The 224301-nt window shown below is 62.1% G+C and carries 216 protein-coding genes, 3 tRNA genes, 3 pseudogenes and 1 riboswitch (2 of these 223 running past the window's edge); of the genes and pseudogenes, 109 read left to right on the top strand and 113 right to left on the bottom strand.

From position 1 onward, the window contains the following. The 4 genes in view from AC5SSZ_RS20465 to AC5SSZ_RS20450 are tightly spaced (at most 11 nt apart) and all read right to left on the bottom strand, a layout consistent with a single transcriptional unit that may run on beyond the window. Window positions 1–260, bottom strand: partial view of a hypothetical protein gene (locus tag AC5SSZ_RS20465; protein WP_495439794.1) — the start only. It extends 1792 nt beyond the left edge of the window; 260 of the gene's 2052 nt are visible here — the first part of the coding sequence; the start codon lies at window positions 258–260; the stop codon falls past the left edge of the window. 11 nt (window positions 261–271) lie between these two features. Beyond that, the gene (locus tag AC5SSZ_RS20460; RefSeq protein WP_495439793.1) at window positions 272–3055 is read right to left on the bottom strand and encodes a DUF4159 domain-containing protein; all 2784 of its coding nucleotides are present in this window, start codon (window positions 3053–3055) and stop codon (window positions 272–274) included. After that, window positions 3052–3963, bottom strand: coding sequence for a DUF58 domain-containing protein (locus tag AC5SSZ_RS20455; protein WP_274837940.1), 912 nt, complete (start codon window positions 3961–3963; stop codon window positions 3052–3054). The genes AC5SSZ_RS20460 and AC5SSZ_RS20455 overlap by 4 nt, the downstream gene beginning before the upstream one ends. Then, the gene (locus AC5SSZ_RS20450; protein ID WP_274829463.1) at window positions 3960–4967 is read right to left on the bottom strand and encodes an AAA family ATPase; all 1008 of its coding nucleotides are present in this window, start codon (window positions 4965–4967) and stop codon (window positions 3960–3962) included. Before AC5SSZ_RS20450 ends, AC5SSZ_RS20455 begins: the two co-directional genes overlap by 4 nt. A 64-nt stretch (window positions 4968–5031) precedes the next feature. On the opposite strand from AC5SSZ_RS20450, the gene AC5SSZ_RS20445 reads away from it, so the two are divergent. The 4 genes from AC5SSZ_RS20445 to AC5SSZ_RS20430 all read left to right on the top strand — a co-directional run bounded on the left by AC5SSZ_RS20445 (window position 5032) and on the right by AC5SSZ_RS20430 (window position 8044). Beyond that, window positions 5032–5616, top strand: a complete 585-nt coding sequence (locus AC5SSZ_RS20445) for a DUF1285 domain-containing protein (RefSeq protein WP_274829464.1) — start codon at window positions 5032–5034, stop codon at window positions 5614–5616. Between the two features lie 197 nt (window positions 5617–5813). Further along, window positions 5814–6566, top strand: coding sequence for a hydroxypyruvate isomerase family protein (locus AC5SSZ_RS20440; RefSeq protein ID WP_274867774.1), 753 nt, complete (start codon window positions 5814–5816; stop codon window positions 6564–6566). 120 nt (window positions 6567–6686) lie between these two features. Further along, window positions 6687–6914 carry a DUF2798 domain-containing protein gene (locus tag AC5SSZ_RS20435; protein ID WP_065272240.1) on the top strand — a complete coding sequence of 76 codons (228 nt, stop codon included), beginning with the start codon at window positions 6687–6689 and terminating at the stop codon, window positions 6912–6914. Between the two features lie 98 nt (window positions 6915–7012). Beyond that, window positions 7013–8044 carry an aminoglycoside phosphotransferase family protein gene (locus AC5SSZ_RS20430; RefSeq protein WP_495439790.1) on the top strand — a complete coding sequence of 344 codons (1032 nt, stop codon included), beginning with the start codon at window positions 7013–7015 and terminating at the stop codon, window positions 8042–8044. A gap of 10 nt (window positions 8045–8054) precedes the next feature. On the opposite strand, the gene AC5SSZ_RS20425 is transcribed toward AC5SSZ_RS20430, so the two are convergent. The 15 genes from AC5SSZ_RS20425 to AC5SSZ_RS20355 form a co-directional block, all read right to left on the bottom strand. Continuing rightward, window positions 8055–8750: a FadR/GntR family transcriptional regulator gene (locus tag AC5SSZ_RS20425; protein ID WP_495439788.1), complete on the bottom strand. Its 696-nt coding sequence runs from the start codon at window positions 8748–8750 to the stop codon at window positions 8055–8057. A gap of 29 nt (window positions 8751–8779) precedes the next feature. Next, complete coding sequence (locus AC5SSZ_RS20420) at window positions 8780–9604, bottom strand: sulfite exporter TauE/SafE family protein (RefSeq protein WP_274837944.1); 825 nt, start codon at window positions 9602–9604, stop codon at window positions 8780–8782. 191 nt (window positions 9605–9795) lie between these two features. Further along, entirely contained in the window at window positions 9796–10443 is a 648-nt protein-coding gene (locus AC5SSZ_RS20415) for a bifunctional 4-hydroxy-2-oxoglutarate aldolase/2-dehydro-3-deoxy-phosphogluconate aldolase (protein ID WP_274829469.1), read from the bottom strand. Window positions 10444–10447: 4 nt separating this feature from the next. Then, the gene (gene edd / locus AC5SSZ_RS20410) at window positions 10448–12256 is read right to left on the bottom strand and encodes a phosphogluconate dehydratase (RefSeq protein ID WP_495439785.1); all 1809 of its coding nucleotides are present in this window, start codon (window positions 12254–12256) and stop codon (window positions 10448–10450) included. Window positions 12257–12316: 60 nt separating this feature from the next. Continuing rightward, window positions 12317–13765, bottom strand: a complete 1449-nt coding sequence (gene zwf, locus AC5SSZ_RS20405) for a glucose-6-phosphate dehydrogenase (protein ID WP_495439783.1) — start codon at window positions 13763–13765, stop codon at window positions 12317–12319. Window positions 13766–13813: 48 nt separating this feature from the next. Beyond that, window positions 13814–15418 (bottom strand): glucose-6-phosphate isomerase, encoded by a 1605-nt coding sequence (gene pgi, locus AC5SSZ_RS20400; protein ID WP_495439782.1) that lies wholly within the window; start codon window positions 15416–15418, stop codon window positions 13814–13816. A gap of 359 nt (window positions 15419–15777) precedes the next feature. Further along, window positions 15778–16419, bottom strand: a complete 642-nt coding sequence (gene ureG, locus AC5SSZ_RS20395) for an urease accessory protein UreG (RefSeq protein WP_065272248.1) — start codon at window positions 16417–16419, stop codon at window positions 15778–15780. Beyond that, a complete protein-coding gene (locus tag AC5SSZ_RS20390) occupies window positions 16416–17063 on the bottom strand; it encodes an urease accessory protein UreF (RefSeq protein WP_495439779.1) in 648 nt (215 codons plus the stop codon). The genes ureG and AC5SSZ_RS20390 overlap by 4 nt, the downstream gene beginning before the upstream one ends. Beyond that, window positions 17053–17649 (bottom strand): urease accessory protein UreE, encoded by a 597-nt coding sequence (ureE, locus tag AC5SSZ_RS20385; RefSeq protein WP_495439777.1) that lies wholly within the window; start codon window positions 17647–17649, stop codon window positions 17053–17055. The genes AC5SSZ_RS20390 and ureE overlap by 11 nt, the downstream gene beginning before the upstream one ends. Before the next feature lie 43 nt (window positions 17650–17692). Further along, complete coding sequence (locus AC5SSZ_RS20380; RefSeq protein ID WP_274829475.1) at window positions 17693–17926, bottom strand: hypothetical protein; 234 nt, start codon at window positions 17924–17926, stop codon at window positions 17693–17695. A gap of 142 nt (window positions 17927–18068) precedes the next feature. Next, window positions 18069–19805 carry an urease subunit alpha gene (gene ureC / locus AC5SSZ_RS20375; RefSeq protein WP_495439776.1) on the bottom strand — a complete coding sequence of 579 codons (1737 nt, stop codon included), beginning with the start codon at window positions 19803–19805 and terminating at the stop codon, window positions 18069–18071. 236 nt (window positions 19806–20041) lie between these two features. Continuing rightward, window positions 20042–20347, bottom strand: a complete 306-nt coding sequence (locus tag AC5SSZ_RS20370) for an urease subunit beta (protein WP_274831600.1) — start codon at window positions 20345–20347, stop codon at window positions 20042–20044. Next, complete coding sequence (locus tag AC5SSZ_RS20365) at window positions 20344–20517, bottom strand: hypothetical protein (RefSeq protein WP_165832673.1); 174 nt, start codon at window positions 20515–20517, stop codon at window positions 20344–20346. Before AC5SSZ_RS20365 ends, AC5SSZ_RS20370 begins: the two co-directional genes overlap by 4 nt. 20 nt (window positions 20518–20537) lie before the next feature. Continuing rightward, window positions 20538–20840, bottom strand: a complete 303-nt coding sequence (locus AC5SSZ_RS20360) for an urease subunit gamma (RefSeq protein ID WP_495439775.1) — start codon at window positions 20838–20840, stop codon at window positions 20538–20540. An 18-nt stretch (window positions 20841–20858) separates the two neighbouring features. After that, entirely contained in the window at window positions 20859–21713 is an 855-nt protein-coding gene (locus AC5SSZ_RS20355; protein ID WP_495439774.1) for an urease accessory protein UreD, read from the bottom strand. Window positions 21714–22106: 393 nt separating this feature from the next. Here AC5SSZ_RS20355 and urtA point away from each other — a divergent pair, with 393 nt between their 5' ends. The 5 genes from urtA (at window position 22107) to urtE (ending at window position 28087) form a co-directional block, all read left to right on the top strand. Continuing rightward, entirely contained in the window at window positions 22107–23387 is a 1281-nt protein-coding gene (gene urtA / locus AC5SSZ_RS20350; protein WP_065272255.1) for an urea ABC transporter substrate-binding protein, read from the top strand. A 126-nt stretch (window positions 23388–23513) separates the two neighbouring features. Continuing rightward, complete coding sequence (urtB, locus tag AC5SSZ_RS20345; protein ID WP_495439772.1) at window positions 23514–25481, top strand: urea ABC transporter permease subunit UrtB; 1968 nt, start codon at window positions 23514–23516, stop codon at window positions 25479–25481. Between the two features lie 3 nt (window positions 25482–25484). Next, window positions 25485–26651: an urea ABC transporter permease subunit UrtC gene (gene urtC / locus AC5SSZ_RS20340; protein ID WP_274839634.1), complete on the top strand. Its 1167-nt coding sequence runs from the start codon at window positions 25485–25487 to the stop codon at window positions 26649–26651. Beyond that, window positions 26648–27388 (top strand): urea ABC transporter ATP-binding protein UrtD, encoded by a 741-nt coding sequence (gene urtD, locus AC5SSZ_RS20335; protein WP_274835402.1) that lies wholly within the window; start codon window positions 26648–26650, stop codon window positions 27386–27388. The genes urtC and urtD overlap by 4 nt, the downstream gene beginning before the upstream one ends. 3 nt (window positions 27389–27391) lie before the next feature. Then, the gene (gene urtE / locus AC5SSZ_RS20330; RefSeq protein ID WP_495439770.1) at window positions 27392–28087 is read left to right on the top strand and encodes an urea ABC transporter ATP-binding subunit UrtE; all 696 of its coding nucleotides are present in this window, start codon (window positions 27392–27394) and stop codon (window positions 28085–28087) included. Window positions 28088–28111: 24 nt separating this feature from the next. Here the strand turns inward: urtE and AC5SSZ_RS20325 are convergent, their stop codons facing one another. From AC5SSZ_RS20325 to AC5SSZ_RS20310, 4 genes are read right to left on the bottom strand one after another with little or no spacing between them, the layout of a single operon-like run. Beyond that, entirely contained in the window at window positions 28112–28900 is a 789-nt protein-coding gene (locus tag AC5SSZ_RS20325) for a heme ABC transporter ATP-binding protein (protein ID WP_495439769.1), read from the bottom strand. A gap of 12 nt (window positions 28901–28912) precedes the next feature. Continuing rightward, on the bottom strand, window positions 28913–30016 hold the full coding sequence (locus tag AC5SSZ_RS20320; protein ID WP_495439767.1) for a FecCD family ABC transporter permease: 1104 nt from the start codon (window positions 30014–30016) through the stop codon (window positions 28913–28915). Continuing rightward, window positions 30013–30885, bottom strand: coding sequence for a heme/hemin ABC transporter substrate-binding protein (locus AC5SSZ_RS20315; protein WP_495439766.1), 873 nt, complete (start codon window positions 30883–30885; stop codon window positions 30013–30015). Before AC5SSZ_RS20315 ends, AC5SSZ_RS20320 begins: the two co-directional genes overlap by 4 nt. Further along, a complete protein-coding gene (locus AC5SSZ_RS20310) occupies window positions 30885–31955 on the bottom strand; it encodes a hemin-degrading factor (protein ID WP_495439764.1) in 1071 nt (356 codons plus the stop codon). The genes AC5SSZ_RS20315 and AC5SSZ_RS20310 overlap by 1 nt, the downstream gene beginning before the upstream one ends. 244 nt (window positions 31956–32199) lie before the next feature. On the opposite strand from AC5SSZ_RS20310, the gene AC5SSZ_RS20305 reads away from it, so the two are divergent. The 8 genes from AC5SSZ_RS20305 to AC5SSZ_RS20270 all read left to right on the top strand — a co-directional run bounded on the left by AC5SSZ_RS20305 (window position 32200) and on the right by AC5SSZ_RS20270 (window position 40336). Then, entirely contained in the window at window positions 32200–34230 is a 2031-nt protein-coding gene (locus tag AC5SSZ_RS20305) for a TonB-dependent receptor domain-containing protein (protein ID WP_495439763.1), read from the top strand. 26 nt (window positions 34231–34256) lie between these two features. Then, window positions 34257–34685 carry a hypothetical protein gene (locus AC5SSZ_RS20300; RefSeq protein ID WP_495439762.1) on the top strand — a complete coding sequence of 143 codons (429 nt, stop codon included), beginning with the start codon at window positions 34257–34259 and terminating at the stop codon, window positions 34683–34685. After that, window positions 34682–35332, top strand: a complete 651-nt coding sequence (locus AC5SSZ_RS20295; RefSeq protein ID WP_369001246.1) for a MotA/TolQ/ExbB proton channel family protein — start codon at window positions 34682–34684, stop codon at window positions 35330–35332. Before AC5SSZ_RS20300 ends, AC5SSZ_RS20295 begins: the two co-directional genes overlap by 4 nt. After that, window positions 35322–35705, top strand: coding sequence for an ExbD/TolR family protein (locus AC5SSZ_RS20290; protein ID WP_495439759.1), 384 nt, complete (start codon window positions 35322–35324; stop codon window positions 35703–35705). The genes AC5SSZ_RS20295 and AC5SSZ_RS20290 overlap by 11 nt, the downstream gene beginning before the upstream one ends. After that, entirely contained in the window at window positions 35705–36094 is a 390-nt protein-coding gene (locus tag AC5SSZ_RS20285; RefSeq protein ID WP_495439757.1) for an ExbD/TolR family protein, read from the top strand. Before AC5SSZ_RS20290 ends, AC5SSZ_RS20285 begins: the two co-directional genes overlap by 1 nt. Further along, a complete protein-coding gene (locus AC5SSZ_RS20280) occupies window positions 36091–37092 on the top strand; it encodes an energy transducer TonB (protein WP_495439756.1) in 1002 nt (333 codons plus the stop codon). The genes AC5SSZ_RS20285 and AC5SSZ_RS20280 overlap by 4 nt, the downstream gene beginning before the upstream one ends. A 102-nt stretch (window positions 37093–37194) precedes the next feature. Further along, complete coding sequence (locus AC5SSZ_RS20275) at window positions 37195–38298, top strand: CaiB/BaiF CoA transferase family protein (protein WP_274839624.1); 1104 nt, start codon at window positions 37195–37197, stop codon at window positions 38296–38298. A 52-nt stretch (window positions 38299–38350) separates the two neighbouring features. Beyond that, window positions 38351–40336: a CocE/NonD family hydrolase gene (locus AC5SSZ_RS20270; RefSeq protein ID WP_495439753.1), complete on the top strand. Its 1986-nt coding sequence runs from the start codon at window positions 38351–38353 to the stop codon at window positions 40334–40336. Between the two features lie 8 nt (window positions 40337–40344). On the opposite strand, the gene nadC is transcribed toward AC5SSZ_RS20270, so the two are convergent. From nadC to nadA, 3 genes are read right to left on the bottom strand one after another with little or no spacing between them, the layout of a single operon-like run. Further along, the gene (gene nadC / locus AC5SSZ_RS20265) at window positions 40345–41199 is read right to left on the bottom strand and encodes a carboxylating nicotinate-nucleotide diphosphorylase (protein ID WP_495439751.1); all 855 of its coding nucleotides are present in this window, start codon (window positions 41197–41199) and stop codon (window positions 40345–40347) included. Beyond that, a complete protein-coding gene (locus AC5SSZ_RS20260) occupies window positions 41196–42785 on the bottom strand; it encodes an L-aspartate oxidase (protein ID WP_495439749.1) in 1590 nt (529 codons plus the stop codon). The genes nadC and AC5SSZ_RS20260 overlap by 4 nt, the downstream gene beginning before the upstream one ends. 3 nt (window positions 42786–42788) lie before the next feature. Continuing rightward, window positions 42789–43841 carry a quinolinate synthase NadA gene (gene nadA, locus AC5SSZ_RS20255; protein WP_274831584.1) on the bottom strand — a complete coding sequence of 351 codons (1053 nt, stop codon included), beginning with the start codon at window positions 43839–43841 and terminating at the stop codon, window positions 42789–42791. A 403-nt stretch (window positions 43842–44244) separates the two neighbouring features. On the opposite strand from nadA, the gene AC5SSZ_RS20250 reads away from it, so the two are divergent. From AC5SSZ_RS20250 to AC5SSZ_RS20240, 3 genes are read left to right on the top strand one after another with little or no spacing between them, the layout of a single operon-like run. After that, window positions 44245–44949: an ABC transporter permease gene (locus AC5SSZ_RS20250; RefSeq protein WP_065272274.1), complete on the top strand. Its 705-nt coding sequence runs from the start codon at window positions 44245–44247 to the stop codon at window positions 44947–44949. Further along, window positions 44949–45659, top strand: coding sequence for an ATP-binding cassette domain-containing protein (locus AC5SSZ_RS20245; protein WP_495439746.1), 711 nt, complete (start codon window positions 44949–44951; stop codon window positions 45657–45659). Before AC5SSZ_RS20250 ends, AC5SSZ_RS20245 begins: the two co-directional genes overlap by 1 nt. Continuing rightward, window positions 45656–46459 carry an ABC transporter substrate-binding protein gene (locus AC5SSZ_RS20240; protein ID WP_065272276.1) on the top strand — a complete coding sequence of 268 codons (804 nt, stop codon included), beginning with the start codon at window positions 45656–45658 and terminating at the stop codon, window positions 46457–46459. The genes AC5SSZ_RS20245 and AC5SSZ_RS20240 overlap by 4 nt, the downstream gene beginning before the upstream one ends. A gap of 314 nt (window positions 46460–46773) precedes the next feature. Here the strand turns inward: AC5SSZ_RS20240 and phnF are convergent, their stop codons facing one another. Then, window positions 46774–47487 (bottom strand): phosphonate metabolism transcriptional regulator PhnF, encoded by a 714-nt coding sequence (gene phnF, locus AC5SSZ_RS20235; RefSeq protein WP_495439744.1) that lies wholly within the window; start codon window positions 47485–47487, stop codon window positions 46774–46776. 108 nt (window positions 47488–47595) lie between these two features. Here phnF and phnG point away from each other — a divergent pair, with 108 nt between their 5' ends. From phnG to phnN, 7 genes are all read left to right on the top strand, one after another. Then, the gene (gene phnG, locus AC5SSZ_RS20230; protein ID WP_495439742.1) at window positions 47596–48060 is read left to right on the top strand and encodes a phosphonate C-P lyase system protein PhnG; all 465 of its coding nucleotides are present in this window, start codon (window positions 47596–47598) and stop codon (window positions 48058–48060) included. Continuing rightward, window positions 48060–48644: a phosphonate C-P lyase system protein PhnH gene (gene phnH, locus AC5SSZ_RS20225; protein WP_495439740.1), complete on the top strand. Its 585-nt coding sequence runs from the start codon at window positions 48060–48062 to the stop codon at window positions 48642–48644. Before phnG ends, phnH begins: the two co-directional genes overlap by 1 nt. 3 nt (window positions 48645–48647) lie before the next feature. Then, window positions 48648–49748: a carbon-phosphorus lyase complex subunit gene (locus AC5SSZ_RS20220; RefSeq protein WP_495439738.1), complete on the top strand. Its 1101-nt coding sequence runs from the start codon at window positions 48648–48650 to the stop codon at window positions 49746–49748. Window positions 49749–49862: 114 nt separating this feature from the next. Next, a complete protein-coding gene (locus tag AC5SSZ_RS20215; RefSeq protein ID WP_274831577.1) occupies window positions 49863–50723 on the top strand; it encodes an alpha-D-ribose 1-methylphosphonate 5-phosphate C-P-lyase PhnJ in 861 nt (286 codons plus the stop codon). Further along, window positions 50720–51490 carry a phosphonate C-P lyase system protein PhnK gene (phnK, locus tag AC5SSZ_RS20210; protein WP_192964531.1) on the top strand — a complete coding sequence of 257 codons (771 nt, stop codon included), beginning with the start codon at window positions 50720–50722 and terminating at the stop codon, window positions 51488–51490. The genes AC5SSZ_RS20215 and phnK overlap by 4 nt, the downstream gene beginning before the upstream one ends. A 10-nt stretch (window positions 51491–51500) precedes the next feature. Continuing rightward, on the top strand, window positions 51501–52184 hold the full coding sequence (gene phnL, locus AC5SSZ_RS20205; RefSeq protein WP_495439735.1) for a phosphonate C-P lyase system protein PhnL: 684 nt from the start codon (window positions 51501–51503) through the stop codon (window positions 52182–52184). Beyond that, on the top strand, window positions 52181–52741 hold the full coding sequence (gene phnN, locus AC5SSZ_RS20200) for a phosphonate metabolism protein/1,5-bisphosphokinase (PRPP-forming) PhnN (protein ID WP_495439733.1): 561 nt from the start codon (window positions 52181–52183) through the stop codon (window positions 52739–52741). The genes phnL and phnN overlap by 4 nt, the downstream gene beginning before the upstream one ends. Here phnN and AC5SSZ_RS20195 read toward each other — a convergent pair. Beyond that, window positions 52723–53406 (bottom strand): DUF1045 domain-containing protein, encoded by a 684-nt coding sequence (locus AC5SSZ_RS20195; protein ID WP_495439731.1) that lies wholly within the window; start codon window positions 53404–53406, stop codon window positions 52723–52725. The two genes, phnN and AC5SSZ_RS20195, sit on opposite strands and share 19 nt — an antisense overlap. A 52-nt stretch (window positions 53407–53458) precedes the next feature. On the opposite strand from AC5SSZ_RS20195, the gene AC5SSZ_RS20190 reads away from it, so the two are divergent. Then, window positions 53459–54601 (top strand): alpha-D-ribose 1-methylphosphonate 5-triphosphate diphosphatase, encoded by a 1143-nt coding sequence (locus AC5SSZ_RS20190; RefSeq protein WP_495439730.1) that lies wholly within the window; start codon window positions 53459–53461, stop codon window positions 54599–54601. A gap of 84 nt (window positions 54602–54685) precedes the next feature. Here the strand turns inward: AC5SSZ_RS20190 and AC5SSZ_RS20185 are convergent, their stop codons facing one another. From AC5SSZ_RS20185 to AC5SSZ_RS20155, 7 genes are read right to left on the bottom strand one after another with little or no spacing between them, the layout of a single operon-like run. Further along, window positions 54686–55162, bottom strand: coding sequence for a class I SAM-dependent methyltransferase (locus AC5SSZ_RS20185; RefSeq protein WP_368997896.1), 477 nt, complete (start codon window positions 55160–55162; stop codon window positions 54686–54688). After that, the gene (locus tag AC5SSZ_RS20180; RefSeq protein ID WP_495440338.1) at window positions 55163–55921 is read right to left on the bottom strand and encodes a polysaccharide deacetylase family protein; all 759 of its coding nucleotides are present in this window, start codon (window positions 55919–55921) and stop codon (window positions 55163–55165) included. Between the two features lie 8 nt (window positions 55922–55929). Continuing rightward, window positions 55930–57066, bottom strand: coding sequence for a glycosyltransferase family protein (locus tag AC5SSZ_RS20175; RefSeq protein ID WP_495439728.1), 1137 nt, complete (start codon window positions 57064–57066; stop codon window positions 55930–55932). Next, window positions 57063–57650: a histidine phosphatase family protein gene (locus AC5SSZ_RS20170; protein WP_495439726.1), complete on the bottom strand. Its 588-nt coding sequence runs from the start codon at window positions 57648–57650 to the stop codon at window positions 57063–57065. Before AC5SSZ_RS20170 ends, AC5SSZ_RS20175 begins: the two co-directional genes overlap by 4 nt. Then, the gene (locus AC5SSZ_RS20165) at window positions 57647–58735 is read right to left on the bottom strand and encodes a glycosyltransferase family 4 protein (RefSeq protein ID WP_495439725.1); all 1089 of its coding nucleotides are present in this window, start codon (window positions 58733–58735) and stop codon (window positions 57647–57649) included. The genes AC5SSZ_RS20170 and AC5SSZ_RS20165 overlap by 4 nt, the downstream gene beginning before the upstream one ends. Further along, complete coding sequence (locus AC5SSZ_RS20160; RefSeq protein WP_495439723.1) at window positions 58732–59976, bottom strand: glycosyltransferase family 4 protein; 1245 nt, start codon at window positions 59974–59976, stop codon at window positions 58732–58734. The genes AC5SSZ_RS20165 and AC5SSZ_RS20160 overlap by 4 nt, the downstream gene beginning before the upstream one ends. Beyond that, entirely contained in the window at window positions 59973–61199 is a 1227-nt protein-coding gene (locus AC5SSZ_RS20155; protein WP_495439720.1) for a glycosyltransferase family protein, read from the bottom strand. Before AC5SSZ_RS20155 ends, AC5SSZ_RS20160 begins: the two co-directional genes overlap by 4 nt. Before the next feature lie 221 nt (window positions 61200–61420). Between AC5SSZ_RS20155 and AC5SSZ_RS20150 the strand changes: the two genes are divergently transcribed. Then, window positions 61421–63793, top strand: coding sequence for a mechanosensitive ion channel family protein (locus AC5SSZ_RS20150; protein WP_495439717.1), 2373 nt, complete (start codon window positions 61421–61423; stop codon window positions 63791–63793). 164 nt (window positions 63794–63957) lie between these two features. Here AC5SSZ_RS20150 and AC5SSZ_RS20145 read toward each other — a convergent pair whose 3' ends face one another. Genes AC5SSZ_RS20145 through AC5SSZ_RS20125 form a run of 5 tightly spaced genes read right to left on the bottom strand, consistent with a single transcriptional unit; the run spans window position 63958 to window position 71200 of the window. Next, entirely contained in the window at window positions 63958–65304 is a 1347-nt protein-coding gene (locus tag AC5SSZ_RS20145) for a CoA transferase (protein WP_495439713.1), read from the bottom strand. Further along, on the bottom strand, window positions 65301–66458 hold the full coding sequence (locus AC5SSZ_RS20140) for an ABC transporter permease (protein WP_495439712.1): 1158 nt from the start codon (window positions 66456–66458) through the stop codon (window positions 65301–65303). Before AC5SSZ_RS20140 ends, AC5SSZ_RS20145 begins: the two co-directional genes overlap by 4 nt. Next, window positions 66455–67483 (bottom strand): ABC transporter permease, encoded by a 1029-nt coding sequence (locus AC5SSZ_RS20135; protein WP_274831563.1) that lies wholly within the window; start codon window positions 67481–67483, stop codon window positions 66455–66457. Before AC5SSZ_RS20135 ends, AC5SSZ_RS20140 begins: the two co-directional genes overlap by 4 nt. Next, a complete protein-coding gene (locus AC5SSZ_RS20130; protein WP_274829516.1) occupies window positions 67483–69435 on the bottom strand; it encodes an ABC transporter substrate-binding protein in 1953 nt (650 codons plus the stop codon). Before AC5SSZ_RS20130 ends, AC5SSZ_RS20135 begins: the two co-directional genes overlap by 1 nt. Beyond that, the gene (locus AC5SSZ_RS20125) at window positions 69428–71200 is read right to left on the bottom strand and encodes an ABC transporter ATP-binding protein (RefSeq protein WP_274829517.1); all 1773 of its coding nucleotides are present in this window, start codon (window positions 71198–71200) and stop codon (window positions 69428–69430) included. Before AC5SSZ_RS20125 ends, AC5SSZ_RS20130 begins: the two co-directional genes overlap by 8 nt. 275 nt (window positions 71201–71475) lie before the next feature. Here AC5SSZ_RS20125 and AC5SSZ_RS20120 point away from each other — a divergent pair, with 275 nt between their 5' ends. Together AC5SSZ_RS20120 and AC5SSZ_RS20115 are read left to right on the top strand one after the other, a co-directional pair. Beyond that, on the top strand, window positions 71476–71970 hold the full coding sequence (locus AC5SSZ_RS20120; protein WP_274829518.1) for a class I SAM-dependent methyltransferase: 495 nt from the start codon (window positions 71476–71478) through the stop codon (window positions 71968–71970). Window positions 71971–72045: 75 nt separating this feature from the next. After that, window positions 72046–72675, top strand: coding sequence for a glutathione S-transferase family protein (locus AC5SSZ_RS20115; protein ID WP_274829519.1), 630 nt, complete (start codon window positions 72046–72048; stop codon window positions 72673–72675). Window positions 72676–72763: 88 nt separating this feature from the next. Here the strand turns inward: AC5SSZ_RS20115 and AC5SSZ_RS20110 are convergent, their stop codons facing one another. Beyond that, on the bottom strand, window positions 72764–73246 hold the full coding sequence (locus AC5SSZ_RS20110) for a GNAT family N-acetyltransferase (protein WP_495439710.1): 483 nt from the start codon (window positions 73244–73246) through the stop codon (window positions 72764–72766). 351 nt (window positions 73247–73597) lie between these two features. On the opposite strand from AC5SSZ_RS20110, the gene AC5SSZ_RS20105 reads away from it, so the two are divergent. After that, the gene (locus tag AC5SSZ_RS20105) at window positions 73598–74263 is read left to right on the top strand and encodes a TetR/AcrR family transcriptional regulator (protein ID WP_274837981.1); all 666 of its coding nucleotides are present in this window, start codon (window positions 73598–73600) and stop codon (window positions 74261–74263) included. Window positions 74264–74288: 25 nt separating this feature from the next. Here AC5SSZ_RS20105 and AC5SSZ_RS20100 read toward each other — a convergent pair whose 3' ends face one another. Together AC5SSZ_RS20100 and AC5SSZ_RS20095 are read right to left on the bottom strand one after the other, a co-directional pair. Further along, window positions 74289–74726: a response regulator gene (locus AC5SSZ_RS20100; protein ID WP_065272300.1), complete on the bottom strand. Its 438-nt coding sequence runs from the start codon at window positions 74724–74726 to the stop codon at window positions 74289–74291. A gap of 303 nt (window positions 74727–75029) precedes the next feature. Next, window positions 75030–78452, bottom strand: coding sequence for an indolepyruvate ferredoxin oxidoreductase family protein (locus tag AC5SSZ_RS20095; RefSeq protein ID WP_495439708.1), 3423 nt, complete (start codon window positions 78450–78452; stop codon window positions 75030–75032). Window positions 78453–78597: 145 nt separating this feature from the next. Here AC5SSZ_RS20095 and AC5SSZ_RS20090 point away from each other — a divergent pair, with 145 nt between their 5' ends. Next, a complete protein-coding gene (locus AC5SSZ_RS20090) occupies window positions 78598–79056 on the top strand; it encodes an Lrp/AsnC family transcriptional regulator (protein WP_495439706.1) in 459 nt (152 codons plus the stop codon). Between the two features lie 12 nt (window positions 79057–79068). Here AC5SSZ_RS20090 and AC5SSZ_RS20085 read toward each other — a convergent pair whose 3' ends face one another. Beyond that, window positions 79069–79416, bottom strand: coding sequence for a DUF3307 domain-containing protein (locus AC5SSZ_RS20085; RefSeq protein WP_274829523.1), 348 nt, complete (start codon window positions 79414–79416; stop codon window positions 79069–79071). Window positions 79417–79658: 242 nt separating this feature from the next. On the opposite strand from AC5SSZ_RS20085, the gene AC5SSZ_RS20080 reads away from it, so the two are divergent. Both AC5SSZ_RS20080 and AC5SSZ_RS20075 read left to right on the top strand, forming a co-directional pair. Next, complete coding sequence (locus tag AC5SSZ_RS20080) at window positions 79659–82655, top strand: ABC transporter transmembrane domain-containing protein (RefSeq protein ID WP_495439704.1); 2997 nt, start codon at window positions 79659–79661, stop codon at window positions 82653–82655. A 36-nt stretch (window positions 82656–82691) separates the two neighbouring features. Then, a complete protein-coding gene (locus tag AC5SSZ_RS20075; protein WP_495439702.1) occupies window positions 82692–83540 on the top strand; it encodes a fumarylacetoacetate hydrolase family protein in 849 nt (282 codons plus the stop codon). A 289-nt stretch (window positions 83541–83829) separates the two neighbouring features. Here AC5SSZ_RS20075 and AC5SSZ_RS20070 read toward each other — a convergent pair whose 3' ends face one another. From AC5SSZ_RS20070 to AC5SSZ_RS20025, 10 genes are all read right to left on the bottom strand, one after another. Then, entirely contained in the window at window positions 83830–84138 is a 309-nt protein-coding gene (locus AC5SSZ_RS20070) for a metalloregulator ArsR/SmtB family transcription factor (protein WP_335645308.1), read from the bottom strand. A gap of 105 nt (window positions 84139–84243) precedes the next feature. Beyond that, on the bottom strand, window positions 84244–85476 hold the full coding sequence (locus AC5SSZ_RS20065) for a mandelate racemase/muconate lactonizing enzyme family protein (RefSeq protein WP_495439700.1): 1233 nt from the start codon (window positions 85474–85476) through the stop codon (window positions 84244–84246). Window positions 85477–85504: 28 nt separating this feature from the next. Beyond that, window positions 85505–86599: a Zn-dependent alcohol dehydrogenase gene (locus tag AC5SSZ_RS20060; RefSeq protein ID WP_495439698.1), complete on the bottom strand. Its 1095-nt coding sequence runs from the start codon at window positions 86597–86599 to the stop codon at window positions 85505–85507. Window positions 86600–86705: 106 nt separating this feature from the next. Beyond that, on the bottom strand, window positions 86706–87905 hold the full coding sequence (locus AC5SSZ_RS20055) for a TCR/Tet family MFS transporter (RefSeq protein WP_495439696.1): 1200 nt from the start codon (window positions 87903–87905) through the stop codon (window positions 86706–86708). Between the two features lie 63 nt (window positions 87906–87968). Beyond that, entirely contained in the window at window positions 87969–89309 is a 1341-nt protein-coding gene (locus AC5SSZ_RS20050; protein WP_495439694.1) for a lyase family protein, read from the bottom strand. A 1-nt stretch (window position 89310) separates the two neighbouring features. Continuing rightward, complete coding sequence (locus AC5SSZ_RS20045; RefSeq protein ID WP_495439693.1) at window positions 89311–90021, bottom strand: alpha/beta fold hydrolase; 711 nt, start codon at window positions 90019–90021, stop codon at window positions 89311–89313. Then, window positions 90014–90805 (bottom strand): 3-oxoadipate enol-lactonase, encoded by a 792-nt coding sequence (gene pcaD / locus AC5SSZ_RS20040; RefSeq protein WP_368997878.1) that lies wholly within the window; start codon window positions 90803–90805, stop codon window positions 90014–90016. The genes AC5SSZ_RS20045 and pcaD overlap by 8 nt, the downstream gene beginning before the upstream one ends. 88 nt (window positions 90806–90893) lie before the next feature. Further along, window positions 90894–91868, bottom strand: coding sequence for a threonine ammonia-lyase (locus AC5SSZ_RS20035; protein ID WP_495439691.1), 975 nt, complete (start codon window positions 91866–91868; stop codon window positions 90894–90896). Continuing rightward, window positions 91868–92701 carry an alpha/beta fold hydrolase gene (locus AC5SSZ_RS20030; protein ID WP_495439689.1) on the bottom strand — a complete coding sequence of 278 codons (834 nt, stop codon included), beginning with the start codon at window positions 92699–92701 and terminating at the stop codon, window positions 91868–91870. The genes AC5SSZ_RS20035 and AC5SSZ_RS20030 overlap by 1 nt, the downstream gene beginning before the upstream one ends. 32 nt (window positions 92702–92733) lie before the next feature. Beyond that, on the bottom strand, window positions 92734–93420 hold the full coding sequence (locus tag AC5SSZ_RS20025; RefSeq protein WP_495439688.1) for a haloacid dehalogenase type II: 687 nt from the start codon (window positions 93418–93420) through the stop codon (window positions 92734–92736). Between the two features lie 197 nt (window positions 93421–93617). On the opposite strand from AC5SSZ_RS20025, the gene AC5SSZ_RS20020 reads away from it, so the two are divergent. From AC5SSZ_RS20020 to AC5SSZ_RS20010, 3 genes are all read left to right on the top strand, one after another. Then, a complete protein-coding gene (locus tag AC5SSZ_RS20020) occupies window positions 93618–94046 on the top strand; it encodes an FKBP-type peptidyl-prolyl cis-trans isomerase (protein WP_065272312.1) in 429 nt (142 codons plus the stop codon). A 341-nt stretch (window positions 94047–94387) separates the two neighbouring features. Beyond that, window positions 94388–95455 (top strand): NAD(P)H-dependent flavin oxidoreductase, encoded by a 1068-nt coding sequence (locus tag AC5SSZ_RS20015; RefSeq protein WP_495439687.1) that lies wholly within the window; start codon window positions 94388–94390, stop codon window positions 95453–95455. Between the two features lie 64 nt (window positions 95456–95519). Then, window positions 95520–96131 carry a hypothetical protein gene (locus AC5SSZ_RS20010; RefSeq protein WP_495439685.1) on the top strand — a complete coding sequence of 204 codons (612 nt, stop codon included), beginning with the start codon at window positions 95520–95522 and terminating at the stop codon, window positions 96129–96131. A gap of 92 nt (window positions 96132–96223) precedes the next feature. Here AC5SSZ_RS20010 and AC5SSZ_RS20005 read toward each other — a convergent pair whose 3' ends face one another. Together AC5SSZ_RS20005 and fabB are read right to left on the bottom strand one after the other, a co-directional pair. Beyond that, a complete protein-coding gene (locus AC5SSZ_RS20005; protein WP_495439684.1) occupies window positions 96224–97015 on the bottom strand; it encodes an enoyl-ACP reductase FabI in 792 nt (263 codons plus the stop codon). A 7-nt stretch (window positions 97016–97022) separates the two neighbouring features. Further along, window positions 97023–98252 (bottom strand): beta-ketoacyl-ACP synthase I, encoded by a 1230-nt coding sequence (gene fabB, locus AC5SSZ_RS20000; RefSeq protein ID WP_495439681.1) that lies wholly within the window; start codon window positions 98250–98252, stop codon window positions 97023–97025. Between the two features lie 129 nt (window positions 98253–98381). Between fabB and AC5SSZ_RS19995 the strand changes: the two genes are divergently transcribed. Both AC5SSZ_RS19995 and AC5SSZ_RS19990 read left to right on the top strand, forming a co-directional pair. Next, a complete protein-coding gene (locus tag AC5SSZ_RS19995) occupies window positions 98382–99239 on the top strand; it encodes a hypothetical protein (RefSeq protein ID WP_274831545.1) in 858 nt (285 codons plus the stop codon). After that, window positions 99236–100000, top strand: coding sequence for a hypothetical protein (locus tag AC5SSZ_RS19990; RefSeq protein WP_274831544.1), 765 nt, complete (start codon window positions 99236–99238; stop codon window positions 99998–100000). The genes AC5SSZ_RS19995 and AC5SSZ_RS19990 overlap by 4 nt, the downstream gene beginning before the upstream one ends. 239 nt (window positions 100001–100239) lie before the next feature. On the opposite strand, the gene fabA is transcribed toward AC5SSZ_RS19990, so the two are convergent. Beyond that, window positions 100240–100749 carry a bifunctional 3-hydroxydecanoyl-ACP dehydratase/trans-2-decenoyl-ACP isomerase gene (fabA, locus tag AC5SSZ_RS19985; protein WP_065272318.1) on the bottom strand — a complete coding sequence of 170 codons (510 nt, stop codon included), beginning with the start codon at window positions 100747–100749 and terminating at the stop codon, window positions 100240–100242. Window positions 100750–100973: 224 nt separating this feature from the next. Here fabA and irrA point away from each other — a divergent pair, with 224 nt between their 5' ends. After that, window positions 100974–101402, top strand: a complete 429-nt coding sequence (gene irrA, locus AC5SSZ_RS19980) for an iron response transcriptional regulator IrrA (RefSeq protein ID WP_274830553.1) — start codon at window positions 100974–100976, stop codon at window positions 101400–101402. On the opposite strand, the gene AC5SSZ_RS19975 is transcribed toward irrA, so the two are convergent. Continuing rightward, on the bottom strand, window positions 101393–102319 hold the full coding sequence (locus AC5SSZ_RS19975) for a LysR family transcriptional regulator (RefSeq protein ID WP_495439677.1): 927 nt from the start codon (window positions 102317–102319) through the stop codon (window positions 101393–101395). The two genes, irrA and AC5SSZ_RS19975, sit on opposite strands and share 10 nt — an antisense overlap. Before the next feature lie 95 nt (window positions 102320–102414). On the opposite strand from AC5SSZ_RS19975, the gene AC5SSZ_RS19970 reads away from it, so the two are divergent. Further along, window positions 102415–103212, top strand: coding sequence for a phytanoyl-CoA dioxygenase family protein (locus AC5SSZ_RS19970; RefSeq protein WP_495439676.1), 798 nt, complete (start codon window positions 102415–102417; stop codon window positions 103210–103212). Window positions 103213–103257: 45 nt separating this feature from the next. On the opposite strand, the gene AC5SSZ_RS19965 is transcribed toward AC5SSZ_RS19970, so the two are convergent. After that, complete coding sequence (locus tag AC5SSZ_RS19965) at window positions 103258–104127, bottom strand: glycosyltransferase family protein (protein ID WP_495439674.1); 870 nt, start codon at window positions 104125–104127, stop codon at window positions 103258–103260. A 128-nt stretch (window positions 104128–104255) separates the two neighbouring features. Here AC5SSZ_RS19965 and miaB point away from each other — a divergent pair, with 128 nt between their 5' ends. The 21 genes from miaB (at window position 104256) to AC5SSZ_RS19860 (ending at window position 124637) form a co-directional block, all read left to right on the top strand. After that, on the top strand, window positions 104256–105581 hold the full coding sequence (gene miaB, locus AC5SSZ_RS19960; RefSeq protein ID WP_065273685.1) for a tRNA (N6-isopentenyl adenosine(37)-C2)-methylthiotransferase MiaB: 1326 nt from the start codon (window positions 104256–104258) through the stop codon (window positions 105579–105581). Window positions 105582–105846: 265 nt separating this feature from the next. Further along, complete coding sequence (locus tag AC5SSZ_RS19955) at window positions 105847–106431, top strand: OmpA family protein (RefSeq protein ID WP_370571264.1); 585 nt, start codon at window positions 105847–105849, stop codon at window positions 106429–106431. Between the two features lie 13 nt (window positions 106432–106444). Beyond that, window positions 106445–106750, top strand: coding sequence for a hypothetical protein (locus AC5SSZ_RS19950; RefSeq protein WP_065272323.1), 306 nt, complete (start codon window positions 106445–106447; stop codon window positions 106748–106750). A 190-nt stretch (window positions 106751–106940) separates the two neighbouring features. After that, a complete protein-coding gene (locus AC5SSZ_RS19945; RefSeq protein WP_065272324.1) occupies window positions 106941–107954 on the top strand; it encodes a PhoH family protein in 1014 nt (337 codons plus the stop codon). A 60-nt stretch (window positions 107955–108014) separates the two neighbouring features. Then, entirely contained in the window at window positions 108015–108527 is a 513-nt protein-coding gene (ybeY, locus tag AC5SSZ_RS19940) for an rRNA maturation RNase YbeY (protein WP_274830556.1), read from the top strand. Window positions 108528–108550: 23 nt separating this feature from the next. Beyond that, on the top strand, window positions 108551–109450 hold the full coding sequence (locus tag AC5SSZ_RS19935) for a hemolysin family protein (protein ID WP_274830557.1): 900 nt from the start codon (window positions 108551–108553) through the stop codon (window positions 109448–109450). After that, window positions 109447–110955 carry an apolipoprotein N-acyltransferase gene (gene lnt / locus AC5SSZ_RS19930; RefSeq protein WP_495439670.1) on the top strand — a complete coding sequence of 503 codons (1509 nt, stop codon included), beginning with the start codon at window positions 109447–109449 and terminating at the stop codon, window positions 110953–110955. Before AC5SSZ_RS19935 ends, lnt begins: the two co-directional genes overlap by 4 nt. 63 nt (window positions 110956–111018) lie before the next feature. After that, a riboswitch (SAM-SAH riboswitch) is annotated at window positions 111019–111068 on the top strand. Window positions 111069–111074: 6 nt separating this feature from the next. Continuing rightward, window positions 111075–112256, top strand: coding sequence for a methionine adenosyltransferase (metK, locus tag AC5SSZ_RS19925; protein WP_065272328.1), 1182 nt, complete (start codon window positions 111075–111077; stop codon window positions 112254–112256). A 160-nt stretch (window positions 112257–112416) separates the two neighbouring features. After that, on the top strand, window positions 112417–113088 hold the full coding sequence (locus AC5SSZ_RS19920; RefSeq protein ID WP_495439667.1) for a COG3904 family protein: 672 nt from the start codon (window positions 112417–112419) through the stop codon (window positions 113086–113088). A 131-nt stretch (window positions 113089–113219) separates the two neighbouring features. Further along, on the top strand, window positions 113220–113984 hold the full coding sequence (gene trmB / locus AC5SSZ_RS19915; RefSeq protein WP_495440335.1) for a tRNA (guanine(46)-N(7))-methyltransferase TrmB: 765 nt from the start codon (window positions 113220–113222) through the stop codon (window positions 113982–113984). Window positions 113985–114099: 115 nt separating this feature from the next. Next, complete coding sequence (gene aroA, locus AC5SSZ_RS19910; RefSeq protein ID WP_495439665.1) at window positions 114100–115452, top strand: 3-phosphoshikimate 1-carboxyvinyltransferase; 1353 nt, start codon at window positions 114100–114102, stop codon at window positions 115450–115452. A 5-nt stretch (window positions 115453–115457) separates the two neighbouring features. Next, the gene (gene cmk / locus AC5SSZ_RS19905; protein WP_495439662.1) at window positions 115458–116072 is read left to right on the top strand and encodes a (d)CMP kinase; all 615 of its coding nucleotides are present in this window, start codon (window positions 115458–115460) and stop codon (window positions 116070–116072) included. 306 nt (window positions 116073–116378) lie between these two features. Further along, a complete protein-coding gene (rpsA, locus tag AC5SSZ_RS19900; protein ID WP_065272332.1) occupies window positions 116379–118058 on the top strand; it encodes a 30S ribosomal protein S1 in 1680 nt (559 codons plus the stop codon). A gap of 198 nt (window positions 118059–118256) precedes the next feature. Beyond that, window positions 118257–119819: a hypothetical protein gene (locus tag AC5SSZ_RS19895; protein ID WP_495439660.1), complete on the top strand. Its 1563-nt coding sequence runs from the start codon at window positions 118257–118259 to the stop codon at window positions 119817–119819. A gap of 282 nt (window positions 119820–120101) precedes the next feature. Beyond that, on the top strand, window positions 120102–120386 hold the full coding sequence (gene ihfB, locus AC5SSZ_RS19890) for an integration host factor subunit beta (protein ID WP_065272335.1): 285 nt from the start codon (window positions 120102–120104) through the stop codon (window positions 120384–120386). Then, window positions 120387–120737, top strand: a complete 351-nt coding sequence (locus AC5SSZ_RS19885; RefSeq protein ID WP_065272336.1) for a lipopolysaccharide assembly protein LapA domain-containing protein — start codon at window positions 120387–120389, stop codon at window positions 120735–120737. It begins immediately after the preceding gene. Between the two features lie 4 nt (window positions 120738–120741). Further along, window positions 120742–121389 (top strand): phosphoribosylanthranilate isomerase, encoded by a 648-nt coding sequence (locus tag AC5SSZ_RS19880; RefSeq protein WP_274835344.1) that lies wholly within the window; start codon window positions 120742–120744, stop codon window positions 121387–121389. Between the two features lie 163 nt (window positions 121390–121552). After that, window positions 121553–122812: a tryptophan synthase subunit beta gene (trpB, locus tag AC5SSZ_RS19875; protein WP_495439657.1), complete on the top strand. Its 1260-nt coding sequence runs from the start codon at window positions 121553–121555 to the stop codon at window positions 122810–122812. Between the two features lie 224 nt (window positions 122813–123036). Further along, the gene (locus AC5SSZ_RS19870; RefSeq protein WP_368947760.1) at window positions 123037–123417 is read left to right on the top strand and encodes a hypothetical protein; all 381 of its coding nucleotides are present in this window, start codon (window positions 123037–123039) and stop codon (window positions 123415–123417) included. Window positions 123418–123617: 200 nt separating this feature from the next. Beyond that, a complete protein-coding gene (locus tag AC5SSZ_RS19865; protein ID WP_495439655.1) occupies window positions 123618–124106 on the top strand; it encodes a hypothetical protein in 489 nt (162 codons plus the stop codon). Window positions 124107–124151: 45 nt separating this feature from the next. Continuing rightward, complete coding sequence (locus AC5SSZ_RS19860; protein ID WP_274838005.1) at window positions 124152–124637, top strand: helix-turn-helix transcriptional regulator; 486 nt, start codon at window positions 124152–124154, stop codon at window positions 124635–124637. A 9-nt stretch (window positions 124638–124646) separates the two neighbouring features. Here the strand turns inward: AC5SSZ_RS19860 and AC5SSZ_RS19855 are convergent, their stop codons facing one another. The 5 genes from AC5SSZ_RS19855 to AC5SSZ_RS19835 form a co-directional block, all read right to left on the bottom strand. Continuing rightward, on the bottom strand, window positions 124647–125015 hold the full coding sequence (locus AC5SSZ_RS19855; protein ID WP_368981631.1) for a DUF2237 family protein: 369 nt from the start codon (window positions 125013–125015) through the stop codon (window positions 124647–124649). Between the two features lie 10 nt (window positions 125016–125025). Next, window positions 125026–126177, bottom strand: coding sequence for a serine hydrolase domain-containing protein (locus AC5SSZ_RS19850; protein WP_495440333.1), 1152 nt, complete (start codon window positions 126175–126177; stop codon window positions 125026–125028). Window positions 126178–126262: 85 nt separating this feature from the next. Next, entirely contained in the window at window positions 126263–126955 is a 693-nt protein-coding gene (gene pth / locus AC5SSZ_RS19845; RefSeq protein ID WP_495439651.1) for an aminoacyl-tRNA hydrolase, read from the bottom strand. A gap of 155 nt (window positions 126956–127110) precedes the next feature. Continuing rightward, window positions 127111–127737: a 50S ribosomal protein L25/general stress protein Ctc gene (locus tag AC5SSZ_RS19840; RefSeq protein ID WP_274831530.1), complete on the bottom strand. Its 627-nt coding sequence runs from the start codon at window positions 127735–127737 to the stop codon at window positions 127111–127113. Between the two features lie 113 nt (window positions 127738–127850). Beyond that, complete coding sequence (locus tag AC5SSZ_RS19835; RefSeq protein WP_274835339.1) at window positions 127851–129017, bottom strand: alpha-hydroxy acid oxidase; 1167 nt, start codon at window positions 129015–129017, stop codon at window positions 127851–127853. Between the two features lie 286 nt (window positions 129018–129303). Between AC5SSZ_RS19835 and AC5SSZ_RS19830 the strand changes: the two genes are divergently transcribed. Continuing rightward, a complete protein-coding gene (locus tag AC5SSZ_RS19830; protein WP_495439648.1) occupies window positions 129304–130542 on the top strand; it encodes an ATP-binding protein in 1239 nt (412 codons plus the stop codon). Window positions 130543–130589: 47 nt separating this feature from the next. Here the strand turns inward: AC5SSZ_RS19830 and trpA are convergent, their stop codons facing one another. Further along, window positions 130590–131381 carry a tryptophan synthase subunit alpha gene (gene trpA, locus AC5SSZ_RS19825; protein ID WP_065272348.1) on the bottom strand — a complete coding sequence of 264 codons (792 nt, stop codon included), beginning with the start codon at window positions 131379–131381 and terminating at the stop codon, window positions 130590–130592. A 95-nt stretch (window positions 131382–131476) separates the two neighbouring features. Then, window positions 131477–131968 (bottom strand): acyloxyacyl hydrolase, encoded by a 492-nt coding sequence (locus tag AC5SSZ_RS19820; RefSeq protein ID WP_082996165.1) that lies wholly within the window; start codon window positions 131966–131968, stop codon window positions 131477–131479. A 211-nt stretch (window positions 131969–132179) separates the two neighbouring features. Here AC5SSZ_RS19820 and ychF point away from each other — a divergent pair, with 211 nt between their 5' ends. The 4 genes and pseudogenes from ychF to AC5SSZ_RS19800 all read left to right on the top strand — a co-directional run bounded on the left by ychF (window position 132180) and on the right by AC5SSZ_RS19800 (window position 135479). Further along, on the top strand, window positions 132180–133277 hold the full coding sequence (gene ychF / locus AC5SSZ_RS19815; protein ID WP_065272349.1) for a redox-regulated ATPase YchF: 1098 nt from the start codon (window positions 132180–132182) through the stop codon (window positions 133275–133277). A gap of 211 nt (window positions 133278–133488) precedes the next feature. After that, window positions 133489–133578 (top strand) — tRNA-Ser (locus tag AC5SSZ_RS19810). Between the two features lie 315 nt (window positions 133579–133893). Continuing rightward, window positions 133894–134247: pseudogene (locus AC5SSZ_RS19805) on the top strand (acyl-CoA dehydrogenase family protein); the annotation flags it as partial. Between the two features lie 20 nt (window positions 134248–134267). Next, window positions 134268–135479 (top strand): acetyl-CoA C-acetyltransferase, encoded by a 1212-nt coding sequence (locus tag AC5SSZ_RS19800; RefSeq protein ID WP_495439643.1) that lies wholly within the window; start codon window positions 134268–134270, stop codon window positions 135477–135479. A gap of 138 nt (window positions 135480–135617) precedes the next feature. Here the strand turns inward: AC5SSZ_RS19800 and AC5SSZ_RS19795 are convergent, their stop codons facing one another. Together AC5SSZ_RS19795 and AC5SSZ_RS19790 are read right to left on the bottom strand one after the other, a co-directional pair. Further along, a complete protein-coding gene (locus AC5SSZ_RS19795) occupies window positions 135618–136709 on the bottom strand; it encodes a Zn-dependent alcohol dehydrogenase (protein WP_495439641.1) in 1092 nt (363 codons plus the stop codon). Between the two features lie 197 nt (window positions 136710–136906). After that, window positions 136907–138280: a hypothetical protein gene (locus AC5SSZ_RS19790; protein ID WP_495439640.1), complete on the bottom strand. Its 1374-nt coding sequence runs from the start codon at window positions 138278–138280 to the stop codon at window positions 136907–136909. 240 nt (window positions 138281–138520) lie between these two features. On the opposite strand from AC5SSZ_RS19790, the gene AC5SSZ_RS19785 reads away from it, so the two are divergent. From AC5SSZ_RS19785 to AC5SSZ_RS19775, 3 genes are all read left to right on the top strand, one after another. Then, window positions 138521–138985 carry a MarR family winged helix-turn-helix transcriptional regulator gene (locus AC5SSZ_RS19785; RefSeq protein ID WP_347510700.1) on the top strand — a complete coding sequence of 155 codons (465 nt, stop codon included), beginning with the start codon at window positions 138521–138523 and terminating at the stop codon, window positions 138983–138985. A 267-nt stretch (window positions 138986–139252) separates the two neighbouring features. Then, window positions 139253–140023, top strand: coding sequence for an enoyl-CoA hydratase-related protein (locus tag AC5SSZ_RS19780; RefSeq protein WP_274867678.1), 771 nt, complete (start codon window positions 139253–139255; stop codon window positions 140021–140023). A gap of 3 nt (window positions 140024–140026) precedes the next feature. Then, window positions 140027–141520 carry a 3-hydroxyacyl-CoA dehydrogenase gene (locus AC5SSZ_RS19775; protein ID WP_495439636.1) on the top strand — a complete coding sequence of 498 codons (1494 nt, stop codon included), beginning with the start codon at window positions 140027–140029 and terminating at the stop codon, window positions 141518–141520. Between the two features lie 35 nt (window positions 141521–141555). Here the strand turns inward: AC5SSZ_RS19775 and AC5SSZ_RS19770 are convergent, their stop codons facing one another. Genes AC5SSZ_RS19770 through AC5SSZ_RS19745 form a run of 6 tightly spaced genes read right to left on the bottom strand, consistent with a single transcriptional unit; the run spans window position 141556 to window position 148692 of the window. Then, the gene (locus tag AC5SSZ_RS19770) at window positions 141556–142929 is read right to left on the bottom strand and encodes an FAD-dependent oxidoreductase (RefSeq protein WP_495439635.1); all 1374 of its coding nucleotides are present in this window, start codon (window positions 142927–142929) and stop codon (window positions 141556–141558) included. Then, window positions 142916–143776 carry an isocitrate lyase/PEP mutase family protein gene (locus tag AC5SSZ_RS19765; RefSeq protein ID WP_274830598.1) on the bottom strand — a complete coding sequence of 287 codons (861 nt, stop codon included), beginning with the start codon at window positions 143774–143776 and terminating at the stop codon, window positions 142916–142918. The genes AC5SSZ_RS19770 and AC5SSZ_RS19765 overlap by 14 nt, the downstream gene beginning before the upstream one ends. After that, window positions 143773–144375 carry a cysteine hydrolase family protein gene (locus AC5SSZ_RS19760; protein ID WP_495439632.1) on the bottom strand — a complete coding sequence of 201 codons (603 nt, stop codon included), beginning with the start codon at window positions 144373–144375 and terminating at the stop codon, window positions 143773–143775. The genes AC5SSZ_RS19765 and AC5SSZ_RS19760 overlap by 4 nt, the downstream gene beginning before the upstream one ends. Next, window positions 144372–146438 (bottom strand): hydantoinase/oxoprolinase family protein, encoded by a 2067-nt coding sequence (locus AC5SSZ_RS19755; protein ID WP_274840397.1) that lies wholly within the window; start codon window positions 146436–146438, stop codon window positions 144372–144374. Before AC5SSZ_RS19755 ends, AC5SSZ_RS19760 begins: the two co-directional genes overlap by 4 nt. Next, the gene (locus tag AC5SSZ_RS19750) at window positions 146435–148129 is read right to left on the bottom strand and encodes a hydantoinase B/oxoprolinase family protein (RefSeq protein WP_495439630.1); all 1695 of its coding nucleotides are present in this window, start codon (window positions 148127–148129) and stop codon (window positions 146435–146437) included. The genes AC5SSZ_RS19755 and AC5SSZ_RS19750 overlap by 4 nt, the downstream gene beginning before the upstream one ends. Continuing rightward, window positions 148126–148692, bottom strand: a complete 567-nt coding sequence (locus tag AC5SSZ_RS19745) for a nuclear transport factor 2 family protein (protein WP_495439628.1) — start codon at window positions 148690–148692, stop codon at window positions 148126–148128. Before AC5SSZ_RS19745 ends, AC5SSZ_RS19750 begins: the two co-directional genes overlap by 4 nt. Before the next feature lie 141 nt (window positions 148693–148833). On the opposite strand from AC5SSZ_RS19745, the gene AC5SSZ_RS19740 reads away from it, so the two are divergent. The 6 genes from AC5SSZ_RS19740 (at window position 148834) to AC5SSZ_RS19715 (ending at window position 154591) form a co-directional block, all read left to right on the top strand. Continuing rightward, window positions 148834–149649: a GntR family transcriptional regulator gene (locus tag AC5SSZ_RS19740; protein WP_065272363.1), complete on the top strand. Its 816-nt coding sequence runs from the start codon at window positions 148834–148836 to the stop codon at window positions 149647–149649. Further along, window positions 149646–151043, top strand: a complete 1398-nt coding sequence (gene leuC, locus AC5SSZ_RS19735) for a 3-isopropylmalate dehydratase large subunit (RefSeq protein ID WP_495439626.1) — start codon at window positions 149646–149648, stop codon at window positions 151041–151043. The genes AC5SSZ_RS19740 and leuC overlap by 4 nt, the downstream gene beginning before the upstream one ends. Next, entirely contained in the window at window positions 151040–151630 is a 591-nt protein-coding gene (leuD, locus tag AC5SSZ_RS19730; protein ID WP_274831513.1) for a 3-isopropylmalate dehydratase small subunit, read from the top strand. Before leuC ends, leuD begins: the two co-directional genes overlap by 4 nt. An 82-nt stretch (window positions 151631–151712) precedes the next feature. Next, on the top strand, window positions 151713–152711 hold the full coding sequence (gene dctP, locus AC5SSZ_RS19725) for a TRAP transporter substrate-binding protein DctP (protein WP_495439623.1): 999 nt from the start codon (window positions 151713–151715) through the stop codon (window positions 152709–152711). A 66-nt stretch (window positions 152712–152777) separates the two neighbouring features. Next, window positions 152778–153284, top strand: coding sequence for a TRAP transporter small permease (locus AC5SSZ_RS19720; RefSeq protein ID WP_065272367.1), 507 nt, complete (start codon window positions 152778–152780; stop codon window positions 153282–153284). After that, a complete protein-coding gene (locus tag AC5SSZ_RS19715; RefSeq protein ID WP_274838020.1) occupies window positions 153284–154591 on the top strand; it encodes a TRAP transporter large permease in 1308 nt (435 codons plus the stop codon). The genes AC5SSZ_RS19720 and AC5SSZ_RS19715 overlap by 1 nt, the downstream gene beginning before the upstream one ends. A 130-nt stretch (window positions 154592–154721) precedes the next feature. Here the strand turns inward: AC5SSZ_RS19715 and AC5SSZ_RS19710 are convergent, their stop codons facing one another. The 6 genes from AC5SSZ_RS19710 to AC5SSZ_RS19685 form a co-directional block, all read right to left on the bottom strand. Next, window positions 154722–156404: a calcium-binding protein gene (locus AC5SSZ_RS19710; RefSeq protein ID WP_495439620.1), complete on the bottom strand. Its 1683-nt coding sequence runs from the start codon at window positions 156402–156404 to the stop codon at window positions 154722–154724. Between the two features lie 224 nt (window positions 156405–156628). Next, the gene (locus AC5SSZ_RS19705; RefSeq protein ID WP_495439618.1) at window positions 156629–157873 is read right to left on the bottom strand and encodes an FAD-dependent oxidoreductase; all 1245 of its coding nucleotides are present in this window, start codon (window positions 157871–157873) and stop codon (window positions 156629–156631) included. Further along, window positions 157870–158670 (bottom strand): ABC transporter permease, encoded by an 801-nt coding sequence (locus tag AC5SSZ_RS19700; RefSeq protein ID WP_274830610.1) that lies wholly within the window; start codon window positions 158668–158670, stop codon window positions 157870–157872. Before AC5SSZ_RS19700 ends, AC5SSZ_RS19705 begins: the two co-directional genes overlap by 4 nt. After that, on the bottom strand, window positions 158663–159430 hold the full coding sequence (locus tag AC5SSZ_RS19695) for an ABC transporter ATP-binding protein (RefSeq protein ID WP_274830611.1): 768 nt from the start codon (window positions 159428–159430) through the stop codon (window positions 158663–158665). Before AC5SSZ_RS19695 ends, AC5SSZ_RS19700 begins: the two co-directional genes overlap by 8 nt. A 78-nt stretch (window positions 159431–159508) precedes the next feature. Beyond that, window positions 159509–160522 carry an ABC transporter substrate-binding protein gene (locus tag AC5SSZ_RS19690; RefSeq protein ID WP_274830612.1) on the bottom strand — a complete coding sequence of 338 codons (1014 nt, stop codon included), beginning with the start codon at window positions 160520–160522 and terminating at the stop codon, window positions 159509–159511. A gap of 25 nt (window positions 160523–160547) precedes the next feature. After that, complete coding sequence (locus AC5SSZ_RS19685) at window positions 160548–161213, bottom strand: GntR family transcriptional regulator (protein WP_274867666.1); 666 nt, start codon at window positions 161211–161213, stop codon at window positions 160548–160550. Between the two features lie 84 nt (window positions 161214–161297). Here AC5SSZ_RS19685 and AC5SSZ_RS19680 point away from each other — a divergent pair, with 84 nt between their 5' ends. Beyond that, entirely contained in the window at window positions 161298–162083 is a 786-nt protein-coding gene (locus AC5SSZ_RS19680; protein WP_495439614.1) for a shikimate dehydrogenase family protein, read from the top strand. Between the two features lie 47 nt (window positions 162084–162130). Here the strand turns inward: AC5SSZ_RS19680 and AC5SSZ_RS19675 are convergent, their stop codons facing one another. The 4 genes from AC5SSZ_RS19675 to AC5SSZ_RS19660 form a co-directional block, all read right to left on the bottom strand. Continuing rightward, a complete protein-coding gene (locus AC5SSZ_RS19675; RefSeq protein WP_495439612.1) occupies window positions 162131–162757 on the bottom strand; it encodes a nucleoside/nucleotide kinase family protein in 627 nt (208 codons plus the stop codon). Further along, window positions 162754–163548: an ATP-binding cassette domain-containing protein gene (locus tag AC5SSZ_RS19670; protein WP_065272377.1), complete on the bottom strand. Its 795-nt coding sequence runs from the start codon at window positions 163546–163548 to the stop codon at window positions 162754–162756. Before AC5SSZ_RS19670 ends, AC5SSZ_RS19675 begins: the two co-directional genes overlap by 4 nt. Beyond that, window positions 163524–164606, bottom strand: a complete 1083-nt coding sequence (locus AC5SSZ_RS19665; RefSeq protein WP_495439610.1) for an ABC transporter permease — start codon at window positions 164604–164606, stop codon at window positions 163524–163526. The genes AC5SSZ_RS19670 and AC5SSZ_RS19665 overlap by 25 nt, the downstream gene beginning before the upstream one ends. Window positions 164607–164716: 110 nt before the next feature. Next, window positions 164717–165727, bottom strand: coding sequence for a sugar ABC transporter substrate-binding protein (locus AC5SSZ_RS19660; RefSeq protein ID WP_495439608.1), 1011 nt, complete (start codon window positions 165725–165727; stop codon window positions 164717–164719). A 181-nt stretch (window positions 165728–165908) separates the two neighbouring features. On the opposite strand from AC5SSZ_RS19660, the gene AC5SSZ_RS19655 reads away from it, so the two are divergent. The 4 genes and pseudogenes from AC5SSZ_RS19655 (at window position 165909) to AC5SSZ_RS19640 (ending at window position 170891) form a co-directional block, all read left to right on the top strand. Then, window positions 165909–167120: an ROK family transcriptional regulator gene (locus AC5SSZ_RS19655; protein ID WP_495439606.1), complete on the top strand. Its 1212-nt coding sequence runs from the start codon at window positions 165909–165911 to the stop codon at window positions 167118–167120. Between the two features lie 67 nt (window positions 167121–167187). Beyond that, window positions 167188–168114 (top strand): carbohydrate kinase family protein, encoded by a 927-nt coding sequence (locus AC5SSZ_RS19650; RefSeq protein WP_495439604.1) that lies wholly within the window; start codon window positions 167188–167190, stop codon window positions 168112–168114. Between the two features lie 78 nt (window positions 168115–168192). After that, window positions 168193–169142 (top strand): annotated as a pseudogene (locus AC5SSZ_RS19645) (IS5 family transposase). Between the two features lie 171 nt (window positions 169143–169313). Continuing rightward, window positions 169314–170891: an oleate hydratase gene (locus AC5SSZ_RS19640; RefSeq protein WP_495439602.1), complete on the top strand. Its 1578-nt coding sequence runs from the start codon at window positions 169314–169316 to the stop codon at window positions 170889–170891. 444 nt (window positions 170892–171335) lie between these two features. Here AC5SSZ_RS19640 and AC5SSZ_RS19635 read toward each other — a convergent pair whose 3' ends face one another. Together AC5SSZ_RS19635 and AC5SSZ_RS19630 are read right to left on the bottom strand one after the other, a co-directional pair. Further along, a complete protein-coding gene (locus tag AC5SSZ_RS19635) occupies window positions 171336–172064 on the bottom strand; it encodes a class II aldolase/adducin family protein (protein ID WP_495439600.1) in 729 nt (242 codons plus the stop codon). Then, window positions 172061–173209, bottom strand: coding sequence for a TauD/TfdA family dioxygenase (locus tag AC5SSZ_RS19630; RefSeq protein ID WP_495439598.1), 1149 nt, complete (start codon window positions 173207–173209; stop codon window positions 172061–172063). The genes AC5SSZ_RS19635 and AC5SSZ_RS19630 overlap by 4 nt, the downstream gene beginning before the upstream one ends. Window positions 173210–173322: 113 nt before the next feature. Between AC5SSZ_RS19630 and AC5SSZ_RS19625 the strand changes: the two genes are divergently transcribed. After that, window positions 173323–174213: a LysR family transcriptional regulator gene (locus tag AC5SSZ_RS19625; protein WP_368999509.1), complete on the top strand. Its 891-nt coding sequence runs from the start codon at window positions 173323–173325 to the stop codon at window positions 174211–174213. Here AC5SSZ_RS19625 and AC5SSZ_RS19620 read toward each other — a convergent pair. Further along, window positions 174210–175091, bottom strand: coding sequence for a LysR substrate-binding domain-containing protein (locus tag AC5SSZ_RS19620; RefSeq protein WP_495439596.1), 882 nt, complete (start codon window positions 175089–175091; stop codon window positions 174210–174212). The two genes, AC5SSZ_RS19625 and AC5SSZ_RS19620, sit on opposite strands and share 4 nt — an antisense overlap. 164 nt (window positions 175092–175255) lie before the next feature. On the opposite strand from AC5SSZ_RS19620, the gene AC5SSZ_RS19615 reads away from it, so the two are divergent. From AC5SSZ_RS19615 to AC5SSZ_RS19605, 3 genes are read left to right on the top strand one after another with little or no spacing between them, the layout of a single operon-like run. After that, window positions 175256–176863, top strand: coding sequence for a GMC family oxidoreductase (locus AC5SSZ_RS19615; protein WP_495439594.1), 1608 nt, complete (start codon window positions 175256–175258; stop codon window positions 176861–176863). Window positions 176864–176890: 27 nt separating this feature from the next. Next, window positions 176891–178099 (top strand): mandelate racemase/muconate lactonizing enzyme family protein, encoded by a 1209-nt coding sequence (locus tag AC5SSZ_RS19610; RefSeq protein WP_495439592.1) that lies wholly within the window; start codon window positions 176891–176893, stop codon window positions 178097–178099. Window positions 178100–178113: 14 nt separating this feature from the next. Further along, window positions 178114–179556, top strand: coding sequence for an aldehyde dehydrogenase family protein (locus AC5SSZ_RS19605; RefSeq protein ID WP_495439590.1), 1443 nt, complete (start codon window positions 178114–178116; stop codon window positions 179554–179556). A gap of 72 nt (window positions 179557–179628) precedes the next feature. On the opposite strand, the gene AC5SSZ_RS19600 is transcribed toward AC5SSZ_RS19605, so the two are convergent. The 3 genes and pseudogenes from AC5SSZ_RS19600 to AC5SSZ_RS19590 all read right to left on the bottom strand — a co-directional run. Continuing rightward, window positions 179629–180606, bottom strand: coding sequence for an NAD(P)-dependent oxidoreductase (locus tag AC5SSZ_RS19600; protein WP_495439588.1), 978 nt, complete (start codon window positions 180604–180606; stop codon window positions 179629–179631). Between the two features lie 192 nt (window positions 180607–180798). Continuing rightward, complete coding sequence (locus AC5SSZ_RS19595) at window positions 180799–181170, bottom strand: site-specific integrase (RefSeq protein ID WP_368947871.1); 372 nt, start codon at window positions 181168–181170, stop codon at window positions 180799–180801. Window positions 181171–181299: 129 nt separating this feature from the next. Next, window positions 181300–181458 (bottom strand): annotated as a pseudogene (locus AC5SSZ_RS19590) (DUF6538 domain-containing protein); the annotation flags it as partial. Between the two features lie 394 nt (window positions 181459–181852). Between AC5SSZ_RS19590 and AC5SSZ_RS19585 the strand changes: the two are divergent. The 8 genes from AC5SSZ_RS19585 (at window position 181853) to AC5SSZ_RS19550 (ending at window position 188034) form a co-directional block, all read left to right on the top strand. After that, a complete protein-coding gene (locus AC5SSZ_RS19585) occupies window positions 181853–182950 on the top strand; it encodes an ATP-binding protein (protein ID WP_495439586.1) in 1098 nt (365 codons plus the stop codon). Then, entirely contained in the window at window positions 182943–183587 is a 645-nt protein-coding gene (locus AC5SSZ_RS19580; protein WP_495439584.1) for an HNH endonuclease, read from the top strand. Before AC5SSZ_RS19585 ends, AC5SSZ_RS19580 begins: the two co-directional genes overlap by 8 nt. Before the next feature lie 127 nt (window positions 183588–183714). Further along, window positions 183715–184905, top strand: coding sequence for a tyrosine-type recombinase/integrase (locus AC5SSZ_RS19575; protein ID WP_495439582.1), 1191 nt, complete (start codon window positions 183715–183717; stop codon window positions 184903–184905). Next, on the top strand, window positions 184839–185480 hold the full coding sequence (locus AC5SSZ_RS19570; RefSeq protein WP_495439580.1) for a hypothetical protein: 642 nt from the start codon (window positions 184839–184841) through the stop codon (window positions 185478–185480). Before AC5SSZ_RS19575 ends, AC5SSZ_RS19570 begins: the two co-directional genes overlap by 67 nt. Before the next feature lie 134 nt (window positions 185481–185614). After that, on the top strand, window positions 185615–185842 hold the full coding sequence (locus AC5SSZ_RS19565; RefSeq protein WP_495439578.1) for a helix-turn-helix transcriptional regulator: 228 nt from the start codon (window positions 185615–185617) through the stop codon (window positions 185840–185842). A gap of 2 nt (window positions 185843–185844) precedes the next feature. Next, window positions 185845–186042, top strand: coding sequence for a hypothetical protein (locus AC5SSZ_RS19560; RefSeq protein WP_495439576.1), 198 nt, complete (start codon window positions 185845–185847; stop codon window positions 186040–186042). Between the two features lie 64 nt (window positions 186043–186106). Continuing rightward, window positions 186107–187057 (top strand): DNA-primase RepB domain-containing protein, encoded by a 951-nt coding sequence (locus AC5SSZ_RS19555; protein WP_495439574.1) that lies wholly within the window; start codon window positions 186107–186109, stop codon window positions 187055–187057. Then, window positions 187054–188034 carry an AAA family ATPase gene (locus tag AC5SSZ_RS19550; RefSeq protein ID WP_495439571.1) on the top strand — a complete coding sequence of 327 codons (981 nt, stop codon included), beginning with the start codon at window positions 187054–187056 and terminating at the stop codon, window positions 188032–188034. The genes AC5SSZ_RS19555 and AC5SSZ_RS19550 overlap by 4 nt, the downstream gene beginning before the upstream one ends. Window positions 188035–188423: 389 nt before the next feature. On the opposite strand, the gene AC5SSZ_RS19545 is transcribed toward AC5SSZ_RS19550, so the two are convergent. Beyond that, window positions 188424–188654, bottom strand: a complete 231-nt coding sequence (locus AC5SSZ_RS19545; protein ID WP_495439569.1) for a hypothetical protein — start codon at window positions 188652–188654, stop codon at window positions 188424–188426. A 746-nt stretch (window positions 188655–189400) separates the two neighbouring features. Between AC5SSZ_RS19545 and AC5SSZ_RS19540 the strand changes: the two genes are divergently transcribed. Beyond that, window positions 189401–189601, top strand: coding sequence for a hypothetical protein (locus tag AC5SSZ_RS19540; protein WP_495439567.1), 201 nt, complete (start codon window positions 189401–189403; stop codon window positions 189599–189601). Between the two features lie 66 nt (window positions 189602–189667). On the opposite strand, the gene AC5SSZ_RS19535 is transcribed toward AC5SSZ_RS19540, so the two are convergent. The 16 genes from AC5SSZ_RS19535 to AC5SSZ_RS19460 form a co-directional block, all read right to left on the bottom strand. Further along, window positions 189668–191677, bottom strand: a complete 2010-nt coding sequence (locus AC5SSZ_RS19535; protein WP_495439565.1) for a BbrUII/HgiDII family restriction enzyme — start codon at window positions 191675–191677, stop codon at window positions 189668–189670. Then, on the bottom strand, window positions 191601–192731 hold the full coding sequence (locus AC5SSZ_RS19530; protein ID WP_495439563.1) for a DNA cytosine methyltransferase: 1131 nt from the start codon (window positions 192729–192731) through the stop codon (window positions 191601–191603). Before AC5SSZ_RS19530 ends, AC5SSZ_RS19535 begins: the two co-directional genes overlap by 77 nt. Before the next feature lie 171 nt (window positions 192732–192902). Then, window positions 192903–192977, bottom strand: a tRNA-Phe gene (locus AC5SSZ_RS19525). Between the two features lie 81 nt (window positions 192978–193058). Further along, entirely contained in the window at window positions 193059–193262 is a 204-nt protein-coding gene (locus AC5SSZ_RS19520; protein ID WP_495439561.1) for a DNA gyrase inhibitor YacG, read from the bottom strand. Next, entirely contained in the window at window positions 193259–194281 is a 1023-nt protein-coding gene (locus AC5SSZ_RS19515) for a ribonuclease E/G (RefSeq protein WP_368947351.1), read from the bottom strand. Before AC5SSZ_RS19515 ends, AC5SSZ_RS19520 begins: the two co-directional genes overlap by 4 nt. After that, window positions 194278–194859, bottom strand: coding sequence for a Maf family protein (locus AC5SSZ_RS19510; protein ID WP_274827512.1), 582 nt, complete (start codon window positions 194857–194859; stop codon window positions 194278–194280). The genes AC5SSZ_RS19515 and AC5SSZ_RS19510 overlap by 4 nt, the downstream gene beginning before the upstream one ends. Window positions 194860–194980: 121 nt before the next feature. Further along, on the bottom strand, window positions 194981–195199 hold the full coding sequence (infA, locus tag AC5SSZ_RS19505; protein WP_005620785.1) for a translation initiation factor IF-1: 219 nt from the start codon (window positions 195197–195199) through the stop codon (window positions 194981–194983). A gap of 85 nt (window positions 195200–195284) precedes the next feature. Beyond that, complete coding sequence (locus AC5SSZ_RS19500) at window positions 195285–196163, bottom strand: carbon-nitrogen hydrolase family protein (protein WP_495439555.1); 879 nt, start codon at window positions 196161–196163, stop codon at window positions 195285–195287. A gap of 53 nt (window positions 196164–196216) precedes the next feature. Beyond that, entirely contained in the window at window positions 196217–196798 is a 582-nt protein-coding gene (locus tag AC5SSZ_RS19495) for a GNAT family N-acetyltransferase (RefSeq protein ID WP_495439553.1), read from the bottom strand. Next, window positions 196798–197193, bottom strand: a complete 396-nt coding sequence (locus AC5SSZ_RS19490) for a ketosteroid isomerase-related protein (RefSeq protein WP_495439551.1) — start codon at window positions 197191–197193, stop codon at window positions 196798–196800. Before AC5SSZ_RS19490 ends, AC5SSZ_RS19495 begins: the two co-directional genes overlap by 1 nt. Next, window positions 197190–197648: an arsenate-mycothiol transferase ArsC gene (locus tag AC5SSZ_RS19485; RefSeq protein ID WP_495439549.1), complete on the bottom strand. Its 459-nt coding sequence runs from the start codon at window positions 197646–197648 to the stop codon at window positions 197190–197192. The genes AC5SSZ_RS19490 and AC5SSZ_RS19485 overlap by 4 nt, the downstream gene beginning before the upstream one ends. Window positions 197649–197651: 3 nt before the next feature. Continuing rightward, window positions 197652–198131 carry a UPF0262 family protein gene (locus AC5SSZ_RS19480; protein WP_065272408.1) on the bottom strand — a complete coding sequence of 160 codons (480 nt, stop codon included), beginning with the start codon at window positions 198129–198131 and terminating at the stop codon, window positions 197652–197654. Between the two features lie 98 nt (window positions 198132–198229). Continuing rightward, a complete protein-coding gene (hisD, locus tag AC5SSZ_RS19475) occupies window positions 198230–199531 on the bottom strand; it encodes a histidinol dehydrogenase (protein ID WP_495439546.1) in 1302 nt (433 codons plus the stop codon). A gap of 110 nt (window positions 199532–199641) precedes the next feature. Next, window positions 199642–200121 (bottom strand): DUF2948 family protein, encoded by a 480-nt coding sequence (locus AC5SSZ_RS19470; RefSeq protein ID WP_495439544.1) that lies wholly within the window; start codon window positions 200119–200121, stop codon window positions 199642–199644. Beyond that, window positions 200121–201389 carry a UDP-N-acetylglucosamine 1-carboxyvinyltransferase gene (gene murA, locus AC5SSZ_RS19465; RefSeq protein WP_495439542.1) on the bottom strand — a complete coding sequence of 423 codons (1269 nt, stop codon included), beginning with the start codon at window positions 201387–201389 and terminating at the stop codon, window positions 200121–200123. The genes AC5SSZ_RS19470 and murA overlap by 1 nt, the downstream gene beginning before the upstream one ends. A 5-nt stretch (window positions 201390–201394) precedes the next feature. Next, complete coding sequence (locus tag AC5SSZ_RS19460; RefSeq protein WP_495440361.1) at window positions 201395–201631, bottom strand: hypothetical protein; 237 nt, start codon at window positions 201629–201631, stop codon at window positions 201395–201397. A gap of 4 nt (window positions 201632–201635) precedes the next feature. Here AC5SSZ_RS19460 and AC5SSZ_RS19455 point away from each other — a divergent pair. After that, window positions 201636–201710: transfer RNA gene (locus AC5SSZ_RS19455), tRNA-Thr, on the top strand. Between the two features lie 267 nt (window positions 201711–201977). Here the strand turns inward: AC5SSZ_RS19455 and AC5SSZ_RS19450 are convergent. Further along, window positions 201978–202739 (bottom strand): FadR/GntR family transcriptional regulator, encoded by a 762-nt coding sequence (locus AC5SSZ_RS19450; RefSeq protein WP_065272412.1) that lies wholly within the window; start codon window positions 202737–202739, stop codon window positions 201978–201980. Window positions 202740–202831: 92 nt separating this feature from the next. Here AC5SSZ_RS19450 and AC5SSZ_RS19445 point away from each other — a divergent pair, with 92 nt between their 5' ends. Further along, window positions 202832–204055, top strand: a complete 1224-nt coding sequence (locus AC5SSZ_RS19445) for a M20 family metallo-hydrolase (RefSeq protein WP_495439539.1) — start codon at window positions 202832–202834, stop codon at window positions 204053–204055. Window positions 204056–204068: 13 nt separating this feature from the next. Here the strand turns inward: AC5SSZ_RS19445 and AC5SSZ_RS19440 are convergent, their stop codons facing one another. Beyond that, window positions 204069–204962 carry a hydrogen peroxide-inducible genes activator gene (locus AC5SSZ_RS19440; protein WP_495439537.1) on the bottom strand — a complete coding sequence of 298 codons (894 nt, stop codon included), beginning with the start codon at window positions 204960–204962 and terminating at the stop codon, window positions 204069–204071. Window positions 204963–205065: 103 nt separating this feature from the next. Between AC5SSZ_RS19440 and AC5SSZ_RS19435 the strand changes: the two genes are divergently transcribed. Together AC5SSZ_RS19435 and AC5SSZ_RS19430 are read left to right on the top strand one after the other, a co-directional pair. Beyond that, on the top strand, window positions 205066–205710 hold the full coding sequence (locus AC5SSZ_RS19435; RefSeq protein WP_495439535.1) for a peroxiredoxin: 645 nt from the start codon (window positions 205066–205068) through the stop codon (window positions 205708–205710). A 93-nt stretch (window positions 205711–205803) separates the two neighbouring features. Beyond that, on the top strand, window positions 205804–206676 hold the full coding sequence (locus AC5SSZ_RS19430; protein WP_495439533.1) for an MBL fold metallo-hydrolase: 873 nt from the start codon (window positions 205804–205806) through the stop codon (window positions 206674–206676). A gap of 5 nt (window positions 206677–206681) precedes the next feature. Here AC5SSZ_RS19430 and AC5SSZ_RS19425 read toward each other — a convergent pair whose 3' ends face one another. Beyond that, window positions 206682–207161, bottom strand: a complete 480-nt coding sequence (locus AC5SSZ_RS19425) for an RrF2 family transcriptional regulator (protein WP_065272416.1) — start codon at window positions 207159–207161, stop codon at window positions 206682–206684. Window positions 207162–207301: 140 nt separating this feature from the next. Here AC5SSZ_RS19425 and cydD point away from each other — a divergent pair, with 140 nt between their 5' ends. The 9 genes from cydD (at window position 207302) to AC5SSZ_RS19380 (ending at window position 216898) form a co-directional block, all read left to right on the top strand. Beyond that, a complete protein-coding gene (gene cydD, locus AC5SSZ_RS19420) occupies window positions 207302–208927 on the top strand; it encodes a thiol reductant ABC exporter subunit CydD (protein ID WP_495439530.1) in 1626 nt (541 codons plus the stop codon). Then, window positions 208924–210570, top strand: coding sequence for an amino acid ABC transporter ATP-binding/permease protein (locus AC5SSZ_RS19415; protein WP_495439528.1), 1647 nt, complete (start codon window positions 208924–208926; stop codon window positions 210568–210570). Before cydD ends, AC5SSZ_RS19415 begins: the two co-directional genes overlap by 4 nt. A 115-nt stretch (window positions 210571–210685) precedes the next feature. Continuing rightward, on the top strand, window positions 210686–212299 hold the full coding sequence (locus AC5SSZ_RS19410) for a cytochrome ubiquinol oxidase subunit I (protein WP_495439525.1): 1614 nt from the start codon (window positions 210686–210688) through the stop codon (window positions 212297–212299). 5 nt (window positions 212300–212304) lie between these two features. Continuing rightward, window positions 212305–213468 (top strand): cytochrome d ubiquinol oxidase subunit II, encoded by a 1164-nt coding sequence (cydB, locus tag AC5SSZ_RS19405; protein WP_065272419.1) that lies wholly within the window; start codon window positions 212305–212307, stop codon window positions 213466–213468. A gap of 13 nt (window positions 213469–213481) precedes the next feature. Beyond that, on the top strand, window positions 213482–213619 hold the full coding sequence (cydX, locus tag AC5SSZ_RS19400; protein WP_274827525.1) for a cytochrome bd-I oxidase subunit CydX: 138 nt from the start codon (window positions 213482–213484) through the stop codon (window positions 213617–213619). Between the two features lie 80 nt (window positions 213620–213699). After that, entirely contained in the window at window positions 213700–214686 is a 987-nt protein-coding gene (locus tag AC5SSZ_RS19395) for an SLAC1 anion channel family protein (protein ID WP_495439521.1), read from the top strand. Window positions 214687–214706: 20 nt separating this feature from the next. Next, window positions 214707–215144 carry a DsrE family protein gene (locus AC5SSZ_RS19390; protein ID WP_274839386.1) on the top strand — a complete coding sequence of 146 codons (438 nt, stop codon included), beginning with the start codon at window positions 214707–214709 and terminating at the stop codon, window positions 215142–215144. A 61-nt stretch (window positions 215145–215205) separates the two neighbouring features. After that, window positions 215206–216525 carry an NAD(P)/FAD-dependent oxidoreductase gene (locus AC5SSZ_RS19385; protein WP_495439519.1) on the top strand — a complete coding sequence of 440 codons (1320 nt, stop codon included), beginning with the start codon at window positions 215206–215208 and terminating at the stop codon, window positions 216523–216525. Window positions 216526–216538: 13 nt separating this feature from the next. Further along, window positions 216539–216898, top strand: a complete 360-nt coding sequence (locus AC5SSZ_RS19380) for a DUF5368 domain-containing protein (RefSeq protein ID WP_274827529.1) — start codon at window positions 216539–216541, stop codon at window positions 216896–216898. Window positions 216899–216922: 24 nt separating this feature from the next. Here AC5SSZ_RS19380 and AC5SSZ_RS19375 read toward each other — a convergent pair whose 3' ends face one another. The 3 genes from AC5SSZ_RS19375 to AC5SSZ_RS19365 all read right to left on the bottom strand — a co-directional run bounded on the left by AC5SSZ_RS19375 (window position 216923) and on the right by AC5SSZ_RS19365 (window position 223483). Then, window positions 216923–217777: a DMT family transporter gene (locus tag AC5SSZ_RS19375; protein ID WP_495439517.1), complete on the bottom strand. Its 855-nt coding sequence runs from the start codon at window positions 217775–217777 to the stop codon at window positions 216923–216925. Window positions 217778–218067: 290 nt separating this feature from the next. After that, on the bottom strand, window positions 218068–222522 hold the full coding sequence (locus tag AC5SSZ_RS19370; protein WP_495439515.1) for a LamG-like jellyroll fold domain-containing protein: 4455 nt from the start codon (window positions 222520–222522) through the stop codon (window positions 218068–218070). Between the two features lie 295 nt (window positions 222523–222817). Beyond that, window positions 222818–223483 (bottom strand): DUF1028 domain-containing protein, encoded by a 666-nt coding sequence (locus AC5SSZ_RS19365; protein ID WP_495439513.1) that lies wholly within the window; start codon window positions 223481–223483, stop codon window positions 222818–222820. A 91-nt stretch (window positions 223484–223574) separates the two neighbouring features. Between AC5SSZ_RS19365 and AC5SSZ_RS19360 the strand changes: the two genes are divergently transcribed. Then, on the top strand, window positions 223575–224301 hold the start of the coding sequence (locus tag AC5SSZ_RS19360; RefSeq protein ID WP_495439511.1) for an ABC transporter substrate-binding protein. It continues 848 nt past the right edge of the window; 727 of the gene's 1575 nt are visible here — the first part of the coding sequence; it begins with the start codon at window positions 223575–223577; its stop codon lies off the right edge, out of view.

Below are 224301 nucleotides of genomic sequence, written 5' to 3'. Positions count from 1 at the left end.
TGCTCGGGCCGGGCAGGCAGGCTCTGGCTGGCGGTTTTATCGGCGACCACCACCACGATATCGCTTAAGGGGGCGGTGTTTTCGTTCTGCACCACTGGCCCAGCGAGCATTGCCAGCAGGCCAAGGGCGGCGCCCGCGCGCAGCAGCCAGCCGCGCATCCGCGCCCAGATGGCCAGCGCTAGGCCCAGCACCGTCACGGCGGTGAGCGCCCAGATCACGGGCCAGGGCAGCAGCGGGTCGAACAGGATCGTCTGCGTCATCGTCGTGGCCCCTATTGCCCCAGCCGTTCCAGCAGCGCTGGAACATGGACCTGATCGGATTTGTAATTGCCGGTCAGCACATGCATCACCAGATTGACGCCAAAGCGCAGCGACAACTCACGCTGACGCTCACCGGCATAGCCGCGCCCGACCGGGCGCAGTGGGCGGCCATTGCTGTCCACCGCCCAGGCCGAGGCCCAATCGTTGCCGCCGATCACCACCGGTGTCACCCCGTCGTTCAGCGTGCGAAAGGGGATGCCTTCGTCTTGCTCTGCATCGGGCGGCGCGGCCTCGACCCAAAGCGGGCCGCGCGGATGGCGGCCGGGGAAATCCTGCAGCAGGTAGAAAGTGCGGGTCAGCACGTGGTCCTGGGGCAGTAGCTCCAGCGGCGGAATATCCAGCCCCAGCGCCAGTTGTTGCAAGCGGCGCGCCTCGGGGCTGGTGGCGCCGACGGCGGCCAGATCGGCGTCGCGGGTGTCAAACAGGATCATGCCGCCGCTGCGCAGGTAGGCGTTGAGCCTTGTGTAGGCTGCGGCCGAGGGCATTTTCTGATCCGCCGTCACCGGCCAGTAAAGCAGAGGGAAGAACGCCAGCTCGTCCCGTTCCAGATCGACGCTGGCGGGCGTTGATGGCTCGACTGAGGTGCGGAAGAACAGCGTATCCGACAGGCCCTGCAGACCGGCCCGGGCGATCCGGTCTACCTCTGGATTGCCGGTCAGCACATGCGCCAGCGTCAGCTCGGCGGCCAGCGCGACCGGATCGGCGGCGCCACTTTCCTGCGCTTGGGTCGGACGTGGTGATATCGCGCCAAGCGCAAGCGCCGCCGCGAGCAAGGGCACAAGGGCGGTGCTGCGCCGCAGTTGCGCCAACTGGCCAGAGACCAGCAGGGTCGCCAGCACATCCAGGGCCAGCAGCACAAGGGCAAGCCCCAGCAAGGCGCCGCCAAGCGGACGCTCCTGCGCCGCGCTGTAGCCGGAAACCGGAACCGAGGCAGGCCAGGACGCCGCCGTCAGGCTGTCGCCCGCGCGCAGAACGTTGCGTGCGAGGGTCTGATTGCCACCATCATATAGGCCGGGCTGCAGGGCCGGGCCTGCCGGGGCGGCGACCAGATCGGGGCCTTGCACGCCGGGCAGGGTGCCTGCCTCGCGGCTGCGGCCAAATCCATCCAGCACGGAAACGGGCCGCCAGACGGTGCCTTCCAGGCTGGTTGCCTCGGGCGTGCCGACGGCGGAGGAGACCGCTAGCCGTTCCAGCATCTGCACGAACAGGCCAGAGAGCGGCAGGCTGCTCCATTCGGCATTGGCGGTGACATGGAACAGCACCACCTGCCCCTGTCCCAGCGGCTTGCGGGTGACCAGCGGGGTGCCATCGCCAAGGGCGGCGATCACCCGGTCGGCAAGGGATGGGTCCGGCTGGGCCACCACCTGCGCCGAGACGGTGACTTCCTCTGGGGTGCGCAGCCCGGCAAAGGGAGAGTCATCCTCGAAAGGCGCCAGCGTCTTTGGCTCACCCCAACTCATGGCGCCGCCGATGCTGCGTCCGCCAAGGCGCAGGCGCACCGGCATCAACGGTTCTTCCTCGCTGCGGGCGGTATCGCTGGCGGCCAGACGGGGGCCGGCGAAGCGCACCAGCAACCCGCCCTCTTCGACCCAGTCGATCACCGCTTGTTCCTGCGCCGGGGGCAGGCGTGCGACATCGGCGAGGATGATCACATCGGGGTTGGCGGGCAGCAGATCGCTGAGCGCGCCTTCCAGCAGGTCCGCCGTGGGCGCCAGTGCCTGACGGAGGTAGTGCAGCGGCGACAGCAGCGCGAGGCCCTCGTCTTCGCTTTCCGAGGCGATCAGCGCGACCTCGCGGCGGCGCAGCCCGTCATCGGCAAGGGCCACGGCCCCGGCGCTGCGCTGGCCTGCAAGTTCAAACCGGGTAATCCGGGCGCGTAGTTCGGACGGCAGGGACAGGCGGACGCTGGCGTTTGTGGCGCCTGCCTCGAAACGGGCGGTGGCCTGAGCGAGGCTGCGCAGGGTGCCGCCGGGATCGCGGCCCCGGGCCTGCACCATCAGATCCAGTGCCGGGCCGGGCAGGCTACGCTCCACCGTCAGTTCCAGCGCGCCATCAGCATAGCTGGGCGGTGCCAGCGCAAAGGCGGCGCCGGGCTGCTCCAGTACCTGCAGGGCGCCGCGGTCCGTCAGCGCCTCGGTCAGCCGCTCCCGCCCGGGATAGTCCAGCCCGTCGCTGAACCAGAGCGTGTCAAAGGCTTCTGTGGCTTCGGCAATATGCGTGAGTGCCTGATCCACCTGATCCGGGGCCGGTTGCCAGGGATTGGGGGTGAGGCCGGCGACCTGCCGAGCCCAGTCGCTGGCCGCAAGGAATTGCAGCGGTTGCGGATCGCTCAGCCGCAGGACGGCGACGGTGCGGTCGCCGCGCCCGGCTTCCTCCAGCCGCGCGGTGATTTGATCGCGGGTCTCCTCCCAACCATCAGACCCGGCCCAGGTGGCATCCAGCACCACCAGCAGCGGTCCGCTGCCGCTGTCGCGTTCTTCCGGGTTCAGCACCGGACCGGCCAGACCGATGATCGCTGCCGCCAGCGCCAGCATCCGCAGCAGCAGCAGCCACCAAGGGGTGCGGTCGGACAGGCTTTCGTCATCGCCAAGGCCCAAGAGCAAGGTCACGGCGGGAAAGGCCTGCCGCCGCGGTGCAGGCGGCACAGCGCGCAGCAACAGCCACAGGATCGGCAGAGCCAGCAGGCCCAGCAGCAGCCAGGGATAGGCAAATCCGATACCGGCAATCAGGGTCATGCGGAGGACCTTTCCAGCGCGTGATAGAGCCACATCAGCGCAGCCTGGGCGCTGTCACCCGTGTGATGCAGACCCAGCCGCCAGCCTGCGGTGCGGCACAGCGCTTCCAGCGCGTCGCGCCGTTCGGCCATGCGGTCCAGATAGCGGTCACGCAGGGCCGAGGCCTTCAGCGTTTCATGCACCAGCCCGCCGGTCATGCTGTGAAACCGGGTACGCCCGGCAAAGGGAAAGCTTTCCTCGCTTGGGTCCAGAACCTGCAACAGCACCCCGCGCACGCCGCGGTCGGCGGCCTTGCTCAGCGCCAGCTGCAATTCGTCAAAGGGGCCAAGGAAATCCGAGATGAACAGGGCGCGGGCATGGGGCACCATGGCGCGGTGCTCGGGTGGTGCGTAATCGGCGTCGTCCTCGCGGCTCAGCATCTCGGCCAGACGCAGGATCTGCGCTTTGCCACTGCGCGGGGGCAATCTACCGCCAGTGAGGCCCACGCGTTCGCCGCCGCGTAGCATCAGGACCGACACCGCCAGCGCCAGCAGGCGCGCGCGGTCGATCTTTTGCGGCAATTCGGGGCTGGAGGAAAACCGCATCGAGGCGCCAAGATCGGTCCAGACATGCACCGTCTGGGCGATCTGCCATTCCCGTTCGCGCACGAATTGCACATCGCCCCGGGCCGAACGCCGATGGTCGATCATGCGGCGGCTGTCGCCCTGTTGCAGGGGACGGTATTGCCAGAAATCATCGCCAGTTCCGGCGCGCCGCCGCCCGTGCTCCCCCAAAAGGACAGCACCTGCCAACATCTGCGCATCGACCAGAAGCGGCGGCAGGGCGCTGGCCTCCCCTTCGGCCCGGTGGCGCAGATCTGCGGCCGGGGCGACGGGAGAAGACGCGTCAGAGGCGGCGGGCTGGGTCACGCGGCGGCTCCGGTGCGGGTCAGCTCGGCAGCGGTGCTGTCGATCAGATCGGCCAGGCTGTCACCCCGCGCGCGGGCCGAGAAGTTGAGCTGCATCCTGTGGGTCAGAACCGGCCGGGCCATATCGATCACATCCTCGGCATTGGGTGCCAGCCGGGCCTGCAGCAGGGCGCGGGCGCGCACCGCCAGCATCAGGGCCTGGGCCGCGCGCGGCCCCGGACCCCAGGCGACCGTATCGACGACGCGCTGCGAGGCGCCCGGTTCTTCGGGGCGGAAGGCGCGGACCAGGTCCAGGATCATCTCGACAACCGAGTCGCCCACCGGCATGCGCCGCAGCAGGTTTTGGGCGGCGATCAACTCATCGGCGGTAAAGACCTGATGCGCCTCGGCCTCGCTTGCACCGGTGGTGGCCAGCAGGATGTCCCGCTCGGTCTTGCGGTCCGGGTATTGCACGTCGATCTGGAACAGAAAGCGGTCCAGCTGCGCTTCGGGCAGGGGATAGGTGCCTTCCTGCTCGATGGGGTTCTGGGTGGCCAGCACGTGAAAGGGCGTGCCAAGCGGCCGGTCTTCACCCGCGACGGTCACCGTGCGTTCCTGCATCGCCTGCAGCAGCGCCGATTGGGTCCGGGGGCTGGCACGGTTGATCTCATCCGCCATCAGGAGCTGACAGAACACCGGCCCCGGCACGAAACGGAAGGCGCGGCTGCCATCGGCGGCGGTGTCCAGCACCTCCGAGCCAAGGATATCCGCCGGCATCAGGTCAGGGGTGAATTGAATCCGATTGCCATCCAGCCCCATCACCGTCGACAAGGTTTCCACCAGCCGGGTCTTGCCGAGGCCGGGCAGTCCGACCAGCAGCCCGTGACCGCCGCACAAAAGAGTGGCAAGGGTCAGGTCCACGACCCGCTCCTGGCCGATAAAACGGCGGGTGATCGACTCCCGCGCCTGTTGCAGCTTGGCTTCGAGCGCTTCGATGTCGGCCAGCAGATCATCGGGTTCGGACATGACTTTCCTTTCACGGCGCGTATATGGTCTTAGTGTATCTCGCCCAACGGAAATGGCAAAAACAATGAGCGGACAAAACATCGTGACACCGACAGCCGACGGCATAGCAGCCGCAGCCACTGCGGCCAAGAAAGGCAAGGGTTTGCCGCCGGTCCACCTGTGGAACCCGCCGTTTTGCGGCGATCTGGACATGCGCATCGCCCGGGACGGGACGTGGTTCTACCTTGGCACTCCCATCGGCAGGTTTGAGCTGGTGCGGCTTTTTTCATCGATCCTGAAACGCGAAGGCGACAAGTATTTCCTGGTGACGCCGGTCGAAAAGGTCGGAATCACCGTGGATGATGCGCCTTTCGTCGCAGTCGATTTCGAAGCCTCTGGCGCGGGAGAGGATCAGGTGCTGACCTTCACCACCCATGTCGGCGACAGCGCCGTGGCGGGGCCGGATCATCCGATCCGGGTGGTGCGGGATCCCGAGACTGGCGAGCCGTCGCCTTACGTGATGATCCGGGCCGGGCTTGAGGCGCTGATCGATCGCAAGAGCTTTTACCGGCTGGTCGAACTGGGTAGCCATCATGACGGGTGGTTCGGCCTGTGGTCATCTGGGGAATTCTTCCCGGTCATCCCATCGGCAGAGCTGGATCAAGGCTGAAACCGCCCCAGAACTCCCACCTTTCCAGCGCGTCGCCAGGGTGCGAATTAAGCTATCGTTAGCAGGTTCTGGCATTTTGGGTAAAATAGAGTCGATTTTGTGGCAATATTGTGGCGGTTGCGTTTAATGCACCGTTTTCCCGCCCTTGGCGCCGAGTCTGCGAGGCCTTAAATCTGCGGCAAACGACAGGAGCTCCGATGCCAAGGTTTGCCGCGAATATCTCAATGCTCTTTGCTGAGTTGCCCTATCTTGAACGGTTCGCAGCGGCGGCCAAGGCCGGGTTCGACGCGGTTGAGATCCTGTTTCCCTATGAACTGGCGGCCAAGGAAACCCAGCGGGCGCTGGTGTCGAACGGGCTGGAATTGTTGCTGATGAACGCGCCGCCGCCGAATTACACTGGCGGTATGCCCGGCTATGCGGCGCTGCCGGGCGGCGGGGAACGGTATCAACGCGATATCCGCCGGGTGCTGCGCTACGCCGAGATCTTGCGCCCCGGCGCCATCCACATCATGGCCGGTTATGCGACGGGGGATCTGGCGAAACAGACCTTTATCCAGAACCTGCAGTGGGCCGCTGATCGCGCGCCGACGCAGCAGTTCACCATCGAACCGCTGAATGTCGGGGACCAGCCGAACTACTTCCTGAACGACTACAATCTGGCGGCTGAGGTTCTGCAGGCGGTGAACCGCCCGAATGTGGGGCTGCAATACGATGCCTATCACGCCCAGATGATCCACGGCGATGCGCTGAAGGTCTGGGAGACCTTCAAGGAGCATGTGGTGCACGTGCAGATCGGCGCCGCACCCGGGCGCTGTGAGCCGGGCACCGGTCCCGTCGACTTCGAAGAGCTTTTCGCCGCCATCGACGACAGCGGCTACAAGGGCTGGGTCAGCGCGGAATACACGCCTTCGACCCTGCGCACCGAAGACAGTCTCGGCTGGATGCTCTGAGCGTTTTTTGACCAGAATTCTCCAGGTGCGTTCACGCGGGATTACGATCCCGCGCCTCGGTCTGGCAATTGGTTGCTCCCTGCCACATATTCCTGCCGGAATGTGAACAAGGAGTCTTCCATGCTGCCCGCCCGTTTCGCGCCTGTTCTGTTTGGCTTCCTGTTGTCCGGGATAATGTCGGGCATCGTGATTATGGTGGCAACGCTCAGGACGCGTGGTTTCAGCGCGCAGGCCTTTGATACCTGGCTGACCTCCTGGCTCTATAGCTGGCCAGTGGCCTTCTGCGTGGTGCTGGTGGTGGCGCCGCTGGTGCGGCGCTTTGTGAACGGGCTTGTGAAACAGGGCTAGGGGCTGACCGCGCATACCGGGCGGCATGGCTGGACGGGACGGCGAAAATCCTCCAGACCTGTGGCCCACGTCCTTTGTTGCTGCAAGGTGCCCTGCCTATGATGTCTTCCCCGCCCTCTGCCTCCGTTCAGCAGGATCCCACCATCGCCGACTTTCTGGCCAAGCAGGGAGAGACGGATGCAACCCTGTTGCCCTTGCCTGGCGATGCTTCGGCGCGGCGGTATATGCGGCTTGAGGGGCGCGGCAGGATGCTGATGCAGGATCCGAGTGATCCGGCGGGGTTTGCCGGTTTCGTGTCTCTCGCGCGGCATCTGACAGAACTGGGCCTGAGCGCGCCGCAGGTCTATGGCGCCGATCCGGACACCGGCCTGGCCCTGATCGAAGATTTCGGTACCCAGACCTATAGCGTGCAGCTGGCTGCCGGGCGGGACGAGAGCATGCTCTATGCCCTCGCGGTGGATGCTCTGTTGCACCTGCACCATCATCCGCAGGCCGCATCGGTGCAGGTGCCAGCGTATGATTTGGCGACCCTGCTGGAGGAATTGTCGATCTTCTCACACTGGTTCGCGCCGACGCTGCGCCCGGACATCGAACCGGAGGCGTTCGACGCGGAGTTCCGCGATCTGTGGCGGGAGCCGCTAGCTGCGGTGCTGGATGGCCCGCGCACATTGGTGCTGCGCGACTTTCACGTCGACAACCTGATGGAGCTCAGCGACCGCGACGGAGTGCGCCGCTGCGGACTGCTGGATTTTCAGGACGGCGTGACCGGTCCTGCAGAATACGATCTTGTATCGCTATTGCAGGATGCGCGCCGCGATCTGGAACCGGGGTTGGAGCAGGCAATGCTGAACCGCTACATCGCCGCCGCGCCGGAGGCCGCCGGTGGCGCTGATGCGATCACCCGGCGCTATCACCTGCTGGGAGCGCAGCGCCATACCCGCATTGCCGGTGTGTTCCTGCGCCTGCATCAGCGCGACGGCAAACCCGGCTACCTGCACTTCCTGCCCCGCGTCTTGCGCCAGATGCAGGTGGGGCTGGATGCTGCCGGGCTGACCGAAGTGATCGCATATCTGGATCAGACGCTGCCGGGTTGGCGTGGTGCAGGTCCGGCGCTGGCAAAGGCTGGATAAGCGCCCCGGATCAGGGTGCCGGATCGGCCCGCGACAGGGTTTCTGATACGCTGTGCAGGTGGGTCTTCATTGCCTCTGCCGCGCGCGTTTCGTCGCCTTCGATGATCGCACTCGCCAGCGCCTGGTGCTGCTGCGCCAGCATCTCGAACACCGCGCCAGAGTAGGTTTCGGCGCGCGGGCGGATCCAGCTGGCCTCCTGACGCACGCTGCGGATCGCCTCGTACATGGTCAGGAACAGCGCGTTATGCGCCATTTCCGCGATCTTGTAGTGAAAGATATCATCTGCCGCATCATAGCTGCGCTGATCTTCTGCGGATTGGGTGGCCGCGGCGATCTGGGCGAATTGCGCGCGCTCCTGCGGGGTGGCGCGGGTCGCGGCCAGCGCCGCAAGGCGGGGTTCCAGTGACAGGCGCACCTCGATCACCTCGGCCGGAGTCACCCGCCGCGCCAGCGGTTTCAGGCGTGCGGCATCGGTGGCCGGGGGCGGCAGCACAAATGTGCCCTGTCCCCGGCGCCGGAAGATGGTGCCATCGGCAGCCAGCAGATCGAGCACCCGACGCAGCCGCGCCCTGCTGATACCGTGGCGCTGGGCCAACTCCCGTTCGGGCGGCAGGCGGCCATCCTTCAGCGGCGCGCCTTCGGCGATCTCCCGGCGCAGACGCGCCGCGATCTCGGTATCCGAAGGCGGGGCAGGGGGCGGTGTCATGGCAGGATCAGCCTCTGTTCAGCCTCGGATCAACCGAGAAACAGGTCTTTGAACATCCGGGCGGAGGTAATCAGCAGGAACAGCCCAAAGGACAGGCGCAGCGCCCGGCGCGGGATGCTATGGGCCAGTTTTACGCCAACCCGGGCAAAGGTCGTGCTGAGCGGGATGATCACCGCCGCAAGCAGAAGGTTCACATAGCCGAGCGAGAAGGGCGGCAGACCTTCGGAGCCGAAACCGGTCGCCATGTAGATCAGCGCGCCCGGCACCCCGATGATAAAGCCGATTGCGGCAGAGGTTCCTACGGCCTTGCGGATGTCATAGCCAAGGAAGTTCAGCATCGGTACGCAAACTGTGCCGCCGCCGATACCCATCATCGCCGAAATCGACCCGGCCACGACGCCAAGCCCGGCCCAGACCGGTTTGGAAAAGCTGCGCGGAGTGTCGCTGTCTTGCGCCTTGCGCAGGATCATGTCGAGCGCGACGATCACCGCCACCGTGGCAAAGACCGCGATCAGCACCTGCCCCGAAACGATACCGCCCAGCACGCCGCCGATGACCACGCCCACAAGGATCGACGGTGCCCAGAGCCGCAGCAACGCCATGTCGATGGCGCCTTTCTTGTAGTGGCCATAGCCCGAGGACAGCGAGGTAAAGACGATGGTCGACAGCGAGGTGCCCACCGCGACCTGCATGGTCAGCGCGGGTTCCATCCCGGTCAGCGACAGGGCGAAGTAAAGCGCGGGCACGATGACGATGCCGCCGCCAACGCCAAGAAGGCCGGCAAGGATACCGCCGATGATACCAGAGCCAGCCGCAACGGCGACCAATGGGAGGAGGGTTTCGAGTTCAAACATGAGAGATCGTCTTTCGGGTGGTGAGCGCTACAGGGCGGGTGCTGTCGGAAATCCGGCCGCGCCCCTGTCATCATATGGCAAGATGAGGAGCGCAACCAATTCTGAATTGGTTGCGATACATCGCGGAACGGGCCCCGGCTGTCAAGGCCGGTGCTCTCGGTCCCTTGTTTTGTCGGTGGGTGTTCTGGAGCTCAGCCTGCCAGTTGCCGCGCGGCGCGGGCCAGTTCGGTGATCCCGGCCCAGTCGCCCGCCTCGATCAGGTCTGCCGGGGCGACCCAGCTGCCCCCGGCGCAGACCACATTGGGCAGCGACAGGTAGGTGCGGGCATTGCCGGGGCTGACGCCGCCGGTGGGGCAGAAGGAGATCTGCGGTAGCGGCGCGCCGATGGCTTTCAGCGCGGGCGCCCCGCCCGAGGCTTCGGCGGGGAAGAATTTCAGCATGTCATAGCCGCGCTCCAGCAGGCGCATCGCTTCGGAGGCGGTGGCGGCGCCGGGCAGCATCGGCAGGCCTGCGGCCTCACAGGCGTCCAGAAGCTGATCGGTGGCGCCGGGCGAGACGCCAAATTGCGCGCCAGCCTCGACCGCTGCTGCAACGTCATCGGGGGTGACCAATGTGCCTGCGCCAACCACGCCGCCGGGCACCTGAGCCATCTCGCGGATGGCATCAAGGGCCGCCGGAGTGCGCAGGGTCACCTCCAGCGCGGGCAGCCCACCTGCCACCAGCGCTTCGGCCAGCGGGCGGGCGTGGGCGGCGTCATGCACCACGAGCACAGGAACGATAGGTGCCATCTGGCAGATCTCGCGGGTGCGGGCGCTGGCTGCCTTTGGTGAAATCGACATGGGATCAGTCTCCGAAAACGCTGGCGCCGGTATCGGCGGATGTGACGGCCTGGCGGAACAGGGAAAACAGCTCGCGCCCGGTGCCGTGCTGATAGGCGGAGAGATCCGCCGTAGCGGCCTCGCGGTCCAGCGCGCCGGGGGTGAGCACGTCGAGCGTGCCTGTGGTGGCATCGAGCCGCAGCATATCGCCGTCCTTGATCTTGGCGATGGGGCCGCCGTCCAGCGCCTCAGGCACCACGTGGATGGCGGCAGGCACCTTGCCCGAAGCTCCGGACATGCGCCCGTCGGTGACCAGCGCCACCTTGTGCCCCTTGCCCTGCAAAATGCCCAGCATGGGCGTCAGGCTGTGTAGTTCCGGCATGCCGTTTGCCTTGGGGCCCTGGAAGCGCACAACGACGATCACATCGCCGGTGAACTCGCCTGCCTTGAAGGCGGCCTTGGCCTCCTCCTGATCGTGAAAGACGCGAGCGGGGGCCTCGATCACGTGGTGTTCCTCGGCCACGGCGGAGACCTTGATCACCGCTGTGCCCAGGCTGCCGGTCAGACGCTTCAGCCCGCCGGTCTGCTGGAACGGAGCCTGTGCCGGGCGCAGGATCGCGTCATTCAGCGATGTTGTGGTGCCGGGGCGGAAGGTCAGGCCATCCTCGGTCAGGAAGGGTTCCTGCGTGTACTGTTCCAGCCCGGCACCTGCGATGGTCTTGGTGTCAGGGTGCAGGAAGCCCGCGTTCAGCAGTTCCCCGATCATATAGCCAAGCCCGCCCGCCGCGTGGAAATGGTTCACGTCGGCCAGACCGTTGGGATAGACCCGCGCCAGGAGCGGCACCACATCCGACAGATCCGCAAAGTCCTGCCAGTCAAGGATCACTCCTCCGGCGCGGGCCATGGCGATCAGATGGATCAGCAGGTTGGTCGACCCACCGGTGGCCATCAGCCCGACGATGCCGTTGGCATAAGCCTTTTCGTCCAGGACATCGCAGACCGGCGTATAATTGTTGCCAAGCGCGCTGAGCGACAGCGCCCGTTTTGCGCCCTCCACCGTCAGCGCCTCGCGCAGGGGGGTGCCGGGATTGACGAAGGAGGAGCCGGGCAGGTGTAGCCCCATGAACTCCATCAGCATCTGGTTGGTGTTGGCGGTGCCGTAGAAGGTGCAGGTGCCGGGGCCATGGTAGGCGGCCATCTCGGCCTTCAGCAGCTCATCCCGGCCGATTTCTCCGGCGGCGTATTTCTGGCGGATCTTGGCCTTGTCGTCATTCGCCAGCCCGCTGGTCATCGGCCCGGCAGGCAGGAACACCGCGGGCAGGTGGCCGAAGGTTTGCGCCCCGATCACCAGACCCGGCACGATCTTGTCGCAGACGCCAAGATAGACCGCCGCATCGAACACATTGTGGCTCAGCGCAACGCCGGTCGCGAGCGCGATGGTGTCGCGGGAAAACAGGCTCAGTTCCATGCCTGCCTCGCCCTGGGTGACGCCATCGCACATGGCGGGCACGCCGCCCGCGACCTGCGCGGTGCCCCCGCTGGCGCGGACCGCATCGCGGATCAGCGTGGGGTAGGTTTCAAACGGCTGATGCGCCGACAGCATGTCGTTATAGGCGGTGACGATCCCTAGATGTCCGGCGCTGCCACTGGCCAGCGTGCCCTGATCCGAACCGGTCGCCGCATAGGCATGGGCCTGACCGGAACAGGACAGATGTGCCCGCGTCGGACCCTTGCCTCGTGCCGCGCGCATACGCGCCAGATAGGCGCTGCGGGTCTCCGCACTGCGGGCGATGATCCGTTCGGTGACCTCTTTGAGTGTCTGGTTCAAGCTCATGTCAGATGCCTTTCGAATGGCTTGCGCGGGGCGGGCTGTGGGGCGGTGGCGTCGGGAGGGTCAATCTCCGATACTACGCCATCGGCGCCCGTCCCGGTGCATCAGCAGCAGCGAATCCTCGGGGCCGGAGCCACCCTGATCATAGCGCTGCGGTGCGGTTTCGCTGTCGGCCCAGCTGGCGATGATCGGATCGGCCCAGGCCCAGGCAGCTTCGACCTCGTCCCCGCGCATGAACAGGGTCTGGTTACCCCGTATCACATCCATGATCAGCCGCTCATAAGCGTCCTGCGGACGGCCCGCATCGGGCAGGCTGTCGGCAAAGGTCATGTCGAGGTTGGCGCCGGTCAGGCGCATGCCGCCGGGGCCGGGATCCTTGATGGTGGTGCGCAGGGTGATGCCTTCGTCCGGCTGCAGGCGGATCACCAGCACGTTGCCATGCACCCCTGCGGCGCCTTCGAAGATATTGTGCGGCGGGTCGCGGAAATAGACAGCGATTTCGGAAACGCGTTCGCGCAGGCATTTGCCGGTGCGCAGGTAAAAGGGCGTTCCGGCCCAACGCCAGTTCGCCACCTGCACCTTCATCGCGATGAAGCTTTCGGTGGTGCTGTCGGGATTGCCCGCATGCTCGCGGTAGCTGTCACCGTTGCGGCCGCGATACTGGCCGCGGGCGATATCATCCGGGGCCACCGGGTCCAGCGCCTCGATCACCTTAACCTTCTCGTCGCGCACCGCGTTCGGGGTGAAGCGCGCTGGCGGCTCCATCGCGGTGAGGCACAGCAGCTGCATCAGGTGGTTCTGCACCATGTCCCGCATGGCACCGGACCTGTCGTAATATTCGCCGCGCCCCTCGACCCCGATGCTTTCGGCGACGGTGATCTGCACGTGGTCGATATGGGAGGAATTCCATAGCGGTTCGAACAGGGAGTTGGCAAAGCGCAGCGCCATTAGGTTCTGCACGGTTTCCTTGCCCAGATAATGGTCGATCCGGTAGATCTGATCTTCCTGGAAATGCGCCCGCAGCGCCTGGTTCAGCTCCCGCGCTGAGGCCAGATCGTGGCCAAAGGGCTTTTCCAGCACGATGCGGCTCTCGGCTGTGACCATGCCGCTGGCGCTGAGCCGGTCTGCGATATCGGTGAATAGGCTGGGGGCGACCGACAGGTAGAAGGCGCGGGTGACATCAGCGCGCAGGTGCTGGCCCAGATCGGCCCAGCCGCCATCGCCGCGGGCGTCCACCGCGACATAATCCAGAAGCTTGATAAAGGCGGCGATATCCGCCTCGTTGGTTTCGCCGGGCTGGCCAAATTCGCGGATCGCGGCGGCGGTCAGCTCCTGAAACTTGGGCCGGTCCAGATCGGCGCGCGAAGAGCCGATGATGCGGGTGTCGTCGCTGAACTGGCCGATCTGGAAGCGGTGAAACAGGCTTGGCAGGATCTTGCGGCGGGCCAGATCACCGGTGGCACCAAACAGGACCAGGTCGAACGGCTGAACGGGGATAACGCGGGAAACCATGTGTCTGTCAGATCCTTGCAGCGGGTCGGGTTGATGTCGGACCGGTCTTCAGGTCAGTTTTGCCAGCAGGCCCCGGGTCGAGCCGTCCTTGCCGGTGGGGTCGGCGCCGTCGAGAATCGGCATCAGGCTGAGCGCCAGTTCCTTGCCCAGTTCCACGCCCCATTGATCAAAGGAGTTGATCCCCCAGATCGCGCCTTCGGTGAAGACCCGGTGTTCAAAGAGGGCGATGATCTGCCCCAGCACAAAGGGCGTCAGCCGGGGGTAGGCAATGGTGACCGACGGGCGGTTGCCGGGAAAGGTCAGATGCACTGTCATCCGTTTGAGCTCGGCGCCTTCGAAGCCACGTTCGGCGGCCAGTTGGCGCGCTTCCTCCGGGCTGCGGCCGCGCATCAGCGCCTCGGACTGGGCCAGGCAATTGGCCACCAGCATCCGGTGCTGATGGGCAAGCTCGGGCTCGTGCCCTTCGGCTGCGATCAGGAATTCTGCAGGCACCACGCGGGTGCCCTGATGCAGCAGCTGATAGAAGGCGTGTTGTCCATTGGTCCCGGGCTCGCCCCAGACCACGGGGCCAGAGTGGCGGGTCAGCAGCTCGCCATCCAGGGTCACACCCTTGCCGTTGCTTTCCATGTCGAGCTGCTGAAGATAGGCGGGCAGGCGCGACAGGCGCTGGTCATAGGGCAGCACCGCGCGGCTGTCATAGCCGCAGATGTTGTTGTGCCAGATCCCGATCAGCCCCAGCAGGACCGGCAGGTTCTGCGTCAGCGGGGCAGTCTGAAAATGCGCATCCATGGCTGCGGCGCCGCTTAGAAGGGTGCGGAAATTGTCTGGGCCCACGGCGATCAGGATCGGCAGGCCGACCGGCCCCCACATGGAATAGCGCCCGCCAACCCAATCGGCAAAGCCAAACACACGCTCGGGCGGGATGCCGAAGGCGGCGGTCTTGTCCTGCGCCGAGGAGACTGCCGCCAGATGCCCGGTGGCGCCATCCCCCAGTGCCGCGCGCAGCCATCTGAGCGCGGTTTCGGCATTGGCCATGGTTTCGGTGGTGGTGAAGGTCTTGGAGGCGATGACGATCAGCGTCGTTTCGGGATCGAGATCCTTCAGCGTATCGGCAATATGGGCGCCATCGACGTTGGAGACGAAATGGCAGCGCGGTCCATCGTGATAAGGCGCAAGGGCCAGCGTCGCCATTACCGGGCCAAGGTCGGAGCCCCCAATGCCGATATTGACCACATCGGTAAAGGCCGCGCCCATCGCGGTTTTCGTCTCGCCGCTGCGCAGCGCTCCGGCAAAGGCCTCCATCCGGCGCAGGGTCTCCTGCACCTGAGGCATCACGTCTGTGCCATCCACCAGGATCTTCTGATCCGCGGGTGCGCGCAGGGCGGTGTGCAGAACGGCCCGGCCCTCGGTCGCGTTGATCCGCTCGCCGCGGAACATGGCGTCGATATGATCCGGCAGACCGGTTTCCTTTGCGAGATCAATCAGCAGGGACAGGGCCGTTTGGTCCAGAGAGGTCTTGGAATAGTCGAGGAGAAGGCCATCACTGTCGGCAGAGAAAGCATCGAACCGGTCCGCGTCATCGAACAGCGACAGCAACGGCGTATTGGCGGCTTCGGCTCTGTGTCGGGCCAGCTGTGCCCAGATATCACTCATTCCAACAGGTTCCTTGCAAGTGGTCTGATTAGAGTCTGATCTTGTTCTTGGCGCGGTCCTGGATATGCGAATTGCATAAATCGTTAGCGCTAACGTTGATAGTCGTAAATATGTCCGCACGCAATAGGTTCGGGCGGGTTATCTCAGGCCACCGTGGCTGCGTCAATTCGGCAGATTGGATCGGTCTCTTTGTGTTGCAGGTGGCGCGGCGGATGCTCCCGCCTGCTGCGGGGTATTCCTGAATACCTCCTCGCAGTTGGGCCAGGCGCCGCGCAAAAGCGCAGCGCCCGGCCCAAGACGGAACGCGCCTTTTTCAAAGGCGAGGTCAGGCGCGGGAGCTTCTGTCCTGCGCGCCCGGATCATGCGGTTTCTTGCAACAGCAGCGGTGACTGGACGCCGCCGATGCTGCACAGATGCGCGACGATATCCGCCACGCCCTTGTCATGGCGCAGGCTGGCAAAGACGAAGGGCAACGCCCCCCGCATCCGCGCGGCGTCCCGCTCCATCACCTCAAGCGAGGCCCCCACATAGGGCGCAAGGTCGGTCTTGTTGATCACCAAGAGGTCCGAGCGGGTGATGGCGGGGCCGCCCTTGCGCGGGATTTCCTCGCCTGCGGCCACATCGATCACATAAAGCGTCACATCGGCCAGCTCGGGGCTGAAGGTCGCCGACAGATTGTCGCCTCCGCTTTCGATCAGCACGATCTCCAGATCCGCGTGGCGTTCTTGCATTTCGGCGACGGCGGCCAGGTTGATCGAGGCATCCTCGCGGATCGCCGTATGTGGGCAACCGCCGGTTTCGACGCCGATCACCCGGTCCTGCGGCAGCACCTGCATGCGCATCAGTGCCTCGGCGTCTTCCTGCGTGTAGATGTCATTGGTGATCACCCCGATCGAGTGATGCGGCGACAGCGCGCGCGCCAGCTGCGCCGTCAGCGTGGTTTTTCCCGCGCCGACCGGGCCGCCGATACCAACGCGCAAAGGTCCGTTGAAACTGCTCATGAGCGGAAGATCCTTGAGTATTGGGTTTCATGGGTCATCGAGGCGATGTCCGAGGCAAAGCTGGCCCCGGCCAGCGCCGCCAGATCCGTCTCGCAGGCGTTTTGTGCGGCCTCCCGGATCAGCGGGCCGAGATCCGTCAGGATCTGCTGACCTTGCAACTGGCCCACTGGCAACAGCCGCTGCCCGGCCGCCACAAGGTTCGAGACAAAGGCATGCACGAACATATGCGCCGTCAGGTCCAGCGACAGCCCGTGCAGGCGCGCCGCACGGCCAATGGCGCTGGGATAGGTGAGGTCAGGCAGGGTATCGCCCCAGACACCGGATGTGGTTTGGCAAAAGGCACGCCCCTGATTGAGGCTTTCGGCCAGGCGTTCGCGCGACGGGGCAAAGGCCCGCGCCTGCATGTTCACCTCGGACAGGGCCACATCATCCGCTGCGCGGTAAGCAGCTGACAGAATGATCGGATCGCTGCGCCCGCTGCCGTAGAGCAGCAGATCGCCCAGCCAGTCCGCCAGTCCGGTCCCATCGGTAACCTGTCCGGTGGTGCAGGCAGCCTCCAGCCCGTGCGAATAGGCAAAAGCGCCCACCGGGTAGGCCGGGGAGAGCCACTGCATCAGAAGGACGGCGCCGGGTTCAATGCTCATGGGCCTGCCCGCCTGCGTGATCGTGGCTATGGGAATGGCTGTGCCCGTGATCATGCTCATGCCCGTGGCTGTGATCGTGGGAATGTCCATGATCATGCGTATGACCGTGATCGTGAGAATGGGTGCGCCCGTGCCCATAGGCGCCGCCTTCGGGCGTGAAGGGCTCTTCAACCTCGCGCACATTGGCGCCAAGGCGTTCCAGCATGGCGCGGATGACGTGATCGCGCTGAATCAGCAGGCGCTCGGGCTGGATCTGACAGGGGGTGTGGCGGTTGCCGATATGCCAGGCAAGCCGGACCAGTTCAGCGCCGCTCGTGTTGCCTGCTGTCACTTCCAGCAGCGCCTCGGGGGCGGCGGTGACGGCGATCTCTCCGCCGTCTTCGAGAATCAGAACCCCGCCGTGATCCAGCGAGGTCGTCTGCGGCAGGTTCACCAGCAGCCGGGCACCGGTTTCGGTGCTCAGAACCTTGCGGCGCAGGAACCGCGCTTCGTAATCCAGAACCACCCGGTCCCGGGGCTCTGGCTGATGGCTGTGGCCGTGATACTGGCGGGCGATCAGGCTGGGCAGCTGCGCGGGGGCGGTCATGACAGCCCCCGGCGCGGCGATTGGAGACCGGCGGTGCCGGGAATCAGATGTAGTAGACGTCCGAGAAGACGTGATGAACGATCTTGTCGCGGGTCAGGCCACGCTCTGCCAGCTCTGCATCGCTCATGGCCATCAGGCGCTGAACTTTCTGGCTGCGGGTGTTGGCTTCGCCCAGCGCGATCATCACGCGACCAAAGGCGACGAAGGGTGCTGCCAGAATCGCCAGAACGGATTTCTCGCTGGCGGAGGCGGTGGTGTGTTGTGCGGCATATGCCATTGGAGGTCACTCCTTTTTGAGTTGTGATCTCCTCCCAGTGACACCCAAGGTAGGGCATGAATGCTGACCTAGCTAGGCCCCAGTTGGAATGGCTGCCATGCGCTCTGTGCAACGTTCTGAAAATGCTCATTTTTTGTGCTCCTTAGTACAAAAAGTAGCGTTGTGCCATCGGCAGTTCGGTTGCGGGGGCGCAGGTCAGCAATTCGCCGTCGGCGCGCACTTCGTAGGTCTCCGGGTTCACCTCGATCTTTGGCGTGGCGGCGTTGAGCCGCAGATCGGATTTGCCGATATCGCGGGTGCCGGTGACGGCGACGGTCTGCTTTGCCAGTCCGAGTTTCTCGCGCAGACCGCTGGCCTGTGCGGCTTCAGAGACAAAGGTCACGGCGGAGTTTTCCACTGACCGCCCATAGGCGCCCCACATGGGCCGCGAATAGACCGGCTGCGGGGTCGGGATTGAGGCATTGGGATCGCCCATCTGGGCGCAGACGATGGTGCCTGCCATCAGCACCATCTCAGGCTTCACCCCAAAGAACGCTGGGTTCCACAGCACCAGATCGGCGCGCTTGCCTTCCTCGATGCTGCCGATTTCGTGGCTGATCCCATGGGCGATGGCCGGGTTGATGGTGTATTTGGCGATATAGCGGCGGACGCGGAAATTGTCGTTGTCGCCGGTTTCCTCCGCCAGGCGGCCGCGCTGCTTCTTCATCTTGTCGGCGGTCTGCCAGGTGCGGATCAGCACCTCGCCCACCCGGCCCATCGCCTGACTGTCGGAGGCGATGATCGAAAAAGCGCCCATGTCATGCAGGATATCCTCGGCGGCGATAGTCTCGCGGCGGATGCGGCTTTCGGCAAAGGCGACGTCTTCGGGGATGGATTTGTCGAGGTGGTGACAGACCATCAGCATGTCGAGGTGCTCTTCGATGGTATTGACGGTGAAGGGTCGCGTCGGATTGGTCGAAGAGGGCAGCACATGCTCTTCGCCGCAGATCTTGATGATGTCCGGCGCATGGCCGCCGCCGGCGCCTTCGGTGTGAAAGGCGTGGATGGTGCGGCCCTTCATGGCGGCGACGGTGTGTTCGACGAAGCCGGACTCATTCAGCGTATCGGTGTGGATCATCACCTGCACATCCATCGCATCCGCTACGCCGAGGCAGCAATCGATGGCGGCAGGTGTGGTGCCCCAGTCTTCGTGCAGTTTCAGGGCGCAGGCGCCCGCGAGCACCTGCTCTTCCAGCGCCGCGGGCTGCGAGGCGTTGCCCTTGCCCGCAAAGGCCAGGTTCATCGGAAAGGCGTCCGCAGCCTGCATCATGCGGCCCAGGTGCCAGGCACCGGGGGTGCAGGTGGTGGCCAATGTCCCGTGGGCCGGCCCGGTGCCGCCGCCGAGCATGGTGGTGAGGCCGGAATGCAGCGCGTCTTCGATCTGCTGCGGGCAGATGTAATGGATGTGGCTGTCAAAACCGCCCGCCGTCAGGATCCGCCCTTCGCCTGCGATCACCTCGGTGCCGGGGCCGACGATGATATCGACGCCGGGCTGGGTGTCCGGATTGCCGGCCTTGCCGATCTTGTGAATACGCCCGTCCCGCAGGCCGACGTCGGCCTTGTAGATGCCGGTGTGATCGACGATCAGCGCATTGGTGATCACCGTGTCCACGGCGCCTGCCGCGCGGGTGGCCTGGGATTGTCCCATGCCGTCGCGGATCACCTTGCCGCCGCCGAATTTCACCTCTTCCCCATAGCGCGGGGCATTTTCGCCCGCGCTTTCGGTGATCAGGTCACGCTCTACCTCGATGATCAGGTCGGTATCTGCCAGCCGCAGCCGGTCCCCTGTGGTGGGGCCATACATGGCGGCATAATCGGCGCGAGAAAGTTTTGCGGGCATGATGGGTGTTCCTATCCGGTCGGGTGGTCACGCGCTGCGGTGACTCGGTTAATCTCGTATCTCAGGAGCTGACGGGACTGCCCGGTCGCAAGGCCGGGCCGCGCCCGACCCTCCCCACGGGAGGGCGCGTTTGCGACGTTTCGGACAGCGCGAGACCTGCGATGTAACGCGCGGGAGCGGGAATAGGCGGGTGAAGCAGCGCCCACCCAGGGTCAGCCGAGGCCCTTCCTCCTGCATCACAGATCCCCCATGATCTCTTGGTTGAAACCATAAATCCGGCGCGCACCGCTGATCGGGATCAGCGCCACATCGCGGCGCTGGCCCGGCTCGAACCGCACGGCGGTGCCGGCAGCGATATCCAGACGCATGCCCCGGGCCGCGGCGCGGTCGAAGTCCAGCGCAGGATTGGTTTCGGCGAAATGGTAGTGGCTGCCGACCTGCACCGGGCGGTCCCCGGTATTGGCAACCATCAGCGTCACCGCTTCGGTGCCATCGTTCAGGGTCAGCTCCCCCGCCGCAGGAAACAGCTCACCGGGGATCATTTGCGCGACCGCACGTAGGCCAGAGCGGCAGCACCGCCAACGGTGAGTGCGGCCAGGATCACGGGCAGCCAGCTTTCCGAGCCGTGCGGATGCAGGTGTGCCCCGCCATGGGCCAGAGCCGGACCAGCGGTGAGCGCGATGGCGGATGCGAGAGCGGGCAGGTGTTTCATGCTGTTTCTCCTGTCGGGTGTTATCGGATCGGGTTGTGGACGGTCACCAGCTTGGTGCCATCGGGAAAGGTTGCTTCGACCTGAACCTCGTGGATCATTTCGGGCACGCCCTCCATGCATTGATCGCGTGAGACGACGGCGGCGCCGGCCTCCATCATCTCGGCGACCGGGCGCCCGTCGCGGGCCCCTTCGACCACCGCATCGGTGATCAGGGCGATGGCTTCGGGGTGGTTCAGCTTGACGCCGCGCGCCAGGCGCTTGCGGGCAACTTCGGCGGCCATGGCCAGCAGCAGCTTGTCTTTTTCACGGGGGGTCAGGTTCATCGGCTCACAGTCTCTCTGTCACAGTCTCCAGGCACGCGGCAGGCCATCGGGCAGCAAGCGGTCCAGAATGGGAACAAGGGTTTGGCGCAGGTCGAAGCCATCCGCTGCCAGCAGCCGCAGCACCAGCAGATCCTTGGCCAGCAGCGACACGCCACCGGTGCCCGGCAGCATCGCGCGCAGCGGCTCCAGCCAGCTTTCGGAGCGGGGATGGGCCAGGACCAGCGCTGCCATGGCGCGGGCGCCCCCGGCCACGGCAGGGCGGTCCAGGGTGGCGGCGATGTCATCGCGCAGCTCGACCCCGTCATAATAGATCATCTGACCGTCGCGGCGGATCTCTACCCGGTCGCTGAACCGGGCCGAGGTCAGCGCCTCACCCATGGCGATGCGGCCAAAGACGACGGGTTCGACCATCAGAAAGCGGGCGTCGGCGGCCAGATCCACGCGCAGGCGGCGGGCAAAGCGGCTGCCGTTGAACAGGATGGTTTCCTGCGGCAGCCAGTTGAGGCGGGCGCCTGCAGCGACCTCAAGCCGGGTCTCCATGCGTCCGGTCTCGTCCGGCTGGGCGCGATAGGCGCGTTCGGCGGCCTGGGTGGTGACCGTCAGGCGGCTGTTGTCCAGCGCGGCGGCCGCAACCGAAAACCGGTCACCGCCGGTGATTCCGCCTGCCGTATTGACCATCACCGCCTCGGGGTTCGGGCGGCCCTGCGGAAACAGCAGCTTCATCGCGCCCGCCTGATGCAGATCCTTCAGGCGCACCGCACCGTCCTTGTGGTGGACCGAGACCCGCGCGCGGCCCACGGCGCGCGGCTGTGCGGTCGGAACCGGGGTGGCGGTCTGGCGCGATATGATGGCGGCCTCGGTGATCTTTGACACTCCCTGACGCATGGCGGAACGCTGTCGTCTGCCCCAAAGAGTGCGCTTTGCCGGGCGCAATGACCATTTTGCAGGCGCTAAAAGGGCGGAGCGCCAGCATTCAGGATCAAAAAATAGGCGATCCCGCAAAAGGTCGCCTGCTTTTTGTGCATTTGGGGATTCCGCAGGGATGCGCCGCGGCTAGCGTTTGCCAAGTTTGCCGCGGTGCAGAAACCTGAGTGAGGCCGAGGCGCAAGACCTGCATCGGCTGTGGGAGTGTGGCGGCCATACGAATTGGACCTCGGTTAGACCGCCACACGATTTGCAACAACAGTTGCGGGGCTGACCTAGTGCTGCCGCCCTTCTTTCGCAAGGGAAGAGATGGCACGGGCCTGACCCTGTCTGGAGGGAAGTATGAGTTTCTTGAATAAAACTGCGGCCAGCGTGCTGGCACTGGGCCTGAGCGCAAGCGCCGGTCTTGCTGAGGATTGCACCATCAAGGTGGGCGTTCTGCACTCGCTGTCCGGAACCATGGCGATTTCCGAAACCACGCTGAAGGACACCATGCTGATGCTGGTGGCCGATCAAAACGAAAAAGGCGGACTTCTGGGCTGCGAACTGGAAGCGGTCGTTGTCGACCCCGCTTCCGACTGGCCGCTGTTTGCCGAAAAGGCGCGCGAGCTGCTGACCGTGCATGATGTCGACGTGATCTTCGGCAACTGGACCTCCGTGAGCCGTAAATCCGTCCTGCCCGTCATCGAAGAGCTGAACGGCCTGCTGTTCTACCCCGTCCAGTACGAGGGCGAGGAAAGCTCCAAGAACGTCTTTTACACCGGCGCTGCGCCCAACCAGCAGGCGATCCCGGCCACGGACTATTTCCTTGAGGAACTGGGCGTCGAGAAATTCGCGCTGCTGGGCACCGACTATGTCTACCCGCGCACGACCAACAACATCCTTGAAAGCTATCTCAAGGGCAAAGGCATCGCCGACAGCGATATCTTCGTGAACTACACGCCCTTTGGTCATTCCGACTGGTCCAAGATCGTCGCCGACGTGGTGGCGCTTGGCGCCGACGGCAAGAAGGTCGGTGTGATCTCCACCATCAACGGTGACGCCAACATCGGCTTCTACAAGGAACTGGCAGCGGCAGGCATTTCCGCCGATGACATCCCGGTCGTGGCCTTCTCGGTGGGTGAGGAAGAACTCTCGGGTCTCGATACCTCGAACCTGGTCGGCCACCTTGCGGCCTGGAACTACTTCCAGTCGGCGGACACCGAAGCCAACGAAGCCTTCGTCGCCAAGTGGAAAGAGCTGATGGGCGAAGAGCGCGTCACCAATGACCCGATGGAAGCGCATTATATCGGCTTTAACATGTGGGCGAACGCCGTGACCGAAGCAGGCAGCGCTGATGTCGATGCCGTGCGCGCCGCCATGTACGGGCAGGAATTCCCGAACCTGACCGGCGGCACCGCCGTGATGTTGCCGAACCACCACCTGGCCAAGCCGGTGCTGATCGGTGAAATCCAGGAGGACGGCCAGTTCGACATCATCTCCGCCACCGATCCGGTGCCGGGCGATGCATGGACCGACTTCCTGCCGGAATCGGCGGTTCTGAAGTCCGACTGGAAGGATCTGGGCTGCGGTATGTACAACACCGAAACCGAGACCTGCGTTCAGACGCTTTCGAACTACTGATCTTCTTACCCTTGAAGACAGAGTCGCGGCGGGGGCCCTTGTTGGGTTCCCGCCTCGGCAGACGCGCCGCGCGGCCTGCCCATGTGGGTCACGCAAGGCGGATCTTTCAGAGCGGATCTCAACGATATGAAACGACTATTCCTTGCGTGCCTCGCGCTGTTCTGCGCGTGTCAGATCGCCCTCGCCCAGACCCCGGCGGGGGACGACGGGCCGCTGCAGCAGCTGCTGCAGGAAAACCGGGCGCTGATCGAGAAAAGTTCCCGCACCTCCATCGGACCGGTGATCACCGCGATTGCCGACAGTGGCCTGCCGCAGGCCCGCGGGTTTCTGGAGGCCTGGCAGAACAAGGACATCTGGCAACGCAAGGAGGACGGCCTGTTCTTCGTGGGCGAGGAAGTCGCCAAACGGACCTATGCCCTCAGCAGCCCGGATGACGGCACTCTTGCCGGAGAATATCCCAAGAAAGAATTGAAACAGCTGAAACCCAACAGTGGCGTGCGGGCGCTGATCGCCACCGCGCTGGTGCAGTTCCAACTGAGCGACCCTGACCCTGCCACCCGCGCCGAGGGACTGCTGGCCATCGAACGCGCCCCCGGCGCCGATCTGCTGGCGCCGCTGCGCGCCTCGATCCCGGGGGAGGAGGATCCGGCGCTGAAGGCCCGCAAGACTCGGCTGGAGCGGCTTTTGACCATCGCCTATGGTGCCGATGAGGCAGAGCGGATCGACGCGATCAAAGGTGTCTCAAACGATCTCAGCGTCGATGTGCGCGCCGCCCTCAATCCGCTTGTGGCGGTTACTGTGGAGGTTGCCGAGGAGCTGCCCGAGGACCGCAATATCGCCCGCACTCTGACGCCCGGCGAAGATGGCATATCTCGCAACGACGCCTATGACATGTTGGTTGCCGCTGGCCACGTGCCTGCGCGCACCACTGCCGATGCCCTGCGCCAGACCCTCGCCGAGCATATCGAGGGTGGGCGCGTCGCGGGCGTGCCGCTGGCGCAGCTTTCAAACGAGATGATCCGGCAAAAGGTATACGACAGCCTCGCCTCGGACGGGAAGGTGGACCCTTTCGTGGGCGAAGAGGCGATTACCATCGCCCTCAGCCATTACGTGTTCTTTGAAACCTACGCCGAGCCCTCTGCCGCCGTGACCGATGCCGCCGAACAGGCGCTGGAGACGATCGGCACCAAGGTTGCGCTCAATCAGGCGGTGGATCTGGGGCTGGATGCGGTCTCGCTCGCCTCGATCTATTTCCTTGCGGCTATCGGGCTTGCCATCACATTTGGCCTGATGGGGGTCATCAACATGGCCCATGGCGAGTTCATCATGATGGGCGCCTACACCGGCTATGTGGTGCAGCAGATCATTCCCAATCATACGGTTTCGATCCTTGTCGCCATCCCGCTGGCTTTTGCGGTGACATTTGCCGCCGGTGTCGCGATGGAGCGGCTGGTGATCCGGCATCTCTACAACCGCCCGCTTGAGACCCTCCTCGCGACCTTCGGGATTTCCATCGCCTTGCAACAGCTGGCCAAGAACATTTTTGGCACGCAGGCCCGCCCGCTGACGGCACCCGGCTGGCTAGATGGGGCCTGGATGATCAACGACGTGGTGTCGATCAGCTATATCCGCATCGCGATCTTCGTACTGGCGCTGATCTTTCTGGCGCTGTTCCTCTTCATCATGCGGCGCACGCGGCTGGGGCTTGAGACCCGCGCGGTGACGCAGAACCCGCGCATGGCGTCCTCCATGGGGATCAACCCGGGCCGGGTGAACATGCTGACCTTTGGTCTGGGATCGGGCATTGCCGGGATCGCGGGCGTTGCTATTGGGTTGTTCGCCAAGGTCACGTCGGAACTTGGGCAGGATTACATCGTGCAAAGCTTCATGACCGTGGTCGTGGGCGGTGTCGGCAATATCTTCGGCACCCTGGCCGGGGCGGCGATGATCGGCTCCCTGCAAAAGGGGATCGAGTGGTTGAATCCCTCGAACACGCTGGCGGCGCAGACCTACATGATCATCTTCATCATCATCTTCATTCAGTTCCGCCCACGAGGGATCATCGCCCTCAAGGGCCGCGCGGCGGGGGATTGATCCATGCGACAGTCATTCATTGCAAAGAACCCATCCGTTCTGGTCTTCCTGTCTATCCTTGCGCTGTTCACCCTCTTGGTGACCGTGTTTGCCGAGGGGCCGGGGGCCGGGCTGATCCCCACAAGTTTTGTGAAAACGCTGGGCAAGACGCTGTGCCTCTGCCTGATTGCCATCGCGATGGACCTGATCTGGGGTTACACGGGTATCCTGTCGCTGGGCCATTTCGCCTTTTTCGGGCTGGGCGGCTACATGATCGGCATGTGGCTGATGTATGAACGCACCCGCCTGATCGTCACCGAGGCGCTGGCGCAGGGCGACATCCCCCCGACCGATGCCGAGGTGGTCGATGGCATCGGCAGCCAGATCTTCGGCGTGGTGGGCAGCAGCGAATTCCCCGTGGTCTGGATGTTTGCCGACAGTCTGGTGCTGCAACTGATGCTGGTGGTGCTGGTGCCGGGCATTCTGGCGGCCATCTTTGGCTGGCTCGCCTTCCGCAGCCGGGTTACGGGCGTCTATCTCTCGATCCTGACGCAGGCAATGACGCTGGCCTTGGCGCTTTACCTCTTTCAGAACGATTCCGGCCTGCGCGGCAACAACGGGTTGTCGGGCCTCCAAAACCTGCCGGGGGTGGAGGCACCGCAGGCAGAGGTCTCGATGTGGTTCTTCTGGGCCTCGGCGCTGGCACTGGGCCTTGGCTATATGCTGGCGGCCTGGGTTGTGTCGGGCAAGTTCGGATCGGTCATTCGCGGCATCCGCGACAACGAGGCCCGCGTGCGCTTCCTTGGCTACCCGGTCGAGACCTTCAAACTGGCGGTCTTTACCCTCACCGCCTGCATCGCCGCCATCGCGGGCGCGCTTTATTATCCGCAGGCGGGCATCATCAACCCGGCGGAAATGGCCCCCGTTGCCTCAATCTATCTGGCGGTCTGGGTCGCAATCGGCGGGCGCGGGCGGCTTTATGGCGCGGTAATCGGCGCGGCCTTTGTTTCGCTTGTGTCCACATGGTTCACCGGCGGGCAGGCGCCTGACATCCCGCTGGGGTTCTACACCATCAAATGGGTGGACTGGTGGCAGGTGATCCTGGGTCTCTCCTTCGTCCTGGTGACGCTGTTTGCGCCGAAAGGCATCGGTGGCCTCTTTGACCTCTTGCAGCGAAAGGACCGGACATGAGCACCCTTCTCGAAGTCTCCGGCGTCTCCGTCAGCTTTGACGGGTTCAAGGCGATCAACAACCTGTCGTTCCAGATTGCTGAGGCCGAGCTGCGCGCGGTGATCGGTCCCAATGGCGCGGGCAAGACCACCTTCATGGATATCGTCACCGGCAAGACGCGCCCAGACGAGGGCCGGGTGATCTGGGGCGAAAAATCCGTATCATTGCTGGACATGGACGAGGCGCAGATCGCGCGGCAGGGGATCGGACGCAAGTTCCAGAAACCCACGGTGTTCGAGGACCAGTCGGTGCGCGACAACCTGATGATGGCCCTGAAAAAGGATCGCTGGGTGATCGCGGTGCTGCTGTTTCGCGCCTCAGACGCCGATACTGCGCGGGTCGAGGAACTGGCGGCAGAGGTTGGCCTTGCGGACCAGCTGGACCGGATCGCCGGAGAGCTGTCCCACGGCCAGAAGCAGTGGCTCGAGATCGGCATGCTTCTGGCGCAGGAGCCGCGGCTTTTGTTGGTGGATGAACCTGCGGCGGGCATGACGCCGGAGGAACGCGAACATACCACTGATCTGCTGGTGGAGGCGGCCAAGACTCGCGCCGTGGTCGTCGTCGAACACGATATGGAGTTCGTGCGGCGCCTCAATTGCAAGGTCACGGTGCTGCACGAGGGCGCGGTGCTGGCAGAAGGGGGATTGGATCACGTGACCTCCGATCCCGAAGTTATCGATGTTTATCTGGGGCGCTGAGCGATGCTGGATCTGAAAGATATCACCCTCCACTATGGTCGCAGCCGCATCCTGAACGGGATTTCCATGCAGGCCGATCTGGGCGAGGTCACCTGCGTGATGGGCTGCAATGGCGTTGGCAAAACCAGCCTGATGAAGGCGGTGACCGGCACCCACCCACGATCCGGCGGCAGCATGACGTTTGACGGGCAGGAGATCGGCGTGGTGCCAGCGCATCAACTGGCGCGTGCGGGCATCGCTTATGTACCGCAGGGGCGCGATATCTTCCCGCTTCTGACGGTGAAGGAGAACTTGGAGACCGGTTTTGCCTGCCTGCCGAAAGAAGAACATTTCATCCCTGACCACATTTATGAGCTGTTCCCGATCCTGAAGGATTTCCTGGCCCGGCGCGGCGGCGACCTGTCCGGGGGGCAGCAACAGCAGCTGGCCATTGCCCGCGCCCTGATCACCAAGCCGAAGCTCTTGGTGCTGGACGAACCGACCGAGGGCATCCAGCCCAATATCATCAAGCAGATCGGCGAGGTCATCAAACTGCTGCGGGGGCAGGGTGACATGGCGATCATCCTGGTCGAGCAGTTCTTCGATTTCGCCTATGATCTGGCCGACCGCTTCGTGGTCCTGCGCCGGGGCGAGGTGGTGCTGGAGGGCCGCAAGGGCACGGTGGAGCGCGACGCGCTGCTTGAAGGGGTTTCGGTCTGACCGGCGCTTAGCAGGGCCTTGCTCTCAGGCGAAAACCGGCGCCTTTCGCGCCTGTGGCAGCAGGAAGGGCATGCCGCTGGGCGGGGTGGTGTTGACCGGCACCGGGCAGCCATAAACCTCGGCGAGCGCCTGGTCCGTCAGCACCTCTGTCGGGGAACCTTTGGCAGCGATGCGGCCCGCCTGCATTAGCACCACGTGATCGGCGAACATGGCGGTGAGGTTCAGATCATGCATCACCGCAACCACGCCGCCGCCCGCCGCCGCATAGCGCCGCGCCAGATCCATCACCGTGAACTGATGGCCGATATCGAGGCTCGCCACCGGTTCATCCAGGATCAGCCAGCGCGGGGTGCCATCGACCACTGGCTGCCAGACCTGCGTCAGAACGCGGGCCAGTTGCACGCGCTGCTGCTCGCCCCCCGACAGGTCCTGATAATACCGCCCGGCAAACCCGCCCAGATCCACCGCCTCCAGCGCCTGCATCGGCAGCTCGGTTTCGCCCGCCGACAGACCGGCGCTCAGGCCCAGCCGCACGATCTCCAACACGGTAAAGGGAAAGGCGATGCTGGTGCTTTGCGGCTGCACCGCGCGGATGGCCGCCAGCTCCCAGGGTTTCAGCGTGGCAGTGTCCTGCCCATTGAGCAGCACCCGGCCCGTATGGGCGATCTCGCCGGTCATGGCGCGCAGAAGCGTGGTCTTGCCCGAGCCATTGGGGCCGACGATGGCGGTGACGCGTCCTGGTTCAGCGGCAAAATCCACCCGGTGCAGGATGGTGCGGCTTCCCAGCTTTACGGTGATGTCAAAGGCTTGCATGTCTCTGTCCAATCAAAGTCCCAAACCCGCGCGACGTTTCAAAAGGATCCACAGGAAGACCGGCGCGCCAAGGACGGCGGTGACGATCCCGATGGGCAGCTCTGCGGGGGCGATGATCACCCGCGCGATCATGTCGGCGGCCAATAGAAGCGTGGCCCCCAGAAGGGCGGCATTGGGCAGCAGCGGATGGTGATCCGGTCCGGTGGCCAGACGCAGCAGGTGCGGTACCACGATGCCGATGAAGCCGATCCCGCCCGAGACTGCAACGGCGGCGCCGGTGGCTCCGGCGACGGCCATGATCGCGATGTTCTTCACCCGTTGCACAGGGATGCCGATGTGACCGGCGGCGGCCTCTCCCAGCGCCAGCCCGTTGAGACCGCGCGCAAGAAAGGGCGCCGCACACAGGGCCAGTGCGATCACCGGCAGGGCGGCGAGAACCTTGGTCCAGGTGGCGCCCGCAAGCGACCCCATGCCCCAGAAGGTCAGATCACGCAGTTGGTTGTCATCGGCCATGTAGACAAGAATGCCCGACAGCGCCCCGGCCAGCGCGCCAAGGGCGATTCCGGCCAGCAGCATGGTCGCAACCGAGGTCTGCCCGCCGCGCGTGGCGGTGCGATAAAGGATCAGCGTCGATCCCCAGCCGCCAAAGAAGGCCGCGACCGGCACCAGACCGTTGCCCAATGTGTCGCGCAAGGCGGCTGGCAGCAGGCTGCCCAGCACGATGGCGGTGATCGCGGCAAGGCCCGCTCCGGCGCTGACGCCGACGATACCGGGGTCGGCCAGCGGATTGCGGAAGAGCCCCTGCATCACCGCGCCGGAGACCGCCAGCGCCGCCCCCACGAGGATGCCAAGGCACAGCCGTGGCAGGCGGATGTCGAACAGGATGATCCGGTCCAGTTGTGACAATTCACGTCCTGCCATCAGATCTCCAAGGGCGGACCAGACCGACGTGCCCGCTGCGCCAAAGGTCAGAGAGCTCACCGAAGTGACCAGCAGCAGAGCCGCGAGCGCCAGCGTCAGCCGCCGGGCCTGATGGCGACGGTCCACCGGCGCCCCGGTGGACCGACCCTGAGCCTGACCTCGGTTCCGGGTTGTCGCCTCTGCTGCCAGGCTCATTCCGCGTGATCCTCGTAGAAGGCTTCTGACAGGGTCCGGATCGTGTCAGCGGTGCGCGGGCCAAATCCCAGCAAGGACTGCCCGTCCATGCGCACCAGCCGTCCGTTCTGTGCCGCTGGTGTGGGGATCAGCGCAGGCAGGCTGGCCAGCTGCTCCATCGCCACGCCGTGGTCGCCGCCCCGGTCCATTGCCAGAATCACATCCGGGGCGGTGGCGGAAACCGCTTCATCCGTCATCGGTTTGTAGCCCTCGAAGGCGTCGATGGCGTTGATGCCGCCCGACAGGCGGATGATGCCATCGGCGGCGGTGTTGCGACCTCCGGCCATGATCCGCCCGCCTTGCGTGGACAGCACGAACAGCACCCGCACCGGCGCATCGCCTGCGCGCGCCTGCGCCTCTGCATGGGCGGCCTCCAGGTCGGGGGCAATGTCACCCAGCAGGGCCTTGGCCTTGTCCTCGGCGCCAAGGGCGGCGGCCACGGTTTCGATCTTCGCGATCACGCCAGCAGGAGAGTAGACCTCGGGCACCTCGGCATAGGCGATATCGGCCTGTTTCAGCACATCCAGCGTTTCCACCGGACCGGCCCCGGCGCTGGCGATGATCAGATCGGGCGATACCGACAGGACACCTTCCGGCGATAGGGCACGGGCATAACCGATATTGGGCAGCGCCTCGGCCTCTGCCGGGTAGCTGGAGGTGCTGTCGCGGGCCACCAGACGATGGCCTTCACCCAGAGCATAGACGATCTCGGTGACCGATCCGCCGACGCTGACAACGCGTTCTGCCGGGGCGGCAAGGGCCATCTGCCCGGCAAGAGTGCCGAGCAGGAACAGGCCAGCGCCTTTGGAAAGACGGGAGAGCAGAGACATCACACGGTCTCCGGCTCGGCCCGGGTTTCAGCCTGGAGCGAGGGAAGCGCGGCAACAATTGCATCCCATGCCGGGCGGCTGTCATTGTCGTCGGTGCGGCGGCCAAAGACCTGGAACAGGATGGTGCCATCGGCATCAAAGGCCTCATAAGACACTGCATCGCCCCGCTTGGTCGGCTTGTTGACAGCCCAGACCTCAGCCACGTGATCAAGGCGCAGGTGCAGGTCGAAACCGGGGTCGAGGATGTTCTGCCAGGGCCCCATTTCGCGCAGATTCCGGACCGGGCCGCCATGGATTTCGATGCAGCCGCGGTTGCCGACAAAGATCATCACTTCGATCTCCTGCTCGCGCACGGCTTCAAGCATCGGGGTGACGGTGTCTGTCGGCAGCTTGCGGGCCAGAGGCTCCCCGGTGATGCGATAGGCACCCAGACGGTTCATCTTCAGTTTCGAGCACAGGCGCAGGAACTGGTGCGTATCGGTCATCTTGGCCCATTCGGCGCGCAGGACATCGACCTTGTCCGGGTCTGATTTGGCACCCTCGGGCGGGGTACGGGGCGCGACTTCCAGCGTGTCGGATTGTTCCGGCAGCGCCAGATCGGCGACGATCCGGTCCCAGGCCGCTAGGTCGGAGGCTTCGCGCAAGTGGATCTTGTGCACCGCGTCTCCAGCGGCATCAAAGAACTGCAGCGAGCGGGCGGTGCCGTTTTTGCCTTCACGTTCCACCGCAAAGGCAGTGACGAAATGGCGCGGGAACAGGCGCAGGTCGATTTCCTCGGTCAGCACCAGAGAGGCGTGAACGCCACCCTGATAGTGGCTGTAACGCCCGACCTTTTCGATCACGCAGGAATCGTTTCGGGTCAGCGCCATGACCTCGCCCAACTCTTCCAGCCGGGGAAAGACGACATCGGGGTTTGCTTCAATGCGGGTCACACCCGCGCCACTGAAGGCGGCGACAAGCTGCGCCTCGGTGATGTTGAACTTGTCAGCAAAATCGCGGTCGCGCAGCTGCGCATGGTCAGCACGTTCGGCGCGGATCTGCTCTGCGGAGACAGGAGTCGGAGTGGTCATGTCGGGCCCTTTCGGAGGCGGTCTGCATATCGTTTGGAAAGGGCTGGCTGTGGCTGCCGGTCGGGGCAGATCACGCTGGCGGCTGAGGGATCAGCGGGTCGGAATTTATGTTGACTGTTTTTATCATCTTTACTAACAGGCTCAAGCGGAATTTTGAATTTCGCCAAAGATCAATCCTGAAATACCGTGCCAGCCCCCACGCAAGCCTTCGGTTCGAATACGAATAGATGCGAAGGAAAATGTGATGGGCAAACAGCGTATACCTATGCGGCTGTTGGGGACGGTGTCAGTGCTGGGGCTGACAATGAACGCGGGCGCGCAGGCGCAGGATCTGCCGCTGGATCTGCAGGGCGAGGGGTTTCTCGGCACTGTTGAACTGGGGCAGGGCAAGCGCGAGGTGCAGACCGCAACCGCGACGCCGCAGACGGTAATCACGCAGGAAGAGCTGGATGACCGGCAGGCCGGATCCGTGGCCGAGCTGATCGATTCGGTGCCTGGTGTGACGCTGGTGAACGGCAGCCGCCCGCAGGGCTCGGGCCTGAATATCCGCGGCTTTGGCGCCACCAGCAGCTATGGCACCGATCAGAAGGTGCAGATCATGATCGACGGCGCCTCCACCGGGTCAGAGGAGCTTTACCGGATCGGCACGCAGCTGTTCACCGATCCCGAGCTTTACAAACGCGTGTCGGTGATCCGGGGCACCATCGGCAGTTTCGAATACGGTTCGGGCATTATCGGCGGCGTGGTGCAGCTTGATACAAAGGATGCGGCGGATTTCACCGGCGGTGAGATCGGTCTACGCTTCCGCCAGACCATCGGTGCCTCGAGCAATGCAAAGGGGTTCGTGACGTCCTCCATTCTGGCCTGGCAGCCCACCGAACGGTTGGAGGTCCTGTTCAATTACACCCTGCGCGATGTCGATGCCTATAAGGACGGAAACGGGCAGGTCGTGCCCAATACCGAGAGCCGCATGCCCTCGTATCTGGGTAAGGTGAAATACAGCTTTGGCGACAATAACGATCATTCGATCACCGCCTCCTACAACTATTCCGAAACGGATGAAAAAGACGTCCCCTACGATACTTTCGGCACCACCGGCGGCTCCTTTGGCAACGTCGACCGCAAGGTCAGCAACGAGGTCGCCGGGCTGCGCTATCGCTGGAACCCGGTTGGCAATGACCTGATCGATCTGGACGTTAACCTGACCCGCTCGACCCAGCATATCGATACCGCCTATGTGCCCGGTTCAAGCCCGCTGGAGGGCACCTCTTCGGGGCCAGGCGTCATTGCCCTGGCCGATGCGGATCAGGATTACGAGATCACCAAGCTGACCGCGAAGAACAGCATGTATTTCGTGACCGGCATGGCGACACACGATCTGCGACTTGGGGTTGAGGTGATGCAGCGCGAGCGCCTGAACGCGCCTTCGGCCCCCGGCGGCACCGACCGGCGTCTGGCCTTGTTCGCGGTGGATGACATCGGTATCGGCGATCACTGGACCATTACCCCGGCCATGCGGTTTGAAACCCAGGATATCGAGGCCCACGACGGATCCTCGTCCTATGATAACTCCGCACTGATGGGCGGGCTTTCGGCGCGCTATGAATTCGCTTCTGGCTGGGCGCTCTTTGGCAGCGGTGCCTATACCGAGAACCTGCCGATCATCGATGATCTTGGCACGCCGCGCTACATGACCCAGCCGGAGCGGTCCCATACCTTTGAATTGGGCGCCTCCTATACCTCAAGCGGCGTGTTCACGGCGGGCGATGCCCTGCAGGCCAAGGTGAACCTGTTCAAGGGCAAGCTTTGGGACATCACGTCCTACGTGGACAGCAATTTCAACCCGATCCGCGAAGTGAACAGCGAAGGCATCGAGATCGAAGCCACCTATAGTATGGACAACGGTTTTTACGCCGATTTCAACGCGGCGGTTGGCGAATACACCGCGGTTTCGGCGGGCGGGGCCAGCGGCGTCTGGCGCAACACTCCGGCCGACAGCGCCCGCCTGACCCTGGGCAAGCGGATCGGCGAGGCCTGGGATCTGAGCTGGGAACTGGTCGGCAGCAAATCCTTCACCGATTACAACGGCGATCTGATCAAGGGCTATGGCGTCAGCAACCTGCGTGCCACCTACCGGGTGCAGACCGGCGCGCTGAGCGGCGCCGAGGTGCGGCTTGGCGTCGAAAACGCCTTTGATAGGGTCTATACGCCCGCGCTGGCGACTCGCACCGCACCGGGGCGCAACATCAAGCTGACCCTGGCGAAAACCTTCTGACCCAACGGACATTGAAGAGGTTCCAAATGGTATGCGTAAACAGGAAATGGGTGGCCCCGGCAGCGGTTTTGCTGGCGGGGTTGGGTGGCGCGGCACGGGCCGCAGACCCGGCCGTGTCGATCGAGCTGAGCGCGGCAGAGCAGATCGGCGAGGCTTGCCTGCTGTCCTTTGTGGCGCAGAACGATCATGCGCAGGATATCGGTCAGGCGGTTTATGAAACCGTTCTGTTCGACGCAAAAGGACAGGTGGCGCGGCTGACATTGCTGGATTTCCAGGACCTGCCTGCGGGGCGGATGCGGGTGCGCCAGTTCCAGTTTCCCTATGCCTGCGACGGCATCAGTCGGGTGCTGATCAACGGAGCCACCACCTGCACCGGCGGGGCTGCTCTGCCAGAGGCCGCCTGCAGTAGGGGCATCACGCTCAGCAGCCGCACCGATCAGGAGTTGCTGGGATGATGTGGCTTCACGATGCGCTGCTTGGCGTTCTGGATCTGGGCGGGCCGGTGGTTCTTCTGCTGCTCTGCGTGTCGGTGCTGACAGCGGCGCTGGTGCTCTACAAAATCTGGCAATACCGCACTGCGCGGGTGGGCCGCCACGCCCATCTGTCCGCCGCTGTCACCGCCTGGGACCATGGCGATCGCGACGGCGCCCTGCGGCAGCTGGAAAGCAGCCGATCCTATCTCGCGCCGGTGTTCCGCCTCGCGCTGGCCGCCGGTCCCGGAACTGCGGCGGATGCGGCCCTGTCCGACCGCGCCGATGCCGAGGCCGAGGATTGCTTTGCCCGGCTCGAACGGGGGCTTGGGGCGCTTGATATGGTGTCGCAACTGGCGCCGCTGATGGGGCTTTTCGGCACCGTGATCGGCATGATCGAAGCCTTTCAGAAACTGCAGACCGCAGGCTCTTCGGTGGATCCGGCGCTGCTGGCCGGTGGTATCTGGGTGGCGCTTCTGACCACGGCGGCGGGGCTTGCCGTGGCGATGCCGACCTCGCTGGTGCTGAGCTGGCTGACGGCGCGGATGCAGCGTGAACGGGTCTTTGCCAACCGTGCCCTGCGGGTGCTGTTCTGCCCCGCCGAACAGGCTGAGGCTTCTCATGGCGGTTAAGCTGCAGGGACAACGGCGTAGACGGATGTCGATGACCTCGCTCATCGATGTGATCTTTCTGCTGCTGCTGTTCTTCATGCTGACCTCGACCTTCTCCAAATACGGCGAGGTGGAGCTGATGGCGGCCGGGCAGGGTGCCAAGACTCAGGACCGGCAGAAGCTGTTTGTGACCCTTGGCGCCGAACGTCTGATGCTGAACGGGCAACAGGCGGATCTGGCCCGCATTGCTGATCTGGTGCGGCTGCAACCGCAGGACGGCGGCGGCCATCTGGTGCTGATCAGCCCCGATGACACGGCCAGCGCGCAGCGGCTGGTGGATCTTCTGACCGCCCTGCGGCAGGTCGAGGGACTGCAGACGGTGGTGCTGGGCTGATGCGGATCTCGCGGCATATCCAGAGCGAGCGCGAGCCGACCATCGCGCTGATCAATATCGTCTTTCTGATGCTGGTCTTCTTCATGATCGCAGGCACCCTGGCGCCGCCGCTGGACCGCGATGTGACGCTGATCAAGACTGCCGATCTGGAGGGCAGCGCGCCGCCGGATACATTGGTGATCCACGCCGACGGGCGGCTTAGCTATCGGGGCGCTCCGGTAGCAGATGCGGCATCATTTGTTGCTGAGCTGCCCGAGGAACAGCGCGCTGCGCTGCGGGTGGTGCCGGACCGGGATCTACCGGCGAAGAAACTGGTGTCCATCGGCAATGATCTGCGGGCGGCAGGCGCCAAGCGCGTTATCCTGATGTCGGAACGGGCGCTGCAATGAGCCGGGTGCCCCAGTCCCGCCTCGCCGCGCTTCTGGCGCTGACCATGGCCGCTGTGGCCCATGCTGGTGCGGTGGTGTTCACCGATACCGCACCGGTGGAGCAGGCGGGCGGTGAAACCGCGCTGGCTGCCGAAGGCAGCGCCTTTGCCAATCTCGCCGTGGGGGTGGAGGCACCGCAGCCCGCCGCAGTGATGCCGGAGCAGCCCCGCGCCGCGCAACAGACGCCCGAGGCGGCCCAGCCGGTGGAGACGCCACAGGTGCAGCGACAGGCGCAATTCCCCATGTTAGAGCCTGTTTTTGTCCCTGTTGTCACCGCCGCGCAGACACCGGGCATCGAGGTCACGCCGCCGCAGGTCCATAGCGATCCCATACCGCTCAAGGCTGTAACACCGACACCGCCGACGACTGCTCTGCCGCCCACCCAGCCAGCGGTGCAGCAGGCGGCAAAACCTATGGAAGCTGTTGAACAGGAACCGGTTGAACAGGCTGAGGCACCACAGCCTCCTACGGAGCAGGCGCCTCCGGTCGAACAGTCGCTGAAGCCAAGGTCCCGCCCGCTGCGCCCTCCGCAGGTGGCAAAGGCAGAGCCGGTGCGCACCCCTACTGAGCCGACAACGCCAAGCGCGCAACCGCGCGGCAACAGCAACGCCAACGCAACCCGCGGGGTGGCAGAGGGCGCTGCGAAACAGCCGGGCGGGCAATCGCGCCAGACGGGCGGCAAGGCCCGACAGCAGGGCCATGCGGCGACGAGCAACTATCCCGGTCTGATCCTGCGCCGGATCGAGCGGGCCAAGCGCCGCGCCAATGTCCGGGGCGAGGCGGTCGTCGCCTTCCGGATCGCGCCCAGTGGCGGGTTGGCGCAGGTCGCGATTGCCCGCAGTTCTGGCTCCGCGCGGCTTGATGATATCGCGCTGGCACAAGTACGCCGGGCGGCGCCCTTTCCCCCGCCGCCTGCCGGTGCGCGCACCAGTTTTACCGTGCGGATCAAGGGCAAGTGACAAAGGGGCGCGGGGGGATTTGATCAAAACACCCCGGCGCCGATTGCTGCGTCCGGAGGGCTGGGCTACACAGGCGCAACAGCGACAAGAACAGGAGCCGCCATGACCCCGCTTTCAGGCCTCAAAGTGGTTGAACTCGCCCGTATTCTGGCTGGCCCCTGGATTGGCCAGTCTTTGGCGGATCTGGGCGCCGAGGTGATCAAGGTCGAAAGCGAGGCAGGCGATGATACCCGCCACTGGGGCCCTCCGTTCATCGAGCGGGATGAGGACAAGACGGCGGCCTATTACTATGCGGCCAACCGCGGCAAGGATTGTGTCACCGCAGATTTCCGCACCGAGGAAGGTCGCCAGACAGTCATCGATCTGATCAAGGACGCCGACATCCTGATCGAGAATTTCAAGGTTGGCGGTCTCAAGAAATACGGTCTGGATTACGACAGCCTGAAACAGGTGAACCCGCGGCTGATCTATTGCTCGGTCACCGGTTTCGGGCAGGACGGCCCCTATGCCTCCCGCGCGGGCTATGACTTCCTGCTTCAAGGCATGTCGGGGCTGATGTCGATCACCGGAGACCCGGACGGCCAGCCGCAGAAGGTGGGCGTTGCCATCACCGATATCGTGACCGGGCTTTACGGCACCATCGGCATTCTTGCAGCGGTCGAGCAGCGCCACACCACGGGGCGGGGGCAGCATCTGGATATGTCGCTGCTCGATTGTGCCACGGCGATGCTGGCCAATCAGGCGATGAACTATCTTGCCACCGGCACCAGCCCGACGCGGCTGGGCAATGATCACCCGAATATTGCGCCTTATCAGGTGATGGCGGTGAAGGATGGCCATATCATTTTGGCGGTGGGCAACGACGGCCAGTTCCAGCGGCTGTGTGATGCGCTGGGCCTGCCGGATCTGAAGGTCGATCCGCGGTTCCTGACCAATCAGCTGCGGGTGGCGAACCGTCAGGAGCTGACCGCGCTGCTGGAAGCGGCCCTGATGCAATGGAGCCAATCTGATCTTCTGGCGGCGCTGGAGGCGGCGACGGTTCCCGCCGGGCCGATCAACACCATCGGGCAGGCCTTTGACGATCCGCAGATTCAGCATCGTGGTATGCAGATCGCGCCTGAAGGGGTGCCAGGCGTCCGGGGGCCTTGGAAATTCTCGGATGCCGAATTGGCGCTGGAAAAATCCGCGCCAAAGCTTGCCAAATAAGGACGCGCGAAGGCAGGGTGGCGCCAAACTTTTTTAAGATTGGATGCCCCCTATGCCCGTGCCCTTTACCCTGATTGAAAACACTTGGATTCCGATGGCTGACGGGCGTCGTCTGGCGGCGCGGATCTGGCTGCCCGAAGGGGAGGGGCCGTTCCCGGCGATCCTGGAATACCTGCCCTATCGCAAACGCGATGGCACCGCGCCGCGGGATGAGACCACCCATACCGTTTTTGCCGGAGAAGGCTACGCCTGCATCCGCGTCGATATCTCGGGCAGCGGCGACAGCGAGGGGCTGTTCGACGATGAATATTCCGAACAGGAGCTGAGCGACGGCGAGGCGGTCCTCGCCTGGATTGCGGCGCAACCCTGGAGCAGCGGCAAGGTCGGGATGATCGGTATCTCCTGGGGCGGCTTCAACGGCTTGCAACTGGCCTATCGCCGCCCACCCGAATTGCAGGCAGTGGTCTCGGTCGCGTCCACCGCAGACCGCTATGCCGATGACATCCACTACATGGGGGGATGCCTGCTCAGCGACAATGCCAATTGGGGCAGCCAGATGTTCGCCTATATGACGCGGCCCCTGGATCCCGAGCTGCGCCCCGACTGGCGCGATGCCTGGCTGGAGCGGATCGAAAACCTGCCTTTCATGTCCGCCGACTGGCTGCGCCACTCCGCCCGCGATGATTTTTGGAAACACGGCTCGGTCTGCGAGGACTGGTCAGCGATCACCGCCCCGGTTCTGGCGATCACTGGCTGGGCCGATGCCTATCTCAATACGCCAGCAATGCTGGCGGCGAACCTGACCGCACCCACCAAGGCGCTGATGGGTCCGTGGGAGCATCGCTATGCGCATATCTCGAAACTCGATCCGGCGGATTTCCACGGCGAAGTATTGCGCTGGTTCGATCAGTGGCTGAAGGGCGAGGAAACGGGCGCCGAGGCGCTGCCCGACTACCGTGTCTACATGCAGGAGCATTTCGGCCCCACCAAGGAAAACAAGCCCCGCAAGGGCCGCTGGGTGGCCGAGCAGAACTGGCCCTCGCCCAATGTCACCGAACGGGTGGTTTATCTTTCGACAGGCAGTCTGACAGACACTGCAGGCAGCGGGGAGTGCAGGATTTCAAACCCTGCAACCGTCGGTCAGGCGGGGGGCTATTTCTGTCCGGGCATGCGGTTCGACAATGAACTCCCCGGCGATCAGGCGGAGGATGATGCGCTGTCGGCCTGTTTCGACACCGCGCCGCTGGAAGATGAGATGCAGATCCTTGGCCGCCCTCGTGTCCGCATCGCCTTTACCGTTGATCGCCCGGTGGCGCAGATCGTCGGACGCCTGTGCGATGTGGCGCCGGATGGATCCTCGCAGCGGATCAGCTATCGCCCTTTCAACCTGACACATCTGAACGGTCATGACGCGCCAGAGCCGCTGGTGCCGGGGCAACGCTACGAGGTAGAGTTCCCCTTGAACGAATGCGCCCATGCGCTGCGCCCGGGGCACAAGCTGCGGCTGGCGCTCTCGACCTCCTACTGGCCCATCGTCTGGCCCGCGCCCGAGGCGGCAGAGATCATGCTGGACCTGAAAGACTGCGCCCTGATCCTGCCAGAGCGAAAGGTGAGCGAGGAAATCCCGCCCGAGGCCCCCGGTCCCGCGCAGCCCTATCCGACCCTGGGCGGCAGGCAGCTGCGCGCGCCTTCGGGCACGTCAGAGACCAAGGTGCTTCCGGATGGTACGCTGGTGCTGGATACCTTTGACGACTACGGCGAGGCGGTGAACCCCCATAACGAAATGCAGGTCGGCAGCCATGTCACGATGCACTACGCGATCCACCCCGATGATCCGGCCACGGCCACCTTCAAATCCGACTGGCGCTTTACCTTTGCGCGCGGCGACTGGCAGGTGGCGATCGACACGGAAAACAGGATGACCTGCGATGCGCAGAATTTCTACCTCTGGCGGCGCATCCACGCCTATGAGGGCGGTGCATCAGAGCCGGTTCTGGTCAAGGAATGGTCCGAGACCGTACCGCGCGGCTGCCTCTAGCGGCAGCCTCAGAAGTCGAGGCCGAGGTCCAGAGTCGGCGCCGAATGGGTCAGCGCGCCGGAGGAGATGTAATCAACTCCGGTGGCGGCGACCTCGGCGATGCGCTCCAGCTTCATTTTGCCGGATGCCTCGGTCACCAGATGGCCGCGCGTCATCTTGACGGCCTCTGCCAGCGTCGGCGTGTCCATGTTGTCGAGCAGGACAACATCCGCGCCGCCGGTCTTCAGCACCTCTTCGAGCTGGGACAGCGTGTCGACCTCGATCTCCACCTTCATCATGTGGCTGACGCTGGCCTTGGCGGCCTCCAGCACCGCCGGGATGCCTCCGGCGGCAGCGATGTGGTTGTCCTTGATCAGGATCGCATCCGACAGGCCAAAGCGGTGGTTGTAACCGCCGCCGTGCAAAACCGCCTGCTTTTCCGCGATGCGCAGACCCGGCGTGGTCTTGCGGGTACAGGTTATGCGGGTGTCCGTTCCAGTTGTTTCGCGCACGAAACAATGGGTCAGTGTTGCGATCCCAGTTAGCCGTCCCGCGAAATTCAGCGCCACCCGTTCCCCCGACAGGATCGAGGCAGCCGAGCCTTCGATGGTCATCAGCGTGTCGCCCGGCTTGCAGGCACTGCCATCGGGCAAGAGGGTTTCCACCTTCAGACCGGCATCCACCAGATGAAAGGCGATGCGGGCGATCTGCATGCCGGACACGATGCCTGTTTCGCGAGCGTTCAACCGGGCGGAATAGGTCACATCCGCCGGGATCACCGCGCGGGTGGTGATATCGCCGTTCTGGCCCAGATCCTCGTGCAGGGCGGCGCGCACCATCGGTTCCAGGATCAGGTCGGGCAGGGTGGCGAAGGCGGTACTCATGTGGGCTCCTTTGCGCTCTCGCCTGCGATCCGGTCGCGCAGGGCAAGGGCCTCGATCAGGTTGATATGGGTGCGATGGGCCTGTGCGGGATCGGCCTCGGGGAAATCATCGCGGTAATGCCCGCCTCGGCTTTCGCGGCGCATCAGGGCGGCGGCGGCGATCAGGGTGGCGGTGGCGCACATGTTGACGAAGGGTTCATCCTTCGCGTTCTCGGCCTCCAGCCGGGCAATAGTGGTAAGCGCGGTTTTGAGGCCGTCCTCGGTGCGGCGTACGCCGACATTGGCGGTCATGGTCTCGCGCAGGGTCTGCACGGCGCTGGGATCTGTTTCGTGACCATCCGGGGCAAAGCTGATCGCGACCTCCGACAGATCGCCCTTTTGCTCCAGATCCTTCATATCGGCCGCAGCGGTGCGGGCATAGACCAGTGCCTCCAGCAGCCCGTTGGAGGCCAGACGATTGGCACCGTGCAACCCGGTCGAGGAAGCCTCGCCGCAGACCCACAAATGGCCAAGGCTGGCACGCCCCTGCATGTCCGTGTCCACCCCGCCCATGTGGTAGTGGGCGGCGACGGCCACGGGGATCGGCTGGGTCACAGGGTCGATCCCGGCGCGGGCGCAGGTTTCGGCGACGGTGGGAAAGCGGGTTGCAACCTCGGCGCCAAGGGCCTGCCGGGTGTCCAGCACCGGGCGGCGTCCGGCTTGGGTTTCGGCAAAGATCGCGCGGGCCACGATGTCGCGCGGGGCCAGTTCCGCGTCCGGGTGGACCGCCTGCATGAAGCGTTCGCCCTTGTTGTTCATGAGCACTGCGCCATCGCCGCGCAGGGCCTCGGTCGCCAAGGGCGCCGGGTCTTCACCGATATCAAAGGCGGTGGGGTGGAATTGCACGAATTCAGGGTCGGCGATACGCACGCCCGCGCGGGCGGCAAGACCGATGACCTGACCGCGGATGCGGGGCGGGTTGGTGGTATGGGCATAAAGCCCGCCCGAGCCGCCACCGGCCAGAAGAACGCCGGGGCAGGTGATCAGCACGGGATCCGACGGCGCATCGGCCTGCGAGATCCAGACGCCGGTGACGGTATCGCCGTCTACCTCTAGTCGGACGGCCTGGGTGTTTTCCAGCACTTGCACCGAAGGGGCGGCGCGCACGGCGGCGATCAGGGTTTCCATGATCTGCGCGCCAGCCCGGTCACCCTTCACCCGCACCACGCGGGCGGCGGAATGGGCGGCTTCGCGGCTCATCACGTAGTTGCCCGCCGCGTCGCGGTCAAAGGGCGTGCCAAGATCGGTGAGGTCCAGAATATGTTCGCGGGCAACGCGGGTAACCATGGCGGCCACCTTTGGATCGACAGTGCCTGCGCCAGCGGTCCGGGTATCGGCAGCATGGGCTTCGGGGCTGTCGCTTTGATCCATGGCGGCGGCGACACCGCCCTGCGCCCAGGCAGAACTCGCGCCCTGGCCAAGCGTTTCAGGAGAGATCATCAGCACTGGCCGCGGCGCCAGTTCCAGCGCCGCGTAAAGCGCGCCCAGACCGGCGCCGACGATGACGATGCGGCCGGTGTCAATGCGCCCGGTGCTGGCCTCTGTCACCGGTCAGATGCCCAGTTTCTGGCTGAGATCGATCATCCGCTGCACTGCAAGCCGCGCCTTGTCCGCGACCTGAGGGTCAACCTCGACCGGTTCGGACATGGTGTGCAGCGACCACAGGATTTTCTCCAGCGTGATCATCTTCATGTAGGGGCACATGTTGCAGGGGCCGACGAAATCCACCTCGGGCAGCTCATCCGCGATGTTCGAGGCCATCGAACATTCGGTGATCAACATCGCCTTTTCCGGCTTTTCATCGGTAACGTATTTGATGATGCCGCTGGTGGAGCCGGAGAAATCCGCCTCGGCCACCACATCGGGGGGGCATTCGGGGTGGGCGATCAGCCGGGTGCCGGGGTTCCATTCGCGGAATTCGCGCAGGTCCTTGGCGGTGTATTGCTCGTGCACGATGCAGGAGCCGTCCCACCAGACGATATTCTTCTGCGGCACCTGGTTGGCCACGTTCTGCGCCAGGTATTTGTCCGGCGTCATGATGACGGTGTCGCTGTCCATCGCGGCGACGATCTGCGCTGCATTCGACGAGGTGCAGCAGATGTCGGAGGCGGCTTTCACCTCGGCGGTGGTGTTCACATAGGTCACCACAGGCGCGCCGGGATACTTGCGGCGCATCTCTTCCACGCCCGCGGCGGTGATGCTTTCGGCCAGCGAACAGCCTGCCGCCATATCGGGCATCAGCACGGTTTTCTCAGGAGAAAGGATCTTGGAGGTCTCGGCCATGAAATGCACGCCGCATTGCACGATCACATCCGCCTCGACGCGGGCGGCTTCGATGGCCAGCTGCAGGCTGTCGCCGACGAAATCCGCAACGCCGTGATAGATCTCCGGCGTCATGTAGTTGTGGGCCAAAATGACCGCGCCGCGTTCTTTCTTCAGCGTGTTGATCGCCGCGACATAGGGCGCATAGCGCGCCCAGTCGACCGGGTTCACCACGCGGTCCATGGTCTGGTACAGATCTGACATCTGTTCGGCCAGATCGGGGTTGGGCGCCAGATCATAGGTGCTGGCGAGTTGATCGCGCATGGTTTGCAGATCGAACATGGCATTTCCTCGAAAACGCGCCCTTGCGGAACTGTGGCGGGCACTTTGGGTCGGTCTTCTTTCACGTTCACATGCCGCGCGCAAGTAATGGTGCGAAAAGGCCGCAGGCTGGTCGCTGCTGCGCCGGGGCTGCTGTTGGGGGGGCCGGGAGGCCAAGAATCTCTTGCTCCGCGGGTTTGTAAACCCGGCGATAGAAGATCTGTTCCCCGGATCAAGCGCGGGCGTTGGGCATCTTTCTGTCCGGCGATGCGCAGTCACTCATCGATATAGTGGACAAATTGTCCTTTTTCAGGGGCGGCTGCATTTTTTTCTGTTTCGGGGTGCTTTCCTGTGTTTTGACACTGGGGAAAGCTGAGGGAAACAGGCCTGTAACCCTAAGCCATCGGGGGGAAAATCAAGCGTCATGTCTGATCTGTGGGACGGTCTGAGCCAGGCGTTCTGGCTGGTGGTGATGCTGGATCCTGATCTGGTCGAGATCACTTTGCGCTCTCTTAGGGTCACTTTGACCGCCCTTGCCATCGCCTCTGCCATCGCCTTGCCATTGGCGGCCTTGCTGGCTGTCCGCCGGTTTCGCCTGCGCCGTCCGACGATTGCGGTGCTCAATGCGCTGATGGGGCTGCCGCCGGTGGTGGTCGGCCTGATCGTCTATGTCTTCCTGTCGCGGTCCGGGCCGCTGGGGGTGCTGGGGCTGTTGTTCACGCCCTCGGCGATGGTGATCGCTCAGGTGATCATCATCGTGCCACTGGTGGCCTCGATCGCGCATCAGTCCCTGCGGGAGCTGTGGAGCGATTACCACGACCTGCTGATTTCGCTGAACACCACCCAGGGTCAGCGGATCCGGGCGCTGTTGTGGGATGGGCGGCGGGCGCTGCTGACGGCGGCGCTGGCTGGGTTTGGCCGCGCCATCGGAGAAGTCGGCGCCATCATGGTGGTGGGCGGTAATATCGATCATGCGACGCGGGTTCTGACCACCGCGATCGCGCTGGAGACCGGCAAGGGCGAATTCGCCATGGCGCTGGGCCTTGGCTTCGTGCTGATTGGCATGGCGATTGCCGTCAACCTGTCGATCCACTGGATTGGCCATACCGAACGCGGGGGACGCTGGTGATGCAGATGTTCCCGCTGACCGTGGATCAGGGCGTGGTGCGCAGGCGCGGCAAGGTGCTGGTTGGCCCGGTGGACCTGACGCTGGAAGGCGTGGGAGCGACTATCGTGGTGGGGCCGAACGGAGCCGGCAAGACCTCGTTTCTGAAAATGCTGCACGGCGTCGTACGGCTCAACGGCGGTAGCCTGACCTGGGCTTGCCCCAAGGCGGAGGCGGAAAAGCGTCAGGCCTTTGTGTTTCAGACACCGGTGATGATGCGCCGGTCCGTGGTGGAAAACATCGCCTACCCCCTGCGCCTGATCGGGGTACCACGCAAGGAGGCCCGCGCCCGTGCTGCGGACTGGGCGCGGCGGATCGATCTGGGCGATGCGCTGGAGCGGCCCGCGGTGCTGCTTTCGGGTGGTGAGCGGCAAAAGCTGGCGCTGGCCCGGGCGCTGATCCGGGAGCCGGAAGTGCTGTTTCTGGACGAACCCTGCGCCTCGCTTGATGGACGGGCGACGCGGGAAATCGAAGAGATCCTGACCGAGGCGGCCCAAAGCGGGACTCGCCTGATCATGTCGACCCACAACATGGGTCAGGCGCAGCGGCTGGCGGATGAGGTGATCCTCATCATTGGCGGCCGCATTCACGAGTTCGCTCCGGCCGAAGCGTTTTTTGCCGGGCCTCAAACCCCGCAGGGGCAAGCATTCTTGAGAGGAGATATAGTAGAATGAAACATCTGGTGTTGGGCGTTGTCGCCTCGGCCGTCATGGCCACCGCATCCTTTGCCGAAGAGATGAAGATGGCGGTGACCACCTCGTTCCACAATTCCGGCCTGGCAGAGATCCTGCTGCCGGAGATCAAGAAGGATCTGGATCTGGACGTGCAGCTTCTGGTCGTTGGCACCGGTCAGGCGATCCGCCTGGGCGAAGCGGGCGATGTGGATGCGATCCTGGTGCATTCGAAAAAAGCCGAAGAGCGTTTTCTCGCTGGGGGTAACGGCACCCATCGCCGCGAGATCATGTACAATGATTTCGTCTTTATCGGACCCAAGACCGATGGCGCCGGGATTGCGGATGCGGAAACTGCCGTTGATGCCCTGCAGAAGGTTGCAGGTGCAGAGGCGCTGTTTGTCAGTCGCGGCGATGACAGTGGCACCCACAAGAAAGAGCTGAGCCTCTGGGCGGCTGCCGGTCTGGACGCCGGGAGCTTTGGCGACTGGTACCGCGCAGTGGGGGCAGGCATGGGGTCGGCGCTCAACACGGCAGCGGGGATGAATGCTTATATCATGGCCGACCGTGCCAGCTGGCTGAACTTTGGCAACAAGGGGGATCTTGCGCTGCTGTTCTCGGGTGATCCGGTGCTGTTCAACCAATACGCCTATCTGCCGGTGAACCCGGAGAAACACACGCATGCCAAGAACGATCTGGCGATGAAGCTGGAAGGCTGGCTGGTGTCGGACAAGGCCAAGGCGCTGATCAACGATTACAAGATCAACGGTGAGACCCTGTTCGTGTTCAACGCCAAGCAATAAGTCTTGTGTGAGCCACGACGCGGGGATCTCCCGCCCGTGCCGCCGCATTTGAAAAATGCGTTGTCCCGGTTGGGCCAGGCGCCGCGCTTTACGCGGCGCTTTTCCTTTGCTGAGAGGCGCCTCAGGGGCAGGTTTGCCCTGATGCGCCATATCGAGTGTCCAGTCCGCCAATTCCGCCTCAAGGGTGAACCGTGCATGCGCACGGCCGCTTGCGCGGCCCTTGACCCGGATTTGGCGAACGGCTTTTCGGCAGGTAGCGCTGGGCCCAACGGGAAAGGGCCATCGTCAGAAGAACTTTGATGGGCGAGAGCTTTCTATTCGTCGCCGCCGACGGTCAGAGTCACCCTGTCGCCTGCAAACCAGGTGCGGCCGTATTCGATGGGGGTGCCTTTTGCGTCTACGTTGATGCCCGTGGTGCGCAGGATCGGGGCGCCTTCGGGGACGCGCAGGTGCAGCGCCTGTGTTGCTGTCGCCTGGCGGGCGGTGATGCGGGTCTCAAGGCGGGTATAGTCTTCGATGCCGCAGCGTTGCAGCGCGGCGGTGACGGATTGCGTCTCTTCCAGCGCCGTGAGCATCTCGGGGAACCGTTCGGCTGGAAAGACGCTCTGGAACAGGGCAATCGGCTGTCCATCTGCCAGCGACAACCCGTCGTAGACATGCACCGGATCGCCGGGGGGCAGCGCCAGCGCGGCGGCTTCGCCAGCGGCGGCTGCGCGGGTTTCGGTGGTCAGGATCTGCTTTGCCGGGGTGCGTCCGCCTTTGGAGATGTTCTGGTGAAAGCGCACCCGCTTGCCGATCGGGTAATCCGTCGGTTTGGCGGCAACAAACACTCCGGCGCCGCGCCGTGCATGCACCAGACCGCCAGCTGCCATTTCCGCCAGAGCGCGGCGCACCGTGTGGCGGTTAACGCCGAACCGCGCCGCCAGCTGCGCCTCTGCTGGCAGCTTGTCGCCGGTGTCATAGCGCCCCTGGGCGATATCGTCGGTCAATGTGCCTGCTATGGATTTCCAGACCGGGGTTCGGGCCATGTCATGAAACTTTCACAAGGATTGGCTTGCGCCCCTGGGGACGAGTCACCTATGATTTGTCTAGTTGTATAGATTATGTAGACAACCCGGCCAAGAGGCTTTGACACGATGAACACCACAATTTCCGCAGAGGATCGCACAAGAGATCGCAAGGCCTGGATGGGTCTTCTGGCCTCGGCTGACGATGCCCGACTTGCCGAGCTTTGGCGCGCCTTTGATCATGAGCCTGCCTTTGACTGGCTGCGCGCGCCCGAGGCGGGCGGCGTGATGGTCCGGGGCCGTATGGGCGGCAGCGGTGCGCCCTTCAACCTCGGCGAGATGACCGTCACCCGCTGCGCCCTGTCGCTGGCCGATGGCACGGTTGGCCATGGCTATGTGCAGGGCCGGTCCAAGGCCAAGGCCGAGATGGCCGCCAAGATCGACGCCTTGATGCAGACCGATGCGGCCGAGGCGTTGCGCGCGACGGTTCTGGCCCCGCTGGAGCAAGAGCGGGCGTCCGCCAAAGAGGCGCGTGCCGCAAAGGCAGCTGCGACCAAGGTCGATTTCTTCACCATGGTGCGGGGAGAGGACTGATGAACCAGATGACGGACAATACGGTCTACGCGGGTGGTTTTGCCAATCCGTCGGTGGCCTCGGCCCATGCCTTTCGCGCGGCGATGAATGCCATGGCGCGCCCCGGTACGCTGCAAGAGATTATGGGCGCCACACCGCCCGAGGGGATTTCCCCCGCGGCAGGCAGTCTGCTGCTGACGCTTTGCGATCCCGAAACCGGCGTCTTTCTGGCGCCCGATGTGGACAGCGAGGCCCTGCGTGGCTGGCTGACCTTCCACACCGGCGCGCCCATTGTCAGTGCGGAGCAGGCGGATTTTGCCCTTGGCGGCTGGGGCGCCTTGATGCCGCTCGATCGCTTCCCCATCGGAACGGCGGAGTACCCGGACCGCTCCACCACGCTGATCGTTGAGGTCGCGGGATTTGATGCGCCCAATGCCACGCTCAGCGGTCCCGGTATCAAGGACACGGCGCAGATGGCCCTGCCGGATCCGGCGGCCTGTGCGGGCAATGCGATGCTTTATCCGCTCGGCGTCGATTTCTTTTTCACCTCTGGCTCTCAGGTGGCGGCGCTGCCGCGCTCGACCCAGATCCTTGCGGAGGCCTGAGGCATGTATGTAGCTGTAAAGGGTGGCGAGCGCGCCATCGACAACGCCCATGCCTGGCTGGCGGAAGAGCGTCGCGGCGATGCTTCGGTAGCCGAGTTGTCACTGGCGCAGATCCGCGAACAGCTGTCGCTGGCGGTGAACCGGGTGATGGCTGAAGGATCGCTGTTCGATCCCGATCTGGCGGCGCTGGCGATCAAACAGTCGCGCGGTGATCTGATCGAGGCGATCTTTCTTATCCGCGCCTATCGCACCACGTTGCCGCGGTTTGGCTATACGCTGCCGGTGGATACCGGCGCCATGGCCTGCGACCGGCGGATTTCGGCGACTTTCAAGGATGCGCCGGGCGGGCAGGTGCTGGGGCCGACCTTCGACTACACACATCGCTTGCTCGACTTCAAACTGGCCGCCGAGGGCGAGGTGCCGGAAGCCCCCGCTGCAACGCCCCGGACCGAACCGACGCCCCATATCACCGAGTTCCTGCAAGGCGAGGACATCATCGAGCGTGAACCGAGCTCGGATGCACAGCCCGGGGACCTGACGCGCGAGCCGATGGCTTTTCCTGCTGACCGATCGGTCAGACTGCAATCGCTGACGCGCGGGGACGAGGGGTTCATCCTTGGCATGGCCTATTCCACCCAGCGTGGCTATGCGCGCAACCACGCCTTTGTGGGCGAATTGCGCATCGGCACCGTCGCGGTGGAGATGGAGATCCCCGAGCTGGGCTTTGCCATCGAGATCGGCGAGGTGGAGTTGACAGAATGCGAGACGGTGAACCAGTTCAAGGGCTCGAAAACCGTGCCGCCGCAGTTCACCCGTGGTTATGGTCTGGTGTTCGGCCAGTCAGAGCGAAAATCCATCGCCATGGCGCTGGTAGATCGCGCCCTGCGCTGGAAAGAGCTGGGCGAGGATAATCTTGGCGCCGCCGCGCAGGACGAGGAATTTGTCCTGAGCCACAGCGACAATATCCAGGCGACGGGGTTCCTCGAACATATCAAGCTGCCGCATTACGTCGATTTCCAGTCCGAGCTGGAACTGGTGCGCAAGCTGCGCCGAGAAGCCACCGAAGCGGTGGAGCAGATGGCGGCCAAGGAGGCAGCGGAATGAGTTTTGTGCAACACAGGGCAGTGCCCGACCTCGGGTGGGGGCGAAGCGCCCTCCCGGGGGGGAGGTCGGGCGCGGCCCGGCGATGCCGGGCCAAACGGAAGAAGGGTGCCCAGAATGTCTGACTACAACTTTGCATACCTTGACGAGCAGACCAAGCGGATGATCCGCCGGGCGATCCTCAAAGGTCTGGCGGTGCCGGGCTATCAGGTGCCTTTTGCCAGCCGTGAAATGCCCATGCCCTATGGCTGGGGCACCGGCGGCGTGCAGGTCTCTGCCGCGACGCTGACCCCGGATGATACCTTCAAGGTGATCGACCAGGGCGCCGATGACACCACAAACGCAGTCTCGATCCGCAAGTTCTTTGAGCGCACCGCCGGTGTTGCCACCACCGAGGAGACGGAACAGGCCAGCGTTATCCAGACCCGCCACCGTATCCCCGAGGCACAGCTCTCCGAAGATCAGATCCTCGTCTACCAGGTGCCGATCCCGGAACCGCTGCGCTTTCTTGAGCCGCGCGAGACCGAGACGCGCAAGATGCACGCGCTTCAGGAATATGGCCTGATGCATGTGAAGCTCTATGAGGACATCAGCCAGCACGGCGCCATCGCGACCTCCTATGCCTATCCGGTGAAGGTGTCGGATCGCTATGTGATGGACCCTTCGCCGATCCCGAAATTCGACAACCCCAAGATGGAGATGGCGGCGATCCAGCTGTTCGGCGCGGGCCGCGAGCAGCGCATCTATGCGGTGCCGCCCTATACATCGGTCGTGAGCCTTGATTTCGAGGATTACCCCTTCGAGGCCAGCAAGGCCGATCATCCGTGTGACCTTTGCGCGGCAGAGGACAGCTATCTGGATGAGGTGATCCTCGATGATGCGGGCAACCGGATGTTTGTCTGCTCGGACACCGATTACTGCCGTTCGCGGCGCGAGGCAGGCCATGTGGGCCGCCTGGGAGAGGAGGCCGCGGCATGACCCCTTTGCTGCAAGTAAAAGACGTTGCCAAGATGTATGGCGCGCGGATCGGCTGCACGGATGTGAGCTTTGACCTGTACCCCGGTGAGGTGATGGGCATCGTCGGCGAAAGCGGCTCGGGCAAGTCCACCCTTCTGAACTGCCTTGCCGGGCATCTGGCGCCGGACCGGGGTGAGGTGGTGTTTGACACCCGCGCCGATGGGCCGGTGGATACGGTCACCATGTCGGAACCCGCGCGCCGGATGCTGGGGCGTACCGACTGGGCCTTTGTCCACCAGCACGCCCGCGACGGGCTGCGCATGTCGGTCTCAGCGGGCGGCAACATCGGTGAGCGGCTGATGGCGGTTGGCGATCGTCACTATGGTGATATCCGCGCCCGCGCTGCCGACTGGCTGGGCCGGGTGGAGATTTCCGATGCCCGCATTGATGACCGCCCCTCGGCCTTTTCCGGCGGCATGCAGCAGCGGCTCCAGATCGCCCGCAACCTGGTGACCGGTCCAAGGCTGGTGTTCATGGACGAACCAACCGGCGGCCTCGATGTCTCGGTGCAGGCGCGGCTTCTGGATCTGTTGCGCGGTCTCGTGCGCGAGATGGGTCTCAGCGCCATTATCGTCACCCACGATCTGGCGGTGGTGCGCCTGCTGGCGGACCGGCTGATGGTGATGAAGGACGGCCATGTGGTGGAAACGGGTCTCACCGATCAGGTGCTGGACGATCCGCAACATGGCTATACGCAGCTGCTGGTTTCCAGCGTGTTGCAGGTGTGAGGACAAAGTGATGATCGAACTTCAAAACGTCAGCAAAAGCTTCACCCTGCACAATCAGGGCAGCGCGGTGATCCCGGTGATGGAGGGTGCAACGCTTTCCGTCAAACCCGGCGAATGCGTCGGGCTGGTGGGGGCCTCGGGGGCAGGGAAATCGACCCTGATGCGGCTCATTTACGGCAACTACCTGGCTGCCAGCGGCAGCATTCTGGTGGGCGGCACCGACGTGTCACAGGCCGAGCCACGCGAGATCCTTGCGCTGCGCCGCAAGACGCTGGGCTATGTCAGCCAGTTCCTGCGGGTGGTGCCACGTGTGCCCGCGCTGGATGTGGTGGCCGAACCACTGCTTTCGGTGGGCACACCCATTGAAGAAGCACGCGAAAAGGCGGCGACCCTTCTGGCGCAGCTCAACATTCCCGAACGGCTCTGGAGCCTCAGCCCCACGACCTTCTCCGGCGGGGAGCAGCAGCGGGTGAATATCGCGCGCGGCTTTGCCTATGACTATCCGGCGCTTTTGCTGGATGAACCAACCGCCAGCCTTGATGCGCAGAACCGCGCCACGGTGCTGGGCCTTATCGAAGGGGCCAAGGCGCGCGGCGCAGCCATTGTCGGCATCTTCCATGACGAGGCCGCGCGCGAACAGGTCTGCGACCGGTTTGTCGATGTCTCGGGCTTTACACCAAGGGCCGCCGCATGAGCATGGGCGCGAACAAGGGGCCGGTGATTGCCGTTGTCGGCCCCTCTGGCGTCGGCAAGGACAGCCTGATGGAGGGGCTGCGGCAGGCCGATCCCGGCATAAAATTGATGCGCCGCGTGATCACCCGCGCGCCCGAGGCCGGGGGGGAGGATTACACCCCTGTGACCGAAGCCGCGTTTCTGGATCTGGCAGGCAAGGGCGCCTTTGCTCTCCATTGGCCTGCCCATGGGCTGCACTATGGCATTCCCAAAGAGATCGAGTCTCTGCGCGCCGGGGCTACGGCCGTTCTGGTCAACCTCTCTCGCGGGGTGCTGCTGGAGGCGCAGGACGCATTCGACGATTTCCGCATCCTGTCCGTCACCGCCCGCCCCGAGGTGCTCGCCACACGGCTGGCGGCGCGCGGGCGCGAGGATGCCGCCGAGGTGCAGCGTCGGCTTGCCCGCGCGGGCAAACCTCTGCCTGCGGGGCTGGCCCAGGTCCACGAGATCGACAACAGCGGCGATCTGGGCGCGGCGGTCATGGCCGCGCGCGCCGCGATTCAGTCGGTCAGGGCGTAGCGGTGGATCAGGTGAAAACGTCCCATCCCATCCTCGCCCATCAGTGCCAGATCCTTGATCACAAATGGCGCGGGCAAGAGCGGGACCAGATGCGCCTGCAGGGCAGCCTCGACGCTGGGCAGCTCGGGCTTGGGCAGCTTGCCGGTCAGGGTGATGTGAAAGCGGAATTGATCCAAAACGTATGGGTAGCCCCAGGTCACAAGGTTCTGGTCCTGTTCGGGGCTGAGCCCATTCGCGCGACGGCGGGCCAGTTCCGCCTCGGGGGCAGGGGCGCGAAAGGCGTCGAGATCGCGCACGCAGGCGGCGGCCAGCGCATTGAGCGCGCTTTCATCGCCCAAGGGGCGCAGCGCCAGAAACCGGCCCAGCCGCGCCAGTTGCAAACCGTCCAGCGCGACCGGCGCCTGTGTGGCGGCCAGCGTGGCGCAGGCGGCTTCCAGATCGGCCAGAGAGTACCCCTTTGCCAGTCGCATCGGCGGCTTCATGGTCGCATGCAGGCCATATTTGCGCGGCGTTGCGGTGATCGCGGCAACGTCCAGCCCTTGGATATCCGGGTGCGCCACCTCGGCCCCCGTCTCCATATCCCAGCCCAGCCAGCTGGCCCCAAACCGGCTCCAATCCGCCCCTTGGGGCGGCGCAAAATAGATCGCGTATCGCGTGAATGTCACATTGGCCTCCTAAACGTGGCCTTCTCCATAGCTCGAAAGATGTGAAATCCAGATGACACAAGAGATGATCCTTGCCAATGCCACCCTTGTTCTGCCCGGGGAAACCCGCACCGGCAGCCTCAGGATCAAGGACGGAGAGATCGCGGATATGGCTGAGGGCGCGGGCGTGCCCGCCGGTGCGGTGGATTGCGGCGGCGATTTCGTCAGCCCCGGCCTGATCGAGCTGCACACCGACAATCTGGAGCGTCACATCCAGCCCCGCCCCAAGGTGGACTGGCCCCATGCCGCCGCGATCATCGCACATGATGCCGAACTGGCGGGCACCGGGATCACCACGGTCTTCGATGCGATGCGGGTCGGCTCGATCAAGGCCAAGGAGGCGCGATACGGCCAATACGCCCGCAGCCTAGCCAGCGAACTCTTGGAATTGCGCGGCAAGGATGCGCTCAAGATCAGCCATTTCCTGCACCTGCGGGCCGAGGTCTGTTCGGAGACTCTAGTGGACGAGCTGAACGAGTTCACGGATGAGGACCGCGTCGGTCTGGTCTCGCTGATGGACCACACGCCGGGGCAGCGCCAGTTCCGCGATATTTCGAAACTCGAGGCCTATGTGAAGGGCAAGCACGGGTTTGATGATGATGCCTTCCTGCAGCATGTCGCCAACCTCAAGACCATGCGCGACACCTATGGCGATCTGCATGAGGTGGAGGCGGTGAAGGCCGCGCAGCGGTTTGGTGCGGTGCTGGCCAGCCATGACGATACCACCGAGGATCAGGTCGCCGTTTCGGCCGGTCACGGCATCCGCCTGGCCGAATTCCCCACCACCGTGGAGGCCGCCCGTGCCTGCCATGCTCATGACATCCAGGTGATGATGGGGGCGCCGAATCTGATCCGCGGCGGCTCGCATTCGGGCAATGTGGCGGCGCAGGAGCTGGCCGAGCTGGACCTTCTGGATATAGTCTCCTCCGACTACGTGCCTGCGGCGCTCTTGCTGGCGGCGGCGCGTCTGGGAGAGATCTGGGGCGACATGGCGCGGGGGCTCGCCACCGTCACCTGCGCTCCGGCCAAGGCGGTCGGCCTGAAGGATCGTGGATTGCTGGAGGTCGGCAAACGCGCGGATCTGATCCGCTTTGCCATGCGGGCCGGGGTGCCTGCGCTGCAGGGCGTCTATTCCCGTGGTCAGCGGGTGGCCTGAAAAACAACTCAGCTTCATGTATTAAGGCCCCGGCGCAAAGCGCATCGGGGCCTTTTGTTTCGGTGAACGCCGTTGGGCGGCGCGTCAGGCGCGGTAGAACATGTAGCGGCCTTCGGGGATGCCTTCTGGGCCGTCCAGCTCCTCAAAACCCACCAGAGGCTGGCCCGAGACGATGATACCGCCCGGCGCCATGACAGAGGCGATCACCGGCGACATGGCAGCAGCCTCGGCGACGTCCTTTTCCTTGACGCCAAAGCCGAAATCATAGTGCGCCAGCACGATCTTGTGGCCCTCAGTCGCAAGGCGCTGCAGCATGGGTTCGGCTTCGCCTTGCAGAAAATCCTTTTCGGGCGGCACGCAGGAAGGGTGGCATTGCAGCACCCGGTCGATCACCCAGATACGGCGATCCGGAAGGATCTCGCGCAGGTGGTCATAGGTGCGTCCGTTGCCCAACCCCATGTCCAGCGCGTCGCCGGGAACATCCGTGATCTGCTCAGCGGCCCAGTTCAGCCCGTCCCGTTGCGCGGTCAGGCGGCGCAGCATCGAATCCAGTCGGCTCATTCAGGAAATCCTTTCGTCATAGGTCCAGGCCATGGCGGGCCCGGCCAGAAGACGTGCAATCAAAGTTTCGGTAAACCCCCAGATCCGGTCGTCATGCACCAGATGGTGGGTCAGGATGCCATAGGGTTCGCGGGTGTCGGCGCGGCCCTGGCGGCGGTCTTTCAGCTGCGATGCGATCTGGGCGATCAGCTGCGCCTCGGGCAGCAATGACCGGCTGCCCTTCCAGTCGATCGGGTCCAGATGCGTGTTGATCTGCACCAGACCCGGCGCCGCCTTGGTCCGGGAGCGCGGGGTAAAGGTCGACAGGGCGCAATAGCCAAGACCCGCCATCCAGGGCAGGATCTCGGGCGCGATGCGGTTCCAGGGCGGCACGAACATTGGGCGCAGGCCGGATCCGAAGAAGCTCTTCAGCCGCTCCAGCCCGGCTTCGGCCTCGCCCAGCATATCCTGCACCGGACGGTGGGCACCGAACTCGGCCTTTTTCTCGCCCTCCGGGGCGTGGCTTTTATGAGCCCAGCCATGCACCACGGGGATCAGATCAGCCGTGTTATGCAGATGCGCGGCCAGTTCCGGCTGGGCGTCCCGTGGGATGATCGCCAGATGCACCGGCAGACCCAGCCGCTGCGCGGTTTCGGTCAGCTTCTGTAGTTGCGGCGTGACCTCGGTGGCGTCATCATCGCGCCACCACAGGGGGAGCTGCAATCCGGCCTGCTGCCAGGCCTCAAGCTCCTGATCCAGCACGCTCCAATCCGGGGTGATTGCCGGGGTCATCGACGGTCTCCTGCCAGTTCGGCAGCAATCTCTACCGTTCTGGCGGCGCCGTCAAACCGGAAGCGGTCGGTGGCGCGCGGCGCCTCGGCCATCACGCCTTTCACCGCCTGTACCAGCGCGCTTGGCGTCAGATCGGCGGTCTTCAGCACCGCGATACCGCTTAGCGGCGCCAGGCTCTCGGCGCGCAGGGATTGTTCCACTTCCTTGCCCGCATCAAAGGGCACAAGAACGGCGGGGCTACCCGCCTGCAGGAGGTCCAGCGCGGTGTTGTAGCCGCACATGCTGACCGAGGCGGCGGCGTGGCACAGCATCTGACGGAAATCGGGGCGGGCGGCTTCGATGATGGCGCGGGAGGTTTTGGCAGTGAACCGCGCGATCCGTTCTGCTGCGTCGCTGCCGCCGACCAATAGCCGCCACGTGATATCGGGCATTTGCTGCGCGGCCTCCAGCGCAGCGTCATACAAGGCATCGCCAACGCTGCCGCCGCCGGCGCTGACCAGCACCTCACCCGCGCCTGCCTGTTCAGGGTGCGGCAGGGCGGCGGGAGGCGCTACGTAACCGGTATAGCGCAGCTTGCCCGCCAGCATCTCCGAGACCGGCCAGCTGATATCCAGCCGGGTCGCGGCGGGGTCGGAATGCACCAGCACTGCATCGTAGAACTCCGCGATCACCGCGTCTGCCTCTACCGCCTTTTTGGGCTTGGAGGGCGGCGCCAGGATATCGCGGATCGAGGCCAGCACTACGGGCCGGTGCGGCAGGGCGTGGGCGGCCTTCAGCAGTGACAGAAACTCTCCCTTCAGGCTGCGGCGGCCAAAGGGGTAAAGCTCGGTGATCAGCACATCGGGCTGCATTTCGCGCAGGGCGTCGCTCAAGGCCTGTTGCCGGGCGTTGTGATAGGCGTCATCCGCCACGGTGCCCTCGGCTGTCAGAAGCCGGGTGAAATCCACCCCGTCCGAGCGCAGCGGCGGCAGTTGCACCAGATCCAGCCCCGCACGGCTCAGCTGCGGTGCCGGAAATCCGCCCGAGGCCACGCGGACCTGATGGCCTGCCGCCGCAAAGGCCCGGCCCAGCGTCAGCGCCCGTGACAGATGGCCGGTGCCCAGCAGATGGGTGACTGCGATCAGGACCCTCATTGCGGCTCTTTCGGGATCAGGCGGATGGGATCGGGCTGCGGGCGCAGGGCGTCGCCGTCGATCTCCACCACGAAGAGGCGGTTGCGTTTGATCCGGAAGGGCGCCGGACCGTCGAAGTCCCAGCCATAAGCGCGCGCCAGGATCATCCGCATGATCCCGATATGGCAGACCGCGACCGTGTCCCGGGTGAGGCGTTGCAGCCAGGGCGCGATACGTTCCCAGACCTCGGCCGGGGTCTCGCCGCCGGGGGGGCGGTAGTCCCAGCCCCAGTGCTCGATATCGCGAAAGCCGCTTATCGGGTCGGCCTTGAGGTCGATCCCGCGCAGACCTTCCCAGTCGCCCCAGTCCATTTCAATCAGCTCGAGCGCCGTTTGAGGATCGCGCCCGGCCACCAGTTTCGCGGTTTCGGCGGCGCGCAGCAGCGGGCTGGACCACAGATCCGCCGCATCCCAGGGCGCGGGCAGCGCCTGCGCGGTCAGCTCGCTGCGAGCAGTATCATCCAGCGCAATATCGCTGCGGCCCTGAATGCGGCCCGCGCGGTTCCAGTCGGTATGACCATGGCGCAAAAGGGCAAGACGGATCATGGGCGGGCCTCCATCAGCGGTGCCACGGCGGCCCAGAAACGGGCGCTTGCGGCGGGGGCAAGGTGGGTTGTGGCGACCATCTGGCGCGCCTCGGCGCTGCGGCGGGCGCGCAGATCGGAATCGGTCAGCAGGGCGTTGATCTGCTCTGCCAGCGCCTCTGGCCCCTCTTCCGGTGCCGGATATGCGGCAGGGGTGAGCACGTCGCGCATGCCGGGGCGATCCTGCGCCACCACGGGCAGCCCATGGGCCTGCGCCTCCAGGTATGCCATGCCAAAGGCCTCGTTGACGCCAGGCCAGAAAAACAGGCTGGCGCGCCCATAGACGGCCGTCAGGCCGTCGCGATCCAGCTGTCCCAGAAACTGCACACGGTCGCCAAAGGGCGCCATCATCGCCTCGACCTCGGGGCGGGCGGGGCCATCGCCTGCGATCTCAAGCTGCCAGTCGCCCATCAGACAGGTGAGCGTTTCCGCAATGATGCGATACGAGGACAGCTTGTCCCCGGCGCGCATCATGCCAACGCTGAGCATGGGACCGTCCAGCGCCGAGGGCTCCGGCAGCGCGCCTTGCGGCAGGAAGGGCGGCAGATGCACCAGCGCCTGGCTGCCAAAGCGCTCGCGCTCCAGAGTGATCAGGTCGTTGGCAGTGAAATAGAAGATGGTATCGGCCGCATCGGCAGCGTCATGGGCGGCCTTGGCAAACCCGGCCCAGGGGCCCGTCAAGCGACTGGTGGCACGGGTGCTTTCGATCTGCACATAGGGAATGGAACGGGCGCGGGCCACGGCAGGCCCGATCAGGTCCGGCGCCTTGTAGTAGTTGTGGTAGGTCACCCAGAGATCCACGGGCGGCATCTCGTCCAGCAGGCGACGAACCTCTTGCCGTGCGGCCTCTTGCAGGTCGTTCTGCCGCTGCGCATCGCCTGTCTTGTCATAGATGCGCAGCTCGCTGACCAGATCGACGCGGGCGCCGCCTGTCGCAATCACATCCATCAGGTTGCGGGCCACTTCCCGGTCGCCCGAGGGCACCGGGCTGCGCGGCGATTTCATCGGCGCATAAAAGGCGATGTGTTTGCCGCTGCCGCTGGTCATGCGCCGTTCAGCATGGCGCTGAGGCGTTCGGAAAGGCGGGCAATGCCCGGATCCATGCCAAAGTCACGGCGCAGGCGCTGGAGCGCGGCCTCGGCCATGGCGGCGGTCTTGTCCGGATCCTCGGCCATCTTGCAGATGGCGCCTGCCAGCGCTGCGGGCGCATCGTCGCTGAGCAGACCATGGGTGCCGCTGTCGATGAATTCGGGGATGGCAGAGACGGGCGTCGACAGGATCGGCAGCCGCTGCGAGGCGGCTTCCATCAGCACGTTCGGCAGCCCGTCGCGGTCCCCATCTGCGGCAACGCGGCTGGGCAGGACGAAGATATCGCTCTGGCGCATCGCCTCGATCACCTCGGGCTGGTCGCAGGCGCCGCGCCAGGTGATGCGATCCGCAACGCCCGCGTCCTCGGCCATACCCTGCAACAGATCGCCAAGGCCGCCGCCGCCGATATGGGTCCAGTGCCAGTCCAGATCCTTGGGCAGCAGTGCCAGCGCGGCGATCAGCCGGTCAAATCCCTTTTTCTCGACCAGGCGGCCCACGGACATCAGGTACAGCGGATCGCTGGCCTTGCGCCAGATGCGGTCGGGCGGGGCGGGAAACCGGCTGAGGTCCAGACCGTGATAGATCAGGTCGATGCGCGCCGGATCGTCCGACATATCGCGCAGGTGCTGGGCGCCAAAGGCAGTGCAGGTGGCGCCGAAGGTAGCGCCGTGATCGGCGCTGGACAGTTTTTCGCGGATCTCCCAGTCGGGCGAGGTCCAGATGTCCTTGGCATGGGCGGAAAAGCTCCACGGCAGGCCACGCATGATCGCCGCATAGCGCGCCACCGAGGACGGCGTGTGCAGGAAATGGGCATAAAGCCCCAGAACCGCGTCCGGCATTTCAGCGGCCAGCACGCAGGCCTGGCCAAAGCGGCGGATGCGGTTGCGGCTGGGGTCGCGGCGCAAGTCGGCGCGCCAGATCCGCCGGGCCTCGGCGTAGCCCGGCAGCTTTTGTGCCGTCTCGCGGGCGCGCCAGACGCGCTCCGGCTCTTGATAGAGGTATTCGGGAAGGTAGTTCACCTGCGCCTGCAAACGGTCGTGCAGCGGGTGGCGTTTGACGTCGGTGGGGTGGCGCAGGGACCAGATTTCGAAACTGTGGCCTGCGGCCTCCAGCGCGACAAGTTCCTGCGCGATAAAGGTCTCGGACAGGCGCGGCCAGCCCTTGACCAGCACCGCAAGCGGTGGCCGGTTTGTGGTCATTCGGTTGCCTTTCGCGGCGCGTCCTGCAGCAACGCGGTCACCCGCCGGGTGACATAATCGAGCCCGTCAAGGAACCCTTCGCCAAAAGCGGCAGAGGGGGGTTTTTGATCCTTCAACGCGTCGATCGCGCGGATCATCGCCTCGGGGGTCCAGCCATCGCGGTCTTCGTCCAGCATGGAAACAAGGCCCAGTTCCTCGGCGCGGCTGGCGCGGATCCACTGTTCCAGACGCGGCGTGGTACGGGGTACGATCACCGCCGGTTTGTCAAAGGACAGGACCTCGCAGAAGGTGTTGTAGCCGCCCATGCAAACCACGCCGCAGGCGCCTGCAAACAGCGTTTCGATCCGGCTTTCGAAACCAACGCTGGTGACGCGGCCATCCAGCGCGGCAACGCGGGCCTCAAACGCTTCGCGGGTTTCTCCGGACAGGAAGGGGCCATAGACCAGCACGGCACGCGGGCTGAGGTTTGGGTCCCGTTCATAGGCCGAAAGCACCAGATCCACCATCATCGCCCCGTCGCCACCACCGCCGGGGGTGATCAGGATATAGGGCTGTTCGGGCGGCTCACCGATCTGGCCCAGATCGCGGCGCAGATAGCCGGTCCAGTGCATGCGGGAGCGGGTTTCGGGCGATAGATCCAGCCCCTGCGTGGGGTCATAGACCGAGCTGAGGCCATAGACCCAGATTTCGTCGTAAAACTGTTCGGTCACCGGAACCGCGTTCTTGCGTTCCCATTCGGCGGCCAGCACTTCGGGTTCGTCCAGAACATCGCGCAGGCCCAGCACCAGCTTGCAATGGCCGCGGCTGCGCAGGCATTCCAGCGCGGGCATCAGCTCACCGCGGAAACCGGTTGGCTCCTTGTCGACGATCAGCACGTCGGGATCGTATTGCTGCGCCATGGAGCGGATCAGCCCGGCGCGCATCTCGGTGGTTTCCTCGATGCTCATCCCCATGGTGCGCGAAGCATAGCTGCCGTCGGAGCGTTTGATCACCCCGGGCAGGCGCATGTGATCGACCCGGCTGGGAAAGGCAAACCGTCCGGCAACCGGAGAACCGGTCAGGATCAGCGCCGAAGCAGAAGGGTCGGCGGCGGTAATCGCCCCGGCAAGCGCCCGCGATCTGCGCAGGTGGCCCAGCCCGAAGGTGTCATGACTGTAGAGCATGACCCGGGGGCTGCGGGCGCCGTTTTCCCTGTCGGCGGTGGAGCTTGTCTGATCTTTCATAGGGTCGCCTGAACAGGTGTATTATCAGGGTGGTGCAATAGGCAGGCGCCGAAATCAAGGGCGATCGGCCTTTGCAGTCCCGATTGCGCAACAAATGGCAGCTAAAGCCCCGCGCGTCACCGCGATGTGCCAAAATCGTTCCGCTGTTGTTGCAGTAGGGCAATTGCGCCGACTGGGGGCGCTGGCTAGTCTGGTTTGAACTGTCCTGAGGATTTCAGACCATGAACTTCATTCCCATCCGGCGGCTTCTCCCGGGGTTATTTGCCCTGTTTCTTCTGTGTGCGCTGGTCATCGGGACTGTGAGCACAGGACATGCGCAGACGGCGGCTGACAACGGCGAGGATCCGATCGCCCGGGCCATCGAGCTGGCTGCCGAAAGCGGCGTTGATGTGATCATCGTCGACAGCGGCGGCGCCCGCGCGCAGGATGGGGCTGCGGAACAGGCCATCAGCGAACACGATGCCAAGATGGAAGGTGCATCGATGCTGATGAAAGCCCAGTCGGAGATGGATATCTTCCGGGCCGAATTGCGCAGTCGTTTGGAGGCGCTGCCCTATTCCATCTTTGAGATGAAATACATCCTGCGCCAGACCAGCCCCGATGGCCGGATCGCCACCTATGCGGAAATCCTGTTCTGGAGCCTCCTGTTCCTGTTTCTGGGGCGCTGGGTCACCGTTGAGCTCTACGGCAAGAGATTTGCGCTGCACCACGTGGTGGCCCGCACCAAGGAAAAGCCCGAAGGCTATCGCGAGAAAATGCCGTTTTTGTTCTTTCGCTTCCTGCTGGGCGTCGGGGGAACGATCTTTTCGATGGGGATCGCTCTGCTGGGATCCTATCTTGTGCTGGGTTCCTCAGGCAATTCGTCGGTGCGGCTGACGGTGCTGGCGATCTATACCGCCTTTTTCCTGTCCCGGACCATATCGGACCTGTGGCGCATGGTGCTGTCGCCCTACCTTAGCCAATACCGGATACCGGCATTTTCCGACCGGGATGCCAAACGGCTTTATATCTGGGCTTCGGTGCTGGCGACCTATGATATTTCGACCCTCGTCTTTGCCGCCTGGGTCGGGGATTTCGGGCTGACTTACAACGTCTATGCCATCGTCTATGGCGGGCTGGCGCTTTTGGGGATTGTCGGCAATCTGGCGCTTGTCGCCTTTAACGCCGGAGCCATCAGCCGCGCCATCCGCGCGGGCCGCAATGCGGAGGAATGCTCCTGGCTGGTGCGGCTGCTGTCGGTGGCCTGGGCGCCCGCAGTCGTGGCCTATATCGTCTTTGGCTGGCTTCAGCTGGCCTTTGATCTGGTGCTGGAGCGGGACATGTCGATCCCGCTGATGGCGGGCACCTATATGGTGCTGACCTCGATCCTGGTGGTCTATGGGATCATCAACTACGGGATCGAAGTCTATGCCGACAGGCGGCGTCTTCCCGCGCAAATGGTTCAGCCAGAGGACAGCGATGCGCAAGATGCCGATGACCCTGACGGGGAGGCTGAAGAAGCAGATGAGGCGGCCGCCGCTTCGATGCGAAAGCGCCACCCGATTGCCACCTATGAGGACCTGGCGCGCAGGGTTGCCGGGGTTCTGGCCTTTGTCGGCGGGGCGCTGGCGTTGATCTATGTGTGGAACCCGGACATCGACTGGACCGACAATTCGGCCATCGACCGGATCTTCGACATCGTGGTGATCCTGTTCCTCGGCTATATCATCTACAGCGTCTCGCGGATCTGGATCGACAGCAAGATCGACGAGGAAGTCGGCGATATGCCCGAGAGCGAGCTGGGCGATGAAGGCGGCGCAGGCGGGGCCAGTCGGCTTGCCACGCTGCTGCCGCTGTTCCGGGGCGCCATTCTGGCGGTGGTCGTGGTGTCGATTGCTCTGATCCTGCTGATGCAACTGGGGATCAACGTCAGTCCGCTGTTCGCTGGTGCAGGTGTTGTCGGTCTGGCGGTGGGCTTTGGCTCACAGACGCTGGTGCGGGATATCTTTTCTGGCGCCTTCTTTCTGGTCGATGATGCCTTTCGCAAGGGTGAGTATATCGACATCGGCGACGTGAAAGGCACGGTCGAGAAGATCTCGGTCCGGTCCTTCCAGTTGCGCCACCATCTGGGCGCGCTGCACACCATTCCCTTTGGCGAAATCCGGGTGCTGACCAACTATTCCCGCGACTGGGTGATGATGAAGCTGCCCTTGCGGGTGACCTATGACACCGATGTGGAAAAGGTCCGCAAGCTGATCAAGAAACTGGGGCAGGAGTTGTTGGACGATCCGGTCATTGGCGACAATTTCATCCAGCCGCTGAAATCCCAGGGTGTCATCGAGATGCAGGATTCGGCGATGATCATCCGGGTGAAATTCATGACCAAACCGGGCGATCAGTGGCTGGTGCGCAAGAAGGTCTACGAGGAAATCCGCCAGCTGTTCGCACGCGAAGGCATCAAGTTCGCTCATCGCGAGGTCACGGTGCGCCTTGCGGAGGATCAGAACGAGAACCTGACCCCGCAGCAAAAGGAGGCGGCGGCGGGGGCAGTGCAGGCGGCGATTGATGCCGATCTTCTGGACGCCGATGAGGGCAGGGGCGGCGACGACCGATAGGTCTGTGCTGCATAAATTCTGAAATTAGCGGTGCGTGAGAACAGGGCGCTCCCGCCCCCGCGCCTGAGCGCCTCTGCGCTCCGCCTGGGGTTGGGCCGGGCGCCGTGCAGGGGCACGGCGCGGGCGGTCTGCCATTCTTGAGGGAGATGCCAGATGGCTAAGGGTCAGCTGGTCCAGACGGGCTCGGAAGAGCCGCATTTGTCTGCAGGTAGGTCCCAGCGCATGCCGATCTCTCCCAGCGCAAGCGGCGGTTTCAGGCGCAGACCCGGTCCCCATCCGGAATGTTCGCGGGAAGGTGCATAATCCTGCGCCTCGGCCTGGGTGATGGAGGGGCCACCCTGCGATGGGCGCAGGCTGGCAAGCAGCTCGGCGGTGCGGGCCAGGGACAGCCGTGCCTGCGGGGTCTTACCGGTCTCGGTGGCCCGGCTGAGGGCGGAAATCACCGCCGCAGCCAGAAGATAGCCGGTGGCGTGATCCAGTGCTTGCACCGGCAGCGGGGTCGGTTTCTCTGCGCCTGCCCAGATCCGGCCTGCATCGGCGATGCCCGCACTCATCTGTACCAGACTGTCAAAGCCGCGGCGGCGCACCCAGGGGCCGGTCCAGCCATAGGCGTTGAGCGTTGCCTCAATCCGGTTTGGGCCGATCCGGTCGCGGGTTGCCTGATCATAGCCAAGACCTGCAAGGGCGCCGGGGCGGTAGCCGTGCACCAGCACATCGGCCTTGGCCAGAAGTGCCTCGAAACGGCGCCGGTCCGGGTCCTTGCGCAGGTCGAGCATGGCCATGCGCTTGCCCAGCGAAATATCCGGTATCACCCCCGGCTCATCCCAGCCGGGCGGGTCGATCCGCAGCACCTCGGCGCCAAATCCGGCCAGCGTCCGGGTGGCAATCGGCCCGGCCAGGACCCGGGTCAGATCCAGCACCTTCAGTCCGGCCAGCGGCCGTGCCTCGCTTGCTTCAGGACGCGCACGCGGAGAGACGTCGCGGGGGGCGGTCCATTGTACCAACGGTTCCGAGCCGACTGCCTGTCCCTGCGGGTGCGACAGCCACAGCTCGCGGCTGCGCATGGTGGCCGACACGCCTCCAGCAGCGACGATCTCGCGCTCCAGCAGGTCGCCGTCCCATTTGCTAACGGCCGTGCGCACCGCCTCGGGCGTGCCTTCGCAGCCGAGTACCTGAAGCGCGGCGGCGCGGTGATGGGGCAGGTTGGTGTGCAGGCGGATCCAGCCGTCGGCGCAGGGATAGTCCCCGGCAATCGGATCCCAAAGCGATGGCATCTCCCAGCCTGCGGGGCGAAAACTATAGCCGAACCACAGCGCCGCCAAACGCTGATCCACGGTGACTTCGGGCGCGCGGGGCGCAAGACCTGCCACCTTCATGTAGCGGGCCAGTTCCACGCCGACGGCAGCAACAGAGGCAGTGGCCAGCCCAGTCACCGCAAAGGCACTGGGCCTGTGCCCGCTGCCGGTGATGGCATAGCTTGCGGGATCGGGAAGGGCGGCAAGCAGGGTCATTGTTGATAGGGGTCCAGACTGTCGCGCAAGCCGTCACCAAGGAAGTTGAAGGCCAGCACTACCACCACGATGGGCAGCATGGGAATGGCGGTCCACCAGTAGATCTCGATATTGGCGAGGTTCTGCGCATCGTTCAGCATCACGCCCCAACTGACCGCAGGCGCGCGCAGGCCCAGGCCCAGAAAAGAAAGCGCGGTTTCGCCCAGGATCATCGCCGGGATCGACAGGGTTGCCGAGGCGATGAGGTGGCTCATGAAATTCGGCAGGAGATGCTTGCGGATCACCCGGCCAGATGTGGCGCCCATCATTTCGGCGGCGCGCACGTATTCCTCTTCGCGCAAGGACAGGAACTTGGCCCGCACCGAGCGCGCAAGGCCGGGCCAGTCCAATATGCCAAGGATCACCGAGATGATGAAGAAGACCGCCACCGGAGACCAGTTCGAGGGCACGGCTGCTGAGAGCGCAAGCCACAGAGGCAGCTCCGGCAGGCTGCGCAGGATCTCGATCACCCGGTTGATCACCCAGTCGATCCGGCCACCGAAATAGCCCGCAATAGAGCCGAAAAAGATGCCTAGAACGAAGGAGACCGTGATCCCGATCAGACCGACGGTCAGCGACAGCTGCGCGCCATAAAGGATGCGGCTGAAGACATCGCGGCCCAGCCGGTCCGAACCCCAGAGAAACAGCGGCACATCGGCGCCGGGCGCGCAGACCAGATGGGTGTCGGCCGGGATCAGCCCGGCGATCTGGTAGGGGCTGCCTTCGCAGAAGAATTTCAGCCGCAGCGGGTTGTCCAGATCCGGTTTGAACTCCCACTGGAAGGTTTCCAGATTGGCCTCAGAGGTCATGGGGTAGATGAAGGGGCCGAGGAACTCGCCCTCGTGGAAGAGATTGATCTCCTGCGGCGGTGCATAGAGATGCTCGCTGTGACGCTCGTTCGGGCCATAGGGCGCGACAAAGCCTACAAAGGGCAGCATCAGATAGCAGAACAGCAGGAAGGCGCCAGAGATCAGGCCCAGCCGGTGCGTCTTGAACTTGCGCCAGATCAGCACCCAGTTCGGGGCATCCAGATCCTTGCGCTCCAGTTCGCGCAGGGACTGTTCGGCATCATAGGGGGCATCGTCGACATAGCGACCGTCGGGCAGCTTGCTCATGCGTCACGCCCCTCATAGCGGATGCGCGGATCCAGAAGGACCAGCAGCACGTCCGAAATCATCGTGCCGATCAGGGTCAGAAGGGCGACGAACATCAGGATGAAGGCCGACAGGAACATGTCTTGCGATTTCAGCGCTTGCAGCAGATCCGGCCCGATGGTTTGCAGCCCCAGCACCACCGAGACCAGAACCGATCCCGACACCATCGAGGGCAGCAGGTTGCCGATGTCAGCGACAAAGGGATTGAAGGCCACCCGCAGCGGGTACTTTGCCAGCATCCGCGAAGGCGACATGCCCTTGGCAATCGCGGTTTCCACATAGGGTTTGCCCAACTCGTCCAGCATATTGGCGCGCAATCGCTGCATCATCGCCGAGGCGCCCGAGGTGCCGATGACAAAGGTTGGAACGATCAGGTGGATGAGGATCGATTTCACCTTGTCCCAGCTCATCGGCTCACCTTCGTAGATGGGATCCATCAGCCCGCCGATGGGCAGGTCGAACCAGCGATGGCCGTAGTAGAACAGGATCAGCGCCAGGAGGAAGTTCGGCGTCGCCAGACCGAGGTAACCGACAAAGGCCGAGGTGTAATCCACCCAGGTGCGCGAGCGCGCCGCCGCCAGAACTCCCAGCGGCAGGGCCACCATATAGACAAAGAGAACCGCTGCGAGATTGACGAGAACCGTCAGCCACAGGCTGTCACCGACGATTTCGGCCACCGGGCGGTCGAATTCGAAGGACCAGCCGAAATTGCCCTGAATGAGGCCTGAGAAGCCGTGCGGGCCTGGCATGAAGCCAGCCCAGATGAAATACTGCTGCCACATGGGCTTATCGAGCGCGTATTCCGTGCGCAGGAACTCTGCCTTGGCCACGCCTGCGGTCTGACCGCTGGCACGCAGCTCGGCGATCTGGTTGGACAGGTAATCGCCGGGTGGCAGGTTGATGATCACGAAGATCAGCACCGACACCACCCAAAGCGTCAGCAGCATGGTGCCGAAGCGGTATATGGCGTAGCGCAGGATTTCCATCAGCCCTGACCATCCTCGAAGAAGAACTCATCCATGCGGTGGACTCCAAAATGAGCGCCGGGGTCCCAGGCCCAGATGCCGCGTTCTGGCACGTTGCGCAGGCGGTTTGATACCACCACGGGCTGCGGCGCCTCGGCCACAAGGCCAATGCCGTAGACCTGCTCGGAATGGATTTTCAGCATTTCTTTCCAGGCGGCGATCCGTTCCGCTTCAGTGGTGGCGATCCGCCAGTCATGTGCCAGCTCCATCAGGCGCTGGGCGGGTTCCATATCGGGCGCTTCGCCGACCTCTCCGCCGGTCTGGTAATATTGCCCCCATTTCGGCCAGGCCAGAAAGACCTGATCGGTTGGCGCCAGATAGGCGGGCGAGGTATAGGGCTGCGGCAGGCCGTTGTCCCAGCCGTACCAGACCGAGGCCGCAGTGGTGCCTGAGAACACCCGGTTGCGCAGGATGTCGCGATCGAGCGGACGCATCACCAGCTTGACCCCCACGTCGCGCCAATCATCGGTGATGATCTGCAGGGCGTTTTCGACCTCCTGCCGCTCTCCGGCGGTTTCCACGATCAGCTCCATCGGACGTCCGTCGGGCAGTTGGCGGATGCCATAGCCATCCTTTTCGGTCAGCCCGGCCTCATCCAGCAGCTGATTGGCCAGATCGGGATCGAACTGCGCCCAGGCTTCGCGCAGGGCGGGATCGAAGAAGGGGCTTTTTTCCAGCACGGTCATGGCGCCGGGCTTGGCCAGTTTGAAATAGAGCGATTTGTTGATGGCGGCGCGGTTGATGGCGACCGACAGGGCGCGGCGCACACGGACATCGCGCAGCAGTTTGCGCCAGACCGGATCGTTTACGTTGAGGTTCGGATAGATCGCGATCTGCGAGGCGGTGCCGGTGCCCCAGAGGAAGGTCCTGTAGTTGCCGCCGTCGGCTTCGCCCTTGCGCAGGATCGGAATGTCACGAAAACCCAGACCACGGGCCTGAAGGTCTGCCTCTCCGGCGTTGGCTTTGGCAGCCACCAGCCCGCCCGAGACGATCTCCATCTCCACCGTGTCGATATAGGGCAGCTGCACGCCCTTGGCGTCGATCCGGTGGTAATAGGGGTTGCGCACGAACAAGTGGCGGATTTTCTTGCCCGCCGTCGCGTTCATCCACGGCTGCAGGGTGGGCAGCTCATGATTGTCGAACTTGTACATGTTGTCGTATTTGTTGTGCAGCGCCGCCCAGCTTTTGACGCGGGCGTAGTCCACTTCCTCGGCCAGTTTGGCCGGGTCGGCGTAATCGGCGTGGAACTGCTTCAGATAGGCCGAGGGCCGGTAGATGAAGGGCGGGCGCGCCTGCGCCAGATGGTGCAAAAAGCTGGGATTCGGGTTCTGCCATTCAAAGACGACGGTGGTCTCATCTGGGAATGTGACTTCGGGCAGCTCACCCTCGGCGCGCAGAAATTCCGGCGGCCCGGCCGGGCTCAGCAGCGGATTGTTGGCAATGTCCTTCCACCAGTATTCGAAATCCGCCGAGGTGAAGGGAGACCCGTCCGACCAGCGGTGCCCGGGGCGCAGGTGCAAGGTAAAGCGCTTGTTGTCCTCTTCCTCATAGCCCAGCAGGATGTCCGATTGCAGTTTGTAATCCGCGTCATAGCCGACCAGCCGCGCGTAGCCATAGACCACCATCTGGCGGATGTCTTTCGACCGGGTCACCATGGTGTTGAGCGCACCGCCCTGCACGCCAAAGGCACGGCCCTTGGCCTCCAGATTGACCACAAGCGGCGCATCCGGCAGGCGCTCTGCCGCCTTGGGCAGGTTGCCAGAGGCGACCTCTTGATCCCAGAAGGCGCTTTCCTGCGGGGTGGGCAGCGTGCCTGCCAGCGCGGCGAGCGGTGCCAGCAGTGCGGCCAGCGCGATGGCCAGCACGGGTTTCAGGGCGGTTCGTTTTGTCGCGGTTTTCGGGGCGTTAAACATGGCAACGTACCTTATGTCCGGGTTCCAGGATGACCAGAGGCGGGGCCTCGGCTCCTGTGAATCTGAAATGTTCGGGCCAGCTGTCCGGCGCGCCGGCGCCTTGCGAAACCAGATCCAGATTGATCGGGCGCCCGATATCGGGTTCCGGCTGCGCTGCGATCAGCGCCTTGGTGTAGGGGTGCTGCGGGTTGTGGAACAGCGTCTGCGGTGGAGCCTGCTCGACGATCAGCCCGCGCCGCATCACCGCGACCTCATCGGCGATCCGCGCCACCACCGCCAGATCGTGGCTGATAAAGAGATAGGACAGCCCTTGCTGTTCCTGAATGTTTTCCAAGAGCCGTAGGATCTGTTCCTGCACTGACACATCCAGAGCCGAGGTCGGCTCGTCGCAGACGATCAGCGAGGGGTCGAGCATCAGCGCACGGGCGATCGACAGGCGCTGGCGCTGGCCACCGGAAAAGGCATGCGGATAGCGTTGCAGCATCTCGGGGCCAAGGCCGACGGTCTTCAGCATCTTTGCTGCCTTGTCGCGGCGGTCGGCGGAGGTTCCGATACCGTGGATCTCCAGCGGCTCGGTCATGGTGTCCGCGATGCGCATGCGCGGGCTGAGCGAGGAATAGGGATCCTGAAACACCATCTGCGCCTCGCGCTGAAACGCGGTGCGGGCGGCGCGGTCCATCTGGTGAACCTTGACGATCTCGCCATCCGGATCGGGGCGGAACAGAACCTCGCCGCCGGGATCCGGCGGTTCGGCGCCAAGCGCGATGCGGGCGGCGGTGGTCTTGCCAGAGCCGCTTTCGCCGACGATGGCCAGCGTCTTGCCGCGTGGCAGTTTCAGATCGACGCCGCGACAGGCGTGTATAAGAGTGGGGGCAGCCCAGCCCTTTCCGGCGCGCAGGGTGTAGGTCTTGGACACCGATTTCAGCTCAAGGATCAGATCTTCCTTGGGCTCTGGCGGCACAGCCTGCGTGGCGGCGGGGATCTTGGGCGCGGCGTTGATCAGCGCCCGGGTGTAGGCATGTGCGGGTGCCGAAAGGATCGGTGCAGCAGGACCAGCTTCCATCACCCGGCCCTTGTGCATGACCACGACCTCTTCGGCCATATTGGCAACGACGCCCAGATCGTGGGTCACAAGGATCATCGCCATGCCGGTGTCGCGCTGCAATTCCTTCATCAGGCCCAAAACCTGTGCCTGCGTTGTCACGTCCAGCGCCGTGGTCGGCTCATCCGCGATCAGAAGATCGGGTTTTGCCACCATCGCCATGGCAATCATCGCCCGCTGGCGCATGCCCCCGGACAATTCAAAGGGGTACGAGTCATAGGTGCGTTGCGGCTCGGGAAAACCGACCCGTTCGAAACACTCCAGAACTTCCTTGCGGGCGGCGGCTTCGCTTTTGCCTTCGTGCAGCCATAAAACTTCGGAGACCTGGTTGCCGATCCGGTGCAACGGCGACAGGGAGCGCATCGGCTCCTGAAAGATCATCGCGATCCGGTTGCCGCGCACATCCCGCATGCGCCGTTCGCCAAGGCGGCTCAGCTCCAGCGGCGCGTCGCCGCCGTGGAGGGTGATGCGGCCAGAACGGATCTGGGCGGCACGTGGCAGAATGCGCAGCACGGCGCGGCAGGTGATCGTCTTGCCGGAACCACTTTCCCCGACCAGCGCCAAGGTGCCGCCGGGGGCAACGTCAAAACTAACATCGCGCACGACAGCTTCATCCCGGCCAAAGCCGATGCTGAGGCCCTCGACTGACAACAGCGGCGCCATTCAGTTCAACCCGTCTGAGGTCCGGTGATGTCTCTTCATAATCTTCCCGTTTCCCTGTTTTTTCCCCCACCATCGCGCGGCCTACGGGCACTAGTCAAACCCCATTCGCAGATAGCAGCTCCAGATGCGGGAAATATGACGCGCCGGTGGGGTCTTTACGCAATTGTGAAGGCGCTCAGGCCGTTTTCGCTATTCGCTACACATTTGCGTAAAAGTCTGACACATCTGCACGGGATTGGCCGCCGCGCGGCCATGGCGTGCAAGGAGACCGTAACATGATCACCCGTCTGGACCTTTTTATCGATCGCATGGTGTCCCAGCGTGCCTGTCTGGATTACGCCATTGCCGAAACCGCTGGTATGAGCGGCCCGGTCTTTGAGCTGGGGCTTGGGAACGGGCGCACCTACCACCACATGAAGCACAATATCACCGGCCGGGATATCTATGTTTTCGAACGCGCTGTTGCCTCGCATCCTGACAGCACCCCGCCCGAGGAACTGACGATCCTTGGCGATGTGCGTGAAACGCTACCGGCAGCTGTGGAACGGTTCGGTGCGACCGCCAGTCTGATCCACGCGGATCTGGGCGGTCACAACCGCGCCAAGAACGATGCCTTTGCCCGGCTGGTGTCGCCGCTCATCGAACCGCTGCTGGCGGTGGGCGGCATGATGGTGTCCTCGGACCGGATGTATTTTGACAGCTTGCGCGAAATGCCCCTGCCGCCGGACGCCGTCGAGGGGCGCTGCTTCATCTACCGCCGCGACGCCTGATCCGCGCGACGCTCCGTCATGCTGGCCTCACGTGCTGCCCTGCCCCTAGGCTGGCGGTAACAGAGGGAGGCTGCCATGATTTTCTACGATTGCTCCACCGCGCCGAACCCGCGTCGGGCGCGGATGTTTCTTGCGGAGAAGGGGCTGAGCCCTGAAACCCATGACATTTCCATCGCCAAGGGTGAGCAGCTGGACGCGGCCTTTCTGGCGGTGAACCCACGCGCGACGATCCCGGTTCTGGTCACTGATGCGGGCACTGTCCTGACCGAGAACCTTGGCATTGCCGCCTATCTGGAGGCGGCGCATCCGGAACCGCCGTTGATGGGACGCACCGCCGATGAAAAAGGCCTGGTGCTGATGTGGAATGCCATCGTGGAACAGCAGGGCGGCGCCCCCGTGGCCGAGGCGCTGCGCAACACCCACCCGGCGTTTGAAAACCGCGCCATTCCGGGCCCTGATCACTATGCCCAGATCCCTGAGCTGGCCGAACGTGGACAGGCGCGGACTGCACGGTTCTTTGATCTCTTGGAAGAGCGCCTGCAGGACAGCCCCTTCCTTGCCACTGATCATTTCACGCTGGCGGATATCTCGGCCTTCGTCTTTGTTGATTTTGCTCGCGTGATCAAGATGCGCGTGCCCGAAGCCAACACGGCCACGCTGGCCTGGCAAGAGGCCATTCGGGAGCGCCCAAGTTCGCAGTTGTAGGCCGGGAGGGCAGAGAAGGAGGTCTCGCGCAGCGATGGCACGTCCTGACAGCCCGAGTTGGGAGCCAATATCAGGATTTAATCACGCGCTACTTGCGCTCAATTCGCGCTTGAAAGGTGTCAAATTCCGTTTCGGCGACGCGATAGCTCTGCTTGGTCATTTTCGGTGCTGCAAGCGCCTCATAAAATCGTTGTGCGCCACCGTTGGTGCCGTCTGTGGCCCAGTCAAAACGTGTGCAGCCCTCGCGACGTGCCACATCAATGAGGGCGGATAACAATGCTTTTCCAACACCCTTTCGTCGAACGGTCGGAGAAACAAACAGCTCTTTCATGACCAATGATATTCCCGGGCCGGCCGGGAAGCTTAGTCCCCATGTGGCGAACCCGACGGGCTGGGTGCCATCAAAGGCCAGATGGCATGCCATGTGCCTTTCGGCGCGGAGCAGTGCAAGCACCCGCTCTTCTTGATCATGGGTGGCCGGGGCAATCTGGTAATACGCGAGGCAGGCCCGGTGAAGAGTGCGGAATGCCTCTGCATCTTCTGCCCTGAACGCTCGGACTGTCACGCTCATTGGTTTTTCTCCAAGGCAATCGGGCGGGTATTCTCGTTTCCCTTGCGGTGGCAGATGGCATGACCGCGGAAGTTCTCGCAGCATCGCACTGTGCAGGCATTGCTCATTTCATGTCACCTTCGAAACCGTCTCAGCGTGAAGGCTCGCATACATAATGTGGGGGCTCAATGACCGTTCATTTGCAGGCGGTGCGGGCCCGCGCGATGGACGGACACGATTTCGAGAGCCCAGGTGCCCTGGCCTTAAACTGAGACAAATGTCGCAACACCGTCAAATGCGGTGGACAAGGCGCGGTGGGCGCCGCAGGATGTTTGGTGCCCTGATTGGCGCACGTCACGAGGTGTTCTGTCCATGCCCCCCAAACCGATCCTGCACCGGGATGATCCCACCGCCGAACCCCTGACCGGCAACGTCAAGGTTACCCGGGCCGACTGGCTGAATGTGGCGATGGATGTGCTGATCAGCCACGGGGTTGAGCAGGTCAAGGTGCTGGCCCTGGCCGAGCGCATGGGCGTGTCGCGTTCCTCCTTCTACTGGTATTTCAAATCGCGGCAGGATCTGCTGGATGCGCTGTTGCAGACGTGGGAGCAGACCAACACCGCCGCGATGGTTGCCCAGACCGAAGCCCCTGCCGCCGCGATCACGGGTGCGGTGCTGAACGTCTTTCACTGCATTGCCAACCCGGATCTGTTCAATACCGCGCTTGATTTCGCGGTGCGGGACTGGGCGCGGCGCTCGGGCAAGGTGCGCAGCCTGCTAGACCGTTCCGATGCACGGCGGGTGAAAGCGCTCAGCGACATGTTCTCCCGCTATGGCTATCCGGAGCTGGAGGCAAAGACCCGGGCCAAGGTTCTTTACTACATGCAGCTTGGCTATGACATGGCGGAGCCGAACGAGAGCCATAAGGAACGGTTGCAGATGACGCCCCATTACCTGCGGGTCTTCACCGGCAAAGAACCCCTGCCGGAGGAGCTGGAAGAATTCGCCATCTACACGGAAAGATACTGGGACGTCTGAGTCGACCGGGTCTGGCGACCATCGCCTAGGCGGGACTGGGCACAGGCGGCTGACAAATCTCCCAAAACCGGAAAAGAGAGGTCAGCAGCGTCTTCAGCTCGGCTGCACCTTGGGGCTTGATGAAATATCCGCTGACATTGTGCTTATAAGCCTCGGCAATGTCCGCGTGATTGTCTGATGTGGTGAACATGAAGACGATCTGATCTGCCGTGTCCGGGTTGGCGCGCAGGGCGCTCAGAAAATCATGGCCGTTCATGCGCGGCATGTTGATATCCAGCAGGATAAGGAACGGGCTTTCGATTGATATCCCTGGGGCTGTGCCCGCCAGGATATCCAGTGCTTCGACGCCGTCACGCGCCCGCACGACGGTTGCCGGAAGATCAAGCCGTTTCAAAGTACGTTCCAGGATCATCGCATCCAGGTCGCTGTCTTCGACCAGAAGGATGTTCATTTCAGTTGGCATACAGGCAGGCCCTTTCCGAACCGTCTGGTGTGCGTGTCCCGGCACTGCTTGGCCGGTTTCCCAAGGCGCGTTGCGTCCTTATCGGAACGAAGTCACCCATCGTTCGAAAATTATGCATTTCTGTGGCTACTTTTACAATTGCCAATCCGGCACTGGCCGCAATCGGTCGCACTGTGCAGCCCGAAGGGAGAGGCGTTTTCAATCCGGGACAGTGGAAAGCTGTGCTGGATAAGCAAGAGTTTTGGATCAAAAAAGGGCGCGCTGCGCAGAGGCAGGCGCGCCCTTGATCGGGAGAGACGGCACTCAGAGCTGGCCGAGCTGTTGGTCGACCTCCTTGCGCACCTTGGCGGCGGCCTCCATGCGGACCGGGCCATAGCCCCTGATCTCCATCGGTGCTGCCAGGATGTCGGCGCAGGTGTCGTGCCGGTCCGCGCCATAGGCACGTGCGACCTTGGTCAGCGCCGCCTCGTACCAGTCCAGAAGGTCGCGGTGCAGGCGGGCCTCGGCGTGATAGCCAAAGGGGTTGAACGCGCTGCCACGCAGGCCCTTGGCCTTGGCCATGACAGACAGGGCCGGGCGCAGCCAGGCGCCAAAGGCGCTTTTCTTCGGGCGGCCCCGGCTGTCCTTGCCGCGTGCCAGCAGCGGCGGCGCGAGGTGGTATTTGACTGAATAGTCGCCGTCGAATTCCGACGCGATCTGCTCCTTGAAACTGTCTGCGGTCAGCAGGCGGGCGACTTCGAATTCATCCTTATAGGCCATCAGCTTGAACAGCGACTTTGCCGCGCGCGTCACCAGATCGTCCTGCACGTCCGCAGGCAGGGAACTGCGCAGCCGGTCCAGCATGTTGCGGTAGCGCTCTGCATAGGCAGCGTCCTGATACTCAGTCAGGAAGGCGGCGCGGCGGTCGATCATCTGCTGCAACGTTTCCCCTTCCTCCGGGGTTTCGTCGTAGAACTGGCTGACAAGCGCGGGATCCACCGCCATGGCGCGACCGATAGCAAAGGCGAGGTGGTTCTTGTCGATGGCCACGCCGTTGAGTTCGATTGCTTGGCTGAGGGCCGCACCGCTGACCGGCACCAGCCCCTTTTGCCAGGCAAAGCCCAGCATCATCACATTGGCCAGAACCGCATCGCCCAAGAGCGCCTCGGCCGCCTCGTTGGCATTGAAGCCCGATAGGTTCTGGGCGCCAACCACCGCCTCGATCTCCTTTTCGCGCAGACCGGTCATCAGGTCGGCATCGCGGCGCAGCACCAGATCGCCGGTGGGCATTTCGGCGCGGTTCAGCACCACCTTGGTGCCCGCGCGATAATGGGCCGAGGCCTTGGGGGCGGAGGACACCACCACATCGCAGCCAATCACCGCATCGGCGGCAGCCTGATCAATACGCACCTGGTTCAGCGTTTCGGGCGCGTTCGACAGGCGGATATAGCTGAGAACGGTGCCGAATTTCTGCGCAAAGCCGGTGAAGTCCAGCACGCTCGATCCCTTGCCCTCAAGGTGCGCGGCCATGGTGATCAGCGCGCCGACGGTCACAACGCCAGTGCCGCCCACCCCGGTGACGAGCAGATCGAACGGCTCGGCGAGGGAGGGAAGGTCCGGGGCGGGGAGGCGGGCCACCAGCTGGTCTGCATCCAGACCGGCGGGCTGCTTCTTGCGCCGCTCGCCACCCTCAACGGTGACAAAGCTGGGGCAAAAGCCGTTGAGGCAGGAGAAGTCCTTGTTGCAGGAGGAGAGGTTGATCTTGCGCTTGCGCCCAAAGGGCGTCTCTTTCGGCTCAACGCTCAGGCAGTTGGATTCCACCGAGCAATCGCCGCAGCCTTCGCAGACCAGATCGTTGATGAAGGCAAATTTCTTCGGGTCTTCCATCTTGCCGCGCTTGCGGCGGCGGCGTTTCTCGGTGCCGCAGGTCTGTTCATAGATCAGCACGGTGACACCGGGGATCTCGCGCAACTCGCGCTGAACGATGTCCATTTCGTCGCGGTCGTGGAAGGAGGTTCCGGCGGGGAAATCGGCGCGGTTGAACTTGGCGATATCGTCCGAGACCAGCGCGATGCGGTCCACCCCTTCGGCGCGGCAGGTCTGGGCGATGCCTGATACGCTGACCGGCCCGTCCACCGGCTGACCGCCGGTCATGGCGACCGCGTCGTTATAAAGGATCTTGTAGGTGATGTTGGTCTTGGCAGCGACCGCTTGCCGGATCGCCAGGCTGCCCGAGTGATACCAGGTGCCTTCGCCCAAGTTCTGGAACACATGCTTGCCGCCGTTGAACTGCGAGGCAACGGCCCAGGGCACACCTTCGCCGCCCATCTGGGCATAGCCTGCGGTGTCGCGGTCCATCCAGCTGGCCATGACGTGGCAGCCGATGCCGGAAAACGCCTTGGACCCTTCGGGCAGCTTGGTCGAGGTGTTGTGCGGGCAGCCCGAGCAGAAATAGGGCGTGCGGGTGGCGCCGGGCACGTTGATCAGCTTGGGTGGCTCAGCGGTCAGCGCTGCGGCCTTGGCGGGCAGGTTTTCTTCGGGGAAGAAGGCATCAAGCCGCGCGGCCACGATGGGGGCCAGTTGCAGCGGGCTCAGCTCCCCTGTCCATGGGATCAGCGGCTCACCCTTGCTGTCGTATTTGCCGACCATTTTCTTGGGCTTGTCGCCGGGCCAGTCGTAGAAATATTCCTTGAACTGGCTTTCGATGATGCCGCGTTTTTCCTCGACGACCAGCACCTCTTCCTTGCCGTTCACAAAGCGCAGCGCCTCGGGGCGGGCCAGCGGCCAGACCATGCCGACCTTGTAGATGTCGATACCCAGTCGGCGGCAGGCGGTCTCGTCCAGCCCCAGAAGGCGCAGCGCCTCCATCAGGTCGAGATGCCCCTTGCCGGTGGTGACAAAGCCGAACTTGGCGTCCTTGATGTCATAGATGCGCCGGTCGATCGGGTTGGCTTCGGCAAAGGCGCGCACCGCCTTGATCTTGGCCTGGATCCGGGTCTCGATCTCGGGCGAGGGCAGATCGGCGCGGCGGATGTGCAGCCCGCCGGGGTAGGGGGGCAGTTCGGGCAGGATGAAGTCGCGATCCGGCTGCAATTCCACCGACCGCGCGCTTTCCACGGTTTCCGACACCGCCTTGAAGCCGACCCAGGTGCCCGAATAGCGTGAAAGGGCAAAGCCGTATTCGCCAAATGTCAGGAATTCGGAGACATCCGCCGGGTTCAGAACAGGCATGAACCAGGCCATGAAGGCGACGTCCGACTGGTGCGGCATGGAGGAACTGACGCAGCCATGGTCATCGCCCGCAACCACCAGCACGCCGCCCTTTTCGGACGATCCATAGGCGTTGCCATGCTTCAGTGCATCGCCAGAACGGTCGACGCCCGGCCCCTTGCCGTACCACATGGAAAAGACGCCCTCGACCTCGCAATGGGAATCCAGAACCGCCTGCTGCGCGCCCAGAACGGCGGTGGCGCCCAGATCCTCGTTCACGGCGGGCATGAATTTGACCTTGGCCTCTTCCATCCGCTTGCGTGAGCGCCAGAATTCCAGATCGACGGCGCCAAGGGGCGAGCCGCGATAGCCCGACACGAACCCGGCGGTGTTCATCCCGGCGTTCTGATCGCGGCGGGACTGGTCCAGCATGATCCGCGCCAACGCCTGCGTGCCGGTGAGGAACACGCGGCCCTTGGTCATCTCGTAACGGTCATCGAGCTGGTAGCTGCGGAAGTCGTGGCTCAGCTTGGTCATCGGGGAGTCCTCGCGCGGGTAGTCTGTGATCGCGAAAGGATAATCCATTTGAGGCGAAAAATTTTGCCGCATCTACTGGCGTTTTGGCAATTTGTGGATAAATTAACCGGTGTTGATCGCTATTATGAACTGGATAACCGTTGCAATGAAGTTGGACGACCGCGACCGCCGTATATTGACCCTGTTGCAGGAGGATTCGCGTATTTCCAATGCGGATCTGGCCGAGATGGTAGGCATGTCTCCTTCTGCCCTGTGGCGGCGGGTGCGCGCGCTGGAAGAGGCCGGTGTGATCGAACGCTATGGCGCGGTGGTGAATGCGGTGGCCATGGGGCTTGGCTTTCACGCCATGGTGCATGTGCAGCTGACGCGGCATGATCCGGAAAAGCTGAAGGAGTTCATCCGCGCGGTTGAGAACAATTCGCTGGTGCAGGAGTGTTTTGCGACCACCGGCCAGTCGGATTATCACCTGCGGGTTCTGGCGCCGGATCTGGAGGCCTATAACCGGTTTCTGGAAGAGTTCCTGTTCCGCCTGCCTGCGGTGGCCAGCGCCCAGACCAACGTGGTGCTGCGCACGATCAAGCGGGACAGGCCGGTTGTCCCTTAGGCGGGTTGTGCCCTAGGTCGCGTATTTCAGCCAGGCGGCGGCCATGGCGATATAGGTCAGCTGGTGCAGCGCCTGATCGGTACCGGCAGCGCGCCAGAAAGCCGCCTGTTGTGGCGTCAGTTGCTTGCTGTCGGAATAGCGCGCCTTGCAGTAGTCGATGTTGAAATGCACGATCCATTCCAGCACGCAGGTGATCAGGATGAACAGGACGGGCGCGCCCATCAGCACGAAGACCAGAATGGAACCCAGCGTGTGAACTCCGGCATGCTGCGCACGACCGCTGTGCAGGTATTCGCCGCGGCCCGACAGCATCTTTGGTGTCTGCAGAAAGAAATCTGCGAACATATGTTTGACCTGCATCAGGCAGAGCAGCAGCAATAATGTTCCGGTATGCTCCGGCAAAACAGTCCCCTGTCATCTATACTGTCCGGGAACCTTACGTTTTTTTGCCGCCATGGCAAATGCTGCGTGCCCTTGTGCCGCGACGACAGGCCAAAACGGGCTTTGGTGCAGTTGCCATTGCCTGTCACAGGTAAACCGCGCTAGGCATATGCTGTACCGAATTTCAGACGCCTATCCGGAGCTGTCTCATAGAACGTTCTTTGTTCCGTTTTATCTGGAAGTATTCCAAACGTGATCAGCTCGTGCTTCTGGTGGTCACGGCCTGCCTGTTTCCGCTTTTGTACCTGACACTGGAACTGCCCAAGCGTATCATCAACGATGCCATTGGTGCCGAGACCGACACGATTGCGGTGTTGGGGTATTCCTTCGATAAGCTGACTTTCCTGTGGCTCCTTTGTGTGGCCTTTCTGGTGTCGGTGCTGATGCACGGTCTGCTGAAAATGCGCATCAACACCATGAAGGGGGTTCTGGCCGAACGGATGCTGCGCCGGTTCCGCTATCAGCTGATCGCCCGCGTTTTGCGGTTCCCGCAGCCCTATTTCGAACGGGTCAGCCAGGGCGAACTGGTGTCGATGGTGACATCGGAATCCGAGCCGATGGGCGGTCTGATGGGCGATGCCGTCAGCCAGCCGGTGTTGCAGGCCGGGCAGATGCTGACCATCCTCTATTTCCTGTTTGTGCAAAGCTTCTGGTTCGGTCTGGCCGCCGTGGCACTGATCCCGCTTCAGGGCTGGTTGATCCCGATGCTGCAGCGGCGCATCAACCTTCTGAACAAGGAGCGCATCAAAGAGGTGCGGGCGCTGGCCTCGGAAATCGGCGAAAGCGCAGCAGGTGCCGCCACGCTGCGCATCAATGGCGGCTGGCGCTACCGGATGGCGGTGATCACCGACCGGCTGGGGCGGCTTTATGATATCCGTTTCGATATCTACCAGAAAAAATTTTTCATGAAGTTCCTCAACAACTTCATCACCCAGCTGACGCCATTCTTCTTTTACGCCGTGGGCGGCTTCCTTGTGCTGCAGGGTAAGGTGTCGCTGGGCGCGCTGGTGGCGGCGCTGGCGGCGTACAAGGATATCGCCTCGCCCTGGAAGGAACTGCTGACATATTACAACCAGACGCAGGACATGTCGCTACGCTGGGAGGTGATCCTGGAACGTTTCGCGCCGCCGGGCATGGTCGATGAAGCGCTGATGACCGGCGAACCTGACGATATTCCACGCCTCAAGGGCGATATCGAGCTGAAAGACGTCAGCGTGCGCGACGCCGATGGCAATCTTGTGCTGGAGGATCTTACCGCCACGCTGCCTGCCGGGAAGGTCATCGGCATTGCCGCCCCGTCCGAGGAAGACCGCCGCGCCATGGCCGAATTGCTGACCCGTGAAGTGCTGCCTGCGGCGGGCGCCGTGACGGTCGCAACCTTTGATCTGCGCGAGGTGCATCAGGCCATCGTTGCTTCGCGCATCGGTCATGCGACCTCGCGGCCGGTTCTGTTTCGGGGCTCTTTCGGGGACAACGTTATGATGCCGATGCGGCAACGCCCGCAGGGTGAGGCCCGCGACATGTTGCAGCTGGATGCGGCGTTGAGGGCGGGCAACAGCCCCGACCCCTATGATGCGGCATGGCTGGACCCATCGCTTGCGGGTTTTTCGACCGAGGCGGAATTGCGCGACTGGTGGGTGCAGCTGGTGTCGGGCATCGGCACCGATACCGCCCTGTTCCGGCGCGGCATGGACCAGAAATTCGACAGCAACGCGCATCCTCGCCTGACCGCCAGCCTGATCGAGCTGCGCCCCAAGGTGCAGGCGGCCATAGAAAAGGCTGGACTGGAGGCGCAAGCGCATTTCTTTGCACCAGACCGCTATAACCCGGCGCTACCGGTGGCGGAAAACCTGCTGTATGCCACCCTGCGCGAGCCGATCACCGAAGCGGTGCTGAAACGCCACGTCAATTTTCTGGACCGGCTGCGCGAGCTGAAGCTGGACACCGACCTTGTGACGCTGACACAGGACGTGGTGGACATGCTGCGGCAGATCTTTGGTATCGATGGTACCGGCCATCCGCTGTTCCGCAAACTGGGGCTGGAACCATCGGCCTATGAGGCGGCGCTGGCGCTGGTGGACAAGACCCGCAGCAAGGGCGTCGATGCGCTTGACCGGGACGAGCTGGCGCAGATGCTGATCGTGCCCTTCAGCATCTCGGCCGAGCAGATCGGCCCGGCCTTCAGTCAGGAAATGCAGGACCGCATCCTGCAGTTCCGCCGCAGCCACGCGGACGAGCTGATGGAAACGCTTGAGGACATCTTTGTCCGTATCGACGACAGCAGGTTTGCTCCCGGTCTGACGGTGATGGAGAACGCCATGTTCGGCAAAATCTCCGACACTGCGGGCGCCCGCGGCGACGAGCTGCGCAAGCTGGTGTCGGACGTGCTGGTGGAAAATGGCACCCGCAACATGGTGGTCGAACTGATCTTTGATCTGCCGGTCGCGCTGGGCGGGCAGGGCCTGCCTGCCAGTTTTGCCGAACCGCTGGCCTTTGCCCGGGCGACGATCAAACGGCCCGATATCCTGATCCTGGAATCGGCGCTGGCGAGTTACGATCTGGAAACCCGCGTTTCGGTGCACAAGAACCTGCGCAAGCTGCTGCCGGAGACGACGCTGGTCTATCTCGACAGCGATTTCGAACGTTCCGAAGTCTTCGATGTTTTCTACCAGTTGCGCCAGGGGCGGCTGGTCAGCGACCAGATGCAGGAGGCCGCCGTGGCCGACAGCGCCGCCAGCCAGGATCTGGCGCGCAAACTGCGGGCGCTGGAACAATCCGAGCTTTTCTCAGGTCTCAACCGGCGCCAGCTGCGGCTGCTGGCCTTTGGCGCGCGCTGGTACGAGGCCAAGGCGGGAGATGCGGTCTTTTTGAAAGACGACGATGCCAGCGACGGTGCCTATATGATCACCGAAGGCGAAGCGGGGCTGTTCCTGCCACAGGATGGCGAAGAGGACCGGTTGATTGCCACGGTTGGCCCGGGGCGGCTGGTTGGGGAACTGGGGCTGATCCGCAAGGAGCCCCGTGCGCTCAGCATGATCGCGCAGACGGATCTGACCTGTCTGCGTATCGGTGAGGAAGAGTTCCTCGCCGTGGTGGAAAACGACGCCGCGACGGCCTTTAAGCTGTTGCAGGTGGTGGCCGGCTACGTTTCGAGCTGATCTGACGAAGACAACCAACAAGACGGGAAGAATAGAATGAAACTGCTGCGATATCGCGTGGGAGACACTGTGCGTCCGGGGATGCTGGCGGCCGATGGAACGGCCCGCGATCTGTCGGATCATGTAGAGGATATCACAGGCGCAACCCTGGATGATGCCGCGCTGGCGAAGCTGGCGGCACTGGATGTGGCGGCCCTACCCGTGGTCGAAGGCGATCTGGATCTGGCACCCTGCGTCGGCGGCGTCGGCAAGTTCCTCTGCATCGGTCTCAACTATTCGGACCACGCCGAAGAGGCCGGAATGCCGATCCCCGAACATCCGATCCTGTTCATGAAAGCGACCTCGGCCATTGTCGGCCCCAATGACGATGTGGTGCTGCCGCGCGGCTCGGTCGCTGGCGACTGGGAGGTCGAACTGGGCGTGGTGATCGGCAAGACCGCCAAATACGTGAGCGAAGAAGACGCGCTGGATTATGTGGCCGGGTATTGCGTGGTCAACGATGTGTCCGAGCGGGATTTCCAGATCAAGCTGACCGGACAATGGACCAAGGGAAAAAGCTGCGACACCTTTGGTCCGATCGGTCCCTGGCTGGTGAGCCGGGACGAGGTTGCCGATCCGCAGAACCTGTCGCTGTCCTGCGATGTGAACGGTCAGCGCATGCAAAGTGGCACCACCGGCAAGATGATCTTCTCGGTGGCGGAAATCATTGCCCACCTCAGCCAGTTGATGACCCTGCATCCGGGCGATGTGATCGCGACAGGAACCCCGCCGGGCGTCGGCATGGGGATCAAGCCTGATCCGATCTATCTGAAACCGGGCGACGTGATGGAGCTGGAAATCGAAGGTCTGGGCCGTCAACGTCAGACCGTGCGTGCGGACGACTGATCCGGGCGTTCTGAAACACCATCGTTGAAAGGCAGGCGGGGCACTCCCGCCTGGTTTCGGCCATTCAGGGAATGCCCTGTGCCAGTTGGGCGTGGCGCGGCGAAGCCGCGCCACGCCCACAGCGTGTCTGGGGCTTTGCCGCAGGCAAGGGACCTGACAGGCACGGGAGCACCCGCGTCCTTGTCGAACGGGGTCAGGTGCCGTGGGTCTCAAACCCAGCGGGTTTGATCCGGTGTAGTCTTGGAATGGAGACGTCTGTGGGCCGCTCGGTGCCGGGCGCAGTGGGTGCTTATTCCGGGCCGCAGAACTGGCGGTAGAGCAGCGCGATGATCTCTTCGGTGTTCCGGTCCTTCAGGGAATAGAAGATCGTCTTGCCGTCGCGGCGGGTTTCGACCAGCCCCTCGTCGCGCAGTCGCGCCAGCATCTGGCTGACGGCGGCCTGACGCATATTCAGCAGCGCTTCCAATTCGCCGACGGATTTCTCACCGGTGCCGAGATGGCACAGGATCATCAACCGCCCTTCATGGGCCAGCGTCTTGAGGAAAGACGCGGCATCGGCGGCGCGCTGGGCCATGTCGATCGGGGTATCCGGCGACATCGTATCGGGATGCTGAATGGTCACGTGTCCGGGGTCCTGCGATAAATGATGGACCGTATAATGCCCCATTTTGTCCCTGTTGCACAAGCCATCGATGAAACAGAGTCACTCGGGCAGCGGCGGGGCGCCTCCGGCAAAGGAATTTCCCTTGGCATAGTCGCAGGGCGCCTCTTGCATGTTGAGGTGCAGATCATCACCCGTAAAGGGATTGGCGCGGGCCAGATCCTCGTCCACCTCGATGCCCAGACCGGGGGCCTCGGGCGGGCGGATGAAGCCTTCTTCGACGCGGATCGCTCCTTTGATCAGGGCGTCGTGGAAGGGGGTTTCGATGGTTTCGGCCATCAGGATATTCGGAATCGAGGCCGCCAGGTGTATATTCGCGGCCCATTCCACCGGCCCGGCATAAAGATGCGGCGCCATCTGCGCGTTGAAGGCCTCGGCGATGGCGGCAACCTTCTTCATCTCCCAGATGCCGCCGGCCCTTCCCAGCGCCGGTTGCAGGATCTCGGCAGCGCCCGCACGCAGCACCGCGCCAAACTCGGCCTTGGTGGTCAGCCGCTCGCCGGTGGCAACCGGGATGCGCACCTGCCGGGCGACGCGGGCCATGTCCTCTATATTGTCGGGGGGCGTGGGTTCTTCGAACCACAGCGGCGAATAGGGCTCCAGCGCCTGGCCCAGCCGTACGGCGCCTGCGGTCGAGAACTGGCCATGGGTGCCGAACAGCAGGTCGGCGCGATCGCCGACCGCCTCCCGGATCGCCTTGCAAAAGGCGACCGACTGGCTGATGTCGCGCATCGCGGGCATATGGCCGCCGCGCATCGTGTAGGGGCCTGCGGGGTCGAATTTCACCGCCGTATAGCCCCTCAGCACCATTTCGGTGGCGCTTTCGGCGGCCATATCGGGCGAGGTCCAGAAGGCGGCGATGTCGTGATGGGGCAGCGGATAAAGATAGGTATAGGCGCGGATGCGATCGTTCATCCGCCCGCCGAGCAGTGCGTGCACCGGGCGGTCCCTGTCCTTGCCCAGAATGTCCCAGCAGGCGATTTCCAAGCCGGAAAAGGCACCCATGACCGTCAGATCGGGACGCTGGGTAAAACCCGAGGAATAGGCGCGGCGGAACATCAGCTCGATGTTTTCCGGATTCTCGCCCGCCATATGCCGGTCAAAGACATCGCGGATCACATGGGTCATGGCGTCCGGCCCGATCGAGGCGGCATAGCATTCGCCCCAGCCGGTGATCCCGGTGTCGGTGGTCACTTTTACCAGGATCCAATAGCGTCCGCCCCAACCCGGGGCAGGCGGTGCGGTGACGATGATGTCGAGGTTCTGCAGCTTCATGGGGGGCTCCTTTGGGCTGCGGCAGCCGTTAGCGGTTGAAGAGGATGACGTTACGCCGGGCTGAGCCGGTCTTGGTATCGGCGATGGCCTCGTTGATCTGGTCAAGGCGCCAGCGGCCGGAGATCAGCTCGTCCAGTTTGAGCCGCCCCTGATCGTAAAGGTCGATCATCCAGGGGATATCGCGCTGGATCACCACATCGCCCATCTTGGAGCCGACCATGCCCTGACCGATGGCGGCCATTACGACGGGCTCGTATTCCGCCTTCTGGCCGGAATGCGGCATGCCGATCATCACCGCCTTGCCACCCCTTCCCAGATAGCGCACGGCCTGATCATAGGCGGGGATGGCGCCTACAGTGACCAGCACCGCATCGGCTCCCTTGCCGCCAAGCGCTTTGTAAGCGGCGCGCCAGGGTGAGGCCTGGCTGGCGAGCACCCCGTGGGTGGCGCCGAATTCCTTGGCAACCTCCAGCTTTTCCTCGCTCATGTCGACGGCGACAATGCGGCGGGCGCCTGCGATACGGGCGCCCTGAATGGCGTTGAGGCCAACGCCGCCAGCGCCGATTACCACCACGTCCTGCCCAGGGCGCAGACCGGCGGCATTGACCGCGGCACCAACGCCGGTGATCACCCCGCAGGAAATCAGCGAGGCGACATCCTTGGCCATGGTGTCGGGGATCTTCACGATCTGGCGCTGATCGACCACCACCTTTTCGGCGAAGGCACCGCAAGCCATGGCTTGTTCCAGCGGGCCGCCTTCGGCGGTGGTGAGGGGGCCGTTTTTGACCCCGTCATAGGGCGTTTCGCAGATCGTCGGCTTGCCTCCTGCGCAGCTGGGGCAGGTGCCGCAGGCGCGAATCAGGGTGACGACAACGCTGTCTCCCTCTTCAAATCCGTTGACGCCGCCGCCAACCGCGGTGATCGTTCCGGCCGCCTCGTGGCCATAGACGGCAGGCAGGTGACCGCCCCAGGCGCCTTCGGCATAGGAGATATCGCTGTGGCAGATGGCCACCGCATCCAGCGTCACCTCGACCTCGCCCATGCGCGGGGCGGCCAGCTGAATCTCCTCGATGACAAGCGGACTGCCGAAGGCGTGGCAGACGGCGGCTTTGATGGTTTGCATGGTGCGTTCTCCCCGTTGGCCCGTGTTTTTTAGACCGTGCATTTTCCGCACGGTGACCCGGACGGTTGATTGTCGCAAGAGGAGAGTTGCAGGGGAGATTGCGCGTTTACGTGTGGGAACGGCTGGCGCGCAAGAACAGCAGACACCCACCCAACATCAGCACCAGCGCCAGCAGGAACGGCGCCCCCGGCAGGTAGATGGCGGCCTCGGCGCGGGTGAAATGGGCAAAGGTCAGCGTCATCATCATCGGAGAGATGATCATTGACAGGGCGTGTACGGCGGTCATCACCCCCTGTAGCTCCCCCTGTTGGTTGTCGTCCACCGCGCGGGACATGATCCCCTGCAATGCGGGCTGCACCACCGCGCCAAGGGCCGAGACCGGGATCAGCGCAAGCGCCAGCGACCCGCTGGTGATGAAGGCGAGAATGCCAAAGGCGACAAAGTCGAAGATCTGCCCCCAAAGCACGGTCCGTCGCTCGCCGAACCAGCGTACGCAGTGGCGCAAAAGCCAGCCCTGCACCAGCGCCATCGAGACGCCGTAGATGGCCAGTGACACGCCGATGACCCTGGTGTCCCAGTCAAACCGTTCGGCGGTGAAATAGGACCAGATCGACGGGTAAACGTAGATCGCCACGGAATAGAGGAAATAGACCCACAGAAGGTTGGCAATACCAGGAATGCGGGCCATGGCGCGAAAGGCGCCAAAGGGGTTGGCGCGGCGCCAGTCAAAGGCGCGGCGGGTCTTGTCGGTGACCGTTTCCCGCATCACGAACCAGCCAAGGGCAAAGTTCAGCGCTGACAGGGCGGCGGCGGCATAAAAGGGTGCCCGGGTGCCCATCTCGCCAAGCAGACCACCAATCAGCGGACCCAGCACGAAACCAGCGCCAAAGCCCGCGCCCAAGAGGCCAAAATTCGCAGCCTTTTCATGCGGTTTCGAGATATCGGCGATATAGGCGCCTGCGGTGGAGTGGGTGGCGGCGGTGATACCGCCGATAAGACGTCCGGCCAGCAGCAGCCACAGCGACCCGGCCAATGCCATCACCAGATAATCCAGCGCCATCACGAAGAGTGACACCAGCAGTACCGGACGGCGGCCAATGGCATCTGACAAGGAGCCCAGCACCGGGCTGAACAGGAATTGCATCACCGCAAAGACGGTGCTGAGAACGCCGCCCCAGATGGCCGCATCCGCCAGTGATCCGCCCTGCACCTCGACAATCAGGCTGGGCATGATCGGCATGATCAGACCGATGCCCATGGCGTCGATCATCACGGTCAGCAGAACAAAGACCAGCGGCAGGCGCATCAGAAGGGCACAGCCTCTGCCAAACCGTCTTTCCCGTGTCCCATTCTGATGTCTCTTTGCCGGTTATTTCTCGCCGCAGAGTTCGGCGGCTTTTTTGGCGAAACGCAAGGCTTCCGCCGGGGCATGTCCCAGTTGCCGGGCAGGATCAAACAGCGCCTCAGTATCCAGATCGGCAAAGGTGCGCGCTGCAAGGGTGCTGAGTGGCGTTGCGGTCTCGTTGGCCTCCAGGCAGAGCTTTTTCACGGCGGCCTGCGCCTCCGGTCGGGGCATTGTGGCGGCGAGGGCAAAGCTCAGCGCCTCGGCGTGGATCATGTCCAGGCCGCTGGCGAGTGCAGCGCCCATGGCATCAGCGTTGGGGGTGATCCCGGCGCTCAGATCCTTGGCCATGGCGGCGGCGCTGGCGGCGCCCAGCACGATCTGTGGCAGGCACATCCATTCGGTGAACCAGGCGGCACCGTCGCGCTGATGCTGCTGCATGGCGGCGCCGTGCAGGACCGAGAGAAGCCCCGATCCCTGCCGCGCCAGCGCCACCAGCGCCGAGGGCGCAACCGGGTTCTGTTTCTGCGGCATGGTCGATGAGGCACCTGCGCCGCCAAGGCGGATTTCCTGAATGCCGGTCTGCACCAGCGCGATGCAATCCTCACCCATCTTGCCAAGCGCCAGATTGACCCGCACCAGCCAGTCAGTGAGGCGCAGCACCGGGGTTCGGTCGCTGTGCCAGCTGCGTTCGGGATCGCCCAGAGACAGGCCTTCGGCCAGGGCAGTGCGGATCTGCGGCGCCTCGGGCCCCAGCGCCCCGGCGGTTCCGGCAGCACCAGAGAGTGAGACCAGCAGGCAGGACTGACGCAAGGTGGGCAGCTCTTCAAGAAGCGCGATCAGTGGCGCGCCCCAGGCGGAGACCACGGCGCCAAAACTGGTCGGGGTGGCATGCTGGCCATAGGTGCGGGCGGGCATCGGCAGCTCGGCATGGTCTTTGGCTAGCCGGGCCAGTGCCGTCAGCGCTGCTTTCAAATCGGTTTCAACCGCTGCCAGAACTTGCCGCAGCCGCAGCATCAGGCCGGTGTCCATGATATCCTGCGAGGTGGCACCCCAATGCACGTACTGCGCATGTTCCGGCGCGTTCATCTCGCTGCGCAGGGCGGCGACCAGCGCGGGCACCGGCACGCCATTTTGTCCGGTGGCCTTGCGCAGCGCACCGGGGTCCAAAGCGACTTCCATCACCGCTCGCTGGATGGCGGCGGCGCTGTCGGCGGGGATTACGCCCGCCGCGCCCTGCGCCTTGGCCAGCGCACCCTCGACCAGCAGCATGGCGCGGATTTCGGCGCTGTCGCTGAACAGGCGCGCAGCATCGCCCGCCGGGAAAAGATCGCCATAAAGCTGGCTGTCAAAGACCGATCCGGCCATGTCAGAGATCCTTTTCGATCTGGGTGAGCAGATCCGCCAGCGCATCCGGCGCGGCGAAGAAGGGGGAATGAGAGGTCTGCATCACATGCACGTGGCCCTTGGGCCAGTCCTTGACCATATCGGCCTGATATTCCGGCGGAATGGTCTGGTCATTTGCACAGCGGATATAGGCCTTGGGCGTACCGTCCCAGTTGGCGCCCAGGGTCAGCGGCGTGTCCTGCGGGCGGATCGCTTGCGGGCAGAGACGCTCCAGCGCATAATCCACCGCCTCTTGCGGGCAGTCGTGGTAGAACAGGCGCGGCACCTCGGCCGGGTCAACCGTGTAGCTGTTGCTGGCTTCGTCCTTGATCGCCGCATGGGCCAGCGTCTGGCGCGGGCCACGCTTGCGCATGTCGATCATGGAAAGGCCCGAAACTGGCACATAGGCGCAAAGGTAGATCAGCCCGCGCAGGCGGCTGGGGTCCTTTTCGGCGGCGGCCGAGATCGGGAAACCGGCCCAGGAATGACCCAGAACGATGGTCTCCGGCCCGGCGGCCATCAGGATCGCCTCGGCGGTTTCCTCCAGCGTGACACTGGTCAGGTCGCGCCCGTCGTTGTGGCCGGGCAGGTCGATGGCGCGGGCGGTATGTCCGCGCGCCTCCAGCGCCGGGATCAGGTCGCGCCAGCACCAGGCGCCGTGGCAGGATCCGTGGATCAGCAGAAAGTCAGCCAATGTGTCCGATCTCCTTGAGGAAGGTGGTCAGCCGTTCGGTGTATTCATCGGGCTTTTCGACGCAAGGGATGTGGCCCGCGCGGCGGATCAGGTGGAATTGCGATCCGGGGATCAGATCGACGGTTTCGCGCACCAGATCGGGCGGGGTAGAGCCATCCTCGGCCCCGGCAAAGCCAAGGCAGGGCAGACGCAACCCGCTGGTGGGGGTGTAGAAATCGGTGCCCGCGATGGCGGCGCAGCAACCTGCGTAACCGGCGCGCGATTGCTGCACCAGCATGTTGCGCCAGAGGGTGAGTTCGGGTGTGGCGCGGAAATCCTTGCCGAACCAGCGTTCCATCACGTTGTCCGCCAGCGCCTCGATGCCCTGTTCCTCGACCGCCTTGATCCGTTCCTGCCACATCTCGGCGGTGCCGATCTTGGCAGCGGTGTTCGACAGCACCAGCGCGCGCACCTGATCGAGGCGTTTCACGGCCAGCCCCTGTGCGATCATGCCGCCGATGGAGAGGCCGACAAAGACGCAGTCGCGCACATCGAGATGATCCAGGAGCCGCTCGGCATCGCGTACCAGCGCGCCCATGGAATAGGGAGCGGGCGGAACGGTGGACAGACCATGCCCGCGCTTGTCATAGCGGATCACCTTCAGACCCGCAGGCAGGCGTTCGACCACCGCGTCCCAGACCCTGAGGTCGGTGCCCAGAGAGTTGGCAAAAACGATGGGCGCGCCGTCCGGATCGCCGTCGACACGGTAGTGCAGCTGGACATCGCCTAGATCCGCGATTTGCATGATATCTCTCCCCGTCACGTTTGCGGCGCACCATATCCGCGAAGGCACGGGAAGGTAAAGCAAAGGTCGGGGAGGGATGGAAGCCGCCTTAGGCGTGCTGCTCCAGTGCGCGGATGAACATCGCAGGATCCACATTGCCGCCGGTGGCCACGGCGATCACCGCATCGCCTTGGATCTCATCCCCGTGGAATAGTGCCGCGGCAAGGGCAGCAGCGCCGCCCGGCTCGACAACGATCTTCAGCCGCAGGAAGGCCAGCGCCATGGCGCGCAGGGCTTCATCCTCGGTGATGACAATGCCGGGGCCGCAAAGGCGCGACAGGATGGGAAAGGTGATTTCCCCCGGCGCAGGCGTCAGGATGGCATCGCAGATGGAGCCGGAGGTGGCGGGATTGCTTTCGACTTGCCCGCTTGAGAGCGACCGGGCCACATCGTCAAAGCCTTCCGGCTCGGCGGGGCGCACCCGCAGACCGGGCGCCCGCGCCTCAAGCGCCAGCGCCACGCCGCCGGTCAGACCGCCGCCACCGCAGCAGACCAGCACATCGCCCGAGGTAACCCCTTCGGCAGCGGCCTGCTCTGCGATCTCCAGACCAACGGTGCCCTGGCCCGCGATCACCTGCGGATCGTCATAGGGTTTTACCAGCGTCAGGCCGCGGGTCTTCTCGTAATGCGCGCCGATCTCTTCGCGGCTTTCGCCTGCGCGGTCATAAAGCACCACCTCGGCGCCAAGGGCGCGGGTGTTGTCGATCTTCAGCTGCGGCGCATCAGAGGGCATGATGATCACGGCAGGGACGCCATGGGCCTGCGCGGCGGCTGCGACACCCTGCGCATGATTGCCGCTGGAATAGGCCAGAACGCCCCGCTTGCGGGTCTCCTCGTCCATTGCCGAGAGCGCTGCCCAGCCGCCCCGGAACTTGAACGATCCAGTGTGTTGCAGGCACTCGGGTTTGACCAGCAGGCGACGGCCCGCAACCTCGTCGAGGAAGGGCGAGGATAGCAGCGGTGTCTTGCGGGCGTGGCCGTCAAGCCGCCGGGCAGCGGCTTCGATCATGGAAATGGAAGTCATCAAATCTGGTCCAATACGGAATGAATAAGGGTGAGGGCAGCCGGTTCGTCCAGAAACGGGACATGGCCGCGATTGTCCAGCTCTACCGCCTGCAGGGCAGGCAGGCGGCGCTGCATTTCAAGATAGGTCTCATGGCTCAGTACATCGGAATTGGCGCCCCGGATCACGCCGCAGGGCAGCCCCTCGAGCGCCATGAACAGCGCCCAAAGATCGGGGGGCGGGCCAGCCTTGGCCTGCTCCAGCAGCGCATCGCGCAGGCGTGGATCATAGCGCAGGGCAAGGCCCTCGGGCGTTTCGTCGTAGAAGACCTCGACCTCCTCGCGCCAGCGGGCGGGCGGCACGTCGGGGAAGGCGGGTGCCATCAAAGCCGCCAGAGTTTGCGCAGCCTTATCATAGGTTTTTGCAGCGGGGCGGCGACCGACGTATTCCATGATGCGGGCAATGCCACCTTGAGGGATTTCCGGTCCCACATCGTTCAGCACCACGGCGCTAAGGCGGTCCTTTGCGGTGGCGGCCAGCACCATGGCCACCATTCCCCCACGCGAGGTGCCGAGGATCGCCGCCTGTTCCAGGCCCAGGAAATCCATCAGCTCGATCACATCCTGCGCCTCGCGCATGACGTTGTAATTGGCGATCTTAGGGTCGGGGTCCGATTGCCCGCGCCCGCGCGCATCCAGCGTGATCATCCGGTAGCGTGCGCCATGCGGTGCAAAATACCGAAAGTCCTGCCCATCGCGGGTAAGGCCCGGCAGGCAGATCAGCGGCAGGACCTGACCCTGCGCGCTGTCGGTGTAGTGGAGCGACAGCCCATCCGAAGTGGTGAAATTTGGCATCGGCGCGATGTGCTCCTTTGGGATTGAGGGGATCAGCCCTTGGCGATGTCCGGGATCGTGGTGAGATCATTCAGCACGTGCTGCGGCGTCCAGGGCAGGCGGTCCATCGGCTCTCCGGCGCGGTTGACCCAGACGGTTTCGAAGCCGTAACCGCTGGCCGCCGCCGCGTCCCAGCCGTTGGAGGAGACGAAGAGCACCTCGGACGATGCGCAGTCAAAGCGTTTGCCGACCAGATCGTAGACGCTGGAATGCGGCTTGAAGACGCCGACGCTTTCCACCGACAGCACATCATCGAGCACCGCGCCGACCCCGGCCGATTGCACGCATCCTTCGAGCATGCCTGGTGAGCCGTTGGACAGGATCGCGGTATTGAAACCAGCCTCTTTCAGCGCGGTGAGCATGGCGGGCACCTCGGGGTAGGCCTGAAGTTCCCAGTAGAGCGCCAGCAGACGCTCGCGCAGAGCGTCATCTCCGGCCAGACCGGCGGCCTCCAGCGACCAGTCCAGCCCGTTCTGGGTGACCTCCCAGAAATCGGTATGGGCGCCTGTCACCGCGCGCAGCCAGGTATATTGGATCTGCTTCTGGCGCCAGTTGGCGGCGAGGGTTGCCCATGTGCCCTGAAGCTGCGGGAAGTCCGGCTCGGCCGCGGCCTGCCGGGCGGCGGCGGCAACATCGAACAGGGTGCCATAGGCGTCGAATACACAGGTGGTGATGGGCATGGGGTCCTCCGTTGCCGCGACTTTGTCATAGGAGGCAGCTTGGAACAAAGCGGGAAGTTGTACCTGTCACAATTGCGCGAGGGTGCCCGGATGGCGGTCAAATATTGTCTTTGCTGCGGTCCGGGCCGTGGGTTTACATCACAAACAGGTCCTGTAGGGTCCGGCCCTTTAGATTCTGAACACGAACTGGAGGTCACATGACCGAGGTAAAGAATGGCGACACCGTGCGCATCCACTACACGGGCCGACTGACGGATGGAACCGTCTTTGACAGCTCCGAAGGGCGTGATCCGCTGGAGTTCACCGTTGGCGCCGGTCACGTGATCGGCGGCATGGATGCCGGTCTGCCGGGCATGGTCGCGGGCGACAAGAAAACGCTCGAGATCGCCTGTGATGACGCATACGGTCCGTCCAACCCTGACGCACGTCAGGCGATCCCGCGCGAAGGTATTCCGGATGACATTCCGCTGGAGCCGGGCACGCAGCTGCAGATGCAGACCCCGGAAGGCCAGGTCCTGCCGGTAACCGTGGTCGAAGCGGACGAAGCGACGGTTACGCTTGATGCCAACCATCCGCTGGCGGGCAAGGATCTGATTTTCGATATCGAGCTGGTGTCGATCAACTGATCTGCGAATTATTCTGCAAGGCGGGGTTCTCCCGCCCGAAAAGGCCGGATCCCAGATCCGGCCTTTTCCGTTGGGCCCGTTCCGTCGGAGTGGCGCCGCTGCGCGGCGCGAAGGACGGCTGAGAGGCGCCAAAGGGAGGGCTTTGCCCCTCCTTTGGGCGCCAGAGCCAGTTTGTGTGCGGCCAGAGCCGCCTCAAGAGCAAGCCGCACCTAGGGTGCGGCGGCTGCGCCGCCCTTGACCCGGCTCCGGCCAAAGAGGGATGGGCGTTTCGCTTTCTCTACTTGCATGGGCATGAAACTGCGGCTTTGCTGGCCGAGGGGCAAAACAGGGAGACATATGGCATGGCTGCAACGGAGCTTATCCGGGCACTGGACCTTGAGGTGCCGATCTTTCAGGCACCGATGGCGGGGGTCAGTTCTCCTGCCATGGCGGCGGCGGTCAGCAATGCAGGCGGGCTTGGCGCGCTGGGCATCGGCGCCTCTGGAGTGGCGCAAGCGCGGGAGATGATCCGCCAGACGCGGGCGCTGACTGCGCGGCCATTCAACGTCAATGTTTTCTGCCACCAGCCCGCTGTGCCGGATCCGGCGCGGGAGGCGGCCTGGCTGGATCTGCTCGCCCCGGTCTTTGCCCGGTTCGATGCGGAGGCGCCCGCGGCCTTGAGCGAAATATATACCAGCTTTGTGGTGGACCGGGACATGCAGGAGATGCTGCTGGCAGAGCGCCCGGCAGTGGTCAGCTTTCATTTCGGCCTGCCTGCGCCGGATTTGATGCTGGCACTGAAAGAGGCGGGAATCTTTCTGATGGCGAGTGCCACATCGTTGGCGGAAGCGCGTGCGATCCGCGACGCCGGGGTGCAGGCGGTGGTGGCCCAGGGCTGGGAGGCGGGCGGTCATCGCGGCATCTTCGACCCCGCGGCCCCGGATGAAAGGTTGAGTGCCCTTGATCTGACGCGGCTGCTGGTGGCGGAGGTTGACCTGCCGGTGGTGACAGCAGGCGGGCTGATGACGGGGGGCGATATCGCAGCGGCGCTGCGTTTGGGAGCCTCGGCGGCGCAGCTGGGCACCGCCTTCATCGATTGTAGCGAAAGCCTGGCAGATGGTGCGTACCGCGCCCGGCTGCATTCGAAAGCGGCAGAGGCCACCCAGATGACAGCGGCGATTTCAGGGCGCCCGGCCCGTTGCCTCGTCAACGATTTCACCGCATGGGCGGCAGAGCACGCAGGCACGGCTGTTCCGGACTATCCGATCGCCTATGATGCGGGAAAGGCGCTGAATGCGGCGGCTAAATCGGCCGGGGCCTCCGGGTTTGGCGCGCAATGGGCAGGCCAAGGCGCGCCGCGCGTCCGTAGCGGTTCGGCGTCGGATATCATGGCAGCGCTGATTGCCGAATGGCGAGTGGCCACGGCGTAGTTCAGTGAGGGCGAAACAGAGCGCGGTCCGCGCGCCGGTGTAACGAGCAGATGGAGGGTATGAGATGAGCACGCGAATGGAGGATCTGCTGGCCCGGATGCGGGAGCTGCAGGACGAGCTGGAGGATGAAATTGCCGACAAGCGCGCCGCGTTTCAGTACAAGCTGGAGAACGGCCGCATCGTCTGGGAGGAAGAGGCCCGCCGTCGTCACCGGGCGTTGCGGGTGCGCTGGCTACGCTTTCTTGCCTACACACGGCCGATGGTGCTGATCACCGCGCCTTTCATCTATGTGCTGATCGTGCCCTTCGTGCTGCTGGACCTCTTCGTGCTTGTCTATCAGGCCGCCTGTTTCCCGGTTTACGGTATCCCCAAGGTGCCCCGGCGCGATTTTATCCGGATGGACCGGCACCATCTGGCCTATCTCAACGGGGTGCAGAAACTGAATTGCATCTACTGCGGGTATTGCAACGGGGTGATCGCCTGGGTGCGTGAAGTTGCCAGCCGCACTGAAGCCTATTGGTGCCCGATCAAGCATGCCGCGCGGGTTGCAGGGGCCCACGCGCGCTATGCCGAGTTTTCCGAATTCGGAGATGGCGAGGGGTTCGAGGCAGGATTGGCGCGCTCCCGTCGCAAAGTGCAGGAGAAGGATGGCCCGGACGAGGCTGACGGAGGGTGAACCGTTTGGGATCGCGCCTGCCATAAAAGAAAAACGGGCGTCCGGTGAGGGCGCCCGTTTTTCCATTTTGAAGGATGCAGCTTGTGGGAAACTTAGAGGTTTTCCTGCTGCGGCATACCAAGGATATGAAAGCCACCATCGACACGGATGACCTCACCCGTTGTATAGGCGCCCGCATCCGAGGCCAGATAGACGGCGGTGCCGCCCACAGCTTCAAGCGTTGCGTTTGACCGCAAGGGCGCGTTCTGTTCGGTGTGCTTGTAGGTCTTGCGCGCCCCGCCAATAGCGGCGCCGGCGAGGGTCTTCATCGGGCCAGGCGAGATCGCGTTGACGCGGATGCCATCGGGGCCAAGGTCATTGGCCAGATAGCGGGTGGCGCTTTCCAATGCGGCCTTGGCAACGCCCATCACGTTGTAGTTCGGGGTCACCCGGTTGGAGCCGCCATAGGTCAGCGTCAGCAAGGTGCCACCGCTCTCCTCCATCATCGGATAGGCGCGGCGCGCCACCTCGATGAAGGAATAGGCAGAGATATCCATGGAGTTCTTGAAGTTCGCGCGGCTGGTGTTGATGAACCGGCCGGTCAGCTCTGTCTTGTCCGAATAGGCAATCGCGTGCACCACAAAATCGATCGTCGGCCAGCGCGCTGCGAGCTGTTCGAATGCGGTGTCGAGCGAGGCATCGTCGGTCACATCCACATCAACCATGAAATCGCTGCCGACAGAGGCCGCGAGCGGTTCCAGCCGCTTGCCAAAGGCTTCACCCTGATAGGTGAAGGCCAGCTCGGCTCCGGCCTCGTGCATCGCCTTGGCGATGCCCCAGGCGATGGAACGTTCGTTGGCCACGCCCATGATCAGGCCCCGTTTGCCGGTCAAAACTCCAGACATGACGTGCTTATCCCTTGTACTTGCTCAGAACCATGGAGCCGTTAGTGCCCCCAAACCCAAAACTGTTGGTCATCACGCTGTCCAGACCGGCGTTCTCCACATAGGAGGTGGCGATTTCGCCCTCTTCGATGCCTTCGGACAGGGTTTCGACGTTGATCGACGGGGTGATGAAATCATTGTCCAGCATCAGAAGGCAGAAGATCGCCTCCATCGCTCCGGCAGCACCCTGGGCGTGGCCGGTCATCGACTTGGTCGAGGAAATCGGCGGCACCTGGCCTGCGCCAAAGACGCGGCGGGCAGCTTCGACTTCGCCGAGGTCGCCGACCGGGGTCGAGGTGCCATGGGCGTTGATATAGGAGACCTTGCGACCCTCGGGCAGGGTGGACAGGGCCAGACGCATGGCGCGCTCGCCGCCTTCACCGCTGGGGGCAACCATGTCGTGCCCGTCCGAGGTTGCGGCAAAACCGGTGACCTCGGCATAGATCTTGGCGCCGCGGGCCAGCGCGTGATCGAGATCTTCCAGCACGACGATGCCGCCGCCGCCGGTGATCACGAAACCATCGCGGTTCTGGTCAAAGGCGCGCGAGGCCTTTTCGGGCGTGTCGTTGTATTTCGAAGACATCGCGCCCATCGCGTCGAACAGGCAGGACAGGGTCCAGTCCAGCTCTTCGGCGCCGCCTGCGAACATCACGTCCTGCTTGCCCATCATGATCTGCTCGGCGGCGCTGCCGATGCAGTGCAGCGAAGTGGAGCAGGCCGAGGTGATGGAATAGTTGATGCCCTTGATCTTGAACGCGGTCGACAGGTTCGCGGAGATCGTGGACGACATGCATTTCGGCACCGCGAACGGCCCGATCCGCTTGGTCGCGCCGGTTTTCAGAACGGTCTGATGCGCGGCCAGCAGGGACGAGGTCGACGGTCCGCCGGACCCTGCAATGAGACCGGTGCGGTCGTTGACGATCTGATCTTCGGAAAGGCCGGAATCGGCAATCGCCTGGCTCATGGCGATATGGGCATATGCGGCTCCCGGCCCCATGAAGCGCAGGGTGCGCTTGTCCACATGTTCGGCAGGATCGATTTTCAGCGTGCCGGCCACCTGGCTGCGAAAGCCGTGTTCGGCCATTTCGGGGCTGGCTACGATACCGGATTTCCCGGCCTTGAGCGATGCAAGAACCTCTTCGGCTGTGTTGCCGATCGAGGAGACGATGCCAAGACCGGTGACGACGACGCGACGCATAGGTGCACTCCCTTAATAGCTTTTGTCTTACTAGGCCGTGCAGGGCGTGGGTGCAAGATGGGTTGGGGGGGAGCTAAGTGCTGATGGCAGTCTTTGTAAACTTAGGTCAACTTAGCTCTTAGGATTATATTGAGCGGCTCGTTGCCAACGCTTTGCCATTATGTCTTTTTGTCGCTTAGGTTGAAAGAGATCCCTCATCCACATTATGATGAGGGAGAAGATATAGTGGAGGCGACGGTGACGGCAGCCAGTTTTAAGGAAAACTACCAGAACCCGTTCAACGAACTGTCTGAGTTGCGCTTACAGCTCAACGCCTCGGAGAATGATCAATTCGAAATTAAGTGTAGGATGCGCTTCAGTGTTATGCGTCAAGAGTACAATGGGCGCGAGTATAAGGTTGGGTTGAAACGAGCATCGCTGCGCTTGAATCTTGAAGGTTGTGAGACCACACTTGATCCAGTTTTTGGTGAAAATGCACTTGCCGCCGTTACTGAGGAAGAAACACTCGAAATTGCTTCCCACGCAAAAGCTAGCATCAACGTGAATGCTGGAACTGTGTGCGCGCCGAGCGCAGGCGCTGGGCTGGGAGCTGGTGCGGAGGCGAAAAAAGCTCGCAGAAGCAGTCATAGTAACACACGCTTGCCGATGACCGCCAAACCAAACGACACGTGGGAGATTGTGGGGCAGTCTGTCGGCGGCACATCTCAGGCAAATTTGGACGGAACTGCGTTGGCAGGGCAGCGGCTCTGCACCGTACAACGAAGAGAAGGTGGCAACCGTTTGGCGGTGACAGGGGAAGTACACGCGTCGAAAGGGGCAATAAACGTTTCAGCAGAAGGTGGAAATAGGTGGGGCAAGGACTTCGCAGTGTGGGGGAATAAAGACGCTGTAATTGGGCAGGTCTTAAAAAAGGCACTTGAACGTGAGACAATTCGCGCCTCGTCAAGCGTTTTTGTTGTTTCGCGCTGTGAAGTTGCTGAACAATGAACAAGCTGTTTGATGATATTCTAACATTGGAGGAACTGGCGGCGATCGACGCGGTTCACAGCAGCAATTCTACCCGGTTTGATGTACTGGTGCGCCTTGCGGGCCTGGACCCAAGCAAAGACTTTCGGTTTTCTCAACTTCTCCGTCTTGACTTGCGCAGTGCAGATTTACGCGACTTTGACTTTACAGGCTCGGACCTGCGTCAAAGTGTAGTTGATGCGCAGACCATCATTGATAAATCGACAATTCTGGATGGCGCGCAGATTGACTGGATCTCGGCGGAGACGCTGCCGATCGTACAGCAAATGCAAGAAATCGAAGCAGCGCTTTCATCAGATAAACGGCTCGCACTAATCCAAGAGATGATAAAAAAGCATGGCCGCACGAACCATGTGGTCACTTACTTGGTCCGAGCCGCTATCGCTGCCAAGGAGATTGAAACATTTTTGGATTTCGTGACAAATCTTCCTGCTGAACTCGATCCTGAACAGGTCAGGCAACTCAGCGCGCATGGTACGAATCTGCTAGAAAAGAAATTCAAGAAAAATCAAAGCAGGACACGACGTAGTGCGACTGCAAAATTCGCTATTGAACCTATTGTCAAGCGGTTGCAGGAGAGTCCTGGTGGGTTCGGGGCCCAACTTTTCGGCAAGCTCGCAGAAGTAATGAATGATAAGGCTGAGACTATTCAGCTGAAAGGGGTCGCGACGACTGAGCCACAGGATTTGCGAAAAGCCTTTGCATTGTTGCGACGCAACTAGCCTCTCTCACTGGCATCTGGCCGTAAGTGTCGGCTTATAGGGGGGCATTGGCAATAGCTGTGCCATCGTGGACAAGTTCCACAATCCATCCGGTTGGTCTGAACGTCCGTGTCGCTTTGAGAACAGGCCGGAGATCCTCTTTGCGCTGATACCCGAAATCTCTCTCCAACAAAAAAGAGGCCCCGCGGGGCCTCCTGATCTTCTCACCTGGTTGTGACTGGCTCCAGCCGCGGCGGGCCTCAGCCCTCGCTCAGAACTACCCGCATGTCCTTGACCTGATAGATCTCTTCGCCATCGGCCTCGACCGTGCCGTCGGCAACGCCCATGGTCAGGCGGCGGGTCTGCATCGCCTTTTTGAAATCTACCTTGTAGGTCAGCATCTTGCGGTCCGGGCGGACCATGCCGGTCAGCTTCACTTCGCCAACGCCCACGGCCATGCCGCGGCCCTTCCAGCCGCGCCAGCCGAGGTTAAAGCCGGTGAGCTGCCACAGCCCGTCCAGACCCAGGCAGCCGGGCATGATCGGGTTGCCGGGGAAGTGGCATTCGAAGAACCACAGGTCCGGGGTGATGTCGAACTCGGCCAGGATGTGGCCCTTGCCGTGGCTGCCGCCGTCGGCGCTCACTTCGGTGATGCGGTCCATCATCAGCATCGGCGGCGCGGGCAGCTGGGCATTGCCCGGGCCGAACAGCTCGCCTCGGGCGCATTTCAGCAAATCTTCTTTGTCAAAGCTGCTCGGGTAGTCGGCCATGCTGGCGGTGCTCCTGCTGAGGTGTCTGTTTTCAATCTGGCCTCCTGTAGCATCGGCCCTGCGGGTCCTGCAAGGGTTCTGCATCTGTCCCGTCCATGTGCTGCCCATGTGCTGCGGGGGCTTTGCGCGGGGCGCGGTGCAAGACGCCGCAGGGGAATCCATTTGAAAATCCCCCCCCCGTTGCCCCTATATATACGGTCAGCAACGCGAGGCAGGATCTGCACATGACGCCAAACAGCGAAGATCTGGCAACCAACTGGCTGGGACAGGCCGGTCTGCGCCCGACCCGGCAACGGGTGGCGCTGGCTGAACTGCTGGTCGGGGATGGCAAGCATCGCCATGTCACCGCCGAAAGCCTGTTCGAAGCCGCCAAGGACAAGGGTGCGGCCGTGTCGCTGGCCACCGTCTACAACACGCTGCGCGCTTTTTGCGAGGCGGGCGTGCTGCAGGAGATCACGGTGGACGGGTCGAAAAGCTATTTCGACACCAACACCCATGACCACCCGCATTACTACTGGGAGCAGGAAGGCCGCGTCAGCGATGCGCCCTCGGATCAGCTGGTGATCCAGCGCCTGCCCGAGGCGCCCGAAGGCATGGAGATCGCATCGGTCGATGTAGTGGTCCGCCTGCGCAAGAAGGCCGATCACGGCTGAACGTCTGATTCTCTTTCCGTAGCGTCCTTTTTGAAAGCCTGCGTCAGCGCAGCCATTGCCCGCGCGGTGAACGACCCAGGGCTGGGGTCTGCGTGGCAGGTCAGCACGACCGGCTCCACCGCCTGCGGCGCGGCCAGCGGGCGGGCGATCAGCGGCAGTCCTTCATAGCTGTGATCCGATTGCGGCAGGCTGTAGGCCAGCCCGATGCCTTCGCCGCTGGCGGCTAGGCTGCGCAAAAGTTCCAGAGAGGCGGCGCGATGGGCGATGGCGGGCACCAGCCCGGCGCCGCGAAACAGCCGCATCATATGAGCAATCGACAAGCCCTCGCGCGACAGGATCAGCGGCTGGCTCGCGAGGTCGTCCAGGCTGACCTCGGCCCGGGCGGCCAGCGCATGATCCGGCGGCATCAGCGCCTGTGGCGTGACGCGATAAAGCTCCTGCCGGGTAAAGCTGGAATCAAGCCCCAGATCCCAGGTCAGCGCCAGATCACAGGCGCCGGACAGTTGCGCTGCGATCAGATCCTCGAAATCGCTCTCCAACAAGTCCAACTCCACCCCCGGCAGGGTCTGGCGCAGCACCCGCAGGGCACGTGGCAGCAGAAAGGGCGCAAGATCGCGGAAACATCCCAGTACCAGCCGCCCCTGTGGCGCGGCGCCCGTGCCCGCGTGTTCCAGCCGCGCGGCCTCGGACAACAGCGCCTCGGCTGCGGTGACAAACTCGCGCCCTTGCGGCGTCAGGGCCAGCGCCGCGCCTTTTCTGCGCAGGAACAATACCCGGCCCAGATGTGCCTCGATCCGGGCCAGCGCGGCGGACAGGGCGGGCTGGCTGACATGCAGCGCCGACGCCGCGCCAGACAGGCTGCCATGGCGGGCGATGGCGGTGACATATTCATAGTGGCGCAGGGTGAGGTATAACATGAGGCAAAGGGTATATTAAAAAGATATGATTTGAAATTATGTTCTAGCCAGATCAACTTTGCCAGCAGCAAGACGTCCAATAAGGGAGACGAAAGATGGTGCATCCGCTGATCACCGAAGAGCAGGTCGAAACCTACCAGCGCGACGGGGTGGTGATGATCAAGGGCCTGTTCAAGGATCAGGTCGATCTGCTGCGAAAGGGGGTAGAGGCCAATATGGCAGAGCCGGGCCCTTATGCGTCCAACAACGAAAAGAAGGGCCAGACCGGGCGTTTCTTTGACGACTACTGCAACTGGACGCGGATTTCCGAGTTTGACGAAGCGATCAAGGCCTCGCCAGTGGCCGAGGTTGCCGCCGATCTGATGCGCTCTGACCGGGTGCAGATGTTCCACGATCACGTGCTGGTCAAGGAGCCGGGCACCTCGATGGCGACGCCCTGGCACCAGGATGGTCCCTATTACTTTGTCGAGGGCCAGCAGACGATCAGCTTCTGGTCGCCGCTGGATCCCGTGCGGGAGGCGTCGCTGCGCTGCGTCGCCGGATCGCATGCCTGGGAAAAGGAAGTGCTGCCCACCCGCTGGGTCTCGGAAGAGGGGTTCTTTGCCGACGAAGGCCAGTACATGGCTGTGCCCGATCCTGATGCCGAAGGCATGCGGGTCATGGAGTGGGAGATGGAGCCGGGCGACGCCGTGGCTTTCAACTATCGCACCCTGCATGGCGCCCGCGGCAATACCGCAGATCAGCGCCGCCGTGCCTTTTCCCTGCGGCTGGTGGGCGACGATGCACGTTATGTTGAACGCCCCGGCCCGACCTCACCGCCGTTTCCGGGCCATGACATGCAGCAGGGCCAGCGCCTGCGCGAGGATTGGTTCCCGGTGCTGTTGCAGCGGTAAGCGGCTGCTATGAAGGCGGGGCAGGGGGTGCCGGGGAAACCGGCCTCAGAACCACTGCCCCGGCTCCATCAACCCCAGATCCAGCAACTGGCGCGAATGCCATTCGAACGGGGTGGAGTTGTGCCAGCGGAAGCTGTGGATATCGAACGAAGAGCCGGGATTGCGTTTCAGCGCCTTGGCGGTGCGGAAGGAACAGATGGCTGCCGTCAGGTTGTGATGCCAGGGGCAGGAGTAGGTGTTGTATTCGTCGATATTGAAAGTGTGGTTCGGCTGTAGCTCCAGGTCGGGTCTGGCCCGGAACAAAGAGATCCGGTCGATCTTGCGGCTGGCCTGCGGGATGTGTTCCTCGTGGCGCCAGCGCACACCGCCGAAAAAGTCGAGCTGTCGCTCCTCGGGGCTGCTTTTGGCGCCGATATAGCGGGACTGAGCGTAGTATCCCGATTTATCCAGATAGGCATTGGCCAGCGACACGGCGTTGGGGTGAGCCTGAAGATCGCCTGCGTAAAGGTCGATCACATAGGTCAGCATCGCGGCGCGCTTTTCCTCTGTGTGAAAGGTCAGCATTTCCGCGACAGTCCGCGTTTCGCAAAACGGGAAGAACAGGTATTCCGCGTTATAGCAGTAGTAGAGCCAGCATCCGGGGCTTGCGGTGCGGATCACCTTGTTGATTGCGGCAAAGACGGTTTCGGGCACGCTGCAGTCAAACGGCACCCGGTGCACCCGGTTTTTCACATCCCCCGGCAGGTCAAAGGCATCGGGGATCAGGGCGATCACCTCGGCAAAGCCGCTTTGCAGGTGGTGGCGCAGGGTGGTGCCGATTTCCACGTCATCTTCGAAAAAGATCAGCGCGACGGGCCCCTTGACCAGCAGCGCCGACTGCTGCTCAAGAAAATCGTCGAGGGAAGAATACATCACGGCGGTCTGCTCCTGCCTTTCTGGCATTTGCTCCCAAAATCGGGTAAGTGCGCCTGCATTGCAAGCGGCGTCATTTCCCAGTATGGCAGGCCGCTGATCCCTATGTCCGGCTGGAAGGCAACGAACCCATGAGCGCCCCCAAGAAGCTGTTTATCAAGACCTATGGCTGTCAGATGAATGTCTATGACAGCGAACGCATGGCCGAGGCGCTGGGCGGGCAGGGCTATGTCGAGACGAAATCGGCGGATGATGCCGACATGATCCTGCTGAACACCTGCCATATCCGGGAAAAGGCCGCCGAAAAGGTCTATTCCGAGCTGGGCCGGTTCAAGGGGCTGAAGGCAGAGAAGCCGGATCTGAAGATCGGCGTTGCGGGCTGCGTTGCGCAGGCCGAGGGCGAAGAGATCATGCGCCGCCAGCCGCTGGTCGATCTGGTGGTCGGACCGCAAAGTTATCACCGCCTGCCAGAGATGGAGAGCAAGGCGCGCGCGGGGGAGAAGGTGCTCGACACCGATTTCCCCGAAGAGGACAAATTCGAAAAGCTCAAGAACCGCCCCAAGGCCAAGCGTGGCCCGACGGCCTTCCTGACGGTGCAGGAAGGCTGCGACAAGTTCTGTGCCTTCTGTGTAGTACCCTATACCCGTGGTGCCGAAGTGTCCCGCCCCGTGTCCCGCATCATCGGTGAGGCGCAGGAACTGGTGGAGCGCGGCGTGCGCGAGATCACGCTGCTGGGTCAGAACGTCAACGCCTACCACGGCGAGGGGCCGAATGGCGCGGACTGGACCCTGGCGCAGCTGATCTGGGAGCTGGACAAGATCGACGGGCTGGAGCGGATCCGCTTTACCACCTCGCACCCCAACGACATGATGGACGACCTGATCGAGGCGCATGGCACCTGCAAAAAGCTGATGCCTTATCTGCACTTGCCCGTGCAGGCCGGATCGGACCGGATCCTGAAACGGATGAACCGCAGCCATACCGCCGAAAGCTATATCCGCCTGATCGAACGCATTCGCGCCGCGCGGCCGGATATCCTGATCTCGGGCGATTTCATCGTCGGCTTCCCGGAAGAGACCGAAGAGGACTTCCAGGCCACGCTCGACCTGATCGAGGAAGTGAAATACGGCACTGCCTATTCCTTCAAATACTCGACCCGTCCGGGCACCCCGGCGGCCGAGCGCGCGCAGGTAGAGGCCGCAGTGGCGGATGAACGCCTGCAGCGGCTGCAGGCCCTGCTGACCCGCCAGCAGCGCGAGGTGCAGGACAGCATGGTCGGGCGCGAAGTTGGCGTGTTGTTCGAAAAGGCGGGCCGTCTGCCCGGGCAGATGGTGGGCAAATCCGACTATCTGCACGCGGTGCATGTGGCCGATTGCGACCGCGCCATCGGCGATCTGGCGCGGGTGCGCATCGTGTCCTCGGGCGCCAATTCGCTGGCCGGTGAGCTGATCGGCTGACCATTTCCTCGGGCCTCTGCAGCCTTTGATCACCTCGCTCCTTTGGCGCGGGGTGAGTCTTTATTGCATCCATTTTGTAGACAGTTTTAAGAAATTTGTTTGAGTGTTGGGGAAATCCGCATAGTTTTGGGAAAAAATAGGCTCCGCCAAGGGGCAATAGGCTGAAAAGTTGTGTAGTTTATTGTTTATACATGGATTGATGCTGTTACCGTGAGGCTTAACGCTCGTGGTGGCATGCTCCCGGGGGGACTTAGGTGAAGGATATCTGGTTGTGCTGAATTTCAAGTTGAGAAAAGCAGGCGCTTTGCTGGCCGCTGCCACGGTCGCATTCAGTCTGGCGGGGGCGTCTGTTCAGGCGCAGGATACGCAGACACGTACTGTTGTCGGGGAACGCTATGTGCCGACCATCTGGGTTGATCCGGATGGCTGCGAACATTGGGTAATGGACGATGGCGCCGAAGGTTACATGACACCGCATGTCACACCGGACGGCAAACCTGTGTGTCGTCCCGGTCTGCTGTGCGGTATGATGCCGACGGATCAGTTCTTTGCCACAGACAAGCATTTCATCAACGCGGCAGGCCGCAAGCGCCTGACGGAATTCTTTCAGAAGACAAAACCGAGCACACGGTATTTCGTGATTGCCGGTCACACCGACAGCCGCGCCTCGGATGAATACAATATCGGCCTGTCGCAACGCCGGGCCAATGCGGTGGCTCAGGTCGCGCGATCTGCCGGTGCGCGGGTTGGTGATATCCGCGCCTACGGCGAACGTGATCCGCGCGTTCCCAATACCAGCGCGGCCAATATGGCGCAGAACCGTCGCGTCGAAATCTATTGTGTGCGCTAAGGGGGATTACAGCATGACCATTCTCAAAGGGGCCGCTGCTCTGTGCCTTGCGCTTTCGGTTGCTGCGTGTACCGATGTCACCGACAAAACCCGCGACCAGAACATTTTTGACGGCAAAAGTGGCGATCTTTCGCAGCTGACTGCCGGTATCTGGGTCGATCCGCAGGGCTGTGAACACTGGATCATCGACGACGGTGTCGAAGGCTATGCCGACCTGCGCCGTACGCCGGATGGCAAACCCGTCTGCAACAGCGAATTGCCGCGCAATGTCGCAACCGGCCCGTTCAAGTCCGGTTCCACCTATGGCGACCCGCTGTAAGCGCATCAAACGATTTTAAGAACAACGCAGCCGCCCGTCTCTGGGCGGCTGTTTTCTTTTGCCGTTCTGACCCCGTCCGTATTGTGTCAGCCCATTTTTGTTTCAACCGTGTGAATTTTGCCGGGCTGCGCTTGCACCGGGCGCGCGGCAGAGGCACATTGAAGGAAACCGCAAGCCAGAGGAATAGAGATTGGTCACCAGCGCCCCGCCGTCGTCGTCCCACCCCCATCCCGACACCGCACATGAAGTGCTGCTGGAATTTCCTGACAATCGCCTGCTGATCGACCTCTGTGGGGAATACGACCGCAATATCGCCGATATCGAACAGAAGCTGGGCGTGCAGATCTTGCGCCGCGGCAATCTTCTGTCGGTGATGGGCGAGGAAGCCAGCCGCGAACAGGCCGCAGCGGTTCTGACTGCGCTCTATGATCGGCTGGAAACAGGCCGCAGCGTCGAAAGCGCCGATGTGGACCGCGAACTGCGCATGGGGCCGTCGGATCAGACCGATCCGGGCGGCCAGTTGGAAATGTTCAGTGGCGGCAAGGTCGAAATCAAGACCCGCAAGAAGCTGGTGGAGCCGCGCACCGACGCGCAGAAGGCCTATGTGCAGGCCTTATATGAACACGAGCTGGCATTCGGCATCGGCCCGGCCGGCACCGGCAAGACCTATCTGGCTGTCGCGGTCGGGGTCAGCATGTTCATCACTGGACAGGTGGACAAGATCATCCTCTGCCGTCCTGCTGTTGAGGCGGGCGAACGGCTCGGCTTCTTGCCTGGCACCCAGGAGGAAAAGGTCGATCCCTATATGCAGCCGCTTTATGACGCGCTGAATGACTTCCTGCCCGGCAAGCAACTGGCCAAGCTGAAGGAAGAGAAGACGATCGAGATCGCGCCGCTGGCCTTTATGCGGGGGCGCACGCTTTCGAATGCCTTTGTGGTGCTGGACGAGGCGCAGAACGCCACCACCATGCAGATGAAGATGTTCCTGACCCGCCTTGGCGAAGGTTCGCGCATGGTGATCACCGGCGACCGCAGCCAGGTGGACCTGCCGCGCGGCGTGCCGTCTGGCTTGGCGGATGCGGAGCGGTTGCTGAGCAGCATTCCCAAGATCAGCTTCAACTATTTCACCGCCCGCGATGTGGTGCGTCACCCACTGGTGGCGGCGATCATCGAAGCCTATGACGCGGATGTTCCGGCAATCTGATCCCGGCGCCCTGCGCCGGGTCCGTGATGTCGGACCCCAGCGGATATGTGAAAGCGACAGATGACATTAGAGATTTCCACCGAAGACAGCCGCTGGGATGCGGTTGCGCTTGAGGCGCTGGCGGAGCGGTCCATCGGCGCTGCGCTTGCGCATTTTGATCTGGAGGCCGAGGAATGCGAGATTTCCCTGCTGGCCTGCGACGATGCGCGCATCGCGGATCTGAACGCAGAATTCCGTGAAAAGCCGACCCCGACCAATGTGCTCAGCTGGCCAGCCGAGGAACTCTCTGCCGAGGAGCCGGGCGGGGATCCTCTGCCGCCAGAGGCTGATTTTACGGGCGAAATCCCGCTGGGTGACATTGCCATTGCCTATGAAACCTGCGCCCGTGAGGCAGAGGAAGCGGGCAAACCGCTGGCCGATCATCTCTGTCATCTGCTTGTTCACGGAGTGTTGCATCTTTTGGGTTACGATCACATTCGCGACCCCGACGCCACACTAATGGAGGGGCTGGAGGTCGAGATACTTGGCAAACTGGGTATCGATAACCCATATACGGTAAATGGAAGCCCCTGAACGGGGCATATTGGATAGGATAAATGGGCGACATAGAAGGCAGTTCTAACGCAGCGCATGGCGCGCTGCATATGAAGAGTGAGGCCATCGAGGCCACGGAACACGCGGAAAAGACCGGACTGTTGGGGCGTATTTTCGGCTCCTTGTCGGCGTCTGCCGCGACGGAGGAACAGGAAGAGCAGCAGGACGCTGTCTCCGAGGTTCAGCCACATGGCATGATCAATCTGCGCCGGATGCGGGTTGAAGATGTTGCTATCCCCTCGGCCGAGATCGTGGCCGTCCCCGTGACAATCGAAAGCGACGATCTGGTGCAGGTCTTCCGCGACAGCGGCTTTACCCGTGTCCCGGTTTACGAGGGCACGCTGGACACGCCGCTTGGCTTTGCTCACCTCAAGGATTTTGCCCTGACCCACGGGTTCAACTGCGGGGCGGAGCCGTTCAATCTGCGCGAGATGCTGCGCCCGCTGCTGTTTGTGCCACCGTCGATGCCCATCGGGGTGCTTCTGGCCAAGATGCAGGCCGAACGTCGGCATATGGCGCTGGTGATCGACGAATATGGCGGTGTTGACGGTCTGGTGACCATCGAAGACCTCATTGAGCAGGTCATCGGTGAGATCGAGGACGAACACGACACCGGCGAGGATCAGACCTGGTTTCGGGAAAAATCGGGCTGCTATATCGCCCAGGCCCGCACGCCACTGGATGAATTTGAGGCCGAGATCGGCCAGTCGCTGACCAATCACGACGATGTCGACGAAGAAGAGATCGACACGCTGGGTGGACTGGTCTTCATGCTGTCGGGCCGGGTGCCCGCGCGCGGAGAGGTGATCGTGCACCCGGATGGGCCTGAGTTCGAGATCATGGATGCCGATCCCCGCCGGATCAAACGGCTGCGGGTTCTGGTGCCCCACGCCGCGGAATGACGAAGGTTTCCGGTCTGCGCAGCAGGTTGGGGCGGCTGACGCCCCATTTGCCCGTCCTCGCGCTGGCCTTTGGATTTGGCGCGCTCATGTCGCTGGCGCTGGCGCCCAATCACATGCTCTGGACCGTGCCGACTGCTCTGGCGGTGATTGGCGCTTTTGCCCTGCGGGCGCGGACGTCCTGGGCGGGCGCGCTGCTGGGCTGGGCCTTCGGCCTTGGGTATTTCGCTTTTGGCCTGTCGTGGATCGTTGAACCCTTTCAGGTGGATGCGCAGCGGCACGCCTGGATGGCGCCCTTTGCCCTTATGTTTCTGGCCGGTGGTCTGGCGCTGTTCTGGGGCGCCGCCTTTGCCGGGGCCGTGCGGTGGAGCATGGGGGCGTCGCGCGTCGCCCTTCTGATTGCCTTCTGGAGTCTTGCAGAATTTGCCCGCGCCTATCTTCTGACCGGCTTTCCCTGGGCCGCTTTCGGACAGTTCTGGATTGATACGCCCGCAGCGCAGCTGCTGCCGTGGATTGGTCCGCAGGGGCTGGCGGTTCTGACGCTTGCCGCGTTCCTGCCGCTGGCGTTGCTGCGCCAAAGCCCCGCGCGGGCGGTCCTGCCCGGTGGTGCGCTTGTGGCTCTGGTGGCGCTGCTGCCGTCTCCTCCCGAGGTCGAACTGACCGATCATAAGGTGCGTTTGGTGCAGCCCAATGCGCCGCAGCACCAGAAATGGCACCCGGATCTGCGCTGGGATTTCGTGCGCCGCGCCATGGGCTTTAACGCCCAAGGCCCGCGCCCCGATATGATCATCTGGCCGGAAACCGCGGTGCCGCAGTTGTTGAACTATGCCGGGGATACGCTGGAGGCGATCCTTGAGCAGGCGCCGGGCGTGCCACTCTTGCTGGGGATCCAGCGCGAAGAAGGCGGCGCCTATTTCAATTCGGCTGCTCTGATCAGCGCCGATGGTTCTGCCGGGCAGATCTATGACAAGGCACATCTGGTGCCCTTCGGGGAATACGTGCCTTTTGGCGATCTGATGGCGCGGTTCGGATTCCATGGTTTGGCCTCTCAGGCCGGGGCGGGCTATGCTGCGGGACCCGGCGCGCGGCTAATGGATCTGCCTATCGGCAACGCACTGCCGCTGATCTGCTACGAGGCAGTCTTCCCGCAGGATGTGAACGCCGCACCTGATCGCCCGGACATGCTGGTGCAGATCACCAATGATGCCTGGTTCGGCACTCGTTCGGGGCCCTATCAGCATCTGGTGCAGGCGCGGATGCGGTCCGCAGAGCAGGGGTTGCCGATGCTGCGCGCCGCCAATACCGGTATTTCCGGCGTGATCGACCCCTATGGGCGCCTTGGCCCGTCGCTGCCCCTGGGGGAGGCTGGCTATGTGGATGTGATCCTGCCCGCGGCGCTTCCCGCGACCCCTTACAGCGGCACCGGGGACTGGCCGGTGCTGATCCTGCTGCTGGGGCTGGCAGGTGCGGCGCTGCGCCGCGGCGGAAATATGCAGGCGCGTTCATAGCTGCTCAACCTCTGACCGGTAAAAGCATTGACGACAACCGTCTTCCCACGTAGGTAGTTTCGGTTCCTCCCACAACGGCTTCCTGGCGTGGCGAGGCGAAACCAAATGGAGCACTTTTCATGACCCGCAAGCACTATATTTTCACTTCGGAATCCGTTTCCGAGGGCCACCCGGATAAGGTCTGTGACCGAATTTCCGATGCCGTTCTGGACGCCTTTCTGGCGGAAGAGCCAGAAGCGCGTGTCGCGGCAGAGACCTTTGCCACAACCAATCGCGTTGTGATCGGGGGCGAGGTGGGTCTGTCCGACCAGGACAAACTGCACGATTACATGGGCAAGATCGACGAGATCGCCCGCGCCTGCATCAAGGACATCGGCTACGAGCAGGACAAGTTCCACCACGAGACCGTGGAAATCACCAACCTGCTGCATGAACAGTCCGCTCATATCGCGCAGGGTGTCGATTCGGCCGAGAACAAGGACGAAGGTGCTGGCGACCAAGGCATCATGTTCGGCTTTGCCACCAATGAAACCGACGCGCTGATGCCCGCGCCGATCCAGTTCAGCCACGCGATTCTGCGTCGCCTTGCCGAAGTGCGCAAGAACGGCACCGAACCTGCACTGGGTCCCGATGCCAAATCGCAGCTGTCCATCAATTATGAGAACGGCAAGCCGGTGGGCGTCAACTCGCTGGTGCTGTCGACCCAGCATCTGGACGAGTCGCTGACATCCGACGATATCCGCCAGATCGTGGAACCTTATATCCGCGAGACCCTGCCCGAGGGCTGGCTGACCGCAGAAACCATCTGGCACGTAAACCCGACCGGCAAGTTCGTGATCGGCGGCCCCGATGGCGATGCTGGCCTCACCGGCCGCAAGATCATCGTCGACACCTATGGTGGTGCGGCCCCGCATGGCGGCGGCGCCTTCTCGGGCAAGGATCCGACCAAGGTTGACCGTTCGGCGGCTTATGCCGCGCGCTATCTGGCCAAGAACGTCGTTGCCGCTGGCATGGCCGACAAATGCACCATCCAGCTGTCTTATGCGATTGGCGTGTCCCAGCCGTTGTCGATTTATGCCGACACCCACGGCACCGGCGACGTCGCGCCTGAGGCGATTGAAAAAGCCATTGGTCAGGTGATGGATCTCAGCCCGCGCGGCATCCGCTCGCATCTGGGCCTTAACAAGCCGATCTATCAGCGCACCGCGGCCTATGGTCACTTTGGCCGCGAACCCGATGCCGATGGCGGCTTCAGCTGGGAACGCACTGATCTGGTCGAGGCGCTGAAAAAGGCCGTCTGATCCGGTCAGGCTGTGTATTGCAAAACGGGGGCGGGCCACGGGGCCTGCCCCTTTTTTTGATCCGCGACTGGTGTAGGGCGCAGGGCTTGAGCTACGCGCCGGGGCCGAACTAGTCTTTTCCGGCGGGGAATGCCCTTCGCGCAAAGGAAGCCATGTCCATATGAACCGTTCATCCCTGCCTATATTCTCGCTACTTTGCCTTGTGCTGCTGGCATTGCCGTTACCCCTGCTGGCCAGGGAGCCCCTGCCGCAGAAATTTCGTATCGACGGAGAGGCCTTGGTGTTTGACACCGAAACCGACATCACCGGCGCGGCGTCCGAGATCACCCCCGAGGACATCGACGCCTTTCGCAGCATCCTGGCAGACAACCCGCAGGTCACCGAGATCCGGCTGAACAGTGGTGGCGGCAGTGTCTATGCCGGGGCCGAAATCGCATGGATCGTCATGGACCATGGGCTGAATACTTCGGTCGATGGCGAATGCGTCAGCGCCTGTGTCGATATCTTCCTGGCCGGGCAGCGGCGGCGCATGATGTTGGGGTCCAAGATCGGGTTTCATCAGCGCAGCTGGTCGCCGGAAGCGGTACAAAGCTATTACCGGGAATGGCGCGATGACGAAGACTGGGCCACCCCTTTTGAATTCGGCTCCTGGATCTATCAGGACACTCAGGAGGAAATCTACGAACAGCTGACCTATCTGGTATCGCGCGGGGTCGATCCGGCCTTTGCGATTGAAACCATGCGGGTGCGCCCCAATGCCGAATGGTACCCGTCCCGCTTGCGACTGGTGGCTGCCGGAGTGTTGCGGGAACAGGCGCCGCAGGATCAGTAGCACCGGGACAGCTCTCTTGACCCGCAGGGCGGCTTGCGGCAGATGGACGCCCAGCATTCGCCCGCCTGCGCCTGTTAATGGCGAAACGCAAGATCGGGCGTGGAAACACCGGCAATGAAAAGGCCCGTCCGATGTCTGATGACAAGAAAACCAGCTCTGCCAGCCACCCGGCGCGGACCGATGCGGCCGACAAACACGCTAGCGGCGCGCCCTGGCGCAATTTCTATGGCCGTTTCAGCGGCAAGACCCTGAAGGACAGCCAGCGACGTTATCTGGACGAGGACCTCGGGGCGCTGTCGCCCGGGGCAGTGGGCTGGGATGAAAACCCGGAGCGCAATCCGCTAGATCTGCAGGCGCTGTTTGCCGGTCGCGATATCTGGCTCGAGGTCGGCTTTGGTGGCGGCGAACATCTGGTACATCAGGCCCAGAAAAACCCAGGAGTCGGCATCATCGGCGCCGAACCCTTTATCAACGGGGTGGCCATGCTGCTGGGCAAGATCCGCAAGGCAAATGCGGATAATATCGCAGTGCATCCCGGCGATGCGCGCGATCTGATGGATGTGCTGCCCGAAGCGTCGATTTCGCGCGCCTTCCTGCTCTATCCCGATCCCTGGCCGAAGAAACGCCATCACCGCCGCCGTTTTGTGACCCAGGAGCATCTTGAGCCGCTGGCCCGCTGCCTGAAACCCGGCGCGATTTTCCGGGTGGCGACGGATATTCCTGATTACGTCCGCCAGACCCTGGAAGAAGTGCCAAGAGCGGGCTTTGAATGGCTGGCCGAGCGCCCTGCCGACTGGCGCGAGCCCTGGGACGACTGGATTTCCACCCGTTACGAACAAAAGGCCCTGCGAGAGGGGCGCACGCCGCATTACCTGACCTTCCGCCGCCTTGGCTGATATCGGGGTGATATGGGCGTGATCTTGCGCTGATCGACGCTGGACCGGATCACGGCAATTCGTTACCGATAGCGGAAACAAAAGCATTCGCGACACTCTGACAAAGGAAGCCTTCATGTCCGGACACGGTACGCCTACCCCGATGACCTCTCACCGTGCCGACCCGCTGGCAGGCGTGGCCAAGGTACCGGGCGACAAGTCGATTTCGCACCGGTCCCTGATCCTTGGCGCCATGGCCGTGGGCGAAACCCGGATCTCGGGGCTTTTGGAGGGCGAGGACGTTCTGGACACGGCCAAGGCGATGCAGGCCTTCGGGGCCGAGGTCATCAACCATGGCGGCGGAAAGTGGTCGGTCTTTGGTGTCGGTGTCGGCGGTTTTGCCGAGCCGGACAATGTGATCGACTGTGGCAATTCCGGCACCGGCGTGCGGCTGATCATGGGCACTATGGCGACCTCGCCGATTTCCGTGACCTTCACCGGCGATGCCAGCCTCAACAAACGTCCGATGGCGCGGGTTACCGATCCGCTGGCCCTGTTCGGCGCGCAGGCGGTGGGCCGCTCTGGCGGGCGGCTGCCGATGACCATCGTCGGGGCGGCGGATCCGGTGCCGGTGCGCTATGTGGTGCCGGTGCCCTCGGCGCAGGTGAAGTCGGCTGTTCTGCTGGCAGGCCTCAACGCGCCGGGGCAGACCGTGGTGATCGAGAAGGAAGCCACCCGCGACCATACAGAGCGGATGCTCGAAGGGTTCGGCGCCGAGATTACCACCGAAGAGACGGAAGAAGGTCGCGTCATCACCCTCACTGGTCGGCCCGAGCTGAAACCGCAGGTGATCGCGGTGCCGCGCGATCCATCCTCCGCCGCCTTCCCGGTCTGCGCGGCGCTGATCACGCCCGGATCGGACGTGCTGGTGCCGGGAATTGGCCTCAACCCGACCCGCGCAGGGCTGTTCACTACCCTGCGCGAGATGGGCGCGGACCTCACTTATGAAAACGAGCGGGTCGAGGGCGGTGAGCCGGTTGCCGATCTCCGGGCGCGCTACTCCCCCTCCATGCAGGGGATCGAGGTGCCGCCTGAACGCGCCGCCTCGATGATCGATGAATACCCGGTGCTCTCCGTCGTTGCCTCCTTTGCGCGGGGTGAGACGATGATGGCGGGCGTCAAAGAGCTGCGCGTCAAGGAAAGTGACCGGATCGACGCCATGGCGCGGGGGCTGCGGGCCAATGGCGTTGCCGTCCGTGAAGGCGACGATTGGTGGGCTGTGATGGGCCTTGGCCCCGAAGGTGTGCCCGGAGGCGGCACCTGCGAGAGTTTCCTTGATCACCGGATCGCCATGTCCTTCATGGTGATGGGCATGGCTGCGCAAAACCCGGTCTCCGTTGATGACGGCGGCCCGATTGCGACCTCCTTCCCGATTTTCGAGCCGCTGATGACGGCGCTTGGCGCCAAGTTCACCCACGAACAAGGCTGAGCGACATGACCACCCGTTTCACCATCGCCATCGACGGTCCGGCTGCGGCAGGAAAAGGCACGATTTCCAAGGCAGTCGCCGAACATTTCGGCTTTGCCCATCTGGATACCGGTCTTCTGTACCGCGCGGTGGGGGCAAAAGTCCTTGCCGGTGAAAAGCCGCTTGAGGCGGCCCAGGCCCTGAAGGCCGAGGATCTGGAGGCCGAGGGGCTGCGCACGGCCGAGGTGGCCCAGGCCGCATCGAAAGTGGCGGTGATCGCTGAGGTCCGTCAGGCCCTGGTAGATTTCCAGCGCAGCTTTGCCCGCCGGGCCGGGGGCGCGGTGCTGGACGGGCGCGACATCGGCACGGTGATCTGCCCGGATGCCGAGGCGAAACTCTTTGTCACCGCCAGCGCCGAGGTCCGCGCCCGCCGCCGGTTCCTGGAGCTGAGCGAAAACGGATCGGACAGCGATTACGACACCGTTCTAGCTGATGTGAAGGCCCGGGACGAACGCGACATGAACCGCAGCGAGGCGCCGCTGAAGCCTGCGGATGATGCGGTGGTGATCGACACCAGCGATCTGAGCATCAAAGCCGCTATCGCGGCGGCCATTGCTGCGATCAAGGACCGGCAAGGCTGACCCCGAGCAGGGCGGTGGGCTGCCGTTGTCCTCGTCTGTAGGCGGGCCGGTCCCTTGTCCTGACAGGGATGCCGAGTCCATTTCCCCTTGCCAGCAAGGGGGAATCTGCTTATACGGCCCCTGTCGAAAGAGATGCGAAAACGCACCACGGACAGTCTGAGCAGGGTCGGGGCAACCTCCGGCCCTTTGTGTTTGTTTGCTCCAGACGGTTCAGATGCGTGATCTCAGACCGACCAACCCATTCAGACCGGCGGAGACAACCGCATGGCCAGCTAAATAAGATATGTAAAGGAAATCCGAGACCACATGGCTCAGAACACATCGATGGAGGAATTCGAAGCCCTCCTGAACGAAAGCTTCGAAATGGACACACCCGATGAGGGGTCCGTTGTTAAAGGCAAGGTCATCGCAATCGAAGCGGGCCAGGCCATCATCGACGTCGGCTACAAAATGGAAGGCCGCGTTGATCTGAAAGAATTCGCAAATCCTGGTGAAACTCCCGAAATCGCCGTTGGCGATGAAGTGGAAGTCTTCCTGCGCTCGGCTGAAAACGCCCGTGGCGAAGCTGTCATCTCCCGCGAGATGGCGCGCCGCGAAGAAGCATGGGATCGCCTGGAAAAAGCATACGCAGACGATGCCCGCGTCGAAGGCGCGATCTTCGGTCGCGTCAAAGGCGGCTTCACTGTCGACCTCGGCGGCGCCGTGGCCTTCCTGCCCGGTTCGCAAGTTGATGTGCGCCCCGTGCGCGACGCTGGCCCGCTGATGGGTCTGAAGCAGCCCTTCCAGATCCTGAAAATGGACCGTCGCCGTGGCAACATCGTTGTCTCCCGTCGCGCCATCCTGGAAGAATCGCGTGCCGAACAGCGTGCAGAAGTCATCGGCAAACTGTCCGAAGGCGATGCGGTTGACGGCGTGGTCAAGAACATCACCGAATACGGTGCGTTTGTTGACCTCGGCGGCGTTGACGGCCTGCTGCACGTCACTGACATGGCATGGCGCCGTGTGAACCACCCCTCCGAGATCCTGTCGATCGGCGAAACCGTCAAGGTTCAGGTCATCAAGATCAACAAAGAGACCCACCGTATCTCCCTCGGCATGAAGCAGCTGCAGGAAGATCCGTGGGATCTGGTTGGCGCCAAGTTCCCGCTGGGTTCGGTGCACAAGGGTCGCGTCACCAACATCACCGATTACGGTGCATTTGTTGAGCTGGAGCCCGGTGTCGAAGGTCTGGTCCACGTCTCCGAGATGTCCTGGACCAAGAAGAACGTGCACCCCGGCAAGATCGTTTCGACCTCGCAGGAAGTCGACGTCATGGTTCTGGAAATCGACGGCGCCAAGCGTCGCGTCTCCCTGGGCCTCAAGCAGACCATGCGCAACCCGTGGGAAGTCTTTGCTGAGACCCACCCCGAGGGCACCGAAGTCGAAGGCGAAGTCAAGAACATCACCGAATTCGGTCTGTTCATCGGCCTCGAAGGCGACATCGACGGCATGGTTCACCTCTCCGACCTCAGCTGGGACGAGCGTGGCGAAGATGCGATCCAGAACTACCGCAAAGGCGACATGGTTTCGGCCGTTGTCTCCGAAGTGGACGTTGAAAAAGAGCGTATCTCCCTGTCGATCAAAGCCCTGGGCGGCGACAAGTTCGCCGAAGCCGTGGGCGGCGTGAAGCGTGGCTCGATCGTGACCGTCGAAGTGACCGCCATCGAAGACGGCGGCATCGAAGTGGAATACGAAGGCATGAAGTCCTTCATCCGCCGCTCCGACCTGTCGCGTGACCGTGCCGATCAGCGCCCCGAGCGTTTCTCGGTTGGTGACAAGATCGACGTCCGCGTGACCAACGTTGACAGCAAGACCCGCCGTCTGGGTCTGTCGATCAAGGCACGCGAGATCGCGGAAGAGAAAGAAGCAGTGGAACAGTATGGCTCCTCGGATTCCGGCGCATCGCTGGGCGACATCCTGGGCGCAGCGCTGAAGACCGGCGACTGATCTTCAGAGATTTCTCTGTTCTAACAATCTGGAAAGCCCCGCAGTTCTGCGGGGCTTTTCTGTGTTCTGGGGCATGGAAAGGTGACAGTCCGGAGCGTGGGTTAGTAAAATTCCACGCAATCTCCTTTTAGTTGTAATGATGTCTAAATGTCTCTGGTTGAGACTGCAGCGAACGAATTCAGCTTCAGGAGTAGAGACATGACCACATTTTCCGGCCTTTCTATTGTCAATAATTCCGCCCTTACACTGATTAATGCCTCAGCCAGCGACAGGGGCGCTCAGGCCCGGGTCGAATCGGGTGATCAAGGGACGGCCTGGGGCGTGGACAGGCTAAATTCGCTCGCAAAAGCAGAGATTGACTATCGAACTAAGGAGCACGAAATCTTTGAGAATGCCCGTGGAAAATTAGAATCTTCCACAGCCAGAAGGAGCAAAGCGGCCCAGAGCAAGATTCTCGCAGAGCGATACCACAAACTGGCGGCCAATATGGCGGCTGCCTTGGAAAATCTTGGCGGCCAGGAGCGATCTTTTGGCGGAACAGTTGTCGCATTGTTCAAGACCCCGGACTCCGATGCGCTGAGCATTGTTAGCGGCAAAACCGTCAGAAATATTTCCTCCCAAAATGAAGCCTCTTTTGCCATTAGCGCCAAAAAAGTCCGTGGGGTTGGCACAGAGGGAGGGAATGATGCCATCAGTATCGAAGCTGATTGGGTGGAGTCCGTAGGCACGGATCGTGACGGCCGCATGCACGCTAGGCAAACCAAATCTGGCAATCTTGTACTCGAGTGGCGCTCCAAAACAGTCAGCAATGATGCGGTCGCGATCAAGGCCAAGCGCGTAAGCGGTGTGTCCACCAAAGGCGGCAACGATGCGATCGCGATCGAATCCGACTTGGTAAAGAACATCCATGCGGGCGAGGGGAACGATTCCGTAGCCATTCGTGGCGGGGTTGTCAGCGGTATTTACGGCGCCGACGGTCAGGACACCATATCCGTAGATGCTGGAATTGGTGCGTCAGCTGTAACGCAAGAGGGGAAGTCGGCTTTGAATTGGATGTCAGGGTTCTCTGGCTATACCCGAGCAGAAACGGCGGAGGAACGCGTGAGGCAGGCAACAGCGGCTTATCTTGGCCGGGCGGATATCCATGGAGGGGCAGGGGATGACTTTATTTCCGTTACGGTTCAGGAAACCCTGTCAGTTAATGGAGGCACCGGCAATGATACGATTTCGATTGGCGGCGGAACTGTGGCGATGAGCGTTGGACGTGACGCAGGCCATGACACCGTGCAGGTCGCGCGCGGCGCCGAATTGATGCTGGAGATCGACACTCAAACATATACTGCGAAAAAGGACGGAAACGACCTGATCATTACGCACGCCGGCGGGTCCGTAACCATCAAGGATTATGAACAGGCTTCGGCAATCGCCATTAAAGGCAGGTATGCAGCAAGCGAAGACGAAATCAACGACTTGCTCAGTCCTGAGGAAGCTAAGCGAGTCATTTCTAATGAAGCTGAGCGTCAAGCTAAGATGCGAGAGGAGAATGCGGCCTTTTATGAGAGTCTTGAGGCAAAAAATCTGCGTGGCGGCGTGGCGGTTACATTGGATACGATCAAGACGGTGGATATCACTGTGCCGGAGGCGGAGAACTTTTATCGGCCCATCCATGACTGGAGCAATACCTTGTCTTCCGCGCCCATGGAGTATGATATGGTGATGTTTCAACTGGACCCCAAGGAGCCAATCGATATGCGCGTTTGATCTCAACCTGAGATTTCCGCGCTGATTTTGACACCTTGGGGCCCCGGGGCTGAGCGGGCGGCGAATCAGGTCCGGGCGCAGGCCGTCGGCGGCGCGAAACCGGGGCTGGGCGGCGGCAAACTGCCCTATGGGCAGCAAATGGCTGGTTTTACAAAGCAATTTCGTGCAATCTCCTCAGATTAGGAGGTTGGCGACGCCTGTTTTTGTTCCCGGCGCGCCGATTTTTTCCTATAGTCGGGAAAACTCGACAAAGGATTGCGTTGGCTTGGGAGGGCAGAAAGGATGATCCGCTCTGAACTGATTCAGAAGATTGCAGACGAAAACCCGCACCTGTATCAGCGGGACGTCGAAAGGATCGTGAACACGGTATTTGAGGAAGTGACCGATGCGATGGCCCGGGGTGACCGGGTCGAGCTGCGCGGCTTTGGCGCTTTTTCGGTGAAAAAGCGCGATGCGCGGGTTGGTCGCAATCCCCGTACCGGCGAAACGGTCCATGTTGAGGAAAAACATGTGCCGTTCTTCAAGACTGGAAAGCTCTTGAGGGACCGTCTGAACGGAAAGGCTTAAATGCGCTATATTCGTTATGCCATCCTGGCTTCGCTTGGGATCATTCTTGTCTCGGTGAGCCTTGCGAACCGCTCTGTCGTGGAGCTGAAGCTGATGCCAACCGCCCTGGCGGAACTGGTGGGCTGGAACCCGGGCATCGCCCTGCCGCTGTTTGTCGTGGTTCTGGGCGGCGTTGCCGCCGGTCTGGTGATTGGCTTCATCTGGGAATGGCTGCGCGAGCACAAGCACCGTCGCGAGGTCGGTAACCAGACCCGCGAGGTGAAGAAACTTTCCCGCGAAGTGCAGAAGCTGAAAAAACAGAAGCACGAAGGCAAAGACGAAGTTCTGGCATTGCTGGACGACTCGGTCTGATCTGATGGCTGCTGACATCCGGGTAAAGGTCTGCGGCCTCAGCACGCCGCAGGACGTCGATTGCGTGGCGCGCGCGGGCGCGGCCTACGCAGGCTTTGTCTTCTTCGAAAAATCACCACGCAACGTTTCCTATGAAACCGCTGCAACCCTGGCCGCTGCTGCGCCCGTGGGTCTGTGCAAGGTTGCCCTGACGGTCAACGCGGGCGATGCGGAGCTGGATGCGCTGACAGAGGCCGTGCCGCTGGACATGTTGCAGCTGCACGGCAAGGAAACACCCCAGCGCGTGGCCGAGGTCAAGGCGCGCTACGGCCTGCCCGTGATGAAGGCCATCGGGGTGGCCGAGGCGGCGGACCTGGCGCAGATTGATCTTTACTCAGATGTGGCTGACCAACTGCTGATCGATGCCAAACCGCCCAAGGGCGCTGACCTTCCGGGCGGCAACGGGCTTGCCTTTGACTGGCGCCTGCTGGCCGGGCGCAAGTACTGGCGCAAGCCCTGGATGCTGGCCGGCGGTCTGACCCCGGAGAACGTTGCCGAGGCAATCCGCATGACCGGTGCCCGTCAGGTCGATGTGTCCTCGGGCGTTGAAAGCGCCCCCGGCGTCAAGGATGCGGACCTGATCCGCGCCTTTGTGGAGCACGCAACGGCTTAAGCCCAGATTGGCGACGGGCTTGCGGCTACCGGAGCCGCGTCCCGGCTTCGCGCCGGTCATCCCGGTGACTTTACCGCAGATGGCGCGATTCCTGTCTGGTGTCTCTTTACCCGTCGCCTGCTGCGCTATACTCAGAAGCAGTGCCGCGCAGAGAGGAACAATCATGGCCGAAGATCTTTTCAACAGCTTCATGAACGGGCCCGACGAAAAGGGTCGCTTTGGCATTTTCGGCGGGCGTTTCGTCAGTGAAACGCTGATGCCGCTGATCCTCAGCCTTGAAGAGGAATACGACCGGGCCAAGGACGACCCGACCTTCTGGGCCGAAATGGACGATCTGTGGAAGAACTACGTGGGCCGTCCCAGCCCGCTGTATTTTGCGGAGCGCCTGACCAATCATCTGGCCGGCGCCAAGATCTATATGAAGCGGGACGAGCTGAACCACACCGGCGCCCACAAGGTGAACAACGTGCTGGGTCAGATCCTGCTGGCCCGCCGCATGGGCAAGACCCGGATCATCGCCGAAACCGGTGCCGGTCAGCACGGCGTCGCCACCGCGACTGTCTGCGCCAAGTTCGGCCTGAAATGTGTGGTCTACATGGGCGCGCATGATGTCAAACGTCAGGCCCCGAACGTGTTCCGCATGCGTCTGCTGGGCGCCGAGGTGATTCCGGTGACCTCGGGCCGGGGCACGCTTAAGGATGCGATGAACGATGCGCTGCGCGACTGGGTGACCAACGTGCGCGATACCTTCTACTGCATCGGCACCGTGGCAGGTCCGCACCCCTATCCGGCGATGGTGCGCGATTTCCAGTCCGTCATCGGCAAGGAAGTGCGCTGGCAGCTGGCCGAGCAGGAAGGCGAAGGCCGCCTGCCTGATACGCTGGTTGCAGCCATTGGCGGCGGTTCGAACGCGATGGGTCTGTTCTACCCGTTCCTGGACGACAAGAGCGTTGGCATTATCGGCGTCGAGGCTGGCGGCAAGGGCGTTGACGAGAAGATGCAGCATTGTGCCTCGCTCACCGGTGGTCGTCCGGGCGTGTTGCACGGCAACCGCACTTACCTCTTGCAGGATGACGATGGTCAGATCCTCGAGGGCTTCTCGATCTCTGCGGGTCTGGATTATCCCGGCATCGGCCCGGAGCACGCTTGGCTGCATGACACGGGCCGCGCCGAATATGTGTCGATCACCGACAAGGAAGCGCTGGAGGCGTTCCAACTGTCCTGCGCAATGGAGGGAATCATCCCGGCGCTGGAGCCGAGCCACGCGCTGGCCCATGTGATGAAGATCGCGCCGACCCTGCCCAAGGACCATATCATCGTGATGAACATGTGCGGTCGCGGCGACAAGGACATCTTCACGGTGGCGCGCCATCTGGGGTTTGACATGTCCGACACCGAAGAGGGGCGCGATCTGGAAGACTGATCCAGATCTCCTGATCTATCTGTAAACACAGGAAAAGAGCTGCCATTTGGCGGCTCTTTTTTCGTTTTCGGGGCCATAAACCCAGGTTTATGCGCCCTAAACCAACCGCAGTCCGGCCGAAATTTAAACCTCTGTCGAATGGTTCTTGCCGGGCCGAGCGGTTCAGTCTGGGTCGAGGCGGCTGAAAACCCACCGCCAACGTGATCAATAAAAGGAAGATCCTGATGAACCGCGTACTTCTGACCAGCACCGCAATCCTCTTGGGCCTTGCAGCGACCACCTATGCCTCTACCGATACAGGCTCAGGCGAGCAGAACCAGAATTCCTACGAGCACGCCTATCAGAACCAGAACCAGCATCAGAACCAGAACGAGCATGCCTATGCCTATGGGAAGTCCGATGATGCGGGTGAAGACGACCACGGCGAAGGCCATGGAGAGGGCCACGGCGAGGGCGGCGAAGGCCACGGTGAAGGTGGCGAGGGCCATGGCGGTGAAGGTCACGGTGGCGAGGGCCACGGTGGTGAAGGCCATGGCGGTGAGGGCCACGGCGGCGGTGGTGAGGGCCATGGTGGTGAAGGAAACGGTGGTGAAGGTCACGACTAACCCGACGCGCGTCCCTTAAGCGCACCCAAGGCGCCTGTGGAGCATCCGTCCCAACGCTCCATTTCCCCCCGGCGCCTCACAAGGTTCAATCGCGGTATTTTCTGCCTGATACCGCGGTTGAGCTTTTCTGCCGATCAGTGGCATTGTCCCACAGAGTAACCCATCGCCTCGTTGAAATCACACGAAGGAGGACACAGCCTATGCGCAGCCGGATCGCCGACGTCCTCTTTGTTCTTGTCATGTTGCTGGCCTATCCGGGCGTCGCCTTGGCCGACTCCTTCACGGACAGAATTACCGATCAGCTGCGCAGTCAGGGCTATGGCGAGATCGTGGTGACGCGGACTTTCCTTGGCCGCTACAGGATCGTGGCCACAACCGACCGGATCGAGCGCGAGATCATTGTGAACCCCGGCACCGGTGAGATCCTGCGCGATTACATCGAAGACAAGGACGACGACAGCGCCAGCAGCGGTCTTTTCAGCCTGTTTGATCGCCTTGGTGGCGAAGACGGAGACAGCGACGGGGATGATGGCGGCGAAGACGGGGATGACGGATCTGACGATGGCGGCAACGGCGATGGTCCCGGCGCGGGCGGCCACGGCGGTCATGGGGGTGACGGACAGGGTGGCGAAGGGCAGGGCGGCTCCGGTGAAGGTGGCGATGGCGAAGGCGGGGACGGCGATGACTGATCATGGGCCGGGCGCGCCTGTGCTGACCAAACGCAGGGTAGCCGCATGAAGACGGGGTGGTTTCTTCCCGTTCTGGTATTGGTGCAGGGCATTTGCGCCACGTTCTTTGTTTCCGATATTGCGCTTACGGTGCTGGGGCTGCGGTCCCGTCCGATCAGTTGGCAGACCCGCGAATTTCTGGAAATCGGCGCCGCACTGGGGCTCGTGCTGGGGGTGGTGCTGGGCTGGATTGCCTACCGGCGCAGCCAGCAACGGGTGCGCGCGGTCGAGGAAAGCCTGCGCCTGATGCAATCCGCCTTCAAGGATCACCTAGAGGAACGGTTCTGCGCCTGGGGTCTGACCCCAGCCGAACGCGATGTGGCGCTGTTTTCCCTCAAGGGCCTCAGTCTTTCGGAAATAGCAGAGCTGCGCCAAACCTCGGACGGCACGGTCAAGGCGCAGAGCAATGCGATCTACCGCAAGGCCGGGGTCAGCGGCCGCACGCAGCTGCTGAGCCTGTTCATCGAGGATCTGATGAGCGACGACGGCTAGGGTCTGCGCTTAGGCACTGTGGGCCTTCAGGACGTCGATTGGCACGACGTCGAGCGCCCGTTGGTGGGTGCCTTTCAGGTTCACTCGCGGCGCACAGCCTTCATCGGCGGCCTGCAGGAACCGAGCGGCGCAGAGGCACCAGCAATCGCCGGGTTTTAGTCCCTTGAACTGGAATTCGGGTCGTGGCGTGCTGAGGTCATTTCCCACATATTTCGAATAAGCAAGGAACTCTGCCGTCATCACCGCGCAGACGGTGTGGCTGCCCTGATCCGCCGCGCAGGTGTTGCAGGCGCCATCGCGGAAAAAGCCGGTCATCGGATCGGTGGAGCAGGGCTCAAGCGCCTCTCCCAGAACATTGATGCTGTCGTCTTTTTCCATGCGGGTCTCCCTATAATGCGCGGGCGATCTGTCGAAACATCTCGATATTAGCGCGGTTTACCCCCTTGTCGCGGAATTTTCTGTCTGCTGCCGTGCTGACGATCACCACGTCCCGGTCCTGGTCGATATAGATGTATTGGCCATAGACACCGCGGGCGAGGAATTCGCCGTCATGGGCGCCGATGGGCACCCACCATTGATAGCCATATCCGATCTTGCCCTCCTTGGTCGGAGCAGAGGGGCGGGTCGAGGCGGCGATCCAGTCGGCAGGCACGATCTGCTGTCCGTTGTACCGGCCGTCCTGTTCTATCAACAGGCCGAACCGGGCATAATCGCGGGTGGTGATATTGAGCCCGCCCAGCACAAAGGCCACGCCGTCGCCATCGGTCACGTAATAGGGTGCCTGTTCCAGCCCCAGCGGGGTGATGATCTTTTCCGACAGGAGGTCCGGAATGCTGCGCCCGGTGGCGCCCCGGATCACCATGCCGATCACATGGGTGTCGATCGACACATATTGCCAGGTGCTGCCCGGAGCGGCGAAGCTGTCCTTCAGATCTGCCGCGAACTGGTCCAGCGCCCCGCCCAATGCGATCTCGCGGCCCATGCGGTTGATGTCGGAGTCATAATCCAGGTAATCCTCGTCAAAGGTGACGCCGCTGGCCATGTTTAGCACGTTGCGGATGCTGGCGCCGTCATAGGCGCTGCCTTTCAGCAGCGGCGCGTATGTGGTGACCGGATCGTCGAGCGAGGCAATCTTGCCCTCCTCCACCAGGATCCCGAACAGCGCCGAAAGATAGCTTTTTGCCACCGACCATGAAATCCGCCGGTCCGTCTCAGCAGTGCCAAGGTGATAGCTTTCGTGGCGGATCTGCCCGTCCTTTAGCACCAGAAGAGAGGTCACGGCGCGGGCATCGATCCAGTCGTCCGCTCCGGCGGGCAGGGTCATCGCCTCGCCTGTGGCAAGGGGCACGACGGGTCCGTCGCCGCGCGACACCGGCCGGGTCAGAAAGGCGCCCTCCATGTTGGAGAAATTCGCAACGATCCTGTCTTCGGCAAACAGCGAATTCACCGCCCAGAGGCGCATGATCTCGTCCCGTTTCCACAGGCCTGCCGCCAGCAGGACAACGGCTGCAATGGCCAGGACGCGCCCGGTTATCCGCATGAGTTTGCGCATGTCTTTCCTCCCCTTTGCGGCCAGCCTAGCCGCCGGGGTGAGCCCGCGCAAAGCGGACGCAACGGAAAGCAGCCTACTTGAACTTGTCGACCAGACGCTCAAGCGGGGAGCGGTTGTCCTGTGTCTCGGGGGCTTTGTCCGCCTGCTTTTCCGCCTTGGTCTGCTTCTCCTGCCCCTTGGGCGAAGTGGAGCTGCGTGGCGGCGCGGTGCGCAGGGCAACCGCATTCATGAATTTGCCGCCGTCCCCTTTGGCCAGCGATGCTGCGCCGTCGGAAATGCCGCGCATTAGATCGTCGAGCCAGTCTTCGTCCGCCTTGGGGAAATCGCGTAGCACATAACCTGCCACCGCGTCCTTGTGGCCGGGATGACCGATGCCCAGACGCACGCGGGCGTAGTCTGCGCCGATATGGGCGTGGATCGAGCGCAGCCCGTTGTGGCCCGCGTGGCCACCGCCCTGTTTGACGCGCGCCTTGCCGGGAGCCAGGTCCAGTTCGTCATGCAGCACGGTGACATCCGCTGGTGTCAGCTTGTAGAACCGCATGGTTTCCCCGACGGACTGGCCGGAATTGTTCATGAAGGTCTGCGGCTTCAGCAGCAGCACTTTTTCACCGCCCAGGGTGCCTTCGCAGATCTGTCCCTGGAATTTCGACTTCCAAGGGGAAAATCCGTGGTCTTCGGCGATCCGGTCCAGCGCCATGAAGCCGATATTGTGCCGGTTTCTTTCGTATTTGGCGCCGGGGTTCCCCAGTCCGACAAAGAGTTTCATGGGCTCTCTCGCTGTTTGCAGATCTCCGCCTGATACATGCCTGCTGCGCGCCGGGAAATCCAGTGCCGGGGCCCGTCGACGGTTTTCGGTGTGGCAAAAGAAAACGGAGCCCGAAAAGGGCTCCGTTCCTTGATCCTGCCAATGTGGCGTAGATCTTATTCTTCTGCGGCTTCTTCCGCTTCGCCTTCTTCCTCGTCGTCCGAGGCAGCCAGGCCAGCAGGTGCTGCGATGTTCGCAATCACGAAGTCGCGGTCGATGGTCGGCTTGGTGCCGTTCGGAAGGTCAATCGACGAGATGGTGACGGTGTCACCGATCTGCAGCTCGGAGATGTCCACGACGAGCTTTTCCGGAATGTCGCCAGCGGTCACGACCAGTTCCACCTCGGGGCGGACGACGGACAGCATGCCGCCTTTTTTGATGCCGGGTGCAACCTCTTCACCGACGAACTCAACCGGGATGAACAGGTTGATCTTGGTGGTGCGGCGCAGGCGCATCAGGTCAAAGTGAGTCGGCAGGTCCTTGACCACGTCACGCTGGACGTCGCGGCAGATGACGCGGACGTCTTCCTGACCTTCAACCTTCAGGTTCCACAGAGTGGACTTGAAGCGACCGGCTTTCAGCTTTTTGAACAGCTCGTTAAAGGGGATCTGGATCGCAATGGGATCGACGTCACCACCAAAAACAACACCAGGAACCATGCCAGCGCGACGTGCTGCGCGAGCGGCGCCCTTGCCCGTCCCCGCACGTTCCTGGCAAACGAGATCAGGAATCTCTCCAGCCATTTTAATTCTCCAATATGTTAGGGCGGGATGCCTCCAAGGCTGTCACCCCGCGTGAAGCCGCGCGTATAGCGGAGAATCCCCGCAATGCAAAGCTTAAAAATCGCGGCCGGAGATCAGTCCTGCCAGCGTCCTTCGAACCCTTCGGGGACCAGCAGGTTATGACGGCCAAGATCCGCCACGTTGCGCTCGCCGCACAGGGCCATTGTGGTGTCCAGCTCTTTCTGGATGACTTCCAGAGCGGTGGTCACACCCTTCTGCCCCATGGCGCCCAGACCATAGACAAAGGCGCGTCCGATCATGGTGCCCTTGGCCCCCAGCGCCAGCGCCTTCAGGACGTCCTGCCCCGAGCGGATGCCGCTGTCCAGATGCACTTCGACCTGATCACCCACAGCATCCATGATCTGCGGCAGCATCCGGATCGAGCTGAGCGCGCCGTCCAACTGGCGCCCGCCGTGGTTTGAGACAGTGATGGCATCGGCGCCGACCTTGGCGGCCATCTTGGCGTCCTCGGCGTCCAGGATCCCCTTCAGGATCACCTTGCCGCCCCACATTTCCTTCAGCTTTTCGATCTTGCCCCAGTCGAGCGAGGGGTCGAATTGCTCGGCCGTCCAGGCGCCCAACGAAGACGCGTCGGAAATGCCTTCGACGTGGCCGACGATATTGCCGAACTCGCGACGTTTGGCGCCCAGCATTTCGATGCCCCAAGCCCATTTCGTCATCAGGTTGGCGATGGTCTTGGGTGTCAGTTTCGGCGGTGCGGAAAGACCGTTCTTCAGGTCCTTGTGGCGCTGCCCAAGGATCTGAAGGTCCAGCGTGATCACCAGCGCCGAACATTTGGCCGCCTTGGCGCGTTCGATTAGGCGCCGCACGTAATCCTCGTCCTTCATGGTATATAGTTGGAACCAGAAGGGTTTGGTGGTCGCCTCCGCCACGTCCTCGATCGAGTTGATCGACATGGTCGAGAGGGTAAAGGGCACACCAAAGGCCTCGGCGGCGCGGGCGGCTTTGATTTCACCATCGGCATGCTGCATGCCGGTCAGGCCGACGGGCGCCAGTGCCACGGGCATCGCAACGTCCTGGCCGATCATCTGGCTGGCGGTGGAGCGGCCGGACATATCAACGGCCACGCGCTGGCGCAGGCGGATCTGTTCAAAATCCGAGGTGTTCTCGCGGAACGTCTGCTCGGTCCAGCTGCCGCTTTCGGCGTAGTCGTAAAACATCCGGGGAACGCGGCGTTCGTAGATGCGCTTCAGGTCGTTGATATTGGTGATAACAGGCACCGGTTCGTCCTCGCCCTAGTGGTGGTCAGGATTGTTTACCAATTTCACCCTGCTGGCGCAATGATGGCCTGCGCAAATTGTCTGTCGGTAAAATTTTACGGTATATTTATTGTAGAAAACCTATAGGTTTCAAAACAAGACGTCGAAATCTTGCAGGGTAGCCGTATTTCTGGCGCCATTTGAGGCCGGCTCAGGGCGGTGTCTGTATGGGTTTGGGCGATTATTGAAACGTACGAACCGATTGAGGCATGTCATTTCGACAGTGAACCGCAATTCCGAACCCAGGTTGCCCGCAAAAGCAACAATTGCCGATCTGCGCCTTGCACTTGAGCAGGAACGGGCCGCTCGGCAGGAGGCCGAAGCGGCCAACCAGGCCAAGTCGGCCTTTCTGGCAGTGATGAGCCATGAAATCAGGACGCCGTTGAACGGCGTTTTGGGCATGGCCGAGGTTCTCGCCGACAGCGGCATGCGCGAGGATCAGAAACAGGCGCTGGAGACCATCGCTGACAGCGGCAATCTGTTGCTGACCATCGTCAATGACATTCTGGATCTCTCCAAGGTCGAAGCGGGTAAGCTTGACCTGGAGATGATGCCAACCTGCGTGACTGAGGTATTTCACTCCCTCTGCCGCCAGTTTCGCCCCCGGGTCGAAGCAAAGGGCCTGTCCTTTACCAGCGTGCTGAGCGGGCTGATGGCCCGCAAAGAGGTCTGGGCTGAACTGGATCCGACGCGGCTTACTCAGGTTTTGGGCAATCTTCTGGCCAATGCGCTGAAGTTCACTTCCGAAGGGGCGGTGACCTTTACTGTTCACGCGCGGGAGGTAACAAACGGCTGCGTGGCGCTGGATTTCAGAATCCGCGATACCGGCAGTGGCATCCACGCGGCGCAGCACAAGAAACTGTTCAGTCCCTTTGCTCAAGCCGAGGTCAGCGTGAACCGGCTGCATGGCGGGACCGGGCTGGGGCTGGTGGTGGCGCAGCAGATCTGCCGGGAAATGGGCGGCGGGATCGATTTCACCAGTGCAGCCGGGGAAGGCAGCGAATTCCATGTCTCACTGGTGTTACAAAGCAGCGAACCCAGTGCGGAGGATCCGGCGCAGGACGAACTGGACTGGAGCAATGAGGTGTTGCAGCGTCACCGCTGGCGGGTGCTGGCGGCTGAGGACAATCTGACCAATCAGCTGGTCCTGCGCCACCTGCTGAAGGAGTTCGATCTGGATCTGACCATTCTGCCGGATGGGGCCGAGCTCTGTGCGCTCTGGCGGGCGGGTGGCGCCGACCTGATCCTGATGGACGTGAACATGCCCGTTATGGACGGTGTTGCCGCAACCAGTGAGATCCGCCGCGCCGAACGTGAAGAGGGGCGTGCACCGGTGCCGATCATTGCCATTTCGGCCAATGCGATGGCGCATCAGATCGAGGGCTATCTGGGGCAGGGCATGACGGCGCATGTGGCCAAACCAACCCGCAAATCCGACCTTGTTGCGGCAATGGCGCACGCGCTTGCCGGGAGCAGCTTACCCTGACGCACCTGATCCGCAGCGCGGATCAGGTTGTTGTTCTGAAGGAGGCGTCAGGCGGCGTGGGCGCCATCCGACAGCGATTTCACAAAGGCCAGAACCTCTTCCACCGGTTTTCCGGCTGCGATCTGGCTGACGATGGCGCTGCCGACTACGGCGCCGTCCGAAATCGACGCGATATTGCGCGCCTTTTCCGGGGTATTGATGCCAAAGCCCACGATCACCGGCAGGTCGGTGGCGGCCTTGATGCGCGCCACTTCCGGTCCAACATCGCCTGCTTCGGCCTCGGCGGCGCCGGTGATGCCGGTGATGGAGACGTAATAGACAAAGCCAGAGGTGTTTTGCAGCACCCGCGGCAGGCGTTTGTCATCGGTAGTAGGCGTCGCAAGGCGAATGAAGTTCAGGCCGGCGGCCTGGGCGGGAATGCACAGCTCATCGTCTTCTTCCGGGGGCAGGTCGACCACGATCAGCCCGTCGATCCCGGCGGCCTTGGCGTCGGTCAGAAACTTATCGACGCCGCGGTTATAGATCGGGTTGTAATAGCCCATCAGCACGATCGGTGTGGTGTCGTCACCTTTGCGGAATTCCGCGGCCAACTGCAGGGTTCGTTCCAGGGTCATCCCGGCGTCCAGCGCCCGTTGCCCGGCCAACTGAATGGTGGGCCCATCCGCCATCGGATCGGTAAAGGGCAGGCCCAGTTCGATAATGTCGACCCCGGCGGCAGGCAGTCCCTTGACCACCTCCAGCGCGGTGTCGAAATCCGGATCTCCGGCCATGACATAGGAGACGAAAGCTTTCTTTCCGGCGGCCGAAAGCTCGGCGAATTTGGCGTCAATGCGGGTCATGATCGGGCCTTGTTTGTGATGTCCGCTCTGGTGTGCCGAATGTTCTGCCGGAAATCAATCCCAAGCCACATCAACCCTGCAGCACATGCCCCGGATCACAGCGGAAAATGCCAGCGCAGATGCAGGGAATTTACGCCGGGATTGATATCGGCGGTCGAAGCATTGGATTTATGCGACAGGGACAGCGACAGGGCGGTTCCGTTGGCAAAGCTGCGTCCGACGCCTGCCATGCTGCGGATCTCGAAGGTTGACCCCAGATCGTTCAGTGCCACGCTTTCGAAATAGGCGCCCGGCAGGACACTGGCCTCGATGAACCAGGATTGGCCCAGATCCCATTTGCCCGCCACACCGGCGCCGATGAAGAGGTCTCCGGTCTCCTGCACGTCCAGGGCAGCACCGAAACGGGCGGAAAAGATGCCCTTTTCGTAAAACGCGTTGTGCCGGTAATCCAGCGACACAAGTGCGCTGTTTTCCGAACCGGGCCGGGAGAATTCGGAGTATCCGATCCCGACAGATAGTTCGCGGTCCTGCGCGGCGGCAGCGCCTGCGGACAAAAGGACGGCGGTCAGGGCAGCAATGTATTTCATCGTCTCACTCAGCATCAGGAGAATTGGGTGACCGGGACATGGGTATTGAAGTCCGTTTGCAACAGGAAAATCAAGACAATGATAGCGGCCGTGATATGGCGTGAACGGGGCGGCCGGGGCGAATGACAATGGTTGCTGCGGGGCCATGACCGCTTGCGCCACCGCCCAATGCTGCCTAGAAGCGGCTCCCAAGTGGCATCAGGAGGCCGGTATGGGCTTTAAAATGGGAATCGTCGGTCTGCCCAATGTTGGTAAGTCGACATTGTTCAACGCATTGACGAAAACAGCCTCGGCGCAGGCAGCGAATTTTCCGTTCTGTACGATCGAGCCGAATGTGGGCGAGGTCGGGGTGCCCGATGCGCGCCTTGATAAACTGGCAGCCGTCGCGGGATCGAAACAGATCATCCCGACACGGATGACATTCGTGGACATCGCCGGCCTCGTCAAAGGCGCCTCCAAGGGCGAAGGGCTGGGCAACCAATTCCTGGCCAATATCCGCGAAGTGGACGCCATCGCCCATGTGTTGCGCTGTTTCGAAGACGGCGATGTGACCCACGTCGAAGGGCGCGTCGATCCGGTGGCCGATGCTGAAACCATCGAAACCGAACTGATGCTGGCCGACTTGGAAAGCATCGAGAAACGCCGTGCGGGCCTCGTGCGCAAGCTGAAGGGCAATGACAAGGAGGCCCAGCAGCAGGATCGCCTTCTGGCCGACGCCCAGGCAATGCTGGAAGAGGGCAAACCCGCGCGCCTCGTCGAGGTTGACGCCGAAGATGCCAAGGCTTGGCGGATGCTGCAGCTGCTGACCACCAAACCGGTGCTTTATGTCTGCAATGTCGGCGAATCCGAATCCGTTGAAGGCAACGAATACTCTGCCAAAGTGGCAGAAATGGCAGCGGCACAGGGCAATGCCCATGTGATTATCTCGGCCCAGATCGAAGAGGAGATCAGCCAGCTGGATCCCGAAGAGGCAGAGATGTTCCTTGAGGAAATGGGCCTCAGCGAAGCCGGGCTCGACCGTCTGATCCGCGCGGGCTACGAGCTGCTGCATCTGGAAACCTATTTCACCGTCGGCCCCAAAGAGGCCCGCGCCTGGACCATCCGCGCGGGCACCTCGGCACCGCAGGCCGCAGGCGTCATCCACGGCGATTTCGAAAAAGGTTTCATCCGGGCAGAAACCATCGCCTATGAGGATTTCATCGCCAACAATGGCGAACAGGGCGCCAAGGAAGCCGGCAAGATGCGCGCCGAGGGCAAGGCCTATATCGTCAAGGATGGCGACGTGCTGCATTTCCTGTTCAACACCTGAACACCCGGTATCCCCACGAAGATCGCAGCGCCCGCCAGTATCCCTGGCGGGCGTTTTTCTGTGCACCTTTCCTGACTGGCGTCTCAACCGTGGGCGGGGAGAAGCCATGAAAAACAGCGATTTCAAGGGGTTCTTGGATTTTCCAAGAAAATGCCCGTCGTTTCAAGAATGCCCTTGTATATCCGATAGTTGCTGGGCTATACGCGTCGACGGAGACGTGGCCGAGTGGTCGAAGGCGCTCCCCTGCTAAGGGAGTAGGCCCGGAAGGGTCTCGAGGGTTCGAATCCCTTCGTCTCCGCCACTACCCAAGAAATCATGGGAAACGGCGATTAGGGAAGCCTACCCGCCAGCCTACCGCTAACAGATTCACGCTTGGACACGACGTGAAGCAACGGCTTCGGTATGTGCGAAATCGTGAGAAATCTGGACCGGTCGTTCTGCTACTATTCTTTCGGAAGTTGGTCTTTAGCTGCTTTACATAGCTGTTCGGGCAGGTCTCGCCAGATTGATCTAACCCTGTCTGCCCGCAGAGGTTCAATCTGAAGGTAGCCATTGTGTCTCTGCATATTCGGTTCCCTAAAGGGAGCCATATTGTGTTTTTGATGAGAGGTTTGGCGCCAAGAAGGTCTTTGGACTTGCGGAAAACCAGCTGGTGCAGGGGCTGCTGGCCGAAAGTCAGGCCGAACTGGCCGCTGCCCGCGCGCTGGTCCGGGATGCGGCGCGCACGTATGACGCAACCGGGGCTGCGGCGCTGGAAGCCTCTTGTGCCAAATATTTCTGCACCGAAATGGCGGGCCGGGTTGCAGACCGCGCGGTGCAGGTGCACGGCGGGGTCGGCTATATGGCCGAATACGCCATCGAAAGACTGTACCGAGACGCGCGGTTGCTGCGCATTTACGAAGGCACCAGCCAGATCCAGCAGATCATCATTGCCCGCAACATCGTGAAGGCCGCAAAAGACCGCATGTAAGCGGCAGGGAAGGAAAGAATATGCTTGAAGACGTCGTAATTTGCGAACCAGTCCGCACGCCGGTGGGCCGTTTCGGAGGCCAGTTCCGCGACCTGCACGCCCATGAGCTGGGCCGCATGGTGATCGAGGGCCTTTTGGCGCGTACTAACTTGCCGGGTGATCGCGTGGACGAGGTGATCTTCGCCCAATGCTACCCGTCGATGGATGCGCCGGCGCTGGGCCGTGTGGTGGGGCTGGATGCCGGTCTGCCGATCAGCATTGGCGGCTATCAGATCGACCGTCGCTGCGGCTCTGGCCTGCAGGCGGTGATCAACGCAGTGATGCAGGTGGCGACCGGAGGGTCTTCGCTGGTGATCGCAGGCGGCGCCGAGTCGATGTCGAACGCGCCCTTCTATTCGACCAAGGGCCGCTGGGGTATCAAAGGCACCGCGATGGTGTTCGATGATGCGTTGGCCAAGGGCCGCGTGACGGCAGGCGGGATCAACCACCCGGTGCCGGGCGGTATGCTGGAAACCGCCGAGAACCTGCGCCTGGAATACAATATCGGGCGCGAGGAACAGGATGCCTTTGCGGTGGAGAGCCATCGCCGCGCGGTGGCGGCGCAGGACGGCGGGCTGTTCGATGATGAGATCATCCCGGTGACCGTCAAACACCGCAAGGGCGAAGAGACTTTCTCGAAGGATGAGCATCCGCGCCCCGAGGCCACGATGGAGAGCATGGCCAAGCTGCGCCCGATCCGGGGCGGTATCGACAGTCAGGCGACGGTCACGGCGGGCAATGCCTCTGGTCAGAACGACGGCGCCTCGGCGGCGATCATCACCACCCGCGCCATCGCGGAGGAACTGGGGCTCAAGGCCTATGCCCGGATCAAGTCCTGGGCCGTGGCCGGTGTCGGTCCGGAGGTCATGGGCATCGGCCCGGTGCCGTCGGTGGCCAAGGCGCTGGACCGTGCGGGTATGGCGCTGAAGGACATCGACCTGATCGAACTCAATGAAGCCTTCGCGGCGCAGGTTCTGGCCTGCACCCGTGAATGGCAATTGGCCGACAGCGATTTTGAGCGAATGAACGTCAATGGCTCGGGCATTTCGCTGGGGCACCCGGTGGGTGCGACCGGCGGACGGATCATGGCTGGGCTGCTGCGCGAGATGCACCGCCGCGATGCGCTGTATGGGGTTGAAACCATGTGCATCGGTGGCGGTCAGGGTCTGGCGGCGATCTTTGAAAAGGTCTGACCGGGCCGCGCTTTGCGCCTGATCTTAAAACGGACAGGGCCGCTCTGGCTGGAGCGGCCCTTTTTCGTGTGTGGAGCAGGAGACAGAAACGGCCGCCCCGATGTACTGGGACGGCCGCAGGGTCTGTCAGCCCGTTGGTCAGTCGTTGTTCAGCATGATCACGTTGCGCCGCGCGTTGCCGGCCATGGTGTCGGCAAAGGCCTCGTTCACCTGATCCAGCGTCCAGCGCCCGGTGATCAGCTCGTCGAGCTTCAGGCGGCCCTGCTGGTAGAGGTCCACGATCCAGGGAATGTCGCGCTTGATCACCACGTCGCCCATTTTCGAGCCGAGGATTTTCTGCCCCGCATCCGCCATCACAAGCGGAGAATAGCTCGCGTTAGAGCCGAAATGCGGCATGCCGACCATCACGATCTTGCCGTTGTGAGCAAGGTAACGCGGCGCCTGATCATAGACCGCGGCGATACCGACCGTCACCAGCACCGCATCTGCGCCGCGCCCGTCCAGCAGCGCCTTCACCTCCTTGAAGGGTTTGCCTTCGGCCAGCACACCATGGGTGGCGCCAAAGGCTTTGGCGTCTTCCAGTTTGGCGGGGTTCATGTCGACCGCGACGATGCGGCGGGCGCCAGCGATACGGGCGCCCTGAATGGCATTGAGGCCGACACCGCCCGCGCCGATCACCACCACGTCGTCACCGGGGCGGACATTGGCGGTATTGATCGCGGCGCCGACGCCGGTGATCACGCCGCAGGAGATCAGCGAGGCCGCATCTTTCGGCATGTCGGCGGGGATCTTCACGATCTGGCTTTGATCCACGACCACCTTTTCGGCAAAGGCGCCGGTGAAAACCGCCTGCCAGACCGGGTCGCCTTCGGTCGTGGTGATCGGGCCCTCGGCCGGATCGCCCGGTTCTTCGCAGACCGTGGGGTGGCCCTGGCCGCAGGACGGGCAGGTGCCGCAGGAACGGATCAGCGTGACGGCCACGCTGTCGCCCACGGCAAAGCCTTTGACGCCCACGCCGACGGCGGTCACGGTGCCTGCGGCCTCGTGACCGAAGATCGCCGGAACAGCGCCGCCAAAGCCCCCCTGCCACAGCGAGATGTCCGAATGGCAGACGGCCACGGCATCGATTTTCACCTCGACTTCACCCAGTTCGGGCGCACGCAGTTCCACCTCCTCGATCACAAGGGGCTCTCCGTGTTTGTGGCAAACGGCGGCTTTGACTTTGGTCATGGGAGGTCCTTTCGGTCTGTCGTGTCATGCGCGGGCAGCGCGGATTTCCGTATGTACATGAAGCTGCCGATTGCAGTGGCGCGCGGTCTTGGTCTGGATATCCGCGAAACGGAACATGCAAAGCTTCTCCTCTTTCGCAAATTTTAGGGTGCCATGGTGATTGTTAGCAATCTAATTAAACCACGTGACGCAACGGACTATGCGAAAACCAGCAACGCAACGGTCAGGATCGACATGGCGAGCGTACCATAGGCAAGGTTCCAGCGCAGACCGACGCGGGCGGGATCTTCATCGATCATGCGCGCCGACAAGCGGACCGAGGCCGAAAACGGCGTTACGTTCACCACGATGGACCAGATCGACACCATGGTAACCGCAACCGCGAGCGGGCTGATGGCCAATGGCGTCAGGTTCGGCAGCGTGCCCGCCAGGATGGTGACCGAGATGATCGGGCTGACGCCCACCATCGACAGCAGATAGGCGATCCAGCCCGCCAGCGCCAGAACCGCACCGCTGCCAAGTCCGAGGGCGACGATGGTCTGACCAAGGGCATTGGTGTCGATCAGCGGTAGCACCAGAACACCCAGAAAGGCCGAGGTTGTGAACAGGCCGATTTCGGAGCGCATGCTGGGCAACCCGGGGAGCAGCCCGGTCACGGTGGCTCGGGCGGTGCCGGTGAGCGCCGGAAGCGCGCCCTCATGCCAGCGCTGGATCGCCATCCAGCCAAGGGAGACCAGCGGCAAGCACAGAAGCAGCGCCTGAATGAGTGTAACGCCGAGTATTACGGAGACGCCCCAGGAAAACGACGGCACGAATATTACCATCCCCATCAGGGGCAGCAATCCGGAAAGGGAGGGCGCCTCGGGCAAGCCCGGAAGCACCCGGCGCGGATAGCTCATCCGGTCGATCCCCCAGCCCAAAAGCAGCATCACCACCGCCAGTGGCAGTGAATAGATGACGATCTGCCCATAGGCGACGCTGGGAATGGCCGCAGTGATCAGTGCCATGGTGACGGTCATCGGCGACCACATCGGAAGCGAGGAAAACCCGCGCATCATGGCCAGCGTCATGCGGCGGCGGCGGATGCCCGCGATGCGCTTTTCCTCGTCGGTTTCGCCAGGAGATACACCCTTGGCGATCATTGTCCCCAAGAGGCCGATGGTCGAGAAATTCAAGAGGATGCCAAATACCGCCGCGCCGAAGGTCAGGACCAGATAGCGGCGGCCCGGGCGCTGGTTCACCAGGATCTCGCCCGAGCGCAGGATCAGCGGTGAGCTGTTCGCGGCGAACTGAAGGAAGCTGAGCGAGGTGAGGAAAAAGGCGAAGAACGCGGCCCGGTCGATGGCAGTGGAGGCGCGGGCAAGATTAAAGGTGCCTTGGCTGACTTCATAAAGCGGCAGCGCGATGCACAGTGAAAGGAGGATCAAAGCGACTTTGGACAGGCCGCGCAGCTCCAGCGCCAGAAAGCCCAGGATCCCCACGAGCTCTATCAGCCGCAGAGCGGGCGCATCGGTAAAGATTTCACCGATGGCCCCGATGCTGACAAGAAGAAGAAAAGCGGATGACAGCATTATTGGGCGCTGTATCGTGACGGCGAGTTTTGCTTGGCCATCTTGTCAGAACTCCTCAGAGCTGTGCGGGTTAGAGTGGTGCAGCTCCGTGCGAGAGCTGCCTCCGGCGGTTGCGGAAGCAGAGCCAAAGCCTTTTGCTTAGGGTATTTATCTTGCAAATAATAATCAAGCTAATTACCCTTTTTGCCAAGCGGTCGCGCGGGCGGGCCGGGGGAGATTGGCCAAGTATGGGGCGGCAGTATGACCAAAAGCGATAAGGCAACCACGGCTCGCAATGAAGGGGTCTCGGGCCCGGTGTTTCAGGATATCGCGCGGTTTCGCGGCATTCTGTTTGACGGGCTATTGCGGCCGCACGACATCACCATGGCGCAGGGTTGGGCGGTGCTCAGCCTCATGCGAGAGGCTGGTCAGCGGCAGGCGGATCTTGCGGCCAAGCTGGACATCGGGCCAGTGACCACTTCCAAACTGATCGACCGGTTGGAGGCACGCGGCTTTGTTGAACGGCGCGCCGATCCCGGCGACCGGCGGTCGAAACGGATCTTTGCAACAGACAAGGCGCACCAGCTGATGGATATCATGACCGAGACGCAGCGCCAGGTGGATACCATCGCCAATACAGGGATCGAACCGGAAGAGCTGGCCACCACCATGAAAGTGCTGGCGAAGATGCGGCAGAACCTCAAGGCGTCGATGGCGCGGGATTGAGGCGGGTCAGGATCTAGTCTTAAGGCTGGACTCAACCCGGGCAATGCACGGGCTCCGCTGGCCGCGGCTCCTTTCACCGTACAAGTCGATTGCCCCGACCGCCTGTGACGCGTGCCTTCGCCTCGGCACCTTCTTGGGACGGACGAATTTGCAATTAATTATCAAGCTAATTGTTTGCCAAGTATCTATTCGGCCGTATAAGGGCGCTAACGCGCCCGGCCCGGTGCAGACCGGACCGGCATCCTTTGCAATGCGACAGGAGAAAACATGTCTTTGGTGCTCATCGAACGCCCCGGTGACCGGGTTGGTGTGATCCGGCTCAACCGCCCTGAACGGCGCAACGCGCTGTCGACCGAATTTCGGGCGGACATCGCCAAGGCGGTGACTGAACTGGACACCGACCCCGGGATCCGGTGCATCGTGATGACGGGCGATGAAAAGGCCTTTGCCGCCGGGGCGGATCTGGCCGAGCTGGCCGAGGTGCGGCCGATGCAGGAGGTCTTCGACCGTCTGGGTGCTGTCAAACGCGCGCTCGAAGCGTCGAATACCCCCGTCATCGCAGCGGTGCGTGGCATGGCGCTGGGCGGCGGCTGTGAGATGGCGATGATGTGCGACATCATCATTGCAGGCGACACCGCCAAATTCGGCCAGCCGGAAATCAAGGTGGGCATCATGCCCGGCGCCGGAGGCACCCAGAAGATCCTGCGCACGGCAGGCAAGGCCAAGGCGCTGCGTTACCTTCTGACAGGCGATCTGTTCCCGGCGGATGTGGCGTTGGACCTGGGCATCGTCTCAGAAGTGGTACCGGATGCCGAGGTGATGGACACGTCGCTTGCCATGGCCAAGAGGATCGCCGCCCAGCCTGCCAAGGCGGTACAGGCGATCCGTGACGCGGTGCGCGAGGGGGCGAACACGCCGCTGGATACCGCACTCATGCTGGAGAACCGCCTGTTCCAGATGCTGTTTTCCACTGACGATCAAAAAGAGGGAATGCGCGCCTTTCTTGAAAAACGCGCCCCCGAGTTCAAAGGACAATAAGTGATGGCTTATGCATTCGACGACATCAAAAAGGTTGGCGTGATCGGCGCCGGGCTCATGGGGGCGGGCATCGCGCAGGTGCTGGCGACTGTGGGCTATGACGTGGTGCTGAACGACATGAACGCCGAGGCGCTGGCCAAGGCGAAGACCGATATCGAAGGCCGCATCGACCGTATGGTCGAAAAGGGCAAGCTGGAGGCGGACGCCGCCGCTGCGGCCAAGGGGCGGCTGACCACATCAGGCGATCTGACATCCCTCGCGGATACGCAGATGGTGATCGAAGCCATCATCGAGCGGCTCGACATCAAACAGAGCCTGTTTGCCGAACTTGAAGGCATCGTCAGCGCGGACTGCATTCTTGCGTCGAACACCTCCTCGCTCTCCATCGCATCGATTGCGAAGAACTGCGAAAACCGCGCCCGCGTGGTGGGCATGCACTTCTTCAACCCGGTGCCGCTGATGAAGCTGGTGGAGGTGATCGGCGGCGCGGCCACCGATGCGGGCGTTGTCGATGCGACCTATGAAATGGGCAAGGCGATGGGCAAGGTGCCGGTGATCGCCAAGGATGGACCCGGCTTCATTGTGAACCTGGGTGGGCGGGCCTATTACACCGAAGGTCTGCATATCGAGGCCGAAGGCGTCGCCCCGCCTGAGCAGATCGACCGCATCATGAAGATGGCAGGCGGATTCCGGATGGGCCCGTTCGAGTTGATGGATCTCACCGGCATCGACACCAACTTCCCGGTCTCGACCTTCATCTTCAACGGCTACCATAGCGATGCGCGCCTGCGCACCACGCCGCGCCATGGTTATATGGTTGAAGCGGGGCTGCTGGGGCGCAAGGTGGGGCGCGGTTTCTACGACTACGCGCAGGACCTGCCCAAGCTGCCGACCCCGCCCGAAGCCGGACCAAAAACCCCGCTGACCGCAGTTCTGCCGGAACGCTCCGATGCCTTTGCTCCGCTGGTGGAAAAGGGCCTCAGCGCTGCCGAGGATGACGGCAAGGCGCCGATCCTGGTCAGCCCGCTTGGCGAGGATTGCACCAGCACCGTTGCCCGCCTTGGCCTTGACCCCAAACGCACCGTTGCAGTGGACCTGAGCGCGGTCGAACGCGGGATCGTTACCGTCATGACTGCTCCCGGTGGCTCGGATGTGCTGGAGGCGGTGACCACCTGGCTGGCGGGCGCGGGCCTGCATGTCGAGGTCATCAAGGACAGCCCCGGCTTTGTTGCACCGCGTGTCATTTCGATGATCGTGAACCTGTGCTGCGAGATGGCGCAGATCGGCGTCGGCAGCCCCGAGGATCTGGGCAAGGCGATGACCATGGGACTCAACTACCCGTTCAACCCGCTGGAGTATGGCGACAAGGTCGGCGCAGACCGGGTTCTGTCGATCATGGAAGGGCTGCAATCCACGACCGGGTCGGAACGCTACCGCCCCAGCCTCTGGCTGAAACGCCGCGCGCTTCTGGGTCTGTCGCTCAGCACCGCGGACTGACAGGCGCGAATACTGCGAACGACGGGCGCGCTGGATCAGGCGCGCCCGGCAAGATACCCCAAAGTCACCGCCGCCAGCAGCCCGTTGCCCGATAGATAACCGCTGTCGCCGGTACCCGAAACGCCGCAGGCCGCGCCGCCCACGGCATGAAGGTTGTCAAAACTTCCGCCCGCCGCACGGCGCACCCGGGACGTTGCGGGATCGACCTCTAGCCCGCCTTGGGTATGGAACAGCGCGCCGGTGACCTTCACCGCGTGATAGGGTGGGTGCAGTGGCGGGGTCTGCCCGCTCCAGCGTCTGCCAAAGGCGTCCGTGCCCTCGTTGGGTATATCGCCAAGGGTTTTGGCCAGCGCATCTGCTGGCAGGCCAGCCGCCTTGGCAAGCTCTGCAATGCTTTCACCGGCTAGCACCGCGCCTTGCTTTTCTGCGTTCTTGAAATCCTCGAACTGCCGCGCCACGGCGGCGATGCGACTGTCGAACACCACCCAGGCGGTGCCGCCCGGCTGCGCCAGTACGGCGCGGGCTGCCTCGGAATAGCCCTGCGCCTCGTTCCAGAACCGTTTGCCCTGGCAATTCACCTGCACGCCGCCTTCGGTGATGGTGGCCCAGGTGATCAGGATGCCATGCGGATGCGCGACATTACCGTGCCCCTGATAGGCGCCCAGATGGGCGGTCGCTGCGCCCAGAGCCTGCCCCCAGGTCACGGCCTCGCCGCGGTTGCCGTCATGGCCGAACCAGACCGCATTGTCGATCTCTGCCATATAGGTGGAGACCATGGTGCGATTGCCACCAAAGCCGTTGCAGGCGAGGATCAGCCGCGCGCAGCCGATGGTTTCTGTACTGTCATCGGGCAGCTGCAACTGGGCGCCAAAGATGCGGTTTGCCTTTGAATAGAGCCTGATTGCGCGGCGATTGCAGATCAGCGGCACATCCAGCGTTTCGATCCGGTCGCGCAGGGCGTCGATCAGTTCCTGCCCGGAGCGGGTCGGCAGCCCGTGCATGCGGCGGCGGCTGTGGCCGGGGTAGTCAAAGTCGGTGACCAGTGAAAACGGCAACCCGTGATCGCGGGCCAGCCATTCGATCACCGGCGCCGCCGTGCTGGCCATGCTGGCGACCAGATCCGGATCGTTTTCATCATGGGCCTTGGCCTGAATGTCCTGCGCAAACCGCTCTGCGTTGTCCTGGATGCCTGCCTCGGTCTGAAACTGCGTGCCCGCAGCGGGGATCAGACCGGCGCTGAGCGCGGTGGACCCCGATGGTACGGCGTCGGCCTCGACCAGCAGAACTTCCTGTCCTGCCTCATGGGCGGCCAGGGCGGCCACCATCCCCGCAGCGCCCGCCCCGACGATCAGGGTTTCGACCGTCAGGTCAAAGGATGCGGGCGGTTCAGCGACATCAGGACTTGCCATCGAACCGCTTTCCAAGGGCCAGCATTTCAGGTGTTCCAATGGCCGCGTTCAGCCCGTCGAAATCGTGCATCCGGTCGGAAAATGGCTTGTTAGAGCCTGATTCTTTCAGGCTGGCATAGTAATTCTGCGCGGTCATCGCCAGGGCGCGGACGATACCACCGGGGAAGATCACGATGTCGAAGCCCATGTCCTGAAGGGTCGTGGCCGAGGAAATCGGCGTGGCTCCGCCTTCGACCATATTCGCGAGCAGCGGCACCTTGCCTTTGAAGGTCGCCGCGATTTTTGCCAGCTCGTCACTGTCGCGCGGGGCCTCGATGAACAGCACGTCGGCGCCTGCCTCGATGTAGCTGCCGGCCCGGTCGATGGCGGCATCAAATCCTTCGACGGCGATGGCATCGGTGCGGGCAATGATCAGCGTGTCCTGACGGCGGGCATCGGCCATGGCGGCGATCTTGCCCGACATCTCGGTCTTGGAGATCAGCGATTTGTCGGACAGGTGGCCGCATCTTTTGGGATAGCTCTGGTCTTCGACCTGAAGGGCGGCAGCACCTGCACGTTCATAGCTTTGCATGGTGCGCCGTGCATTGAGCGCGTTGCCAAAGCCGGTGTCGGCATCCATGATCACCGGCAGGTCGGTGCGATCCGCGATCAACGCCATGGTATCTGCCATCTCCGAGGCGGTGGTGAGACCGATATCGGGGCGGCCAAGGCGGGTGTAGGCCACCGCGGCCCCCGACAGGTATAGGGCCTCGAACCCGGCATCGGTGGCCAGCGCGGCCGTCAGGCCATCGTAGACACCGGGGGCCAGCAGGATCTCGGGCGAGGTCAGGCGCTTGCGCAGGCTCATGACGTGCCTCCCAGCAGTGTCACTGCCTCGGCGCAGGTCATGATCTCCGTCACCGAGCCGAGAGATTTCAGAGTGGCCTCGTGCACGTCGTCCTTGAAGGCCGCGCAGCCATCCGACAGCAGGATGGTGTGGATATCGCGCAGGTGGGCATCGCGGACGGTGCTGGCAACGCCGCCATTGGTGACGATACCGCCGATGATCAGCGAGTCGATCTTCATCGCCCGCAGGATATATTCAAGACGGGTCTGATATAGTGCCGAATAGGCCACCTTTTCCACCGTGAAATCGGCCGGAGCCAGAGTATCGACAAGGCTGTGCCCAAAGCTGCCCGGTTCAAAATCGCCCTTGGTCAGAAAGGGGCGCAGCTTTTTCAGGTGTGGCGAGATCAGCGGCTCCCCACCACGACCCGGCACCAGCGTGAACTGGGCCGAGATATAACTCCCCCCGGCCTTGGTCAGTGCGGTTTTCACCGGCGCGATCCGGTTCGGAAGGGCCTTGATGCTGTCGGCGCCCTGACCCGCACGGCCATAGGCACCCTCGGGGTGCAAAAAGTCGTTTTGCAGGTCAATTGTCAGCAGGGCAGTGGAGGAGGGGGTCATGCGCTGGCCCTTTCGATCAGTGTATTGCCGTAGGCGTCGACTTTGCCGACGAGCCCGGGTTCGATCAAGACGGTGGTGTCGGGCTGCTCCAGAATGGCCGGACCCGCGATTTCGGCGCCTACGGGCAGGGCCAGCCGGTCATAGAGGCTGGTTTTGTGCCAGGTGCCGTCGAAATGCACCTGCCGCGTGCCCCGGAAGGCCTGCTCGGTACTGCCGGCCTTGGGGGCCAGCGTTGCCAGATCGAACCGCGGACGGCGGCCGGTGATGGCCGAGCGCAGGTTGATCACCCGTCGGGTGCCGTTTTCCAGAAGTCGACCGTAGGTGGCGCGATAAGCCGCATCAAAGGCATCGGCGATCTGCGCTTCGGTCGGCGGTGTCACGACGCCGTTTTCAACGGTGACCGGCAGGGTGACGGGCACCGTGTGGGTCTGCCCGAGATAGGCCATATCAAGGGTGAATTCGGTGTCGCGCCGCTCGAAATGGGTGCGCGCCGCGTCCAGTGTGGCCAGCCCGCTGTCGACGTGGCTTTGCATGAACCCGGTCAGGCTTTGCAGGTCGATACCGGCCAGGACCGAATTGATGGTCTGCACGAAATCCTGCCGCATATCGGCGATCACGCAGCCCATCGCCGAGGTCACGCCGGGATAGCGCGGCACGATGGCGCGGGCGAGACCGACCTCGGCCAGCATGGCGCCCGAATGCAGCGCGCCGCCACCGCCAAAAGGCATGAAGGCAAAACGTTCGGGATCAAAGCCGCGCTCGATAGAGACCAGCCTGAGCGCTCCGGCCATACGGCTATTGGCAACGCGCAGGATCGCCTCGGCGGCTTGCAGCGCGTCCATGCCCAGCGGACGCCCGACGTGTTCCAGGATCGCGGCCTTGGCGGCCTCGACATCCAGCCGGTCCAGCTTACCGCCGATGGGGTTGTCGGGATCGATGCGGCCCAGAACGACATTGGCATCGGTCACGGTCGGGCGGGTGTTGCCCTGACCATAGGCCACTGGGCCGGGAGTGGAGCCGGCGCTTTCCGGTCCGATGTTCAGCAGGCCACCCTTGTCGACCCAGGCAATCGAGCCGCCGCCCGCGCCGATAGTGGTGATTTCGATCATCGGGGAGCGGACCACCATGCCGAAATCGATTGAGGTTTGCGGCGACAGCATGGATGCGCCCTTGGCGATCAGGCTGACATCAAAGGAGGTGCCGCCCATGTCGCCGGTGATGACATCTGGAAATCCGGCCGCTTCGGCAATGTATCCGGCTGCGATGACACCGGCCGCCGGGCCCGACAGAGCAGTGCGGACAGGCAGTTTTGCCGCCGTGTCCACATCCATCACGCCGCCATTGGACTGGACGATCATGAACTCCCCGGCGAACCCGCCGTCCTTCAGCGCGGTTTCGAGCCGCGCCAGATATCCCGAGACTTCGGGTTGCAGATAGGCATTGAGCGCGGTCGTGGAGAAACGTTCGAATTCCCGGATTTCCGGCAGGATCTCCGAAGATGCCGAAACATGCGCATTGGGCCACATCTCGCGCACGGCAGAAACGGCGGCGCGTTCGTTTTCGCCATTGGCATAGCTGTTGGCAAAGAGGATCGCGCAGGCAAGGCACCCTTCGTCGATCAGTTGCTGGGCGGCAGCGCGCACCGCGTCCAGATCCACCGGTGTGCGCACGGTGCCATCGGCCAGTGTGCGCTCCGGCACCTCCAGCCGCAGGGCGCGGTCCACCACCGGAGTGAAGTTCCCCCGCAGACCCCAGGTGCGCGGGCGATCGCGGCGGCGCATCTCCAGAACGTCACGTAGGCCCATTGTGGTGATCACCCCGATCCGGGCGCCCTTACGCTCCAGCAACGCATTGGTGCCTGCGGTGGTTCCGTGCACCACCACCGAGACGGTCGAAAGATCATCGACGCGGGAATTGATCCCGGAGAGGAAGCCGCCGGATTGGTCCGGGCGCGTGGTGGGCACCTTGGCGACTTCGGCGGTGCCGGTGGCTTCGTCCAGAACGAAGATATCGGTGAAGGTGCCGCCGACATCGACGCCGATCATGCGGTTGCTGCTGGTCATTGGGTCACCTCTTTCCAGGCCGGGCCATAGGTTTCGGTCGCTGCGTCAGGGCTCATCAACCCGCCTGCCACATCGCGGGCGACATCGGCTGCCGGGCGCTGTGACGCCGGGCCGTAGCCGCCGCCGCCTGGGGTATCGAGCCGCACTGACTGGCCGCGCTCCAGCTTGATTCCAACCATTTTCGAGGCCATCGGCGGGTGATGCCAGCCATCTGCCTGCTCGTAGGAAAAGACATTGAGCGCAGCATCGCCGCCGCCAGCCGCGCCCTTGGGCGCAAAGCGGCCGCGTTCACCGAAGAGGAAGGCGGTGGCGTTTTCCTCCAGTACTTCAATTTCATAGGTCGCGCCCATGCCGCCCCGATGCATGCCGGGGCCTGCGCTGTCTGGGCGCAGGGCCCATTGCTTGAACATCACCGGATAGGCTGCCTCAAGGATTTCCATCGGCGGGATTGTCGCGGTCGAAATTGGCGCATTGCCGTGATTCAGCCCGTCGCCTTCGATGGAGCCGCCATGGCCGCCGCCGTAAAAGCTGAACATGACCCAGGGCTGACCATTGGCGCGTTTGCCGGAAATCGACAGGGCGTTGATGGTGCCATAGGCATTGGCGACGACGCGATCCGGCGCCGCCTGCGAAGCCGCGGCAAAGATCACGTCAACCATGCGCAGGATCGTTTCGGTGTAGCCGCCGACCGGCGCCGGGAAGGGCGCAGACAGCAGCGATCCATCGGGGATCTTCACCTCGATCGGGCGCATTACGCCAGAGTTCGCAGGCAGGGACGGGAAGATATGCTTGATCGCCACATAGGCGGTTGCGACCGCCGTCGGCAGTGCAATGTTCACCGGGCCTGCGCAGCGGTCTGCCGTTCCTGTGAAATCCAGCGTCATCCGGTCATCATTGATCTCCAGCGCGACTTTGATTGCCAGCGGCGTATCGGTGATGCCATCATTGTCGAGGAAATCCTCGGCCTCCCAGCGACCGTCGGGCAGTTCCGTCAGCTCCGAACGCATCAGCGCTTCGGCCCTGTCCTGCAAGGCATCAAGGGCCGCGCGCACAGTTTCGGCGCCATATTCGGCCAGCAATTCATCAAGACGTTTCACGCCCAGATCCAGCGCTCCCAGCTGACCGTTCAGATCGCCCTGCGCCGATTGCGGCAGACGGGTGTTGCGCATCAGGATGTCGGTGATGTCGGTTTGGATCTTGCCTGCCTTGGCCAGCCGGACCGGCGGCAGGACAAAGGCCTCCTGAAAGGCATCGGTGGCAGCGGGGTTGTAGTTGCCCGGCACCGCGCCGCCCACATCGTGCCAATGTCCGACCGAGGCGAGATAGCAGAACAGTTTGCCATCGTGGAAATAGGGCCGCACCAGCCGCATGTCGCTGAGGTGGGTGCCGCCCAGATGCGCATCGTTGAAAATATAGATGTCGCCGTCTTCCAGGTCGCCGTTTTCGGCGGCCTTTTCGATGACGGCCTTCACCGCAAAGGACATCACCCCGACAAAGATAGGCAGGCCGGATTTGCCCTGTACCAGAGTGTCGCCCGACACCGCGTGATAGAGGCCGTGCGATGCGTCATGGGCCTCGGCGATGATTGGGTTGAAGGCGGCGCGAAACAGAGTGGCATCCATTTCATCCGCGATTTGCTCCATCCGTCCGGCCAGCACGGCCAGCGTGATCGGGTCTATCTCTTTGGTCATGGGTTTGCCTTTGTTTCAGCGATATCGTTCCAGACGTCCTGCCGGGTGAGACGCCCGTCCATCACTTCGAAGCGGTCGATGAACCGGATGCCGCTGAAGGGGGTGCCATCCGGCCATTCGCCCGACAGGGTGCCGCGGCAATAGACAACGGCGGCGTCCTGCGGCGATTGCAGCGCTTCGAAGCCCTCGTATGTCTTGGTGACGAAATTGTATCGGGGCTTTGCCCATTCGATCAGCTCTTCCAGCGTCGTCATCGGGGCGGTGCCGGGGAATGTCATGGAGAAGCCGGGAGCCAGCAGCGCCCGGGCCGTGTCTATCTCGCGCGCTTCCATCGCGGTCAGGTAGTTGCGCACCAGAGATACCGGATCGGGCTGGGCGGGGGCGGGGCTGCGATGCGCGCCGCCGCGCATGTAGCCCGCAGGATCCAGCTCATGAATCATAACGGTGACGGCCTCGGGCGGGGCGGGCACGACGATTCGCACCGCGTTGGTCAGCGCCGCGCACAGCCGCGTTTTCTCGTCTGCGCTATATCCCTGCATCACGTGGAGTTCGATGACGGGCATGAAGTCTCCTTTTCTAAATTGGTATCTTTTGTAATACAGATTATTTGCTGCGCATAGGTCAAATATTTTGAACATCTGTGAATAGATTTGTTGCTTTTGAAAAAACCATCGCTAGGCTTGAGAGGCAGTGAAAGGAGAAATATGGGACAGAATCTGGCATCTTCCGCAAGCAAAGGTCTGCCTGAAGGGGGTAAGGCGCAGCGTGTCTTTTTGCATCTGCATCAAGAGATTACCCGTGGTGTCTACGCGCCGGGGAGCGTGCTGCCGGGTGAGCAGAAGCTGGCAGCGACTCTGGGCGTGTCCCGTGTCACTGTGCGTCGGGCGCTAGATGTGCTGGAGAAGGACGGGCTGGTTGAACGCCGTGTCGGATCCGGCACAACAGTCTGCGCGCAGAAGTCTAGTCCTTCGATGGCGGCGGACTTCAGTACCCTGATGCCGCAGTTGGTCGAAATGGGGCAGAACACCACCGCACGGCTGCTCTCCTTCAGCTATGGCGCCGCGCCCGGCGGCGTTGCCGAGGCGCTGGGCCTTGGGGCGCAGGTGCGGGTTCAGACAGCGGTACGCCTGCGTCTGGTTGAAAATGAACCTTTCTCCCATCTGACCACATGGGTGCCGGAAGAAATCGCGCAGAATTACACAGAGGCCGAACTGGCCACGACGCCATTGTTCCGCCTTCTGGAGCGCTCGGGTGTCAAAGTCGACTCCGCCCATCAGACGGTCAGTGCGACGCTGGCCTCTCCGGAAGTTGCCGAAACGCTGGGTGTTCGGATTGGTGCGCCGCTCTTGTCCCTCGACCGGGTTGTGCGCGACGAGGAAGGCCGCGGGGTCGAATACCTTGCCGCGCTCTACCGGCCTGACATGTTCCGGCTTGAGATGTCGCTGAACCACGTCGGCGTGGGCGAAACCCGCCACTGGGAGCCGGTGATCAATCCGGCCCGCAAAGAGGCAGCCGAATGACTACCCCGCAGACCCTGTTCGACAAGCTCTGGGCTGCGCATGAGATCATGCGACGCGACGATGGCATGTCCCTCCTGTGGGTGGACCGGCATCTGGTGCACGAAGGCTCGCACCACGCCTTTGCCAAGCTGGCGCAGCGGGGCCTGAAAGTGGCCGAACCCGATCTGACCTTTGCGGTGGTCGATCACTATGCGCCAACACGACCGGGTGCTGTCGCGCCCGATATCCGCCGGATGATCGACACTCTGGGCCAGAATGCACGGGCACAGGGCATCCGGCTGTTCGATCTGCACGATCCGGGGCAGGGCATTGTGCATGTGCTTGGCCCCGAGCAGGGGCTGACGCTGCCTGGACTACTGATCAACTGCGGGGATAGCCATACCTCCACTCACGGGGCGCTTGGGGCTTTGGCCTTTGGCGTCGGGGCGACCGAGGTCGCCCATATTCTGGCAACCCAAACGATCTGGCAGCGTCGGCCCAAGACCATGCGGATTTCGGTCAATGGCGCCCTTGGCGCTGGTGTCACGGCCAAGGATCTTGCGCTGCACTGGATCGCCGAACTGGGCGCGGATGGCGCCAGGGGTCACGCAATCGAATACGCGGGCAGCGCGGTTGAGGCGTTGAGCATCGAAGGTCGCCTGACCCTGTGCAATCTCAGCATCGAGGGTGGCGCCCGGCTGGGTCTGATCGCGCCGGATCAGATCACTTTCGACTATCTGAAAGGGCGCAATTTCGCCCCGAAGGGTGCCGCCTGGGAGGCTGCTCTGGCGGATTGGCAAAAGCTCTACAGCGATGCGGAGGCCATCTTCGATCAGGAGGTTGCAATCGAAGCCGCAGAGATCGCCCCGACGGTGACCTGGGGCACCTCTCCGGAAGAGGCGCTGCCGATCACTGGCCGTGTGCCGCGCCCGGCAGACCTGCCCGGAGGAAAGCAGAACCAGGCGCGTGCAACGCTCGATTACATGGGCCTTGAAGCAGGGATGCCGCTTGAGGACATCGCGGTTGATCAGGTGTTCATCGGCTCCTGCACCAATGGCCGGATCGAGGATCTGCGCCTCGCGGCCAAGGTTCTGGCGGGACGCCAGGCCAAGGTGCCCGGTCTGGTGTCGCCGGGATCCGCCGTTGTCAAGAAACAGGCCGAGGCTGAAGGGCTGGCGCAGATCTTTACCGATGCGGGCCTGGAATGGGCCGATGCTGGCTGTTCCATGTGTGTGGGCATGAATGGCGATCTGGTCGAGGCCGGCAAACGCTGCGCCTCCTCCACCAACCGGAATTTCCGCGGGCGGCAAGGACGCGGCGCGCGGACCCATCTGATGAGTCCCGCCATGGTCGCCGCCGCCGCCGTTACCGGACATCTTGCCGATGTGCGCCCGCTGCTGGAGGGCCGGTCATGAGCGGATGGAGCAAGATCGAAGGCCGGGCGGTGGCGCTGGCGCAGGAGAATGTGGACACGGATCAGCTGATCCCGGCGCGGTTCATGTCGGCGCCGCGCAGCGAGGGGTATGGCCAATTTCTGCTGCACGATGCGCGTCAGGATGACGACGTGCATGTGCTGAACCTGCATCCCGGCGCCTCGGTGCTCGTGACGCGGCGCAATTTCGGCAGCGGCTCCAGCCGCGAGGCTGCCGTTTATGCGCTGGTGGATTTCGGGATCAAGGCGGTCTTCGCCCCCAGTTTTGGCGATATCTTTGCTGGCAACGCCGTCAACAACGGCCTGCTGCCCGCCCGCCTGCCAGAAGAACAGATCGAGGCGCTGATCAGCGCCATCGGCAGCAATGATGTGGCGGCCACCGTCGATCTGGCTGCTGGCCGTGCCAGCATCGCCGGGCAGGAGGTCTCTTTCGAGATTGACCCCGTCTGGCAGCAAAAACTGGTCAACGGTTGGGACGACATCGACCTGACCGCTCAGCACCAAGAACGGATTTCAACGTTTCGGGCGGCCCGTGCTTCTCAGCACCCATGGGCCTGGCCCGCGACGTAAGACGGCAACGGGCCCCGCTGGGGGCCGGGGCCACAACCAAAGGGGCGTCACAAGGCACCCCATCACCAGGGAGAAAGACAAAATGAAGCACAGTATGATTGGTGCAGTCCTTGTCACCACGGCGATGACCTCGGCTGCCTTTGCCGAAGACACGCTGACCGCCGTACACGCCTTTCCGGAATCGCTGATCTACACCAAATCCTTCCTTGAGTTCGTCGACAAGGTGAACGCGGCGGGTGAAGGTGTCGTCAATATCGAGGTCCGTGGTGGCCCCGAGGCCATCGGCATGTTCCAGCAGCCGGACGCGGTGCGTTCGGGCGTTGTGGACATGGTCTACACACCGGGCAGCTTCTATGCCGGCGCCCTGCCGGAAAAAGACGCGCTTGTGACCTCAAACCTGACGGCGGTGGAAACCCGCGCCAATGGCGGTCTGGAACTGATTGACCAGATCCACCAGGAAAAGATGGGCGTCAAATACCTCGGCTGGTTCGACTCGGGAGTCTGCTACAACCTGTGGACCCGCAATGAGCCGAAGCTGGACGCGGACGGCAACCTTGATGTGTCCGGTCTGAAACTGCGCGGCAACGCGGTCTACAACGCATTCTTCACCGAATATCTGGGCGCGCAGGTGATCGACCTGCCCACCACCGAAGTCTATTCGGCGCTGGAGCGCGGCGTGGTGGATGCGACCGGTTGGACCCAGATCGGCCTGATCGATCTGAAGTGGAACGAATTCCTGAACTACCGGATCGAACCCTGCTTCTTCTCGACCGACCTTGGCACCATCGTGAATCTCGACAAGTGGAACAGCCTGTCCGAGGAATCGCGCAAGATCCTGCAGGATGTCGCAATCGCCCACGAGGCGGAAAGCGCCGCCAAACTGGGTGCCCTGCGCGACGCGGATTTCGCGGCCCTTGAAGAGGCCGGCATGAAAGTCGTGACCTTGGAAGGTGACGCCGCCGACGCCTATCTTGCGGCCGCCACGCAGAAAACCTGGGACCGCATGAAGGGCCTGATGGCCGACAGCCCCCAGGGAGACGGCAACTACGACACGCTGATCGAGCTGTTCTACGACAAGTAAACAGCCACGGGACGGCACGCCGGATCGCGGGTCCGGCGTGCCGTCTGCCTTTGGAAAGGATGAGAAATGGCAATGGTCGGAAAGCTCTATCAAGGCTTCCTATATGCGATGGCGGGCATCGCGGGGTTCATGCTGGTCTGGCTGATGATTTCAGTCACCCTGTCCGTGGTGATGCGCAATGCTGGGCTTCAGCCCTTTGCCTGGCTTTTCACCTCATCCGAATACGCCATTTTGTACATGACCATGATGGGCGCCCCCTGGTTGGTGCGGGAAAAGGGTCATGTGCATATCGAATTGATCACCGCTGCATTGCCCGCTGAGGTGCGCCGGGTGGTCAGCCGTCTTGTGGCCGCGCTTTGTGTTCTGGTGTCGGTGATCCTGGCCTGGAAGGGGGCAGAGCTGTTTCTGGGCAATATCGCGCGCAACGATCTGGACGTGCGCGCCTACTACTTTCCGAAATGGATCCTGACGATCGCCTTTCCGGTCAGCTTTGGACTGATGGCGATTGAATTTTCCCGTTTCGTATTTGGCAGCGACCTGATGCATTCGGGCGAAGCGGGGATACACGAATAATGGAATGGTTTGAATCACTGGCCCTGCTGCTGGGCTCGATCCTGGTTCTGATGGCCATCGGCATGCCGGTCGCGCTTGCCTTTCTGGCGGCCAATATTGTTGGCGCCTGGTTTTTCATGGGCGGTGCCAAGGGGATCACGCTGCTGCTCAACAACGGGTTTGGCGGGCTGACGAACTATGCGCTGGTGCCGATCCCGCTGTTCCTGCTGATGGGAGAGGTCTTCTTTCACACTGGCCTTGGGGCACGGATGTTCAATGCCATCGACCGGCTTCTGGGTAAGCTGCCCGGGCGGTTGTCCTATGTGACTGTGCTGGGCGGGACAGCGTTTTCAACGCTGTCAGGCTCCTCCATGGGCTCGACCGCGCTGCTGGGCAGCCTAATGGTGCCCGAGATGACCAGCCGCGGATACAAGAAGCACATGTCGATCGGGCCGATCCTTGGCACCGGTGGTCTGGCGATCATCATTCCGCCCTCTGCTTTGGCGGTGCTGCTGGCGACGCTCGCCCGCATTGACGTCGGCGCGCTGCTGATCGCGGGGATCCTGCCGGGGCTGGTGCTGGCCAGCCTTTATATCGGTGTCATCTACCTGCAGACCCGCATCGACCCGACCGCTGCCCCTGCCTATGAGGTTGAGACGCTCACCTTTGGCGAAAAGGCACGGCTGCTGTTCGGAGACGTCTTGCCCATGCTGTCGGTCATGGTTCTGATCGTCATCGGCATGGTTGGTGGGCTGATCACCCCGTCCGAGGCCGCCGCCTTTGGCGCGCTTGGGGTCCTGATCCTTGCCATTCTGTTTCGCTGTCTCAGCTGGGAGGCGATGAAGAAGTCCGTCGTCGGCGCGCTGCGAGTGACGCTGATGGCCTATCTGATCGTGTTCGGCTCAGCCACTTTCAGCCAGCTGCTGGCCTTTTCCGGTGCCTCCAGCGGGCTGATCCGCTGGGCGACCTCCTTTGATCTGGCGCCGGTTGCGATGCTGTTGGTGATGTTCTGTGTGCTGCTGCTGCTGGGCATGTTCATGGAGCAGATCTCGATGATGCTGCTGACCGTGCCGATCTTCTTTCCGCTGGCGGCCTCGCTGGGGTTCGATCCGATATGGTTCGGTTTGATCATCCTGCTGGCGTTGGAGATCAGCTTCACCACGCCGCCCTTCGGGCTGTTGCTCTTCGTGATGAAAGGGGTAGCGCCCAAGGATACCACGATGCGCGATATCTACATGTCGGCCTTTCCCTATATGGCCTGCTCGATGCTGCTGGTCGCCTTGCTGATCCTGTTTCCTCAGCTGGCGCTGTGGCTGCCGGGGCTGTGACTGCTTTGCCAAAGCACGGAAAGCCATGGGGCAAATTGCTGTGAGCATCGGATCGTAGAAATGAAAACGCTGCCAGCATGTGTTGCTGGCAGCGTTCTTCGTTTTCATTGCTCCGCCCGGGGCGGTGAGGTCATAGCGCGAACCAGTCGGCCTCCGCCGCATCGGTGCCAAGGACCTTGATCACGAAGTCTGCATTTCCATCACCGTCCACATCGCCGACGATGCGCTGGAAATCGCCACGATCCGCCGCGCGAAGTTCCCCTGCGGTGCCGCTGAAGTGAGCACTGCCGATAAAGGTAAAGGCGTCGTCCTCTTCAGTGGAGCTGTCAGCGTCGATCCGGTCCAGTCGGATGATATCGAGATCGTCGCTCGCGAAATCGGCGATAGTGTCGGTCCCTCTCGGACCCGAAAGCCGGAAAAAGAAATCGTCGGCTCCGTCGCCACCGGTCAAAAGGTCGGCGCCGCGGCCGCCCCGCAGGATGTCATCGCCCGCGCCACCGTCCATGGTATCGTCACCAGCGCCGCCGTTCAGTTTGTCGGACCCGCGACCACCAAACAGCTTGTCGTTGCCGCCACCGCGGACCAGCACATCGTCGCCAAACCCGCCCCGCACAACGTCATTGCCCGCGCCACCTTCGAGGCTGTCATCGCCAAGGTTGCCTTTCAGCGTGTCGTTGCCTTCGCCGCCGTCAATCAGATCGTCGCCTTCGTGGCCAAGGATCAGATCATCACCGCCCCAGGAGACGATGTAGTCGGCGTAGGAACTACCCTCGATGACGTCGTCGGTTGCCTCTGGCGCAGCGATTTCCGTGGTGCCGACGTATTCGTGCAGCACGTAGATGGCTTCGCGGGCGTCTTCCACCGACTGCGCCCAGTCGTTGATCCCGGCGGCCGAGCCTTCGGCCATTTCATAGCTCTCGCCATCGGCAGAGAGTGTCATGTACTCGTCCACCCAGTCCTTGCCGGTGCCAACGTCATTGACGCCGTCGCCGTTGCGGTCCTTGCCCCAGATCACATCCAGCAGGGTACGCTGCACTGCCTCAAGGTCGGAGGGGTCTCCGTCCATGTCCTGGTACCACTGGACCCAAGCATCTCCATATGTGGCGATGCGGTCATAGTCGAAGGTCTCTGCGCTGCCATCGGTAAAGCCGAAATAGTCGATTGTCTGGGTGTCGCCGGAACCGGTGACTTCGTTCACCCCCATGAAGGTATGCGCGGTGAGCGTCGCATCCATGCTGACCGGGTGGAACTTGGAAAAGACACCGGCCAGCAGCCCGGTGGGGTTCCAGCCCGCGTTCATCAGGTCGATCAGCGATTGCGGAATGTTCCCGGCGACATTCGCCTGAACCTCGGTCCAGCTTGTTGCGCCGCCTGCGGTCATGATCAGCTTGTAAAGCGCGAGGTTCTCGCGCGGGGAATCGATTAGGACACCGTCCACCATGATGCGGCCCGACGCATCAGTCGTGATCTCGGTTCCGGCGTTGATCTTGCCAAGCGCCTCTTCCAGAGCTGATTCGACTACCTGATCGGGCGAGCGCATAATGTTTGCCCGCTCCATCTCGATTTCCTGGATGTAATCCAGCTGGTCAGCTGGGACTTCGTATTCGCCTTCTCCGCCTTCGACGAGGTGGATCGGAAAGGTCTCGCCGGTTTCAGGATTATAGCCGATCGGCACGATCTGGCCGTTCTCATCCAGCACCGGTTCACCGTTGCCGCCGCCATCACTTGGGTCAAGATCCCGGGTCAGCACCCAAAGATCACCATATAGGTCGCCTTGAGCGGCGCCGCCGGAGGTTGAAACTGAATCTGCCATAACCGTCTCCATCGTTAAGCACGCCCTGGTGCTGTCGCATTTAACGTTGGCCAGTGTATGCAAGCGCAGTCGCTACACTTTGATCGATATCATCTTTGAGTGGAAATTCTGTCGGCACAGTCCATAGCCTGATTCGCTGACGGCATTTGCACCAGCTTTTCTTACCAGCGCTGCGCCGATGGCAGCGGCTGGCAATTGCTGGGCTGGTGCGATTGGGCTGGGGGTCAACCCAGTTTACGCCATTCCTGTTGCGCGCCCATGCCTTGCCCCGGGGCAGCGGCGGCCCGCCCAGCGGCTTCTCCGGTCGCAAAGGCGGTGCCCATCACCCGAATAGAGGCATAGGCCATCGGATCGGCGCCGATGGTGCGCCCGGCGAAATAGAGGTTATCCACGCCCTTGGCGCGCAAGGCGTCCAGCGGGATGGAGGCACACCCGGTTCCGCCTACGGGGGTATAAATCGGTTGCCCGGGGGCCGTGTGATCCTCCATTGGCCAAGCCGCCTTGGCCACCTCGTCGTCGCGCTGGCGCCCGGTGGCAATATCTTCTCCGGTCAGTTCATAACGGGCTGCTGGGTGGCGGCTTTCCCGGATGCCGATCTGCGGGCCGGTCTGCACCAGATAGGCGTTTTCAAACCCAGGCACATCAGAACGCAGCAGCGCGACATAGTCGTGTGCCGCTTCGCGCGCGGCGCGTTCGGCCGTGCTGAAACTGGCGGAACTCAGATCTGGCATCGGGTGGTCGAACATCATCCACCACATCTCACCGGTGTTGGGTACTTCGGTGTAGATGCCGCCGTCATCGCGAGCAGAGGGCCAGCGTCCATTGCGCCTGTAGCGTGCAAAGGCTGCCTTGATGGCCTCGCGGTCTATTGGCTGTGACCGGTCACGCCCGGCGATCCGAATGGGCGCTGAGATTGCCTGCAGGTTGCCGTTGGTATCCCCGGTGCGGCAGGGAATACCGGCGACCAATGACAGGTTGGCATCTCCGGTGGCATCCACAAATGCCTCGGCCACCACCCGGGTTCGCCCGTCCATACCGGCCAATGTCACCGCTTCGATACGATCCGACGTGCGTGTCACAGCAGCCACGCGGGTATGGAGCAACACGTCAACGCCCTGCGCCGCCAGCACCCGGTCCAGTGCCAGTTTGACCGCTTCTGGTTCCAGAAGGATGATCCAGTTGAGCGTCGTCGGCGATTGAAACGGTGCGCAATCCAGCCCGAGGTTGCGCAGCTCATCCAAGACCAGATCGGCTACCCCTCCTACGACTTTGATGGGCTCAGGTCCCTGCTGATAAAAACCGCAGTAGGCCAGCACCTGTGCGTTGGTCGCGGCGCCGCCAAGGAAACCGTATTTTTCGACCAGTAGGACCCGCGCCCCGGACTGGGCCGCGCCAAGTGCGGCACCAACCCCCCCTGCGCCGCCCCCTGCGACGACGACATCATAGTCGCTTTCGGGTTTTGCCATCATGTCCGCCACCCCAGCAGGCGCCGTTCGATAAACCCGATCACTGCGCTGGTGATGACGCCCAGAAGCGACAGGATCACCACGCCAGCGAACAGCCGTTCCAGATCATAAAGCGAGCCCGCTTCGAGGATATAGGCCCCGATGCCATATTCCGCGCCCAGCATTTCTGCAGCGACCAGAAGGATGATGGCGATGGCAAGGCTGATGCGAAGACCGGACAGAATCCCCGGCATGGCGCCCGGCAGAACGATCTTGCGCACGATGGACCACCAGGACAGGCCAAAGCTTTGCCCCATGCGGATCAGCGTGCGGTCGACATTGTCGACAGCGCTGTAGGTAGCGACCACCGTGGGAGTGAATGTGCCAAAGGCGATCAGCGCATATTTCGACCCTTCTCCGATCCCGAACCAGATCACGAACAGCGGCAACAGCGCGATTTTCGGAATGGGGAATATGGCCGCAACCAGCGGCACCAGCCCGGAGCGGATGTAGGAAAACAGGCCGATCAGCACCCCGATACAGATACCAAGGCAGGCGCCGATGGCAGCGCCAACCGCCAGACGGGTCAGCGACGGGCCAAGGTGTTTGAACAGCATGCCGCTGTCATACAGTTCCCGGAAGGTATCCAGCACGTCCGAGGGGCGCGGCAGGGTCAGGGCGGAAATCCAACCCGTGCGGGTGCCCCATTCCGCCAGCAGGATCAGGGCGACAAAAACGGCCACGCCGACCCAGCGACGTGAGTGCGGCGCAAAACCACCGCCCCGGAATGCGACGGGTTTTTCTTGTGTCATGTCAGACATGGATCAGCTCCGCATCTGCAGCCCGCGCCTCTTCGCGCATTAGCTGCCACAGGTGTTTCTGGTGGGCATCAAGATCAGCATCGCCAAAGGCGCGCTCGGACAGGGGTTTGTCGATTTCGACGATCTCCCGGATCTGGCCGGGGCGGCGCGACAGAACCACGACCTTGTGGCCAAGTCGGACCGCTTCGGCCAAGTTGTGCGTCACGTAGACGGCAGTGAACGGCTGGCGCATCCAGAGATCGACAAGATCGTCCATCAACAATTCACGGGTCTGGCTGTCGAGCGCAGAAAGAGGTTCATCCATCAGCATCACGGCGGGCTTCACCGCAAGGGCACGTGCAATTGCGACGCGTTGCTTCATGCCGCCCGACAGTTGCTTGGGCAGGGCCTGGGCGAAATCGCTGAGCTTGGTGCGGGCCAGCACATCGTCGATGATCCGCTTTGCCTCGGCGCCCTTGATGCCGTGGTCCTCCAGCACCAGCGAGATATTCCCCGAGACGCTGCGCCACGGCAGCAGGGCAAAATCCTGAAAGATATAGGTGAGCGGGTTCAGGCACCCCTCGGGCGGTGTGCCCAGTTGCAGAACCTGGCCCTTACTGGGGCGCTCAAGCCCGCCGATAAAGCGCAAGAGGGTGGATTTACCGCATCCCGACGGTCCCACGATGCAAACGATCTGCCCGTCCGCGATGTCGAGAGAGATATCCCGCATCACTTCGAAATCGTTATAGGAATGGCTGATGCCGTCCAGACGGATGTCCATGCGCTGTCCTTTGACTACAGGAGAAGGACGGGCGCCCCGCAAAAAGCAAGGCGCCCGGAAGAACGTACAAGGCGGGTGTTAGGCGCCCAGCGTTTTGACGTAGGAATCGTCGACCAGCGTGTCGAGCGTGATATCGCCATCGACAAGACCCTCGGACTGGAACCAGCTCAGCTGGTCCTGAACGCTGGCGATATTCAGCGCCGCACCCTGGCTCAGCCGCATGGTGCCATTGATGATCGAGGGGGCCGCCTTTTCGCGGGGACGGTCGGTGTAGACGTATTTGTGGATCAGATCGACCATCTCGTCCTGATCTGCGGTGCCATCGATCATGGCTGCGGCATAATCATCAACCCCGCGCGAGAAGCCCTGAAGGAAGCTTTCGGTCAGTCCGCGTTCCTTGGCCGCGTTATTGGCCGAGGTGAAGACAGTGGTCACCTGATAGTCGGGAATGTAGTCCGACACGTTGCCCACCATGTGCCAGGCACCGGCGGCCGCCAGCGGCTTGGCGATATGGGGCACGATGGACCAGCCATCGACCTGGCCCGATTTCATCGCGCCGATAATCGCGCCGACCTTTTGCAGCGGCGTAAAGCTGAGGTTGATGCCTTCGGCAGCGGCCATTTTGGCGCCCATGTAGTGGAAGGACGAGCCCGCCTGTGTGACGGCGTATTTCTTGCCGTCCAGGTCCTTCAGCGTCTTGATACCGGCCTGATAAGAGGCATCCGAGATCAGGTACTTCTGTCCGTCGATGCCGTCCTCTTCGGTCAGGGCGCCGCCGATCACCTTGATCGCGCCCTTGTCCGCGAGGCTGATCAGCCCGCCGGAAATGGCGGTTACGGCATAATCCACATCGCCCGATGCGATGGCCACGGCCATCGGCTGCGCGGCCTGGAAGAACTCCAGCTCCACATCCAGCCCGGCATCCGCGAAATAGCCGCGCTCCTGCGCGATAAAGCTGGCAGAATGCGAGGTGAAGCGCAGCGCGCCCACCTTGATCTTCTTGTTCTGGGCCAGCGCAGGGGCGGCAAGCCCCGTCGCGGCCACGGTTCCGCCCATCAGGGCCAATGCCTTACGGCGATTGAGTTTCATCATGATCTTCCTCCCTTATAGATCAGTGTTAAGCCTTCAGATCTGCTCCGATCTCTTCCTTCAGCAGGGCCAAAGCCGTGGTTTCGTCTCTGTCCAGAACCGCATCAAGCAGCGCTTTTTGCCGGGCCTTGCGAGCGGCCCAGTTCAGCTTGCCTTCGCGCAGCAGCGCCAGCCTAAAGCGGCGGCTCTGGTCGAAGAACTTGCGCTGCAAATCGATCAGGCGCGGGCTGTCGCAGGCCGCGATCAAGGCAGCAGCAAAGGCGCGGCAGGCATCATCCCATTCCAGCGCCGTCAGATCGTCCGGGGTCGTGGCTACGGCGGCCTCGGCCTTTTGCAGGGCGTGATGGGCGGCAACGACCTGCCCCTCCCAGGCGACATCTCCCAGTGCGATCGCGCGCGACAGGGCGATGCTTTCAATTTCCTGCCGGACAAGTTGAATGTCGCGCAGGTCGTCCTCGGTCGCCGAGGTGACGCGAAAGCCGCGCTGCGCGGCGCCTTCGACCAGACCTTCAGAGGACAGGATGCGCAGGGTTTCCCGCATGGAATGATTGGAGCCACCGTAGCGGCTGCGCAGCTCATTCAGCTTCAGCTTCTGATCCGGCAGCAGGGTGCCGAACGCGATGTCCTTCCGTAGCGAGGACGCCAGCAGTTCGACGATGGTGCTGTCTTCATTTTTCTTGCCAGAGAAGATCATTTCATTCCATATACGTAAAAATGTTGGATATTTTTAAAAGTGCCTCACATTGCTGTCAACCTTCAACTTTCGGAGTGCCGCATTATGGACATCTCAGGGACGACCAAGCTGCTGCCGATTATCGGTGCCCCCGTCGCGGGCGTGGTGTCGCCGCCGGGTATGAACGACTGGTTTCGCACCCGCGGTATCGACTGCCGGATGCTGCCACTGGACGTTCCGGCCCCTGTGCTGACAGAGTTCTGGACACTGCTGCGCGCCTCCGAGACGTTTCTGGGCTGCTCGATCACCTATCCGCACAAACAGGCGGCTTTTCAGGAAGCGGACCGGGTGACGGACCGGGCCGGGCGCATCAGGGCCGTGAATACCCTGCGCCGTGAGGGCGATGTGCTTGTTGGCGACATGACGGATGGGCTGGCTCTTATGGAGGCGCTGCGCGTTTCTGGGGTGCCGGTTGCTGGTAGGTCGGCGCATATCATGGGGGCAGGCGGCGGTGCCGGTCGGGCCATTGCCGATGCGCTGTGCGAAACGGGCGTTAGCGACGTTGTTCTCAGCGACACGGATGAGGGGCGGCTGGCGGAAACGGCAGCCATCCTGCGCGCGCATTGGCCCAAGGTCCGTATTTGGGAGGAAGATCGCGCGGCAGACATTTTGATTGACGCAACCCCGACCGGGAAAGATCAGACCGCTGGTCCGCTGTTCCCGGCTGAGCGGATCAGGGAGTGCATGGCCGTGTGCGATATCGCCGGGCTACAGGGCGAAAGCAAATTCCTGCGACTGGCCGGTGAGCTGGGCAAGCAGATCGTGGACGCCGCAGCCTTGGGGCGGGGGCAAATTTCAGTTCAGACGTCTTTTGTTTTCAAGGATGCCTGAGCTGACGCTGCCCTTCTCCCGTTGTTGATCTAGGTCGACACCGAAGACTAGGTGATCGTCTTGTCTGCCTTGAGCGAGGCCGCGGCGACCAGGCGGGCGTTTTCAAGGTCGTTACCTTCGGCGCGGGCCACGGCGTCGCTGTGCGGGAGACCGTGATGGAGCCATCTATCGATCAGACGTTGGCGCAAAGTGGAAAGGTCGACGTCCAGAGAAATCGAGAAGTCCCAGAAGCGGCGCAGCTCCCGCCATCCGGGGGCATCAAACAGCAGGTAATTGCCCTCGACGATGACGGTGTCGCATGTCTCGGGCAGTAGGCCCGCGCCTGCAATGGCGAAGTCGCGGTCCCGATCGAAAACTGGGAAGATCACCGACGGTGCATCCGGCAGGGCTTTCACCAGCCGAAGCAGACCACCTAGATCGAAGGTCTCCGGCGCGCCCTTTCTGTCCAGAAGACCGCGCTGGGTTAGAATGGCGTTGTCGAGATGGAAGCCATCCATTGGCACGACCTGGGTCTGGCACCCGGCGTCGTTCAGCTTGTCCGCCAGAACTGCCGCCAGCGTGGATTTGCCAGAGGCTGGCGGTCCGGCCAGAGCGACAAGTTTGCGTTGTCCGGAGCGCGGCGCTGTCAGAATGGGATCCAGCAGCCTTTCGGCGATCGCTTCAGGCTCGTTCATGCCGCGTCCTGGGCGGGTGGCTCCTTGGCGCCGGTCATGAAGGCCACGGCATCGGACATGGTATAGTCCTTGGGATCGATGGTGCAGAGCCGCTTGCCCAGCCGGTGGATATGGATCCGGTCGGCGACCTCGAACACATGCGGCATGTTGTGGCTGATAAGGATAATCGGGATGCCGCGCGCCTTCACGTCCTGAATGAGTTCCAGCACCTTGCGGCTTTCCTTGACCCCCAAGGCCGCCGTCGGCTCATCCATGATGATGAACTTGGTGGCAAAGGCGGCCGCTCGGGCGACGGCGACACCCTGTCGCTGACCACCTGACAGCGTTTCGACCGGCTGCTTGATCGACTGCACCGTCATCAGGCCAAGTTCGGTCAGTTTTTCCCGCGCGAATTTCTCCATCGCCGGTTTGTCCAGCATCCGTAGGTATTTGCCCAGAAATCCGGGTTTGCGGATTTCGCGTCCGGTGAACATGTTGTCGGCAATCGACAGGGCGGGGGACAGGGCGAGGGTTTGATAGACGATTTCGATGCCCATGTCGCGGGCCTCGATGGGGGAAGAGAAACTGACCGGTTTGCCTTCGATCAGGATTTCCCCCTCATCCGGGATGGTGGCGCCGCAGATCGCCTTGACGATTGAGGATTTGCCCGCGCCGTTGTCGCCGATCACGGCCAGGATTTCCCCGGGGCGCAGTTCGAAATCCGAATGGTTGATGGCGGTGACGTGCCCGTAGCGTTTCACGATACCTTTGGCCTGAACGACTGGTGTCATGCCGAAACCCTCCTGATCCATTGGTCGATGGCGACCGCGATGATGATAAGCCAGCCGATGGCGAAGACCTGCCAGAGCACATCCACCCCGGCCATGCGCAGCCCCGACTGGAAAACGCCTACGATCAGCGCCCCGAAGAGCGCCCCAAGGATCGATCCACGCCCGCCAAACAGCGAGATGCCACCGATTACCACGGCGGTGATGGACTGCAGGTTGCCTTCGTAAAAGGATTGCGGCGAGATAGAGCCGACCCGTCCGATCGAAGCCCAGCCCGCAATGGCGCAGACCAGACCGGCGAGCATGTAGACCGAGACCAGTGTGCGCTCGGTGCGGATGCCGGAAAGTTCCGCCGCCTCCATATCGTCGCCTATGGCGTAGACATGGCGCCCCCAGGCGGTCTTGTTCAGCATGTACCAGAGCGCAACAAAGATCACGACCATCAGGATCACGCCAAAGGTGATGCGGGCGCCGCCAATATTGAAGGCATTGCCGAAGAACTTCAGGAAAGGCGCTTGATCGTCGATGTCCTGGCTGCGGATCGACTGAGCTCCGGAGAGCCAGAGATTGAGCGCAAAGAAGATCGACCAGGTGCCGAGCGTGGTGATGAAGGGGGGCAGTTTGACCTTGGTGATCAGCAGCCCGTTCATGGCTCCCGCCGCCATGCCCCCAGCGAACCCCAACAGGATCGCAAAGGGGCTGGGCACGCCCAAGTTGACCGCCAGATTGCCCATGATGACCGACATCAGCACCATGATCGCCGCGACCGACAGATCGATGCCCGCGGTCAGGATAATCAGTGACTGCGCTGCTGCGAGCATGCCGATGATCGACACCTGCTGCAGGATCAGGCTGAGGTTGAAGGCGGAAAAGAACCGTCCTCCGGCGATCAGCCCGAAGGCCAGCAGGCTGATGACCAGCACAATGACCGGCACGAAGGTTGGGTTGTTGTGCAGGATATGCCGCACCCGGCTCAGCAGCGTTGTGTTGCGAACTTCGAACTGGGCGACGCGTGTATCACTTCCCTCCAGAACCTGTTCGTAGTGTTGGCCTTTTGAGCCCATTCCGGATGTCTCTGACATGACGACCTCCCCGGCCTGAAGCCTATGCTACGGCCTCTGATACGGTCAAAGGTTTAGATTGATGGCATTTGGCCGGGGCATTTGCTGCCCCGGTCCTGTGTTTGCGGGATTTAGCCCCAGCACTTCTTCAGGCCGTCGGCCGAGCTGAGCGACGGGATACCGTCGACCGGCGCATCGGTGATCAGTTCAACGCCGGTGTTGAAGAAATCCAGCCCTTCGGTGTTCGCCGGTTTGGTGCCGTCCTCGGCCCAGGCCTTGATCGCGTCGATACCGAGCGAGGCCATTCGCAGCGGGAACTGCATGGAGGTTGCGCCGATGACGCCCTCGCCGACATTCTGCACGCCGGGGCAGCCGCCATCGACGGAAACGACCAGCACGTCGTCTTCACGGCCCACCGATCTGAGCGCCTCATAGGCGCCGGCAGCGGCAGGTTCGTTGATCGTGTAGACGACGTTGATGCCCGGGTCGATCTGCAGAAGGTTCTCCATCGCCGTGCGGCCACCTTCTTCGTTGCCGTTGGTCACGTCGTGGCCAACGATACGCGGGTCATCTTCATCGCCGATATCGGTGGGGTCCTTGATGTCGATGCCAAAGCCCTGCAGGAACCCGCCGTCGCGCAGGTAGTCCACCGAGATTTCCGAGGCGTTCAGGTCCAGGAGGGCGATCTTGGCGTTTGCAGCCTCGTCACCCAGCTTTGCCGCGGCCCACTGGCCAATCAGCACCCCGGCCTTGAAGTTGTCGGTAGCAAAGGTCGCATCGGCTACATTGGCCGGTTCGAACGGAGTGTCCAGCGCGATCACCAGCGCACCGGCGTCACGGGCCTGGGTGATGACGGGCGTCAGGGCGCGGCTGTCCGTCGGGGTGATCAGGATGCCTTTGGCCCCCGATGCAATGCAGGTCTCAACCGCTGCGACCTGGCTTTCCACGTCGCCGTCAATCTTGCCCGCATAGGTGGACAGATTGATGCCGTTTGCTTCGGCTGCGGCGGTCGCGCCTTCCTTCATCTTCACGAAGAAGGGGTTGGTGTCGGTCTTGGTGATCAGACAGGCGTTGATCTCTGCATGCGCCGCGCCAGCCACCGAGGCCAGGGCGAGCGCGGAAATGGTCATGAGTTTTTTCACGTGGTCCTCCCGAAATTATTGTTCTCAATCCGGCTGGCTCCTCTCCAACCGGACCCGCCTAGAGCAATCTGGGCAGGTCGTGAGCCCTAAAAAGCCTGATTCCTCATAGGGTGTCAATTTGTTTGTTAACTTTACTAACTAATCGCCACAGAGTATCTTTCCTGAAGAAAGGCGGCAAACTATGTTCGTCCGAATGGACCATGTCAGTATCAAAGAACGAAGTGCCGGGGTGAATCAGCGGGGTGTCCGCGATCACAACGAACGCCTCATTCTGTCCATTCTGTTTCGCCACCGCGCCGTGTCCGCCGCCGAGATCGCCCGCCGGACCGGCCTGTCCCGCCCTACGGTCTCCACCATCCTGCGCAGGCTGGAGGACGACGGCTTCGTCCAGCGGGGGGAGCCGGTCAAGGGCAAGGTCGGTAAGCCTTCGATTCCCATCGAACTCGGCTCGGAAGGGGCTCTGTCCGTGGGCATGAACCTAGGCCGCAAGAGCGCGGATCTGCTGCTGCTGGATTTTGCCGGCAACGTGCGCCAGCAGCTGCGTACGACCTATGATTATCCCATGCCGGACGCGATCTTCGAATTCCTTAAAGACGGGCTTGAAACCCTACTATCCGGCCTGACCGCAAAGCAGCAGGGCCGGGTCTGCGGCATCGGTATCGGGCGGCCTTTTGAGCTGTGGAAGTGGCATGATCTGACCGGAGCCGCTGCGGAAGAATTTCAATCCTGGCAAGATGTCGATTTTGCGACCGAAGTCGCCTGTTTCAGCGAACTGCCGGTTTTTGTCGTGAACGATGCCACGGCGGCCTGTCAGGCCGAGCATATGTTCGGGCGGGGCAAGGATTTCCGCGATTATGCCTATTTCTTCATTGGGTCTTTCATCGGCGGCGGGGTGGCGATGAATGGCACCGTTTTCGAAGGCAATCGGGGCAATGCCGGGGCGCTGGGATCGATGCGCACCACCGGCCCCCTGGGCGAAAGCCTGCAACTGATCGATACCGCGTCGCTGCACCTGCTTGAGGCGCGCCTGGTAGAGGCCGGGATCGGTCCCGAAATCCTCTGGCGCAAACCGCAGGACTGGAGCGGTTTGGAACGCTATGTGGAGGCCTGGATCGGCACAACTGCACAGGAGTTGGCAAAGGCATCCTTGTCGATATGCTCCGTCATCGATTTTGAAGCCATCATCATCGATGGCGCCTTCCCGGTCGCTGTGCGTGAGGAACTGGTCGAACGCGTGCGCCGCTATCTGGCCAATCAAGACAAGCGCGGTTTGATCTCGCCGCAGATCGATGCGGGAGTTGTTGGCGAAAACGCTCGCAGCATTGGCGCTGCCGGCGGTCCGATCTTCACGCAGTTCCTGCTCGATACCAACGCCGGGCTGGCCGCGCTTTGACCCGGTTTCAATGCAAAATCCCGCGCGCAGGCGCGGCAGCGGCGCAGCACTACGCGGAGCGAATGTCATGATCCTATGCTGTGGTGAGGCCCTGATCGACATGATCCCGACCCCGACCGATGGCGGGCGCGACGGGTTTGTGCCCCATTCCGGTGGCGCCGTGTTCAACACCGCCATCGCACTTGGGCGGCTTGGCGTGCAGACCGGTATGTTGACCGGCCTGTCCCGCGACATGTTCGGTCAGCAGCTTGTCGAGGACCTGAAGGCCAGTCACGTGGATACCAACCATGTCATCACCTCGGATCGCCCGACGACCTTGGCCTTTGTCAAACTGACGGATGGCCACGCGTCCTACAGCTTCTTCGATGAAAACTCGGCTGGCCGGATGCTGCTGCCTGCTGATATGCCGCAGCTGCCGGAGGATCTCACGGCGCTCTATTTCGGCGGCATCAGCCTGGCTTGCGAACCCTGCGCCACCGCCTATGAGGATCTTCTGGCGCGCGAAGGCGCATCCCGCGCGGTGATGCTGGATCCGAACATCCGGCCGGGCTTTATCGAAGATATCAACCGTTTCCGCGCCCGCCTGGATAAGATGATGGCACTGGCGGACATCGTGAAAGTGTCGGATGAAGACCTGAACTGGATTGTTCCAGGGCCGATGCCGCTGCCGGAAAAGGTTGCGGTCGTGCAAGCCAAGGGTCCTTCTGTGGTGGTCATGACCGAGGGCAGTAAGGGGGCGACGGGGTTTCTCTCCAGCGGAGAAAGCGTGCAAACCCGGGTCCGTCCCGTTCAGATTGTAGACACGGTCGGAGCCGGGGACACCTTCAACGCCGGCCTGCTGGCCCGGCTCAGCGAACTGGGCGTCTTACAAAAAGCGGCCCTGCGCAACTTGCCCGCAGACATGCTTGCAAATGCGCTGTCTTTCGGCGCAGGTGTTGCCGCCGTGACCGTCTCCCGCGCGGGTGCGAACCCGCCCTGGGCGCGCGAACTCTGACAATATCGCAGCTATTGGCCTTGTTGCGCAAATGGGTCGTGGGGTTCACGGCATGAAACCAGACTGGTAGCTTGAGGCATGAGCAGTTGGGTCTCTACGAAGTACAAGACCACGAACTGGTCGTCTTACAATGAAGCGTTGAAGCAACGCGGATCGCTAACGATCTGGTTCGATCCCGACATGGCGTGAGAGCCCCCGCCGACCGGGAAACGTGGGAGGCAGCTGAGTTTCAGCGATGCGGCGATCCAGACCTGCCGTGATGTTCGGCATGCCACTGCGGCAGACAACCGGGTTCATGCAGAGCCTTCTTCATATGGTCAGGCTGGACTGGACCGTGCCTGACTTCAGCACCTTGTGCCGTCGCCAGCGAACGCTGAACGTGAGCATCTCCTATCGCCCGCTGAACCTTCTGATCCCCTCTCAGGCATTGCTGCGCAATACCTTGCCGGGTAGCGGACAGCACCGGTATCAAGTCTGAGGGCGAAGGTGAGTGGAATGCCCGAAAGCATGGTGGCTCCAAGCGGCGGATCTGGCGCAAAATACACATCGGAATTCATGAGTAAACGCTGAAGGTCAGAGCCGTCGAGATCACCGGCGGCAATATCGGTGACGCGGCCATACTACCGGACCTGTTGGATCAGATCTAAGCGGATCAGGCCATCGCGACGGTCACCACCTATGGGGCCTACGACTCCCGTAAGTGCCACGAGGCCATTACCGCTCGAGATGCTGCCGCTGTCATCCTGCCGCGCAAGAACGCCAAACCTTGGAAACCCACCAGCGCCGGGGCCATAGTCGGCAACGAGACCGTCAATGCATCTCGATACCTCGGCGGCGCTGTTTGGCGACGATGGAGTGGATATCACCGCCGGAGCCGGGCCAAGTCAAAGATGAACTGCATCAAGCTGCTCGGCCAATCCCTGATAGTGCGCGACTTCGAGCGCCAGGTCGCGGCGCTGCAGGTCCGCATCGCAGTGCTGAACGGCTGCACCGCGCTTGGCATACCTGTCACAGTGGCTATAGGCTAAATCCGTCCGGGGAAAGGGGAAGACCCACCTTCAACCGATTTGCACAAAAAGGCCGCCGTTGAGGTGAGTTCAGGGCCGAACAGACAGATCTCTCCCGGATTTGATCGGGATTAAAGCGTGGACATGAAACCTGTCCAAACTGTGAAAAGTTCTATCACAGGAGAGGCGGTCATGCCCGAAGACGCAACGAAGTCACAGCACCATATCGTAGGTGGAGGTATTGCTGGTTTGTCGGCGGCGGTGTTTCTTTGCAGGGACGCAGGTGTGCATGGCGAGGACATATGCATCTACGAACAACTCGGTATCGTCGGCGGGTCGCTTGACGGGGCGGGTGACGCAGAGACCGGCTACCTGGTCCGGGGCGGTCGAATGTTCGAGGAACACTTTGCCTGCACCTTTGATCTGCTCGAAAGTATTCCATTGACGAGCGATCCGGCGAAGTCAGCCAAGGATGATATCTTCGAGTTCAACCGAATGGTGCCAGGCTCATCCAATTGCCGCCTTATTCGGGGCGGAAAGCCGGCAGAAGATCGCTATGATCTCACTCTCGGCGCGCAAGATATCGTCGATCTCAACCGACTGCTCTTGTACCCGGAAACCGGATTGGGCGCTCAAAGGATAGACGACTGGTTCCAGCCCACCTTTTTCGACAGTAATTTCTGGTTGATGTGGTCCACAGTGTTTTCGTTCCAGCCTTGGCATTCCTTGGTCGAGATGCGGCGATACCTGCGTCGCTTCATCCACCTATTCCCTGGCTTCACCCGCATCACCGGCATTCTACGGACACGATACAATCAGTACGACGCGATGATTGCCCCGATCCTGACTTGGCTGCAGGCCCGCGGAGTACGCATCGAGACTGACAAATGCGTGACCGACGTGACGATCGAAGGCACGCGGCAGGACCGTTGTGTCACCTCTCTGACCCTGGACGATCACAAAACGGTTGAGGTCGGCTTGGACGACGGCGTCTACCTTACATTGGGGTCCATGACCGATGGATCGGTGCTCGGATCCGCGGACCGCGCACCGCTGCTCAACGAACAAGTCGCAGGTGGCTGGAGCCTCTGGCGGAAGCTGGCGTCGCAGTACGAAGGCTTTGGCAAGCCCGAAGTGTTCTGCGGCGACACAGGCAAGACCGGCTGGAACTCATTTACGGTGACGATGGACGGCCCCAATTTCTTCGAATTCATGGAGGATTTTACCAACAACCGAACTGGTACAGGCGGCTTAGTGACATTTGCCGATTCCGGTTGGACGCTATCTATTGTGCTGTTCCATCAGCCGCATTTCAGGGGGCAAAAACACGGCACCTACACCTTCTGGGGCTATGGATTACGAGGTGACCGCAAAGGAGATTTCGTGAAGAAGCCAATGTGGGAAGCGACCGGGCTGGAAATCATCGAAGAGCTTTGCGGGCATCTGCGCTTGGCGGGTGATCAGCGAAAATGGTTTGAGAGTGCGAAAATCGTTCCCTGCCGGATGCCCTACATCACAAGCCAGTTCATGCCGCGTCAAGCGGGGGACCGCCCGGATGTGCGCCCGCATGGGGCTCGCAACTTCGCCGTAATAGGACAGTATTGCGAACTCCCTCGGGACTGTGTGTTCACGGTGGAATACTCAGTTCGCTCTGCACGAACTGCGGTCGCGAGTTTGACAGGTCGTGTAACCCCACCTCCTCCCGTGGCGCGTACCGATCTCGACCCAAGAGTGCTTATCCGCGCATCCCGTGTTCTTCTTGGAATATGACGCAATAAGGATTGCGCCGTATCTTGCCTCCGAGGCAAAAGGATCTCTGCTTCGCGCTTTTCAGGCCGCACTGATTTTCGTTGAACTGATCCTTTCGAGGAGGAACCACAGCAGAAATTTGACTGCAAACGACAGTGCGCGCACTGAGGAAGTCGCCTCCCCTTTGGACCATGTTGCGCGGTGCCATGAAAGGCTGCTTTGGGGAGGTGCGCAGTAAGCTTGACCATCCTGTCAAATGTCCGCTCTAGGGCCAGTCATGCCTGTTCCCTCCTCAAGGAGCCTTGGCTTTGCAAAAGCCACTTCGTGCGCCTAGCGGACACCATTGAAGGTGCTAGCGGCCCCCCTTCAAGCGGGCAACGCTTAAACTGTGCCGTCTAGTCGCCGTGGAAACCCTTATTTCTCGGTAACCTGTTGTTTCTGTGACCTCAGGGTTCGGGGGAGTACTCAGCTTTGCCTCTGCGGGAGTACGCTACAAAGGTATTCAAAATGCTTCTGGGCCATGCCGCGATAGGCGCGCCACCCGTCTGCCGTGTTCTGCGCAACTGCATCTGACAAAACGGCAAGCGGGCTGCCATCCGAGCGGGCAAGGATCAGGGTCTGAGCGGCCTTTTCGAAGAAATAGAGATCCTCAAAGGCCTCCGCCACCGTATCGCCAACAATGGTGACACCGTGGTTGCCCATGACCAGTACCGATTTGTCGCCAATCGCATCGGCCAGCCGCTCGCCTTCCTCGGTGGCATCAGCAATGCCACCAAAGGAAAGGTCATAAGCCGTGCGCCCGTAGAACCGGGCCGTGTTATTGTCGATCGGCACCATCGTCGGGTCCTTGAGGCAGGCCAGCGCAGTCGCATAGGGCGAATGGGCGTGTAGCACGACCCGTGCCTCGGGCAGGCGGCGGTGCAGGGTGCCGTGTACACACCAAGCCGAGGCATCCGCCGTTGCGGGTGTTTCCCTGGACTGGCTGTCCAGCAACAGCAAGTCCTCTGGCGCGATGGTGTCGAAATGCTGCCATTTGGCGTTTAGCAGAAACTGCTGCCCATCGGCTGAGACCGCTGCGCTGAAGTGATTGCCGACGCTTTCCGACCACCCCAGCATGTGGCAGATACGGAAGGCATTTGCCAGATCCGCCCGCAGGACCGTCTCGGTATCGGGGAGTGTTGCTGCGTAGGTCATGCCTTGAACCGCCCTTCGCTGACCAGCGCGCGATAGGTGGAGCGCATCTCGGAGCGGTCCACGTAGCAGCCGCGCAGATAACGGTCGCCGCTGGTTGCCGTATAGGCGGCGCGGCCATGCACGATGCGGTGGTTGTCAAAGACCATGCATTCGCCGCCCTTCATCAGGAAACGCATCATGTATTTCTCTTCCTGCAGCATCCGACCAAAGCGGCAGAAGGCGGGGTAGTAATCGTCCAGAAGCTTTTGATCGAGGTCGAAGATATCGGCCATATGCTGGCTGATGGTGAGGCCCTCAACCTCTCCGTGCTGATCCAGCTCGATCACATACTGGCGCGAGCGCGCATCATAGGTGTCATGTTCGCAGTAAAACGGGATCGGTACCTCGGTCAGCAGCTTGAAACCCTCCGGGTCGCGCTGGCGGAAGTCATTGGCCACCGCAACGCCATCGGCATAAAGGCTGTCACCACCTTCAACCGTGTTGACGCGGCAATGCAGGAACTGGATGCCGGGGGCGAACTCCTCTGCCGGGGTGTCGGTGTGCAGCTCCAGCGCGCCAGCGGTATAGGCGGTGTTGGTCGGGTTGATGTGGGTCTTCACATCGAAATAGGTGCCAAAGAAGGTCGGGCGCACGCAGCCCATCAGCTCGGCTGTTTCGGTCAGCCCTTCATCCGAGTCCGGCATGTCAGTCAGGATGGTGAAGCCGTGTACCAGCATCGCCTCGATCCACTTGGCGCGGGTGGCGTCATCGGCCACCAGCTCTGGCTGGGAAAACCGCGGGACCGAGGGGTAATGGTCACCGAACCAGGCGACGCGCGACAGGTCGGCGGGATCGTGGCGGGTCTTGCCGCCCGCATAGGTTTCCAGCCAAGACAGGGGCAGGCGGGTGATGTGGTCTTCGTCCTGCCAGCGGATCACCAGCATGTCGCCATCGAGCTCGGCAGTTTTGGCGCGCGGGGGCACGTCGAGGTGGAAGATATCGAAACTGCGTTCGCGTGTGACCGGGCTGAAGGAACTGGGGCAATTGTCGCGCAGCCAGTAGTAGTTGAAGTAGTGTGTCTTGCCGTCGGGCAGCGTAATGTCGAGGCCTTTTTCGCCAAGACCAGTTACGGCAGGGATAGCGAGGGAGGAGCTGAGATCGTTCATGGAGGAGCCGCGTTTGTTGATTTGCTTTCTGCCATGCAGCATTTCACGGGAAAGGGCCTTGACGACAGCCTGTTTCGGGTGAAGATAACTTAAGCTATGGATTAAGTTATTCGATGGAACATCTCCCACCACTGCGCCTTCTTGTGACCTTCGAAGCCCTGTCGCGGCATGGTTCGATGCGGGATGCGGCGGCGCGTCTGAACGTGACCCAACCCGCAGTCAGTCAGGCGGTCAAAGCGCTGGAGGAACACGTGGGAGTCGCGTTGTTTGACCGGCGGGTGCGGCCCGCGCGCCTGACAGATGCTGGCGAGATGCTGTCGCGGGCAGTGCGTGAAGGGTTAGGGCGGATTGCGGCCACGCTGGAGGATATCCGGGCGTTGCATGCCATCGGGGAACGTCAGGTGACTGTCTCTTGCACCGTGGGAATGGCGACCTACTGGTTGATGCCAAGATTGCCAATGTTTTACGCGGATTACCCGGATATTACCGTAAACGTGCAGGCTCCGGCGAGCGATTTGCCAGTGATGACGCCCGGTATTGATGTGGCTTTGCGCTATGGCAGTGGTGGCTGGCGCGAAGGGCGCACGGAAAAGCTGTTTTCTGAAGCGATTTGCCCAGTCGGTGCGCCTGCTTTGGTAGATCGGCTGTTGGCCGAGGGATGCGCGCTTGCCCAGGCGCCGCTGATCCATGTCCGCAATCCAAGCAATGGCAACTGGGCGGGCTGGGAGGACTATTTTCAGGCTCGCGGCATCCTGCGTCCGCGCGGTGGAGGTCAGGTGTTCAACAACTATGTGCAGGCGGCGCAGGCGGTCTACGACGGGCGTGGGCTTATGCTAGGGTGGCGGTCGATCACGGGGCAGGCAGAGCGGGACGGAGCACTGAAGGCCTGGCCTGAGGGGGCATTGGATCTGGGCACAGGATATTTCGTTACGACGGCCAGCGCACCATCGCAGGACACGGGTTTTTTCCTCGAATGGGTGCGCAGGGAAGCCGCTGCGTTTTAAATCCTTTGCACCAGCAGCCAGTCGATCAGCTTGCGCACGTCTCGGTGCCTGCGCAGATCGTCTCGCTCCACCAGAACGAAATTTGTCTGCATGGGCAGGTCCAGATCAAAAGGCGCAACCAAGCGTCCCTCGTCCAGCGCGCGGCGGGCAAAACTGCGCGAGATGAGCGCGCAGCCGTGCCCCGCCGACAGGATCTGCATGGCGATCAAGGAGGAATCGGCCTTCATCCAGTGAGGCGGGCGCGGGGCATCAATACCGCAGTGATGAAACAGGCGATCCCAATCCGTTTCCGATCCCACGACCTGAACGATATCCGCGTCGGCTAGGGTTTCCTGATCGGGCTCCGGGCCAAAATGGGCGGCATAATCCGGGTGACACACCAGCGTGGCTCCCTCCACGGGGAGCGGGTGAACCGTCTGCTCTGGCCATTCCCCTTCGCCATAGCGGATGTCCAGATCGACCCCGGCGCCATCAATCCGGTCTGACCAGACTGCGGTGGAGAGTTCGACGTCGATCTCCGGAAACTCCAGCGCAAAATCGCGCAGCAGCGGTGCCAGGATAAGGGCTGCAAAACTGATAGAGCAGCGCACGCGGACGACCGATTTGCTTTGCACCCGAAACAGCCCATCGGTGGCCGCCTGCATTTCGACAAAGGATTTACGGACCGGAATCGCATAGGCCAGCCCGATATCCGTCAGTTGTACGCCTTTTGGCAGGCGCTTGAACAGCTGAATGCCAAGATGATGCTCCAGCTGGCGGATCTGTTGGCTGACGGCGGCAGGCGTCAGGTGCAGCTCCTCCGCGGCCGCGCTGAAGGAACTGTGACGTGCCGCTGCCTCGAAGGATCGCAGCCAATTGACATGAGGCAGCCTGCGCATGGGAGCTCCGTTGTGTAACCGGCCCATCATGGGCTGCCGCCAAATGGGTGGCAAGCCCTCCTGCCACAACCTGATTTGGGTCAAAGCAGTCATAGACATTGTTTGCAGTTCGGGGGCGCCCGCGCGCATCTGGAGACACGTTTCCAGCAGCCGGACCTACGCCAATGACCGAAGCCCCATTAGAGCAGGATTACGACTTTATCATCGTCGGTGCAGGCTCGGCCGGATGCGTTCTGGCCGAACGTCTGACCCGGTCCGGTCGCCATCGCGTGTTGCTGCTGGAGGCCGGCGGCAGCGACCGGAAGTTCTGGATCAAGCTGCCGGTCGGCTATGCCGTTACATTTGCAATGGCGGCATTGAACTGGGGCGATCACGCGGCGCCGGATGTGGCATTGAACGGGCGGTCCATCTACTGGCCGCGGGGACGGGTGGTCGGCGGGTCGAGTTCGATTAATGCGATGGCCTATGTCCGGGGGCTGCCGCATGACTTTGACGACTGGGCGCGCGCGGGGGCCGAGGGCTGGAACTGGACGAAGGTCCGCGACACCTATCAAGCGCTGGAGACCCACTCGGATGGCACGGGCGATGGTCCCGTCTGGGTACAGGATCTGTCCGATCAGATGCATCCATTCTCGGGTCGTTTCCTGCAGGCGGCGCAAGAAGCTGGTCTTGGCACGGCAAAAGACATGAACGCAGAGGGCGCAGAAGGGCTTAGCCATTACCGCAGTACCGTTCGCGGCGGGATGCGCTGGTCCTCCGCCGATGCCTTTCTAAGGCCAGCCCTGCGTCGGCCGAACCTGACGCTGCTGACCCGCGCCGAGGTGCAAGGGCTTGACCTGGAAGGCGCCCGCGTCGTTGGTCTGCATTATACACGCGGTGGCCAGCGATGCACTGCCCGCGCTGGGGAAGTGATCCTCAGTGCAGGCGCCATCAATTCCCCCCAGCTGTTGCAGCTGTCGGGCATCGGCCCGGCCGATCTGCTGCGGGAGCATGGGATTAAGGTACGCCACAACCTGCCGCAGGTCGGAGAAGGGCTTCAGGATCATCTTGCTATTTCGTGGCAGTTTCATGCGCGGGAACAGACGCTCAACGCGGTTCTCGGCACCCTGTCCGGGCGACTACGGGCAGGGGCGGCATATGCCCTGACGCGGCGTGGCCCGTTGTCTGTACCGGTGAACCAGATCGGAGGCTTTGTGCGCTCTGGTGCGGATGCCCAGGCCCCGAACCTGCAACTGTTCTGCAATCCGGCGTCCTACGAGATCACCCCGAAAGGCAAGGTGGTGATGGACCGGCAGCAAGGCTACTTGCTCTCGGCGCAACCCTGTCGCCCGACCAGTCGCGGCCGTATCCGGATCCGCTCTGCCGATCCGCGCGAAAGGCCGCTGATCGAGGCGAATTCACTGGCCACGCCCGAGGATCGCGGGATGGCTGTACGTGCCAGCCGGGTGTTGCAGAGATTGGCAGAAACGCCTGCGCTCAAGGCGGTGACATCCGGCTGCAAGACCAAGGGCTTTGCCGATATGGAGGATGAGGCTCTGCTGGAGGCCTTTCGGGCGCGGGCCTCAACGGTCTACCACCCGACCTGCACCTGTCGCATGGGGGAGGGACCACAGGACTCTGTCGTTGACGGGCGGCTGCGCGTGCATGGCCTGGCCGGGCTGCGGGTGGTCGATGCCTCGGCCTTCCCCAACATCACCTCGGGCAACACCAACGCGCCCACAATGATGCTCGCCGCGCGCGCAGCAGATCTGATCCTGCAAGGCAGCAGTTGATCGCCCCCAATCAAAACGGAGCAGCATATGCGCCTTGAGACGCTTGAAACCTTTGTCGTCGGCAACCCGCCGCCCCGCCACGGCGGGCGCTATTTCATTTTCGTCCGGGTGACGACGGCCTGCGGCATCACCGGTGTCGGTGAAATCTACAACGCCACCTTTGGTCCGGAAGTATGCTGCGCCATGGCGCGTGACATGTTCGAGCGCCAGTTCGAAGGCGCTGATCCACAGCAGGTCGAGCTGTTGTTCCGCAAGGCCTATGGCGCGGGCTTCACCCAGCGCCCGGACGTGAGCGTCATGGGCGTGTTCTCGGGGTTGGAAATGGCCTGCTGGGATATTCTCGGCAAGGCCGCGGATAAGCCGGTTGCGGACCTTCTGGGCGGGCGCGTGCATGACCGCCTGCGCAGCTATTCCTACATCTACCCCACCGGCGGCGACGTCTATCCGGACCCGGATCAGCCCAATGCCTACAATGATCCGGGCATCGCGGCCGAGATCGCGGTGCAGATGGCAGATCAGGGTTTCACGGCGTTGAAATTCGATCCGGCCGGACCTTACACCATCTTTGACGGCCACCAGCCTCGGCTTGAGGACATCAGCCGCTCGGTCGCCTTTTGCCGCGAAATCCGCGCGGCGGTGGGGGACCGTGTCGATCTTCTCTTTGGGACGCATGGGCAATTCACCGTTTCGGGCGCGCGGCGGATGGCGCGGGCGCTGGAACCCTTTGATCCCTTGTGGTTCGAGGAACCGGTGCCCCCCGAAAGCCTGGAGGCCATGGCCGAGGTCGCCCGGTTTACCTCCATCCCCGTCGCCGCGGGGGAGCGTCTTTGCACCAAGTATGAGTTCGCCCGGGTACTTGAGACAGGTGCGGCCTCGATCCTGCAGATGAACCTTGGTCGTGTCGGGGGGCTGCTTGAAGCCAAGAAAATCGCCGCCATGGCTGAGGTCAAACAGGCGCAGATCGCACCCCATCTTTATTGCGGACCGATCGTGGCGGCGGCCAATATTCAGATCGCGGCGGCTTCGCCCAATTTCCTGATCCTGGAAAGCATTGGCCGTTTCGATGGCCCCTACATGTCCTGTGTAAAGGGCGGTATCGAATGGGAGGATGGCTATGTCCTCCCTTCGCAGGCGCCCGGACTGGGGCTGGAGCTTGACGATGCCGCAATCGCCGCGTTGCCCTACGAGGGGCGCGAACTTCACCTGACACTCGACACCGCACATGTGACACCCTGAAAGGCAGAGAGACCATGATTGTTCTGAACGAATTCTATATCGGCGGCGACTGGCAGGCGCCTGACAGCAGCCAGACCATGGCCATCCTGACCCCGTCGACGGGCGCGCAGGTGGGGCAGGTGACCCTTGGCAACGCGCAGGACGTGGATCGCGCGGTAGCGGCGGCGCAGGCCGCCTTTGTCAGTTATTCCATGACGACGAAGGATACGCGGCTGGCCCTTTTGCACCGGCTGGCAGAGGTGATGCAGGGCCGCATGGAAGACCTTGCACAGGCGATCACTACTGAAATGGGTGCGCCGATCACCATGTCGCGCGAGGTGCAGGCCGCTTCGGGGCTTGGCCATCTTGAGGCGTTCATCGCCACGCTTGAGGCGCATCAGGAAGAAGAAGCCCTGACCAACGGTGATATCGTCAGCCACGAACCGATTGGCGTTTGTGGATTGATCACGCCGTGGAACTGGCCGATCAACCAGATCGCGTTGAAGGTCATCCCGGCGCTGGCGGCAGGCTGTACCTGCGTTTTGAAACCTTCGGAGCATACGCCTCTATCAGCGCAACTCTTTGCTGAGATGATCCACGAGGCGGGCTTCCCGCCTGGGGTATTCAACCTCGTGTTCGGTGACGGCCCGTCGGTTGGCGCTGCCCTGTCCCGGCACAAGGACGTGGCGATGATGTCCTTTACCGGCTCCACCCGCGCAGGCAGTGCGGTTTCGCGCGATGCGGCGGAGACGGTCAAGCGAGTGGCACTGGAACTGGGCGGCAAATCTCCCAATGTGATCTTCGCCGATGCCGATCTGGAGGCGCGCGTGACCGAAGGTGTGCGGGAGTGTTTCGACAACACCGGTCAGTCCTGTAACGCACCCACCCGGATGCTGGTTGAGCGCAGCGTCTATGATCGCGCCCTCGACATCGCCCGCAGCGCCGCCGCGGCCCAGGCAGTCGGCGATCCGCATCAAGAAGGCGATCACATCGGCCCGCTGTTTGATCAACTGCAATATGACCGCGTGCAACGGATGATCCAGATCGGCATGGACGAAGGCACACCCTTGCTGATTGGCGGGCTGGGACGCCCCGAAGATCTGCCTGCGGAACTGGCGCAGGGCTGGTTCGCCCGGCCAACGATCTTTTTCGATGTCACCCCGGAGATGACACTCTGGCGCGAGGAGATCTTTGGTCCGGTTCTGGTGATGACGCCCTTTGACACCGAAGCAGAGGCCGTCGCGCTGGCCAATGATACCGATTATGGGCTGGACGCCTATATTTCCACCGGGGACGAGGCGCGGGCCCTGCGGATGGCGCGGGCCCTGCGTGCAGGCGGTATTCACATCAACGGGCGGGCCACGGATTACGGTTCGCCGTTTGGCGGGTTCAAACAATCGGGCAATGGCCGCGAGGGCGGGCGGTTTGGACTTGAGGACTTTCTGGAAGTGAAGGTCAGGCCGCCCTTTTCTGCCTGAGCAGCGCGTCAATGACACCAAAGACACGGGACGCGAAAGGATATCGCGCCCCGTTTTTCATAAGGTCCGGCCTTACTGGTCCAATAGCTTTGCCAGCGGCGCCGAAAGGCCGGTGGGAATGACTTCGTACCCCGGTTCTTCCGGCTCGTCGTCGGTCATCTCGGCGGGGAAGCCGGGCGCGGTGATCGACAGGCCGGTGGCCTCTTCCAGCCTGCGGATGATGTTGGGCGAGAGTTCCCGTTCACCGAACCGCGCGATCCCGTCGTTCAGAATTCCAACCATCAGGGGGCTGATCTCCAGTGGAACGTCATGGGCCTCCGCGATGCTCTGGAACAGACCGATGTCCTTCTTCACCAGATCCATTGTGAAGGAAATGTCGCGCGATCCGTTCAGGATGACCTGGCTTTCGGTCTCATGCACGAAGGAGGTGCCGGAGGAGATCTTCATCGCCTCGTAGGTGGTGTTCATGTCCATACCGGCGGCTTTCATCGTTACCAGCGCCTCGCAGCAGGTCAGCAGATTGGCCGTCGCAAGGTAGTTGGTCATCACCTTGAGGATCGAGGCACTGCCGATATCGCCGGTGTGCAGGACCCGTCGGCCCAGGGTGGTCAGTGTTGGCAACATCCGTTCAAAGGTGTCCCGGTCGCAGCCGGCGAAGATCGAGATATTGCCGGTGTCAGCCCGGTGACAACCGCCGGAGACCGGGCATTCCATGGTGGCGCCGCCGCGCTCGGCGACCAGGGCCGCCAGGCGTTTCACCTCGCCTGCATCGGTGGTCGACATTTCCATCCAGATCTTGGAGCTGTCGACGGCTGGCAGCATTTCCTTGACAACTGCCGCAGAGGCGGCCGGGGAGGGCAGGCAGGTGATGACAGCGTCACAGTCCTGCATCAGCGCCAGGGGGCCACTGGTGGGCTTGGCACCGCGCGCGACGAATTCGGCCACAAGGTCGGGGTTGAGGTCATGCACCGTGACATCGAAACCGTTGCGCAGCAGGCTGCCCGCGAGCTTGCCTCCTACATTGCCGAGGCCAACAAAGCCGATCTTCATAGCGGGTGTTCCTTTATCCGAGTGCTATCGTGACAATCCTGACCGGCGATTGCACAGCGGTAAAGCAACCGCTCTTGGCCCAAAGGGGTGGTTCGGATTGCAGCACGCAGTTTCGCGGATCGCTGGGCGGCGACCCCTGGTTTCAGGCGGAACAAGGCGCTGGGCTGGTGGGTAGGTTTGGTGTTTCAAGGCTCATCTCTTGCTCTCTCCAGCGCTCTCGCATTTACCTTGAACGGTGCGAATGTCCTGCACAGGGATGGAGCTAAGGCCAGAAACCCCGGCGTTGCGATCATAGTAGACGTTGGCAAACGGCGCTGCGGTGGACAGCCCTACCTCTGCAACGGCGAAGTTGAAGACCGCATGGACGGTGCCGAAGATCCGGGTAATGCTGCTGCCAGCCAGCCCACGCTTGATCAGGTCATCACGGAACTTGTTCGCGTCTGCCTTGGTGCAGTCTGTCAGTGGTTTGTCTCCGCAGACGTCGATCACGTAGCGGCAAGAACGGTGGGCAGCGCGGTGGAAGGTCTCAGGGCGTCCCTGACCTTTGAGACGCAGATACGTCAATACAGCCTCCGATAGCGTCAAAACATCAGATGTGACAGTAGTATCCTCTCCAGAGAAATGAGCCTGCCGGGTCAGACCATGCCGGAGGAGGTCTTTGTCAGGGAGTTCCGCATCCTGTGTGCGAAGATGGTACCAGTACTCGTCCAGCTTACATACAGCCCTGTTCGTCCGCGAAAGAGCGATGGAACGGGATCTGGTCCTTAGGGAGTAGGAAATTTTGCCCGACGAGTAGTGCTGTCGCAGGTCTACTGGGATACGGCGGGTGAAGTAGTAGATGCCTTCCTTCACGAAGACACGGCTGCGTGAATTGTTCTCCAATTTGTTCTACGCCTCGTCTTGATCAGTCCAAAAACTGATGCAAAACAATGCCCTGAACGAAGGAGATGGTGCCGGGGGCGGAATCGAACCACCGACACGAGGATTTTCAATTTTCCTAGGTGTCCATTCAAACTCTCGCATTTAGCTTCGAGCCGACGCAAAGAGTGTTTCCCTTCAATGCTTTGTGGTCTTCAATCAATCGCAGAGCAATCCAGTCCGTGTCAGCCAAGCTCACTACTCACGGCACCCATCTGGCACCCAGAAGCCCATGTAGAAGCTGGCACTCAACAAAAAAATGTGTTCCGCTGCACTTGGGTGACCTCTGCATCCAAGACTCTTGGAAAACTATTACTTTGATAAAAGCATGACACGCATATCCTTCTTTGTCGGACCAAACGGGTGTGGAAAAACCAGAAGGCTAGTGAAAGTAGCGCGTTCCACTGGGCTATGGCCCCAACGCACTGCAGCCGTAGCAAATACGCCGTTTGTACGGTTTGAACGAAGCAACAAAAATCGAAAGGTTTTTCGGGTATCCCCGGCCGGAATCACCAAGGTGGTCTCGGAAAACCTCAGAAACTTCTTTGATTCTGATGGCCGAGATACATTTGACGTTTCAGACCTGCTTGAAGCTATAGGGTTTCACCCTGTAGTTGAACTTGAGGTTAAGCTGAGCAGGGCTAGGGACTTCGATCTTAGTCAAATCACTTCCGATCCACTTGAGGTCGAAGCCATCAGCTCGGCGTTGGACGTCCTACGCTCGGAAGGAGGTGGTCGCTTCGAACTTTCCAGGTACTCAGATTCCTTCACGCGTAGCCTGCGTGGGAGAAACAGAATTCTGTTCAAATACATCCAAGAATTGAAACGTGCAAAACTTGTTTCTTCCTATTCTCTTATCTTCCACCATCGTGAGCGAGTTCCCCAGATTTTTGCTGAGTTAAGCTCTGGCGAGCAAACGCTCATATCGACTTTTCTTTTCATACGCTCAGCGCTTCCAGACTTAGGAGCGTTGTTTGTCGATGAACCCGAGAACAGCCTGCATCCCGAGTGGCAACGGCGGTATCTGGAAATGCTGCACATGGCATTGGGATATCACGAAGCAAAGATTTATTTGGCTACACACTCTCCTGTTTTGGTTTCCGGTGCACTGTCCAGCTACGGCGATAATGTTGAGGTGATTCGAGTGGATGGAGATAAAGAGAGTCTAGTTGAAATCAACCGAAAAACTGGACCTGAAAGTGTCGAAGAAATTCTTTGGGAAGCATTCGAAACGATCACTCCTGTGAGCCATTTTCTCAGCATTGAATTGTCACGTATCCTGCAAAACTTGACGGATGGCCGCGTCACTCGACAGGAAGCGGAAGAAGAGATCGCACATTTCAAAAGGCGCTCGTATGATCGAACGCAACAAGAATTGCTTAACCGTGTGACGCGAAACCTAGAGAAGTTCCTGCCTAATGCCTGAAATGACTGAGCAAGAAGCGCAATACTTCGTTGAACAGGTTTTGGATCAAGATGAGCGCAGCGCAATAAACGTTGCACTAGCTTCTAAAAATCCTTGGAAACATGAAGACTTTAATGAGCCGGTTAAAACCGACCTAGGAACAGTAAAGGTCAAAATCAAAGACTTTCACTTTGAACGTGTTTCAAAGAAATGCTGCTATTGTCGCCGCTCTCTCGAGGATGCATCGATTGAAACTGACAGGGAACACATCATTCCCAAGGGCAAGAAGAAATCTTTGTCATATGACATTTTTAATTTGTCGCTCGCCTGCAAGCGCTGCAATATGACATACAAAGGCGAGAAGGTCAATCATATTGTAGATGTTGATACTATCGAAGCTGACCTTCGGAACCCTGACCGATACCTTATTCCTCATCCGAACATTCATTCATATGAAGACCATTTAATCAGGATTTCGGTTCAATTTGGCGCTCAACAATTCACTTCATATAGACGCATAACGCCACAAGGTCAGTTTTTGTATGATTTTGTAAGGCTAGACAAGCTTTGCGTCGATGAACTCGACATTGCCCAAGGCGGCAAGAAGGTTGACGAAGTCGTTGCACAAGTTCTTGATTTGCCGTTAGACGGGATCTGAAGCTGGGCATCTTTTTGCATTGGCACCATGGCCAAAATTGCATTTGTATTCATTGCTTCCAAACTATCTCCATTCCGTCCCAAACCATACCCTGACACGCGGATTCTGGGTGTCTTACGATGTCTGCATGAAACAGATGCTGACGACCAAATCTCTCGACGCGATGCCCCCTGCGACCTCTAAACGGTACGAGGTGCGAGACCAGAAAGTAAACGGCCTGCACGTGCGTGTGTCGACCACAGGTGCCAAGGTGTTCTACACGTTGGTCCGCCCGAACGGCGCGCGCAGGCGTATCAAAATCGGGCCTTACCCTGTGGTCTCCCTTGCCGATGCTAGACGCCGTGCGATGGAAATCGCCCGTGATGTTGAGTTAGGCGAGTTCGACAAGGCACCCGAGACTTCTGAGCCATCGTCTCTGACGCTAGGCGAGATGATCCCCAAGTTCATCGAGCTTCACGCCAAGCCAAACACCAAGGACTGGAAGCGCACCGAAAGCGTTCTGCACAAGTTCGACGGGTTAAAGGATCGGCCCATTGATCAGATCAAGCGGCAGGACGTCAGCAAGGTACTGGACGGCATCATCGCCAACGGCACACCAACGCGCGCAAATCGGGCACTCTCAGCGATCAAAAAGCTCATGAACTGGTGTGTTATGCGTGGCGATATCGAAACATCGCCTGTGGCTCTCCTCAGGCCGCCTACGCGCGAAATTGCTCGTGACCGAGTACTCAACGATGATGAAATTCAAAAGATCTGGCAACAGAGCGACGTCGAGGGCTACCCGTTCGGTCCCTTCCTCAAGCTGCTGATGATGACGGGGCAACGACGGGCAGAAGTGTCTGACATGCGCTGGTCTGAACTCAATCTTGATGAGGGAATTTGGGAACTCCCGGCGAGCCGTGTGAAAAACGGCCGTTTACATATCGTTCCCCTACCTCCACAGGCCGTGGACATATTGCAATCCCTTCACAGGTTTCTCGACAGTGATTTTGTGTTCACCACGACGGGGCGTTCTGCAATATCTGGCTTCGGACGACTTAAAGAACGCGTCGACGTGGCCATGCCTGATGGAACACCGGACTGGCGTTTTCACGATTTCAGGCGCACCGCGTCCACAGGCATGGCGAAGATCGGTGTGGCACCTCACGTGATCGACGCAGTGACAAATCACAAATCGGGGGTCGTTTCAGGCGTCGGCGCAACCTACAATCGCTACACGTATTTCAATGAGAAGCGTGAGGCGCTGGAACAATGGGTAAACGAACTGACGAAGATTGTGCAGAACCCTTCGGCGACGAGTGCAGACAAGAAATCCTAAGCATCTTAGGCGTTTCCGATGACGAAGCCTTTTCCCACTTCTGGAATAGGTTACGCGCAGAATGTTTGAAAGTTCGGCGAGGTGTAGAGGCTTCGCCCAATGGGTTTCGATTTGCTCCTTTCGATATGTCCCTGACGCAGCGCAGCACGTGGCTCCAACGAAAAATTATCAACCCTATTGTGACACTGGAAGCCGCTCTAACCGACGAAAACGCTCCACATTTCGCACATTGGGAACGATATGGCGAAGTCGTGCCTGTTGCCGACGAAACACTTCTCGCCAGCCTAGCTGAACTGAAAAGCAGGGCCACACGTTTGCAGGCTGAATTTGCGGATGAAATCACTGGCGAAAAGGCGGGCAAAATTACGCATACACACGAGATCAGATATTACATTGTCCACGTCTGCTTGTCTGAACTCCGTGAATGCTACCCAAACCTTAGACTTTCACGAGGGAACTGGGACAAGGAAATCAAGATAGCTACTGGTGCGATCCCGGATTTTGTGCGTCGCGTTTTTCTTGAAACCACAGGGCAGCACGAGCAGTTAGATGGGCCAATGCAGGCAAACATGTAAGCCGTTTGAAAATCCCAGTGCAATTCGAGTTGAGGGCTTCAGGACCTTCGCTCGCAATGTGATCCAACCTGATCCATCTTCTGTCTTGTCGGAGCGCTCCTTCGCAAACGCAACAATGCAGAAGGAAAAAGACAATGGATATTTCGAACGGGCAAAAGGCCCTCGCCACACGCGCTGATCTCAAGCGCCTTGGCATCACTGTAAGCAACAGCACGCTTTTGCGCTGGGAGGCCCGTGGGCGGTTTCCACGCCGTGTGCGCCTCGCTGGCACCAGTGTCGCATGGCTGCTGAATGAGATCGAACAGTGGCTCGCTGAGCGCGCCGTTGAACGTGACACATGGCACTATGCGGATGCGAGCTGATCATGATGAACCCTATTGTATTTGGCTTCTCCTACGAGGGCCTGAAAAAGCTCGGCATCCACTACGATTACGAAGATCTAGTCGATTTGGAAAAACGTGGGCGCTTCCCAAAGCAGGTCCAACCCCGTGTCTGGAACGCCAAAGAAGTGTTGGAATGGCTTTTGGTCAACATTGATCGCCTGCCTCCCAAACTCGACTAGCCCAGAAAAATGAGATGGGGCGATTAACGCCCCGTCCTCCCCGTACATTTCGAAAGGAAAGAACATGCGAAATCGCGTGAACCATACCGCTCGCCCTTGCAAAGGGCATCCCTACGCATTCATAGACTATGACGATGACGGCATTATCCACCAGAGCATGGTGGGTTTCTTGGAAAGCCTCTGGAAAGGCGCGCCGAGTGACAGCTGTTTCTTCCTCGCGACCACAGGTCCTGACGGCGAGAAATGGAGAGAGCATGTTGTCCACGGCGACAATATCACTGTTAGCCTGAACCGGTTTTTCCGAGAACACTCGCGCTGGGACTACAACCTGTACTTCTGTCCCAACCCCTTCTCCAAAGACCGTAGAAAGACGAAGTACGCTCGTCCGACACGGCTTGGCTGGTGCGATATTGATGAAGCCGACCCCTATGCTTTTCGTCCCGAGGCCAGCCTCATCACCGAAACCTCGCCGGGACGGTTTCAGGGTCTTTGGCTATGGGACGGCTGGCACAGCCCCATAGAAGCCGAAGGATACTCCCGTTCCCTTGCTGACCGGCATGGTGGCGACAATGGCTGGACGATCACCAAGATGCTGCGCGTTCCCGGCTCGGTGAACCACAAACCCCAATATGATGAACCTTTCGTTCGACTGGTTCATCGCAACTGGAACAGGATCACCGACCGCCCACCGTTGCCAGAAATCGTAGGTGCGATGGAGGCTGGCGACTTCGTCAACCCAGATGCACATGATCCGAAAGAGGTCTTTGAGAAGTACCGGAAACAACTTCACGCGAAAGCTCGAACGCTGATCCGACACACCCGTGTGAAGGAGAAAGATCGCTCATCCTGCATTCACTTGATTATCGCATGCCTTCACGAGGTGGGTGCATCACCTGACGAGATCGGATGCATCCTTTGGCACTGCCCGTATTTCATCGAAAAACACGGATATCACCTTGACCGACTGGACGCTGAGGTAACGCGCGTGGTCTCGAAGCTGGAGGCGTCTCAATGAGTCGTAGGCAAGCAGCGAAATCGCGTGTCGCGCGGTTCCCCAAGAAGAAGACGGACCGGGCCGAACCATCCAACAAGTTGGAAACGTTTACGGCAAACGACCTGCAGGCAATGGAATTCCCACCCCTCGAATTTGTTGTCGAGGGACTGATAACCGAAGGCCTGACGTTGTTGGCTGGCAAACCCAAGATGGGCAAGTCATGGATGGCGTTGGATTTGGCGATGTCCGTCGCCATTGGCTGTGAGGCGCTTTGTGATAGAGCCTGCAAGAAGGGTGCTACGCTCTATTGCGCGCTTGAAGACAATCCAAGACGTCTGCGAAGGCGAATGATCCAAAACTACGGCGATCAGACCTCTTGGCCGGAGAACTTTCACTTTTCGGTACAGCTGAACAAACTGGACGATGGTGGTCTCGAACAGCTTGAAGACTTCATTGAGGAGTATCGGCCGAGCTTGATCATCATCGACACTCTGGTCTGCGTTCGGCCAAAGGTGAAAGGAAAAAATGAGTACGAGGCAGACTATGCAGCCTTGTCACCTCTTCAGAAACTCGCGGGCGAGCATGGCATAGCGATTATCGTTATCCACCATCTACGCAAGATGAGTGGCGAAGACCCCTTGGACATGGTGTCGGGAACCACAGGATTGACCGGGGCCGTCGATAACGTTCTCGTCCTTGATAGGAAAAGCGATGGCGTCACCCTGTATGGGCGAGGTCGGGAGATGGAAAATATCGACGTCGCTGTGGAACTCGACGATGGCCTATGGCGAATTCTGGGCGATACTGACTCCGTAAGGATTTCGAGCGAGCGTAGGTCAATTATTGACGTGTTGCAAAATGCCGGAAAGCCGATGGGGCCGAAAGACATCGCCGATGCGTTGAAGTGGCCACAGGAGAATGTGCGCCAGCTACTCTTGAGCATGGCGACCAACGGCGAAGTCAAAAAGCCAAGGCGCGGTAAGTACGAATTGCCGTGAACCGAACGAGCGCGATCACTTCGATCACGAAATCACTTCGGCGACCCTGATGTGATGATGTGATCGAAGTGATCAACCTTCAGCAAAAGCGCTAATCGGCTGGGGGCCGAAAATCTCGGCAGTATGTATGACACCTTGTCTGTCCATCGGGCGAACGCTGTTAAAAAAAACGTCTCCCCCATCCCCCTGTGGTTACCTTTCGCCAAGGCCTCAACCGACGCGGTCCGATGCGCCCGAGATCGACAAGCGGACTATTGATCAGGCTGTTGGACGGGAGACGGACCCGAATTGCTGAGTCTTTTCAAGTGGCCCGTATTGGCGACCGTCTGCAATTACTGATTTGGGTGCCGTGGGGGTGGGTTTACTCATCGGCTGGAGTGTCCAAGGCGTCATTCTTGCACCCATCCCTTGCGATGGTAGTGGCGCAGCACGATGGCGCGATTGAACAGGGGGAAGCCGACCCACAGGCCGTTGGCCGTGATCAGCGACAAGATCGCCCAGAGAAACATGCCCTTGAACAGGTAGTAGAACGGGCCGAACAGCAGGCACCAAAGGCGATGCCAATTGCCAAGGATTGTTTTCTCCTGTCCGTTGAAGCTCCAAGTTGCGCGAATGACCATTCCTATCTCCTTTCACTGATTGCAGTCACAACAGCGCAATAAGATCGGGCGTGGGCAGTCGTCAGGGTATTTCCCGGTGCATAGGCCGTCTGCGCAGCGTGCAGGGGCCAGCGTCAAGCTTGGTATGGCGTCGGGCTGGATATGTCGCGAATGCCGGTCAAACGTCCTGCTGGCTCAATACAACGCGGCCACGCGCGCCTATCGCTGTATATGCCGGAGCTTGGTTAGGGTTCCTTGAAAGCACTGCGAGGGTCCCATACATTGAAAAAAGCAGGTTCTCCGGCTCTGGTCGAAGACCAAACATCAGGGCGTGTCGGGAACAACGGTGTTGGCTGCAACCGCCTGACATAAGGCCAACGGCTAACCTGTATCCGCATCCTGTTGAGGAGGTCACCTCCGCCCTCAGGAGCGGATCCATGAGGAGAAGTACTGAACGCATTTTGCTTTGGGCAGTAGCTGTCGCAGGAAACATTGACAGCGTCTGGAGCCTTACGGAGAGGATCATTCAGATCCTTTCTGCCTTAATGTAAATGCACCAATGGTCGCCGGGCTTCGTTCATGAGGTCCGGCGATTTTCGTTGGAAGGCTACAGGCAAAGTCTGGCTGTCAACAACCAAGCCCAGAAGTTCTTGGTTGAGCCCCACAAATGGCACGTCCATCTTAGAGTTTGGCCGGGCCTGGGGTTGCCCCTGACATGGCTGCCCACCTCGTCTTATCGATCTGCATCAGAAACCTAGGAGATCGACATGTCCGACATCATCACACTGAAAGCTCTATGCGAAGAACTCAAGATTGACCCACGCGAAGCACGCGAGCGCCTACGCGCAGCTGTAAGCGATGCCAAAACCAATCCTGAACTGGCGAAGGCACGGAAACCACGCACTCCGTGGCAATGGGTGAAGGGCAGCAAGGCGCTTGAAAGTGCGAAATTAGTGATTTCGCAATAGCCCATTGGACAACGGCTGAGTTACCCAACCTTGGCAGCTACCCCAGAAAGGCGGTGGACCCATTGCTTACTCCGCCGCCGACTTCACGGACTGAGCAGCTATTTCGTCTTGAATCTTTGTCAGCAAGCCACTTAGCCGCGCAACCTGCGCGTCGTGTGCAAGAAACTGCTGGTAAGTGGAAAGTGCCTTTTGCAGCATGCCATTGTAGGTCAAGACACGGGCGTCTGCCGTGTCAAGTTGACGTAGGTCTTGCGCTTTCCTATCTGCGTCAACCCAAGTCGCAGGTTCTTCGTTGACCAGAATGATAACTTGGATGAACGGATTTGGCTTTTGGTATTTGTTCGACAGATGAGCCTTTAGGCCAGAACGATATTTATCTACTTGCTCTAAGAGTCTGTAAACATTCGCCTTTACGGAAGGCCTTTTCATCTCGATTACGACATGCGTGCCGCCGAATTCTCGGTACACGATATCCATGCGCGCGTCTTCTATCTCCTTGGAGCAAAGGCCTTTGTCAGTCTTCAGGAATGTCGTCACGGCGACTTCCATTTCGGTTACGCCAGTAGCCCGATCCCAAGAAGGCTCCATCAACCAAAGGTGTTCGAACAGCTTCTTTTGCAGGTCCTTTTCTAAGGCGTCCTCATCGACTAAGCGCTGGTACTTCCTGATAACGTCAACGCGGCCTTTTACGGTTTCGTGATACAATGCCGCTTCGACCTCATCGACCTCCTGAAAGGCTCTGAGAAAACCATGGACATCGGTAACATCGACCTTTTCCAGATCTGTAAGTGACTTTCGCGCACGCATCTTTTCAAACGCGATCACACCATATCGAAATAGGTCCGCACGTTCATTGTCATCTTCGTCGTTGAACCGAATGCTGTTGATCTTACCGAACAGTTTAGTCGCTTGTGTTTTTGAATCCTTATCCAAGCTCTCGAACCACTCATCAATCGAAGGCAGATTTCTGGCTTCCTCAACGCCTTTTTCATTCCTAAATGCCGTCCAGTCTCGCTCAATCTCTTTTAGCTTAAGCCGAATGTGTTCGCGCAGTTCGCGTATTCTTGGATCATCTTCTCGAAGTAGCTGCCTTGAACTGGTTATGAGATCATCTTCAATCGATCCGTCCTCAGGGTCGAGATAATCGGCGTGGAGTTCGCCGACCACGTATTGCGCATAGATGCCTGCTTCGCCAATGCTATCCAAAATATTCTCATGAGCGACCCGACCTCGGATCATGACAACGATGCCGTTGGCGCTTTGCCCCGAAGGGCTACCCTGATCTTTTAGCTGGCTTGGCTTTGCTACAGTACCTATCCAACCTTCTATTGTGTCAGACTTAATCTCAATTTTCTTTTTGGCGTTTGTTTGATCGGCAGCGTTTTTGCCTCGCGGGCCAATATGCCAGATGTACTCAAGGTGTTTTAGATAACCGCGGTCAGCTACTCCAATCTCAACACCGTCAACTGACACCTTGAAGTCATTGGCTGGCCCGATCACACTGAATCGTCTTGCCAACCTCTCTTTCAAATATTTCGAACTACCACTGAGATCACGCTTCAGTTTCCGCAAGACGATCTTGGTTCCGTGTGGTTTTCCGTCCGGCCAATCAGGATCGATTGGCTCCGGGAAGTAAGATGAGTTCTGGTCGGTGATCTGTTCTGCAATAGCTTCTGAGTTTAGCCGAAAGGCTTCTACGGGGCCGTCTGTTCTTTTCGTGTAAACATAGATGTCGTCGGAAATCGCGAAGAGTGAAAGCTTGCCGATACCCTTCCTGCCCATGGCTAGACGCAAGTCTCCTTCGGTCTTTTCACCCTGAGTCTTTCTTCGCTCGTACCCTATGTTCAAAAAGCGTGCATTCACTTGGGAACGATCCATACCATGACCATCGTCCTCAATCGTCACTGAGCGACCATCTGAGGCTACGCTGATATTCACTTGTTTGGCATTTGCATCCCAAGAATTGGCGACAGCCTCAGCAATTACAACAGGGTTACTATTATATAGCCCGATCCCGAGATGCTTGATCACGTTCAGGTCGATGCTCATCACATACGGGTTCTGATCTTCCGTCATTTGAAAATTCCTTATGGGACTTTATGCCTTTGGCGATGGACTCGGCTAATTTCACTGGCACTGCGTTGCCGATCCAACGCCCCAATTCTTTCATGGAAACTTGTCGGTTAGCTGGTAGAAATTCGTAACCTTCAGGAAATGACTGAAGTATGGCAGCTTCTCTGAGAGAAATTGCCCTGTCCTGCTCGGGATGGCCAAATCGACCGTTTCCAAAGCCATATGATTGAGTGGTAATAGTCGGTGACGGTGCATCCCACGACATTCTGCCATACACCGACGGATAGGTGCGTCCCGTGCTTCGCTTGTGGCACTCCGCAATAAGCTCTTTTGGCCAGTCTTTCCAACTACCGCCCGGCTTGGACGCCTGAATTCTTCTAAGATTTTTATCACTTAAAGCACTACTGCGATGAAGGGGGTCCGTTGTGCACACTTCACCAGCTTTGATTTTGGGAAGGTGACCGATTGCTTCACGAACGGTTACAGCGCTGGAAGTCCAAGTTTCCGGTGGCGCAAGTCCACCATTCTTTGCAGCGACAAGCACGAGACGGCGTCGCGATTGCGGCACACCATAGTCGGCTGAGTTAACGATAGAGTACCAGACACCGTAGCCTTCGGCCTCGAGGAGGGATTTGAATTTTTCAAAAATCGCACCATCCCTGTGTTCGAGTAGACGTGGCACATTTTCCATCGATACGTAGTCTGGCGCGCACTCGGCAGCAATTTCTCCAAATCGCGGCACCAGTTCCCATTGTGGGTCTTCAGCATAGCGCTGCTTGTATGATGAAAACGGCTGGCAAGGTGCACATCCGACGAGAACTGAAGGTACATCACCGGTAAAGTGCTTGCGAACATCTTCCCCAGAAAGAGCTGCCACATCTTGAGCGTGGAAGACACTCTTGTTGTTTCTCTCGAAGGCAAACTTACATTGCGCGTCAATGTCATAACCCGCGAGAATGTCAAACCCAGCGCGATAGAAGCCATGACTAATTGCGCCGACCCCACAGAAGAGGTCGACCACTTCACCAGCTTTATTCGTATCGACGCGTTGCTCCATGCTCGAACCTGCCTTTTCGAATTTATGCAACACAAACCATTGGTGCGCAACAAAAAGCCCGCTTAGGCACTCGCCTCTGAGCCGTGATCCCAGACGACACCCAAGCAAATTTCGCCCAAGCGATCCCAATCGGAGGCAGATCTAAATGATATTTCTTTTTAGTGACTTAAATGGTGCCCGGGGGCGGAATCGAACCACCGACACGAGGATTTTCAATCCACTGCTCTACCCCTGAGCTACCCGGGCACGGGAAGGCGTCTCGCCTTGGGTGTGGGCCTTCTATGCTGTGGGACGGGCGGTGTCCAGAGGCTTTTTGAAAGAAATTTTTCAATGCCGGAACTGTGAGGGCTTTTCTCCGGAGGACAGCGATCTTTCGGTCTCTTCCAGCGCCTTTTCAATGTCTTCGGGGTCCCGGCTGGGGACCGCATAGGCGCCATTCAGCCATTTCGCCAGATCAAGATCCGCGCAGCGCCGAGAGCAGAAGGGGCGATAGGCGCGAGCGGTTTTCTCGCCACAGATCGGGCAGGTCATCGCAGAATCTCCCGCAGGGTGGGACGGCCGCGTTTGCGTTGCAGTTCGAAATGGCCAAGGTTGGTCCAGCCCACCAGAACCGTTTCTTCGCTGTCGGCGCGCAGCGCGGCCCGCAGAGTGGTTTCAAAGGCGCGCCGGTCCTTTTTCGGCATCGGCGCCAGATCCAGTACGATCTGTCCGCCAAGTCCCCGAACACGCAGCGCCCGGGGCAAGTCTTTGGCGCAGGCCATGTTGGCCTTGAGGCCGGCCGCGAGCGAGGTATCGGTGCCGGTGTTGACATCGACGGCCACCAGTGCGCGCGTGGGTTCGATATAAAGGAACCCGCCGCCCGGCAGCGGTTCGCGGATACCCTGGGCCTGGTCAAGCGCGTCCAGCACACCGTGGGTCTCAAAGCCGCCCGGAGTGCGTTCGACCTCGGCCGGTTCCACCCAGTCGCGCCATGCGCGGATATGGGGGCCGTCGCCTTCGGCGAGGGTTTCCACCTCGGTTCCGTGATCGTTTAGGACCTGATCGGCCAGGGCTGCCATGGCGGCGATATCCTCGGCCACCTCATCGGCATCCGCGCCCGCGCAGGCAGAGCGCAGGATCAGGCCGTAATCGGTGCCTTCCATCGCAAGATGAGCAACCTCCAGCAGGCGGTCACGCTCATCCTCGTCCCGGATCGAGCGGGAGATGTTCAGCCCCGGGGCCTCGGGGGTGACGATGGCGTAGCGGCTTTTGAACAGCAGTTTCTGGGTGACGGGGATCGCCTTGCCCGGCTCGGCATAACCGGTGACCTGCACCAGAAGCTGCTGGCCCGGGGCCATGCCTTTGACCTGCCGCAGGAAAGCGGCGCCATCAGGCGTGCTGAGGAACATGCCGCCTTGGCCCTTGACCGGGCGATCGGCGCGGGCGCGGTAGACGGTGCCGGGCACTGGGGCGTCGCCATCGATCAGGAAATCCTCAAGCTTGCCATCGACCATCAGCGCGGCGGCCTCGTGGCCTTCGATGTGGTCCAGAACGATCGTGCGGCCCTTCATGCGGCGGCCTCCTTGTATAGTGGCCAGCCCGCGGCCTGCAGAAGATGGGCGGTTTCGCAAAGCGGCAGGCCGACGATCCCGGTAAAGGAGCCGTTGATCCAGGGAATAAGGGCCCCCGCTGGTCCCTGAATGGCATAGCCACCGGCCTTGCCCTGCCAGTCATCACTGGCGAGATAGGCGTTCAGTTCCTCATCGCTGAGGCGCTTCATCTTGACCTGGCTGACCACGTCCTTTTGCCAGACCCTCTCGCCGCGGCGCACCGCGACCGAGGTGATGACCCGGTGGCGGCGGCCAGACAGGGCCAGCAGGAATTCGGCGGCCTCTCCGGCATCGGCAGGTTTGCCCATGATTCGCCGCCCCATCGCGACGGTGGTATCGGCACAGAGCACAACGTCATCAGCCCCTGCTGGCACGGCTTGCACCTTTTCACGTGTCACGCGGGCGCAGTAATCGCGCGGCAGCTCACCCTTGTGAGGGGTCTCGTCAATATCCGGCGGGCGGACCGCGTCCGGGGTGACGCCAAGCTGTGCCAGCAGTTCCAGCCGCCGCGGGCTGCCAGATCCCAGAATGAATGCCATGAGGGGCCCTTTTATCTATACCGTGCCAATGCTGCCGTGGGCCCTTGTTTTAGGAGTAAACCCCCAAAAACAAAAGCCCGGCATCTGGGCCGGGCTTTGGTCATCAAGTCGGATCGGTCGCTTATTTGAAGCGGTAGTTGATCCGGCCCTTGGTCAGGTCATAGGGGGTCATTTCCACCTGAACCCGGTCGCCAGCCAGAACACGGATGCGGTTCTTGCGCATCTTGCCTGCCGTATGTGCGATGATCTCATGGCCGTTTTCCAGCTCGACCCGAAACGTCGCATTGGGCAGGAGTTCCTTCACGACACCGGGAAATTCGAGCGTATCTTCCTTGGCCATGTTCTCTCCATCATTGCGTTACCCCGTCAATCTGCGGGGATGAGCGCTTAAATGAGCCTATTTTCCCAATTTTTCAAGGGCGCAATCACGGCATGAGGCGAATTGTGCAGGTTTTTGTCCTGCTGTTCTGTTCGTCCCAGTGGCTGCGGTTGCGGACGACCCCATTGCGACGGACCTCGGCGACCTGTGCGATGTCCACTTCGGCCAGGGTCCAGCCGGGCTGGTCCAGGGTGCCTTCGGCAAAGACGCCGGTCGCAGGGAAGCCGGTATCCGGCGGACCAAAGATGCCACCCATGCCGCATCCCACGTCAACCGATTCGGACCAGTCTGCCTGCCCCACGATTGAGGCCATGGCGGTGATGCACTGGTTTTCCAGCGCCCGCGACATGGCGCCGATACGCACCCGCCAATAGCCCGCCAGCGCCTCGGTACAGGAGGGAACAAGGATGATATCTGCCTCTTCCAGCGCCCGGCCCAGCAGGGGGAATTCGCTGTCATAGCAGATCAGCACGCCGATCTTGCCAAGCGCGGTGTCAAAAATCTTGAGCGGTCCGCCCCCGGTGACATTCCAGGGATCGCGCTCGAACATGGTCATGATCTGCTTGTCCTGATGCTCCCGCTCTCCGGTCGGCGCGTAGAATTCGGCGCGGTTCACCGGGCGCTCGAAGTCGGCATTCACCGGGGCCGAGGCGCCGAGGATATGAACACCGTGTTCGGCGGCCAGTTTCAGGTGCAGCGCGGCGGCATCCTCCATCCGATCCGATACGGCATGCAGCGACCGCTCCAGATCAAGGGCGGCGTCAGCGCCATCCAGCGTCGCCAGCTCCATCGCGCCATATTCGGGAAAGACCAGAAGGTCGGCACCCTGTTTGGCGGCATCGCCGACCCATTTTGCCAGCTTGTCCTCGTATTGAGCCCAGCTGTCGAGCCAATCGAGCGGGTAGGCGGCGGTGGCGATTTTCATGGGCGAGATCCCTTTTGTCTGGCGGGTACCCCGCCGGTCGTTTCAAAGTGAGCCTACAGCTCCCGGCTCCAGAATTGCAGCGCCTTTTTGCTTTCGGCGCGGTCGCCAATGTCTGTCCAGGTGAACTCTGCAAGCACACCCGGCATCGGGCGGTAGCCGCGTTTGCGCCAGAACACATCATTGCTGCGGTAGTCTGCGGGGCGCAGCGGGTGATCCTCTGGGCGGATCACGCTACAAAAGGCCGAAAGCCTGAAACCAAGGGTGCGCGCGTGCGCTTCGCGGTGGTCAAAGAAGGCATGGCCGATACCCTGTCCCCTGAACTCTGGCAGCAGCACGGATTCGGCGCAGTAGAACACATCCTCGACAGGCAATTCGCCCTTTGAGATCTGCGTCGCATCGCCGTGGCTGCTCAGCGGCATGCCCGTTGCCGCGCCGATCACACGTCCTTCGGATATAGCTGCCACCAGCACCGCATCGGGCGTGTCGCGGTAGCTACGCAGATAATGCTGCTCATAGGCATCGTCCCCATCATAGAGATAGGGAAAGGCGCGGAAGACTTCGATGCGCAGCCGTGCCAGATCCGGCAGGGCGGCCTCCAATGCCTCGCCCGAAAGGGCTTTGACCTTAACCGCCATCAGGCCGAGACCTGCGCCATCCAGTCAGAGAGGTTGTAATAGGTGGTGACGCGGGAGATCTTGCCGTCCTTCAGATCAAAGAAGGAGCCTGCAGGCAGACGGTAGCTCTGGCCGCGCGCCTCGGGCAGGCCCACGTCGGTTTCAAGGTACGTGCCGTTGACGATATATTCGGCGGCGGCGCGGCTGCCGTCAGGGGTTTCGAAGATGACCATGTCGGTCAACTCTTCGCGGTAGCAGCGGCTCATGTGGTCGCAGAATGCGGCGAACTGCTCCTTGCCGACGCGGATGTTGCCCTCGTTGACGTGATGGGCCACGTCATCCGTCAGGCAGTCGATCATGGCCTTGGTGTCGCCTGCGTTGAAGGCGGCGAAATAGTGCGTGATGGTGTCGCTCATAACAGCTCCGTCGGTTCGCCCCAGCGGGCTTTGAGGTGTTGAATGATCTGGTCGCGGGTCTGCCGGTAGCTGTCCAGCTTGGCCTCGCGGGTTTCGCCAAGGCCGGTCGGATCCATGATCGGCCAGTATTCGACTGCGAGGTGAAAATAGCGGGTCAGCTCCAGCGCGCGGCGTTGGCTGGCGGGCGACAGGGCTACCACCAGATCAAAGGACGACAGATCATCGCCCCATTGCTCCATCTCGTCGAAGGAACGCGACCGGTGGCGCGACAGTTCCACCCCGATTTCCTGGCAGACGGCGATGCAGAAGCCGTCTATTTCCATGTCGTTCTTGACGCCGACTGACTGCACGTAGGTCCCGGCGCCATAGAACTTCTTCATGATCCCCTCGGCCATGGGGGATCGGACCGCATTGTGGTCACAGCAGAACAGGATGGACTGCGGTAACTGCTCCACCCGTCAGCCTCCGAAATGCAGGACGCAGATCAGGGTGAACAGGCGGCGGGCGGTGTCGGTATCCACCTCGGCCTTGCCCTCCAGACGTTCCTGAAGCACGCGGCTGCCTTCGTTGTGGATGCCGCGCCGGGCCATGTCGATGGTCTCGATCTGGCTGGGGGGCAGGGTCTTTACGGCGGTGAAATAGCTTTCGCAGATCTGGTAGTAATCCTTCACCACCTGACGGAAGGGCGACAGCGACAGATGAAATTCCGCCGCCTTCTGCCCGTCTTCGGTGGTGATATCAAAGACCAGCCGTTTATCCCGGATCGCCAGCCCCAGATGATAGGGGCCGGGGGGGACAGCGCGCCCATCACGGGCAGGCAGGGTAAAGGAGTTCTCCTCGATCAGGTCAAACAGCGCCACCTTGCGCTCCTGCTCGATCTCGGGGGTCGGGGGCGGCAGGTTGCTGTCGTCCAGCTCGATATGACTGATGCGGCTCATGGCGTGCGATCTCTTAACCGGGAATCGCATCCTCACTAGCCGATGGCGCGCGGCGCGGCAATCTTTTGAGGGTTGCCTTGCGCCGCGTCCGGCCGTGATCAGTCGTTCAGCGCGTTCAGACGCTGGGTGACGGACAGGCCGTGCGCCTCCAGGCTTTCGCTTTGCGCCAAGGTTTCTGCCGCCGGGCCGATGGCGCGCAACGCTTCGGGCGTCATCCGGGCCAGGGTGGTGCGTTTGAGGAAATCCATCACCGACAGGCCCGAAGAGAACCGCGCCGAGCGCGCCGTGGGCAGCACGTGGTTGGGGCCGCCGACGTAATCGCCGATGGCCTCGGGCGTGTATTGGCCCAGGAAGATCGCCCCGGCGTGGATGGTTTTCTGGCTCAGTTCTTCGGGATCGCCGGTGCAGAGTTCCAGGTGCTCGGGCGCGATGCGGTTCGACAGGTTTGCGGCCTCATCGAGATCGCGCACGGTGATCACCGCGCCGAAATCGCGCCAGCTGGCTCCGGCGATGGCACGGCGCTCCAGTGTTTCAAGGCGCTTGTCCACGGCTTCGGCCACCGCGCGGCCAAAGGAGGCATCGTCGGTGATCAGGATCGACTGGGCGCTTTCGTCGTGTTCCGCCTGGCTCATCAGATCCAGCGCGATCCAGTCGGGGTTGTTGTCCTTGTCGGCGATCACCAGGATTTCCGACGGCCCGGCGATCATGTCGATGCCCACCTTGCCGAAGACGCGGCGCTTGGCGGCGGCGACAAAGGCGTTGCCGGGGCCAGTGATTTTATCCACCGGCGCGATGGTTTCTGTGCCATAGGCAAGCGCCGCAATCGCCTGAGCGCCGCCGATGCGATAGATCTCATCCACCCCGGCCAGCCGCGCCGCCAGCAGCACCAGCGGGTTCAGCACCCCGTCGGGCGTGGGCACGGTGATGGCAAGACGCTCGACCCCGGCGACCTTGGCCGGAATGGCATTCATCAGCACCGAAGAGGGGTAAGAGGCCAGCCCGCCCGGTACATAGAGGCCTGCAGCAGAAACCGCCGACCAGCGCCAGCCAAGGATGGCGCCCGCCGGGTCGGTCCATTGGGCATCTTCGGGCATCTGCCGTTCGTGATAGGCGCGGATGCGATCCGCTGCGAGTTCCAGCGCCGCCCGTTCCGCAGCAGGGACGCCTGCGATCGCGGCGGTCACGTCGGCCTCGGAAATTGCCAGCTTGTCGGCGCTCAGCTCCAGCCGGTCGAACTTCGCTGTCAGGTCGATTAGGGCCGCATCGCCGCGGCTGCGTACATCGGCAATGATCTCCGCGACAGTGGCGTCCACGTCCGGGCTGTCCTCGCGCTTGGCGCTCAGAAGCGCGGCAAAGGAAGCCTCGAAATTGGCATCAGAGGTATCAAGGAATACAGGCATCTGGTCACTCCGGCTGGTGCGACCGGGACATATAGAGCGAACCGCGCCGGGACAAGCCTTTGCCGCCGGGTGCAGCAGTTTGCCCTGCCGCAGCCCACCGGGCAGCGGCGTCAGGCGTCGCCGTGATCGGGCGCCTTGCCGGAAGGCGCAGTATAGGGCCGGGTCACATCGCGCAGCGAAACATCAATGGCTTCGACGGAGAGGCGGATGGCGCCATCGCCGGCCAGGGTCAGCACCAGGTGGCCCGCGCCGTCTTCGCCGGGTTCAAAGGACAGCGACAACAGCGACAGCACAAGATCCTTGTCGCTGCGATCGACCCCTTGTGAGGCGACGCCCAGCACATTGTCGACCACCAGCAGCGATTGCACCCGCTCGTAAGCGCGGGCGCGCTTTTCGGCTGCGGCGCGATCCTCCCAGCGGAACCGGTTGACCAGCAGCGCAAAGCGGTGCCGGGAGGCCTGCCAGCGCATTTCGGTAACCGGAAACACCGAATCCTGCACCAGCGCCGAAATGACCTTCAGGTCCTCTTCTTCCTGCGCGCCAAGGTTCAGCGGCGCCTCGCGGCCCTCTTCAAAGGTTGCGTCTGCCATCAGGTCCCCTTGATCCGTTCAATTTTTGCGCCAACGCCGGACAGTTTGCCCACAACATGTTCATAGCCGCGGTCCAGATGGTAGACCCGGTTGACCAGTGTTTCACCCTCGGCCGCAAGTCCCGCCAGAATCAAAGAGACCGAAGCGCGCAAATCGGTGGCCATCACCGGGGCACCTTTCAGCCGCTCAACTCCGGTTACGGTGGCGGTGCCGCCCTGCACGTCAATGCGGGCGCCCATGCGGGTCAACTCCGGCGCGTGCATGAAGCGATTTTCGAAAATCTTTTCTTCCAGAACGCTGACCCCATCGGCGGTGCACATCAGCGCCATCATCTGCGCCTGAAGATCGGTCGGGAAGCCGGGGAAGGGTTCTGTGGTCACATTGACCGCCTTCACCCTGTCGCCGCGGCGGCGCACTTTCAGGCCCGCGTCTGTTTCCTCGATGGCGACGCCTGCCTCGTCCAGCTTTTCGGCAAAAGCACCGACCAGATCCATGCGGCCGCCCAGCAGTTCGACTTCGCCGCCACAGATAACCGGTGCCAGCATATATGTGCCAAGCTCGATCCGGTCGGTTACCACCTGGTGGGTGGCGCCGTGCAGGCGGTCAACGCCCTGAACTTCGATTCGCGAAGTGCCGTCGCCTTCGATCTGGGCGCCCATCTTGCGCAGGCAATCGGCGAGATCCGAAATTTCCGGCTCCCGCGCGGCGTTGTTGATGACGGTGGTGCCCTTGGCCAGGGTCGCCGCCATCAGGATATTTTCAGTGGCCCCGACCGAAGCAAAGGCAAGATCGATCACCGCGCCTTTCAGTCCACCAGGCGCCTTGGCATGAAGATAGCCGTCGCGCAGGTCGATCTCGGCGCCAAGCGCCTCCAGCCCGTGAATATGCAGATCCATTGGGCGCGCACCGATGGCGCAGCCCCCCGGCAGCGACACCACCGCCTGACCCAGTCGGGCCAGCATCGGCCCCAGCACCAGATTCGACGCCCGCATTTTGCGCACGATGTCATAATCGGCCACGTGATTGTCGAGGTTGTGGCTCGACATGGCCTGCACCTGACCGTCCTGAAGCGCGGAAACCTCGGCGCCAAGGGATTGCAGCAGCTGGGTCATCGTCTTGATGTCGCTCAGCCGCGGTGCATTGGTCAGGGTCAGCGGTTCTTCGCTGAGCAGCGTTGCCGGCATCAGGGTAAGGCAGGCATTCTTTGCCCCCGCGATGGGGATCTGCCCCTGAAGGGGGCCATTGCCCGTTACCAGAATCGAATCCATCCGCTCTACCTTTCCGAACCGCCTGTTTGCTCGTCCTGTTTCCCGGCACGCGCCTTAGCCTGCGCCTTGCGGCGGGCCATGTTGGCCTTCAGGGCGGCCTTGAGGCGATCCTCGCGGGTGGTGGACTGAGCACTGGTTTTTGGTGATTTTTTATCTGCCATAAACCTTGTGTAACTTAGTGTGAAAAAACCGTCCAGAATGGTCTTGCGCCGCTCTGCGTTTATCCCTAAAAGCCCCTTCACCGGCGCTGCTGTAGCTCAGAGGTAGAGCACTCCCTTGGTAAGGGAGAGGTCGAGAGTTCAATTCTCTCCAGCAGCACCAGTAAACTTTCCCGATAATATATCCCGGAAATAGCCCGCCATATCGGTCTTATGGTTTTGCCATGTGAACTGGCCTAATTTGCGCGGGTTTCGTGACTATCCGTTATGCAGACTGCGATTCGAATTGCGGTAATCCGGTCGATTCCCTGCAGGCTGTTTCGTGCCTCTGCGTCTGATTCCCGCATGCCTGCCAAAATGGTGCGGCCATTGGCTGGCCACCACAAAACATCCGGGGGCAGAGATTGATTCACGCCCCGGAAGCGCCGCCTCACTCCCCGATAAAGCGGCGCATCAGATGGGCCTCTTGGCCGCGCATCAGGTCCTCGGCCACCTGCATGTGCGAGGCCATGATCTCGCGCGCCCGGTCTGCATCGCAGCTGCGCAGCGCCTCGACCAGTTGCAGCTGGTGTTTGCGCCCCTTGCGCCACAGCTCCACATTCGGCGGATCATAGAGACCGCGATACACCGTCAGATCGGTCAGGATCTGCGCCATGAAACCGATGACAAAACCCAAAAGCCTGTTGTTGGCAAAATCGGACAGCCGCGCATGGAAGATGAGCGAGGCGATATGCTGCTCTTTCTCTTCTTCCGAAGATTTGGCCGGCTCGGGATAGCGTTCGGCAAGCTCCTGCAGCTCTGCCAGCTGCGCTTCGCTCAACTTTCCGGCCAGACTGGCGGCAAGTTCGGGCTCCAGCGCCCGGCGCATCTGATAGATGTCCGCCACCGACAGGTCCTGAAAGTAGAAATAATTCGCCAAGAGAGACCGGGCGCGTTCGGCAGAAACCTCGCCAACCATGCTGCCGCCACCGGGGCCGGTCTTGGTCACGATCAGGCCCTGCGCCTCAAGGATGCGCAGCGCTTCGCGCACGGTGCCCTTGGAGACGCCGAATTCCTCGATCATGGCGCTTTCGTTGGGCAGCTTGTCGCCCTTTTTCAGGTCACGCTCGACCACCCACTGCTTGATCTCTTCCGCGACCCGGACGGGGCGGGATTTCTTGGGTTTTGTGGGGGGCGTGTTGCTGCCGTCCATTCGGAACCTCTGTTTTTATCATTATAAAAATATAGACTTCATAGGGCGCCATGTGTAGTGCCTAATTTATCATTATAAATATGGAGACCGGGATGGACTGGGGTCAGATCGCGCAGAACCGTTTGGCAGAGATTGCGCAGTGCAGCGTAGATTCCGAAGGTGTTACGCGGTTTCCGTTCACCACCGAACATGGTGAGGCGGCCAAGATTATCCGCGCCTGGATGGAAGCTGCGGGGATGGCGGTGCGCTGGGATGCCGCAGGAACCCTGATCGGACGCAAGGAAGGGCCCGCCGGGGCGCCGACCTTTCTGATCGGCTCGCATCAGGATTCGGTACGCAACGGTGGCCGTTACGATGGCATCATGGGTGTCGCTCTGGGATGTCTTGCGGTTGAAAAGCTGACAGCGGAGGGCACTGATCTGCCCTTCGCGGTTGAGGTTCTGGCCTTTGCGGATGAGGAAGGCGTGCGGTTTCCGACGGCGCTGATGGGGCCACGGGCTCTGGCGGGGACCTTTGATCCATCTGTTCTGGAGATGACCGACCGCAGCGGTGTATCGCTGCGGCAGGCGCTGGCGGATTTTGGTGGCGATCCGGACGGGGTGGCGGCGCTGCGGCGCGATCCGGCGGCAACCTTGGGGTATCTGGAGCTTCACATCGAACAGGGGCCGGTGCTGGAAGACGGGGATGTGGCGCTGGGCATTGTCACCGGCATCTGCGGGATCGAGCGCAACACGGTGATCTTTACCGGTGACACTGGCCATGCGGGCACGGTGCCCATGGCAGGGCGCCGGGATGCCTTGGTCGCGGCCTCGGAGTTTATTACCGAGGTTTTTGATGCCGCCAATAAAATTGCGGACCTGCGCGCCACGGTGGGATCCCTTTCGCTGCTTCCGAATGTTGTGAATGCAATTCCTCGCCAGGTGGAGCTGACGCTGGAAATCCGGGCTTTGCAGGATGAAGCCCGTGAAGAGTTTGCCGCATTCGCGCAGGCGCTGGGACAGAAGATTGCCCAGAAACGCAATGCGGGCTTTGCGATGCAGCGCACATATGATCAGCCCGCCGTGCCCTGTGACGCGGGTCTGGTGACGGCGCTTGAAGCAGCAGTGCGACAGGGCTGCCCGACCGCGCCGCGGCTGCCATCGGGGGCGACGCATGATGCTTCGGCCATGGCAGATCTTTGTCCGATCTCGATGCTGTTTCTCCGCTGCAAGGATGGCGTCAGCCACAAGCCGGAGGAATTTGCATCAGACGCCGACATGGCGGCCGCGATTGAGGCGGTTTCGACCTTTCTGACCTCCTTGCCTACTGGCGCGTGATCAGCGGGGGAACCTATTCCGGGCGGGGGCGTTCCCCTCTCAGCACCTCGCCCAGACGCCGGAACACCTCGGCGCGGGCGGACCCTGACCGCCAGGCGAGAACGATCTGCCGGGGACAGGCATCGGGCAGATCGGTGAGGTGCACCTGACCCTTGGCGACCACACCGGCCTCCACCGCGAGGTTGGGCAATAGCGTGATCCCCAGCCCTTCGGACACCATCGCGATCAGCGTCGGCAGGCTGGTTGCGGCAAAATCATCTTGCTGGTTCGAGATTTTCCCGGGATAGGCCTCCAGCGCGTGGCGTTGCAGACAATGGCCCTTTTCCAGCAGCATTAGATGGCCGGAGGTCAGTAGGGTTTCAGACCCTTTGCTCGGCGTTGCGGGGCTGCCCGGCGGTGTCGCCAGCTGATAGCCATCCTCGAACAGCGGCTCGATGCTCAGTGACCCGGTTTCAAAGGGCAGGGCGATCAGGATCAGGTCCAGCCGCCCGCTGTGCAAACCGTCGATCAGGCTTTCGGTCAGCTCTTCACGCAGGAACAGACGCAGTTTTGGAAAAGTGCTGCGAATGACTGGCAGGGTCTGCGGGATCAGGTAGGGACCGACGGTGGGAATGACGCCGAGGCGCAGGTCGCCTTCAAACGGGTTGCTGTGGGCCTGTGCCAGCATCCTGATGTCTTCGGCATCCAAAAGCAGCTTGCGGGCGCGCGCGACGACCTCCGCCCCGACCTCAGTCAGCATCACGCTGCGCTTGGTGCGTTCGAACAGGGTCACACCCAATTGCGCCTCAAGCTCCTGTATCCCGGCACTCAGCGTTGGCTGGGTCACAAAGCAAATATCGGCCGCGCGGGAAAAGTTCAGCTCGTCCGCAAGTGCGATCAGAAAGCGAAGCTGGCGCAGGGTGAACATTTATAGACCCTCTCTATAACTATCCAATAAATATTCAATTTCACAAATATAAGGCAAGGCCCCATCTTCAGATCATCGAAACGACCTGCTCAGGAGATGACAGATGACCGACCAGATTGCCCCCACAGGCCCTCGCCTCAATGAAGCTGCCCCGGCGTTTGATGCGCTGACCACCCATGGTCAGAAAACGCTGGAGGATTATCGTGGGAAATGGCTGATCCTGTTCTCGCACCCGGCGGATTTTACGCCGGTCTGCACCACCGAATTCATTGCCTTTGCCAAGAAGCAAGGCGACTTTGCTGCCCGCAATACCGAACTGCTTGGCCTGTCGATCGACAGCCACTACAGCCACATCGCCTGGATGCTGAACATCAAGGAGAAGTTCGGCGTCGAGATCGGGTTTCCGATCATTGCCGATCTGAACATGGCGGTGGCACAGGCCTATGGCATGATCCAGCCGGGAGCCTCGGACACCGCTGCCGTGCGCGCCACCTTCCTGATCGATCCCGAAGGAGTGCTGCGGGCGATGGTCTATTACCCGATGAACGCGGGTCGTTCGGTGGATGAAATCTACCGCCTGCTGGTGGCGATGCAAACCGCGGACGAGAACAAATGTGCCATGCCGGAGAACTGGAAGCCCGGTGACGCAGTGATCGTACCGACGCCCGCAACGCCCGAGGCAGCCATGGCCCGTGGCGAAGAAGGCTATGACACGGTGGATTGGTACTTCTCGACCCGTAGCCTCTGATCTGCGTCGAACACGAGATCCAGCCCGGCGGCCCCAGCGTGCCGCCGGGCTGAACATCCCGCGTAGAAAACCCCAAGACTAGGAGATGTCCCCATGCAAACCCCTGTTGTGAAATCCTTCTGGGATCAGCCCACCGGAAGCTGGCAGTATGTGTTCCACGATCCGGCGACCATGAAGGGCGCCATTATCGACCCGGTGCTGGACTTCGATCCGCTGTCTGGTGCTACCAGCTCTGCCAATGCTCAGCGCCTGCTGGATTACGTGCAGGCGACGGGTATCGATCTGGTTTGGATCCTCGATACGCATCCCCATGCCGACCACTTTTCCGCCGCGCAGTGGCTGAAGGCCCGGACCGGCGCGCCCACCGCGATCGGGGAAAAGGTCGTGGGGGTGCAGAAGCTGTGGAAGGAAATCTATAACCTGCCTGACGATTTCCCGACCGATGGCAGCCAGTGGGACCACCTGTTTACCGATGGAGAGACCTTTAATGTCGGCGAGGTGCCGGTCCGGGTGATGTTCTCACCGGGGCACACGCTGGCCTCGGTCACCTATGTGGCAGGCGACGCGGCATTTGTGCATGACACGCTGATGATGCCCGATAGCGGAACCTCCCGCGCGGATTTTCCCGGCGGCAGTTCAAAGGCGCTGTTCGACAGCATTCAGGATATCCTTGCGCTGCCCGATGACACCCGGGTCTTTGTCGGCCACGATTACGCCCCCAAAGGGCGCGCCGCGCAATGCGTTGCCACGGTGACCGAACATAAGGCGACGAATATCCATCTGAAGGACGCCCCCGGCGAAGCGGAGTATCGCAGCCTGCGGGATGCGCGTGATGCCACATTGCCGTTGCCACGGCTGATGCTGGCGGCGCTGCAGGTCAACATTCGCGGCGGGCGCCTGCCCGCGCCCGAAGGGAATGGCCATTCCTACCTGAAATTGCCGCTGGATCAGTTCAAACCTCGCTAAGGTGTTCAGCCGCCCTGGCCCAGTTCCGCGCCGCATTGTGCGGGCGGGGCCGGGTGCATCGCCAGAAGCTTGGCAAGACCGCAATTGCCGCGCACCAGGTCCTCCAGCGTCACCATGTCGAGTTCATGGTAGAACGCTCCCAGGGCGCGCTCCAGATAGCTGCGCAGGCGACAGGTCTCGGTCAGCGGGCAGCTGTTGTGCTCGGCATCGAAACACTCGGCAAAGGGAATGTCGGCCTCGAACAGGCGGAACATCGTGCCGATGGAGATCTGGTCGGCCGCGCGCGCCAGGCGAATGCCACCGGTGCGACCGCGTAGGGTGGTCAGGAACCCCTCGGCATGCAGGCGCTGCACCACATGGGCGGCGTGATTGGTCGAACAGTTGCACAATTCGGAGATCTCGGCGGTTCGAAGCAGCCGGTCCCCGTTGGTCGCACAGGCCATCAGAATGCGCGCAGCCAGGTTGGTGCGGGTTGTCAGTCTCATCGGCGCTCCCGGTGTTTGGCCCTTGGGTTGGCATATTTGTTACACCGGCCATTCGGATTTTGTCTTGCGCCAGATCAAATCACCATCCCGTTACCTTGGATAAAGTCATATTCAAAATGCGGGTTAATCCGGAGTTCTCCGTGAGATTGCAGACTGCCTCTTCCATTCGGGGCGAGGGCCTTGGCACACTGCTGAGCCTTGCCGCATCGCTGACATGGCTGGCCGCTGCTGCGGTAATCGCTTGGTCGCTGGCGGCTTTGCTGACGGATCCTGCGGTGCTGTCACCCGTTCTCATGGCGACGAGTTTCTTCGCGCTGGCCGCGCTGCGGGCTGCGCTGTCCGCCATGTCGGATCGCTGCCTTGCCGAGGCTGCCGATGCGCGGATCGATGTCCTGCGGCAGGAGATCACGACGGTTGAGGCGCAAAGCACACAGCCCTCTGCCCTTGGCGGGCCGGGCGCGCTGGCTGCGCTGGCCGGGGAGAAACTGGAGGCGCTGCGCCCCTATCTCATGCGCTATCGCCCGGCGCGGATGCGTTCGGCGGTGATGCCGCTGGTGATCCTCGGCATCGCGGTCTGGCACAGCTGGGCGGTTACGCTGGTCCTGCTACTGGCCGGGCCTTTGATCCCGGTCTTCATGGCGCTTGTGGGCTGGGCGGCCCAATCGGCCAGCGAACGGCAGATGGTGGAGATTGGTCAGCTCAGCGATCTGCTGGTGGACCGGCTGGCGGCACTGTCGGATCTGCGCCTGATCGGGGCCGGGCCGCAGATGGTCGATGGCTTCGCCCGCGCCTCGGAAGACCTGCGGGAGCGGACGATGTCGGTGCTGCGGATCGCCTTCCTGTCCTCCACGGTGCTGGAGCTGTTTTCGGCGCTGGGCGTGGCGATGGTTGCGATCTGGGTCGGCTTTTCACTGCTGGGGGAACTCAGCTGGGGCGCCTGGGGCACGGAACTGTCTCCGGCGGCGGGGATCTACCTTCTGCTGCTGGCGCCCGAATTTTTCCAGCCTCTGCGGGATCTTGCGGCCGCCTGGCATGATCGTGCCGCAGCCGAGGCGGTGCAGGATGAAATCGCCGGATGGCGCGCCGAAGACCGCCCGGTTCGAGTGGGACAGGGCGGTGATGTCGCATCTTTGACCCCTCAGCCCGTTCTGCGGTTGTCGGGCGTGGTGCATCGCGGCATTGCCTATCCTGATCTTTCCATCGTCCCCGGAGAGACTGTCGCTCTCACCGGTCCCAGTGGCTGCGGCAAGTCCACCCTTTTGCGACTGCTGGCAGGGCTGGAGCAGCCGGATCAGGGCGCGGTCTTGCTGGATGGTCAGCCGCTGGATGATAGCAACGCGGCGGCGTGGCGGGCGTCGCTCGGCTGGATGCCTCAGGCGCCGCATTTCCTCAATCGCAGCCTGCGCTACAACATCGCCTTTGGCGCGCCGCTGGAGCCGGACCTTTTGGAGGCAGCGCAGTTGGAGCAGGTGCTGAAGGCGCTGCCAAAGGGCGATCTGTATTTACTTGGAGAGCGCGGTGCGGGTCTGTCGGGCGGAGAGGCGCGGCGGGTGACGCTGGCGCGCGCCATGCAGGGCGCACCGGGGCTGATCATCGCGGATGAACCGACGGCGGATCTGGACGCTGCAACAGCATTAGCCATCACCGACGGGCTGATGCGCTTTGCGCAGGCGGGTGGCACCCTGATCGTGGCGACGCACGACCCGGCGCTGGCTGCACGTCTGGACCGGCAGATCACCCTTGCCCAGCCGGAGGACCCGTCATGAGGGATCTGATACACCTGCTCCGGATCGTCCTGCGCGCTGAACGCCGCAGCCTGCTACGGGGGCTTTTGCTGTCTGTGGTGGTGCTGGCCATGGGCGTGGCGCTTCTGGGCCTGTCGGGCTGGTTCATCACCGCAGCGGCGGCTGCCGGCATGGCTGGGATTGGCATCCTGTTCAACGTCTTTGCCCCCTCGGCGATGGTGCGCCTTCTGGCGCTGGGGCGGACCGCCGCCCGGTACGGAGAGCGGGTGCTGACCCATGATGCGACCCTTCGGGCGCTGTCGGTGCTGCGGGTTCGGTTGCTGACGGGGCTGTTGCACAGCCCGCACCGGCATCTGGAGCGGATGCGCGCCAATGCTTTCCTCAACCGGGTGACGGCGGATACGGATGCGCTGGATGGGGCGCTGTTGCGGCTGATGCTGCCCGCGCTGGCTGGTTGGGTCGTGATCCTGCTCAGCACGCTGCTGCTATGGGTGCTGGTGCACCCGGCGCTGGCACTGATCATCGGGGGCGGCTACCTGCTGCTGCCGACGGGGGTGTTCCTACTGGGGCAGAAACTGGCGACAAAACCAGCGCGGCGGGCTGAGGCTGCGATGCAGGCAGGCCGCAGCCGGTTGATTGACCTGATCGCCGGGCGCGATGATCTGACCGTATATGGCCAGATCGGCGTCGCCACCGATGCTGTCCTTTCTGCCTTTTCGCGGCATGGTGCAGCACGTGCGCGGCTTGATAGGACCGAGCGGCGCGCCGGAGCGTTTCTGGATATGACTGCTGCAGCAATGACGGCGCTGGCCCTCGGGATGGGCATGGCGCTGGTGCAGCAGGGCAGCATCACGGCGGCTGAGGCGGCGATCGCCATCTTCGCGGCGCTGGCCCTTGGCGAAACGGTAGCTCCGGTGCGGCGCGCGCTGGCCGAGATTGGCCGCATGACGCAGGCCGCGCGGCGTATCCTGCCCTCCGTCGAAACCGAGATCGCATCCAGTCAGGCATCTATCCGGGCTCCATCCGGCTCTCTCACCTTCGACGCTGTAGCGCTGAAAAGGGGGCAGGGCGGGATGGTCTTTGCCCCGCTCAGCCTGACGGTCGCACCCGGCGAAACGGTTGTGCTGCAGGGCCCCAGCGGCAGCGGCAAAAGCACCGCCTTGCTGCTGGCGGCAGGCGCGCTGACACCTTCGGCTGGGACAGTGCGGTTCGGCGGTCTCGATCCGGCGCAGCTGCCGCTGGAAACACGCACGCAAAGCATCGCCCTGGTGCCGCAGCGCCATGCTTTGATCGCGGGCAGCGTGGCCGAGAACCTGCGGCTTGCTGCGCCGAACGCCCCGGACGCCGAGCTGTGGCAGGCGCTGGAGGCGAGCCAGCTGTCGCATACCCTGCGGCAGCGCGAGGGGCTGGACACCCGGCTTGGCTTTCGCGGGGCGGGTCTGTCGGGCGGCGAGGCACGGCGGTTGGTTCTGGCCCGGGCGATTCTGCGCAGGCCGCGCCTTCTGCTGCTGGATGAGCCGAGCGAAGGGCTGGACGCCGCAACCGCGCGCGCCGTGATGACCGGTCTGCGCCGCGCCTGTCCCGATGCGGCTTTTCTGATCGCGGGGCACCGCAGCGCAGAAACGGAAGGCGCTGACCGCTGTGTCGAGGTTCTTCGCAATTAAATCTGCATCTAAGATTGGAAATTTGATCTGCGTCAAAGTTATATTGCAAATATAGAATATGAAGTTTGAAAATCCGTATCTTTGATGCGGAAAACCTATGGAAAGGACTCGTATCATGGAGATCGGACTGGTCGAGCTGTCGCGCCTGCAGTTTGCGATGACGGCCATGTATCACTTTCTCTTCGTGCCGCTGACGCTGGGTCTGTCGATCCTCGTGGCGATCATGGAGACTGTCTATGTCATGACGAACCGCCCCATCTGGCGACAGATGACCAAGTTCTGGGGCACCCTGTTCGGCATCAACTTTGTCCTTGGCGTCGCCACCGGCATCACCATGGAATTCCAGTTCGGTATGAACTGGAGCTACTACAGCCACTACGTGGGTGACATCTTCGGTGCGCCGCTGGCGATTGAGGGGCTGATGGCCTTCTTCATGGAGGCGACCTTTGTCGGGTTGTTCTTCTTTGGCTGGGACAAGCTGTCGAAAGTACAGCACATGGTGGTGGCCTGGCTGGTCGCCATCGGGTCGAACTTTTCGGCGCTGTGGATCCTGATCGCCAATGGCTGGATGCAGAATCCGGTCGGCGCAGAGTTCAACCCCGACACCATGCGGATGGAGATGACCTCTTTCTTTGATGTGGTGTTCAACGAAGTGGCGCAGGCCAAATTCGTGCATACGGTCAGCGCGGGCTATGTCACCGCCGCAGTCTTTGTTCTGGGGGTTTCGGCGCTCTATCTGATCCAGAACCGGCACAAGGATCTGGCGCGGCGGTCGATCGCGGTGGCCTCGTCCTTTGGTCTGGCGGCGGCACTGTCGGTGGTCGTGCTGGGCGATGAATCCGGTTATTCCGCCAGTCACACCCAGAAAATGAAACTCGCCGCGATCGAGGCGATGTGGGAAACCGAACCGGCGCCTGCGCCCTTTACCCTGTTCGGCCTGCCCGACAAGGAAGCCCGCGAGACCCATTACGCGGTGCATATCCCTTGGGCGATGGGCCTGATTGGCACCCGCAGCCTGACCAAGGAAATCCCCGGCATCAACGATCTGGTGGCTGAGGCCGAAGACCGTATCCGCCATGGTGTCATCGCCTATGACGCGCTGATGACCATCCGCGAAAACCGCGGCAATGTCCCGGCCGAGGCGCGGTTCATCTTTGAGCAGAACTCAGACAATCTGGGGTTTGCCTACCTGCTGAAACGCTATGTGGACGATCCGCGTGACGCCACTGAAGAGCAGATCGCCATGGCGGCCGAGGATACCATTCCGGGCGTCGGGCCGCTGTTCTGGGCCTTCCGCCTGATGGTCGCGCTGGGCTTCAGCTTTATCGGCGTGATGGCTTTCTTCTTCTACCGGGCGTCTTTCTGCAACATGCGCTTCCCGCGCTGGTCGCTTTATGCCGCTGTTGCCATCATTCCGACCCCGTGGATCGCGGCCGAGCTTGGCTGGTTCGTGGCCGAGTTCGGGCGCCAGCCCTGGACGGTGGACGGCGTGTTGCCGACGGCCCTGTCGGCCTCGCACCTGAGCGTCGCGGATCTGCTGATCACCCTCGCTGGTTTCGTCATCTTCTACACGATCCTCTTCGTAATCGAGGTCAGCTTGATGGTGAAATACATCCGCAAAGGTCCGTTTCAGGACGTTGCCGAGACCGAAGCCTGGCAGGACCAGCACGAAACGCGCCTGCGCGGTGCGGGCCGTGATGTTGCCGCCCCTGCAACCCCTGCGGAGTAAGACTTATGATCCTTCATGAACTGATCGATTTTGACACGCTGCGGATCATCTGGTGGGCGCTTCTGGGCGTGCTGCTGATCGGATTTGCCCTGACCGACGGGTTCGACATGGGCGTTGGCGCGCTGTTGCCCTTTGTCGCCAAGACGGATGTGGAACGCCGCGTGGTGATCAACACCGTTGGGCCGGTCTGGGAAGGGAACCAGGTGTGGTTCATCCTCGGCGGCGGCGCGATCTTTGCCGCTTGGCCGCCGCTTTATGCGGTGTCCTTCTCGGGCTTTTATCTCGCGATGTTTGTGGTGCTCGCGGCCCTCATCGTGCGTCCGGTTGCGTTCAAGTATCGCTCCAAACGCGACAGTGCCGCATGGCGTACGCGCTGGGATTGGGCGCTGTTTGCCGGAGGTGCGGTTCCGGCGCTGCTGTTCGGCGTGGCGGTGGGCAATGTGCTGCTTGGCGTGCCCTTCTTCCTGACCGCAGACCTGATGCCGATGTACGAAGGCAGCTTCTACGGCAAGTTCCTGGGCCTCTTGCATCCCTTTGCTGTGCTGGCCGGTGTGGTGTCCTTTTCGATGCTGCTGATGCATGGTGCGGCTTGGCTGACGCTCAAGACCGAAGGCGTGATCGCCGAACGCGCCCGCCGCATCGGCACCGTGGCCGGAATGGTGGCTGCAGGAGGCTATGTGCTTGCCGGATTGTGGCTGGCGGTTGGCATCGACGGGTTTGCGCTGGTGAACGATGTGGTGCCGAACGGCCCGTCCAATCCGCTGTATTCGCAGGTAACCCGGGAAGGCAGCTGGCTTGCGGCCTATGTCGCGCGGCCCTGGATCGTGGTTGCGCCACTGATGGGCTTTGCCGGGATCGCCATGGCGATACGCGGGCTGAAGGCTGGGCACGAGGTCTCGACGCTTCTGTGGTCAAAGATGGCGATCACCGGGATTGTCGCGTCGGTCGGTCTGACCATGTTCCCGTTCATCCTGCCTTCTACCGTGGACCCGAACAGCTCGCTGACCGTCTGGGATGCCTCAAGCTCGCATCAGACCCTGTTCATCATGCTGGTGGTCACCGCGATCTTCATGCCGCTGATCCTGGCCTACACCGCGTGGGTCTACAAAGTCCTCTGGGGCAAGGTCACCGAGGCAGACGTCACCGAAAACGCCGACACGCTATACTGAAGGAGTTGATATCATGTGGTATTTTGCCTGGCTTCTTGGCCTGCCCCTCGCTGCTCTCTTTGCCGTCCTGAACGCCATGTGGCTGGAGCTGCGCACCGATGCCTGCCTCGCGGAAGAGGGGGAGTGCCCGGTGGGAGAGCATAAGCGCTGAGCCTGCATCGACACGCAAAGCAAGCTGGATCCGGCCTTGCCGATTCCGGACCTGATCCCAACCTTCTGCGGAGACCTGTGATGACCGCTGATCCCAAGACCCCCGAAACCCCAGCCGATCCTGCGGCTGCGGAGCCGAGGCTCCAGCACTTTCCGGTGCCCTTTTTCGCCGCCGTCATGGGGCTGTCGGGGCTGACGCTTGCGCTGCATGCGGCGGGGATGCAAGCCGCCAGCCGCGCGGCACTGGTCGCGACGGTTCTGGTCTTTGCCGTGCTGGCAGCGGTCTACGCGCTGAAGGCGATGCGCTATCCGCAGGCGATACTGGCCGAATGGCGGCATCCGGTGAAACTGGCCTTCTTTCCCGCTGTTTCAATTTCCCTGTTGCTGATCGCCACCGCCCTGCAGCCGGTGTCACAGGATTTGGCGCGGCTGGTCTGGCTGATCGGCGCGCTGGGGCAGGGGGTGCTGACGCTGGCGGTGCTGTCGAACTGGATCGGGCACCGGGCCTTTCAGACCATCCATATCTCGCCTGCCTGGTTCATCCCGGCAGTGGGCAACGTGGTCGCGCCGGTGGCGGGTGTGCAGCTGGGATTCCCGGAAACCTCCTGGGTGTTCTTCTCGGCGGGGCTGGTGTTCTGGATCGTGCTGCTGGTCCTGGTGATGAACCGGCTGGTGTTCCACGATCCGCTGCCCGGACGCATGGTGCCGACCCTGGCCATCCTGATCGCCCCGCCCGCGGTTGGCTTCCTTGCCTGGTTGCAACTGAATGGCGACGTGATCGATGCCTTTGCGCGGATCCTTTATGGCGCGGCGCTGGTCTTTACGGCGTTGGCCGCGACCCAGGTGGCCAAGCTGCGCGGCCTGCCCTTTGCCCTGTCCTGGTGGGCGCTCAGCTTTCCGGTTGCGGCACTGACAATCGCGACGCTGCGCTTTGGGACCCTGATCTCCAGCCCGCTGCATACCTTGGCCGGAAACGTCGGTGTCGGCGTTCTGTGCTTCATCGTCGGTGGGCTGGTCTACCGCACGGTCCGCGCCGTTCTGCGCGGGGAAATCTGTCAACCTGAGTGATCCCAGAAAGGACTTCAGACATGAAAAAACTTGCAATTGCAGCGATCAGCGCCCTTGGCCTTTGCACGCCTGCTGTGGCGCAGGACAAGCCCGAGACGCTGGTGACGATCCTGACCGCGCCCGAGCCGCAGACCCAGCTGATGGCGATGGTTCTGGCCATGCAGGCCGCCAAACAGGGCGTCGCGCAGCATGTGCTGCTCTGTGGCCCGGCCGGGGATCTTGCGCTGAAAGACGCGCCGGATGCGGCCACCGCCCCGCAGCCGCCCAAAGGCATGAGCCCGCAGGGCCTGATGCAGAAAATCGCCGCGATGCCCGGCGCCAAGGTCGAGGTTTGTGCGATCTACCTGCCGGGACGCGGCGCCGACCCATCGGTCCTGCTGGATGGCGTGAGTGTTGCCAAACCCCCGGCGATGGCCAGCGCCATGATCGCCCCGGGCGCGCGGATCGCCAGTTACTGACCAGCGCCCGGCCTGCGCGCGGACCCGGCGCGCAGGCCCACAGTTCCCTTTCGGAGGAAAGATGATGACGAAATCCATAACGAACCCCACCCGCCGCCAGCTCTTTGGCCTTGCGGCATCGGCGGGCGTGGCTGCGGCGCTTGGGGCGCAGGCCAGCGCCAGCACGCCGGTGCCGACAAAGGCACGGATCGTTATCATCGGCGCGGGCGCTGGTGGCACGGCGCTCGCCAACCGGCTGGTGCGTCGCCTTGAGGGCGCCGAGATCATCCTTCTGGATCCGCGCGTAGCGCACCTTTACCAGCCCGGCCTGACACTGGTTGCCGCCGGTCTGAAGCCTGCGGATTACGTGCTTAGTCAGACCGGCGACTGGCTGCCGGACGGCGTGACCTTGATCCAGGAAAAAGCCGCCGCGATTGACCCGGAGGCCAAGACCGTCGCCACCGAGAGCGGTCAGTCGCTGGCCTATGACTTCCTGGTTGTGGCCCCGGGGCTGGTTCTGGATCACGACGCCATCGAAGGCTTCTCGCTCGATATGGTCGGGCAAAACGGCATTGGCGCGCTTTATGCCGGGCCGGAATACGCGGCACGCACCTGGCAGGCGGCCTCGAAGTTTACTGAGGAGGGCGGCGTTGGCCTGTTCACCCGCCCCGAAACCGAGATGAAATGCGCGGGCGCACCGCTGAAGCATACTTTCCTGATTGATGATATCGCCAAACGGGCGGGAAACGGCGGCAAGATCGACGTGCAATACGCAGCGCCGCAGAGCTCTTTGTTCGGGGTGCCCATCGTCGCCGAGAAGGTGCGCATGTTGTTCGGTGATCGCGGCATCACCAGCCATATGCAGCACCAGTTGCAAGGCATCGACGCCGAGCGGCGCCGGGCACGCTTTTCGACCCCGGATGGCTCGGTCGAACTGGACTACGACTATATCCATGTCATCCCGCCGCAACGCGCGCCTGAGGTGATCCGCCAGTCCGGTCTGAGCTGGGCTGACAAATGGACCGATCAGGGCTGGGTCGAATGCGACATGGCGAGCCTGCGCCACCTGCGCTACCCCGAGATCTGGGCGCTGGGTGATGTGGCGGGCGTTCCCAAGGGCAAGACCGCCGCCAGCGTGAAATGGCAGGTGCCAGTGGTCGAGGACGGGCTTGTCGCGGCCATCACCGGCACTGACCCCACCGAGACCTACAATGGCTACACTTCCTGCCCGATGATCACCCAGATCGGCCGGGCCATGCTGGTGGAGTTTGATTACAACGACAATCTTGTGCCGTCCTTCCCCGGGATCATCGCCCCGCTTGAGGAGCTGTGGATCAGCTGGCTGATGAAGGAAGTGGCGTTGAAGGCCACCTATAACGCCATGCTGCGTGGCCGGGCCTGAGGAGGAAGAGGCGATGAAAGACCTGACAGTTGGAACCCTGATTGCGGTGTTCGAAGAGATTTTTGGCCGCGGCCTGTTCTGGGCTATGGTCGGCTTGGCGGCCGTTGTGACGCTGGGATACGTTTACGTGTTGATCCGGGATCGCAAGATCAGCTGGCACAAATTCCTGCTGGCGCAGCTGTCGATGCCGGTGGGGGCGGTGCTTGCGGTGTGGTTCGTGCTGGTGATGACGCATTCCGAACTGGCCAATATCGGCGGGCCGGTCGATCTGATCGTGCTTCTGGGGGTTGCTGCGGGCGGGGCCGTTGGTGCGGCGATCCTCGTCTACACGGTGCAGTCACTGCTCTGGCCCCCGGCGGCAGAGCGCAGATAGCCTTCCTCTCTGGCGCCGGGTGTCTCAGCGTTTGCGGTAATTCTCGCGATACCAGACATAAAGCCCGGCGCCGGCGATCATGACACTGCCGAAGATGGTCCAGAAATCCGGGACTTCGGAAAAGAACACAAAGCCCCAGACCGCAGCAAAGGCCAGCCCGGAATAGGAAAACGGCGCCAGCATTGCCGCTTCGCCTTTGGAAAACGCCTGAATGAGGGCCAGTTGCCCGATGGTCCCGGCCAGCGAGATGATGATCATCAGGCCGATCCCGAACAGATCCGGGGATTGCCATTGAAAGGGCACCGCAAGGCTCAGCAGAACGGTGCCGACCAGCCCGGTGTAAAACAGCGACGTCCAGACGTCTTCATCGGCGCCGACCCGGCGCGTCAGCAGGGCATAGCCGGAATAGCAGCACGCGGCCGCCAGCGGATAAAGCGCGGCAGGGCTGAACACATCGCTGCCGGGGCGAATGACGATCATCGCACCGATCATGGCCACCGCGATCCCGGCGATGCGCCGCACACCCAAAGCCTCGCCCAGGAACAGCGCCGCGCCAAGGGTGATCAGCACAGGATTGGTGGACATCAGCGCCGCAGCATCCGTCAGGGGGATCTTGCTCAGGCCGGTGAAAAAGAAGGCGGTCGCGCTCATCAGCAGCACAGAGCGCAGGAATTGCAGCGCTGGATACCGGGTGCGCACCACCTGTTTCAGCCGGGGCACAACGATCACCAGCACCAGCAGCATCTGCCCGGCATAGCGCGCCCAGAGCGCTGGAAGAACGCCAACGCTGGGCGCCAGCGCCTTGACTGTGGCATCCATCACCGAAAAACAGAAGATCGCGCTGATCATCAGCAAAATGGCGCGGCTTTGCAGGCTCATCGGGTGGTCCCCGTGTAAAACCCCGTTGCGTCACCGTGGCGCTGCGGCATGGACCATGCGAACCGATTGTTTTTCAGCAATATTTCAGCGCCTTCTAAGACGGGTAAGGATAGAAATGCATTTCGGAAAGCAAGGCCGGAAAGGCAAATCCAAGCGGCGCCAACGCCGCTTGTGTGCTCATATAGGATGATCAGCCCCGACAATGCAAAGCCGGAGTGCGCAGATCAGTTCGCCGTCAGGCGCATACCGGCAAGTGCACTCCGGGACCGGCCGTTCGCTGCAAGCGCGGTCTACAGAAGATCGTCGAAGGCGACGGTCTGGTCTGCAAAGACCAGAAGATCGATATCGATCAGCATATCACGTCCTTCGTAATATCCATCCCGGCCGCCATTGGCGGCATCCGTCACCGCCAGCCAAGTGACGTCCTGCCCCCGGTTTGAATCAAAGTAGGTTCCGCTTTCGAAACTGAAGTCGGAGAAGTTGCCGTCGAACATCGCCCGGTCCTTGTTGTCCGAACCGGCGTCATTCCAGACACTGCCATAAATGGTGTCATCGCCAAGGCCGCCGTACAGCCGGTCATTGCCTTCTTCGCCAAAAAGGGTGTCATGGCCATCACCGCCGTGCAGCACGTCCTGACCGTCCGATCCCTGCAGCTTGTCATCGCCCGCCTGACCCAAAAGGGTGTCGCGCCCATCGCCGCCGTACAGAGTGTCATCGCCGCGCCCGCCCAGAATGAGATCGTCGTTGCCCATGCCGATCAACCGGTCGTTGCCGCCTTTGCCAGTCAGCACATCGGCGCCGTCACCGCCGCGCAGTTCATCATCGCTGCGCGAGCCGATCTGGATATCCGCCGTACGCACCGTCAGCCCATCAAAGGCGGCAAACCCGGTTCCCCCGGTCAGCTCTGTCTCGGTGCTGCCGCGGCTGACCACGACGCTGCCGGACTCGCCCCGGCCAAAGTCAAACCGGTCGATGCTGCCGTCGAAATAGGTGTAGTCCGCGCGCTGAGCGTTACCGAACAGTTCTTGCGCCGTCAGGGCCTCGTCATAGATCGCAAGATCTTCAATCGTTCCGTCAAAGTAGCTGTTGAGGTTGTCGGTCTCGCCAGCTGTGTTGCTCCAGCCCGATGCCCCGGCAATCAGGGCTTCGGTGTTCTGGCTCCAGTCTATGCGGATCTCTGGATCATAGGCGATGCGTGCACCGTTCAGGTAGACTTCAAGACCGTCCGCGCCAAAGCTGAGGTTGAAATCATATTCCTCACCGACGGTGATCGCGTTGCTGGCGATAAGGTAATGCGATTCCGTCTCGTCCTGAAGTCGCACGACCAACTCGCCGGTTGCGTCTATATAGACGGAGAGATGCCCGCCCTGACCGTAGTCCGATGCATCCTTGGAGATCAGTGTCTGGTAGCTCGACAAGCTGTTTGCGGAAAACCGGAAGGCGATGGTGCCGCGGGACAAGGCGAGACTGTCCGTGTGGTCGAATACATAGGCCGACCGGTCCGCGGCGGAAAACGCGTGGCTGCCCGTCATGGCGAATACCGCTGATGCATCCGTTTCATATCCAAGGTCCGCGGCATCTGGCAGCTGGGACCCGGGGGCACGGATCGGGCCGCTGTTGGTGCCGGGGTCCAGCGGGGCCAGCGCCTCTTCCAGATCGTCGATGGATTTGACAATGCCATAGGCCGGAGCGGCTGTGTGCTCGATATCAGAGCGTTTCACCAGATCGCCGTAGACGGTGATGGTGCCCAGCCGGTCGTCATTATGGGCGCCGCCGTTGTTGCCCTGATCCGAGTAGAGCGCGATCACCGAATGATCCATCACCCCGTTGCCATCAGCATCGCCATAGGTGATCGAGGCGATCTGAGTGGTGTGCCCTTCGATCACCAGCCTGTCGCCCTCGGCGCGGCTGAAATCCTGCACCACATCGTTGCCGAGGACGTCGACCCAATGGTCGTGCAGCTTGTCGTTTTCGCCGGCAACGCCGTGCCAGTTGATTGTGCCGTCGTCGCGGGTGTGCTTTTCGATATAGCGTTCCTTGGCGTTGATCAGCGTCTGGAAGTAGAAGATGTCGGCGCCGCGCCCGCCGATCAGCAGGTCATCGGCCGGGATTGGCTGGTCGGGATAGAGCTTGCCATCGGTCAGCTCGTTCAACGGATCGCCTTCGTCGCGGTCGGGGTCATAATAGATGGCGCCTTCGCGCCCGTCGGCGCGGCTGATCAGCAGATCGTTGCCCTTGCCGCCTTTCAGCGTGTCCTCGCCATGGCCGCCATCCAGCACGTCATGCCCGCCGCTGCCCAAAAGGCGGTCATTGCCATAGCCACCCTGCAGCACATCGGCGCCGCCCTTGCCCTTGACCCGGTCGTTGCCACCACCGCCGTTGATGCCATCGGCGCCGCCGGTGCCTGCAACGCGGTTGTCGCCGCCATTGCGGCTGATCATGTTGAGATGGCTCTCCATGTGACCATGGGCGCTGACGCCGTAATCCGCCAGAATATCGAGGAAAGTGTCGCTGGCGCCGTGCAGCTGGCCAAAGACCGGCGCCAGATCCGCCATCGCGGCCTGCATCTGCGCGCCCATGGCCAGCTCGGCTCCTGCGGCTTCGGCCAGCGCCAGATGGCTGTCTGCACCCAGCTGGCGGTCAAAGATCATGACATCGCCGATAGTGCCCTTGAACAGGGAATGGGCGTCGTCGTCCTGCCCCTCGCGCCAGGCCCGGCTGCCGCCGACCACCAGCGAATGATCGTTCAGTTGCAGGCCCTGCTTGAACTCCGGTTCTGCCGCGACCAGCGCGCCATTGAGCCAGATCATCAGCCCATCGCTGCCAAAGCTGACGGAGATGTGGTATTTGGTCTGCGCCGACAGGACGAGATCGGGCACCTTCAGGTATTCGGTGTCGGCCCCGTCCGACTGGCTGAGCAGCAGGGTGCCATCCTTGACCCAGAGGGTGAAATCACCTTTCCCGGCGCCTTTGCCATCCTTCGAGATCAGCGCCATTTCCCCTGGCAGCCGGTCCAGTGAAAAACTGAGCGAAACCGTCGCCGCGCGTAAGGAAAGGCTGTCCAGATGACCCGCGTTGAGGTAATCGCCCTCTTCTCCGCTCAAAACATGGGTCCCGGGCATGGAAAGTACTGGCATGCGGGTTTCGGATAGGGGTAGCCCGGCCGCATCTGGCAGCTGGGATCCGGGCGCGCGGATCGGGCCGCTGTCGGTGCCGGGGTCCAGCGGGGCTAGGGCCTCTTCCAGATCGTCGATGGATTTGACGATGCCATAGGCCGGAGCGGCTGTGTGCTCGATATCAGAGCGTTTCACCAGATCACCGTAGACGGTGATGGTACCCAGCCGGTCGTCATTATGGGCGCCGCCGTTGTTACCCTGATCCGAGTAGAGCGCGATCACCGAATGATCCATCACCCCGTTGCCATCGGCATCACCATAGGTGATCGAGGCGATCTGAGTGGTGTGCCCTTCGATCACCAGCCTGTCGCCCTCGGCGCGGCTGAAATCCTGCACCACATCGTTGCCGAGGATATCGACCCAATGGTCGTGCAGCTTGTCGTTTTCGCCTGCAACGCCGTGCCAGTTGATGGTGCCGTCGTCGCGGGTGTGCTTTTCGATATAGCGTTCCTTGGCGTTGATCAGCGTCTGGAAGTAGAAGATGTCGGCGCCGCGCCCGCCGATCAGAAGATCATCGGCCGGGATTGGCTGGTCGGGATAGAGCTTGCCATCGGTCAACTCGTTCAACGGATCGCCTTCGTCGCGGTCGGGGTCATAATAGATGGCGCCTTCGCGCCCGTCGGCGCGGCTGATCAGCAGATCGTTGCCCCCGCCGCCCTTCAGCGTGTCCTCGCCGTGGCCGCCATCCAGCACGTCATGGCCCCTACCGCCCAAAAGGCGGTCATTGCCATAGTCGCCCTGCAGCACATCGGCGCCGCCCTTGCCCTTGACCCGGTCGTTGCCACCACCGCCGTTGATGCCATCGGCGCCGCCGGTGCCGACGATGCGGTTGTCGCCGCCATTGCGGCTGATCATGTTGAGATGGCTCTCCATGTGACCATGGGCGCTGACGCCGTAATCCGCCAGAATATCGAGGAAGGTGTCGCTGGCGCCGTGCAACTGGCCAAAGACCGGCGCCAGATCCGCCATCGCGGCCTGCATCTGCGCGCCCATGGCCAGCTCGGCTCCGGCGGCTTCGGCCAGCGCCAGATGGCTGTCTGCGCCCAGCTGGCGGTCAAAGATCATGACATCGCCGATGGTGCCCTTGAACAGGGAATGGGCGTCGTCGTCCTGCCCCTCGCGCCAGGCCCGGCTGCCGCCGACCACCAGCGAATGATCGTTCAGTTTCAGGCCCTGCTTGAACTCCGGTTCTGCCGCGACCAGCGCGCCATTGAGCCAGATCATCAGCCCATCGCTGCCAAAGCTGACGGAGATGTGGTATTTGGTCTGCGCCGACAGGACGAGATCAGGCACCTTCAGGTATTCGGTGTCGGCCCCGTCCGCCTGGCTGAGCAGCAGGGTGCCATCCTTGACCCAGAGGGTGAAATCGCCTTTCCCGGCGCCTTTGCCATCCTTCGAGATCAGCGCCATTTCCCCCGGCAGCCGGTCCAGAGAAAAACTGAGCGAAACCGTCGCCGCGCGGGATTCATAGGCATCGGAATGGCGGATGTTCAGGATGTCTTCCTGCGCGCCGGAATAAATGCGGTCGGCTTCTCTCGTGAAAACCGGAGTCGGGGTATTCGCGACCATGCTCAGGGTCCTCTTTTTGCTGTAGCCTATGTTCTGTGGTTGCTGTTGGGGAGAAGTTTATCGGGCAATGTCGCGCCAAAGGTGGCGGCAAAGTGGCGTTGGTCCATTGCGTCCGGGATCGGCGAAAACATGCAACAAGGGGCTAAGCCCCTGAAACCATGCCGCGCATGGGCAAGCCCACCATTAACCAATTAGCAATTGCGGCAGAAGTGTGGCGAAAACGTGTTGCGCGCAGCGTAAATGCGTCAGCGTGAAGCCCGTGATTCAGCCTTTGCAGGAGCGATTGTGGCGCGGTCTATTGCGGAGCGCGGCTTTTGTCGTTCAGCACGGGGACCTCTGCCAACCAGTCGAAATAGGGGGACTGGCAGGTTTTCCGCCAAAGCTGCTCCAGCGCCGAGATCGGATCGCTGTCGTGCTGGTCGATGCGCAGATCCAGCGGCGGGCGCTCCGGCTCCAGCACCAGCAGGGCTGCGGACTTTAGCCCGCGGCTGTCGCCGCCTGCGTCTTTTGCGGCGGTCAGCACCCGTAGCATGCGTTCGGCGGGCGAGAGGGCTTCTGCTTGCGCCGCTGCCTTCATAGCTTCCAGAACCTCGGGACCGGTTAGCATATTGCCGGCGATGACAAGACCCAGCTCCGCGATATGGCTGGCATAGGGAACGCTTTGATCGCCGGTGAAACCCTGTGTGCGCCCTTGCCGGTCCAGCGCGGTGAGCTGCCGGTGCCCACGCCCCGGATCGGCGCTGGTGACACGGGTGACCGCAGTTGCGGCGCCCTCGCCCTGATACATGGCCCGCAGCACGTCATCGCGCCAGAAGCTGCTGGGCGCCGTGCCTTGAGACGCCACAAGACCTGATTCGATATCCCCCCGCAGCACCCAGCCGCCCACGCAAAGGCTGCCAGTGGCGGCCGCCGCAGCGAAAACGCCTGTTTTGCGGTCGTATGTCAAAATCGAGAAGGTCATTTCAGGGTCCAATCACATTTCCCTTGTATTTATCATGATAATTTGCGTGAATGCAATTCATTATGATAAATAAACAGGGAAGGACCCGCTCATGACTCTGCTGAAACTGACCCGCAGGGCGATGTTGGCTGCTGGCGCAGCAACGGCACTCGCCCTTTCCCCGCTTTCTGCGGCTGCTCAGACGCCGCCGGGTGTCCTGATTGTCGGCCAGATTGCCGAGCCGAAGGCGCTGGACCCCGCTGCGGTCACCGCCGTCAATGACTTCCGTATTCTGATGAATGTTTATGACGGTCTGGTGCGCTACAAGGATGGCTCGCTGGAAGTTGAACCGGCGCTGGCCACCGCCTGGGACATCAGCGAGGATGGCAAGACCTATACCTTCACCCTGCGCGAGGGCGTGACCTTCCACGATGGCAGCGCCTTTGATGCCGAGGCGGTCAAGTTCAACTTTGACCGGATGCTGGATGAAAACCACCCCTATCACAACACCGGTCCCTTCCCGCTGGCGTTCTTCTTTTCCGCCGTGGAAGAGGTCGAGGTTGTCGATCCGCTGACGGTGAAATTCACGCTCAACGCGCCTTATGCACCGTTCCTGTCGAACCTGGCATATCCAACCGGTCTGATCGTTTCGCCCGCTGCCGTGGCCGAACACGGCGCTGATTTTGGTCGCAACCCGTCCGGCACCGGTCCGTTCAAATTCGCCGAATGGCGCTCGAACGAGGCGGTGGTCATCGAGAAGAACGCCGATTACTGGGATGGCGCGGCCGAGCTGGACGCGGTTGTGTTCCGCCCGATCACCGATGCCAACACCCGCACTG

The sequence above is a fragment of the Phaeobacter sp. CC-HEC084 genome (assembly GCF_059429255.1).
The sequence above is the reverse complement of the archived record's forward strand: the minus strand, read 5'-3'. Positions and strand labels throughout refer to the sequence as shown.

Bases quoted from the DNA above. Each gene is read 5' to 3' on its own strand.
- urtE (WP_495439770.1), top strand. From the start codon at position 27,392: ATGCTGGATCTGAAAGATATCACCCTCCACTATGGTCGCAGCCGCATC.
- AC5SSZ_RS19415 (WP_495439528.1), top strand. From the start codon at position 208,924: ATGAGGGATCTGATACACCTGCTCCGGATCGTCCTGCGCGCTGAACGC.
- AC5SSZ_RS19990 (WP_274831544.1), top strand. From the start codon at position 99,236: ATGAACAAGCTGTTTGATGATATTCTAACATTGGAGGAACTGGCGGCG.
- AC5SSZ_RS19615 (WP_495439594.1), top strand. From the start codon at position 175,256: ATGACCGAAGCCCCATTAGAGCAGGATTACGACTTTATCATCGTCGGT.
- metK (WP_065272328.1), top strand. From the start codon at position 111,075: ATGACCCGCAAGCACTATATTTTCACTTCGGAATCCGTTTCCGAGGGC.
- AC5SSZ_RS19445 (WP_495439539.1), top strand. From the start codon at position 202,832: ATGGACTGGGGTCAGATCGCGCAGAACCGTTTGGCAGAGATTGCGCAG.
- AC5SSZ_RS20090 (WP_495439706.1), top strand. From the start codon at position 78,598: ATGAAGTTGGACGACCGCGACCGCCGTATATTGACCCTGTTGCAGGAG.
- AC5SSZ_RS19490 (WP_495439551.1), bottom strand. From the start codon at position 197,193: ATGAGCGACACCATCACGCACTATTTCGCCGCCTTCAACGCAGGCGAC.
- AC5SSZ_RS20280 (WP_495439756.1), top strand. From the start codon at position 36,091: ATGAGCCGGGTGCCCCAGTCCCGCCTCGCCGCGCTTCTGGCGCTGACC.
- AC5SSZ_RS19775 (WP_495439636.1), top strand. From the start codon at position 140,027: ATGGCTTATGCATTCGACGACATCAAAAAGGTTGGCGTGATCGGCGCC.
- AC5SSZ_RS19935 (WP_274830557.1), top strand. From the start codon at position 108,551: ATGGGCGACATAGAAGGCAGTTCTAACGCAGCGCATGGCGCGCTGCAT.
- AC5SSZ_RS20035 (WP_495439691.1), bottom strand. From the start codon at position 91,868: ATGACTTCCATTTCCATGATCGAAGCCGCTGCCCGGCGGCTTGACGGC.
- AC5SSZ_RS20015 (WP_495439687.1), top strand. From the start codon at position 94,388: ATGGCTGCAACGGAGCTTATCCGGGCACTGGACCTTGAGGTGCCGATC.
- AC5SSZ_RS20460 (WP_495439793.1), bottom strand. From the start codon at position 3,055: ATGACCCTGATTGCCGGTATCGGATTTGCCTATCCCTGGCTGCTGCTG.
- edd (WP_495439785.1), bottom strand. From the start codon at position 12,256: ATGAGCTTGAACCAGACACTCAAAGAGGTCACCGAACGGATCATCGCC.
- AC5SSZ_RS19435 (WP_495439535.1), top strand. From the start codon at position 205,066: ATGACCGACCAGATTGCCCCCACAGGCCCTCGCCTCAATGAAGCTGCC.
- AC5SSZ_RS19685 (WP_274867666.1), bottom strand. From the start codon at position 161,213: ATGATCTTCTCTGGCAAGAAAAATGAAGACAGCACCATCGTCGAACTG.
- AC5SSZ_RS20105 (WP_274837981.1), top strand. From the start codon at position 73,598: ATGCCCCCCAAACCGATCCTGCACCGGGATGATCCCACCGCCGAACCC.
- AC5SSZ_RS20085 (WP_274829523.1), bottom strand. From the start codon at position 79,416: ATGCAGGTCAAACATATGTTCGCAGATTTCTTTCTGCAGACACCAAAG.
- AC5SSZ_RS20300 (WP_495439762.1), top strand. From the start codon at position 34,257: ATGGTATGCGTAAACAGGAAATGGGTGGCCCCGGCAGCGGTTTTGCTG.
- AC5SSZ_RS19700 (WP_274830610.1), bottom strand. From the start codon at position 158,670: ATGTCTGACATGACACAAGAAAAACCCGTCGCATTCCGGGGCGGTGGT.
- AC5SSZ_RS19870 (WP_368947760.1), top strand. From the start codon at position 123,037: ATGAACCGCGTACTTCTGACCAGCACCGCAATCCTCTTGGGCCTTGCA.
- dctP (WP_495439623.1), top strand. From the start codon at position 151,713: ATGAAGCACAGTATGATTGGTGCAGTCCTTGTCACCACGGCGATGACC.
- AC5SSZ_RS19865 (WP_495439655.1), top strand. From the start codon at position 123,618: ATGCGCAGCCGGATCGCCGACGTCCTCTTTGTTCTTGTCATGTTGCTG.
- AC5SSZ_RS19530 (WP_495439563.1), bottom strand. From the start codon at position 192,731: ATGGAGCAACGCGTCGATACGAATAAAGCTGGTGAAGTGGTCGACCTC.
- AC5SSZ_RS19750 (WP_495439630.1), bottom strand. From the start codon at position 148,129: ATGACCAAAGAGATAGACCCGATCACGCTGGCCGTGCTGGCCGGACGG.
- AC5SSZ_RS19790 (WP_495439640.1), bottom strand. From the start codon at position 138,280: ATGCTGTCATCCGCTTTTCTTCTTCTTGTCAGCATCGGGGCCATCGGT.
- ybeY (WP_274830556.1), top strand. From the start codon at position 108,015: ATGACATTAGAGATTTCCACCGAAGACAGCCGCTGGGATGCGGTTGCG.
- AC5SSZ_RS19605 (WP_495439590.1), top strand. From the start codon at position 178,114: ATGATTGTTCTGAACGAATTCTATATCGGCGGCGACTGGCAGGCGCCT.
- AC5SSZ_RS20060 (WP_495439698.1), bottom strand. From the start codon at position 86,599: ATGCAAACCATCAAAGCCGCCGTCTGCCACGCCTTCGGCAGTCCGCTT.
- AC5SSZ_RS20450 (WP_274829463.1), bottom strand. From the start codon at position 4,967: ATGTCCGAACCCGATGATCTGCTGGCCGACATCGAAGCGCTCGAAGCC.
- murA (WP_495439542.1), bottom strand. From the start codon at position 201,389: ATGGATTCGATTCTGGTAACGGGCAATGGCCCCCTTCAGGGGCAGATC.
- irrA (WP_274830553.1), top strand. From the start codon at position 100,974: ATGACGCCAAACAGCGAAGATCTGGCAACCAACTGGCTGGGACAGGCC.
- AC5SSZ_RS19580 (WP_495439584.1), top strand. From the start codon at position 182,943: ATGCCTGAAATGACTGAGCAAGAAGCGCAATACTTCGTTGAACAGGTT.
- AC5SSZ_RS20095 (WP_495439708.1), bottom strand. From the start codon at position 78,452: ATGACCAAGCTGAGCCACGACTTCCGCAGCTACCAGCTCGATGACCGT.
- AC5SSZ_RS19620 (WP_495439596.1), bottom strand. From the start codon at position 175,091: ATGCGCAGGCTGCCTCATGTCAATTGGCTGCGATCCTTCGAGGCAGCG.
- fabB (WP_495439681.1), bottom strand. From the start codon at position 98,252: ATGCGTCGCGTCGTCGTCACCGGTCTTGGCATCGTCTCCTCGATCGGC.
- AC5SSZ_RS20010 (WP_495439685.1), top strand. From the start codon at position 95,520: ATGAGCACGCGAATGGAGGATCTGCTGGCCCGGATGCGGGAGCTGCAG.
- AC5SSZ_RS19770 (WP_495439635.1), bottom strand. From the start codon at position 142,929: ATGGCAAGTCCTGATGTCGCTGAACCGCCCGCATCCTTTGACCTGACG.
- AC5SSZ_RS19850 (WP_495440333.1), bottom strand. From the start codon at position 126,177: ATGCGGATAACCGGGCGCGTCCTGGCCATTGCAGCCGTTGTCCTGCTG.
- ihfB (WP_065272335.1), top strand. From the start codon at position 120,102: ATGATCCGCTCTGAACTGATTCAGAAGATTGCAGACGAAAACCCGCAC.
- urtD (WP_274835402.1), top strand. From the start codon at position 26,648: ATGAGCACCCTTCTCGAAGTCTCCGGCGTCTCCGTCAGCTTTGACGGG.
- AC5SSZ_RS20215 (WP_274831577.1), top strand. From the start codon at position 49,863: ATGTCTGACTACAACTTTGCATACCTTGACGAGCAGACCAAGCGGATG.
- AC5SSZ_RS19895 (WP_495439660.1), top strand. From the start codon at position 118,257: ATGACCACATTTTCCGGCCTTTCTATTGTCAATAATTCCGCCCTTACA.
- AC5SSZ_RS19520 (WP_495439561.1), bottom strand. From the start codon at position 193,262: ATGACCTGCCCGATCTGTGGCGAGAAAACCGCTCGCGCCTATCGCCCC.
- ychF (WP_065272349.1), top strand. From the start codon at position 132,180: ATGGGCTTTAAAATGGGAATCGTCGGTCTGCCCAATGTTGGTAAGTCG.
- AC5SSZ_RS19510 (WP_274827512.1), bottom strand. From the start codon at position 194,859: ATGGCATTCATTCTGGGATCTGGCAGCCCGCGGCGGCTGGAACTGCTG.
- AC5SSZ_RS19740 (WP_065272363.1), top strand. From the start codon at position 148,834: ATGGGACAGAATCTGGCATCTTCCGCAAGCAAAGGTCTGCCTGAAGGG.
- AC5SSZ_RS19515 (WP_368947351.1), bottom strand. From the start codon at position 194,281: ATGAAGGGCCGCACGATCGTTCTGGACCACATCGAAGGCCACGAGGCC.
- AC5SSZ_RS19705 (WP_495439618.1), bottom strand. From the start codon at position 157,873: ATGATGGCAAAACCCGAAAGCGACTATGATGTCGTCGTCGCAGGGGGC.
- AC5SSZ_RS19670 (WP_065272377.1), bottom strand. From the start codon at position 163,548: ATGGATCAGGAGGGTTTCGGCATGACACCAGTCGTTCAGGCCAAAGGT.
- leuD (WP_274831513.1), top strand. From the start codon at position 151,040: ATGAGCGGATGGAGCAAGATCGAAGGCCGGGCGGTGGCGCTGGCGCAG.
- AC5SSZ_RS20290 (WP_495439759.1), top strand. From the start codon at position 35,322: ATGGCGGTTAAGCTGCAGGGACAACGGCGTAGACGGATGTCGATGACC.
- AC5SSZ_RS20320 (WP_495439767.1), bottom strand. From the start codon at position 30,016: ATGAGCCTGGCAGCAGAGGCGACAACCCGGAACCGAGGTCAGGCTCAG.
- AC5SSZ_RS19855 (WP_368981631.1), bottom strand. From the start codon at position 125,015: ATGGAAAAAGACGACAGCATCAATGTTCTGGGAGAGGCGCTTGAGCCC.
- hisD (WP_495439546.1), bottom strand. From the start codon at position 199,531: ATGCCTGTATTCCTTGATACCTCTGATGCCAATTTCGAGGCTTCCTTT.
- AC5SSZ_RS19650 (WP_495439604.1), top strand. From the start codon at position 167,188: ATGATCCTATGCTGTGGTGAGGCCCTGATCGACATGATCCCGACCCCG.
- AC5SSZ_RS19395 (WP_495439521.1), top strand. From the start codon at position 213,700: ATGACCGCTGATCCCAAGACCCCCGAAACCCCAGCCGATCCTGCGGCT.
- AC5SSZ_RS19755 (WP_274840397.1), bottom strand. From the start codon at position 146,438: ATGACCAGCAGCAACCGCATGATCGGCGTCGATGTCGGCGGCACCTTC.
- ureG (WP_065272248.1), bottom strand. From the start codon at position 16,419: ATGAGCAGTTTCAACGGACCTTTGCGCGTTGGTATCGGCGGCCCGGTC.
- AC5SSZ_RS19375 (WP_495439517.1), bottom strand. From the start codon at position 217,777: ATGAGCCTGCAAAGCCGCGCCATTTTGCTGATGATCAGCGCGATCTTC.
- rpsA (WP_065272332.1), top strand. From the start codon at position 116,379: ATGGCTCAGAACACATCGATGGAGGAATTCGAAGCCCTCCTGAACGAA.
- AC5SSZ_RS19575 (WP_495439582.1), top strand. From the start codon at position 183,715: ATGAAACAGATGCTGACGACCAAATCTCTCGACGCGATGCCCCCTGCG.
- AC5SSZ_RS19635 (WP_495439600.1), bottom strand. From the start codon at position 172,064: ATGACCTACGCAGCAACACTCCCCGATACCGAGACGGTCCTGCGGGCG.
- AC5SSZ_RS19710 (WP_495439620.1), bottom strand. From the start codon at position 156,404: ATGGCAGATTCAGTTTCAACCTCCGGCGGCGCCGCTCAAGGCGACCTA.
- cmk (WP_495439662.1), top strand. From the start codon at position 115,458: ATGACCACCCGTTTCACCATCGCCATCGACGGTCCGGCTGCGGCAGGA.
- AC5SSZ_RS20440 (WP_274867774.1), top strand. From the start codon at position 5,814: ATGCCAAGGTTTGCCGCGAATATCTCAATGCTCTTTGCTGAGTTGCCC.
- AC5SSZ_RS19885 (WP_065272336.1), top strand. From the start codon at position 120,387: ATGCGCTATATTCGTTATGCCATCCTGGCTTCGCTTGGGATCATTCTT.
- AC5SSZ_RS20030 (WP_495439689.1), bottom strand. From the start codon at position 92,701: ATGCCAAATTTCACCACTTCGGATGGGCTGTCGCTCCACTACACCGAC.
- AC5SSZ_RS20170 (WP_495439726.1), bottom strand. From the start codon at position 57,650: ATGATCCGTCTTGCCCTTTTGCGCCATGGTCATACCGACTGGAACCGC.
- AC5SSZ_RS19820 (WP_082996165.1), bottom strand. From the start codon at position 131,968: ATGAAATACATTGCTGCCCTGACCGCCGTCCTTTTGTCCGCAGGCGCT.
- ureC (WP_495439776.1), bottom strand. From the start codon at position 19,805: ATGCCCGCAAAACTTTCTCGCGCCGATTATGCCGCCATGTATGGCCCC.
- trpB (WP_495439657.1), top strand. From the start codon at position 121,553: ATGGCCGAAGATCTTTTCAACAGCTTCATGAACGGGCCCGACGAAAAG.
- nadC (WP_495439751.1), bottom strand. From the start codon at position 41,199: ATGAGTACCGCCTTCGCCACCCTGCCCGACCTGATCCTGGAACCGATG.
- AC5SSZ_RS20155 (WP_495439720.1), bottom strand. From the start codon at position 61,199: ATGAAAGATCAGACAAGCTCCACCGCCGACAGGGAAAACGGCGCCCGC.
- zwf (WP_495439783.1), bottom strand. From the start codon at position 13,765: ATGGTTTCCCGCGTTATCCCCGTTCAGCCGTTCGACCTGGTCCTGTTT.
- AC5SSZ_RS19655 (WP_495439606.1), top strand. From the start codon at position 165,909: ATGTTCGTCCGAATGGACCATGTCAGTATCAAAGAACGAAGTGCCGGG.
- AC5SSZ_RS20435 (WP_065272240.1), top strand. From the start codon at position 6,687: ATGCTGCCCGCCCGTTTCGCGCCTGTTCTGTTTGGCTTCCTGTTGTCC.
- AC5SSZ_RS19970 (WP_495439676.1), top strand. From the start codon at position 102,415: ATGGTGCATCCGCTGATCACCGAAGAGCAGGTCGAAACCTACCAGCGC.
- AC5SSZ_RS19800 (WP_495439643.1), top strand. From the start codon at position 134,268: ATGCTTGAAGACGTCGTAATTTGCGAACCAGTCCGCACGCCGGTGGGC.
- aroA (WP_495439665.1), top strand. From the start codon at position 114,100: ATGTCCGGACACGGTACGCCTACCCCGATGACCTCTCACCGTGCCGAC.
- phnG (WP_495439742.1), top strand. From the start codon at position 47,596: ATGAACACCACAATTTCCGCAGAGGATCGCACAAGAGATCGCAAGGCC.
- AC5SSZ_RS20365 (WP_165832673.1), bottom strand. From the start codon at position 20,517: ATGAAACACCTGCCCGCTCTCGCATCCGCCATCGCGCTCACCGCTGGT.
- AC5SSZ_RS19540 (WP_495439567.1), top strand. From the start codon at position 189,401: ATGTCCGACATCATCACACTGAAAGCTCTATGCGAAGAACTCAAGATT.
- AC5SSZ_RS19720 (WP_065272367.1), top strand. From the start codon at position 152,778: ATGGCAATGGTCGGAAAGCTCTATCAAGGCTTCCTATATGCGATGGCG.
- AC5SSZ_RS19860 (WP_274838005.1), top strand. From the start codon at position 124,152: ATGAAGACGGGGTGGTTTCTTCCCGTTCTGGTATTGGTGCAGGGCATT.
- AC5SSZ_RS19665 (WP_495439610.1), bottom strand. From the start codon at position 164,606: ATGTCAGAGACATCCGGAATGGGCTCAAAAGGCCAACACTACGAACAG.
- AC5SSZ_RS20055 (WP_495439696.1), bottom strand. From the start codon at position 87,905: ATGCGCCTGCCGCTGGTCTTTGTTCTGCTGACCGTGATGATCGACGCC.
- AC5SSZ_RS19675 (WP_495439612.1), bottom strand. From the start codon at position 162,757: ATGAACGAGCCTGAAGCGATCGCCGAAAGGCTGCTGGATCCCATTCTG.
- AC5SSZ_RS19385 (WP_495439519.1), top strand. From the start codon at position 215,206: ATGATGACGAAATCCATAACGAACCCCACCCGCCGCCAGCTCTTTGGC.
- AC5SSZ_RS19470 (WP_495439544.1), bottom strand. From the start codon at position 200,121: ATGGCAGACGCAACCTTTGAAGAGGGCCGCGAGGCGCCGCTGAACCTT.
- phnK (WP_192964531.1), top strand. From the start codon at position 50,720: ATGACCCCTTTGCTGCAAGTAAAAGACGTTGCCAAGATGTATGGCGCG.
- AC5SSZ_RS19410 (WP_495439525.1), top strand. From the start codon at position 210,686: ATGGAGATCGGACTGGTCGAGCTGTCGCGCCTGCAGTTTGCGATGACG.
- AC5SSZ_RS20190 (WP_495439730.1), top strand. From the start codon at position 53,459: ATGACACAAGAGATGATCCTTGCCAATGCCACCCTTGTTCTGCCCGGG.
- AC5SSZ_RS19610 (WP_495439592.1), top strand. From the start codon at position 176,891: ATGCGCCTTGAGACGCTTGAAACCTTTGTCGTCGGCAACCCGCCGCCC.
- ureE (WP_495439777.1), bottom strand. From the start codon at position 17,649: ATGACCGCCCCCGCGCAGCTGCCCAGCCTGATCGCCCGCCAGTATCAC.
- fabA (WP_065272318.1), bottom strand. From the start codon at position 100,749: ATGGCCGACTACCCGAGCAGCTTTGACAAAGAAGATTTGCTGAAATGC.
- AC5SSZ_RS19785 (WP_347510700.1), top strand. From the start codon at position 138,521: ATGACCAAAAGCGATAAGGCAACCACGGCTCGCAATGAAGGGGTCTCG.
- lnt (WP_495439670.1), top strand. From the start codon at position 109,447: ATGACGAAGGTTTCCGGTCTGCGCAGCAGGTTGGGGCGGCTGACGCCC.
- AC5SSZ_RS20025 (WP_495439688.1), bottom strand. From the start codon at position 93,420: ATGCCCATCACCACCTGTGTATTCGACGCCTATGGCACCCTGTTCGAT.
- AC5SSZ_RS19640 (WP_495439602.1), top strand. From the start codon at position 169,314: ATGCCCGAAGACGCAACGAAGTCACAGCACCATATCGTAGGTGGAGGT.
- AC5SSZ_RS19630 (WP_495439598.1), bottom strand. From the start codon at position 173,209: ATGAACGATCTCAGCTCCTCCCTCGCTATCCCTGCCGTAACTGGTCTT.
- AC5SSZ_RS20420 (WP_274837944.1), bottom strand. From the start codon at position 9,604: ATGTTTGAACTCGAAACCCTCCTCCCATTGGTCGCCGTTGCGGCTGGC.
- AC5SSZ_RS20305 (WP_495439763.1), top strand. From the start codon at position 32,200: ATGGGCAAACAGCGTATACCTATGCGGCTGTTGGGGACGGTGTCAGTG.
- AC5SSZ_RS20125 (WP_274829517.1), bottom strand. From the start codon at position 71,200: ATGGCGCCGCTGTTGTCAGTCGAGGGCCTCAGCATCGGCTTTGGCCGG.
- AC5SSZ_RS19430 (WP_495439533.1), top strand. From the start codon at position 205,804: ATGCAAACCCCTGTTGTGAAATCCTTCTGGGATCAGCCCACCGGAAGC.
- AC5SSZ_RS20370 (WP_274831600.1), bottom strand. From the start codon at position 20,347: ATGATCCCCGGTGAGCTGTTTCCTGCGGCGGGGGAGCTGACCCTGAAC.
- AC5SSZ_RS20285 (WP_495439757.1), top strand. From the start codon at position 35,705: ATGCGGATCTCGCGGCATATCCAGAGCGAGCGCGAGCCGACCATCGCG.
- AC5SSZ_RS19695 (WP_274830611.1), bottom strand. From the start codon at position 159,430: ATGGACATCCGTCTGGACGGCATCAGCCATTCCTATAACGATTTCGAA.
- AC5SSZ_RS19535 (WP_495439565.1), bottom strand. From the start codon at position 191,677: ATGACGGAAGATCAGAACCCGTATGTGATGAGCATCGACCTGAACGTG.
- AC5SSZ_RS20145 (WP_495439713.1), bottom strand. From the start codon at position 65,304: ATGACCCTGCTTGCCGCCCTTCCCGATCCCGCAAGCTATGCCATCACC.
- leuC (WP_495439626.1), top strand. From the start codon at position 149,646: ATGACTACCCCGCAGACCCTGTTCGACAAGCTCTGGGCTGCGCATGAG.
- AC5SSZ_RS20445 (WP_274829464.1), top strand. From the start codon at position 5,032: ATGAGCGGACAAAACATCGTGACACCGACAGCCGACGGCATAGCAGCC.
- AC5SSZ_RS20115 (WP_274829519.1), top strand. From the start codon at position 72,046: ATGATTTTCTACGATTGCTCCACCGCGCCGAACCCGCGTCGGGCGCGG.
- urtC (WP_274839634.1), top strand. From the start codon at position 25,485: ATGCGACAGTCATTCATTGCAAAGAACCCATCCGTTCTGGTCTTCCTG.
- AC5SSZ_RS20270 (WP_495439753.1), top strand. From the start codon at position 38,351: ATGCCCGTGCCCTTTACCCTGATTGAAAACACTTGGATTCCGATGGCT.
- AC5SSZ_RS19690 (WP_274830612.1), bottom strand. From the start codon at position 160,522: ATGATGAAACTCAATCGCCGTAAGGCATTGGCCCTGATGGGCGGAACC.
- AC5SSZ_RS19450 (WP_065272412.1), bottom strand. From the start codon at position 202,739: ATGGACGGCAGCAACACGCCCCCCACAAAACCCAAGAAATCCCGCCCC.
- AC5SSZ_RS19440 (WP_495439537.1), bottom strand. From the start codon at position 204,962: ATGTTCACCCTGCGCCAGCTTCGCTTTCTGATCGCACTTGCGGACGAG.
- urtB (WP_495439772.1), top strand. From the start codon at position 23,514: ATGAAACGACTATTCCTTGCGTGCCTCGCGCTGTTCTGCGCGTGTCAG.
- urtA (WP_065272255.1), top strand. From the start codon at position 22,107: ATGAGTTTCTTGAATAAAACTGCGGCCAGCGTGCTGGCACTGGGCCTG.
- AC5SSZ_RS20380 (WP_274829475.1), bottom strand. From the start codon at position 17,926: ATGGCATATGCCGCACAACACACCACCGCCTCCGCCAGCGAGAAATCC.
- AC5SSZ_RS20175 (WP_495439728.1), bottom strand. From the start codon at position 57,066: ATGAGGGTCCTGATCGCAGTCACCCATCTGCTGGGCACCGGCCATCTG.
- AC5SSZ_RS19555 (WP_495439574.1), top strand. From the start codon at position 186,107: ATGCGAAATCGCGTGAACCATACCGCTCGCCCTTGCAAAGGGCATCCC.
- AC5SSZ_RS20245 (WP_495439746.1), top strand. From the start codon at position 44,949: ATGCAGATGTTCCCGCTGACCGTGGATCAGGGCGTGGTGCGCAGGCGC.
- AC5SSZ_RS20240 (WP_065272276.1), top strand. From the start codon at position 45,656: ATGAAACATCTGGTGTTGGGCGTTGTCGCCTCGGCCGTCATGGCCACC.
- AC5SSZ_RS19560 (WP_495439576.1), top strand. From the start codon at position 185,845: ATGATGAACCCTATTGTATTTGGCTTCTCCTACGAGGGCCTGAAAAAG.
- AC5SSZ_RS19550 (WP_495439571.1), top strand. From the start codon at position 187,054: ATGAGTCGTAGGCAAGCAGCGAAATCGCGTGTCGCGCGGTTCCCCAAG.
- AC5SSZ_RS19600 (WP_495439588.1), bottom strand. From the start codon at position 180,606: ATGAAGATCGGCTTTGTTGGCCTCGGCAATGTAGGAGGCAAGCTCGCG.
- AC5SSZ_RS19625 (WP_368999509.1), top strand. From the start codon at position 173,323: ATGGAACATCTCCCACCACTGCGCCTTCTTGTGACCTTCGAAGCCCTG.
- AC5SSZ_RS19565 (WP_495439578.1), top strand. From the start codon at position 185,615: ATGGATATTTCGAACGGGCAAAAGGCCCTCGCCACACGCGCTGATCTC.
- AC5SSZ_RS20075 (WP_495439702.1), top strand. From the start codon at position 82,692: ATGAAACTGCTGCGATATCGCGTGGGAGACACTGTGCGTCCGGGGATG.
- AC5SSZ_RS20160 (WP_495439723.1), bottom strand. From the start codon at position 59,976: ATGACCACAAACCGGCCACCGCTTGCGGTGCTGGTCAAGGGCTGGCCG.
- AC5SSZ_RS20390 (WP_495439779.1), bottom strand. From the start codon at position 17,063: ATGAGCATTGAACCCGGCGCCGTCCTTCTGATGCAGTGGCTCTCCCCG.
- AC5SSZ_RS20425 (WP_495439788.1), bottom strand. From the start codon at position 8,750: ATGACACCGCCCCCTGCCCCGCCTTCGGATACCGAGATCGCGGCGCGT.
- AC5SSZ_RS19715 (WP_274838020.1), top strand. From the start codon at position 153,284: ATGGAATGGTTTGAATCACTGGCCCTGCTGCTGGGCTCGATCCTGGTT.
- AC5SSZ_RS20315 (WP_495439766.1), bottom strand. From the start codon at position 30,885: ATGTCTCTGCTCTCCCGTCTTTCCAAAGGCGCTGGCCTGTTCCTGCTC.
- AC5SSZ_RS20070 (WP_335645308.1), bottom strand. From the start codon at position 84,138: ATGTCGCCGGATACCCCGATCGACATGGCCCAGCGCGCCGCCGATGCC.
- AC5SSZ_RS19840 (WP_274831530.1), bottom strand. From the start codon at position 127,737: ATGGCTGGAGAGATTCCTGATCTCGTTTGCCAGGAACGTGCGGGGACG.
- AC5SSZ_RS19765 (WP_274830598.1), bottom strand. From the start codon at position 143,776: ATGAGCCTGCGCAAGCGCCTGACCTCGCCCGAGATCCTGCTGGCCCCC.
- AC5SSZ_RS20275 (WP_274839624.1), top strand. From the start codon at position 37,195: ATGACCCCGCTTTCAGGCCTCAAAGTGGTTGAACTCGCCCGTATTCTG.
- AC5SSZ_RS19545 (WP_495439569.1), bottom strand. From the start codon at position 188,654: ATGGTCATTCGCGCAACTTGGAGCTTCAACGGACAGGAGAAAACAATC.
- AC5SSZ_RS19680 (WP_495439614.1), top strand. From the start codon at position 161,298: ATGGACATCTCAGGGACGACCAAGCTGCTGCCGATTATCGGTGCCCCC.
- trpA (WP_065272348.1), bottom strand. From the start codon at position 131,381: ATGACCCGCATTGACGCCAAATTCGCCGAGCTTTCGGCCGCCGGAAAG.
- pgi (WP_495439782.1), bottom strand. From the start codon at position 15,418: ATGAGTGATATCTGGGCACAGCTGGCCCGACACAGAGCCGAAGCCGCC.
- AC5SSZ_RS20100 (WP_065272300.1), bottom strand. From the start codon at position 74,726: ATGCCAACTGAAATGAACATCCTTCTGGTCGAAGACAGCGACCTGGAT.
- AC5SSZ_RS19880 (WP_274835344.1), top strand. From the start codon at position 120,742: ATGGCTGCTGACATCCGGGTAAAGGTCTGCGGCCTCAGCACGCCGCAG.
- AC5SSZ_RS20310 (WP_495439764.1), bottom strand. From the start codon at position 31,955: ATGACCACTCCGACTCCTGTCTCCGCAGAGCAGATCCGCGCCGAACGT.
- AC5SSZ_RS19380 (WP_274827529.1), top strand. From the start codon at position 216,539: ATGAAAGACCTGACAGTTGGAACCCTGATTGCGGTGTTCGAAGAGATT.
- nadA (WP_274831584.1), bottom strand. From the start codon at position 43,841: ATGTTCGATCTGCAAACCATGCGCGATCAACTCGCCAGCACCTATGAT.
- AC5SSZ_RS20020 (WP_065272312.1), top strand. From the start codon at position 93,618: ATGACCGAGGTAAAGAATGGCGACACCGTGCGCATCCACTACACGGGC.
- AC5SSZ_RS20220 (WP_495439738.1), top strand. From the start codon at position 48,648: ATGTATGTAGCTGTAAAGGGTGGCGAGCGCGCCATCGACAACGCCCAT.
- AC5SSZ_RS20135 (WP_274831563.1), bottom strand. From the start codon at position 67,483: ATGGAAATCCTGCGCTACGCCATATACCGCTTCGGCACCATGCTGCTG.
- AC5SSZ_RS19390 (WP_274839386.1), top strand. From the start codon at position 214,707: ATGAAAAAACTTGCAATTGCAGCGATCAGCGCCCTTGGCCTTTGCACG.
- trmB (WP_495440335.1), top strand. From the start codon at position 113,220: ATGTCTGATGACAAGAAAACCAGCTCTGCCAGCCACCCGGCGCGGACC.
- miaB (WP_065273685.1), top strand. From the start codon at position 104,256: ATGAGCGCCCCCAAGAAGCTGTTTATCAAGACCTATGGCTGTCAGATG.
- AC5SSZ_RS19760 (WP_495439632.1), bottom strand. From the start codon at position 144,375: ATGACCCCCTCCTCCACTGCCCTGCTGACAATTGACCTGCAAAACGAC.
- AC5SSZ_RS19370 (WP_495439515.1), bottom strand. From the start codon at position 222,522: ATGGTCGCGAATACCCCGACTCCGGTTTTCACGAGAGAAGCCGACCGC.
- AC5SSZ_RS20165 (WP_495439725.1), bottom strand. From the start codon at position 58,735: ATGACCAGCGGCAGCGGCAAACACATCGCCTTTTATGCGCCGATGAAA.
- cydB (WP_065272419.1), top strand. From the start codon at position 212,305: ATGATCCTTCATGAACTGATCGATTTTGACACGCTGCGGATCATCTGG.
- AC5SSZ_RS19365 (WP_495439513.1), bottom strand. From the start codon at position 223,483: ATGACCTTCTCGATTTTGACATACGACCGCAAAACAGGCGTTTTCGCT.
- AC5SSZ_RS19570 (WP_495439580.1), top strand. From the start codon at position 184,839: ATGGGTAAACGAACTGACGAAGATTGTGCAGAACCCTTCGGCGACGAG.
- AC5SSZ_RS19780 (WP_274867678.1), top strand. From the start codon at position 139,253: ATGTCTTTGGTGCTCATCGAACGCCCCGGTGACCGGGTTGGTGTGATC.
- AC5SSZ_RS19425 (WP_065272416.1), bottom strand. From the start codon at position 207,161: ATGAGACTGACAACCCGCACCAACCTGGCTGCGCGCATTCTGATGGCC.
- AC5SSZ_RS19495 (WP_495439553.1), bottom strand. From the start codon at position 196,798: ATGGCGGTTAAGGTCAAAGCCCTTTCGGGCGAGGCATTGGAGGCCGCC.
- phnH (WP_495439740.1), top strand. From the start codon at position 48,060: ATGAACCAGATGACGGACAATACGGTCTACGCGGGTGGTTTTGCCAAT.
- AC5SSZ_RS20130 (WP_274829516.1), bottom strand. From the start codon at position 69,435: ATGTTTAACGCCCCGAAAACCGCGACAAAACGAACCGCCCTGAAACCC.
- AC5SSZ_RS19795 (WP_495439641.1), bottom strand. From the start codon at position 136,709: ATGACCAAAGTCAAAGCCGCCGTTTGCCACAAACACGGAGAGCCCCTT.
- AC5SSZ_RS19950 (WP_065272323.1), top strand. From the start codon at position 106,445: ATGACCATTCTCAAAGGGGCCGCTGCTCTGTGCCTTGCGCTTTCGGTT.
- AC5SSZ_RS19480 (WP_065272408.1), bottom strand. From the start codon at position 198,131: ATGAGCCGCATCAGTCATATCGAGCTGGACGACAGCAACCTGCCGCCC.
- AC5SSZ_RS19500 (WP_495439555.1), bottom strand. From the start codon at position 196,163: ATGAAAATCGCCACCGCCGCCTACCCGCTCGATTGGCTCGACAGCTGG.
- AC5SSZ_RS20005 (WP_495439684.1), bottom strand. From the start codon at position 97,015: ATGTCTGGAGTTTTGACCGGCAAACGGGGCCTGATCATGGGCGTGGCC.
- AC5SSZ_RS20325 (WP_495439769.1), bottom strand. From the start codon at position 28,900: ATGCAAGCCTTTGACATCACCGTAAAGCTGGGAAGCCGCACCATCCTG.
- AC5SSZ_RS20185 (WP_368997896.1), bottom strand. From the start codon at position 55,162: ATGAGCCGACTGGATTCGATGCTGCGCCGCCTGACCGCGCAACGGGAC.
- phnL (WP_495439735.1), top strand. From the start codon at position 51,501: ATGATCGAACTTCAAAACGTCAGCAAAAGCTTCACCCTGCACAATCAG.
- AC5SSZ_RS19745 (WP_495439628.1), bottom strand. From the start codon at position 148,692: ATGCCCGTCATCGAACTCCACGTGATGCAGGGATATAGCGCAGACGAG.
- AC5SSZ_RS20065 (WP_495439700.1), bottom strand. From the start codon at position 85,476: ATGAAGCTGCAGAACCTCGACATCATCGTCACCGCACCGCCTGCCCCG.
- AC5SSZ_RS20110 (WP_495439710.1), bottom strand. From the start codon at position 73,246: ATGAGCGTGACAGTCCGAGCGTTCAGGGCAGAAGATGCAGAGGCATTC.
- AC5SSZ_RS20295 (WP_369001246.1), top strand. From the start codon at position 34,682: ATGATGTGGCTTCACGATGCGCTGCTTGGCGTTCTGGATCTGGGCGGG.
- AC5SSZ_RS20050 (WP_495439694.1), bottom strand. From the start codon at position 89,309: ATGGCCGGATCGGTCTTTGACAGCCAGCTTTATGGCGATCTTTTCCCG.
- infA (WP_005620785.1), bottom strand. From the start codon at position 195,199: ATGGCCAAGGAAGATACGCTCGAATTTCCCGGTGTCGTGAAGGAACTC.
- AC5SSZ_RS20250 (WP_065272274.1), top strand. From the start codon at position 44,245: ATGTCTGATCTGTGGGACGGTCTGAGCCAGGCGTTCTGGCTGGTGGTG.
- AC5SSZ_RS20360 (WP_495439775.1), bottom strand. From the start codon at position 20,840: ATGAACCTGACCCCCCGTGAAAAAGACAAGCTGCTGCTGGCCATGGCC.
- AC5SSZ_RS20140 (WP_495439712.1), bottom strand. From the start codon at position 66,458: ATGAGCAAGCTGCCCGACGGTCGCTATGTCGACGATGCCCCCTATGAT.
- pcaD (WP_368997878.1), bottom strand. From the start codon at position 90,805: ATGCAAATCGCGGATCTAGGCGATGTCCAGCTGCACTACCGTGTCGAC.
- AC5SSZ_RS20150 (WP_495439717.1), top strand. From the start codon at position 61,421: ATGAACTTCATTCCCATCCGGCGGCTTCTCCCGGGGTTATTTGCCCTG.
- AC5SSZ_RS19585 (WP_495439586.1), top strand. From the start codon at position 181,853: ATGACACGCATATCCTTCTTTGTCGGACCAAACGGGTGTGGAAAAACC.
- cydX (WP_274827525.1), top strand. From the start codon at position 213,482: ATGTGGTATTTTGCCTGGCTTCTTGGCCTGCCCCTCGCTGCTCTCTTT.
- AC5SSZ_RS19975 (WP_495439677.1), bottom strand. From the start codon at position 102,319: ATGTTATACCTCACCCTGCGCCACTATGAATATGTCACCGCCATCGCC.
- AC5SSZ_RS19920 (WP_495439667.1), top strand. From the start codon at position 112,417: ATGAACCGTTCATCCCTGCCTATATTCTCGCTACTTTGCCTTGTGCTG.
- AC5SSZ_RS20120 (WP_274829518.1), top strand. From the start codon at position 71,476: ATGATCACCCGTCTGGACCTTTTTATCGATCGCATGGTGTCCCAGCGT.
- AC5SSZ_RS20430 (WP_495439790.1), top strand. From the start codon at position 7,013: ATGATGTCTTCCCCGCCCTCTGCCTCCGTTCAGCAGGATCCCACCATC.
- phnF (WP_495439744.1), bottom strand. From the start codon at position 47,487: ATGGCCCGAACCCCGGTCTGGAAATCCATAGCAGGCACATTGACCGAC.
- phnN (WP_495439733.1), top strand. From the start codon at position 52,181: ATGAGCATGGGCGCGAACAAGGGGCCGGTGATTGCCGTTGTCGGCCCC.
- AC5SSZ_RS20415 (WP_274829469.1), bottom strand. From the start codon at position 10,443: ATGTCGATTTCACCAAAGGCAGCCAGCGCCCGCACCCGCGAGATCTGC.
- pth (WP_495439651.1), bottom strand. From the start codon at position 126,955: ATGAAACTCTTTGTCGGACTGGGGAACCCCGGCGCCAAATACGAAAGA.